General features: G+C 73.4%; 173 protein-coding genes, 1 tRNA gene and 6 pseudogenes (1 of these 180 cut by a window edge). 104 read left to right on the forward strand and 76 right to left on the reverse strand.

Annotated features, from left to right (window positions below):
* The 9 genes and pseudogenes from ABGA99_RS00005 to ABGA99_RS00045 all read right to left on the reverse strand — a co-directional run.
* Positions 1–430, reverse strand: a pseudogene (locus ABGA99_RS00005) (hypothetical protein); the annotation flags it as partial.
* 176 nt (positions 431–606) lie between these two features.
* Complete coding sequence (miaB, locus tag ABGA99_RS00010) at positions 607–2,124, reverse strand: tRNA (N6-isopentenyl adenosine(37)-C2)-methylthiotransferase MiaB (protein ID WP_347580668.1); 1,518 nt, start codon at positions 2,122–2,124, stop codon at positions 607–609.
* A gap of 88 nt (positions 2,125–2,212) precedes the next feature.
* Positions 2,213–3,709 carry a GTPase HflX gene (gene hflX / locus ABGA99_RS00015; protein ID WP_347580669.1) on the reverse strand — a complete coding sequence of 499 codons (1,497 nt, stop codon included), beginning with the start codon at positions 3,707–3,709 and terminating at the stop codon, positions 2,213–2,215.
* A 180-nt stretch (positions 3,710–3,889) separates the two neighbouring features.
* Positions 3,890–5,404 (reverse strand): M1 family metallopeptidase, encoded by a 1,515-nt coding sequence (locus tag ABGA99_RS00020; protein WP_347581881.1) that lies wholly within the window; start codon positions 5,402–5,404, stop codon positions 3,890–3,892.
* A 57-nt stretch (positions 5,405–5,461) separates the two neighbouring features.
* Positions 5,462–7,657 (reverse strand): HD domain-containing protein, encoded by a 2,196-nt coding sequence (locus tag ABGA99_RS00025; RefSeq protein ID WP_347580671.1) that lies wholly within the window; start codon positions 7,655–7,657, stop codon positions 5,462–5,464.
* A gap of 97 nt (positions 7,658–7,754) precedes the next feature.
* Positions 7,755–9,809 carry an ATP-dependent DNA helicase gene (locus tag ABGA99_RS00030; RefSeq protein ID WP_347580672.1) on the reverse strand — a complete coding sequence of 685 codons (2,055 nt, stop codon included), beginning with the start codon at positions 9,807–9,809 and terminating at the stop codon, positions 7,755–7,757.
* 40 nt (positions 9,810–9,849) lie between these two features.
* Entirely contained in the window at positions 9,850–11,649 is a 1,800-nt protein-coding gene (locus tag ABGA99_RS00035) for an IucA/IucC family protein (protein WP_347580673.1), read from the reverse strand.
* A 21-nt stretch (positions 11,650–11,670) separates the two neighbouring features.
* Positions 11,671–12,420 (reverse strand): GNAT family N-acetyltransferase, encoded by a 750-nt coding sequence (locus tag ABGA99_RS00040; RefSeq protein ID WP_347580674.1) that lies wholly within the window; start codon positions 12,418–12,420, stop codon positions 11,671–11,673.
* A 40-nt stretch (positions 12,421–12,460) separates the two neighbouring features.
* Entirely contained in the window at positions 12,461–14,413 is a 1,953-nt protein-coding gene (locus ABGA99_RS00045) for an IucA/IucC family protein (protein WP_347581882.1), read from the reverse strand.
* Positions 14,414–14,778: 365 nt separating this feature from the next.
* Between ABGA99_RS00045 and ABGA99_RS00050 the strand changes: the two genes are divergently transcribed.
* Both ABGA99_RS00050 and ABGA99_RS00055 read left to right on the forward strand, forming a co-directional pair.
* On the forward strand, positions 14,779–15,960 hold the full coding sequence (locus ABGA99_RS00050; protein WP_347581883.1) for a hypothetical protein: 1,182 nt from the start codon (positions 14,779–14,781) through the stop codon (positions 15,958–15,960).
* A gap of 118 nt (positions 15,961–16,078) precedes the next feature.
* On the forward strand, positions 16,079–17,080 hold the full coding sequence (locus ABGA99_RS00055) for a TAXI family TRAP transporter solute-binding subunit (protein ID WP_347580677.1): 1,002 nt from the start codon (positions 16,079–16,081) through the stop codon (positions 17,078–17,080).
* 52 nt (positions 17,081–17,132) lie between these two features.
* Here ABGA99_RS00055 and ABGA99_RS00060 read toward each other — a convergent pair whose 3' ends face one another.
* Positions 17,133–17,858 (reverse strand): class I SAM-dependent methyltransferase, encoded by a 726-nt coding sequence (locus ABGA99_RS00060; protein ID WP_347580678.1) that lies wholly within the window; start codon positions 17,856–17,858, stop codon positions 17,133–17,135.
* 249 nt (positions 17,859–18,107) lie between these two features.
* Between ABGA99_RS00060 and recA the strand changes: the two genes are divergently transcribed.
* Both recA and recX read left to right on the forward strand, forming a co-directional pair.
* Positions 18,108–19,244 (forward strand): recombinase RecA, encoded by a 1,137-nt coding sequence (recA, locus tag ABGA99_RS00065; protein ID WP_347580679.1) that lies wholly within the window; start codon positions 18,108–18,110, stop codon positions 19,242–19,244.
* Positions 19,245–19,247: 3 nt separating this feature from the next.
* Positions 19,248–19,973 (forward strand): recombination regulator RecX, encoded by a 726-nt coding sequence (gene recX, locus ABGA99_RS00070; protein ID WP_347581884.1) that lies wholly within the window; start codon positions 19,248–19,250, stop codon positions 19,971–19,973.
* 352 nt (positions 19,974–20,325) lie between these two features.
* On the opposite strand, the gene lexA is transcribed toward recX, so the two are convergent.
* Positions 20,326–21,117 (reverse strand): transcriptional repressor LexA, encoded by a 792-nt coding sequence (lexA, locus tag ABGA99_RS00075; RefSeq protein WP_347580681.1) that lies wholly within the window; start codon positions 21,115–21,117, stop codon positions 20,326–20,328.
* A gap of 499 nt (positions 21,118–21,616) precedes the next feature.
* On the opposite strand from lexA, the gene nrdR reads away from it, so the two are divergent.
* Together nrdR and ABGA99_RS00085 are read left to right on the forward strand one after the other, a co-directional pair.
* Entirely contained in the window at positions 21,617–22,210 is a 594-nt protein-coding gene (nrdR, locus tag ABGA99_RS00080) for a transcriptional regulator NrdR (RefSeq protein WP_347580682.1), read from the forward strand.
* A gap of 148 nt (positions 22,211–22,358) precedes the next feature.
* Complete coding sequence (locus ABGA99_RS00085) at positions 22,359–25,241, forward strand: vitamin B12-dependent ribonucleotide reductase (protein WP_347580683.1); 2,883 nt, start codon at positions 22,359–22,361, stop codon at positions 25,239–25,241.
* Between the two features lie 258 nt (positions 25,242–25,499).
* On the opposite strand, the gene ABGA99_RS00090 is transcribed toward ABGA99_RS00085, so the two are convergent.
* The gene (locus ABGA99_RS00090; RefSeq protein WP_347581885.1) at positions 25,500–26,399 is read right to left on the reverse strand and encodes a LysR family transcriptional regulator; all 900 of its coding nucleotides are present in this window, start codon (positions 26,397–26,399) and stop codon (positions 25,500–25,502) included.
* Between the two features lie 111 nt (positions 26,400–26,510).
* Between ABGA99_RS00090 and ABGA99_RS00095 the strand changes: the two genes are divergently transcribed.
* Genes ABGA99_RS00095 through ABGA99_RS00105 form a run of 3 tightly spaced genes read left to right on the forward strand, consistent with a single transcriptional unit; the run spans position 26,511 to position 28,695 of the window.
* A complete protein-coding gene (locus ABGA99_RS00095; RefSeq protein WP_347580685.1) occupies positions 26,511–26,933 on the forward strand; it encodes a RidA family protein in 423 nt (140 codons plus the stop codon).
* Between the two features lie 53 nt (positions 26,934–26,986).
* Positions 26,987–27,592, forward strand: a complete 606-nt coding sequence (locus ABGA99_RS00100) for a YdbC family protein (RefSeq protein ID WP_347580686.1) — start codon at positions 26,987–26,989, stop codon at positions 27,590–27,592.
* A 23-nt stretch (positions 27,593–27,615) separates the two neighbouring features.
* Positions 27,616–28,695 (forward strand): ADP-ribosylglycohydrolase family protein, encoded by a 1,080-nt coding sequence (locus ABGA99_RS00105; protein WP_347580687.1) that lies wholly within the window; start codon positions 27,616–27,618, stop codon positions 28,693–28,695.
* A gap of 158 nt (positions 28,696–28,853) precedes the next feature.
* Here the strand turns inward: ABGA99_RS00105 and ABGA99_RS00110 are convergent, their stop codons facing one another.
* On the reverse strand, positions 28,854–30,401 hold the full coding sequence (locus ABGA99_RS00110; protein ID WP_347580723.1) for an MFS transporter: 1,548 nt from the start codon (positions 30,399–30,401) through the stop codon (positions 28,854–28,856).
* Between the two features lie 114 nt (positions 30,402–30,515).
* Here ABGA99_RS00110 and ABGA99_RS00115 point away from each other — a divergent pair, with 114 nt between their 5' ends.
* The 3 genes from ABGA99_RS00115 to ABGA99_RS00125 all read left to right on the forward strand — a co-directional run bounded on the left by ABGA99_RS00115 (position 30,516) and on the right by ABGA99_RS00125 (position 32,652).
* Positions 30,516–31,154 (forward strand): TetR/AcrR family transcriptional regulator, encoded by a 639-nt coding sequence (locus tag ABGA99_RS00115; protein ID WP_347580688.1) that lies wholly within the window; start codon positions 30,516–30,518, stop codon positions 31,152–31,154.
* Between the two features lie 76 nt (positions 31,155–31,230).
* Positions 31,231–31,944, forward strand: coding sequence for a ribonuclease HII (locus ABGA99_RS00120; RefSeq protein ID WP_347580689.1), 714 nt, complete (start codon positions 31,231–31,233; stop codon positions 31,942–31,944).
* Between the two features lie 123 nt (positions 31,945–32,067).
* The gene (locus ABGA99_RS00125) at positions 32,068–32,652 is read left to right on the forward strand and encodes a hypothetical protein (protein WP_347581886.1); all 585 of its coding nucleotides are present in this window, start codon (positions 32,068–32,070) and stop codon (positions 32,650–32,652) included.
* Positions 32,653–32,688: 36 nt separating this feature from the next.
* On the opposite strand, the gene ABGA99_RS00130 is transcribed toward ABGA99_RS00125, so the two are convergent.
* Positions 32,689–33,339, reverse strand: a complete 651-nt coding sequence (locus tag ABGA99_RS00130; RefSeq protein ID WP_347581887.1) for a hypothetical protein — start codon at positions 33,337–33,339, stop codon at positions 32,689–32,691.
* A gap of 340 nt (positions 33,340–33,679) precedes the next feature.
* On the opposite strand from ABGA99_RS00130, the gene ABGA99_RS00135 reads away from it, so the two are divergent.
* Positions 33,680–35,839 carry a DEAD/DEAH box helicase gene (locus ABGA99_RS00135; protein WP_347581888.1) on the forward strand — a complete coding sequence of 720 codons (2,160 nt, stop codon included), beginning with the start codon at positions 33,680–33,682 and terminating at the stop codon, positions 35,837–35,839.
* 109 nt (positions 35,840–35,948) lie between these two features.
* Here the strand turns inward: ABGA99_RS00135 and ABGA99_RS00140 are convergent, their stop codons facing one another.
* Positions 35,949–36,818 (reverse strand): methyltransferase domain-containing protein, encoded by an 870-nt coding sequence (locus ABGA99_RS00140; RefSeq protein ID WP_347580693.1) that lies wholly within the window; start codon positions 36,816–36,818, stop codon positions 35,949–35,951.
* 197 nt (positions 36,819–37,015) lie between these two features.
* Here ABGA99_RS00140 and ABGA99_RS00145 point away from each other — a divergent pair, with 197 nt between their 5' ends.
* The 9 genes from ABGA99_RS00145 (at position 37,016) to ABGA99_RS00185 (ending at position 51,647) form a co-directional block, all read left to right on the forward strand.
* Entirely contained in the window at positions 37,016–38,311 is a 1,296-nt protein-coding gene (locus tag ABGA99_RS00145) for a DUF4192 domain-containing protein (RefSeq protein WP_347580694.1), read from the forward strand.
* Positions 38,312–38,522: 211 nt separating this feature from the next.
* Positions 38,523–40,730: a glycogen debranching N-terminal domain-containing protein gene (locus ABGA99_RS00150; RefSeq protein WP_347582074.1), complete on the forward strand. Its 2,208-nt coding sequence runs from the start codon at positions 38,523–38,525 to the stop codon at positions 40,728–40,730.
* Between the two features lie 76 nt (positions 40,731–40,806).
* A complete protein-coding gene (locus ABGA99_RS00155; RefSeq protein WP_347581889.1) occupies positions 40,807–41,562 on the forward strand; it encodes an NUDIX domain-containing protein in 756 nt (251 codons plus the stop codon).
* A 177-nt stretch (positions 41,563–41,739) separates the two neighbouring features.
* Positions 41,740–43,680, forward strand: coding sequence for an ABC transporter ATP-binding protein (locus ABGA99_RS00160; RefSeq protein WP_347581890.1), 1,941 nt, complete (start codon positions 41,740–41,742; stop codon positions 43,678–43,680).
* A gap of 67 nt (positions 43,681–43,747) precedes the next feature.
* Positions 43,748–44,752, forward strand: coding sequence for a FadR/GntR family transcriptional regulator (locus ABGA99_RS00165; RefSeq protein WP_347580697.1), 1,005 nt, complete (start codon positions 43,748–43,750; stop codon positions 44,750–44,752).
* A gap of 688 nt (positions 44,753–45,440) precedes the next feature.
* Positions 45,441–47,030 (forward strand): RNA polymerase sigma factor, encoded by a 1,590-nt coding sequence (locus ABGA99_RS00170; RefSeq protein WP_347580698.1) that lies wholly within the window; start codon positions 45,441–45,443, stop codon positions 47,028–47,030.
* Positions 47,031–47,307: 277 nt separating this feature from the next.
* Positions 47,308–48,261: a patatin-like phospholipase family protein gene (locus tag ABGA99_RS00175; protein ID WP_347581891.1), complete on the forward strand. Its 954-nt coding sequence runs from the start codon at positions 47,308–47,310 to the stop codon at positions 48,259–48,261.
* Complete coding sequence (locus tag ABGA99_RS00180; RefSeq protein ID WP_347581892.1) at positions 48,236–50,617, forward strand: hypothetical protein; 2,382 nt, start codon at positions 48,236–48,238, stop codon at positions 50,615–50,617. The genes ABGA99_RS00175 and ABGA99_RS00180 overlap by 26 nt, the downstream gene beginning before the upstream one ends.
* Before the next feature lie 187 nt (positions 50,618–50,804).
* A complete protein-coding gene (locus ABGA99_RS00185) occupies positions 50,805–51,647 on the forward strand; it encodes a serine protease (protein ID WP_347581893.1) in 843 nt (280 codons plus the stop codon).
* Between the two features lie 174 nt (positions 51,648–51,821).
* Here the strand turns inward: ABGA99_RS00185 and ABGA99_RS00190 are convergent, their stop codons facing one another.
* The gene (locus ABGA99_RS00190) at positions 51,822–52,052 is read right to left on the reverse strand and encodes a hypothetical protein (RefSeq protein ID WP_047018479.1); all 231 of its coding nucleotides are present in this window, start codon (positions 52,050–52,052) and stop codon (positions 51,822–51,824) included.
* 432 nt (positions 52,053–52,484) lie between these two features.
* Here ABGA99_RS00190 and ABGA99_RS00195 point away from each other — a divergent pair, with 432 nt between their 5' ends.
* On the forward strand, positions 52,485–54,599 hold the full coding sequence (locus tag ABGA99_RS00195) for a DNA topoisomerase IV subunit B (RefSeq protein WP_347580702.1): 2,115 nt from the start codon (positions 52,485–52,487) through the stop codon (positions 54,597–54,599).
* Positions 54,600–54,645: 46 nt separating this feature from the next.
* On the opposite strand, the gene ABGA99_RS00200 is transcribed toward ABGA99_RS00195, so the two are convergent.
* From ABGA99_RS00200 to ABGA99_RS00230, 7 genes are all read right to left on the reverse strand, one after another.
* Positions 54,646–55,749 carry a glycoside hydrolase family 99 protein gene (locus ABGA99_RS00200; RefSeq protein WP_347580703.1) on the reverse strand — a complete coding sequence of 368 codons (1,104 nt, stop codon included), beginning with the start codon at positions 55,747–55,749 and terminating at the stop codon, positions 54,646–54,648.
* A gap of 120 nt (positions 55,750–55,869) precedes the next feature.
* Complete coding sequence (locus ABGA99_RS00205) at positions 55,870–57,606, reverse strand: glycosyl hydrolase family 28-related protein (RefSeq protein WP_347580704.1); 1,737 nt, start codon at positions 57,604–57,606, stop codon at positions 55,870–55,872.
* Positions 57,607–57,675: 69 nt separating this feature from the next.
* The gene (locus ABGA99_RS00210; RefSeq protein WP_347582075.1) at positions 57,676–59,379 is read right to left on the reverse strand and encodes an alpha-amylase family glycosyl hydrolase; all 1,704 of its coding nucleotides are present in this window, start codon (positions 59,377–59,379) and stop codon (positions 57,676–57,678) included.
* A gap of 50 nt (positions 59,380–59,429) precedes the next feature.
* Positions 59,430–60,311, reverse strand: coding sequence for a carbohydrate ABC transporter permease (locus ABGA99_RS00215; protein WP_347580705.1), 882 nt, complete (start codon positions 60,309–60,311; stop codon positions 59,430–59,432).
* Between the two features lie 16 nt (positions 60,312–60,327).
* A complete protein-coding gene (locus tag ABGA99_RS00220) occupies positions 60,328–61,278 on the reverse strand; it encodes a sugar ABC transporter permease (protein ID WP_347580706.1) in 951 nt (316 codons plus the stop codon).
* A gap of 2 nt (positions 61,279–61,280) precedes the next feature.
* Positions 61,281–62,675: an extracellular solute-binding protein gene (locus ABGA99_RS00225; protein ID WP_347581894.1), complete on the reverse strand. Its 1,395-nt coding sequence runs from the start codon at positions 62,673–62,675 to the stop codon at positions 61,281–61,283.
* Positions 62,676–62,811: 136 nt separating this feature from the next.
* Positions 62,812–63,816 (reverse strand): LacI family DNA-binding transcriptional regulator, encoded by a 1,005-nt coding sequence (locus ABGA99_RS00230; protein ID WP_047018487.1) that lies wholly within the window; start codon positions 63,814–63,816, stop codon positions 62,812–62,814.
* Positions 63,817–64,025: 209 nt separating this feature from the next.
* Between ABGA99_RS00230 and ABGA99_RS00235 the strand changes: the two genes are divergently transcribed.
* Positions 64,026–64,955 carry a sucrase ferredoxin gene (locus ABGA99_RS00235; RefSeq protein ID WP_347581895.1) on the forward strand — a complete coding sequence of 310 codons (930 nt, stop codon included), beginning with the start codon at positions 64,026–64,028 and terminating at the stop codon, positions 64,953–64,955.
* 118 nt (positions 64,956–65,073) lie between these two features.
* A complete protein-coding gene (locus tag ABGA99_RS00240; protein ID WP_347581896.1) occupies positions 65,074–66,738 on the forward strand; it encodes a sensor histidine kinase in 1,665 nt (554 codons plus the stop codon).
* A gap of 15 nt (positions 66,739–66,753) precedes the next feature.
* Here the strand turns inward: ABGA99_RS00240 and ABGA99_RS00245 are convergent, their stop codons facing one another.
* The 4 genes from ABGA99_RS00245 to ABGA99_RS00260 all read right to left on the reverse strand — a co-directional run bounded on the left by ABGA99_RS00245 (position 66,754) and on the right by ABGA99_RS00260 (position 72,660).
* The gene (locus ABGA99_RS00245; RefSeq protein ID WP_347581897.1) at positions 66,754–68,388 is read right to left on the reverse strand and encodes a cation acetate symporter; all 1,635 of its coding nucleotides are present in this window, start codon (positions 68,386–68,388) and stop codon (positions 66,754–66,756) included.
* Positions 68,385–69,053, reverse strand: a complete 669-nt coding sequence (locus ABGA99_RS00250) for a DUF485 domain-containing protein (RefSeq protein WP_347581898.1) — start codon at positions 69,051–69,053, stop codon at positions 68,385–68,387. Before ABGA99_RS00250 ends, ABGA99_RS00245 begins: the two co-directional genes overlap by 4 nt.
* A 93-nt stretch (positions 69,054–69,146) precedes the next feature.
* Positions 69,147–70,100 (reverse strand): pyridoxal-phosphate dependent enzyme, encoded by a 954-nt coding sequence (locus ABGA99_RS00255; protein WP_347581899.1) that lies wholly within the window; start codon positions 70,098–70,100, stop codon positions 69,147–69,149.
* 106 nt (positions 70,101–70,206) lie between these two features.
* Positions 70,207–72,660: a DNA topoisomerase IV subunit A gene (locus tag ABGA99_RS00260; RefSeq protein WP_347580713.1), complete on the reverse strand. Its 2,454-nt coding sequence runs from the start codon at positions 72,658–72,660 to the stop codon at positions 70,207–70,209.
* 177 nt (positions 72,661–72,837) lie between these two features.
* Between ABGA99_RS00260 and ABGA99_RS00265 the strand changes: the two genes are divergently transcribed.
* The 3 genes from ABGA99_RS00265 (at position 72,838) to ABGA99_RS00275 (ending at position 76,460) form a co-directional block, all read left to right on the forward strand.
* Entirely contained in the window at positions 72,838–74,235 is a 1,398-nt protein-coding gene (locus tag ABGA99_RS00265) for a pitrilysin family protein (protein ID WP_347580714.1), read from the forward strand.
* Positions 74,232–75,620 carry a pitrilysin family protein gene (locus ABGA99_RS00270; RefSeq protein WP_347580715.1) on the forward strand — a complete coding sequence of 463 codons (1,389 nt, stop codon included), beginning with the start codon at positions 74,232–74,234 and terminating at the stop codon, positions 75,618–75,620. Before ABGA99_RS00265 ends, ABGA99_RS00270 begins: the two co-directional genes overlap by 4 nt.
* Positions 75,621–75,770: 150 nt before the next feature.
* Positions 75,771–76,460: a GntR family transcriptional regulator gene (locus ABGA99_RS00275; RefSeq protein WP_347580726.1), complete on the forward strand. Its 690-nt coding sequence runs from the start codon at positions 75,771–75,773 to the stop codon at positions 76,458–76,460.
* Positions 76,461–76,577: 117 nt separating this feature from the next.
* Here the strand turns inward: ABGA99_RS00275 and ABGA99_RS00280 are convergent, their stop codons facing one another.
* Entirely contained in the window at positions 76,578–76,862 is a 285-nt protein-coding gene (locus ABGA99_RS00280) for an HPr family phosphocarrier protein (RefSeq protein ID WP_347580716.1), read from the reverse strand.
* A gap of 211 nt (positions 76,863–77,073) precedes the next feature.
* On the opposite strand from ABGA99_RS00280, the gene ABGA99_RS00285 reads away from it, so the two are divergent.
* The 3 genes from ABGA99_RS00285 (at position 77,074) to ABGA99_RS00295 (ending at position 81,991) form a co-directional block, all read left to right on the forward strand.
* The gene (locus tag ABGA99_RS00285) at positions 77,074–80,031 is read left to right on the forward strand and encodes a GNAT family N-acetyltransferase (protein WP_347580717.1); all 2,958 of its coding nucleotides are present in this window, start codon (positions 77,074–77,076) and stop codon (positions 80,029–80,031) included.
* A 155-nt stretch (positions 80,032–80,186) separates the two neighbouring features.
* On the forward strand, positions 80,187–80,777 hold the full coding sequence (locus tag ABGA99_RS00290; protein ID WP_347580718.1) for a DUF5998 family protein: 591 nt from the start codon (positions 80,187–80,189) through the stop codon (positions 80,775–80,777).
* Entirely contained in the window at positions 80,777–81,991 is a 1,215-nt protein-coding gene (locus ABGA99_RS00295) for a nucleotide pyrophosphatase/phosphodiesterase family protein (protein ID WP_347580719.1), read from the forward strand. Before ABGA99_RS00290 ends, ABGA99_RS00295 begins: the two co-directional genes overlap by 1 nt.
* A gap of 36 nt (positions 81,992–82,027) precedes the next feature.
* Here the strand turns inward: ABGA99_RS00295 and ABGA99_RS00300 are convergent, their stop codons facing one another.
* Entirely contained in the window at positions 82,028–82,789 is a 762-nt protein-coding gene (locus tag ABGA99_RS00300) for a VOC family protein (RefSeq protein WP_347581900.1), read from the reverse strand.
* 205 nt (positions 82,790–82,994) lie between these two features.
* Here ABGA99_RS00300 and ABGA99_RS00305 point away from each other — a divergent pair, with 205 nt between their 5' ends.
* Entirely contained in the window at positions 82,995–83,822 is an 828-nt protein-coding gene (locus tag ABGA99_RS00305; protein WP_347580721.1) for a sulfurtransferase, read from the forward strand.
* 132 nt (positions 83,823–83,954) lie between these two features.
* Here ABGA99_RS00305 and sepH read toward each other — a convergent pair whose 3' ends face one another.
* A complete protein-coding gene (gene sepH, locus ABGA99_RS00310; protein WP_347581799.1) occupies positions 83,955–85,028 on the reverse strand; it encodes a septation protein SepH in 1,074 nt (357 codons plus the stop codon).
* Positions 85,029–85,439: 411 nt separating this feature from the next.
* On the opposite strand from sepH, the gene ABGA99_RS00315 reads away from it, so the two are divergent.
* Positions 85,440–86,525: a hypothetical protein gene (locus tag ABGA99_RS00315; RefSeq protein ID WP_347581901.1), complete on the forward strand. Its 1,086-nt coding sequence runs from the start codon at positions 85,440–85,442 to the stop codon at positions 86,523–86,525.
* Positions 86,526–86,542: 17 nt separating this feature from the next.
* Here ABGA99_RS00315 and ABGA99_RS00320 read toward each other — a convergent pair whose 3' ends face one another.
* On the reverse strand, positions 86,543–87,874 hold the full coding sequence (locus tag ABGA99_RS00320) for a D-arabinono-1,4-lactone oxidase (RefSeq protein ID WP_347581797.1): 1,332 nt from the start codon (positions 87,872–87,874) through the stop codon (positions 86,543–86,545).
* Positions 87,875–88,023: 149 nt separating this feature from the next.
* On the opposite strand from ABGA99_RS00320, the gene ABGA99_RS00325 reads away from it, so the two are divergent.
* On the forward strand, positions 88,024–89,139 hold the full coding sequence (locus tag ABGA99_RS00325) for a ferrochelatase (protein ID WP_347581902.1): 1,116 nt from the start codon (positions 88,024–88,026) through the stop codon (positions 89,137–89,139).
* A gap of 62 nt (positions 89,140–89,201) precedes the next feature.
* A complete protein-coding gene (locus ABGA99_RS00330) occupies positions 89,202–90,026 on the forward strand; it encodes an inositol monophosphatase family protein (RefSeq protein ID WP_347581903.1) in 825 nt (274 codons plus the stop codon).
* A gap of 233 nt (positions 90,027–90,259) precedes the next feature.
* On the opposite strand, the gene ABGA99_RS00335 is transcribed toward ABGA99_RS00330, so the two are convergent.
* Entirely contained in the window at positions 90,260–90,436 is a 177-nt protein-coding gene (locus ABGA99_RS00335; protein ID WP_347581794.1) for a hypothetical protein, read from the reverse strand.
* Positions 90,437–90,729: 293 nt separating this feature from the next.
* On the opposite strand from ABGA99_RS00335, the gene ABGA99_RS00340 reads away from it, so the two are divergent.
* From ABGA99_RS00340 to ABGA99_RS00355, 4 genes are all read left to right on the forward strand, one after another.
* The gene (locus ABGA99_RS00340; RefSeq protein WP_347581793.1) at positions 90,730–91,383 is read left to right on the forward strand and encodes a response regulator transcription factor; all 654 of its coding nucleotides are present in this window, start codon (positions 90,730–90,732) and stop codon (positions 91,381–91,383) included.
* Positions 91,384–91,423: 40 nt separating this feature from the next.
* Complete coding sequence (locus ABGA99_RS00345; RefSeq protein ID WP_347581792.1) at positions 91,424–92,692, forward strand: HAMP domain-containing sensor histidine kinase; 1,269 nt, start codon at positions 91,424–91,426, stop codon at positions 92,690–92,692.
* A gap of 317 nt (positions 92,693–93,009) precedes the next feature.
* On the forward strand, positions 93,010–93,309 hold the full coding sequence (locus ABGA99_RS00350) for a DUF4193 domain-containing protein (protein WP_018838171.1): 300 nt from the start codon (positions 93,010–93,012) through the stop codon (positions 93,307–93,309).
* Positions 93,310–93,317: 8 nt separating this feature from the next.
* Complete coding sequence (locus ABGA99_RS00355; protein ID WP_347581904.1) at positions 93,318–94,109, forward strand: hypothetical protein; 792 nt, start codon at positions 93,318–93,320, stop codon at positions 94,107–94,109.
* Positions 94,110–94,131: 22 nt separating this feature from the next.
* Here the strand turns inward: ABGA99_RS00355 and ABGA99_RS00360 are convergent, their stop codons facing one another.
* Positions 94,132–94,584 (reverse strand): DUF3093 domain-containing protein, encoded by a 453-nt coding sequence (locus ABGA99_RS00360; RefSeq protein ID WP_347581791.1) that lies wholly within the window; start codon positions 94,582–94,584, stop codon positions 94,132–94,134.
* A gap of 70 nt (positions 94,585–94,654) precedes the next feature.
* Between ABGA99_RS00360 and ABGA99_RS00365 the strand changes: the two genes are divergently transcribed.
* The 11 genes from ABGA99_RS00365 (at position 94,655) to ABGA99_RS00415 (ending at position 110,008) form a co-directional block, all read left to right on the forward strand.
* The gene (locus tag ABGA99_RS00365) at positions 94,655–95,236 is read left to right on the forward strand and encodes a PaaI family thioesterase (RefSeq protein ID WP_347581790.1); all 582 of its coding nucleotides are present in this window, start codon (positions 94,655–94,657) and stop codon (positions 95,234–95,236) included.
* Entirely contained in the window at positions 95,233–95,754 is a 522-nt protein-coding gene (gene dut, locus ABGA99_RS00370; RefSeq protein WP_347581789.1) for a dUTP diphosphatase, read from the forward strand. Before ABGA99_RS00365 ends, dut begins: the two co-directional genes overlap by 4 nt.
* 1 nt (position 95,755) lies before the next feature.
* Positions 95,756–96,529 carry a DUF3710 domain-containing protein gene (locus tag ABGA99_RS00375; RefSeq protein WP_347581788.1) on the forward strand — a complete coding sequence of 258 codons (774 nt, stop codon included), beginning with the start codon at positions 95,756–95,758 and terminating at the stop codon, positions 96,527–96,529.
* Positions 96,530–96,932: 403 nt separating this feature from the next.
* Positions 96,933–100,352 (forward strand): FtsX-like permease family protein, encoded by a 3,420-nt coding sequence (locus ABGA99_RS00380; protein WP_347581787.1) that lies wholly within the window; start codon positions 96,933–96,935, stop codon positions 100,350–100,352.
* Positions 100,349–103,264 (forward strand): hypothetical protein, encoded by a 2,916-nt coding sequence (locus ABGA99_RS00385; RefSeq protein ID WP_347581905.1) that lies wholly within the window; start codon positions 100,349–100,351, stop codon positions 103,262–103,264. Before ABGA99_RS00380 ends, ABGA99_RS00385 begins: the two co-directional genes overlap by 4 nt.
* A 100-nt stretch (positions 103,265–103,364) precedes the next feature.
* Complete coding sequence (locus tag ABGA99_RS00390) at positions 103,365–104,351, forward strand: ATP-binding cassette domain-containing protein (protein WP_347581906.1); 987 nt, start codon at positions 103,365–103,367, stop codon at positions 104,349–104,351.
* On the forward strand, positions 104,348–105,118 hold the full coding sequence (locus tag ABGA99_RS00395) for an ABC transporter ATP-binding protein (RefSeq protein ID WP_347578799.1): 771 nt from the start codon (positions 104,348–104,350) through the stop codon (positions 105,116–105,118). The genes ABGA99_RS00390 and ABGA99_RS00395 overlap by 4 nt, the downstream gene beginning before the upstream one ends.
* A 270-nt stretch (positions 105,119–105,388) precedes the next feature.
* The gene (locus ABGA99_RS00400) at positions 105,389–107,950 is read left to right on the forward strand and encodes a sensor histidine kinase KdpD (protein ID WP_347578800.1); all 2,562 of its coding nucleotides are present in this window, start codon (positions 105,389–105,391) and stop codon (positions 107,948–107,950) included.
* Positions 107,951–108,048: 98 nt separating this feature from the next.
* Entirely contained in the window at positions 108,049–108,732 is a 684-nt protein-coding gene (locus tag ABGA99_RS00405) for a response regulator (RefSeq protein ID WP_347578801.1), read from the forward strand.
* Between the two features lie 32 nt (positions 108,733–108,764).
* Positions 108,765–109,169: an OB-fold nucleic acid binding domain-containing protein gene (locus ABGA99_RS00410; RefSeq protein ID WP_347578802.1), complete on the forward strand. Its 405-nt coding sequence runs from the start codon at positions 108,765–108,767 to the stop codon at positions 109,167–109,169.
* Positions 109,166–110,008: a DUF3159 domain-containing protein gene (locus ABGA99_RS00415; RefSeq protein ID WP_347581907.1), complete on the forward strand. Its 843-nt coding sequence runs from the start codon at positions 109,166–109,168 to the stop codon at positions 110,006–110,008. The genes ABGA99_RS00410 and ABGA99_RS00415 overlap by 4 nt, the downstream gene beginning before the upstream one ends.
* Positions 110,009–110,018: 10 nt before the next feature.
* Here the strand turns inward: ABGA99_RS00415 and ABGA99_RS00420 are convergent, their stop codons facing one another.
* Together ABGA99_RS00420 and ABGA99_RS00425 are read right to left on the reverse strand one after the other, a co-directional pair.
* Positions 110,019–110,687 carry a TrkA family potassium uptake protein gene (locus ABGA99_RS00420; RefSeq protein ID WP_347578804.1) on the reverse strand — a complete coding sequence of 223 codons (669 nt, stop codon included), beginning with the start codon at positions 110,685–110,687 and terminating at the stop codon, positions 110,019–110,021.
* 64 nt (positions 110,688–110,751) lie between these two features.
* The gene (locus ABGA99_RS00425; protein ID WP_347578805.1) at positions 110,752–111,423 is read right to left on the reverse strand and encodes a TrkA family potassium uptake protein; all 672 of its coding nucleotides are present in this window, start codon (positions 111,421–111,423) and stop codon (positions 110,752–110,754) included.
* A 191-nt stretch (positions 111,424–111,614) separates the two neighbouring features.
* On the opposite strand from ABGA99_RS00425, the gene ABGA99_RS00430 reads away from it, so the two are divergent.
* From ABGA99_RS00430 to ABGA99_RS00445, 4 genes are all read left to right on the forward strand, one after another.
* Positions 111,615–112,973: a TRAM domain-containing protein gene (locus tag ABGA99_RS00430; RefSeq protein ID WP_347578806.1), complete on the forward strand. Its 1,359-nt coding sequence runs from the start codon at positions 111,615–111,617 to the stop codon at positions 112,971–112,973.
* Positions 112,974–113,224: 251 nt separating this feature from the next.
* Positions 113,225–113,312 (forward strand) — tRNA-Thr (locus ABGA99_RS00435).
* Positions 113,313–114,815: 1,503 nt separating this feature from the next.
* Positions 114,816–116,162 (forward strand): hypothetical protein, encoded by a 1,347-nt coding sequence (locus ABGA99_RS00440; RefSeq protein ID WP_347581908.1) that lies wholly within the window; start codon positions 114,816–114,818, stop codon positions 116,160–116,162.
* A gap of 5 nt (positions 116,163–116,167) precedes the next feature.
* Positions 116,168–116,968, forward strand: a complete 801-nt coding sequence (locus ABGA99_RS00445; RefSeq protein ID WP_347578808.1) for a hypothetical protein — start codon at positions 116,168–116,170, stop codon at positions 116,966–116,968.
* Here ABGA99_RS00445 and ABGA99_RS00450 read toward each other — a convergent pair.
* A complete protein-coding gene (locus ABGA99_RS00450; RefSeq protein WP_347578809.1) occupies positions 116,935–117,549 on the reverse strand; it encodes a hypothetical protein in 615 nt (204 codons plus the stop codon). The two genes, ABGA99_RS00445 and ABGA99_RS00450, sit on opposite strands and share 34 nt — an antisense overlap.
* 12 nt (positions 117,550–117,561) lie before the next feature.
* Positions 117,562–117,762 carry a hypothetical protein gene (locus ABGA99_RS00455; protein WP_347581909.1) on the reverse strand — a complete coding sequence of 67 codons (201 nt, stop codon included), beginning with the start codon at positions 117,760–117,762 and terminating at the stop codon, positions 117,562–117,564.
* 567 nt (positions 117,763–118,329) lie between these two features.
* On the opposite strand from ABGA99_RS00455, the gene ABGA99_RS00460 reads away from it, so the two are divergent.
* The gene (locus tag ABGA99_RS00460) at positions 118,330–119,586 is read left to right on the forward strand and encodes a cation:proton antiporter (RefSeq protein WP_347582076.1); all 1,257 of its coding nucleotides are present in this window, start codon (positions 118,330–118,332) and stop codon (positions 119,584–119,586) included.
* Positions 119,587–119,651: 65 nt separating this feature from the next.
* On the opposite strand, the gene ABGA99_RS00465 is transcribed toward ABGA99_RS00460, so the two are convergent.
* Positions 119,652–120,380, reverse strand: coding sequence for a TrkA family potassium uptake protein (locus tag ABGA99_RS00465; RefSeq protein ID WP_347578811.1), 729 nt, complete (start codon positions 120,378–120,380; stop codon positions 119,652–119,654).
* Positions 120,377–121,750 carry a potassium transporter TrkG gene (locus tag ABGA99_RS00470; protein WP_347578812.1) on the reverse strand — a complete coding sequence of 458 codons (1,374 nt, stop codon included), beginning with the start codon at positions 121,748–121,750 and terminating at the stop codon, positions 120,377–120,379. Before ABGA99_RS00470 ends, ABGA99_RS00465 begins: the two co-directional genes overlap by 4 nt.
* Positions 121,751–122,620: 870 nt before the next feature.
* Here ABGA99_RS00470 and ABGA99_RS00475 point away from each other — a divergent pair.
* Positions 122,621–122,764: a hypothetical protein gene (locus ABGA99_RS00475; protein ID WP_347578813.1), complete on the forward strand. Its 144-nt coding sequence runs from the start codon at positions 122,621–122,623 to the stop codon at positions 122,762–122,764.
* Positions 122,765–123,216: 452 nt separating this feature from the next.
* Here ABGA99_RS00475 and ABGA99_RS00480 read toward each other — a convergent pair whose 3' ends face one another.
* On the reverse strand, positions 123,217–123,396 hold the full coding sequence (locus tag ABGA99_RS00480; RefSeq protein ID WP_347578814.1) for a hypothetical protein: 180 nt from the start codon (positions 123,394–123,396) through the stop codon (positions 123,217–123,219).
* 150 nt (positions 123,397–123,546) lie between these two features.
* On the opposite strand from ABGA99_RS00480, the gene ABGA99_RS00485 reads away from it, so the two are divergent.
* Both ABGA99_RS00485 and ABGA99_RS00490 read left to right on the forward strand, forming a co-directional pair.
* Complete coding sequence (locus tag ABGA99_RS00485) at positions 123,547–123,825, forward strand: hypothetical protein (protein ID WP_347578815.1); 279 nt, start codon at positions 123,547–123,549, stop codon at positions 123,823–123,825.
* A 13-nt stretch (positions 123,826–123,838) separates the two neighbouring features.
* A protein-coding gene (locus tag ABGA99_RS00490; RefSeq protein WP_347578816.1) for an IS3 family transposase occupies positions 123,839–125,040 on the forward strand; the annotation gives its coding sequence in 2 pieces (ribosomal slippage) (positions 123,839–124,130 and positions 124,130–125,040; 1,203 coding nt in all).
* Positions 125,041–125,164: 124 nt separating this feature from the next.
* Here the strand turns inward: ABGA99_RS00490 and ABGA99_RS00495 are convergent.
* Positions 125,165–125,632: a hypothetical protein gene (locus ABGA99_RS00495; protein ID WP_347578817.1), complete on the reverse strand. Its 468-nt coding sequence runs from the start codon at positions 125,630–125,632 to the stop codon at positions 125,165–125,167.
* 28 nt (positions 125,633–125,660) lie between these two features.
* On the opposite strand from ABGA99_RS00495, the gene ABGA99_RS00500 reads away from it, so the two are divergent.
* Positions 125,661–125,819: a hypothetical protein gene (locus tag ABGA99_RS00500; RefSeq protein ID WP_347578818.1), complete on the forward strand. Its 159-nt coding sequence runs from the start codon at positions 125,661–125,663 to the stop codon at positions 125,817–125,819.
* A 434-nt stretch (positions 125,820–126,253) separates the two neighbouring features.
* Here ABGA99_RS00500 and ABGA99_RS00505 read toward each other — a convergent pair.
* Positions 126,254–126,637, reverse strand: a pseudogene (locus ABGA99_RS00505) (ATP-binding protein); the annotation flags it as partial.
* A 723-nt stretch (positions 126,638–127,360) separates the two neighbouring features.
* Between ABGA99_RS00505 and ABGA99_RS00510 the strand changes: the two are divergent.
* From ABGA99_RS00510 to ABGA99_RS00525, 4 genes and pseudogenes are all read left to right on the forward strand, one after another.
* Complete coding sequence (locus tag ABGA99_RS00510) at positions 127,361–127,690, forward strand: MerR family transcriptional regulator (RefSeq protein WP_347578819.1); 330 nt, start codon at positions 127,361–127,363, stop codon at positions 127,688–127,690.
* A gap of 244 nt (positions 127,691–127,934) precedes the next feature.
* Positions 127,935–128,540 carry a TetR/AcrR family transcriptional regulator gene (locus ABGA99_RS00515; protein WP_347578820.1) on the forward strand — a complete coding sequence of 202 codons (606 nt, stop codon included), beginning with the start codon at positions 127,935–127,937 and terminating at the stop codon, positions 128,538–128,540.
* Positions 128,541–128,566: 26 nt separating this feature from the next.
* Positions 128,567–128,719, forward strand: a complete 153-nt coding sequence (locus ABGA99_RS00520) for a hypothetical protein (RefSeq protein WP_347578821.1) — start codon at positions 128,567–128,569, stop codon at positions 128,717–128,719.
* Between the two features lie 45 nt (positions 128,720–128,764).
* Positions 128,765–128,869: pseudogene (locus ABGA99_RS00525) on the forward strand (transporter); the annotation flags it as partial.
* A 277-nt stretch (positions 128,870–129,146) separates the two neighbouring features.
* Here the strand turns inward: ABGA99_RS00525 and ABGA99_RS00530 are convergent.
* From ABGA99_RS00530 to ABGA99_RS00560, 7 genes and pseudogenes are all read right to left on the reverse strand, one after another.
* Positions 129,147–129,302, reverse strand: coding sequence for a hypothetical protein (locus ABGA99_RS00530; RefSeq protein WP_347578822.1), 156 nt, complete (start codon positions 129,300–129,302; stop codon positions 129,147–129,149).
* 64 nt (positions 129,303–129,366) lie between these two features.
* Complete coding sequence (locus ABGA99_RS00535; RefSeq protein WP_347578823.1) at positions 129,367–129,693, reverse strand: SCO5918 family protein; 327 nt, start codon at positions 129,691–129,693, stop codon at positions 129,367–129,369.
* Positions 129,694–129,744: 51 nt separating this feature from the next.
* Positions 129,745–130,149, reverse strand: a complete 405-nt coding sequence (locus ABGA99_RS00540; protein WP_347581910.1) for a CBS domain-containing protein — start codon at positions 130,147–130,149, stop codon at positions 129,745–129,747.
* 46 nt (positions 130,150–130,195) lie between these two features.
* On the reverse strand, positions 130,196–131,689 hold the full coding sequence (locus ABGA99_RS00545; RefSeq protein WP_347581911.1) for a DEAD/DEAH box helicase: 1,494 nt from the start codon (positions 131,687–131,689) through the stop codon (positions 130,196–130,198).
* A 343-nt stretch (positions 131,690–132,032) separates the two neighbouring features.
* Entirely contained in the window at positions 132,033–132,236 is a 204-nt protein-coding gene (locus tag ABGA99_RS00550) for a cold-shock protein (protein ID WP_003979255.1), read from the reverse strand.
* Positions 132,237–132,563: 327 nt separating this feature from the next.
* Positions 132,564–132,746, reverse strand: a pseudogene (locus tag ABGA99_RS00555) (hypothetical protein); the annotation flags it as partial.
* A 12-nt stretch (positions 132,747–132,758) separates the two neighbouring features.
* A pseudogene (locus ABGA99_RS00560) lies at positions 132,759–133,834 on the reverse strand (hypothetical protein); the annotation flags it as partial.
* 248 nt (positions 133,835–134,082) lie between these two features.
* On the opposite strand from ABGA99_RS00560, the gene ABGA99_RS00565 reads away from it, so the two are divergent.
* Positions 134,083–134,925, forward strand: a complete 843-nt coding sequence (locus ABGA99_RS00565) for an alpha/beta hydrolase (RefSeq protein WP_347581912.1) — start codon at positions 134,083–134,085, stop codon at positions 134,923–134,925.
* 194 nt (positions 134,926–135,119) lie between these two features.
* Here ABGA99_RS00565 and ABGA99_RS00570 read toward each other — a convergent pair whose 3' ends face one another.
* From ABGA99_RS00570 to ABGA99_RS00615, 10 genes are all read right to left on the reverse strand, one after another.
* A complete protein-coding gene (locus ABGA99_RS00570; protein WP_347578827.1) occupies positions 135,120–135,866 on the reverse strand; it encodes a phosphotransferase in 747 nt (248 codons plus the stop codon).
* A gap of 145 nt (positions 135,867–136,011) precedes the next feature.
* Complete coding sequence (locus ABGA99_RS00575; protein ID WP_347578828.1) at positions 136,012–136,659, reverse strand: DUF5825 family protein; 648 nt, start codon at positions 136,657–136,659, stop codon at positions 136,012–136,014.
* A gap of 71 nt (positions 136,660–136,730) precedes the next feature.
* A complete protein-coding gene (locus ABGA99_RS00580) occupies positions 136,731–138,698 on the reverse strand; it encodes a RiPP maturation radical SAM C-methyltransferase (protein WP_347581913.1) in 1,968 nt (655 codons plus the stop codon).
* A 166-nt stretch (positions 138,699–138,864) separates the two neighbouring features.
* Positions 138,865–138,990 (reverse strand): hypothetical protein, encoded by a 126-nt coding sequence (locus tag ABGA99_RS00585; RefSeq protein ID WP_347581914.1) that lies wholly within the window; start codon positions 138,988–138,990, stop codon positions 138,865–138,867.
* On the reverse strand, positions 138,950–140,818 hold the full coding sequence (locus tag ABGA99_RS00590) for a prolyl oligopeptidase family serine peptidase (protein WP_347582077.1): 1,869 nt from the start codon (positions 140,816–140,818) through the stop codon (positions 138,950–138,952). Before ABGA99_RS00590 ends, ABGA99_RS00585 begins: the two co-directional genes overlap by 41 nt.
* A gap of 137 nt (positions 140,819–140,955) precedes the next feature.
* Positions 140,956–142,191, reverse strand: coding sequence for an MFS transporter (locus ABGA99_RS00595; protein ID WP_347581915.1), 1,236 nt, complete (start codon positions 142,189–142,191; stop codon positions 140,956–140,958).
* A gap of 379 nt (positions 142,192–142,570) precedes the next feature.
* Positions 142,571–143,230 (reverse strand): response regulator transcription factor, encoded by a 660-nt coding sequence (locus ABGA99_RS00600; protein WP_347578831.1) that lies wholly within the window; start codon positions 143,228–143,230, stop codon positions 142,571–142,573.
* On the reverse strand, positions 143,227–144,354 hold the full coding sequence (locus tag ABGA99_RS00605) for an ATP-binding protein (protein WP_347578832.1): 1,128 nt from the start codon (positions 144,352–144,354) through the stop codon (positions 143,227–143,229). Before ABGA99_RS00605 ends, ABGA99_RS00600 begins: the two co-directional genes overlap by 4 nt.
* Positions 144,355–144,618: 264 nt before the next feature.
* On the reverse strand, positions 144,619–145,773 hold the full coding sequence (locus tag ABGA99_RS00610; protein ID WP_347581916.1) for a hypothetical protein: 1,155 nt from the start codon (positions 145,771–145,773) through the stop codon (positions 144,619–144,621).
* 151 nt (positions 145,774–145,924) lie between these two features.
* Positions 145,925–146,698 (reverse strand): HAD family phosphatase, encoded by a 774-nt coding sequence (locus tag ABGA99_RS00615; RefSeq protein WP_347578834.1) that lies wholly within the window; start codon positions 146,696–146,698, stop codon positions 145,925–145,927.
* 506 nt (positions 146,699–147,204) lie between these two features.
* Between ABGA99_RS00615 and ABGA99_RS00620 the strand changes: the two genes are divergently transcribed.
* Positions 147,205–147,903, forward strand: a complete 699-nt coding sequence (locus tag ABGA99_RS00620) for a ScbR family autoregulator-binding transcription factor (RefSeq protein ID WP_347578835.1) — start codon at positions 147,205–147,207, stop codon at positions 147,901–147,903.
* 102 nt (positions 147,904–148,005) lie between these two features.
* Here ABGA99_RS00620 and ABGA99_RS00625 read toward each other — a convergent pair whose 3' ends face one another.
* Positions 148,006–148,443, reverse strand: a complete 438-nt coding sequence (locus tag ABGA99_RS00625; RefSeq protein WP_347578836.1) for a cupin domain-containing protein — start codon at positions 148,441–148,443, stop codon at positions 148,006–148,008.
* Between the two features lie 189 nt (positions 148,444–148,632).
* Positions 148,633–149,523: an NAD(P)-binding domain-containing protein gene (locus tag ABGA99_RS00630; RefSeq protein ID WP_347578837.1), complete on the reverse strand. Its 891-nt coding sequence runs from the start codon at positions 149,521–149,523 to the stop codon at positions 148,633–148,635.
* Between the two features lie 142 nt (positions 149,524–149,665).
* Here ABGA99_RS00630 and ABGA99_RS00635 point away from each other — a divergent pair, with 142 nt between their 5' ends.
* The 8 genes from ABGA99_RS00635 (at position 149,666) to ABGA99_RS00670 (ending at position 160,622) form a co-directional block, all read left to right on the forward strand.
* Positions 149,666–150,034, forward strand: a complete 369-nt coding sequence (locus ABGA99_RS00635; RefSeq protein ID WP_347578838.1) for a helix-turn-helix domain-containing protein — start codon at positions 149,666–149,668, stop codon at positions 150,032–150,034.
* A gap of 93 nt (positions 150,035–150,127) precedes the next feature.
* A complete protein-coding gene (locus ABGA99_RS00640; RefSeq protein WP_347581917.1) occupies positions 150,128–152,359 on the forward strand; it encodes a tetratricopeptide repeat protein in 2,232 nt (743 codons plus the stop codon).
* 207 nt (positions 152,360–152,566) lie between these two features.
* Positions 152,567–154,153 carry an SDR family oxidoreductase gene (locus tag ABGA99_RS00645; protein WP_347578840.1) on the forward strand — a complete coding sequence of 529 codons (1,587 nt, stop codon included), beginning with the start codon at positions 152,567–152,569 and terminating at the stop codon, positions 154,151–154,153.
* Between the two features lie 146 nt (positions 154,154–154,299).
* On the forward strand, positions 154,300–155,796 hold the full coding sequence (locus ABGA99_RS00650; protein WP_347578841.1) for a cryptochrome/photolyase family protein: 1,497 nt from the start codon (positions 154,300–154,302) through the stop codon (positions 155,794–155,796).
* Between the two features lie 132 nt (positions 155,797–155,928).
* Entirely contained in the window at positions 155,929–157,083 is a 1,155-nt protein-coding gene (locus tag ABGA99_RS00655) for a polyprenyl synthetase family protein (RefSeq protein ID WP_347578842.1), read from the forward strand.
* Positions 157,071–158,636, forward strand: a complete 1,566-nt coding sequence (crtI, locus tag ABGA99_RS00660; RefSeq protein WP_347578843.1) for a phytoene desaturase family protein — start codon at positions 157,071–157,073, stop codon at positions 158,634–158,636. Before ABGA99_RS00655 ends, crtI begins: the two co-directional genes overlap by 13 nt.
* Positions 158,623–159,618, forward strand: a complete 996-nt coding sequence (locus ABGA99_RS00665; RefSeq protein ID WP_347578844.1) for a phytoene/squalene synthase family protein — start codon at positions 158,623–158,625, stop codon at positions 159,616–159,618. Before crtI ends, ABGA99_RS00665 begins: the two co-directional genes overlap by 14 nt.
* Positions 159,615–160,622, forward strand: a complete 1,008-nt coding sequence (locus tag ABGA99_RS00670) for a DUF5914 domain-containing protein (protein WP_347578845.1) — start codon at positions 159,615–159,617, stop codon at positions 160,620–160,622. The genes ABGA99_RS00665 and ABGA99_RS00670 overlap by 4 nt, the downstream gene beginning before the upstream one ends.
* Positions 160,623–160,677: 55 nt before the next feature.
* On the opposite strand, the gene ABGA99_RS00675 is transcribed toward ABGA99_RS00670, so the two are convergent.
* The 3 genes from ABGA99_RS00675 to ABGA99_RS00685 all read right to left on the reverse strand — a co-directional run bounded on the left by ABGA99_RS00675 (position 160,678) and on the right by ABGA99_RS00685 (position 164,274).
* On the reverse strand, positions 160,678–162,222 hold the full coding sequence (locus tag ABGA99_RS00675) for an FAD-dependent oxidoreductase (protein ID WP_347578846.1): 1,545 nt from the start codon (positions 162,220–162,222) through the stop codon (positions 160,678–160,680).
* Positions 162,219–163,400, reverse strand: a complete 1,182-nt coding sequence (locus ABGA99_RS00680) for a lycopene cyclase family protein (protein ID WP_347581918.1) — start codon at positions 163,398–163,400, stop codon at positions 162,219–162,221. Before ABGA99_RS00680 ends, ABGA99_RS00675 begins: the two co-directional genes overlap by 4 nt.
* A gap of 295 nt (positions 163,401–163,695) precedes the next feature.
* Positions 163,696–164,274 carry a sigma-70 family RNA polymerase sigma factor gene (locus tag ABGA99_RS00685; protein WP_347578848.1) on the reverse strand — a complete coding sequence of 193 codons (579 nt, stop codon included), beginning with the start codon at positions 164,272–164,274 and terminating at the stop codon, positions 163,696–163,698.
* A gap of 288 nt (positions 164,275–164,562) precedes the next feature.
* Between ABGA99_RS00685 and ABGA99_RS00690 the strand changes: the two genes are divergently transcribed.
* The 7 genes from ABGA99_RS00690 to ABGA99_RS00720 all read left to right on the forward strand — a co-directional run bounded on the left by ABGA99_RS00690 (position 164,563) and on the right by ABGA99_RS00720 (position 170,515).
* Positions 164,563–165,804: an NAD(P)/FAD-dependent oxidoreductase gene (locus tag ABGA99_RS00690; RefSeq protein WP_347578849.1), complete on the forward strand. Its 1,242-nt coding sequence runs from the start codon at positions 164,563–164,565 to the stop codon at positions 165,802–165,804.
* 26 nt (positions 165,805–165,830) lie between these two features.
* A complete protein-coding gene (locus tag ABGA99_RS00695) occupies positions 165,831–166,847 on the forward strand; it encodes a MerR family transcriptional regulator (RefSeq protein ID WP_347578850.1) in 1,017 nt (338 codons plus the stop codon).
* Positions 166,848–166,930: 83 nt separating this feature from the next.
* On the forward strand, positions 166,931–167,161 hold the full coding sequence (locus ABGA99_RS00700; protein WP_347578851.1) for a hypothetical protein: 231 nt from the start codon (positions 166,931–166,933) through the stop codon (positions 167,159–167,161).
* 180 nt (positions 167,162–167,341) lie between these two features.
* On the forward strand, positions 167,342–168,262 hold the full coding sequence (locus ABGA99_RS00705; RefSeq protein ID WP_347578852.1) for a serine protease: 921 nt from the start codon (positions 167,342–167,344) through the stop codon (positions 168,260–168,262).
* A gap of 64 nt (positions 168,263–168,326) precedes the next feature.
* Positions 168,327–168,788, forward strand: coding sequence for a hypothetical protein (locus tag ABGA99_RS00710; RefSeq protein ID WP_347578853.1), 462 nt, complete (start codon positions 168,327–168,329; stop codon positions 168,786–168,788).
* Positions 168,785–169,147 (forward strand): CU044_2847 family protein, encoded by a 363-nt coding sequence (locus ABGA99_RS00715; protein ID WP_347578854.1) that lies wholly within the window; start codon positions 168,785–168,787, stop codon positions 169,145–169,147. The genes ABGA99_RS00710 and ABGA99_RS00715 overlap by 4 nt, the downstream gene beginning before the upstream one ends.
* Positions 169,148–169,357: 210 nt before the next feature.
* Entirely contained in the window at positions 169,358–170,515 is a 1,158-nt protein-coding gene (locus ABGA99_RS00720; protein WP_347581919.1) for a hypothetical protein, read from the forward strand.
* Between the two features lie 12 nt (positions 170,516–170,527).
* On the opposite strand, the gene ABGA99_RS00725 is transcribed toward ABGA99_RS00720, so the two are convergent.
* Positions 170,528–173,062: a twin-arginine translocation signal domain-containing protein gene (locus ABGA99_RS00725; RefSeq protein ID WP_347581920.1), complete on the reverse strand. Its 2,535-nt coding sequence runs from the start codon at positions 173,060–173,062 to the stop codon at positions 170,528–170,530.
* A gap of 234 nt (positions 173,063–173,296) precedes the next feature.
* Between ABGA99_RS00725 and ABGA99_RS00730 the strand changes: the two genes are divergently transcribed.
* From ABGA99_RS00730 to ABGA99_RS00755, 6 genes are all read left to right on the forward strand, one after another.
* Positions 173,297–175,591, forward strand: a complete 2,295-nt coding sequence (locus ABGA99_RS00730) for a family 20 glycosylhydrolase (protein ID WP_347581921.1) — start codon at positions 173,297–173,299, stop codon at positions 175,589–175,591.
* Positions 175,592–176,070: 479 nt separating this feature from the next.
* A complete protein-coding gene (locus ABGA99_RS00735) occupies positions 176,071–179,034 on the forward strand; it encodes an alpha-L-fucosidase (protein WP_347581922.1) in 2,964 nt (987 codons plus the stop codon).
* Between the two features lie 183 nt (positions 179,035–179,217).
* Positions 179,218–179,577, forward strand: coding sequence for a UBP-type zinc finger domain-containing protein (locus ABGA99_RS00740; protein WP_347578860.1), 360 nt, complete (start codon positions 179,218–179,220; stop codon positions 179,575–179,577).
* Positions 179,578–179,595: 18 nt separating this feature from the next.
* Positions 179,596–180,528, forward strand: coding sequence for a DUF5996 family protein (locus ABGA99_RS00745; protein ID WP_347578861.1), 933 nt, complete (start codon positions 179,596–179,598; stop codon positions 180,526–180,528).
* Positions 180,529–180,544: 16 nt separating this feature from the next.
* Positions 180,545–181,024, forward strand: a complete 480-nt coding sequence (locus ABGA99_RS00750; RefSeq protein ID WP_347578862.1) for a VOC family protein — start codon at positions 180,545–180,547, stop codon at positions 181,022–181,024.
* A 126-nt stretch (positions 181,025–181,150) separates the two neighbouring features.
* Positions 181,151–182,506, forward strand: a complete 1,356-nt coding sequence (locus ABGA99_RS00755; RefSeq protein WP_347578863.1) for a glutamine synthetase family protein — start codon at positions 181,151–181,153, stop codon at positions 182,504–182,506.
* Positions 182,507–182,556: 50 nt separating this feature from the next.
* Here the strand turns inward: ABGA99_RS00755 and ABGA99_RS00760 are convergent, their stop codons facing one another.
* The 8 genes from ABGA99_RS00760 to ABGA99_RS00795 form a co-directional block, all read right to left on the reverse strand.
* The gene (locus ABGA99_RS00760; RefSeq protein ID WP_347581923.1) at positions 182,557–183,420 is read right to left on the reverse strand and encodes a GntR family transcriptional regulator; all 864 of its coding nucleotides are present in this window, start codon (positions 183,418–183,420) and stop codon (positions 182,557–182,559) included.
* 12 nt (positions 183,421–183,432) lie between these two features.
* A complete protein-coding gene (pdxA, locus tag ABGA99_RS00765) occupies positions 183,433–184,512 on the reverse strand; it encodes a 4-hydroxythreonine-4-phosphate dehydrogenase PdxA (protein WP_347581924.1) in 1,080 nt (359 codons plus the stop codon).
* On the reverse strand, positions 184,509–185,783 hold the full coding sequence (locus ABGA99_RS00770; RefSeq protein WP_347581925.1) for a four-carbon acid sugar kinase family protein: 1,275 nt from the start codon (positions 185,781–185,783) through the stop codon (positions 184,509–184,511). Before ABGA99_RS00770 ends, pdxA begins: the two co-directional genes overlap by 4 nt.
* Positions 185,780–186,856, reverse strand: a complete 1,077-nt coding sequence (locus ABGA99_RS00775) for a 2-keto-3-deoxygluconate permease (protein ID WP_347578867.1) — start codon at positions 186,854–186,856, stop codon at positions 185,780–185,782. Before ABGA99_RS00775 ends, ABGA99_RS00770 begins: the two co-directional genes overlap by 4 nt.
* 203 nt (positions 186,857–187,059) lie before the next feature.
* Positions 187,060–188,268, reverse strand: coding sequence for a kelch repeat-containing protein (locus tag ABGA99_RS00780; RefSeq protein ID WP_347581926.1), 1,209 nt, complete (start codon positions 188,266–188,268; stop codon positions 187,060–187,062).
* A gap of 48 nt (positions 188,269–188,316) precedes the next feature.
* Positions 188,317–189,513 (reverse strand): kelch repeat-containing protein, encoded by a 1,197-nt coding sequence (locus tag ABGA99_RS00785; protein WP_347578869.1) that lies wholly within the window; start codon positions 189,511–189,513, stop codon positions 188,317–188,319.
* Positions 189,510–198,833 carry a neuraminidase-like domain-containing protein gene (locus ABGA99_RS00790; RefSeq protein ID WP_347581927.1) on the reverse strand — a complete coding sequence of 3,108 codons (9,324 nt, stop codon included), beginning with the start codon at positions 198,831–198,833 and terminating at the stop codon, positions 189,510–189,512. Before ABGA99_RS00790 ends, ABGA99_RS00785 begins: the two co-directional genes overlap by 4 nt.
* Before the next feature lie 54 nt (positions 198,834–198,887).
* On the reverse strand, positions 198,888–205,955 hold the full coding sequence (locus ABGA99_RS00795; protein ID WP_347581928.1) for a SpvB/TcaC N-terminal domain-containing protein: 7,068 nt from the start codon (positions 205,953–205,955) through the stop codon (positions 198,888–198,890).
* 530 nt (positions 205,956–206,485) lie between these two features.
* On the opposite strand from ABGA99_RS00795, the gene ABGA99_RS00800 reads away from it, so the two are divergent.
* The 4 genes from ABGA99_RS00800 to ABGA99_RS00815 all read left to right on the forward strand — a co-directional run bounded on the left by ABGA99_RS00800 (position 206,486) and on the right by ABGA99_RS00815 (position 210,787).
* Positions 206,486–207,988, forward strand: a complete 1,503-nt coding sequence (locus tag ABGA99_RS00800) for a glycosyltransferase family 39 protein (RefSeq protein WP_347578872.1) — start codon at positions 206,486–206,488, stop codon at positions 207,986–207,988.
* 68 nt (positions 207,989–208,056) lie between these two features.
* On the forward strand, positions 208,057–209,529 hold the full coding sequence (locus tag ABGA99_RS00805) for a histidine kinase (protein ID WP_347581929.1): 1,473 nt from the start codon (positions 208,057–208,059) through the stop codon (positions 209,527–209,529).
* On the forward strand, positions 209,526–210,188 hold the full coding sequence (locus tag ABGA99_RS00810; RefSeq protein WP_347578874.1) for a response regulator transcription factor: 663 nt from the start codon (positions 209,526–209,528) through the stop codon (positions 210,186–210,188). The genes ABGA99_RS00805 and ABGA99_RS00810 overlap by 4 nt, the downstream gene beginning before the upstream one ends.
* 83 nt (positions 210,189–210,271) lie before the next feature.
* A complete protein-coding gene (locus tag ABGA99_RS00815; RefSeq protein WP_347581930.1) occupies positions 210,272–210,787 on the forward strand; it encodes a GNAT family N-acetyltransferase in 516 nt (171 codons plus the stop codon).
* 364 nt (positions 210,788–211,151) lie between these two features.
* Here the strand turns inward: ABGA99_RS00815 and ABGA99_RS00820 are convergent, their stop codons facing one another.
* Positions 211,152–211,814: an HNH endonuclease family protein gene (locus ABGA99_RS00820; RefSeq protein ID WP_347581931.1), complete on the reverse strand. Its 663-nt coding sequence runs from the start codon at positions 211,812–211,814 to the stop codon at positions 211,152–211,154.
* A 475-nt stretch (positions 211,815–212,289) separates the two neighbouring features.
* Here ABGA99_RS00820 and ABGA99_RS00825 point away from each other — a divergent pair, with 475 nt between their 5' ends.
* The 5 genes and pseudogenes from ABGA99_RS00825 (at position 212,290) to ABGA99_RS00845 (ending at position 217,565) form a co-directional block, all read left to right on the forward strand.
* Positions 212,290–212,724, forward strand: coding sequence for a hypothetical protein (locus ABGA99_RS00825; RefSeq protein WP_347581932.1), 435 nt, complete (start codon positions 212,290–212,292; stop codon positions 212,722–212,724).
* 78 nt (positions 212,725–212,802) lie between these two features.
* Complete coding sequence (secD, locus tag ABGA99_RS00830; RefSeq protein WP_347581933.1) at positions 212,803–215,025, forward strand: protein translocase subunit SecD; 2,223 nt, start codon at positions 212,803–212,805, stop codon at positions 215,023–215,025.
* A 100-nt stretch (positions 215,026–215,125) separates the two neighbouring features.
* A pseudogene (locus tag ABGA99_RS00835) lies at positions 215,126–215,575 on the forward strand (PPC domain-containing protein); the annotation flags it as partial.
* A 234-nt stretch (positions 215,576–215,809) separates the two neighbouring features.
* Positions 215,810–216,718, forward strand: coding sequence for a dihydrodipicolinate synthase family protein (locus ABGA99_RS00840; protein ID WP_347578879.1), 909 nt, complete (start codon positions 215,810–215,812; stop codon positions 216,716–216,718).
* Positions 216,719–216,854: 136 nt separating this feature from the next.
* Positions 216,855–217,565: a GntR family transcriptional regulator gene (locus ABGA99_RS00845; RefSeq protein WP_347581934.1), complete on the forward strand. Its 711-nt coding sequence runs from the start codon at positions 216,855–216,857 to the stop codon at positions 217,563–217,565.
* A gap of 50 nt (positions 217,566–217,615) precedes the next feature.
* On the opposite strand, the gene ABGA99_RS00850 is transcribed toward ABGA99_RS00845, so the two are convergent.
* Positions 217,616–219,097, reverse strand: a complete 1,482-nt coding sequence (locus ABGA99_RS00850; RefSeq protein WP_347581935.1) for an aminopeptidase P family protein — start codon at positions 219,095–219,097, stop codon at positions 217,616–217,618.
* A 192-nt stretch (positions 219,098–219,289) separates the two neighbouring features.
* Here ABGA99_RS00850 and ABGA99_RS00855 point away from each other — a divergent pair, with 192 nt between their 5' ends.
* From ABGA99_RS00855 to ABGA99_RS00880, 6 genes are all read left to right on the forward strand, one after another.
* Positions 219,290–221,020, forward strand: a complete 1,731-nt coding sequence (locus tag ABGA99_RS00855) for an ABC transporter substrate-binding protein (RefSeq protein WP_347581936.1) — start codon at positions 219,290–219,292, stop codon at positions 221,018–221,020.
* Positions 221,017–221,991 carry an ABC transporter permease gene (locus ABGA99_RS00860; RefSeq protein WP_347581937.1) on the forward strand — a complete coding sequence of 325 codons (975 nt, stop codon included), beginning with the start codon at positions 221,017–221,019 and terminating at the stop codon, positions 221,989–221,991. Before ABGA99_RS00855 ends, ABGA99_RS00860 begins: the two co-directional genes overlap by 4 nt.
* Positions 221,988–222,974 carry an ABC transporter permease gene (locus tag ABGA99_RS00865; protein WP_347578884.1) on the forward strand — a complete coding sequence of 329 codons (987 nt, stop codon included), beginning with the start codon at positions 221,988–221,990 and terminating at the stop codon, positions 222,972–222,974. Before ABGA99_RS00860 ends, ABGA99_RS00865 begins: the two co-directional genes overlap by 4 nt.
* 2 nt (positions 222,975–222,976) lie before the next feature.
* Positions 222,977–224,083, forward strand: coding sequence for an ABC transporter ATP-binding protein (locus ABGA99_RS00870; protein WP_347578885.1), 1,107 nt, complete (start codon positions 222,977–222,979; stop codon positions 224,081–224,083).
* Positions 224,080–225,126: an ABC transporter ATP-binding protein gene (locus tag ABGA99_RS00875; protein WP_347581938.1), complete on the forward strand. Its 1,047-nt coding sequence runs from the start codon at positions 224,080–224,082 to the stop codon at positions 225,124–225,126. The genes ABGA99_RS00870 and ABGA99_RS00875 overlap by 4 nt, the downstream gene beginning before the upstream one ends.
* A gap of 96 nt (positions 225,127–225,222) precedes the next feature.
* Positions 225,223–225,963 carry a DUF6081 family protein gene (locus ABGA99_RS00880; protein WP_347581939.1) on the forward strand — a complete coding sequence of 247 codons (741 nt, stop codon included), beginning with the start codon at positions 225,223–225,225 and terminating at the stop codon, positions 225,961–225,963.
* A 92-nt stretch (positions 225,964–226,055) separates the two neighbouring features.
* Here ABGA99_RS00880 and ABGA99_RS00885 read toward each other — a convergent pair whose 3' ends face one another.
* Positions 226,056–227,324: an MFS transporter gene (locus ABGA99_RS00885; protein WP_347578888.1), complete on the reverse strand. Its 1,269-nt coding sequence runs from the start codon at positions 227,322–227,324 to the stop codon at positions 226,056–226,058.
* Positions 227,325–227,568: 244 nt separating this feature from the next.
* Here ABGA99_RS00885 and ABGA99_RS00890 point away from each other — a divergent pair, with 244 nt between their 5' ends.
* From ABGA99_RS00890 to ABGA99_RS00900, 3 genes are all read left to right on the forward strand, one after another.
* A complete protein-coding gene (locus ABGA99_RS00890) occupies positions 227,569–227,967 on the forward strand; it encodes a DUF6223 family protein (RefSeq protein ID WP_347578889.1) in 399 nt (132 codons plus the stop codon).
* 152 nt (positions 227,968–228,119) lie between these two features.
* A complete protein-coding gene (locus ABGA99_RS00895; protein ID WP_347578890.1) occupies positions 228,120–228,605 on the forward strand; it encodes a DUF6069 family protein in 486 nt (161 codons plus the stop codon).
* A 148-nt stretch (positions 228,606–228,753) separates the two neighbouring features.
* A protein-coding gene (locus ABGA99_RS00900; RefSeq protein ID WP_347578891.1) for an MMPL family transporter crosses the window boundary here: on the forward strand, positions 228,754–230,686 show its 5' portion. Its footprint extends 272 nt past the window's final position; only the first 1,933 of its 2,205 coding nucleotides appear in the window; its start codon is at positions 228,754–228,756; its stop codon lies beyond the right edge, outside the window.

Below are 230,686 nucleotides of genomic sequence, written 5' to 3' on the forward strand. Positions count from 1 at the left end.
GCCCTGCCCTCGCGGCGATCTCCCGGCCCGCCGCCGCGCAGCGCTCGCCCGCCAGCGGCTCGCCCACGCCCAGCCCCTCCACGGGCGCGCCGTTCCACTCCGCCCGCTCCAGCAGCCACGCGCCCACCACCAGCGGCGGCGGCAGCTCCCGCCCGCCGGGCTCCTGCTCCGCGCCGCCGGCCGGCCCGAGCCGTACCGCCAGATCCACGCCGTAGCCCCGGAACGACCCCCGGGCCCCCTGCGGATACGGCCCCCGCCCGGCCTCCTCGGCGGGCCCGACGACGACCAGCACGTCCGGCCGCGCCGCCGCCAGCACCCCCACGGCGTCCATACACGCCGCTCTGAGCGCCTTCAGCTCGTCGGCGGCACCCGAGGCCACCTCGGGCACCAGCAGGGGCGGACACGGGCAGCAGGCGGCGGCGACGAGCATGAGCCGCAGCCTAGCCGCCCCGGCTGCGGCGGCCGTGGCGTCCGGCGATCGCGGCCGGCCGCGATCGCCGGAGGGGCGGCAGGGGAGTACGCGCGCGTAGGTCGCACACGGCGCCCGCTGGGCGGGGCAGAGGGGAGCGGGACCGTTCCCGGCGTCCGCGCTCCCGGCGGAGCCGCTCAGTGCGGCGAGCAGCCCTGCGCCGCAGGCAGCGGATCCGGGACGCCCACCTTCGGCAGACCCAGCAGCACGCCCGTCCCGCCCGCCCCGCCCGCGTCAGGCGCGGCCTGCCGCGCCGCCCAGGCGTCGCCGGAGCGCGTGCGCCGTACCGCCCGCGGCGGGGCCTCCGCCAGCAGATGGTGCGGCGCCGCGTACGTGATCTCGACGGTCGCCATGTCGCCCGGCCGCACCGGCTCCTCCGGCCTTGCGAAGTGCACCAGGCGGTTGTCGGGCGCCCGGCCGGACAGCCGCCGCGTGGCGCCGTCCTTGCGGCCCTCGCCCTCCGCGACCATGACCTCCAGAACGCGGCCGACCTGTTTCTTGTTCTCGCCCCAGGAGATGTCCTCCTGCAGGGCCACCAGCCGCTCGTACCGCTCCTGCACGACCGCCTTCGGCACCTGCCCGGCCATCTCCGCCGCCGGGGTCCCCGGCCGCTTGGAGTACTGGAAGGTGAACGCCTGTGTGAAGCGCGCCTCGCGCACCACGTGCAGCGTCTGCTCGAAGTCCGCCTCGGTCTCGCCGGGGAAGCCCACGATGATGTCGGTGGTGATCGCCGCGTCCGGGATCGCGGCCCGTACCTTCTCGATGATCCCCAGGTACCGCTCCTGCCGGTACGAGCGCCGCATCGCGCGCAGCACCGTGTCCGAGCCGGACTGCAGCGGCATGTGCAACTGGGGCATCACGTTCGGCGTCTCGGCCATGGCCTCGATGACGTCGTCGGTGAAGTCCCGCGGATGCGGCGAGGTGAAGCGCACCCGCTCCAGTCCCTCGATCCGCCCGCAGGCCCGCAGCAGCTTGCCGAACGCCTGCCGGTCGCCGATGTCGGCCCCGTACGCGTTGACGTTCTGCCCCAGCAGCGTGATCTCGCTGACGCCTTCGGCGACCAGCGCCTCGACCTCGGCGAGGATGTCGCCGCTGCGGCGGTCCTTCTCCTTGCCGCGCAGCGCCGGGACGATGCAGAACGTGCAGGTGTTGTTGCACCCGACGGAGACCGAGACCCACGCGGCGTACGGGCTCTCCCGCCGCGTCGGCAGCGTGGAGGGGAACGCCTCCAGCGACTCGGCGATCTCGACCTGCGCCTCGCGGGCCACCCGCGCGCGCTCCAGCAGCACCGGCAGCTTGCCGACGTTGTGGGTGCCGAAGACGACGTCGACGTACGGGGCGCGGCTCACGATCGTGTCGCGGTCCTTCTGCGCGAGACAGCCGCCGACCGCGATCTGCATGCCGGGCTTCGCGGCCTTCTTCGGCGCGAGCTGGCCGAGGTTGCCGTACAGCCTGTTGTCGGCGTTCTCCCGCACCGCGCAGGTGTTGAACACGACGACATCGGGGGTGGTGTCGGTGGTGCCGGCGTCCGGCTCCGCGCGGACGTAGCCCGCCTCCTCAAGCAGCCCCGACATCCGTTCGCTGTCGTGGACGTTCATCTGGCAACCGAACGTCCTGACCTCGTACGTGCGCGGCTGTGCGACTTCCTCGGGCATGCCAGCGATCATCCAAACGGCGACGGGGGGTTCACGGACGGGCCGCCAGAGGCGGCCCGTCCGTCAGTCTACGACTTCGGAGACCGCCTCAGTCGGCCTGTCCCGCGGGGGCGTACCGCCTCAGCTCGGCGGCCAGTTCCTCGTGGACCAGGGCCTTGAGCAGCGTGCCCGCGGCGATGTGCTCCTCCACGAGCACCTCGCCCTCGTCGTGCACGCGCGAGACGAGCGCGCCCTTCGTGTACGGCACGACGGCCTCGATCTCGACCTGCGGGCGCGGCAGCTCCACGTCGATGAGCGCCTTCAGCTCCTCGATGCCCGCGCCCGTCGCCGCCGAGACCGCGATCGCCCGCGGCTCGATGCGCAGCAGCCGGCGCAGCACGTCCGGATCGGCGATGTCCGCCTTGTTGATCACCACGATCTCGGGCACGGACGTCGCGCCCACGTCGCGGATCACCTCGCGCACGCTGACGAGCTGCTCCTCGGGTGCCGGGTGGGACCCGTCGACCACGTGCAGGATCAGGTCGGCGTCGCCGACCTCCTCCATCGTGGAGCGGAACGCCTCGACGAGGTGGTGCGGCAGGTGCCGTACGAAACCGACGGTGTCCGCCAGCGTGTACAGCCGGCCGCTGGGCGTCTCCGCCCTGCGCACGGTCGGGTCGAGGGTGGCGAACAGCGCGTTCTCCACCAGCACCCCCGCGCCCGTGAGCCGGTTCAGCAGCGAGGACTTGCCCGCGTTCGTGTAGCCCGCGATGGCCGCGGACGGCACCTTGTGCCGCTTGCGCTCCTGCCGCTTGACGTCCCGGCCGGTCTTCATGTCCGCGATCTCCCGGCGGAGCTTCGCCATCTTCTCGCGGATGCGCCGCCGGTCCGTCTCGATCTTCGTCTCACCGGGGCCACGGGTGGCCATGCCGCCGCCCGCCGAGCCCGAGCCGCCGCCGCCCATCTGCCGGGACAGCGACTGGCCCCAGCCGCGCAGCCGCGGCAGCATGTACTGCATCTGCGCGAGCGCGACCTGCGCCTTGCCCTCGCGGGACTTGGCGTGCTGGGCGAAGATGTCGAGGATCAGCGCGGTGCGGTCCACGACCTTGACCTTGACGACGTCCTCAAGGTGGATGAGCTGGCCGGGGCTCAGCTCACCGTCGCAGACGACCGTGTCGGCCGCGGTCTCGACCACGATGTCACGCAGCTCCAGCGCCTTGCCGGAGCCGATGTACGTTGCGGGGTCGGGCTTCTCGCGGCGCTGCACCACGCCGTCGAGCACGACCGCACCGGCCGTCTCGGCGAGCGCGGCCAGCTCCGCCAGCGAGTTCTCGGCATCCCGGGCCGTACCGGAGGTCCACACGCCGACGAGCACGACCCGCTCCAGCCGGAGCTGCCGGTACTCGACCTCGGTGACGTCCTCCAGCTCGGTCGACAGGCCCCCGACGCGGCGCAGCGCCGCGCGGTCCTCGCGGTCGAACTGATCGCCGTCGCGATCGGCGTCGGATCCGGGACTCCACGCGGCTTCGGCTTCCATGAGGGCGTCGGCACGCAGGCCTTCCGGGAGACGCTGATCGTCCTGGGGAAGGTGGGTGGGAGAAGTCATCGGATCCTTGTCTGTGAGTCGGTTGTCTGCTTCTGTGACAACGCCCCGTAGACCGGGAGGATTCCCCGCACGGCGGGCGTCGTGGCATCCACGATGGTCGCACGCTGCCGCACGGCCGTCACCCGCTTTACGGCCCGTGAGGCCCCCCGGGACGCCCCGGGCCTCACGGGCCGGCGGGGCTCAGCGCGCGGGCTTGACCGCCTGCACCGGCTTCGCCGGCTTCCAGCCGGGGTGGCCCGGCATCGGCGGGGTGCGCTCGCCGTACAGCCAGGCGTGCAGGAAGCCCCCGAGGTCGCGGCCGGCGGTCTCGGAGGCGAGCGCGACGAAGTCCGCGGTGCCGGCGGTGCCGTCCCGGTGGCGGCTCACCCACGCCCGCTCCAGCTTTCCGAACGCCGCCGCCCCGATCTCCTGGCGCAGCGCGTACAGCACCAGCGCACTGCCGTCGTAGACCACCGGCCGGAACAGCTCCAGCCGGCCTCCGTCCGCGGGCCGCCGCGGCGCGGCCGGCGGGCCTACGGCCCGCCGCCAGCCGTCGGACTTCTCGTACGCCGTGCGCATCCGGCGCACCAGGCTGCCGCGGTCGTGCCGCTCGTCGGTGAACAGCGCCTCGTACCAGGTGGCATGGCCCTCGTTCAGCCACAGATCCGACCACCTGCGCGGCGTCACGCTGTTGCCGAACCACTGGTGCGCCAGCTCGTGCACGAGGATGCCCTCCGCGCGCTTCGGATACCGGGCGGCGGCCCGCAGGAACTCGCGGCCGAAGACCGACAGGGTCTGCGTCTCCAGCGCGAAGTTCAGCGGCGCGTCCACGGACAGCACGCCGTACGACTCCAGCGGATAGCGGCCTACGTACCGCTCCATCCAGGCGATGTGCGCGGGCGTGCGGTCGACGACGGGCCGGGCGGTGCGCCGGTCGCGCTCGGGGACGACGTGGCGCAGCGGGAGCCCGTGCGGGCCGGTGCCGCGCAGCACGGCGGAGCGGCCGATGGAGACCTGGGCCAGCTCGGTGGCCATGGGGTGCGCGGTGCGGTACGTCCACATGGTGCGGGCACCGGCGCGCTCGCGGCCCAGACGCAGGCCGTTGGCGACGACCGTGAGGTCCCTGGGCGCGGTGATGCGGAAGGTGAAACGGGCCTTGTCGGAGGGGTGGTCGTTGCCGGGGAAGACGCGGTGGGCGGCGTCGGCCTGGTTGGCCATCGCCAGGCCGTCCTTGGTACGGATCCAGCCGCCGCCCCCGCCGCGGGGGTCGCTGGTGTGCCGTACGGCGATGTGCACCGGCTCGCCCGGGTGCAGGGCGCGGCGGGGGGTGACGACGAGGTCCTCACCCGCGCGGGCGTGCGCGGCGGGGCGGCCGTTGACGGTGACGCCGCGGACGGTGCCGTGGGTGAAGTCGAGGTTGATGCGGGGCAGCCGGTCGGTGACGCGGGCCGTGATCTCGGTGCGGGCGGTCAGGGGGGCGTCGTTGCGGCCCGGGTAGGTGAGGGCGATGTCGTAGCCGAGGACGTCGTAGCCGGGGTTGCCGAGGTGCGGGAAGAGCGGGTCGCCGATTCCGGCGGGACGCGGTGGCGGGGCGTCCTGCGTGCCCGTACGCCCCGGGGCGGCGGGTGCGGCCGGGGCGGCGGCCAGGGTGGCGAGGACGACGGCGGCGAGCAGGGCGTGGCGCAGCGGGCGGCGCAGACGGACGGAGCGGACCATGCGCTACCGCTATCAGCGGGCGACCTCCGTGCGCCGCCGACGCGGCAGCGGTGCACTCTAACGAGTGCGGGCACGCAGTCCGGGCGCCTGGCCGTCCGCGCCCGGGGGGTGCTGGGCGCGGGAGACGTCGTACACCCCGGGCACCTTGCGCATCGCGCGCATCAGGCCCGGCAGCCCCGCCGGGTCGGGAAGCTGCAGCGTGTACGTGTGGCGGACGCGCTGCTCGTGCGGCGGCTCGACATCGGCGGCGACGATGGCGGCGCCCTCGGCGGCGATGGCCTCGGTGAGGTCGGCGAGCAGATGGGCCCGCACGAACGCCTCCGCCTTGAGGGTCACCCGCAGGTCGGCGGGGGGTGCGCCCTCGCCCGTACGCCAGTGGACGCGCAGCTCGTGACGGCCGGCGGCGGTCATCCGGGCCACGGTGGCGCACTGCGCCCGGTGCACCGCGACGAAGGCGCCGCCGCGGATGACGAAGCCGGTGACGGCGTCGGGGGGCACGGGCGTACAGCAGCGGGCGAGGCGGGTCGTGGCGTCCGGCAGCTCGGCCACGGCCGGCTCGGCGGCGCGCGGGACGTCGTCGGCAGGGGCGCCCTCGGCCGGTACGCCCGTGGGGGCGCCGGCCGGGGCGCCGCCGGCGGGGGAGCCGGGCGCGGCGGGGGCCACAGGGACGTACTCGGCCGGGACGGCGAGCAGCGCGTCGGCGGGCTGCGCCGCCGGGTGGTCCGCCAGCCAGCGCGTGATCGCGATGCGCGCCGCCGGTGTCTGCGCATGGTCCAGCCACTCCGGCGCGGGCCCCGACGCCTCCGGCGCCAGCAGCATCGTCACCGCGTCGCCGTCCCGCAGCCGCGTCCCGAGGCCGGCGAGCCGCCCGTTGACGCGCGCGCCCACCAGCGTGTGCGCCGTCTCCCCGTGGCGCGCGTACGCCGCGTCCACACAACTGGCGCCCGCGGGCAGCACCAGCGGCCCGCCCGGGTCGCAGAAGACCGTGATCTCCTGGTCGGGGGCGAGGTCTTCGCGTAAGGCGGACCAGAAGGCGTCGGGGTCGGGCGTGGCCCGCTGCCACTCCAGCAGCCGCTTCAGCCAGTCGCCCACCTGACCGGCCGCGGGCCGCGCCAGCGGGCTGGCCAGCGCCACCACCCCGGCCTCGGCGACGCGGTGCATCTGCCGGCTGCGCACCAGCGTCTCGACGACGTACCCGCGCTGGTCGGCGACGGCGGTGTGCAACGACTGGTAGAGGTTGAACTTCGGTACCGCGATGAAGTCCTTGAACTCCGCGGGCACGGGCTTGAAACACGTGTGCAACTCGCCCAGCACCGCGTAGCAGTCCGCCGCCTCCGGTACCAGCACCAGCAGCCGGCCGAAGTCCGTCCCGCGCAGCTCGCCGCGCTTCTTCAGCACCCGGTGCACCGAGACGATGTGCCGCGGCCGGATGGCGACTTCGGCGGTGATGCCGGCGGAGTGCAGGACCTCGCGCATCTCGGCCGCGGTCTCCTCCAGCGGGTCCGGCCGCCCGGCGTTCGCGAGCAGCAACTCACGGCTGCGCGCGTAGTCCTCGGGATGCAGGACGGCGAAGACCAGGTCCTCCAGCTCGGTCTTGATCGCCTGCACGCCGAGCCGTTCGGCCAGGGGGATCAGCACGTCGTGCGTCACCCGCGCGATGCGCACCTGTTTCTCCCGGCGCATCACGCCCAGTGTGCGCATGTTGTGCAGCCGGTCCGCGAGCTTGATCGACATCACCCGGACGTCGCTACCGGTGGCCACCAGCATCTTGCGGAACGTCTCGGGCTCGGCGGCGGCCCCGTAGTCGACCTTCTCCAGCTTGGTGACGCCGTCGACGAGGTACGCCACCTCCTCGCCGAAGCCCGACCGCACCTGATCGAGCGTCACCTCGGTGTCCTCGACCGTGTCGTGGAGCAGCGAGGCCGTCAACGTCGTGGTCTCCGCGCCGAGTTCGGCGAGGATCAGGGTGACGGCCAGCGGATGCGTGATGTACGGATCGCCGCTCTTGCGCGTCTGGCCCCGGTGCGCGTCCTCGGCGAGCAGATAGGCCGTACGCAGCGTGGGGATGTCGGCGTCGGGATAGAACCCGCGGTGCGCCTTGGCCACATGCTCCAGGGCGTGCGGCAGACCGTCCCGCGACGACGCGCCGCCCAGCAGGGCCACGCGGCCCAGCCGGCGGAGATCGAGGCGGGCCCTGCCGCGTCGGCGGGGGCCGCCCGCCGGATTGCCCGGACTGTGGACCTCTGCGCTCAATCGGCACCTCCGGCAGCTCACCGGCGCCCGTGCCGGTACTTGATGCTACCGAGCCCATCACGCAGTGCCGTACGGCTCTCGCCCAGCGTGGTCCAGATCACCCATTCGAGCGATCGGACCTTGCGGACGCGTCGATCGCGGCCAGCGAACGGCGGGCCTGGTTGCGGTCGGTCGTATACCAGAAGTCCGGCATGGAGGCGCGGAGATAGCTGCCGTAACGGGCCGTCGCCAGCCGCGGGTCGAGCACCGCGACGACGCCGCGGTCGCCCGTGGCGCGTACGAGCCGGCCGGCGCCCTGCGCCATGAGCAGCGCCGCGTGCGTCGCCGCGACCGCCATGAAGCCGTTGCCGCCGGCCTTCTCCACCGCCTCCTGCCGCGCGGTGGCCAGCGGGTCATCGGGGCGCGGGAAGGGGATGCGGTCCATCACCACCAACTGGCAGCCGGCACCGGGCACATCGACGCCCTGCCACAGCGACAGACTGCCGAACAGGCACGTCTCCTCGTCCGCCGCGAAGCGCTTGATCAGCTCGCCCAGCGTCTCCTCGCCCTGCAGCAGCACCGGGACGTCGAGCCGGCCGCGCAGCTCCGTGGCCGCCGCCTCGGCGGCCCGCTTCGAGGAGAACAGCCCCAGCGTGCGCCCGCCGGCCGCCTCCACCAGCTCCGCCAGCTCGTCGAGCATGTCCTTGCGCGTGCCGTCCCGGCCGGGCCGCTCCAGATGCTTGGCGACGTACAGGATGCCCTGCTTGCGGTACTCGAAGGGGGAGCCGACGTCGAGCCCCTTCCAGGCCGGGGCGCCCTCCTCGCCGCCGCCCTCCGGCGGCAGCCCCAGCGAGGCGCCGATCCCCGCGAAGTCGCCGCCCAGCTTGAGCGTCGCCGACGTGAGCGTCACCGACCGGTCGCTGAACACCTTCTCGCGCACCAGCCCCGACACCGACAGCGGCGCCACCCGCAGCGACGCCCCGAACCGGTCGTGCCGCTCGAACCACACCACGTCGAACTCCGAGCCCTGCGTGATCCGCTCGGCGACCTCCTGCACGTTCTCCACCGAGGCCAGCGCGAGCCGGCGCACCACGTCCTCGTCCTGCACGGAGGAGTCCCGCGTCCTGCCCAGCGCGGAGATGACCGTACGCGAGGCGTCCCGGAGCGCCGCCAGCGCGTACCCCAGATCCTCCGGGACCGGCTCCAGACGGCCCGGCAGCGCCAGCTCCATCAGCCGCTCGAAGCTCTCCGCGGCCGTCTGCAGGGCGTCCGCCACCTTCTCGTCGACCAGCTTCGCCGACAGCCGCACCGCGCGGTTGACCCGCCCCGGAGTCAGCTCGCCGGTGGCCACCCCCGTGACGCGGGAGACCAGCTCGTGCGCCTCGTCGACGATCAGCACCTCGTGGGACGGCAGCACCGGGGCGCCCTCCAGGGCATCGATGGCCAGCAGCGCGTGGTTCGTGACCACCACCTCCGCCAGCTTCGCCCGCTCCCGCGCCGCCTCCGCGAAGCACTCGGGACCGTACGCGCAGCGCGCCGCGCCCAGGCACTCCCGGGCCGACACCGACACCTGCGACCAGGCGCGGTCCGAGACACCCGGCGTCAGCGAGTCCCGGTCGCCGCTCTCCGTCTCGTCCGCCCAGTCGCGCAGCCGCAGCAGATCCTGGCCGAGCTTGCTCGACGGCTGCGACGACGCGCTCTCGAACGGGTCGAAGAGCCCGGTGCCCAGGTCCGGGTCGTCCTGCGGCACGCCCTCGTGCACCCGGTGCAGACACAGGTAGTTCGAGCGGCCCTTCAGCGTGGCGAACTCGGGGCGGCGGCGCAGCCGCGGGTGCAGCGCCTCCACCGTGCGGGGCAGATCGCGCTCGACGAGCTGCCGCTGCAGCGCCAGCGTCGCGGTCGCGATCACGACCCGCTCGCCGTGCGCCAGCGCCGGCACCAGATAACCGAGCGACTTCCCCGTCCCCGTCCCGGCCTGCGCCAGCAGGTGCGAGCCGTCCGCGATCGCCTCCGCGACCGCCTCGGCCATCGCCACCTGGCCCTCCCGCTCGACGCCGCCGACGGCGGCCACGGCCGCATGAAGCAGTTCGCGCAGCTCGCTGCGGTCGTCGGGGCCGTCGTGCGTGGGGGCCTCGGCGCCGTGGTCGGGCACGAGGACGTTCTGGTCTGCCATGGCACGCAACCCTAAGGGGCGGCACCGACAGTGACGGCCGTCACGTCGGGTGAAGAGGGTTGGGTACGGTGCCGTCGACCGCGGCGTGCGGGCGCCTGGCCCGGTCGCGGTAGCCGTCGAGGTAGAGCCGGTTCCGGTTCAGGCAGAGCCGGTCGATGCGCGGCGCCAGCAGGTCGAAGAGCGCGAAGCGCTCCTTCAGCTCCGGGAACCGCCGCTGGTAGCGCAGGATCTCGGCCCGTACGAGGCCGAAGAACTCCGCTTCCGGCACGCCCAGTTCGTCCGCGCACAGCGGCGCCAGAAAGCGGAAGACGCCGATGAACAGCCCGGAGTGGATGAACTGCGGCAGGAACCCGGGCGGTTCGGTCAGCAGGACGCGGCGTACGTCGCCCGGCATCCCGGCGTGCTCCGGCAGCGGCTTGGAGCTGACGTTGACGTCGTCGACGAAGTCCTTCACCGCCAGCCGCACCGGCACGTCCGCCCCGTCGAAGACCACGACGGCGTTCTCGCCGTGCGGCGAGAAGACGGTGCCGTAGCGGTACAGGAAGTGCAGCAGGGGCGGCAGCAGGGCCGCGAAGAGCCGCGCCAGCCACACCCGGGGCGCGAGCCCCGAGCGGCGTACCAGCTCCGCCGTCAGTGAACGCGCGTCGGCGTCCCTCCACAGCAGGGCCGCCAGCGTCCTGGCCCGCTCCCCGGGGTCCAGCAGCGGGCCGACGGGCTCCCGCCAGATGCAGCCCAGCAGCTCGCGGTACTGGTACGGGACGTCCGGCAGCGAGTCGTAGAGCGGGTGGCGCACCGTCACGCTCGCCGTCTCGCCGAGCAGCACGACGCGCGTCTCCTCGGCGAGGAACGGGTCGGCGTCGCGCAGGCCGTGCACCCAGCGCGTGACGGCGGGGGCCGCGAGGGTGCGCTCGGTGGGCAGGCCCCGCCAGACCAGGGTGTTGAGCACGGACAGCGGCAGCTTGACGGAACGTGCCTGCGGGCGGCTGAGGTTGAGGAACGTACGCACCGACTGTTGCGGCAGCCACATGTCGGCCGGGCCGCCGTCCGGTGGCAGCGGGATCACCAGCCCGGCGGCGACCTGCGGCGCGTAGAGCGGGGCGATGGTCTCGTCCCACTGCCACGGATGTACAGGCAGCCACAGATAGGCGTCCGGGTCCCGGCCCGCCGCGGTGACCGCGTCGGCGAACCCCGCGCGCGTGGCGTCACACAGCTCCTGCGCGTACAGGTCCTCGGGGCGGGCGAGGGCGGGCACGCCGCGGTACTCGGCGAGCGAGCGGTGCACCGCCAGCCACGGCAGCCGCCGCGGGACGCGGGCCTCGGGGGCGTACGCGGCGGCGTCGGCTGCCGAGAAGCCGATGCGTCCCTTGTTGGCCACCAGCCACGGGTGGCCGGTCTGGTGGCCCTCCAGCTCCGCGTAGCCGAGGCCTGCGAGGCGGGCGGCGGACGGGGCGCCGCGGGCGAGGCGGACGTCGGCGGCGAGGGTGGCGGTCAGCTCGCGGATCAGGTGGCCGGTGGTGTCGCCGGCCAGCCCCAGGAGGCCGTCGTGCGCCTGCGCGAGGAAGCGCAGCGGGTCGCCGTCGGGGGTCAGGGAACCGGGGTCGACGCGCCAGTGGCCGTACGGGCCGCGACGGGCGGTGAAGCGGTACGTCAGCTCGTCGGTGACCGGGAGGCGGTAGGGGCATCCGCCGTCGGCCGCGGGGCCGGGCCGGGGTCCGGGTGCCGGGTCGGGTTCCGGGGCGACTATGCCCTCGTAGGCGAACTCGCCGAGCATCTTGGCCAGCAGCCGGCGGGCGGCAAGGTCCCAGTCGGTTCTGCGGGTGGTGTTCGCTGCGTCGGACAAGGGCGTTGGCTCCTCTCCGTCCTACGGCAGGCCGGGCCGGGGCGGCCCGGGCGGGCTCGGGGGCGGGCCGGGCGACGGCGCGGGCCCGGCGCCGCCGTCGCGCAGCGCGCGCTCCCGGACCATCAGTGCCGCCCGCTTGTCGGGCAGCGCCAGCTCCTCCTGGAAGTGGAAACCGGCGTTCAGAAAGGCGGCGACAGACGGCACGTTGTGCACGTCCGGTTCCGCGAGCACGCGCCCGCACGGCGCGTGGTTGTCGAACACGAGGTCGCTCACCGCGCGGATCAGCAGGGAACCCAGACCTCGGCCGCGGTCGGCACCGCCGCCGAGGAGCAGGTGGACCCCGGTGTCGTACGGGCGGGCGCGGTAGTACCGGGCGAGCGGGTCGCGGTCGGCGCGGTAGACCTCCCAGTAGCTCATCCGCACGCCGTCCAGGACGCCGAAGCAGGGCACGCTGTGCCCCGCCTGAAGCTGCGCGCGCACATGCCGCGCGGTGACCTCCACGGGGCCCGCGAGCTTCCAGAAGGCGGCCACGGCAGGGTCGTTCATCCAGCGGTGCAGGAGCGTGAGGTCGCGCTCGGGCTCGGCCGGGTAGATGGGCTCCAGGCGGAACGGGCCGGCGGGGGTGCCGGCGGGCGTCCAGCAAGAGACGTCGTACGGGGCGGGGGACCGGGCGGCGTCCTTCAGGAGCCGGGCGAGGTCGACGCCGAAGTCGATGGTGTCGTCGGGAAGCAGCTCCGGGGGCCTGGTGGGGGTCGGGGGATCGGATGACACGGGGCCTCTTCTCGTCGTACGGAAGGGAGTCGAGGGACGGTCAGGAGATCAGCGGGTTGGGGACGGTGACGTACACGGACTGCGTGTCCACCGGACCGACCAGCTCGTCCAGACCGTGCACCCGGGTCAGCAGGTTGGCCTTGCAGCGCAGCGTCCCGCCGCTCAGCAGCCGTTCGGCCAGCGCGCAGCGGCCCCGGCCGGGGCCGGCGGCGGCGGACTGCTCCAGGAAGCGGCGGAACGCGGCGAGCAGCACGCGCTCGTCGACCAGTTCCGCGGCGCCGAAGGCGCCGACGAGGCCCAGGACGTTGTTGACACCCACGTAGTACGCGAAGCGCTCGTCCGTCACGTCGTCCGCGACGAACGTGTCGCTGGCGGCGCCCAGGCCCGGCAGCCGGCGCTCCAGCTCGGCACGGCGGGACTCGCGGAAGTAGTACCCCTGGTTGTCCCGGTACCGGCCGCCGGCCGGCCAGCCGTCGGCGTCGAGGAGCAGCACGGTGTTCTGCTGGTGCGCCTCAAGCGCCACGCCCGCCTCGGAGTCCAGCCACATGACGGGCCGTACGACCACCTCCAGGTAGCGCAGGAACCACTCCGCGGCCACCGCCGCCGTCCCCTGCCCCGTGCGGTCGGCCAACTGCTCGACGACCTCCTGAAGACGCGAGCGCATCGTGCCCTTCGGCGACCGCGGCACCGGGGACGTCAGCGCCGCGATGCACACCGCGTCGTCCTGCGCCGCGAACGGCTGGTGCCGTACGACCGTGTCCAGGCCCGCCACCGGTTCGCCGGCCGGGTTGTCGACGGCCAGCCACGCCGGATCCCGTACGACGTCGAAGCCCGGCGCGCCGGGGAAGCCGCCGGGGAACGACGCCTGCCACTCCTTGCCGAGGCCGGAGCGCAGCAGCCGGTGCACCTCCGTGCCGCGGTGCAGCTCCTTGCGGAGGTTCTCGCGGCGGGAGTTGGTGATCCGTACACCGAGGGAGAGCTTCAGCATCGCGGGCGCGCCGGGGCGGTAGAGCGTCCTTACCGATGCGGTCGGGTGCCAGGGGTCGCCGTGCGGGCCCAGGTCGCGCAGCAGACCGGCGTCGAGCAGCGCGGCGACGCCGGGGCGCTCGCGCACCTCGCGGGCCTGCCACGGGTGCACGGGCAGCGGTGTGCAGCCGGGCGGCACCTGCAGCCCGGGGCCCGCCAGCCGGGCGGCCAGCTCGCGCGCGGGCACGCCCTTGCCGCGCTCGGTCCACGCCGAGTCGCAGACGAGGACGCTGTCGTGGACGGCCAGCCAGTGCAGCGGGAAGCTGCCCCGCAGTTCGGGGGAGTAGCGCCGGGCCTCGGCCTCCGACAGCCCTTCGCGGCTCTTGGGCGTCGGGTGCAGGGGGTGGCCGAGGAGCAGGGACTGCTCGCCGGTCAGGAACGGGTCCGCGGTCGCTGGCGGGGAGCCGGCGCGGCGGGCGGCGAGGAACACCGCGGTGTGGCGTACGGAGTCGGCGACGCGGCCGACGAGGTCGGCGGCGCCGCCGGACGGCTCGGGCGCGGTACGTGCCCGGGTGCCGTCGGCGTCCGCGTCCTGTGCGGCGGCGTACGCGGCCTCCCGGCTCAGCAGCGACGCCAGCGTGACGGCGTCCACCGGCGGCGCGTCCTTGGGGGCGCCGTGCAGCACGGGCCGCCCGAAGCGGTGCCAGCCGGCGGCCGACCAGTACCGCACCGGGACGCGCAGGCACGCCCCGCTGGCGGGCAGCAGCAGCCGCAGCGTGCCGTTCTCCGGCTCCGCCACGCCCTGTTCGCGCACCCAGCAGCGCAGCAGGTTCTCGGCGGCGGCCGCGTCGGCGGCGGTCCTGGCGTCCGGGTGCTCCAGCGGGTCGGGCCCGGACTGCCCGCCGCCCCCGGCGCCGCGACGGTACTGGCGGGGCACGGCGGGCTCGATGAGCCGGGCCAGCCGCCGGCGCACCGGGGGCCGGCCGCTGCCGGCGGGGAGTTCGTCGCCGGCGGGCTTCGCGTTCACAGAGGTGCACCTCGGGATGGGTCGCGTGTGGGATCGAGCGCCCCCGGGCCGCACGGAGGGGCCGGGGAGAAGGGGCGACGGACCGGGCGCAGGGGGCGCGGCGGGGGAGTGGCGCCTACGGCAGACGCGCGCGTGCCCGACCGCTTCGCGAACCGCGGGCACAGCCCCACCCCCTCGCACCGGATACGGGTCCGCATCCCCCGCCCTACCAACGACGCACCGGCCGCCGGAACACGGCCCACCACCAAGATCCTTGGGCCCGGTGGAACCACGGGGCCCGGTGCGGCCGTCCCCAACGGCACCGGCATAGTGGGGGTTCGTGTCCCGCCGGGGCACCTGCGCAGAGAAACTGGGGGAGTCGATCCATGCCCGCCAACGGGAAACGTCGTATACCGAGTAAGGCGCTGGCCGCTGCGGCACTCGCCGTCACGCTGGCACTGACCGCCGGCGCGTGCGAGGACGGCGACGGTGACAGCGGTGCCGACGACAAGCAGCAACAGCAGAAGTCGCAGGCGCCCGAGAAGGATCTGGCGCTCCCCGAGGGGATCCCGGACGCCCTGAAGAACCTCGACCTCGACAAGTGGAGGGACGGGGGCTGGGAGGACTGGGCCAAGGAGGACTGGCTGCGCGACGCGCGCGAGTTCATCAACCCGATCATCGAGGACCTGTGGGACCCCGACCGGATGTGGGACGCCGAGCAGCCGCCCAACCGCGTCGACGAGGCCGACGTGTCCGAGGACCAGGGCGTCACCGACCCGGAGCCGGCGCCCGTCGAGGCCGCCGAGGCGGCCACGCCGTACGACGAGTCGCAGCCGGCCGCGGGGAAGATCTTCTTCGACACCCCCGAAGGCCCCATGGTCTGCTCCGGCACCGTGGTCGCCGACCCCGCCAACCCGGGCAAGTCCAACCTGGTGGCCACCGCCGGCCACTGCGTGCACAAGGGCTCCGACGGCGGCTGGTGGCGCAACATCATCTTCGTGCCCTCCTTCAACCCCGAGGGCAAGACCGTCGCCGAGCTGGAGGCCGAGCAGGCGACCGAGGCCGACATCGCGCCCAAGGGCACGTTCTGGGCCGAGGAGGCCCGTACCACCGACGAGTGGATCTCCGAGGGCAAGTCGCAGGGCGGCGTGGGCGCCCCGTACGACTTCGCCGTGATGAAGGTGCAGCCGAAGGACGGCAGCGGGCAGTCCCTGGAGGAGACCGTCGGCGCCGCGGTGCCGATCTGGTTCGACGCCCCGGCCGTGCAGGAGCTCGGTGACCTGACCGCCACCGGCTACCCGGCGGCCGCGCCGTACGACGGCGGGCGCCTGTACTCCTGCACCGACGCGCCGGGCCGGCTCTCGATCCAGGCCGACCAGCCCACGATGTACCGCATCGGCTGCACCATGACCGCCGGTGCCTCCGGCGGCGGCTGGACCGCGTCGAACGACGGCGAGGACCAGCTCGTGTCCGTCACGTCCATCGGCCCGCTTCAGGCCACCTGGCTCGCCGGTCCGCGCCTGGACAAGGAGGCCAAGGGGGTCTTCGACGAGGTGAGCGGCGGCTAGCCCGCCCCGCGCGACCGGACGCTTCGGCGGCCGCCGTACCCAGCCCCCAGCGCGCCGGGCTCCCACCGGGAGTCCGGCGCGCTGGCCGTGCCGGGCCCCGGTTTGGCAGGATCGCCGCATGGTCCACCTCGTCCCGCGCCGCCTCGGCAGGCGCCGAGCGCTGCAGGCCGCCGTGGCGACGGCGGCCGCGCTCGGACTGCTCCTGTGGTGGCTGCTGCCGCTGGGCGGCGACGGCCGCCCGGCCGGGAAGGTGACCTTCGCCACCGGGGTGCGCTCCGGCGTCTACGCGGAGTACGGCCGGCTGCTGCGCGAAGGGCTCGCCCGGGACGAGCCGGGCCTCGACGTCCGGCTGCACTCCAGCCAGGGCTCCATCGACAACCTGCGGAAGGTCACCGCGGGCCGGGCCGACTTCGCCGTCGCCACCGCCGACTCCGTGGCCACGTACCGCCGCGACCGGCTGCCCGGCTGGCAGGGACTGCGCGCGGTGGCCCGGCTCTACGACGACTACGTCCAGCTCGTCGTCCTGCGCGACTCGCCCGTGCGGCACCCCGCCGACCTGCGCGGCCTCAAGGTCGGCGTCGGCGAGGACGGCTCCGGCGTCCAGCTGATCACCCGCCGGCTGCTGTCGTCGGCCGGGCTCGACTTCGACGAGGACGTGACGGCGGTGCGCGAGGGCCTCGACTCGATGCCGGCGCTCCTGCGCGACGGGAAGATCGACGCCTTCTTCTGGTCCGGCGGCCTGCCCACGGAGGCCGTCGAACGCCTGGCGCAGCAGACCGAGATCGAACTCGTACCGCTGGGCGACCTCCTCGGCGCTCTCCACGCCCAGGGCGAGCTGGCCCGCTACTACCGTGCCGCGGTGATGCCGCCCGACGCCTACCCCACGGTCCAGCGCGACACCGCCGTGCCGACGCTCGCGGTGGCGAACCTGCTGGTCACCACCGACCGGGAGGACCCGCGGCTGACGGAGAGCGTGACCAGCACGGTGATACGGGACCGGGACCGGATCGGCCGCGTGGTCCACGCGGCGCAGCGGGTCGACCTGCGCACGGCGGTCTTCACCGACCCGCTGGAGCTGCACGAGGGCGCGGCGCGCTACTACCGGCAGGAGAAGCCGTAGGGCCGGAACCTGCCCCGTGCCGGCGGCATCCGGGCGGGCGGGTGAGTGGAGATCACGGACGCCGGGCGAGGAAGACGAACTCCTTTCCCGGCCGGTCGGGCGCATCGCGGACTTCCTCCACCGCGTAGCCGTGGGTGACCAGGTCCTGCTCGACTTCCTCCCGCTCGCGGAAACGCAGCGTCGAATCCGACGTCAGCACCTGGCCGTCCGCGGCGAACTCGTAGGTCCAGCGGAAGGTCACCAGCGGCAGGCTCACCTCGATCAGCTCGACCCGGCTCGCGACGGAGCCGATGCCGGGGACCTCCGTTACGCGGGCGGAGCTCTCGCGGGTCCACTCCTCCCAGGCGCGCCGGGCCGGGTCCCGGGTCTCGAAGACCAGGCGCCCACCGGGCCGCAGCGCTTCGTGGGCACCGCGCAGCGTCTCGTCCCAGGTCTGCGGATCGGCGATGGCCTGGGCGACGTTCCCCGTCATCGTCGCGAGGTCGGCCTGCAGCGACGGGAGGGCGGTCGCGTCACCGCAGATCCAGCGCACCCGCCCGCCGCCCGGTTTGGCACGGGCGACGTCGAGGGACGCCTGGGCGGGATCGACGCCGACGACTTCGAACCCGCGGTCGGCCAGGAGGAGTGCGAACACGCCCGTGCCGCAGCCGATGTCCAGGACGCGGCGGGCGCCGAACCCGTCCGCGACCCGCAGGTACGTGTCGAGATCGCCGCGGTCGGGGTGGAGCGGATCGTAGATCGCGGCGAGCCGGGGATGCGCGAAACAGTCGTCGGCCATGCGGCCGAACCTATGCGGAGCCGGGCCGGAACAGCCACCGGGTTCGGTTCGACGCGGTCGCGCGGGAACCGGGAAACGCACGGGACGGGTGGGTCCGGCGATGCGGGTTGACACGTAAATCGAACATAGGTTCCTATGGGGCTTCGGCCGGGTTCTCCCCAGGCCGGCCCGACGTGGGGCGCGTTGTCAGTGGCAGGCGCTAGCGTCGTTGACGTGAAGCGATCGACTCAGACATCCCGGGTGGAACCCATGGCAGCGACTGACCGCGAGAAGGCGCTCGACGCCGCACTCGCCCAGATTGAACGGCAATTCGGCAAGGGCGCCGTGATGCGCCTCGGCGAGCGGCCGAACGAGCCCGTGGAAATCATCCCCACCGGGTCGACCGCGCTCGACGTGGCGCTCGGTGTGGGGGGCCTGCCGCGCGGCCGCGTGGTGGAGGTGTACGGCCCGGAGTCCTCCGGCAAGACGACCTTGACGCTGCACGCGGTGGCCAACGCGCAGCGGGCCGGCGGCACCGTCGCGTTCATCGACGCGGAGCACGCCCTCGACCCGGAGTACGCGAAGAAGCTCGGCGTCGACATCGACTCCCTCATCCTCTCCCAGCCCGACAACGGCGAACAGGCGCTGGAGATCGCGGACATGCTCGTCCGCTCCGGCGCGCTCGACCTGATCGTCATCGACTCGGTCGCGGCCCTGGTACCGCGCGCGGAGATCGAGGGCGAGATGGGCGACTCCCACGTCGGCCTGCAGGCCCGGCTGATGAGCCAGGCCCTGCGGAAGATCACCAGCGCGCTGAACCAGTCGAAGACCACCGCGATCTTCATCAACCAGCTGCGCGAGAAGATCGGCGTGATGTTCGGCTCGCCCGAGACCACCACCGGCGGCAAGGCGCTGAAGTTCTACGCCTCGGTCCGTCTGGACATCCGGCGCATCGAGACGCTCAAGGACGGCACGGAGCCCGTCGGCAACCGCACGCGCGTCAAGGTCGTGAAGAACAAGGTCGCGCCGCCCTTCAAGCAGGCCGAGTTCGACATCCTCTACGGGCAGGGCATCAGCCGCGAGGGCGGTCTGATCGACATGGGCGTGGAGCACGGCTTCATCCGCAAGTCCGGCGCCTGGTACACGTACGAGGGCGACCAGCTCGGCCAGGGCAAGGAGAACGCGCGGACGTTCCTGAAGGACAACCCCGATCTGGCCGACGAGATCGAGAGGCGGATCAAGGAGAAGCTGGGGATCGGCCCGAAGCCGGAGAACGCGGAGGGCGAGCCTGCCGCGGAGGCGGCGGCTCCCGCGGAGGGCGCGGACGGTGCCGCACCGGCGGGCAAGAAGACGGTGCCGGCGCCGGCCAAGACCGCGAAGGCGGCCAAGGCCGCGGCCAAGAGCTGACCCGTGGTCCGGCGCACCGACTGGCCGCTCCCGCCCCCGGACGACGGCCGCCCGCCGTTCGGGGGCGGCCCGGAGGACGGCGCCGCGGACGAGGGGTACGGGCCGGAGGCGGAGGACCCGGACGGCTACGGCGGGCCGGGGCACTCCGACCGGTCCGGGCGCGGCGGAGCCTCCCGGCGGGGGCGGTCGCGCGGTCGGCGCGAGCCGTCCGAGGACCGGGTGCGGGAGACGTCGCTCAGCCCGGAGGAACGGGCGCGGGCGATCTGCCTGCGCCTGCTCACCGGGTCGCCGCGCACCCGCAAGCAGCTCGCGGACGCGCTGGCCAAGCGGGAGGTCGACGCCGACGTGGCGGAGGCCGTGCTCGACCGCCTCGAAGCGGCCGGGCTGATCGACGACGCGGCGTTCGCCGGCGCGTGGGTGGAGTCACGGCACCACGGCCGGGGCCTCGCCCGCCGCGCGCTCGCGCGCGAACTGCGCACCCGGGGCGTGGCGGCCACGGTGGTCGACGAGGCGGTGAGCCGGCTCGACTCGGACACCGAGGAGGAGACGGCCCGCGAGCTGGTCGCCCGCAAGCTCCGCGCCACCCGCGGCCTGGACCGGGACAAGCGCATCCGCCGCCTGGCGGGCATGCTGGCCCGCCGGGGCTACGGGGAAGGGCTGGCGATCCGCGTCGTCCGGGAGGCGCTGGAGGCGGAGGGCGAGGACGCGGAGGACCTGCCGGCGGACTGAGCGGCACGGGACCGAGGGCCCGGGGACGACCCGGCTCGGCGTCGGTAACGGCCCGCACCCGGGCGAGTCAGCCCGGCGTACCAACGCCGGACGGGCAGGAGAGGTGGCTCCGTGCTGCCGTACGTGCCTGGCCCGGCAGTCCTGAGCAGTCCGGAGGCGTACGGGCCCTGCGCGGGCCGGGGGCGGTGTCCTCGCCGCCCGAACCCGCCGCGCGTACCTGTGCCGTACGCGAGGCCATGCCTCCGCAGTGCCCGCGTGTCCGGCCGCCGCCGCGGCCGGTTCGCGACACTCCGCGCCGCGCGAGGCGGCGGCCCGGGGGCCAGGTCCCGGGCCGGATATGCCGTGCGGGGTCTCAGACCCGGCGGAGGACCGCGACGACCTTGCCGAGGATCGTCGCCTCGTCACCGGGAATCGGCTGGTACGCCGCGTTGTGCGGGAGCAGCCACACGTGGCCGTCCTCGCGCTTGAACCGCTTGACGGTGGCCTCACCGTCCAGCATCGCGGCGACGATGTCGCCGTTCTCGGCGACCGGCTGGCGCCGCACCGCGACCCAGTCGCCGTCGCAGATCGCCGCGTCGATCATCGAGTCACCGACGACCTTCAGTACGAACAGCTCGCCGTCGCCGACGAGCTGCCGCGGCAGCGGGAACACGTCCTCGACCGACTCCTCGGCCAGGATCGGGCCACCGGCGGCGATCCGGCCGACAAGCGGCACGTAGGACGCGGCGGGCTTGCCCGTGGTGTCGGTGGCGGCCTGGGTGGTGGACGTGTCCGCACCGCGCACCTCGTACGCCCGCGGCCGGTGCGGGTCCCGGCGCAGGAAGCCCTTGCGCTCCAGGGCCATCAGCTGATGGGCGACGGACGAGGTGGACGACAGGCCGACTGCCTGGCCGATCTCGCGCATCGACGGCGGGTAGCCACGGCGCTGCACCGAGTCGCGAATGACCTCGATGACCCGGCGCTGCCGCTCGGTCAGGCCCGAGCTGTCGGCCCTGATGCCCGGCGGGCGCCCGGGCATGGAGCGCTTGGGTGGCTGTGCCTCGCCCTCACGGCCGTCCCCGGAAGGCGGCGTGAGCTGCGGCTCTGCTGCCTGCTGGGGCCTTTCGTGGGCGGCGATGGCTGTGGTGTCTGCGGTAGTGGTCACGTCGGCGGGCCCCTCTCGAGACGGGTCTCTCTCTCGTAGGACCAACGGTAGTTGCTTTCGAAAGGTTGCGCCAAACACACGTTCGAGTGAAAAATTTCAGTTTCACTTCCGTGATCCATCAACTGGGTGTAAAGCGCTGGCCTGATGACTGACCGCCACCCGCCGCCCGCCCCGTCCGGCCTGTCTCCGGGGGGTGCCGTCCAGCTTGTCACCCCCGCCCCTCCCGTGTCGCGGTCCGCGCGCTCGCGTAGGCTGCCGATGGCCGCGCGGTGTCCCGTCCGGCGCCGCGCCCGATCTTGCGGCGCGGCAACACGCTCTCCGCCCTCAATGGCAGCCAAACCCCAGATCTAGTGGTTAGATGGGTGTCAGCAGCCCACAAGTTGTGGTCCCCCTTCCTCTTACCGGAAGGGCATCCCATATGATGGGGGTCTGCTCCGGCGGGCCGCGGGGGGCCGCCGGACCGACGTGCCGTGCGCGAGAAGGGGAGGGCGGGAGAGCGATGCACTGCCCCTTCTGCAGGCACCCCGACAGCCGGGTCGTCGACAGCCGCACCACCGACGACGGCGCAGCAATCCGCCGCCGCCGGCAGTGCCCCGACTGCTCGCGCCGCTTCACCACGGTGGAGACCGCGTCCCTGATGGTCATCAAGCGCAGCGGGGTCACCGAGCCCTTCAGCCGCGCCAAGGTGATCACGGGGGTCCGCAAGGCCTGCCAGGGCCGCCCCGTCACCGAGGACGCGCTGGCCCAGCTCGGCCAGCGGGTCGAGGAGGCGATCCGGGCCACCGGCAGCGCCGAGGTCTCCAGCCACGACGTCGGGCTCGCCATACTGGGCCCGCTGCAGGACCTCGATCTCGTCGCCTACCTGCGCTTCGCCTCCGTCTACCGCGCCTTCGACTCCCTCGAGGACTTCGACGACGCCATCACGCAGTTGCGGACCGCGGACTGGCCCCCCGCCGACAGCGGCGGCCCGGACGGACAGGACGACCAGGCCCCACCTCCCGCGCCGGGCGGCCCCGGCGCGCCCGGCCCCGGCCGCAGTCCCGGCCGCGGCGAGGCCCCCGGAGTCCCGTCACCCGGCAGAGCGGCCGGCTGACGCCCACCGCGGGCCACCCGTCATCCACACCAGGCCGGTGCGCGGCGCAGCGTGCCGTCCGCCTGCGGAACAAGCAGATCAAGAACACGAATCGTGCCCGGGAAGATGCGGGCACATCAGGGCGTTCACGCCCGTATAGGGAGGCGGCATGACAGAGACGACGAGCGGCCCGGCGCGCAGTTCCCGCAAGAGCGGCGCCAAGGGGAACAAGGGCTTGCGCATCGAGCGGATTCACACCACCCCCGGCATGCACCCGTACGACGAGGTGGAGTGGGCACGCCGTGACGTCGTCATGACCAACTGGCGCGACGGTTCGGTCAACTTCGAGCAGCGCGGCGTGGAGTTTCCCGAGTTCTGGGAGGCCAACGCCGTCAACATCGTCACGAGCAAGTACTTCCGCGGTGCGGTGGGCACCCCCAAGCGGGAGACCAGCCTCAAGCAGGTCGTCGACCGGATCGTGAAGACGTACCGCAAGGCCGGCGAGGACCACAAGTACTTCGCCTCGCCCGCGGACGCCGAGATCTTCGAGCACGAGCTGACCTACGCCCTGCTGCACCAGATCTTCAGCTTCAACTCGCCGGTGTGGTTCAACGTCGGCACGCCGCAGCCCCAGCAGGTCAGCGCCTGCTTCATCCTCTCCGTCGACGACTCCATGGAGTCGATCCTCGACTGGTACAAGGAAGAGGGGATGATCTTCAAGGGCGGTTCCGGCGCCGGCCTCAACCTCTCCCGTATCCGCTCCAGCAAGGAACTCCTGTCCTCCGGCGGCAACGCCTCGGGACCCGTCTCCTTCATGCGCGGCGCCGACGCCTCCGCGGGCACCATCAAGTCCGGTGGCGCCACCCGGCGCGCGGCGAAGATGGTCGTGCTCGACGTCGACCACCCCGACATCGAGGCGTTCATCGAGACCAAGGTCAAGGAAGAGGAGAAGATCCGCGCCCTGCGCGACGCGGGCTTCGACATGGACCTCGGCGGTGACGACATCACCTCCGTGCAGTACCAGAACGCCAACAACTCCGTGCGCGTCACCGACGACTTCATGAAGGCCGTCGAGGACGACGCACAGTTCGGCCTGCGCGCCCGCATGACCGGCGAGGTCATCGAGGAGGTCGGCGCGAAGAAGCTGTTCCGGCAGATGGCCGAGGCCGCCTGGGCCTGTGCCGACCCCGGCATCCAGTACGACGACACCATCAACCACTGGCACACCGCACCGGAGTCGGGCCGTATCACCGCCTCCAACCCGTGCAGCGAGTACATGCACCTGGACAACACCTCGTGCAACCTCGCCTCGCTCAACCTGATGAAGTTCCTCAGGCAGGACGCCGACGGCCGGCAGAGCTTCGAGGTCGAGCGCTTCGCCAGGGTCGTCGAGCTCGTCATCACGGCGATGGACATCTCCATCTCCTTCGCCGACTTCCCCACCCAGAAGATCGCCGAGAACACCCGCGCCTTCCGCCAGCTCGGCATCGGCTATGCCAACCTCGGCGCCCTGCTCATGGCCACGGGCCACGCCTACGACTCCGACGGCGGCCGCGCCCTCGCCGGCGCCATCACCTCCCTGATGACCGGCACCGCCTACAAGCGCTCCGCCCAACTGGCCGCCGCCGTCGGCGCGTACGAGGGCTATGCCCGCAACGCCACCGCCCACAAGCGCGTCATGCAGCAGCACGCGGACGCCAACGGCGCGGCCAAGCGCATGGACGAGCTGGACACCCCCGTCTGGGCCGCCGCCACCGAGTCCTGGCAGGACGTCGTCCGCCTCGGCGACAAGCACGGCTACCGCAACGCCCAGGCGTCGGTGCTGGCCCCGACGGGGACCATCGGCCTGGCGATGTCGTGCGACACGACGGGCATCGAGCCGGACCTGGCGCTGGTGAAGTTCAAGAAGCTGGTCGGCGGCGGCTCGATGCAGATCGTCAACCAGACGGTGCCGATGGCGCTGAAGCGGCTGGGGTACCAGGAGGAGCAGATCGAGGCCATCGTGGCGCACATCGCCGACCACGGGAGCGTGATCGACGCCCCCGGGCTGCGGCTGGAGCACTACGAGATCTTCGACTGCGCCATGGGCGACCGGGCCATCTCCCCGATGGGCCACGTCCGGATGATGGCCGCCACCCAGCCCTTCCTCTCGGGCGCTATCTCCAAGACCGTGAACATGCCGGAGAAGGCCACGGTCGAAGAGATCGAAGAGGTCTACTACGAGGGCTGGAAGCTGGGGCTCAAGGCACTCGCCATCTACCGTGACAACTGCAAGGTCGGCCAGCCGCTGTCGGCGAAGAAGAAGGAGGCCGACAAGGCAGCCGACAAGGCGGAGGGGACGATCCGCGAGGCCGTGGAGAAGGTCGTCGAGTACCGCCCGGTGCGCCGACGCCTCCCCAAGGGCCGTCCCGGGATCACCACGTCCTTCACGGTGGGCGGCGCCGAGGGCTACATGACCGCCAACTCCTACCCGGACGACGGGCTGGGCGAGGTGTTCCTGAAGATGTCCAAGCAGGGCTCGACCCTCGCGGGCATGATGGACGCCTTCTCGATCGCGGTCTCGGTGGGCCTGCAGTACGGGGTGCCGCTGGAGACGTACGTCTCGAAGTTCACGAACATGCGCTTCGAGCCCGCGGGCATGACGGACGACCCGGACGTGCGGATGGCGCAGTCGATCGTCGACTACATCTTCCGCCGCCTGGCGCTGGACTTCCTGCCGTTCGAGACCCGCTCGGCGCTGGGCATCCACTCGGCGGAGGAGCGCGAGCGGCACCTGGAAACGGGTTCGTACGAGCCGACGGACGAGGAACTGGACGTCGAGGGCCTGGCCCAGTCGGCCCCCCGCGAGCCGGCCCCCCTCCCTACCCCGCCGGTGACGATGGAGCAGGCCAGGCCGGCCCCGCAGGAGGCACACACGTCGGCGGAGCTGGTGGAGATGCAGCTCGGCATCCAGGCGGACGCGCCGCTGTGCTTCTCGTGCGGCACGAAGATGCAGCGGGCGGGAAGCTGCTACATCTGCGAGGGCTGCGGCTCGACCAGCGGCTGCAGCTGAGGCGGACTGGGCCGACGGCGGGCGGACGCCCGACGTGACCGGTCCACGGAGCTGACGGTGCGTCCCGAAGGGGACCGGCCACAGGCCGGTCCCCTTCGGCGTGTTCCGTAGCGTTGCGGAGGGGTGGAGAGGCGACTCGGCCGCCGCAACCGGCGGAGGGTGGGAGAACCCCGGAGTACCGCATGCGGGAAACGGCGGCGGCAGAAGGCGCGGCGGGCGGGACACGGGCGGTGACATGAGGGACGTCGATCCCGGTCGTCAGCCCGTCGCCGCGTCGGCGGCCTGGCGCAGGTACGGGAGGAAGCCCGTGACCGATGGGGGGTGGGGCGTGCGGGGGGTGGCTGTGTGGACTGTGCGGGTGGGGGCGTCCGCGGGGTGGAGGCTCGCCAGGGCCACGCCGTGGGGGAGGGCTTCGGCGGCAAGCATGGGAACCAGGGTGAGTCCCAGGCCCGCCGCGACGAAGCCGAACTTCGCCGTCCACTCGCGGGCGACGTAGTCGATACGGGGCCGGAAGCCCTGGCGCAGGCAGGCGCTGATCAGCGTCTCCTCCGGCGACTGGCTGCCCGCGACCCAGCTTTCGCCGGCCAGGTCCGCCAGCCGCAGCGGGCGGGCACCGCCGGCCAGCCGGTGGCCGGCGGGCAGCGCGACGAGCACCGGGTCGTCGAGCAGATGCGTCAGTGCCACCCCCTCGTACGCCGCCATCTGCTCCGGGTAACCCGACACCAGCGCCAGGTCCAGCCCTCCGGCCGCCAGCGCGGCGACGTGGTCGCGGCTGTAGCCCTCGACGTGCGTCACGCGTACGCCCGGGTGGTCGGCGGCGAACGCCGCCAGTGCGCGGGGTACGAGGGCGGCGTCCGCGGTGGCGAAGGAGCCGAGCCGCAGCCGCCCGGCCGCGAGCCGGTCCAGGGCGGCGAGGTCCCGGCGGGCGTCGGCGAGCCGGTCGAGGGCGGCCTCGGCGTGGCCGAGGGCGTGGCGGCCCTGCTGGGTCAGCCGTACGCCGCGGGGCAGCCGGTCGAAGAGCGGGGCGCCGAACTCCGCTTCCAGCGCGGCGATCTGCCGGGACACGGCGGACTGCGTGAACCTCAGTTCGGCGCCCGCGGCGGTGAAGGAGCCGTGGCGGGCGACGGCGCGGAAGACCTCCAGCCAGGCAGTGTCCATACAGGGGCTCCCGGGGCGAGACGAAGGCATGCGCCGGCATGCGCTTTCCGCATCGTACGCATGCGGGACATTCGTTGGTCAGATGGATGGCGTCCGCCTAGCGTTCGGCACATGACGCTGCAGACGACCTTCGACAACCCCGCCGCCGTCCCGCCGCCCGCGGGCAACTTCTCCCACGTCGTACGCCTCGGCCTCGGCGGCGACGGCGCCCTGCTGTTCGTCTCCGGGCAGGTCGCGCTGGACGCCGGCGGGCGGGTCGTCGGCCCCGGGGACATGCGCGCGCAGGCCCGGCACGTGATGGAGAGCCTGAAGGCGATCCTCGCCGCACACGGCGGCACCCTCGCGGACGTCGTGAACATCCGTTCGTTCCTCACCGATATGAGCCTGCTCGCGCAGTACGCGGAGGTCCGTCGCGGGTACTTCTCCGGACCGCCGCCGTCCAGCACCACCGTCGAGGTCTCCCGGCTCTTCCGGGACGGCGCGCTGCTGGAAGTGGAGGTCGTCGCGGCGGTGACCGGCGGCCGAGGGGCGTGAACTGCCGCTCGCGCGCCGGTGATCGGCGCTGAGCCAGGCCGTACGATAGCGCGGTGCTGGTCAAGTGGATTCGCTGCACCGTGGTGGACCGCCGGGGTTTCGAGCGGGGGCAGCGAAAGTGGGCGGGGCTGCCCGGCGAACCGGGCTTTCTCGGGCAGGGCGGGGGCTGGAGCCGGGCGCGCGAGGGTGTGGTGCACCTCATTGCCTTCTGGGAGAGCCGGGCGTTGTACGACTCGTTCATGGCCCGCTCCCACGACCGGCTCGCCGCGGCCCAGCTCGGCACGTTCCGGGACATGCGGGTGCGGCTCTTCGAGTACCGGATGGACGTGAAGACGGGCTTCGAGCCGCGCTTCGAGGGCGCGGACGTGATGCGGCTCGCGCACTGCCGGGTGCACGAGGAGCGGGTGGAGCACTTCATGCTGATGCAGGAGAAGGTGTGGAATCCGGCGATGGCCGGATCGCCGGGGATGCTGCGGGGGGTGCTGGGGCAGTCCGGGGAGGGGGAGTTCCTGGTGCTGTCGCTGTGGTGGGCGAAGGCGGAGCACGGCAAGTACCGCGAGGAGCGGGTGGAGCGGCTGGCGCTGCGCGCGCAGACCGCGGCGGACGTGACGGCGCTGGCGGGGGACGTGGTGGATCTCGTGGAGTCCTGGACCGTCTGACCGGATGCCCGGGCCGCTACGCTGTGCGCGAGATGACACCGGACCCCGCTTCCGCCCCGCCGCCGGACCCGTCCCGGGCTCCGGACACGGCCCGGGAACCGGCCCCGGACCCGGCCGCAGCGGCCGGCCCCGGCCGGGGAGCCGACGTGCCCGACGGCGCGGGCGCGCGCGGCGCTCGCCTCGTTCGCGCCCTCGCGAGCCTGCGCGGGCTCGCCGTCGGCGACGCGCTCGGCGCCCTGTACTCCGAGCCCGGCGGCTTTCCGCTCCTGGCCCGCCGTGAACTGCCGCCCGCGCCATGGCGGTGGACCGACGACACGGAGATGGCGGCGTCGGTGGTGGCGGTGCTCGCCGCGCACGGCCGCGTCGAGCAGGACGCGCTGGCGGCGTCGTTCGCCGGCCGGCAGAACGCCGGCGGCCCCCGCGGCTACGGGCGCGCGGTGAACCGGATCCTGGGCCGGGTGCGCGAAGGCGAGGACTGGCGCCGGCTCGCCGCCGCCCTCTTCGACGGGCAGGGCTCCTGGGGCAACGCCGCGGCGATGCGGGTGGCCCCGCTGGGCGCCTGGTACGCGGGGGACGTCCAGGAGGCGGTGCGGCAGGCGGAGGTCTCGTCGTACGTCACCCACCAGCACCGCGAGGCCGTCAGCGGCTGCATGGCGGTGGCCGCGGCGGCGGCGCTCGCCGCCGGCCGGCCCGCCGGAGCGGCCCCCGGCCCGGCGGACGGCGCGAGCGGGCCGGCCGGGGGCGCCGCGCTGCTCGACCAGGTGATCGCGCTCGTGCCGCGCAGCGCCGTGGCCCAAGGGCTGCGCCGGGCGCGGGACATGCTCGACTACGACGACGTCGCCACCGTCGCCGCCGTGCTGGGCAACGGCCGCCGTACCAGCGCGCACGACACCGTGCCGTTCGCCCTGTGGTCGGCCGCCCGGCACCTCGGCGACTTCACGGGTGCCTTCTGGGCCACGGCGCAGGCCGGCGGGGACGTGGACACCACGTGCGCGATCGTCGGCGGCGTGCTCGCGGGCGCGGCGGCCGGAGCGCCGCCGGCTGCATGGGTACGGCACGTGGAGCCGCTGCCGGAGTGGGTTCCCGCGGCCGCGGACTCCTGACGAAACCGCACGGACGGGGCCGGCCCGCGGCGTAGCGGAGACGGCCGAACACGCGCCGAAGCACCGCGCCGCACGCGCCGCAGGCGGCCCCACGGCGCGGGCGTACCCGGTGGCCCCGCCCCGCTACTGGCGGGGCTACCGGCTTCCGGGGCGCCGCCTCAGGCGACGCCCGGTCCCGCCGTGCCGGAGAGGGCTTCGAGATCGCTCTTGCGTACCTTGATCGCCACCACGGCGACGACCACGGCGAGCAGCACCATGACCGTGGCCGCGACGAACCCCATGGACATGCCCTCCGCGAGCACCTTCTGCCCCCACGGCGGGGGCAGCTCGCCGGTCTTGTCGAAGACCGCCTTCTGCTCCGGCGTGGCCTGCGCCGTGAACGACGGAATCTGCTCCTTCGCCTCGTCCCTGCTGGCGGTGCCGAACACGGTGGTCAGGATGGACAGGCCGAGCGAACCGCCCACCTGCTGGGTGGCGTTGAGCAGGCCGGAGGCGGCGCCCGCCTGCTCCGGCGCGACGCCGGAGACGGCGGTGATGGTGAGCGTCACGAAGTTCATGCCCATGCCGAAGCCGAAGACGATCTCGGGCCCGAACACCCCGCCCATGAACGAGCTGTCGGTGTCCAGGAACACCAGCCAGCCCATGCCGACCGCGGTGATGAGCGAGCCGCCGACCATGAACGGCTTGGGCCCGAGCACCGGCAGGAACCGCTGCGCGAGGCCCGCGCTGGCGACGATCGCGACGGTGATCGGAAGGAACGCCACGCCCGCCTTGATCGGGCTGTAGCCGAGGACGTTCTGCGCGAACAGCACGAGGTAGAAGAAGATGCCGAACATGGCGGCGGCCAGGCTCAGCATGATCACGTACGTGCCGGAGCGGTTGCGGTCGGCGAACATCTTCAGCGGCGTGATGGGGTCCTTCGCGCTGCGCTCGACGAAGACGAACGCCACGAGCAGGATCAGGGCCGCCGCGAACGAGCCGATCGTCAGACTGTCACGCCAGCCCTCCTCGGCCGCGCGGATGAACCCGTAGACGAGCGCGGCCATACCGAGGGTCGACGTCAGTGCGCCGGAGATGTCGAAGCGTCCGGGGTGCCGCTCCGACTCGTTGATGTACAGCGGGACGGCGGCGATGATCAGCACGCCGATGGGGACGTTGACGAAGAGCACCCAGCGCCAGTCGAGCCACTCGGTCAGCATGCCGCCGGCGAGCAGGCCGATGGCGCCGCCGCCTGCCGAGACCGCCGCGAACACACCGAACGCCCGGTTGCGCTCGGGGCCCTCGGGGAACGTGGTGGTGACGAGCGCGAGCGAGGTGGGCGAGGCGATGGCACCACCGACGCCCTGCAGCGCGCGGGCCAGGAGCAACTGCCACGGCTCCTGCGCGAAACCGCCGAGCAGGGATGCGACGATGAAGAGTGCGATGCCGAAGGTGAAGACGCGGCGGCGGCCGAGGATGTCGCCGGCCCGGCCGCCGAGGAGCAGCAGACCGCCGAAGGTGAGGGTGTACGCGCTGACGACCCAGGTCAGGCCGGTGGTGGAGAAGTCCAGATCGTTCTGGATATGCGGAAGGGCGATGTTCACGATCGTCGCGTCGAGCACGACCATGAGCTGACAGGCCGCGATGATGACGAGCGCCATGTTGCGCTGGTCACCACGAGGAGCCTTGCCCGTCTCCCGCTCGTTCGCTAGTTGAGAGGTTGTCACCATGTTCCCCATACATGTGAAATAGTGAACGGTAGCGTTCACTGATGAACTGAGCGTAGGCGCCCCCATGAGGGAACGCAAGCGTTCACTATGGCCGCTAATGGAGAGACCGATATGGGTAGTTCGCGCCGGACCGCTCCCGGAGCGTGCACCGAGACCAGCCGGAGCCAGGCGGGGGGAGTTCGCCGCCGAGGTGACGTACTCGAACGCGCCATCCTGGACGCCGCCCTCGAACAGCTCGGCGTCGCCGGCTGGAAGGGGCTGACGATCGAGGGCGTCGCCGCCCGTGCGCAGACCGGGAAGGCGGCCGTCTACCGGCGGTGGGCGTCGAAGTCGGCGCTCGTCGAGGACGCGCTGCGGGCCGGTGTGCCGCCGCTGGAGACCCAGCCGGACCGGGGCAGCCTGCGGGCCGACCTCACCGAGTTCTGCCGGGCGCTGCGCGACCGGATGTACTCCAGCGGCGGCCAGGCCCTGCGCGCCGTGCTCGACGAGTGCGACCGCGAGCAGGCCGAGCAGTTCCACGAGGTGGTGATGGGGCAGATCATCGAACCGGGCAAGGCGCTCATCGCGGAACTGCTGCGACGGGGCGTCGAGCGGGGGGACGTGCGCCCGGAGGTGAACGGGGACCTGGTGCTGGACGTGCTGCCGGCGATGATGATGTACCGGCACAAGACCACCGGCCGGGACCTCAGCGACAAGGACATGGACGACCTGGTCGACCAGGTGATGGTGCCGCTGCTGCAACGGCAGTGAGCGCACGGCCGCCGGCTGCCGGTGCCCGCCGCGGGTGCGTGCGAGGCGGGCGCGGGCCGGGTCGTAAGCTGACCTTGTGAGTCCCTACGAGCCGCCCACCCACCGCGTCGAGCGCTCCCTGCGCGCCACCACGGGCGCCAAGGTCGTGGCGGGCATCGACGAGGTCGGCAGGGGTGCGTGGGCCGGCCCCGTCACCGTGTGCGCGGCCGTCACCGGCCTGCGCCGCGCGCCCGAAGGGCTCACCGACTCCAAGCTGTTGACGGTCAAGCGGCGCGAGGAACTGGCCGAGGAGCTGACGGGGTGGGTCACCGCGCACGCGCTGGGCCACGCCTCGTCGCAGGAGATCGACGAGCTGGGCATGACGGCGTGCCTGCGGCTCGCCGCGGGCCGGGCGCTTCAGGCGCTGCCGGTACGTCCGGACGCGATCATCCTCGACGGCAAGCACGACTATCTCGGGGCGCCCTGGCGGGTCCGTACGGTGATCAAGGGCGACCAGTCGTGCGTCGCCGTCGCCGCCGCGTCCGTGCTCGCCAAGGTCCACCGTGACGCCCGCATGGCCGAACTGGGCGCCGCGCGCGCCGAGTACGAGCCGTACGCGTTCGGGGACAACGCCGGCTATCCCTCGCCCGTGCACCGCGCCGCCCTCCAGGAGTACGGGCCCACGGACCAGCACCGGCTCTCCTGGGCGTACATGGACGGCCTGGACAAGTGGCAGCACCTGAAGCGCACGCGGATCGCGCCCGAGGCCGCGGAGCTGGAGGCGGCCGGGCAGATGGGGCTGGACATCTGAGGTACGCGGCCCCGCGGTTGGGGCTGCGGGCCCTCCTGCGGGCGCGGCGGGGCGCGGGTACCGGATGCTTCAGTGGCCCACCCGCTGATGTGCTTGTCACGGCCGTTTGATAGACATGCGCCCATGCCTCTCCCTGCCGAGGACTCTCCCACCCACGAGAGCGTCCCGGGCCGCAGCGCGCCCCCTCGTCCCATCCCAGGCCCCCGACCCGTACGGCCGCGTGGCGGCTCCCGTTCCGGCCCCGGCGGCCGCGCCCCCGGTGCCACCGCGCCCGGCGCCCGTCCCGCACCCGCCGGCGCTCAGGGCCGGCCCGCCGCCGGGCCGCAGCTCCAACTGATCCCCGCGACGCCCGACGGTGCCGTCGACGCCGCCGACGAAGCCGTCGACCTGCTGCTGGAGTCCGGCCGCGCCCCGGCCGAGATCCTCGTCCTCACCACCGGCGATCCGCACCCCTGGGCCGCGCACGAGTTGTCGTTCGGCGAGGACGGCTACTGGGCGCAGGAGGCCGCGGGGGACGACGTCTTCTACGCGTCCGCCACCGCCTCGGAGCGGCTGGCCCGGCGGCCGGTGGTCGTGGTCGCCGTCAACGGCGGCGGCGACGACGCGACGGCCTCGGCGCTGCCGGCGGCGATGACGCGCGCGACGGCGCTGCTGATCCTCTGCGGCGACGCGGACTACATCAACGGCGTGCTCGGCGTCTCCACCTGAGTGCCGCGCTCCGCCCGCGGGCGGAGCGCGGGCGGCTCAGACCGCCCAGGAAATGGTCTGTCCCGCGTCGGCCTCGCGCGGTACCGCCTCCGGCGGCTGCCGCGCCCGCGGGCCCTGGGCCGTTCCGATCTCGCGCGCGGGGGCGTCCGCGGTGAACTCCGCGTCCACCGGGGGCCCGTCCGCGTACGGGCGGCGCCCGCCGCGGCCCTCGCTCAGCACCTGCCAGCCGCCGCCGGTGAGCGTGATGTAGGCGCCGCAGCGCAGCCCGTGCAGCGTGCAGGCGTCCCGCAGCCCCCACATCCACGCGCCGTCCTCCTCCGTCCAGCCCGGGTCCCCGGTGCGGCAGTACAGCAGCACCGCCGTACGGACGGGGAAGCGGCGGCGCAGGTCGTGCGGGATGACCCGGCGCAGCCGGGCCAGCAGCGCGTTGCGCACGTCCCAGCCGTCCGCGGCGGCCTCCGGACGCCCCGCCTCGTGCCGCGCCAGCGACGCGCTCGCGCGCAGCCGCTCGTCGGGGTCGAGCACGGCGATCACCGCCGTCTGCGGCGGCGGCAGGTGGCGGGCGTGCAGGCCGGTGACGATCTCACGGGGGTTGCGCAGGAGCGGGATGCCGGCCGCCGCCCACTCGGCAGGTTCGAGGATGCGGCCGGACGGGCCGGTGTCGCCGGTGGCGGGGCCGAAGACCAAGGGCACTCCCTGGGGCTGGGGGCGTACGGAACGCACGGCGGGGGCGAACAGGCGTAGGAGCGCAGCGTCGAGCAGCCCGGGGGACCGGGCCGGCGCTGGGAGCGAACCTCAATTCTCCCCGCCGAACTGGCCTGCGGCAATGCGGCATTGTCGACAGGTCCATGTTCTCCGGTCGCCGGGCGGCCGCGGGACTGGCCGTTTTCGGGCCCCCCGCCGGCGGTTGCGGTGCCGCTTTCCGGCCGGGGCGGGGCCGGTGTCCCACCGGTGTCCAACCGCGTATCAGCGGTATTCACCGTGCGTGAGGTGGCTGACTGTCGGTGCCATCGGGTTGCATGGGGGCATGGACGATCAGGAGCTGCGCGCCGAAGCCGACGCCGTTCTCGCCGGGCTCGTCGGCGATCCCGGCGGCCCGGCCCGGCTGCGGGAGGACCAGTGGCAGGCCGTGGCGGCCCTGGTGTCGGAGCGCCGCCGCGCGCTGGTGGTGCAGCGCACCGGCTGGGGCAAGTCGGCGGTGTATTTCGTCGCTACGGCGCTGCTGCGCCGCCGCGGCGCGGGCCCCACAGTGATCGTGTCGCCGCTGCTGGCGCTGATGCGCAACCAGGTGGAGGCCGCGGCGCGGGCCGGCATCCGGGCCCGTACGATCAACTCGGCCAACCCCGAGGAGTGGGGCGCCATCCACGAGGAGGTCGAGCGCGGGGAGACCGACGTGCTCCTCGTCAGCCCCGAGCGGCTGAACTCCGTGGACTTCCGCGACCGGCTGCTGCCCGAGCTGGCCGCCACAACCGGCCTCCTCGTCGTCGACGAGGCGCACTGCATCTCCGACTGGGGCCACGACTTCCGCCCCGACTACCGGCGGCTGCGGGCCATGCTCGCCGACCTGCCCCAGGGCGTGCCCGTGCTGGCGACCACCGCGACCGCGAACGCGCGCGTGACCGCCGACGTCGCCGAGCAACTCGGCACCGGCGGCGGCGAGGCCCTGGTGCTGCGCGGCCCGCTGGACCGGGAGAGCCTGCGGCTCGGCGTGGTCCGGCTGCCGGACGCCGCGCACCGCCTCGCCTGGCTCGCCGAGCACCTGGGCGAACTGCCGGGCTCCGGAATCGTCTACGCCCTCACCGTCGCCGCCGCCGAGGAGGCCGCCGCCTTTCTGCGGCAGCGCGGCTACCCGGTGGCCTCGTACACGGGGCGCACGGAGAACGCCGACCGGCTGCAGGCCGAGGAGGACCTGCTGGCGAACCGGGTCAAGGCGCTGGTTGCCACGTCCGCGCTGGGCATGGGGTTCGACAAGCCGGACCTGGGCTTCGTCGTCCACCTGGGCTCGCCGTCGTCCCCGATCGCGTACTACCAGCAGGTGGGCCGCGCCGGCCGCGGCGTCGACCACGCCGACGTACTGCTGCTGCCGGGCCGGGAAGACGAAGCCATCTGGCGCTACTTCGCCGACACCGCCTTCCCGCCCGAAGTTCAGGTCCGCCAGACCCTCGCCGCGCTCGCCGACGCCGGCCGCCCGTTGTCCGTCCCGGCCCTGGAGGCGGCCGTCGACCTCAGGCGCACCCGGCTGGAGACGATGCTCAAGGTGCTCGACGTGGACGGGGCGGTCCGGCGGGTCAAGGGGGGCTGGACAGCCACCGGCCGCGAGTGGGAGTACGACACCGAGCGGTACGCCTGGGTGGCGCGGCAGCGCGCCGCCGAGCAGCAGGCCATGCGGGACTACGTGAGCACGCCGGGCTGCCGCATGGAGTTCCTGCGCGCGCAGTTGGACGACGAGGGGGCGGCGCCGTGCGGGCGCTGCGACAACTGCGCGGGCGCGTGGATCGGCGCGGGCGTCTCCGCGGAGGCGCTGACGGGGGCGGAGAAGGAGCTGGACCGGCCGGGGACCGAGGTGGAGCCGCGCCGGATGTGGCCGACCGGCATGGCCGCGCTGGGCATCGACGTCAAGGGCCGTATCCCGGCGGGGGAGCAGGGCGCCACCGGCCGGGCGCTGGGACGCCTCTCCGACATCGGCTGGGGCAACAGGCTGCGGCCGCTGCTCGCACAGAACGCCCCCGACGCGCCCGTGCCGGACGACGTGCTGCGGGCCGCGGTCGACGTCCTCGCCGACTGGGCGCGCTCCCCCGGCGGCTGGGCGGCGGGCGGGGCGGACGCCCCGGCGCGGCCGGTGGGAGTCGTCGCCGTGCCGTCCACGTCCCGGCCGCTGCTCGTCGACTCGCTCGCCCGGGGCATCGCCACCGTCGGCCGGCTGCCGTACCTCGGCACGCTGGCGTACGCGGACCCCGACGGCGGCCACGTCGTGCGCCGGAGCAACTCAGCGCAGCGGCTCGCCACGCTGACCGGCACCTTCGCCGTCCCCGACGACCTCGCCGCCGCCCTGGCCGGCAACCCGGGCCCGGTGCTGCTCGTCGACGACTACACGGACTCCGGCTGGACCCTGGCCGTCGCGGCCCGGCTGCTGCGCCGGGCGGGCGCCGAGGGAGTGCTGCCGCTGGTCCTCGCGGCGAGCGGCTGAGACGGGCGGGGCGGAGCCCGGAGAGGCGTCGCTCGGGCCTCAGCCGCCGAGCGGCCGGGCGAGTGCGACGATGACGCCGGCCGGGCCGCGGAGGCAACGGCGCGGTGCACTACGGCTTGCGCAGGAGGTAGACGAAGTAGCCGAGGTGGTCGCGGACGAAGGTGCGGAACAGCGGGATCGAGGCGTCCATCGCCGCCGTCGTCTCCAGCCCGTAGCGCTCCCGGATCTCGTCGTGGTGATCCCGGTAGAGAACGGTCATGACCTCGGCGTTCATGAGGACGTCATGGGTCTGGTTCTCCAGCCGCACGAGCTCGAAGCCCGCCTCGCACGCCAGCCGCAGCCCCTCCGCCAGCGGCAGCGGCGGCGGTGACGTCCAGACCTGCCGGAAGGTGTCCAACTGCGCGCGCGACGGTTCACCGCGGCGGGTGAACTCCGTCATCAGGAACCGCCCGCCGCGCGGCAGCACGCGCCACGCCTGGCGCAGTCCGCGCAGCCGGTCGGCGATGTGGGCGAAGGAGTCGATGGCCCAGGCGGCGTCGAACGAAGCGTCCTCGTAGGGGAGTTCGAGCGCGTCGGCGAGGGCGAACGTCACGCGGTCGGTGAGCGACGCGGCGACGGCCCGCTCCCGGGAGCGGGCGACCTGCGTCTCGCTGACGGTGATCCCCGTGACCCGCGCTCCGATGCGCTCCGCCAGCCGCACGGCGGGACCGCCGGTGCCGCTGCCGATGTCGAGCACGTGGTCGGTCGAGCGGGGCGCCAGGGCGTCGATGTAGTAGTCGGTCTGGCGGTCCATGGCCTGGTCGGCCAGCTTCCCGAGGGTGGTCGCGGGCAGGCCCGCGTCCTCCGCCGACCACCGGCCGACGTGGATGGCGGAGGTGCCCTGCGTCAGGTCGTACAGCGGGCCGAACCGGTCGTACGCGGAACCGACCTCCTCGGGCGACGGGGGAGCGAGGTTGCTGTCGTGCGCGTCGGATGCCATGGCGCGTGGCCCCTTCGTGTCGGCTTACGTCGCCTTCCTCGCGTCACCGTAGAGGCCGCCGGAGCCCTGAGCCCGAACCGAACCGGCCAACCCGCGGGTTGGCCGGATTCCCCAGGTCCGGGAGGGTGATGGCATGACCCGGTCAGGGGTTATCCACAGGGGTCGCGGATCTCGCGGAGACACGAAACCCTCATGCCATGACAACGCACAACGAAACGCAGGTCGTGCTGCGCAGCCCCGCCGAGCTGGCGGACGCCCTGCCGTATCTGATGGGCTTCCACCCGGACGACAGCGTGGTCCTCGCCGCGCTGCACGGCGAGCGGGGGCGGTTCGGCGGCCGGCTGCGGCTCGGCATTCCACCCGATCGCGACGGCTGGCCGGACGTGGCCGCGCAGCTCGCGGAATGCCTCATCGAGGGCAGCGCGAAGCGGGGCGACAAGCCGGACGGCATCGTCGTCTTCCTCTGCCAGGACCCCGGCGTGGGCGAGCAGCCGCGCGAGGTGATGGAGCGGCTGCGCTCCCTCGCCCAGCGGCTCCGCGTGGCCTGCGGACGGCTGGAGGTGCCGGTCGTCGAGGCGTTGTGCATCTCCGCCGGACGCTTCTGGTCCTACCTCTGCCCCGACGAGGGCTGCTGTCCGCCCGAGGGCACGGAGCTGGTCCCGTCCGGCAGCTCAGCCATGGCCGCCGCCGCTGCCTACGCGGGCGTGCAACGGCCCGGGTCGCTGCGCGCGCTGGAGGGCAGGCTCGCCCCCCGGCACCCGGACGTGGACCGGCAGACGCGGGCGCTCGACGCGGCCGGCGGCTCGCTCGTGCCGCGGATCCTGGAGCAGGCCGGCCGCGAGACGGTGCGCGCGGAGACCCTGGCGCTGACGGACCGGCTGATCTCCCGGCTCACCGAGGCTCCGCCGCCCGCGGGGGAGGCGGCGGCGGACAGCGATGAACGAGACGACCGGCTGCTCGCCGACGACGAGTGCGCGGCCCTCATCGTCGGGCTGCAGGACCGGCTCACCCGCGACCGCGCCGCGGAGCGGATGGAGGGCACGGAGGCGCCGGGCGCGCTGCGGCTGTGGCAGGCGCTGGCCCGCCGCTGCATCGGAGCGTATGTGGAGCACGCCGCGGCACCGCTGACGCTCGCCGGGTGGGTCGCGTGGTCGAGCGGCGACGAGGCGGCGGCCCGGGTCGCCTTCGGCCGCGCCCTGGAGTCCGACCCGGAGTACCTGTTCGCACGGCTGCTCCACCAGGCGGTCAACGAGGGCCTGGACCCGGAGCCGTTGCGGCGCTCCCTGCGCCGCCAGCGCCGCGCCCAGGAGGCCGCCTCACCGGCGCCGGCGGAGCCGCGGTCCGAGCCGTCCGCGGCGGTGACGACCAGGTCGCGGGCCCGGCCGCTGTGCCTGCCGCCCGCCCAGCCGTCGAACCGCGGCTCCCGGCGCCCGCCCGGCCGCCGCGCGTCGCGCCGTGCCGCCCGGCGCCGCGACGTGCGGAGCAAGGAGTAGCGATGACGGAATGAGGGAGCGGTGCGGGGCGGCCGGCGGGCCGTCGGCGTGACCTGGAGGGGCTTGCGGGCGTTCTCACGGCGGCGGCCGGTCGCCGCCTCGTCCGTCCACGGCTTCCCGAGAGGACTGCCGCGTGTCTCCCACCCCCCAGCCCCCGCGTCAGAGGCCACCCGTGCCCGGCCCCGCGCACGACGCGCTCGTCAGCGTCGCCATGCCGGCGTTCGCCGTCTCCGCCCGCCACGGCCAGCTCGACGGCCACGGACTCGAAGGGTTCTACCGGGCGGGCCGCCGGCTGGTCGGACGGCTCCGGCTGCGGGTGGGCGGCGTCGAGCCGCTGCCGGTGCAGGGGCGCCGGGCGGGGGCGGACCGGGTGCGCTTCGTGGGCACCGTGCGCACCGGCGCCGAGTCGGGGCCGGACCCGGCCGTGGTCGTGGAGCGGGTGCGGCACGCCGCCGGGGTCGAGCGGATCACGCTGCACAGCAGCGCCACCCGCGTGCTGCGCCTGACGCTGGAGGCCGAACTGGGCACCGACCTGGCCGAGCTGAGCGCGGTCGCCGCCGGACACGACCGCCGCGAAGTCCCGGCCAGCGTCCATGAGTCGGGCCTGCGCTGGCGCCCGCTCCCGACGCCCGTGGATCCCGGCCGCGAGCCGGACGCCGGCCCCGGAGACAGCGGGGGAGCGGGAGCGCGCGCCGGCGACCCGGCACGGACCGGCACCGCGCCCGGCGGCGGCGCTCCCGGCGCCGAGACGCACGGCGGTGCCGGGCGTGGGGGTGGGGCGACGCCCGGCGGCGGAGCACGGGGCGCCGACGGAAGCGGCGGAGGGGGAGGGGGTGGGGGTGGGGCCCCCGGGGTGGGGGCGTTGGTGAGCGCGGACCCGCCGCCCGACGACGTGATCGCCGCGGCCGGGCTGCTGCGGTGGCAACTGGAGTTGGCGCCGGGCGGGTCCCGCACGCTGGAGCTGCGGATCGGCACGGACCAGGCGGGGCCGCGTGAGCTGCCGCCGGTGCCGTGGTCGCCGGCCGCCGCTGCGGCGGGCGACGACCCGGAGGTCGCCCGGTTGCTGGACACCGCGCTCGACGACCTGCGGACCCTGCTGCTGCGCGATCCGGCGGAGCCGGCCGACGTCCACCTCGTCGCCGGGGTGCCCTGGCGTTGCGCGCTGGCTCCCGCCGACGCGCTCTGGGCGGCCCGCATGCTCCTGCCGCTGGGTACGCGCCTGGCCGCCGGCACCCTCCGCGCCGTCGCCCGCACCTGGCCTGCGGCCGCCGCCGGGGCTCCCGAACCGGCGCGGCTGCCGGGCACCCTCCGCGACTCCGGTCCGCATCTGCCCCCGGCCGCCACCGGGGTCGAGGCCACCCTCCTCTTCCCCGCCGTGCTCGCCGAGGCCCGCCGCTGGGGGCTGCCGGACCGCGATCTCGACGGCCTCCTGCCCGCCGCCGAGCGCTGCCTCGCGTGGCTGCGCACCGCCGCGGACGACCGCGGCTTCGTCCCCGACCCCGCGCCCGGCGGCCCGTACCGCTGCGAGACCCAGGCCCACGCCCACCGCGCCGCCCTCCTCGGCGCCGAACTCCTCGACGTCTGCGGCCGTCCCGGCGCCGCCGAGTGGCGCCAGTGGGCCGCCGGCCTGGGCGAGCGGTTCCGTGCCGGCTTCTGGACCGAGGATGCCGCCGGCGGCAGGCCCGCGGCGGCCCTCGCCCCCGACGGCCGTCCGCTCACGCACCTCGGCAGCCCCGCCGCCCACCTCCTGCCCACCGCGGCCGACGCCCTCGTCCGCGCCCCCGGCGGCGCACCGGCCGGCCCCGGGATCGCCGTGCCCGCCCCCGGCGACGGCAACGGCCACCCTGTCGCCGACGCCGCAACCGGTCTCCTCGACAAGGCCCAGGCCGGTCAGCTCGCCCGTCTCCTCGGCGGCCCCGCCCTCGATTCCGGCTGGGGCCTGCGCAGCCTCGGCGCCGCCGAGCCCGGCTTCAACCCCTTCGGCCACCGCGCCGGCGCCGTGCACGTCCACGAGACCGCCGTCGCCGTCGCCGGCCTCTTCACCGCCGGCTACGACAAGGAGGCCGGCGCCCTCCTCCGCGGACTCCTCGACGCCGCCGGTCACTTCGGCCACCACCTCCCCGAGATGTACGCGGGCGACCAGCGCACCGCGGGCGGCGCCCCGCTCCCGCACCCGGCCGCCTGCCGCCCGTCGGCCGTCGCGGCCGCCGCGGCGGTGCACGTCCTCAGCGCGCTCGCCGACGTCGCCCCCGATGTCCCCGCCGGCGCCGTCGCCGCCCGCCCGCCGGCCACGGCCCCGCTGGGCGCGGTGCAGCTCACGGGCTGGCGGCTGGCCGGCGAGCCCTTTGCGGTACGGGTCAGCCGCCTCGGCCTCGCCGTCGTCGACGAGGCCGCCCCCGGCCTCCAACTCGGCTCCTGAACCGGCGCTCCGGCCCGTCCGGCCCGGCTCCCACGAAGTCCTGATTATCGTCAGGCAGACGACTAAGATCCCCGCCATGCCCCCCTACGAGGCGTCCGCCTACCCGCCGTTCGCCGTGACCGTCGACCTGGTGGTGCTCACCGTGCGCCGGCACGCTCTGAGCGCCCTGATCGTCCGCCGCGGTGAGGCCCCCTTTCAGGGCCGGTGGGCGCTGCCCGGCGGTTTCGTGCGCGAGGAGGAGGACCTGACCGAGGCGGCGGCCCGCGAACTCGCGGAGGAGACCGGCCTGCATGCGCACGGGCCGGTGGAGGAGGACACCCCCGCGCACGCCGCGCACCTCGAACAGCTCGCCACCTACGGCGATCCCAAGCGCGACCCCCGGATGCGGGTGGTGAGCGTCGCCCACCTCGTGCTGGCCCCGGACCTGCCCGCGCCGCGCCCCGGCGGCGATGTCGGCGGCGCCCGCTGGGCGCCGGTCGAGTCCCTCATCGGTCCCGCCGACGGAGACGAGGAGCACCCGCCGCTGGCCTTCGACCACCGGCGGATCCTGGCCGACGGGGTGGAGCGGGCCCGGTCGAAGATCGAGTACTCGTCGCTGGCCACGGCCTTCTGTCCGCAGGAGTTCACGGTCGGGGAGCTGCGCCGGGTGTACGAGGCGGTGTGGGGCGTCGCCCTTGACCCGCGCAACTTCCACCGCAAGGTCACCGGCACCCCCGGCTTCCTGCTGCCCACCGGCGGCACCACCACCCGTCAGGGCGGCCGTCCCGCGCAGCTCTTCCAGGCCGGCGGCGCGACGATCCTCAATCCCCCGATGCTGCGCCCCGAGGTCTGAGGACCGCCGGCCCGCCCCGGGCCGACCGGCCTCCCCCTCACGCCCGTCCGGACATACGAGTCGTACGAGCACACATCCGCGACGCCGCACCGCGCTCCGGAGTGAAATCCCGGTCCCGGCGCACCTCCTGCGCGATCATCCCTATATGTCGGATATCAACCGATTTCGGGAGGCGCGGTGATCCAGGCCATCGGACTCACGAGCAGGCCCCGCGGCGGCCGCCCACCGGCCGTACGCGACCTCACCTTCGAAGCCGAGGCCGGCACCGTCACCGCGCTGCTCGGCGAGCCCGGTGCCGGCAAGACCGCCGCGCTGCGCCTCATGCTCCAGCTGGACGGCGGCCGCGGCATCGCGCTGTACGACGGCCGCCCGCTGAGCCGGCTCCCCGCCCCCGCCCGCGAGGTCGGCGCCGTGCTCGGCGACGTCGCGGGACACCCCGCCCGCACCGTGCTCAGCCACCTGCGCATGCTCGCCGCCGCCGTGGGTGTCCCCGCGGCCCGCGCCGACGCCCTGCTCACCCACGTCGGCCTCGACGCGCTCGCCGACGACCGGCTCGACGCCCTCTCCCTCAGCATGGACCGCCGCCTCGGCCTCGCCACCGCGCTCCTCGGCCAGCCGCACTCCCTGCTGCTCGACGATCCGGTACGCGATCTGCCGCGCCGCGAGGCGGCGTTCTACTACGCCCTGCTGCGCGAACTGGCCGCCGCCGGCGTCTGCGTCGTGCTCACCACCGCCCAGCCGCGCGTCGCCGCCCGCTTCGCCGACCGGGTGCTGACGCTACGGGCCGGCCGGCTCGTCGCCGACGAGGAGGCCGACGACTTCGCCCGGCTGCGGCTGCGCCCGTGCGTCATCATCAGGACGCCGCAGTCCGAGCGGTTCGCCAGTTATCTGACGCGGCAGGCGAGCACGCCGGAACGGCGCATCGAGGTGGTACGTCGCGACGGCGGCGCCCTGGCCGTCTACGGGACCGACAGCGCGGCCGTCGGCGAGCTCGCGTACCGCAACGGGATCCTGCTCCATCAACTCACCGACTCCTCCCACGAGTCCGTCCTCACCGTCACCCCCGGTGCCGACGCCGGGATCTCCCCTGCGGGCACCCTCACCGCCACCCTGGAGCCCGGCACCGACACCGGCCCCCACACGGCCACCGACACCGGCGCCGAGCCGCCGGCCGCCGGCGACACCCCGCCCGCCGGCACCCTCATCCCCGCCCCCCTGGCCGCCCCGGACGACTCCCCCCTCGCCGGCCCGCTCCGCCACCGCTGGCTGCCCGGTCCCGCACACCCCCTGCGCTACGAGCTGCGCCGTGCCGCCTCCGGCTCCCGGCTGCCCCGCGTCGCCGCCGCCGGCACCCTCGCCGCCTCCATCGCCGGCGCCGCCCTCCTCGCCCACTCCGCGGGCGGCTCCGCCGTCTCCGACGCCCCCGCCGTCCGCATGCTCACCGGCTGGGCGCCGGTCTTCCCGCTGCCGCCCGCCGCGATCGGCGCCGGGCTGCTGGGTGCGCACGCCTTCGGCCAGGAGTTCAGCTTCCCCTCGCTCACCCCGGCCGTCGGCGCCGTGCCGCGCCGTCTCGGCCTGCTCTTCGCCAAGCTCGCCGTGAGCACGGCCGTGGCGCTGCTGCTGTTCGTCGCGGTGCTGCTCGCGGACGCGACGGCACTGCTGGTGCTCTTCGGCGACGTCGTGGACATGCCCGCGGACGGCGGTCTGCAACTGCTGAGCTGGGCGGGAGTGACGGTGGGCTGCGCCTGGACGGGGGTGCTGGCCGCCGGGCTCTTCACCTCGGCGTCGCTGGGGCTGGCGGCCGTGCTCACCGTGCCCGTCGCCGTCGCCCCCGGCGTCCACGCGCTCGCCGACACCGGCGCCGTCCGCCGCCTCGGAGAACTCCCGCTGCAGCTCATGCGCGTGCTGCACATCCCCCGGCCCGGCAGCGGACTGAACCTCGGCGGCGTCTTCGGCGTGCCCGCCCAACCCTTCGGGCACGCGCTGGTGTTGTCCCTCGGCGCGCTCCTCGGGGCGTACGTCCTGACCGCGGGCCGGGCCCGTTCCCTGGGGCGCGCGCTGGAGCGGAGCGGGTGTCCGAGTTTCGTACGGAAGGTTTTCAACTCGCCTGGTGAATAGCCGGTTTCCCACCGGTTTGAGGTCGCCGCGGCGTCAATGAAGGGGCGCTGGGCGATCACCCTTTCGTGTGCTTTTCACCAAAGCCCTCAAGGCGGCCTGGGAGTCCGCCGACAAAGGTGTGGTGAGTACCCTTGCGCAGACCATGATGACGGCCCGTTCCTCCGAGTCCGGCTTCGCCGGCCCCGGGGACCTGGACCGCTACCCGTACCCGGACGGCCCCGCGGCCGCCGCCCCCGCCGCTCCGGTCCCCCCGGCCGCCGCTCCCGGCCCCGCCGGGCCGCCCGCCGCTCCCGCGCCGCCCGCGTGGGACGCCGGGGAGCCGGAGATCGGCCGGGTCGGCCGCCGCGCGGCGACCAGCCGGGGCCGCGGCCTCCACGGCCAACTCGTCCAGCAGCTCGGCCAGATGATCGTCTCCGGCGATCTGGGCGCCGACCGTCCGCTCGTGCCCGAGGAGATCGGGCAGCGCTTCGAGGTCTCCCGCACCGTGGTGCGCGAGTCCCTGCGCGTGCTGGAGGCCAAGGGCCTCGTCAGCGCCCGCCCCAACGTCGGCACCCGGGTCCGCCCGGTCAGCGACTGGAACCTCCTCGACCCGGACATCATCGAGTGGCGGGCCTTCGGTCCGCAGCGCGAGGACCAGCGCCGGGAGCTGTGCGAGCTGCGCTGGACGATCGAGCCGCTGGCCGCCAGGCTCGCGGCAGGGCACGGCCGCGGCGCCGTGCAGCAGCGGCTGACGGACATGGCCGAGATCATGAGCCATGCGCTGGTGCAGGGCGACACGGTCACGTTCGCCCGTGCGGACGCCGAGTTCCACGCGCTGGTCCTGCAGGTCGCGGGGAACCGGATGCTGGAGCACCTGGCCGGCGTGGTCACCGCGGCGCTGCAGGTCTCCGGTGGTCCCGCCGGCGGCTGCGACCGCCCGAGCGAGGCGTCCGTCACCCACCACGTGCACATCGTGGAGGCGCTGGGCAGCGGCGACGGCGCCGCGGCCGAGTCGGCCATGCGGCAGCTGCTGGGCGTGCACACCGAGATCGGCGCGGGCGACCGCGTCGTGCCGGCACCGCGCGAGCACTGAGGCGGGGTACGGGCGCGAGGCCCCGGCCCCGCGCCCCCGTCGGTACGAGTACGGGCACCGCCGCCGGCCCCGGCCGGGGGACGGCGGCGCCCTGCTCCGTCCGGCCCGGCCGACCGGCGTCCCCGGGCCCACCGGCCGGACCCCCGGACGGTCCCGGAACCACCGGCCGACCGCCGGACCGCCTCGGAACACACCAGCCGACCGCGGGAGCGGGCCCGGGCAACCCCCGGACGACCGCCTGCGGACACGTTGCGGGAAGACCTCGGTGACGTACGGCGACGCCCCGCCCCGGCGCGTACGGACCACCCCCGGAGCCGGCCCGGACGCCACTCGGAGACCCCGGAACGCCGCCGGACCACCGGCCCGGAGCACCCGCCCGGCGGTACCGGGCCCCACCGGCCCCGCGCGCCCCGCGCGCCCCGGCGCGCAACCGCCGGACAGCGGGCGTACGGTGCGCTCCGCCCGGGCGTCCGCACGCCCTCCGGGCGCCCGGACGGGCCGGCGCCTGCCGGGCGGCCTTCGTGCCGCCGCGCCGGTGGCGGTAGATTGTGACCTGGGCCACGTGGATTGGGCGTAACGCTGTGCGGGAAGGCGCGATGACCTAAGAGGTGGTGGCGCGCGAATCGCGGTTCCGCCTCTACGCCGGTGGTCCATCCCCGCCACCGGTCGTTCCCATCGTTTCGAGAGGTTGTTCGTGTCGGCCAGCACATCCCGTACGCTCCCCCCGGAGATCGCCGAAGCTGAGTCCGTGATGGCACTCATCGAGCGGGGGAAGGCCGAAGGGCAGATCGCCGGTGATGACGTGCGTCGTGCCTTCGAGGTTGACCAGATTCCGCCCACCCAGTGGAAGAGCGTCCTGCGCAGCCTCAATCAGATCCTCGAAGAGGAGGGTGTGACACTGATGGTCAGTGCCGCAGAGGCGCCCAAGCGCACCCGCAAGAGCGTGCCGGCGAAGACCCCGGCGAAACGGACCGCCACCAAGGCGGTCGCCAAGCAAGCCGTCCCCGCCAAGACCGCGACGAAGAAGCCCACGGCCACGGCCACGGCGCACGCGGTCCAGGAGGCCCCCATGGACGATCCGGTGCCCGCGGGCCTGGGTGACCCTGCGGACGAGCCGGAGAAGAAGGCCGCCGCGAAGAAGACCACCGCCAAGAAGGCGGCCGCCAAGAAGACCGCGGCGAAGAAGGCCACGGGCAAGAAGGCGGCCGGCAAGAAGGGCGCCGCCAAGGACGGCGAGTCCGGCTCCGAGGGCCCGGACGACGGCTCCCTGGAGAAGGAGGAGCCGCCCGCCGAGGCCGAGGCGGAGGGCTTCGTGCTCTCCGACGAGGACGAGGACGACGCCCCCGCCCAGCAGGTCGCCGCGGCCGGCGCCACCGCCGACCCGGTCAAGGACTACCTGAAGCAGATCGGCAAGGTCCCCCTGCTCAACGCCGAGCAGGAGGTGGAGCTCGCCAAGCGCATCGAGGCCGGTCTCTTCGCCGAGGACAAGCTCGCCGCCGCCGACAAGCTGGCGCCCAAGCTCCGCCGCGAGCTGGAGATCATCGCCGAGGACGGCCGCCGCGCGAAGAACCACCTGCTGGAGGCCAACCTCCGCCTCGTGGTCTCCCTCGCCAAGCGCTACACGGGCCGCGGCATGCTCTTCCTGGACCTCATCCAGGAGGGCAACCTCGGTCTGATCCGCGCCGTCGAGAAGTTCGACTACACCAAGGGCTACAAGTTCTCCACGTACGCCACCTGGTGGATCCGGCAGGCCATCACCCGCGCGATGGCCGACCAGGCCCGTACCATCCGCATCCCGGTGCACATGGTCGAGGTCATCAACAAGCTGGCCCGCGTGCAGCGCCAGATGCTCCAGGACCTGGGCCGCGAGCCCACCCCGGAGGAGCTGGCCAAGGAGCTGGACATGACCCCGGAGAAGGTCATCGAGGTCCAGAAGTACGGCCGTGAGCCCATCTCCCTGCACACGCCGCTGGGCGAGGACGGCGACAGCGAGTTCGGCGACCTCATCGAGGACTCCGAGGCGGTCGTCCCGGCCGACGCGGTCAGCTTCACCCTGCTGCAGGAGCAGTTGCACTCCGTCCTCGACACGCTCTCCGAGCGCGAGGCGGGCGTGGTCTCCATGCGCTTCGGGCTCACCGACGGGCAGCCCAAGACCCTGGACGAGATCGGCAAGGTGTACGGCGTCACGCGCGAGCGCATCCGCCAGATCGAGTCCAAGACCATGTCGAAGCTGCGGCACCCGTCGCGCTCCCAGGTGCTGCGCGACTATCTCGACTGAGCCGAGTGCTCTTCAGCGCCCCTGACCTGCCCTGCCGCGGGTCGGGGGCGTTTTCCGTCGCCGGTGTCGCGGAAGGGCCGGTGCGTCCGCGATAGGTGCGGAAGACGGTACGAATTCGTGAACTCTCCGGGAATTGACGCCACTTGCCGGGCGTGACAATCTCGGATGCTCAGGGAGGACATGACTCATGAGTAGTGCCATGCCGTGGCACGCGGACCATCCTGTGCTGACTGCCTTACGCCGTCGCCGGGAAAAGGGACATACGCACGACAAGCCGGTGGACGACCTCAAGATCGGGCTGGCCGTCGAGGGGGGCGGCATCCGTGGCGTCGTCTCGGCCGCCATGCTCTGCGCGCTGGAGGATTGCGGGCTCAATCAGGCGTTCGACACCATATACTCCGCCTCTTCCGGTGCCATCAACAGCGCCTACTTCCTCAACGGCGAGACGTGGTATCCGCTTTCGATCTACTACGACGACCTCGCCACCCGGACGTTCGTCGACTTCCGGCGCGTGCTGCGCGGCCGCATCATGGACCTCGACTACGCGTTCGAGGTCGTGGACAACGTCAAACCCCTCGGGTACGAGAAGGTCATCGACTCCCCGACGCGGCTGCACGTCGCCGTCACCCTCGTCGACGACATCCGCACCGCCGCCGTCAACGACTTCACCTCGCGCGCCGACCTGCGGGCCGCCCTCATCGCCAGCGCCTGGCTCCCCGTCGCGCTGCGCGGCACGGCCGACTTCCGGGGCTCCCGTGCGGTCGACGGCGGCGTCCTCACCCCGCACCCGTACAAGCTGGCGCTGGAGGACGGCTGCACGCACGTGCTGTCCCTGAGCACCCGGCCCATCCAGCCGCCCGCGCAGAAGCTGTCCGTCTCGCAGCGCTGGGCCATCCGCCATCTCGACCGCATCCGCGACGGCCTCGGCAGGGGCTACGGCGAGGCCATCGAACGCTACCGGGACGAGCGCGTCATGCTGCAGCGGCGGATGACGGAGCCGGGTGACGCCCCGTACGTGCTCGACCTCGCGCCCATGTCGTGGATGCCGCAGGTCAAGCGGCACGAGCTGGATCCCGGCCGGATTCTCAGCGGCGCCCGCGGCGGGTACGAGGTGATGTTCTGCGCCGTCGAGGGCAAAGACCCGGCGCTGATAAAGAACGGCCGCATTCGCGCCGTTCCCCAACTGACCATCGTGACGAAGGACGATGCCAACAACCGGCAGCGCGCGTAATCTCCGCGCGATCATCCGCGCCTTATCCGCTACCACACCCGCACCGGGCGGTGCGGGAACCGCGACCCCGGAAGAGAACGAGTTAGGCGAGTGGGGCCGGGAGGACTGGAGCCGGGTCCTTTTCGCCCTGCCGTTCGAGGCGCACAGCTTTAGCGGCGAGTTCGAGCAGTCGTGGGAAACGGTCATCGAACAGGTGGCCCGCTGGCGTACGGAATTCGCCGCCCGTCCGGAGGCGTTTCGCCACGAGTTCCGGGCGGTCGGGGGATATCTCGGCCTGCTCCTCCTCACCCTGGTGTCGCTGGCGCACTCCTACCAGCGCCGCTACGACCAGGGGGAGCGGACGCCGCACGACTGCGCGGTCCTGTGCGTGCCGGCGGTGGCGGACCCGGCCGTACGGCAGGCGATACAGACGCTGTACGCGCCCGACGTCGCCATTCCCGACGTGGAGGGCAGCGCGGACGACGACGCCGTGACGCTCGACGCGTGGCGCGAAGTCGACATCGAGACCCTGCGGTTCCACCGCCACGGCACGACGTCGTTCATCCTGACCGGCCTCCCGCTGCGCCAGGCGCACGGCCGACGCATCCCGTTCGCCCTCAAGTGCATCGTCTACCCGTACTTGAGGGTGCCGACCATCGTCCGGGCCACCCGCGAGTACCGCTCCAGCTACGGCAACGTCCGCGCGGGGGAGGAGGCGGCCACCGAAGCGCTGCCGCTGGCCCGCGCGTGGGCGAGCAGCGGGCGGTGGATCCTGATGGACTTCGTGCCCGGCGAGACGCTGGCGGAGTATCTGAGCCGGCAGCCGGAGAGCACCCGCATCCGGCTCGATCTCCTGCGCGACCTCGGGCCCCGGCTGCTGGGGGTGCTGGACGCGCTCGACCGGTGCGGCCTGCGCCACGGCGACCTGTCCCCGTCCAACATCATCCTCAGCGGCTCGGGTTCCGGACCGGGAAGCGGTACGGGCGCCGGGGACAGCCGCTTCGTCCTCATCGACCTCGGCGTCAACTACCTCTACTCCCACACCGTCCCGGGCTCCGGCGGCCCGGACGCGGCGTTCGTCGCGCCCGAGGTGCGTAGCGAGACCATGGTGGTCGACCCCCGGCAGGCCGACCTGTACTCCGTCGGGCAGCTCCTCATCGCGATCGGCAGCGAGCACCGCGAGGCGGCCGGAGCAGGCGCGCGCGCCGTGACCGTACCCGACGCCTTCTACGCCGAGACGCCCCTGCTGGCTCGCTTCATCGAGGACCTCACCGATCGCGTCCCGGAGAACCGGCTGCTGCTGTTCCGGCCCGAGCCGGGGGAACGGCTCTATCCGCAGTTGCTCCACTTCTACGCAGAGGAGCTGGCGGCCGTCGAGGCGACCCGGGCGCAGAGTGCCGGCACCCGCTTCGTCCGGCTGTACACGCCGCTCGCCGGGGCGCCGAGGCAGCAGCTCCAGATGTGGCGGATCCGGCGCACCCAGGCGCTCTACCACGACCCGCACCGCGGCATGCACGTGCGCTGGCTGCTCTTCTTCTCCTGGCTCTCGGCCGCGGCCTGGTACGTCGCGGCCAGCATCGTGATCACGTACTGGCTGCGCGACCTCAACTGGAGCTGGGGCAACAACTACATCACCCTGCTGCAGCGCACCAACAGCGCGGGCGAGGAGGAACTCCCGCTGCTCGACGCCCTGCGGCTGGACGGTTACACCATCCCCGACCACTCCGCCAACGCCCCGGTGCGGCTGGTCGGCATGAGCTTCCTGCTGGCCGGCGCCCGGTACTACCAGAACCTCTTCGCCGGTCTCACCCCGCTCGTCGCGGGCCGGGAGCAGGGACGGCTGAGCCGAAGGGCCCTCCTGGCCGAGGTCGCGATGCGGCTGTTCACCCTTATCCCCGCCGTGCTGGTGCTGTCGACCACGCTGTTCCACCGCGACTGGTGGCCCGTCTGCACCGCCATCGGCATCCTCTCCACCGCGCTGTGCAACGCCGCCTGCCTGGTCTTCGCCCGTGCCGCCATCGCCGAGGCCCGCGGCAGACAACTGGGCACCGTGCCGAAGGGCCGGATCGCCGGCCTCGACGCGCTCTGGAGCTGGACGCTGACGGCGGGCTTCTACTCCGTGGCGTGCTGGGGCATCGGGCTGTCGATCTACGTGGGCACGGCGAAGGACGTCTACATCTACGCCGGCTCCGTCGCCGCCATCAACGTCGTGATCTTCTACCTCGCCCGGTGCAGCGGCAGCGCCGCCGACGAGGTACGTACCATCCTGACCCGCGCCTGTCTGGCCTCCGAGCGGCTGCGCCACCTGCCCGCCCCGGCGGCGACGGCGGTCCCGGCGGTGGGGGCGGCCCCGGCGGCGGCACCGGCGACGCCGTGACCGCGGGCCACCGGGATCTCCCGGGGCCGTGGGTCGTTCGGATGCCACGCTCTCGCGTGACCCGCGTCTTCGCAGGTCACGCGGGGCGTTCGGGGCCCCGCGGGCGGCGCGACTGAGGTGCGGCCCGCGCCCTGCTGAATGAGGCTGTAGTGCACGACCGCAAGCCTCACGCCGTCAGGGAGACCCCATGCGTCCGCGTCTTCGCTCGATCGTCGCCGCCGCCGTCGCCGTGCTGCTGCCCCCGGCCGTCCTCGGGCAGGCGCCGCCGGCGGCGGCGGACGGTGTGGTGGTGGGCGGGCACCCGGTGCGTATCGACGACAGCCCCTGGACCGTCGCGCTGACCAGCCGGACGCTCTTCGGCGACGAGCGGTCGGGGCAGTTCTGCGCGGGCGTGCTGGTGTCCCCGAAGGTGGTGCTCACGGCCGCGCACTGCCTCGCCGAGGAGACCCTCGGCAAGCACTGGAGCAAGGTCGGCGATCTGAGCGTCGTGGCCGGTCGCGGTGACCTCGCGGGCACCGAGGGCAGGGAGTTCGCCCTCGAACGGGTCTGGGTGAACCCCGACTACGACGCATGGACCAACGCGGGCGATCTCGCCGTGCTGCTCCTGAAGGACCCGGCCGAGGCCCGGGATTTCCTGAAGCTGGCCGAGAAGCCGGACGACCCGGCGTACGAGCCGGGCTCACGGGCCCGCGTCTACGGCTGGGGGGACACCGGGGGGAACGCCGGCTATCCCACGAGGCTGCACGCCGCGGACGTCGAGGTGCTGCCGGACACCGTCTGCGAGCGGGCGTACCCGGGCAGTCCCGACGGCCGCTACCTGGCCGCGTCGATGGTCTGCGCGGGGATGATGCGCGGTGGCCCGGACGCCTGCCAGGGCGACAGCGGTGGCCCGCTGGTCGTGAAGGGCCGGCTGGTGGGCCTGGTCTCCTGGGGCGAGGGCTGCGGTGACAAGGGCCGCCCGGGCGTCTATACGCGCATCTCGGCGGCTGTGGAGACCGTCACGGCACACAGGCCGGTCAAGACCCCCTGAGGACCGCAGACGCCCTTCAGGGCTCTCTCCGCGTGTCTGCCTTCGCGCCGCGCCAGCCGATCGTAGGGGCCCGTACCGCCCCGGAAACCGACGAGGCGGCCACCCCCCAGTGGGAATGACCGCCCATGTCCGGCCCGGGGGCCGCACGAGGCTCGTCGGGCTGACGTCGGCGCGTCAGCGTTCGTCGGCGGATGCCGACGCGGGAGTGGTCTGGAGCCGCTCCGTCTCGTCCTGTATCTCGGCAGCGATCTTCTTGAGCTCCGGCTCGAACTTACGGCCGTGATGCGCACAGAAGAGCAGGTCGCCGCCGCTCGTCAGGACAACACGCAGGTAAGCCTGGGCGCCACAGCGGTCGCACCGGTCGGCGGCCGTCAGCGGGCTTGCGGGAGTCAGAACAGTAGTCACGTCGCCTCTTCTCTAGCTCGACGAGCTGTCGTACCAGGGTCAACATCCAACCAGGCCGAAAACGTTCCCGCTCGTGGCAGTGGATCGGGAAAGCCTTCGTCACCAGGTCCGATGTCGCCAGGTGGCGGCGGATGAGCCGTAATGCTTGTCGTGCTTGTGCCGTATTGAGCGCATTTGGTCCTTTTTGACCTCCCCGGCTGGGTTGCCGGTTGTTCATGAGGACGTGCCCGGAGCCTAAATGGTTCATGCGCGTAAGGGAACGTGATAAACGAATCACCCCTCCGAGGGATCGAACATGCACTCGAAGCGGGACTAGTATCGAGTCACATGCGGGTGGCTGCGTACCGGCTCTATAGAGCCTCGGTACCCTCTGACCGGCAGATGAGGCCCGCCACCGCCACCCGGGCCCGAATTCAGCGAGGAGCGAACTGAGTGACCGCCGACACGTCCGTGCCGTCCGTGCTGGCCGCCGCCGAGCGCGACGGCTCCAACTACACCGCGCGGCACCTGCTCGTCCTGGAGGGTCTGGAGGCAGTCCGCAAGCGGCCCGGCATGTACATCGGCTCCACCGACAGCCGCGGCCTCATGCACTGCCTGTGGGAGATCATCGACAACTCCGTCGATGAGGCCCTGGGGGGGTACTGCCGGAACATCGACGTCCTGCTGGCCGCCGACGGCTCCGTACAGGTCGACGACGACGGCCGCGGCATCCCCGTCGACGTCGAGCCGAAGACCGGGCTGTCCGGCGTCGAGGTGGTCATGACCAAGCTGCACGCCGGCGGCAAGTTCGGCGGCGGCGCGTACGCGGCCTCCGGCGGCCTGCACGGCGTCGGCGCCTCCGTGGTCAACGCGCTGTCCGCCCGGCTCGACGTCGAGGTCGACCTGTCGAGCAGGACGCACTCGATGAGCTTCCGCCGCGGCGTCCCCGGCCGGTTCTCCGGCAAGGGCGCCGACGCCGCCTTCGAGCCGGCGAGCGGCATGACCAAGGGCAAGAAGATCCCCAAGACCAGGACCGGCACCCGTATCCGCTTCTGGCCGGACCGGCAGATCTTCCTCAAGGACGCCGCGCTCTCGCTCGACGACCTGCACGCGCGCGCACGGCAGACCGCCTTCCTCGTGCCGGGTCTCACGCTCGTCGTGCGCGACGAGCGCTCCGCCGACAAGGCGGACCACACCGTGGAGACCTTCCGCTTCGATGGCGGGATCAGCGAGTTCTGCGAGTTCCTCGCCCCCGACCGCCCCGTCTGCGACGTGCTGCGGCTCTCCGGGCAGGGGACGTTCAAGGAGACCGTCCCGGTGCTCGACGACCGCGGGCACATGACGCCCACCGAGGTCACCCGTGACCTCGGCGTCGACATCGCGCTGCGCTGGGGCACCGGGTACGACACCACGATCCGCTCCTTCGTCAACATCATCGCCACTCCCAAGGGCGGCACCCACGTCACGGGCTTCGAGCGCTCCCTGACCCGCACGGTCAACGACGCCCTGCGCAGCATGAAGCTGCTGCGCGTCGCCGAGGACGACGTCGTCAAGGACGACGCGCTGGAGGGCCTGACCGCCGTGGTCACCGTCCGGCTCGCCGAGCCGCAGTTCGAGGGCCAGACCAAGGAGGTGCTGGGCACCTCGGCGGCCTCCCGGATCGTCGCGCAGGTCGTCGCCAAGGAGCTGAAGGCGTTCCTGACCTCCACCAAGCGCGACGCCAAGCAGCAGGCGCGTGCCGTGCTGGAGAAGGCCGTGGCCGCGGCCCGTACCCGCATCGCCGCCCGGCAGCACAAGGAGGCGCAGCGCCGCAAGACGGCGCTAGAGTCCTCCTCGCTGCCCGCCAAGCTCGCGGACTGCCGCAGCGACGACGTGGAGCGCTCCGAGCTGTTCATCGTCGAGGGCGACTCCGCGCTGGGGACCGCCAAGCTCGCGCGGAACTCGGAGTTCCAGGCCCTGCTGCCGATCCGCGGCAAGATCCTCAACGTCCAGAAGGCGTCCGTCGCGGACATGCTGAAGAACGCCGAGTGCAGCGCGATCATCCAGGTGATAGGGGCCGGCTCGGGGCGGACGTTCGACATCGACCAGGCGCGCTACGGCAAGGTGATCTTCCTCGCCGACGCCGACGTCGACGGCGCGCACATCCGCACCCTGCTGCTCACCCTCTTCCAGCGCTACATGCGCCCGATGGTCGAGGAGGGCCGGGTCTTCTCCGCGGTGCCGCCGCTGCACCGCATCGAGCTGACCCAGCCCAAGAAGGGCCAGGACAAGTACATCTACACGTACTCGGACACCGAGCTGCGCGAGACCCTGCTCGACCTGCAGAGCAAGGGCACGCGCTTCAAGGACTCCATCCAGCGCTACAAGGGCCTCGGCGAGATGGACGCCGACCAGCTCGCGGAGACCACGATGGACCCGCGGTACCGCACGCTGCGGCGGATCAACATCAGCGACCTGGAGGCCGCCGAGCAGGTGTTCAACCTGCTGATGGGCAACGAGGTCGCACCCCGCAAGGAGTTCATCACCAACTCGGCGGCCACCCTGGACCGTTCTCGGATCGACACCTGAGCCCCGGACCGGCGGGTTCCGGCCGGGGCCCAGGCCCGCTCCGGGCTCAGCCCCGGCCGGACGCCGTCTCGAACTCGGTGACCCAGTGCCGGGTCCGGTCCAGGTACGCGGTCTCGGCCGCCGCGCCCGTACGCCCGTAGGCGCCGTCGTACGTGACGTAGACCGGCTGCGGCGGCGCGGCCGCGGCCGGCTCCAACTGGCTGCCCTCGTGCCACTCGTTGAACGACGTGAGCGTCACCCAGTCGGCGGGACCGCCCTTCGCCGGGTCCAGCACGTAGCCCCAACTGCGGTCGTACACCTCGCCGTCCGCGCGGTCCACGGTCGGCGAGGTGTTGCCCGGCACGGCGCGGTCGTCGAGGTAGCCGGGCCCGATGGACGGCGCCCACACGTAGCCGTTCTGCCGGCACCAGGCGGCCACACCGCCCCAGTCCGGGTCGTTGGCGCCGGCGATGGCGTCGTACGTGTAGATGCCGCCGAAGTGCGTGACGCGGGAGACGTCCGTGGTCTGCGCCATCACCAGGGCGCTGTCCCGGATCGCCGCGATCGGCGCCCAGTCGGTGACGTTCAGACTGTTGAAGACGTAGTACGCACAGCGCCCGCCCTGGTCGGCCGCCCGGTGGTAGGCGGGGTGGGCGCCGTAGTTCTCCTCCAGGTACGCCACGTCGTCGACGACGGACGCCGCATCGCGCCCGGAGTAGGGCTCGATGTGCCAGGCGATCTGCAGCCCCTGGTCCGCCGCCGCGTCCAGCACGCCGGCCGCGAGCCGGTCCTCGTAGCCGCCGCGGCCCCACCAGCTGTACGCGAGCACGCCGATGCCCGCCTGCCGCGCCCAGGCCATGTGCTGCGCGACGGCACCGTCGTAGTCGCCGGAGTCGTACGCGCCGAGGACGGGGTAGAAGTCGGCGCCGATGTCGTCGGGCGGGGTGTGCCCGCCCTGCTGCCAGTGCACCCACGAGCCGTGGTGGTCGGGGTTTCCGTACCAGGAGTAGTAGAAGGCGTGCACGTACGGGGACGGCTCGGCGGCGCAGGACGCGCGCGTCCCGGCCGTGCCGCCGGCCGGGGCGGGAGCCGCGGCGGCGGGGTGCAGGCCGCCGGCCGCGGCGAGGCCGGCGCCCGCGGCGCCGGCGAGGAAGGCTCTTCGGGTGGTCACGGTGGTGCTCCTCTCTTGGGGGACGGGCTCCCGGCCCGTGGGGTGGACCGGGAGCCCGGACGAGTGGACCGCTGTGCCGTGGTGCGCTGTACGGGAGCGCTGTGCCCTTGGGGAGCGGGGTCAGTCCTGGCCGGGCCAGGCGGAGCAGTCCTCCCACACGCTGTCCCAGCCGGAGTTGCCGCCGCCGTCGGTGAGTGTGAAGGTCCCGCTGCCCTCCGGGTACGGGCAGTTGTAGACGCCGGCCACGCCGACGTCCGTCGCGGTGACGCCGCCTGCGGTCACCGAGCCCTGCGTCTCGGCCTGCACGACGACGCTGCCGACGCCGTCGACGGTGGCGCCGTCGATCGTGACGTTCTGCACGGCCTTGCCGGTGCCGCCGCCGGAGACGAACTGGAAGGCGCTCCACGGGCTGTCGGTGACGACGGTGTCCGTGATGTTCACGTCCGCCTCGATGGCGCTGTCGTAGGAGTCGACGCGCAGCGCGCCCATCGGGTGGTTCCAGTTGGGGTTCATCGCGCCGGTGCGCACCAGCTCGTTGCCCGCGACGGTGATGGTGCCGGCCAGCGGGTGGAACGGGTCCAGGAACTTCTGGTTGGAGATCGCGATGCCGCTGCCCAGCGCGTTGGTGTCCAGGACGCGGTTGTTCTCGACGGTGATGTCCGTGCCGCCGTAGATCGCGATGCCGTTGGCCAGGTTCGGCTGCGAGATCGTGTTGTCCGCGAACGTGGAGTCCACGTCGGGTGCGTTCAGCGACCACATGGCGAGCGCGTCGTCGCCGGTGTTGCGCAGGAAGTTGTTGCGCACCTGGACGCCCTTGGCGCTGCCGCCCAGGTTCAGGCCGTCGGCCGCCATGTCGAGGAAGCGGGTGTTCTCGACGACGAGGTTGTCGTTGGTGCCGGTCAGCCAGAGCCCGACCTTCAGGTGCTGGAGCCACATCCCGGAGACGGTGGAGCCGGCGCCGAGGCTGCCGTTGACGAAGTTGTCCGGGTTGCCGTCGACGCGCTCGGTGACCTCGCCGATGACGGCGAAGTCCTTGAGGTGCGCGTTGCCCGCGGAGCCCGACTGGTTGACGAAGCGCGAGCTGCGCACCACCGAGTGCCAGGAGCCGGCGCCCTGGAGGGTGACGTTCTCGACGCCCGACAGCTCGGAGCCGACCTTGAAGTCGCCCGGCGGGATCCATACCGTACCGCCGCCCTTGGCCTCGGCGACGGCGGTGCGGAACGCCTCCGTGGAGTCCGCGGCGCCCGTCGGGTCTGCGCCCTTGTCGACGACGGAGACGGCGCCGGACGGCGCCTCGGCCGGCGCGGCGACCTGCTCGAAGTCGGCCACGTCGACGGTGTACGGGCCGCCGCCGAGGTCGTCGGCCTGGAGCCGTACGGTGTCGCCGGCGTTCAGGTCCTGACCCAGCATGACCCGGGAGTTGTCGAGCAGGTGGTGGGTCTTGGCGCCCGGGATCCAGGGCGTGTCCATGTAGGAGTACTCGGAGGTGACGGCCAGCGAGACGTCCAGCTTGGTGCCGTTGGCGTAGACGGCGAGGCTTCCGGACGTGCCGTCCGGCACGCTGTACGCGACGTTCACGGCGTTGGCGGGCGCGGTGAGCGTGAACTCGACGTACTCACCCTGGGCGTCCAGCTCCACCGCCTGCCGCCCCGAGGACTCCGAGGCCAGGGTGCCCTGGGTGTAGTCGGGGCCGACGGGGCTGCCGTCGGTGTCGGCCGCCTCCGCCTCGATCGAGACGAACGGCAGGTCGGCGCCCGCCTCCGGCGCGCCGTGGGCGCCGCCGGGTACGGCGACGAGCGCCGCGGCGGCGGCCACGGACGCGGCCAGCGTGATCCTTCCTCTACGTGCCTTGCGCATGACGAACCTTCCCGTGGGGGCGGGTGGGGGGTAAGGGCCGGCGGTCCGGCCGCGCGGGGCGCAGCCGGGCTAGGTACGCAGCCAGACCGCCGTGTCCTGCGGCAGCTTCCCCTCGTCCAGAGGACCGCTGCCGATCAGGACGCTTCGGTGTGCCGGGAGCGGCGCGGTCTCCTCGGCGAGGTTGACGACGCAGACGAAGTCGTCGGAGCGGGCGAAGGACAGCACGCCGCCGGGGGAGTCAAGCCAGCGCATCGGCCCGTCGCCGAGTCCCGGCTCGCCGCGGCGCAGCCGCAGCGCGTCGCGGTACAGGCGCAGCATCGAGCCCGGGTCGTCCTCCTGGCGGGCGACGGCGTACGTGCCCCAGCCCGCCGGCTGCGGCAGCCACGGCTCGCCCGTCGCGGTGCCGTCGCCGTTCACGTGCACACCGCCCTCGCCGTCGACACCGCCCTCGCCGTCGACACCGCCCTCGCCGTCGACGCCGTCCGCGCCCGGCGGGTCGCTGAACCCGTACGCCGCGCCCCCCGCCCGCCACGGCAGCGGCACGCGGCAGCCGTCGCGGCCCGGGTCGCGCCCCTCGGAGCGGAAGTGCATCGGGTCGACGATGCGGTCCCGCGGCACCTCCGCCTCCGGCAGGCCCAGCTCCTCGCCCTGGTAGAGGTAGACGGAGCCGGGCAGGGCGAGGGAGAGCAGCGCCGCGGCGCGCGCCCTGCGGGTGCCGCGCACCGGGTCGGTCGGGGTGCCGAAGCGCTTGGCGGCGAAGGCGAAGCCGGTGCCCGGGTCGGCGTCGTCGCGGCCGTAGCGGGTGACGGTGCGCGTCACGTCGTGGTTGCACAGCACCCACGTCGCGGGCGCGCCGACCGGCGCGTGGTACTCCAGCGTGGTGTCGATGGAGGTGCGCAGCTCGGCGGCGTCCCAGGGGCGGGCCAGGAAGTCGAAGTTGAACGCGGTGTGCAGCTCGTCCGGGCGCAGGTAGCGGGAGAAGCGCTCCGGCTCCGGCACCCACAGCTCGCCGATGAGCACGCCGTCGTACTCGTCGGCGATGGCCCGCCACGAGCGGTATATCTCGTGCAGGTCGTCGAGGTCGACGAACGGGTTCGGCTCGCCGCGCGGGTCGTCCTCGTCCCAGTCGGGCAGCGCCGGGTCCTTGGCCAGCAGGGCGGCGGAGTCGATGCGTACGCCCGCCGCGCCCCGCTCGAACCAGAAACGCAGCACGTCCTCGTGCTCCCGGCGCACTGCGGGGTGGGCCCAGTTGAGGTCGGGCTGCCGCTCGGAGAACAGGTGGAGGTACCAGTCACCGTCGGCGTGCCGGGTCCAGGACTCGCCGTTGAACTGGGAGGGCCAGTTGTTCGGCGGCAGCTCGCCGTCCGGGCCGCGGCCGGGACGGAAGTGGAACAGCTCGCGCTCCGGGCTGCCGGGCCCGGCGGCCAGCGCGGCGCGGAACCAGGGGTGGGCGTCGGAGACGTGGTTGGGCACGACGTCGACGATCGTGCGGATGCCGAGGGCGCGGGCCTCGGCGATCAGCTTCTCGGCCTCGTCGAGGGTGCCGAACGCCGGGTCGATCGCCCGGTAGTCGGCGACGTCGTAGCCGCCGTCGGCCATCGGCGAGACGTACCAGGGGGTGAACCAGATGGCGTCCACACCCAGCTCGGCGAGGTACGGCAGCCGGGCGCGGACGCCGGCGAGGTCGCCGGTGCCGTCGCCGTCGCCGTCGGCGAAGCTGCGTACGTAGACCTGGTAGATGGCGGCGTCGCGCCACCAGCTCGTATCCGACACTGAATCCCTCACAGGAAATCCCTACTGGTTCAGGAAGAGGGCCCTTACCGTCAGCCCTTGAGGCTGCCGGCGGTCAGGCCGTGCATGATGTTGCGCTGGAAGACGAGGAAGATCACCAGCGTGGGCACCGAGGCGATCGCGAGGGCGGCGATGAGCTGGTTCTCCGGAACGCTCGCGCCCAGCGAGTAGATGCCGACGTTGAGGGTCTGCTTCGTCGGGTCGGGCAGGGTGAGCATCGGCCAGAGGAAGTCCTTCCACACGGCGACGACCGCGAAGATCGAGACGACGCCGAGGATCGGCCGGGACATCGGCAGGACGATGGACCGCAGGGTGCGCATCGGCGATGCGCCGTCCATGGCGGCGGCGTCCATCAGCTCCCGGGGGATGGAGTCGAAGAAGCGCTTGAGCAGGAAGATGTTGAAGGCGTTGGTGACCGCCGGCAGCCAGATCACCCACGGTGAGTTGATGAGGTTGCGCTCGATGAGCGGCATGTCGAGCACCGTGAGGTACTGCGGTACGACGAGGACCGTCGCCGGGATCATCAGCGTCGCGAGCATCGCGCCGAGGATGACCTTGCCCAGCACGGGGCGGAGCTTGGACAGCGAGTACGCCGCGGCCACGTCGAAGACGAGCATGAACGCCAGCGCGCCGAAGGCGTACACGCAGGTGTTGAGAAGGAGCTGGGCCAGGTCCAGCACGCTCCACGCCTCGGAGTAGTTGTCCGTCTCGACCTCGCCCGGCACCAGTGTCGGCGGCGTCTGCGCGAACTCCTGGGAGGACTTCAGCCCGCTGGTCACCATCCAGTACAGCGGCCCGATGAACGCCAGCGTGAAGACCGCCATGACCAGGGCGAACGCGCTCCAGTACAGGGCTTTTCCACGTGGCCTGGCCAGCACCGCCGGCGAGATCAGCGTCCTTTGTGATTCGGCCATCTGGGATCTCCCGGCTTCAGTCTTCGCTGCTGCGGTCGAGGCGGACGAACGCGGCCGAGAAGACGGCGAGCACCAGCATCAGGACGACCCCGAGGGCCGCGGCGCTGCCGTAGTTGTTGAAGGTGAAGGCGTACTGGTAGATGAGCTGGACGACGGTCAGCGTCGAGTTCTCCGGGCCGGCGCCGCCGGTGAGCAGGAACGGCTCCACGAAGACCTGCATGGTGGCGATGATCTGCATCAGCAGCATCAGCGACAGGATGAGCCGGGTCTGCGGGATGGTGACGTGCCAGATCTTGCGGAAGAGACCCGCGCCGTCCAGCTCCGCGGCCTCGTACAGCTCGCCCGGGATGCCCTGGAGCGCGGCCAGGTAGATCAGCGTGGCGGCGCCCATGTTCATCCAGGTGGCGGCGATGACCACGGAGAGCATCGCGGTGTCGCTCGACTGGAGCCAGTCCTGCGCGGGCAGGCCGAAGGTGTCGAGGATGCGGTTGAAGAGCCCGTAGCCCGGGTCGTAGAAGTACTTGAAGAGCAGCACGGAGGCGACCGGCGGCAGCATCACCGGCAGATACACCAGGACCCGCAGGTACGCGCGGCCGTGCCGGAACTCGTTCAGCACGATCGCGACCGCGAACGGCACGGCGAAGCCGAGGAGCAGCGCGAGGCCGGTGAAGGCGAACGTGTTGCGCCACGCCTGCCAGAAGGCCGGGTCGTTGAAGATGTAGCTGAGGTTCGACCAGCCCGCCCAGACGGTCTCGCCGTCCTCGTTCTTCTGGAAGGCCAGGATGAACTCCCTGACCATCGGATACCAGGAGAACAGCGTGAAGCAGAGCACGGCGCCGATGAGGAAGCCGTGGGCGGTCAGGTTGCGGCGCAGCGCGCGGGCGAAGTCCTCGCGGCCCGTGCGCCGCCGGCCGGCGGGCCGCCCCGGGGAGGGGGCGGCGGGCCGGGACAGGGTGGGTGCCGCCATGGCTACTGGTTCGCGAGGACCTGGTTGACCTGGTCCTCGGCGGTGTCGAGCAGCCCGGCGGGGTCGGCGTCCTCGTTGGTGAGCACGCCGGACATCACCGTGTCGAGGACCTTGTAGATCTCCTGGGCCTTGGGCGGCTCGGCGCGGCCGGGGACCGGGTTGTCGCGGAACGGCTGGAAGTTCTCGACCGGCATCGTGGAGTGCTCGGCGCGCAGCTTGTCGTCCTGCTGCTTGCTCTCGCCCTTCCAGAAGTCCGGCTGGGGCAGCCCCACGGGCAGCTCGTCGGCCTTGGTACGCGCCCACTCGAACTGGCCCTTGCCGGGCGTGAGGAACTTGAAGTTCAGCCAGGCGATGGCGGCCTTGATCTGGTCGGGCGAGCTGCCCTTCTTGATCAGGTAGTCGTTGCCGCCGAAGAGGGTCGCCTCGCCGCCGGGCATCGGGCCCATGCCGAAGTCGGCGTAGTCACCGCCCAGTTGCTGGACCATGTAGGTGATGTCGTCGGGCGCGGCGAGGAACATGCCGAGCTTGCCGGACGCCATCTGCTTCTGCAGGTCGCCCCACTTGAGCAACTGGGTCTTGCCCATGCTGTCGTCCTCCCAGCGCATCGCGTGGAGGTTCTCGACGTAGGCGCGGCCGGTGTCGTCGTTGAACGCGGCCTTGGTGCCGTCCTCGGAGACGATGTCGCCGCCGAGGCCGTACATCGAGGCGGTGAAGTGCCAGCCGCCGTTGTTGCCGGCGCTGTACTCGCCGAAGCCGCTGATGCCGTCGCCGAGACCGGCTATCGCCTCGGCGGCGGCACGGACCTCGTCCCAGGACGTCGGCGGGTCGTCGGGGTCGAGGCCGGCCTCCTCGAAGAGCTTGCGGTTGATCAGCAGGCCCATGGTGTAGTTGCTGGTCGGCAGCCCGTAGAGCTTGCCGTCCTGCCTGAGCACGTCGAGGACCTGCGGGTCGATGTCCGCGAGCGCCGGGACCGTCTTGTCATTGACATAGGCGGTGATGTCCGCGGCGCCGTCGTTGTCCAGCACCTGCTGCAGGTCGGTGAAGTACGTGTAGAAGGCGTCCGGCTGGGACTTGGCCTTGAGCATGGCCGTGAACCGCGGCGGCTCCAGACAGGGGTCGGTCTGCTTCCCCTCGATCGTGACGTTCGGATACTCCTTGTTGAAGGCCGCTACGTCCTCTTTCCACTCCTTCAGCTCGGCCTTCTCGGCCGCCGGCGGCATGCAGTCGATCGTCAGGGTGACCTCGGTCTCCGGGTCCAGCGGGGCGGCGGCGTCGGCCGCATCGGCCGCGTCGTCCCCGCCCTCGTCGGAGCTGGAGGTGCCGCAGGCGGCGACGAGCGCCAGGGCGGCGCTGACGGCGAGAGCGGCGCTGGTACGGCGGAACCCGGAACTTCTCATCTCGGTGACCCCTCTGGGCAGGAGCGGGAAGCCACGGCTGCACGCTGCCGTGGCGCGCACACTCAACCACCGTCGACAGGTCTTCGCAATATGTCGCGCGGAAGTTGCAAGAACGAGACTGGAAAATGAAGATCCTTCACCGCGCGGGGCCGGTGGAGCCGCGCACCACCAGCTCCGGCTCGAACAGCAGCTCGTCGGCGGCCACCGGGGCGCCCCCGATCTGCGCCGACAGCAGCTCGACCGCCGCCCGGCCCATGGACTCGATCGGCTGCCGCACGGTCGTCAGCGGCGGCGACGTGCAGTTCATGAACGCCGAGTCGTCGTACCCCACCACCGACACGTCCCCCGGCACGTCGAGACCGCGCCGCCGCACAGCCCTGATCACCCCGAGCGCGAGCGGATCGCTGGCGCACACGAAGCCCGTGACGCCGTCCTCCAGCATCCGCGTCGCGGCCGCCTGCCCGCTCTCCAGCGAGTACTGCGCCCGCGCCACCCGCGACTCCGGCAGCTCCAGGCCGGTCTGCCGCGCCAGTTCCTCGGCGGCCGCGAGCTTGCGGGCTGAGGGCACGTGGTCCCCGGGGCCCAGCAGCATGCCGATGCGGCGGTGCCCGAGCGAGGCCAGGTGGCGCCATGCCTGTTCCACGGCCACCGCGTCGTCGCAGGAGACGCGGGGGAAGCCCAGGTCCTCGATGGCGGCGTTGATCAGCACCACCGGGATGCGCCGCTCGGCCAGCCTGCGGTAGTGCTCGTGCGGCGCGGCGGACTGCGCGTACTGGCCGCCGGCGAACACCACGCCGGAGACCTGCTGTTGCAGCAGCAGATCGACGTACGCGGCCTCGGAGACGCCGTTCTTCGTCTGCGTGCAGAGCACGGGGGTGAGGCCCAGTTGGGCCAGCGCGCCGCCGACCACCTCGCCGAGCGCGGGGAAGATCGGGTTCTGCAGCTCGGGCAGGACCAGGCCGACCAGCCGGGCGCGCTCGCCGCGCAGTTGCGTGGGCCGTTCGTAGCCGAGCACGTCGAGGGCCGACAGCACGGCCTGCCGGGTCGCCTCCGACACCCCGGGCTTTCCGTTCAGCACGCGGCTGACGGTGGCCTCGGAGACCCCCACCTTCTTGGCAACCTCAGCAAGTCGTCGAGTCATGGACGCAAGATTAGCGCAAGAAACGCAAGCTGCTTGCGGTGGGTGCCGGGCCGATCTCTTCCACCCACGTCAGCGGTACGGCAGGGGGTGAGCGTACGCGGCGGGCGACGGCGGTCCGCAGGAACCGTGGGGCGCCGGGGCACGGAGGGATCACCGGGACGGACGGGCCCCGCGGGACGGGGCGTTGAAGAACGGTTAGGCTCACCTTCGTGAGTACGTGCGCGACCGCCTCCGGAGAGCTGGCCGAACCGCTCGCCGGGACCGCGGCCGTCGCCGCGACCTGGCTGCTCGTCGAGCAGACGGGCCCGTGGGGGAACGAGGCGCTGACCCAGAGCCACCTCGACCCCGCGATCGGCCGCGCGCTGGAGGAGTGCGCCGAGGGCACCGGCGTGCGCGTCGCGCTCATCCGCCGGCCCGGCCGGCACGCCGACGTCCGCCGCCCCGCCAGCCGCCGCGTCCTCGCCGCCCACACCGCCCCCGGCCGCACCTGGATCCGCGCCACCGACGTCCACGACCCCGCGCACCTCGTCGGCCTCGACCTCGCCGCCCTCGGCCGCGGCGACCACGCCGACTTCGACGCCGCCCTCGGCGCCGGCCCGTACCGCGGAGATCCGCCGGTGTTCGTCTGCACCAACGGCCGCCGCGACCGCTGCTGCGCCCTCCTCGGCCGCCCCCTCGCCGCCGACCTGCACGCCGCCGGGTCCACCGCGACCTGGGAGATCACCCACATCGGCGGCCACCGCTTCTCGCCCACGCTGCTCCTCCTCCCGCACGGCTACGCCTACGGCCGTATGACCCCGCACGCGGTCAAGGAGGTCGTCGAGTCGCTGGCCTCCGGGCTGGTCGTCCCCGGCAACTGCCGCGGACGCTCCACCTGGGAGCGCCCGGGGCAGACGGCGGAGCTGGCGGTGCGCCTGCTGGTCGGTGCGTACGGCGTGGACGACCTCGCCGTCGTACGCACCGAAAGCGACGGCGACGGTGGCGGCGCCGGCTGGCTGGTGACCGTCGTGCACCGCGACGGACGCGCCTGGGACGTGCCCGTCGCCCCGCGGGCCGCCGCGGTGGCCACCCCGGCGAGCTGTGGCGCCGCGCCGGTGGCGCAGACGCGCATGGCCGCGGGCCCGCCGCGGCTGCACTGAGCCCGCCGCCTGGGGCGACTACCCTGCGTAGTCGGCCGGAGCTACCCTGGGGCGGGCGTGTGGGGATGTGCGTTCGGGGGAGTGCCCGTAGCGTCCCGGTCGGTTACGGTTCGCCCTCATGGGCGCAACGTTGACCCCACGCCGCGGTGAGCCCCGCGGCCCCGGCCGGCGGCTCGGCTGGCCGCGCCGTGTCTCCTCCCAGATCCTGCTCATGCAGCTCGCCCTCGCCACCGGCGTCACGATCCTGGCCGCGGCGCTCTTCCTCGCGCCGTACAGCGACGAGCTGGACCGGCAGGTGATGCGCCGCGCCATGGCCATCGCGCAGAGCACCGCCGTCGAACCCGGCCTCGCCGAGGCGCTGCTGACCACCCCCGCGGAACCGGAAGGGCCCGTGCAGCGCCGCGCCGAGCGGATCCGCAAGGCCACCGGCGCCGAGTACGTCGTCGTGTTGGACAACCGCGGCGTGCGCTGGTCCCACACCCGGCCCGAGCGCGTCGGCCACCGCGTCTCCACCGACCCCTCCGCCGCACTCGCCGGCGAGGAGTGGATGGGCATCGACACCGGCACCATGGGACGTACCGCCCGCGGCAAGGTGCCGCTCTACGACCGCGAGGGGCGGATCGTCGGCGCGGTCTCGGTCGGCATCCCGTACGAGGGCGTACGCGACCGGCTCATCGCGGCGGTGCCCGGCGTGCTGGCGTACGCGGGGGGCGCGCTGGCCGTCGGCGCGCTGGTCGCCTTCGCGCACTCCCGCCGGCTCCAGCGCCGCACCCGCGACCTCGCCTTCTCCGACATAGCCGCGCTCCTCGACGAGCGCGAGGCGATGCTGCACGGCATCCGCGAGGGCGTCGTCGCGCTCGACGGCGCCGGCCGGCTGCGGCTGGTCAACGACGAGGCCGCCCGGCTCCTCGGCATCGACCCCGAGCACACCGGCCGCCCGCTCGACGACGTGCTGCGCCCGGGCCGTACCGCCGACGTGCTCGCCGGCCGGGTCGCCGGATCCGACCTGCTGACCGTCAGCGACGGCCGGGTGCTCGTCGCCAACCGCATGCCCACCGCCGACGGCGGCGCCGTCGCCACCCTGCGCGACCGCACCGAACTGGAGCAACTGGGCCGCGAACTCGACTCCACCCGCGGCCTCATCGACGCCCTGCGCGCCCAGGACCACGAGCACGCCAACCACCTGCACACCCTCCTCGGGCTGCTGGAGCTGGGCATGACCGAGGAGGCCACCGAGTACATCGCCGAGGCCGCCGGCGGCCACCGGGCCACCGCGGAGCAGGTCACCGGCCGGATCCGCGACCCGCTGCTGGCCGCGCTGCTCGTCGGCAAGGCGACCGTCGCCGCGGAGCGGGGCGTGCCGCTGGTGCTGACGGGGGAGCTGCCGGACCGGGCCGTCGACCCGCGCGGGCTGGTCACGATCGTCGGCAACCTGGTCGACAACGCCCTGGACGCCGCGGTGGGTTCGCCGGACCCGGTGGTCGAGGTGGACCTGCGGGCAGACGGCGAGACGGTACGGCTGCGGGTCGCCGACTCCGGGCCCGGGGTGCCGGCGGAGCGGCGGGAGCTGGTCTTCGCCGACGGCTGGACGACGAAGGAGCCGCCCGCGTACGGCAAGCGGGGCCTCGGCCTCGCGCTGGTGCGGCGGCTCGCCGAGCGGCACGGCGGCCACGCGGAGGTCGGCGAGCGGCCGGGCGGGGGCGCGGAGTTCACCGTCGTGCTCCCCGAGGCGCTGGGCCCGGCGGCCGGGCGCGTACCCGGCCGCCGGCTGCCGGCCCCGTAACCCGCGGCGCCCGCGCTACGCGGCCCCCGCCCCGGTCAGCGCCCGGACCTGGGTCTTGGCGTGCCGTACGGGATCGGCGGGCTCCGCGGACGTGACCGTGCCCAGCCAGCCCGCGAAGAAGCCCAGCGGCACGGAAACCAGCCCCGGGTTCTGCAGCGGGAAGACGTGGAAGTCCGCGCCCGGGAAGAGGGCGTCCGGGCTGCCCGAGACGACGGGCGAGAACACCACCAGCAGCACCGCGGGGCCGAGTCCGCCGTACAGGGCCCACAGTGCGCCGCGGTCGGTGAACCGGCGCCAGAACAAGGCGTAGAGCAGCACCGGCAGGTTCGCCGAGGCCGCCACCGCGAACGCGAGCCCCACCAGGAACGCCACGTTCAGGTCCCGGGCCAGCAGCCCCAGACCGATGGCGAGTGCCCCGATGACCGCGGCGGCCACCCGCGCCACGGCCACCTCGCCGGCGGATTCGCCGTCCGGGCCTTGTGCGGTACGACCCGCGCGGCGCCGCGCGCGGGAGCGGCGCACCGTCGCGTACAGGTCGTGCGCCACGGACGCCGACGACGCCAGCGTGATCCCCGCGACCACCGCCAGGATCGTCGCGAACGCCACCGCCGCCACCACCGCGAAGAGAACCGTTCCGCCGGTGGAGGCCGCGCCGCCGCCGAGACCGAGCGCCAGCAGCGGCACCGCCGTGTTGCCCGACGGGTCGTCCGCGCGCACGGCGTCGCCGCCCACCAGCGCCGCGGCGCCGAAGCCGAGCACGATCGTCATCAGGTAGAAGCCGCCGATCAGCCCGATCGACCAGATCACCGAGCGGCGCGCGGCGGTGGCCGTCGGCACGGTGGAGAAGCGGGCCAGGATGTGCGGCAGCCCCGCGGTGCCCAGGACCAGCGCGATGCCGAGGCTGAGGAAGTCCAGCCGGTCGGCGAGCCCGCCGCCGTACGCCAGGCCGGGGGCGAGGAAGTCCGCGCCGTGGCCGCTGCGCCCGGCCGCGGCCTCCAGCAGCGCGCCGGGGTCGCCGTGGAAGCGCAGCAGCACCAGCACGGTGAGCGTGAGCGCCCCGGCCAGCAGCAGCACGGCCTTGACGATCTGGATCCACGTCGTCGCACGCATCCCGCCGAGCACGACGTACGTGACCATCAGCGCGCCGACGCCCGCGACCGCCGCGGTGCGCGTGCCGGTGCCGGCGTGGCCGCCGGCCAGCAGCACCACCAGGCTGCCCGCGCCGACCATCTGGGCGACGAGGTAGAGCACCGAGACCGTGACGGACGAGATGCCGGCCGCGAACCGCACCTGCGGCCGGCGCAGCCGGGAGGCGACGACGTCGGCGAGGGTGAACCGGCCGCAGTTGCGGACGAGTTCTGCGACGAGCAGCAGCACCACGAGCCAGGCGACGAGGAAGCCGACGGAGTACAGCACGCCGTCGTAGCCGTAGAGCGCGATGAGGCCGGAGATGCCGAGGAAGGACGCGGCGGACATGTAGTCCCCGGAGATGGCGAAACCGTTCTCCATGGGGCTGAAGAGCCGGCCGCCGGCGTAGAACTCCTCCGGTGAGCCGGGCCGCCGCCGGCCCGCCCACAGCGTGATGGCCAGCGTCAGCGCCACGAACGCGCAGAACAGCAGCAGCGCGAGCTTCTGGTGCTCCCCGGTCACCGGCCCGGCTCCTGCCCCGGGTTCCCGCCGGCGCCGGCGGAGCCGTCCGGTCGGCGGGTCCGCATGGCGATGTCCCAGCGCAGGTCGAGCGCGGCGGGGTCGCGGTGCAGCCGGGCGTGCCGGGCGTACGCCCAGGTGAGCAGGAACGTCGTCGCGAACTGGCCGAGTCCGGCGAGCAGCGCGACGTTGACCGGTCCCGCGACCCGGCGGCCCATCAGCTCGGGCGCGACGGTGGCGACGACGACGTACGACAGGTACCAGACGAGGAACGCGAGCGCGGCCGGCACGACGAACCGGCGGTACCGGCTGCGGACGCGCTGGAACTCGGGCCCTGCGTGCACGGCGAGGTACACGTCGTCGTCGGCTTCGGGATCGCCGTCGTGCGCGCCGGAGTCCGCGCGCTCTGCGGCCCGCGGAGGGGGCGGTGCGGCCGGGGCCGGCTCCGGCTCCGGCTCCGGCTCCCAGCCGTCCCAGCCCCAGCCGGGGGCCGGGGCGGCGGGCACGTAGAGCTGCTCCCTCCGGTCGGTCGGCGCCGTCCGGGCGGGCCAGGGCGACGCATCCGGCCAGGGCAGCACGTCCGACCGGCCGGACCAGTCCGGCCGGTCGGACCACGGATCGTGGGGCGGGGCTGGCGGGGCCCCCTCGGGCCCCTGGGGGTTGTTCACCGCAGTGCTCTCCTTGCTCGGCGGGGTTGCCGACTGCCCAGAATGAGCAACGCGGGGAGATCACAGACGGGGCATTCCAGACCCTTCACACCTTCAGGCGATAGCCCTGGCGATTTCTGCCTCCTGGGCATTCCCTCCTGTACACACGACCGCGACGCGCTGCCCCGCGAAGGCGTCCGGGTGCGCGTGCAGCGCCGCGAGCGCCGCCGCGCCCGCGCCCTCCGCCAGGGTGTGCGCGTCGCGCATCAGGCTGCGCTGGGCGAGGGCGATCGCGTCGTCGTCGACGAGGAGGAAGTCCGCGAGCCCGGCGCGCATCAGCGCCTGCGGCAGCGCGAAGCCGGTGCCGGTGGCCAGCCCCTCGACCCGGGTGCGGTTGGGGCGTTCGACGAGGCGGCCGGCGCGCCAGGACTCGTACGCTGCGGGGGAGGCCGCGGACTGCACCGCCACCACCCGGCAGGCCGGGGCGACGGCCGCGGCCACCAGGCTCGCGGCGGCGGCCCCGCTGCCGCCGCCGACCGGGACGATCACCGTGTCCAGGTCCGGCGCCTGCTCGAACAGCTCCAGGTACGCGGTGGCCACCCCGGCGACGATCTCCGGCTCGTCCGCGGCGCTGACCAGCCGGGCGCCCCGCTCGGCGGCCAACCGCCCGGCGTACGGGCGGGCTTCGTCGAACGTCGCGCCGTGCTGGATCAGCTCGGCGCCGAGGGCCGTGACGGCGCGCGCCTTGCCGGGGTTGGGGCGCTCCGGCATCACGATGGTGCACGGCGCGCCGTGCCGGGCGGCGGCGTAGGCCAGCGACTGGGCGTGGTTGCCGGTGGAGTAGCCGACGATGCCGCGGGCGCGCTCCCCGGCGGTCATCGAGGCGAGCAGGGCGAGGCCGCCGCGTACCTTGAACGCGCCCGTCGGCTGGGTGTTCTCGTGCTTGACGAACAGGGCCGCGGCCGGCCCCCGGTCCAGCGCGGCGTACGACCACAGCGGGGTGGGCGGCAGCACGTCGCGGATCAGCCGACGGGCGAGCAGGGCGTCGGTGACGGTCGGAGTCCTCATGGCCCCCACGCTGGCAGCCGCCGACCCCCGGGTCCAGCACGGGGATTCGCCGTACCGCCGCGGACCGCCCCCGACGCCGGGCCCACGCCCGCCGCCGGCCCGCGGACTACACCGGGCCCGCCACCGCCGTCACCTGCTTCGCCAGCGGTGTCCCCGAGCCGTCCCGGCGCGGGTCCGGCTCCGGCAGCTCCACCGGACCGCCTGTGCGCCCCGCCGCGCGGGCCGGCACCGGCCCCGCCCAGGCGAACGTCAGGCCGTCCTCGCCCTTCAGGAACCGCTGGCAGCGCACGCCGCCCGTCGCCCGCCCCTTCCGCGGGAACTGGTCGAACGGCGTCAGCTTCGCCGTCTGTACCCATGCCCCGTCCAGCGCCCCGGTGGAGCCCGCGACCGTCAGCACCGCCGCCTCCGCCGCCGGGTCGACCACGTGGAACGCGACGACCTTCGCGCCGTCGGTGAGCTTCACGCCCGCCATGCCGCCCGCCGGCCGGCCCTGCGGCCGCACCTGCCCCGCGGGGTAGCGCAGCAACTGGGCGTCGCTGGTGACGAACACGAGGTCCTCCTCGCCCGTGCGCAGCTCCGCCGCGCCGACGATCCGGTCGCCGTCCTTGAGCGCGACGACCTCCAACTCCTCCTTGTGCGCCGGGTAGTCCGGCACCACCCGCTTCACCACGCCCTGCTCCGTGCCCAGCGCCAGGCCGGGCGAGGACTCGTCGAGCGTGGTGAGGCAGACGACCTTCTCGCCGTCCGCCAGCGTCAGGAACTCCGAGACCGCCGCGCCGCCGGCCAGGCTGGGCCTGGCCGCGGTCTCCGGCAGCACCGGCAGGTCGATCACCGACACCCGCAGCAGCCGCCCTTGCGAGGTCACCGCCCCGATGTGCGCCCGCGACGTCGTCGGCACCGCGGAGACGATCACGTCGTGCTTGACGCGCTTCGCCGGCGCCGGCTCGCCGAAGGGATCACCGTTGGCGGTACGGGCCAGCAGCCCCGTGGACGACATCAGCACCCGGCACGGGTCGTCGGACATCTCCAGCGGCACCGCCGCGGCCGGCTCCCCGCCGGCCTCCAGCAGCACCGTGCGGCGCTCGCTGCCGTACTTCTTCGCCACCGCCGACAGCTCCCCGGACACCAGCTTGCGCAGCTCCGCGTCCGACTCCAGGATCCGCGTCAGCTCGGCGATCTCCGCCGTCAGCCGGTCCCGCTCGGCCTCCAGCTCCAGCCGGTCGAACTTCGTCAGCCGGCGCAGCGGCGTGTCCAGGATGTACTGCGTCTGGATCTCGGAGAGCGAGAAGTGGCCGATCAGCCGCTCCTTGGCCTGCGCGGCGTTCTCGCTGGCCCGGATGATGCGGATGACCTCGTCGATGTCGAGCAGCGCGACGAGCAGGCCCTCCACCAGGTGCAGCCGGTCCCGGCGCTTGGTGCGCCGGAACTCGCTGCGCCGCCGCACCACCGTGAAGCGGTGGTCGAGGAAGACCTCCAGCAGCTCCTTCAGGCCCAGCGTGAGCGGCTGGCCGTCGACGAGCGCCACGTTGTTGATGCCGAAGGTCTCCTCCATCGGCGTCAGTTTGTACAACTGCTCCAGCACGGCCTCGGGGTGGAAGCCGTTCTTGATCTCGAAGACCAGCCGCAGCCCGTGCTCGCGGTCGGTGAGGTCCTTCAGGTCGGCGATGCCCTGCAGCCGCTTCGCCCCGATGAGGTCCTTGACCTTGGCGCGGATCTTCTCCGGGCCGACCGTGAAGGGCAGCTCGGTGACGACGATGCCCTTGCGCCGCGCGGAGACCTGCTCCACCGTCGCGGTGGCGCGGATCTTGAAGCTGCCGCGGCCCGTCTCGTACGCGTCCCGGATGCCGTCGAGGCCGACGACCCGGCCGCCGGTGGGCAGGTCGGGACCCGGCACGTAGCGCATCAGGGTCTCCAGGTCGGCGCCCGGATGCCGGATGAGGTGCCGCGCGGCGGCGATGACCTCGCCGAGGTTGTGCGGCGGCATGTTGGTCGCCATCCCGACCGCGATCCCGGAGGCGCCGTTCACCAGCAGGTTCGGAAAGGCGGACGGCAGGGCGACGGGCTCCTGCTCGCTGCCGTCGTAGTTGGGGGAGAAGTCGACGGTGTCCTCGTCGATCGACTCGACCATGAGCGTCGCGGCGGGCGCGGGGCGACACTCGGTGTAGCGCATGGCCGCGGGCGGGTCGTCGTTGCCGAGGGAGCCGAAGTTGCCGTGGCCGTCGACCAGCGGCAGCCGCATCGAGAACGGCTGCGCCATGCGCACCAGCGCGTCGTAGATGGCGGAGTCGCCGTGCGGGTGCAGCCGGCCCATCACCTCGCCGACGACGCGCGCGCACTTCACGTACGACCGCTCGGGGCGCAGGCCCATCTCGTTCATCTGGTGCAGGATGCGGCGGTGTACGGGCTTCAGACCGTCGCGGGCGTCGGGGAGCGCACGGGAGTAGATGACCGAGTACGCGTACTCGAGGAAGGAGCCCTGCATCTCGTCCACGACGTCGACGTCGAGGATCCGCTCTTCGAACTCCTCTGGCGGCGGGGCACTGCTTCTGCGGCGGGCCATCTCGGCTGCTGCTCCTCATCGGCTCGTTCACGGGCGGTCGGCGTGCGCCCCCATTGTGGACCCACGCGCCGACATCGCCGACCACGACCCGGCGCACAGCCCCCGGCATACAGTGGGGGCGCGACACCGGACGTCCGGTGTCGCGCGTACAGCAGCGATCGAAGGGACTCCATGCCCATGGGTCAGACGGCCACCCCGCAGGCCAACTCAGGCGGACTGACACTGGAAGAACACCGCTTGGACAACGGGCTGCGGGTCATCCTCTCCGAGGACCATCTCACGCCCGTCGCCTCGGTGTGCATCTGGTACGACGTGGGCTCGCGCCACGAGGTCGCCGGCCGCACCGGACTCGCCCACCTCTTCGAGCACCTGATGTTCCAGGGTTCGGCGCAGGTCTCCGGCAACGGGCACTTCGAGCTGGTGCAGTCCGCCGGCGGCTCGCTCAACGGCACCACCAGCTTCGAGCGCACCAACTACTTCGAGACCATGCCGGCCCACCAGCTCGAACTGGCGCTGTGGCTGGAGGCCGACCGGATGGGCTCGCTGCTCACCGCGCTCACCCAGGAGAGCCTGGACAACCAGCGCGACGTGGTGAAGAACGAGCGCCGGCAGCGGTACGACAACGTGCCGTACGGCACGGCGTTCGAGAAGCTCGCCGCGATGACGTACCCCGACGGACACCCGTACCACCACACGCCGATCGGCTCGATGGCCGACCTGGACGCCACCTCGCTCGCGGACTGCCAGGACTTCTTCCGCACGTACTACGCCCCGGGCAACGCCGTCCTCTCCGTCGTCGGCGACATCGACCCGGCGCAGACGCTCGCCTGGGTGGAGAAGTACTTCGGCTCCATCCCCGCGCACGACGGCAAGCAGCCCCCGCGCGACGGCTCACTGCCCGACACCCTCGGCGGCGCGCAGCGCGTGCCGCTCGCCGAAGAGGTGCCGTCGCGGGCGCTGATGGCCTCGTACCGGCTGCCCGAGGACGGCACCCGTGAGGCCGACGCCGCAGACCTGGCCCTGACCGTGCTCGGCGGCGGCGAGTCCTCCCGGCTCTACAACCGCCTGGTGCGCCGCGACCGGCTCGCCGTCGCGGCCGGGTTCGGGATGCTGCGGCTCGCCGGTGCGCCGTCGCTCGGCTGGCTGGACGTCAAGGCGTCCGGCGGCGTCGAGGTGCCCGCCATCGAGACCGCCGTCGACGAGGAGCTGGCGCGCTTCGCCGAACAGGGGCCGACGTCCGAGGAGATGGAGCGGGCGCAGGCGCAACTGGAGCGCGAGTGGCTGGACCGGCTCGCCACCGTCGGCGGCCGGGCGGACGAGTTCTGCCGCTACGCCGTGCTCTTCGGCGACCCGAAGCTCGCGCTCGGCGCGGTCGAGCGGATCCTCGGCGTGACCGCCGAGGAGGTGCAGGCCGTCGCCAAGGCACGGCTCATCCCGGAGAACCGCGCCGCCCTCGTGTACGAGCCCACGGCCCCCGCCGACGAGGCGGACGAACCCGGTGCGGCCGGCGCCACCGACGAGAACGCCGGTGCCGCGGGCGCCGCGAGCACGAAGGAAGACGAGGTTCAGGCGTGACCGCCGAGACGACCAGCATGATGACCTTCCATCCCCGCCCGCAGGGCGGCGAGGCGCGGCCGTGGGCGTTCCCGGCCCCGGACCGCAGCACGCTCCCCAACGGGCTCACGGTGCTCACCTGTCACCGCCCCGGCCAGCAGGTCGTCGCCGTCGAGGTGTGCCTCGCCGCGCCGCTGGACGCCGAGCCGGCCGGTCTCGACGGCGTCGCCATGATCATGGCGCGGGCGTTCTCCGAGGGCACGGACACGCACACCGCCGAGGAGTTCGCCGCCGAGCTGGAGCGCTCCGGCGCCACCATCGACGCGCATGCCGACCACCCGGGCGTCCGCGTCTCGCTGGAGGTCCCGGTCTCCCGGCTGCGCCGCGGCCTCGGGCTGCTCGCCGACGCGCTGCGCGCGCCCGCCTTCCCGGACGACGAGATCGAGCGGCTGGTCGCCAACCGGCTGGACGAGATCCCGCACGAGCTGGCCAACCCCGGCCGGCGCGCCGCGATGGCGCTGTACGGCGAGCTGTTCGACGCCGGCGACCGGCTCTCCCGCCCCCGCTGGGGCACGGAGGAGTCCGTCGCGCGCATCGACGCCGCGTCCGTACGGGCCTTCTACGACGCCCACGTCCGGCCCGCCACCGCCACCGTCGTGGTCGTCGGCGACCTGACCGGGGCCGACGTCGACGACGCGCTGGCCGGCAGCCTCGGCGGCTGGACCGGCACCCCCGCCGAGGCCCGCCCGCTGCCGCCGGTGGCCGCGGACGACACCGGCCGGGTCGTCATCGTCGACCGGCCGGGCGCGGTGCAGACGCAGATGCTCGTCGGCCGGGTAGGCGCCGACCGGCACGACGCCGTCTGGCCCGCCCAGATCCTCGGCACGTACTGCCTCGGCGGCACCCTCACCTCCCGCCTGGACGTCGTGCTGCGCGAGGAGAAGGGCTACACCTACGGCGTCCGCGCCTCGGCCCAGTCGCTGCGCTCGCCGGCCGACGGCACCGGCGCGGCGCTGCTGGCCATCGGCGGCTCGGTGGAGACCGACGTGACCGGCCCCGCGCTGGCGGACACCTGGCAGGTGCTGCGCTCGCTGGCCGACGGGCTGACCGACGCCGAGCGGGACGCGGCCGCGGACTTCCTGGTCGGCGTGGCCCCGCTGCGGTACGAGACGTCGGCCGCGGTCGCCGGCACGCTGGCCGACCAGGTCGAGCAGCAGCTCCCCGACGACTACCAGGCCCGGCAGTACGCCCGCCTCGCCGACACCGGCACGGTGGAGGCCACGGCGGCGGTGCTGAGCGCGTTCCCCACGGACCGGCTCGTCACCGTGCTCGTCGGCGACGCGGAGAAGATCGCCGAGCCGGTGCAGGCGCTGGGCATCGGAGAGGTCAGGGTCGTCTCCGGCTGATTGCCGGCTTTCCCGCGCCCTGCGGAAACCGGCCCGTAGCAGACCGAAAGAGCCCGGCGGTCGCGCCGGGCTCTTTCGCGTTCCTGCCGTCATTCGCATACCGCTGCCATACTGTTCACCCGGGCGGCGCTAAGGGGCGTGGATGATGCGGTGTGCGCGGTGAACGGCGGTATTTCCCAGGCGGTGTGTACGGCGATCCGCGACGACATCGTCTCGGGATTCTTCGCGCAGGGCGCCCGGCTCGCCGAGGAGCACCTCGCGCGCCGGTACGGCGTCTCGCGGGTGCCGGTCCGCGAGGCGCTGCGCACGCTGGAGTCGGAGGGCTTCGTCACCACGAAGCGGCACGCCGGCGCCTGCGTCGCCGAGCCCACCGCGCAGGACGCCGCCGACCTGCTGGAGATACGCGCGCTGCTGGAGCCGCTGGGCGCCGCCCGCGCGGCCCAGCGGCGTACGGAGGCCCATCTGAAGGTGCTGCACGGCCTGGTGCGGCTGGGCAGGGAACGGGCGCAGCGCGGGCACGTCGCGGAGCTGCCGTCGCTGAGCACGTGGTTCCACGAGACGCTGGCGCAGGCCACCGGCAGCCGGAACCTCACCGCGTTGCTGGTGCAGGTGCGCCGGAAGGTGTCCTGGCTGTACGGGGCCTCGCCGGCGGTCCGGACGGTGGAGGCGTGGGACGAGCACGGCGCGCTCGCCGACGCCGTGGCGCGCGGGGACGCGGAGCGGGCGAGGAGTCTGGCCACGGCGCACGTGGAGCGTTCGGCGGGCGCGTTCGAATTGCGCAGAACCGTGCGGGTGAGTTCCCGGAAACATGCCGTAAACACGGGAAGCGATCAGCCGTAACAAAGACGTGCCCGTGGAAATCGGGGATGCGGGTGAATATGCGGGGCCGCCGGAATCCGCTCCGCGGAAATCGGCCAATTCCGCCCGGCGGTGTGCGGGGATTCGCGCGGCGGTGCGTCAGACGGTTTCCGGCAGCTCGTCCAGGCCCTCCCGGACCAGCTTCGCCAGCCGGTCGAGCGCGCTGTCCGAGGTGTCGTCGTCGGAGGCGAGGACGATCTCGTCGCCGCCCTTGGCGCCCAGGCCCAGCACGGCGAGCATGGAGGCGGCGTTGACGGGGTTCCCGTCAACGGCCTTCGCGATCGTCACCGGGATGCCGGCGGCGGTGGCCGCCCGCACGAAGATCGACGCGGGACGGGCGTGCAGGCCCTCGGCCCAGCCGACGGTGACGCGGCGCTCAACCATGGTGTTGCCCTTTCCTCATTCTAGTTGTCTAGACCATTCTTGCACGCGCGCCGAGCCTGCCGGACCGCGGCCGGCCTGTGCTTACGTCCCGGAGCGCGGCCCTGCGCCGCCCGCCCCGGCTGCCCGCGGTGCCCGGCACGCTCCGCGGTCACCTCAGACTGCCCTGCCGCGCCCGCTCCCGCCAGCGTGCGCGGACCGTAACCTGGGCCCCATGGCCACCCCGTCGGCACTCGAGTACCCCACCCACTGGGAAGCCGACGTCGTGCTGCGCGACGGCGGCACCGCACAGGTCAGGCCGATCGTCCCGGACGACGCCGACCGGCTCGTCGCGTTCTTCGACCGGGTCTCCGACGAGTCCAAGTACCTGCGTTTCTTCGCCCCGCACCCCCGGCTGTCCGCCAGCGACGTACACCGCTTCACCCACCACGACTACGTCGACCGGGTGGGCCTGGCCGCCGTCGTCGGCGACGCCTTCATCGCCACCGTGCGCTACGACCGCATCGAACCGGCGGCCGACGGCGCGACGCAGGCCGAAGTCGCGTTCCTCGTCCAGGACGACCAGCAGGGCCGCGGCGTCGCCTCCGCGCTGCTGGAGCACATCGCCGCCTGCGCCCGCGAGCGCGGCGTACGCCGCTTCGTCGCCGACGTGCTCCCCGCCAACAGCCGCATGATGAAGGTGTTCACGGACGCCGGCTACACCCAGAAGCGCAGCTTCGAGGACGGCGTCGTGCGGCTGGAGTTCGAGCTGGAGCCCACCGAACGCTCGCTCGCCGTCATGCACGCCCGCGAGCAGCGCGCCGAGGCCCGCTCCGTCCAACGGCTGCTCGCACCGCGCTCCGTCGCCGTGATCGGCGTCGGCCGCCGCCCCGGCGGTGTCGGCCGCACCGTCCTCGCCAACCTCCTCGCCGCCGGCTTCACCGGCCGCCTCTACGCCGTCAACCACGCGTACCCCGAGGGCCAGGACCGGCTGCTGCCCGAGGACGTCCCCGCCCGCCGCTCCGTCCACGACATCGACGAGCCCGTCGACCTCGCCGTCGTGGCCGTGCCCGCCGCCCGTGTCCCCGGCGTCGTCGACGACTGCGGCGAACAGGGCGTCCAAGGGCTCGTCGTGCTCTCCTCCGGCTACGCCGAGGCGGGCGCCGCCGGCCGCGCGCGCCAGCGCGACCTCGTCCGGCAGGCCCGCGGCCACGGCATGCGGGTCATCGGCCCCAACGCCTTCGGCGTCCTCAACACCGCCCCGCCCGTACGCCTGAACGCCACGCTGGCCCCCGAGCCCGCGGGCAGCGGCCGCGTCGGGGTCTTCACCCAGTCCGGCGCCATCGGCATCGCGCTGCTGTCCGGGCTGCGCCGGCGGCCGGGCGCGGCGCTCACCGGCGTGTCCACGTTCGTCTCCGCGGGCAACCGCGCCGACGTCTCCGGCAACGACCTGCTGCAGTACTGGCACGACGACGCCGCCACCGACGTCGTCCTCATGTACCTCGAATCCCTCGGCAACCCGCGGAAGTTCACCCGCCTGGCCCGCCGCACGGCCGCCGAGAAGCCGGTCGTGGTCGTCAAGGGCGCCCGGCACAGCGCCAGTACGCCGCCCGGCCACGCCGTGCCCGGCACCTCGGTGCCCGCCGAGACCGTCGGCGCGCTGCTGCGCCAGGCCGGCGTCGTCGCCGTCGACACCGTCACCGAACTCGTCGACACCGGGCTGCTGCTCGCCGCCCAGCCGCTGCCCGCCGGGCCGCGGGTCGCGATCGTCGGCAACTCCGACTCCCTCGGCCTCCTCGCGTACGACGCCTGCCGCGCCGCCGGGCTGCGCCCGCTGCCCCCGCGCGACCTGACCGCCGCCGCGGCGCCGGAGGACTTCCGGGCCGCCGTCGCCGGCGCGCTGGCCGCGGACGGCTGCGACGCGGTGCTGGTGACGGCCATCCCGTGGGTCGCCGACCCCGACGTGCCCGCGCTCGCCGCGGTGCCCGGCCCGCAGGACGCGGGGGCGCTCGCGGACGCGCTGCGCGCGGCGGCTGCCGGTGCGACGAAGCCGGTGGCCGTCGTCCACCTGGAGATCGAGGGCCTGCCCGGCGCCCTGGCGGCCCCGCCGGACGGCATCCCGACCTACCCGGCGGGGGAGCGGGCCGCGCGGGCCCTGGCGCAGGCGGTGCGGTACGCCCAGTGGCGCCGCCGCGCGGCCGATCCGGGGCGGGTGCCGGAGTACGACGACCTGGACCCCGCGGGGGCGGCCGAGGACATCGCCGGGCTGGTGGGGGAGCGGAGCCGGGCGGCGGGTGCCGGCGACGGTGTCCCGCCGGACTGGGCGCCGGGCGGCGCGTGGCGGCCGGCGCAGGGCGAAGGCACGGCCGGGGCCGGGCCCGGTCCGGCGAGATCCGGAGCCGCCGGCTCTGCCGCGGGCGGAGGGCCGGAGGACGCCGCCGGTACGGCAGCGGCGCGTACGGTCCCGCACGTCCCCGCGCCACCCGCCCCGTACCCGGAAGGCGTGCCCGTCGACGTCCCCGAGCAGGCCGCGGCGCGCCTGCTCGGCCGGTACGGGATCACGGTGCTGCCCGCGCTGCCCGCCCCCGACCCGGCCGCCGCCGCGGCCGCCGCCGCCCGGCTCGGCTACCCCGTGGCGCTCAAGACCACCGCCGTCCACCTGCGGCACCGCCCCGACCTCGGCGGCGTCCGCCTCGACCTCGCCGGCGAGGAGCAGTTGCGCCTCGCCCACGCCGAGCTGACCGGCACCCTCGGCGCCGCCGCCGAGCTGCAGCCCGTGGTGCAGGCCATGGCCCCGCGCGGCGTCGACACCGTCGTACGGGCCACCGTCGATCCCGGCGTCGGCGCGGTGCTCTCCTTCGGCCTGGCCGGCGCCCCCTCCGAACTGCTCGGCGATCTCGCGCACCGGCTCGTGCCCGCCACCGACCGGGACGCCGCCGAGCTGATCCGCGCCATCCGCGGCGCCCCGCTGCTCTTCGGCTGGCGCGGCGCCCAGCCGGTGGACACCGCGGCGCTGGAGGAGCTGCTGCTGCGATTGTCGATCTTCGTCGACGAGCACCCCGAGGTGGTCTCCGTCGAGCTGTCCCCGGTCGTGGTGGCCCCGCAGGGTGTCAGCGTGCTCTCCGCCGCCCTGCGGCTGGCCCCGCCGCCGCCCCGTATCGACCTCGGCGCCCGCCGCATGCCCCGCTACTGACCCGCGGTCCGCCGGGCGTGAGGCCTCCGACCGGCCCGGATGCCGGCCCGGGCCGGGGCCGGGGCCGGTGCGCGCGCCAACCCGCGTGCCCCGTCCGCCCCCCGGGCCTCGCGACAGCGGACCGGGGCGGGCCCTCCGGGCCGTAGGATGGGCGCATGGCTAAGACCGGGACCGCGACCAAGGGGCTGCGCGCGGCGATCGAGCGCAGCGGCTACTACCCCGCCCTCGTAGGAGAGGCGGTGGAGGCCGCCGTCGGCGGGGAGCCCGTGTCCGGGTACCTGGTCCACCAGGAGACGACGTTCGACGCCAACGAGGTCCGGCGCCACGTCACCGTGCTCGTGCTCACCGACAGCCGCTTCATCGTCAGCCACACCGACGAGCAGGCCGCGGACACCACCTCCCCGACGCCGTACGCCACCACCTCCACCGAGTCCGTCAAGCTCGCCCGGATCTCCTCCGTCGTCCTCAGCCGCGTCGTCGGCAACCCCGAGGCGTACACGCCGGGCACCCTGCCCCGCGAGGTCGTGCTGACCGTCGGCTGGGGCGCCGTCAGCCGGCTCGACATGGAGCCCGCCACCTGCGGCGACCCCAACTGCGACGCCGACCACGGCTACACCGGCTCGGCCACCGCCGACGACCTGAGCCTGCGCGTCAGTGAGGCCGGCGACGGCCCCGAGACCGTACGGCAGGCCCTGGCCTTCGCCCAGGCGCTCTCCGAGGCCACCGCAGCCGGCCCCGAAGCCTGATGGCCGCCTCGGGGGGGACACCGGGCGGCGGGATACGGCACAGCGCGCCACCGGCCGCCGGGGACTGGCCCGTGCCGCTCGACCCCGCCGCCGCGCCCGCCCCCCGCTACGGCACCCGCTCCCTGGCCGACCTGCTGCCCAGCGCCGCCGCCGGCCTCGGCGTCCCCGGCTTCGTCCCCGCCCTCGCCGGGGTCGAACCGGCCGACCGCGTCTGCGTGTTCCTCATCGACGGCCTGGGCTGGGAGCAATTGCTCGCCCACCCCGAGGACGCCCCGTTCCTGCACGGTCTCGCCACCGGCGAGCCGCTGACCGCCGGTTTCCCCGCCACCACCGCGACCTCCCTTGCCTCCGTGGGCACCGGCCTGCCGCCCGGCGCCCACGGCCTGCCGGGCTACACGGTGCGCGACCCGGAGACCGGCGAGCTGATGAACCAGTTGCGCTGGCAGCCCTGGACGTCGCCGCGCGCGTGGCAGCCGTACCCCACCGTCTTCCAGCTCGCCCACGACGCCGGCGTGCACACCGCGCAGGTCTCCTCGCCCGTCTTCGAGACCACCCCGCTGACGACGATCGCGCTCAGCGGCGGCACCTTCCACGGCCGGCTGTCCGGGGAGGAGCGGATGGACGTCGCCGCGGAACAACTCGCCGCCGCGGACCGCACCCTCGTGTACACGTACTACAGCGAGGTCGACGGCAACGGCCACCGGCACGGCGTCGACTCCGACGCCTGGCGCGGCCAGCTCGGCTACGCCGACCGCCTCGCCCGCCGGCTCGCCGAGCAACTGCCGCCGCGCGCCGCGCTCTACGTCACCGCCGATCACGGCATGGTCGACATCCCCTTCACCGCCGACGCCCGCTACGACGTCGACGAGGACTGGGAGCTGCGCGCCGGCGTCCGCCTCCTCGGCGGCGAGGGCCGCGCCCGGCACGTGTACGCCGCTCCGGGCGCCGCCGCCGACGTGCTCACCGTCTGGCGCGAGGTGCTGGGCGAGCGGGCCTGGGTGGTGAGCCGCGACGAGGCCGTCGCGCTGGGGTGGTTCGGGCCGAAGGTCGACGAGCGGGTACGGGACCGGCTCGGGGACGTCATCGTCGCCGCGGCCGACGACATCGCGATCGTCGCCACCCGCACCGAGCCGAAGGAGTCCGCGCTCGTCGGCATGCACGGCTCGCTGACCCCGGCGGAGCAGCTGGTCCCGCTGCTGACCGTACGGTCCTGAGACGTACGGCCGGCTACGGCGGGGCAGCGCGCCCGGCTAGTCCGCGGAGTGCACCAGCGTGAACCGCGCGCCCTCGACGTCCGCGACCTCCGCCATCCGCCCCGCGGCCGTCTCGTGCGGCTCGCGCACCTGCCGCCCGCCCAGCTCCACCGCGCGCGCCACGGAGGCGTCCACGTCGGCGACTTCGAAGTGCGTCGTCCAGCGCGGCCCCGTCTCGCGCAGCGTCTCCTCGTCGGCGGCGCACACCGACGCCACGGGCCGGTCCTGGACGTAGAGCGTCGCGACGTCGCCCTCCGAACGTACGTCGTAGCCGAAGACCAGCTCGTAGAACTTCGCGACCATGGTCGGCTCCGCCACCAGCAGGTCGTTCCAGACCGGGGTGCCCGGCCGCGCCCGCCGCCGGACCTCCGGGGGCCGCCGCGGCTGCCACAGCCCGAACACCGCACCCGCCGGGTCCGAGCAGATCGCCTTCCGGCCGGCCGCGTCGGCGTCCAGCGGCCCGACCCCCACCGTCCCGCCGCAGCAGCGCACCTGCTCGGTGGCGGCGTCGGCGTCGTCGGTCGCCAGATACGGGGTCCAGGCCACCGGAAGCCTGCGCTCCGGCGCGAGCGCGCCGATCCCGGCGACCTGGCCGCCGTCGAGGTGCGCCAGCCGGTACGCGCCGAGCGTGCGCGGGCCCTCCTCGAAGGTCCAGCCGAACAGGCCCCGGTAGAACTCCTCGGTCGTGTCCAGCCCGTGCACCATCAGGCTCACCCAGCACGGTGTGCCCGGCGCGCTGAGGATCGCTCCTTCGGACATGGCAGCCCTCTCTGACCATCGGAAGGTGGCGGTGGGTGACGTTCCGGTGACGCCTCTGCAGATATTTCCATCCCCCGTGCCGCAGTGCGCCCCCTCTGCACCGATCGATCTGAAGAATTGTCCGTCTCGCCAGGAGATATTCGCTTTCAGGTGTGGTGGGGCGGGGGTAGGAGGTGCGGCGCGACACTGCGCCAGGATGGCCTCCATGGATGCCATCATCTCCGGAATCGAACTCGCGAGCGACCTGGCGGGCCCGCGGCCGCCCGTCGTGCTCGACGTGCGCTACACGCTCGGCGGCCCACCCGGCCGTCCCGAGTACGACGCAGGCCACATCCCCGGCGCCGCCTACGTCGACCTGGACGCCGAACTGGCCGCCCCGCCCGGGCCCGCGGGCCGCCATCCGCTTCCCGACGTCGACGTCTTCGGCGCGGCCATGCGCCGCGCGGGCGTCTCCGGCGGCCGGCCCGTGGTCGTCTACGACGACGGGCAGGGCTGGTCCGCCGCGCGCTGCTGGTGGCTGCTCCGCTACACCGGCCACCCGGACGTCCGCGTCCTGGACGGCGGCCTGGCGGCCTGGCCCGGCGAACTCTCCCGGGCGGCGCCTGCCGACGGCGAGGGGGACTTCACGCCGGAGCCGGGTGCGCTGCCCGTGCTCACGGCGGCGGAGGCCGCCGTACTCGCCCGCCGCGGCGTGCTGTTCGACGCCCGCGCGGGGGAGCGGTACCGCGGCGAGACGGAGCCCATCGACCCGGTCGCGGGCCATATCCCCGGCGCCGTCTCGGCGCCGACGACGGAGAACCTGGCCGCGGACCGGACCTTCCGGCCCGCGGCGGAGCTGGCCGCGCGCTTCCGGGCGCTCGGGGCCGCTCCGGGCACGGAGGCCGGGGTGTACTGCGGCTCGGGGGTCTCGGCGGCGCAGGAGGTACTGGCCCTGGCGATCGCGGGCATCCCCGCGGCGCTGTACCCGGGTTCGTGGTCGGAGTGGGTGGCGGACCCGGCGCGGCCGGTGGCGACGGGCGCGGAGCCGGGCTGACGGCGCGGGCGGCGCCGCCCGCGTACCCGGGCAACACCGGTGCGGGCGGCGTCCCTCGGGGTGGCGCGGCGGAAGGCGGGGGCGGGGGGGGGCGCGGGGACGAATCCCTGCGAACCGCGCCCGGCCACACGGCTACTCCGGCTTCTTGCGCCTGCTTCCGAACACGATCTCGTCCCAGCTCGGCACCGCGGCCCGGCGGCCGGGGCGCACGCCGTCGGCCTCCGCCTGCCGGTCCGTCTGGCCTGTCAGCCGCTCCCGGTGCGCCGAGACGCTCCGCGGCATCAGCACGTCCGCGTACGCGGAACCCGCGCTCGCCGCGGGCGCCGGAGGCTCCTCCTCTACCGCGGGCTCGGGCTCCTCCTCCGGCGGCGCCGGCACCGGTCCGTGGACCGGCCCCGGCTTGGTCGCGGAACCCGCTGTCGCGGCAGACCCGTCGGACGCCGACGCCGAGGCGGACTGGTCCGGCACCACCAGGTCGCCCCGGAAGCTCGGCACCGCCTCCAGCAGGCTGGTCAGGGAGTCCCCGCGGTCCTCGCCGGAGCCGTCCCTGTCCCCGCGCCCGTCGGACGGCCGCTCCGGACTCCTGGGCAGCCGCGCGATCTTGGGCACGAACGGCAGGCTCGGCTCGGGCGAGGCGTCGGTCTCGCCGATCAGCGCGCGCGCCTCGTCGTCGACGGGCTGCACGAGCCGCCGCGGCGGGTCGTACGTCCAGCCGGCGCTGTGCGGCTCACCCGCGACGCGGTAGACGAGCAGCACCTCCCACGTGCCGTCGTCCCGGCGCCAGGAGTCCCACCGCGCGGAATCCTTCTCCGCGCCGCGCATCATCAGCCGCTCGGCGACCGCCTCGCCCAGCGCGGGACCGGCGCTCTCGCCGGGCCGCCGCAGGGGCGTCTTGCGGGCGCGCTCGGCCATGAACGCCCGCTCCGCGAGCACGGGGCCCTCGAAGCGGCGGACGCGGTCGACGGGGATCCCGGCGAGCGCGGCGACCTCCTCCGCGGACGCTCCGGCTCGTATCCGGGCCTGGATGTCGCGAGGGCGCAGATGGTTCTCGACCTCGATCTCGATCTGGCCGAGCCGCGCACGGTCGTTGCGCACCGCGGCGCGCAGACGCTCGTCAATCGGAAGGGTGTACTCCGTACTGTCCGCAGCCTTCAGCACCAGCCGTGTGCCGTCGTTACTGACCGCCACGACACGCAGTTCGGGCATGAGAACCTCCCGGTGGTGCCTGCCGACGTTCGGTGCGTCGCTGCTCTTACCGCTAGTCGAGTGTGGCCTGCCCGGGTGCAGCCTGCCACAACATTGCTGAGTTGCCCGGCGTGTCGGGTCTTGGAACCCGATGCGCCGTTATGACACGGTTACGCATTTGCAACGCAGCGGCCGTGATCGCCGCCGTCGGACGGACACCGGAGCACTGGCTCGCCCACAGTACTCCATTCGAGCCATGCGGGTGGACCGGCGCGCCACCGAACGCGGAACGTTGCACGGCAGTTGAGTCTGCCTGTTGCGCCCCGGTTCGATCAAGAGGTGCGTTGCATCACAGAATCCCCGGAATCGGAACTAACGGGTCCGTCCGTGCGCTCGTCCATGAGGGCAGGAGGCCATCGGAGCGATCTTGGGATGGAGATGCGGGGCACGGCGGACAGGACGACGGACGACGGGCGCGAGGAGAAGCGCAAGGGGAAGATCGAGCTCAGCGGCGCCCAGGTCGCGGGTGGTGCGTCGGCCACGATGGTCGCCGCGTTCCTCGCGTCCAGCATGGGCGTGTACGGCACGATCATCGGCGCCGGCGTCGTCAGCGTGGGCGCCACGGCCGGCGGCGCGCTCTTCCAGCACGTCTTCCGGCGTACGGGCCAGCAGTTGAAGGACGCGGCGGTGGCGGCGCCGAAGGCGCTGCACAAGCAGACGACGCCGCTGCACACCCCCGTACGCAACCGGGCGGACGACGAAACGCACCTGCTCAGGACCGTGGCGCCGGCCGCCGAGGACGAGACGCGACTCCTTCCGGGCCCGCCCGCTCCGGTGGACGACGCCACCCGGCTGCTGCCCACCGCGCGCCCCGCGGCAGGCGACGCGACCCAACTCCTGCCCACCGTCCGCCCGGAGCCCGACGACGCGACCACCGTGCTCGGCGCACCCGCCCCCACCGGCGGCTTCGGCGCCGCCAGCACCCACGGCACCCGCGCCCGCGGCTGGCGGCGCCTCGCGCTGGTCGCCGCCGGGACGTTCGTGGCCGTGATGGCCGTGGTCTTCGGCATCGAGAAGTTCACCGGCGGCCCGCTCTCCAACGCCTGGGGCGACGACCGCACCGGCACGTCTTTCAGCCCCGGCGAACGAAAGTCCGACTCCCCGCCGGCCCCCGGCGACGGCGGCCACACCCCCGACGACACCCCCGAGCCCGGCGCCGAGGAGACCGGCGAGACCGGCGGCACCCCCGGCACCGGCTCCGGCGAACCCACCGACGGCGGCACCGGCTCCCCGGACGACGGCACCGGCGAACACCCCGACCCCGGCGGCACGTCCACCCCGCAGCCCGGCGGCGGGGACCGCCCCGCCCCCGGCACCGGGGACGGCGGCACGACGCCGGCCCCCACGCCCACCCCGACGCCGCCGGAGACCGGTGAGACGCCCCAGGAGCCCGGCGCCGGGGAGACGCCGGCGACCCCGCAGCCGGACGGCGCAGGCGCACCGGGGGCGGCGGAGTAGCCGCCCCCCGGGGACGCTCAGTCCCCCAACACCCGCCGCAAGTAGTCGTTCCCGAACACCCGGCCGGGATCCAGCCGGTCCCGTACCGCTGTGAACTCCCCGAACCGCGGGTACACCCCCGCCAGATACTCCGCGTCCCGGCTGTGCAGCTTCCCCCAGTGCGGCCGGCCGCCGTGCGCCGTCATGATCCGCTCCACCGCCGTGAAGTACGCCTGGTGCGGCGTCCCCCGGTACAGGTGCACCGCGACGTACGCCGTGTCCCGCCCCGACGCCGTCGACAGCGGGATGTCGTCCGCGGGCGCGACCCGTACCTCCACCGGGAAGCTGATCCGCAGCCCGGACCGGTCGACCATCGCCTTCAGCTCCCGGATCGCGGACACGGCCGCCGCCCGCGGCAGCGCGTACTCCATCTCCACGAACCGCACCCGCCGCGGGCTGGTGAAGACCTTGTACGGGATGTCCGTGTAGGTCCGCGCGGACAGCGCGCGGCTGGAGACCGCCGCGATGCCCGGGATCGCCGCGGGCACCGCCCGGCCCACCGCGCAGGCCGCCCGGAAGACGCCGTTGGAGAGCAGTTCGTCGTCGATCCACCCGCCGATCCGGCCGAGCGGCCGGGCGGGGCCCTCGCTGCGGTTGTTGCGCTTGGTGTTGCAGCGGCCGGTGTGCGGGAACCAGTAGAACTCGAAGTGCTCGTTCTCCTCGGCCAGTTCGCCGAAGGACGCGAGGACGTCCGTGAGCGCCATCGGCTCTTCCCGCGCGGTGAGCAGGAAGACCGGCTCGACGGCGAACGTCAGCGACGTGACGACGCCCAGCGCGCCGATGCCGAGCCGGGCGGCGGCGAAGACCGCCGCGTCCTCGCCGGTGTCCGCCGCCGTGTACGTACGCGCCCGGCCGTCGGCCGTCACCAGCTCCAGCGCGGTGATCTGGGCGGCCAGCGAGGCGGAGGAGCGGCCGGTGCCGTGCGTGCCGGTGGCGGTGGCGCCGGAGACGGTCTGCGCCATGATGTCGCCCATGTTGGTCAGCGAGAGACCCGCGGCGGCGAGGGCGTGGTTGAGCTGGTGCAGCGGGGTGCCCGCGGCGACGGTGACGGTGCCGGCCTCGCGGTCGATCTCGTGGATGCCGACCAGCCGCTCCGGGCGGATCATGAGCCCGCCGGTGGCCGCGGCGGCGGTGAAGGAGTGGCCCGTACCGACGGCCTTGACCTTCAGCCCGTCCTCGGTGGCGGCCCGTACGGCGTCGGCGGCCTCGGCGGTGGTGGCGGGGCTGACGGTGCGCGCGGGTCGTGCGGCGACGGTGCCCGCCCAGTTGCGCCAGGCGCCCGCGGCCCTCGTGCTCCCCACCTGATGCATCCGCCGTCCATCCGCTGAACGGGCCGGTCCCACGGCCCCTCGTCCCGGCTCTCCGCCCCCGGTTGGAGGGATGATACTCGCGCGTACGGAAAGCCCGGACGCCGGTGCCCGGCTCGGGCCCGGGGCGGGTGCATGGCAGGATCGAAGACATGTCAGACGTGCCGTCCCCCCAGCCGTACGACGCCCTTCTGCTGCTGTCCTTCGGCGGCCCCGAGGGCCCGGACGATGTCGTTCCGTTCCTGGAGAACGTCACCCGGGGACGCGGTATCCCGCGCGAGCGGCTGGAGGAGGTCGGGAAGCACTACTACCTCTTCGACGGCGTGAGCCCGATCAACGCCCAGAACCGCGCGCTGCTCGAAGCCCTGCGCAAGGACTTCGCGGAGGTGGGCCTCGACCTCCCGGTCTACTGGGGCAACCGCAACTGGGCCCCGTACCTCACCGACACCCTGCGGGAGATCACCCGGGCCGGGCACCGGCGGGTGCTGGCGCTGGTCACCAGTGCGTACGCCTCGTACTCGGGCTGCCGGCAGTACCGCGAGAACCTGGCCGAGTCGCTGGCCGAACTGGCCGCGGAGGGCCTGGAGCCGCCGCGCGTCGACAAGCTGCGGCACTACTTCAACGCCCCCGGCTTCGTCCGCGACATGGTCGTCGGCGTGGAGGCCGCGCTGCAGCGGCTGCCCGAGGACGTACGCGACGGCGCCCACCTGGCGTTCACCACGCACTCCATCCCCACCGCCGCGGCCGACACCTCGGGCCCCCCCGGGGACCACGGCGACGGCGGCGCGTACGTGGCGCAGCACATGGACGTCGCCGGGCTGGTGGCGGACACCGTGGCGGTGCTCACCGAAAAGCAGCGGCCCTGGCGGCTCGTCTACCAGTCGCGCAGCGGCGCCCCGCACATCCCGTGGCTGGAGCCGGACATCTGCGACCACCTGGAGGAGCTGCACGCCGCCGGGGCGCCCGCGGTCGTGATGGTGCCGATCGGCTTCGTCTCGGACCACATGGAGGTCCTGTACGACCTCGACACCGAGGCGGCGGCGAAGGCGGCCGAGCTGGGCCTGCCGGCGGTGCGGTCGGCGACCGTCGGGGCGCGGCCGGCGTTCGTCGAGACGCTGCGGAAGCTGGTCCTGGAGCGGGCCGCGGCCGAACGGGGGGAGCAGGTCGAGCGTCTTGCGCTGGGCCGGCTCGGGCCGAGCCACGACGTCTGCCCGGCGGGCTGCTGCCCGGCCCGTACGCCCCGGCCCGCGACCGCCGGCGCCGGCTGACGAGACCGCCCGCACCGACGGACAGCCGCCCGCGGCACCCACCCCCGCACCCGAGGAGCACCGTGCCAGACGAGCCCCGCCCCGAGCCCGCCGCCGCGCCCCACGACGAGCTGCTGGCCCTGGCGCTGGAGGCCGCGCGCCGCGCGGGCGAGCTGCTGCGCGACCGCAGGCCCGCCGACCTCGGCGTGGCCGCGACGAAGTCCAGCGCCATCGACGTCGTCACCGAGATGGACTTCGCCGCAGAGAAGCTGATCACCGGCTTCCTGACCGAGCGCAGGCCCGCCGACGGGATCCTGGGCGAGGAGGGCGCGAGCCGGCCCGGCACCAGCGGCGTGCGCTGGGTCGTCGACCCGATCGACGGCACCGTGAACTACCTCTACGGCCGTCCCGACTGGTCGGTCAGCATCGCCGCCGAGTACGCGGGCGAGGCGGTCGTCGGCGTCGTGGCGGCACCGATGCGCGGGGAGACTTACCACGCCGTTCGCGGCGGCGGCGCCTTCGTCAACGGCGTACCGGCGCACTGCCGGCCCGCCCCGCCGATGGACCAGGCGCTGGTCTCGACCGGCTTCAACTACGTCCACGACGTGCGCGCGCACCAGGCCGAGGTGGCCCGCCGGCTCATTCCCCGGGTGCGCGACATCCGCCGCGGCGGCTCGGCCGCGATCGACCTGTGCGACGTGGCCTGCGGCCGGCTCGACGGCTACTACGAGCGCGGCCTGAACCCCTGGGACCTGGCCGCGGGCGACCTCATCGCCCGCGAGGGCGGTGCCCTGACCGGCTCCCGGCCCGGCGGGCGGCCCGACGGGGACCTGACCGTCGCCGCGGTGCCGGGGCTCTTCGAGCCGCTCCAGCGGCTGCTGGACGAGCTGGGCGCCTGGCACGACTGACGGGCCCGGCCCGCCGCCGTACCGCCGCCTCACGCCGGACTGCGGGCGCTCTCGCCGGTCCTGCGGGCCTCACCCCGCCGCTCCCGGCGCACGCACCCCCGCCGGACCGCCGCCACCTTCCCGCCCGTACCCCGAAACCCCCGCGCCACCGGCCCGACGCCTCCCGGACACCTCCGGACAGTGCGGCGCCCCGGCACCGTCGGGGTGCCGGGGCGGTGCGGGCGTCGGGCGGGTCAGACTCCGGAGCCGGCGCCGACCTCGACGCCGTGGTCGGCGGCGAGCCGGCGCAGATCGTCCAGCTCCTCCTGCTCGACCTCGACACCGAAGTCGTCGCCTTCCTCGCGGGCGCGGTCCAGCTCGTTCTCGGCCTTCTTGATGCGCTGCAGAATGCCAGCGGTGAAAGCGTCCATTGTGTGCGCCCCCTCGTCGTCGGGTCGAGGCACTTGGGGGTGTGCCGACGGTTCAGATCACGGAGACCGTCCCTCCGGCTACAGCCTGTGTGCCGTGCCGGGAAGGGAGGCTGGGAAACGTGATCGGCGGGTGTGGAATCGTCCTCCCCGCAGTACCCGGGGTGGAAACATCGGATCCGCAGAATCTTTGGGTGCCCGGCTGCTTACCACCGGTTTACTCCCATTGCAGGCAGGATGGAGCTGTTCACCAGCACCGATCCGTGCTCCCACGCACCACGAGAAGGGACCCCGCCGTGCGCGTACTCGTCGTCGAGGACGAGCAGCTGCTCGCCGACGCGGTGGCCACCGGCCTGCGCCGGGAGGCGATGGCCGTGGACGTCGTCTACGACGGTGCGGCGGCCATCGACCGCATCGAGCTGAACGACTACGACGTCGTGGTGCTCGACCGCGACCTGCCGCTCGTCCACGGCGACGACGTGTGCAGCAAGGTCGTCGAGATGGGCCTGCCCACCCGCGTGCTGATGCTGACCGCGGCGGGCGACGTCCGCGACCGCGTCGAGGGTCTGGAGCTGGGCGCGGACGACTACCTGCCCAAACCGTTCGCCTTCAGCGAACTCACGGCGCGGGTGCGCGCCCTCGGCCGGCGCAGCACCCAGGCGCTGCCCCCGGTGCTGGAGCGGTCCGGGATCAAGGTCGACCCGGGCCGCCGGGAGGTGTACCGGGAGGGGCGTCTCGTGCAGCTCGCGCCGAAGGAGTTCGCGGTGCTGGAGGTGCTGATGCGCGCCGAGGGCGGCGTGGTCTCCGCCGAGCAGTTGCTGGAGAAGGCGTGGGACGAGAACACCGACCCGTTCACCAACGTCGTACGCGTCACCGTCATGACCCTGCGCCGCAAGCTCGGCGAGCCCCCCGTGATCATCACCGTGCCCGGCTCGGGCTACCGCATCTGACGTCCCCGACGCACCCCCACGTACCCCGACGGATGGCCTCATGGACGACAACAGACGCTCCGCGTCGGAAGGGCTGCCCGCCGGCACCCCGCCCAAGCCCACCTGGGAACCCCGGGAGGCCGCGGCGCCGTACTGGCTGCGCCCGACCATCCGGATACGACTCACGCTGATCTACGGCGGGATGTTCCTGATGGCCGGCATGGTGCTGCTGGCCATCATCTATCTGCTGGCCGCCACCGCCCTGGACAGCCTCTCGACCCCGTTCAAGCTGCTGGAGAGCAGCGGCACCGTGAAGTTGTCCAGCGGGGCCTGCCCAGAGGTCTCGGACGCGAACACGTACGACCAGTTCAACAGCATCCTGGAGGCCTGCATCGAGCGGCGCCGCCAGCTCGCCCTGGACTCCCTGCTGCGCAAGTCGCTGCTCGCGCTGCTGGGCATGACGGTCCTGGCGTTCGCCTTCGGCTACGTCGTCGCCGGCCGGGTGCTCTCGCCACTCGGCCGGATCACCCGCACCGCGCGCAGCGTGGCCGGCTCCGACCTGCACAAGCGCATCGAGCTGGACGGGCCCGACGACGAGCTGAAGGAGCTGGCCGACACCTTCGACGACATGCTCGACCGGCTCGACCGGGCGTTCAACGCCCAGCAGCGCTTCGTCGCCAACGCATCGCACGAGCTGCGCACCCCGCTGGCGATCAACCGCACCCTGCTGGAGGTCCAGCTCTCCGACCCGGAGGCCTCGCCGGAGCTGCAGCAGCTCGGCAAGACCCTGCTGGCCACCAACGAGCGCAGCGAGCTGCTGGTGGAGGGCCTGCTGCTGCTGGCCCGCAGCGAGAACGAGATTGTCGACAGAAAGCCGGTCGACCTCGCCGAGGTGGCCTCCCAGGCGCTGGACCAGACCCGCGGCGAGGCGCAGACCAAGGGCGTCGAGCTGCGCGGGGTGCGCAAGCCCGCGTACGTCCAGGGCAACGGGGTGCTGCTGGAGCGGGTGGGGCTGAACCTGGTGCAGAACGCCGTGCGGTACAACGTCCCCGAGGGCGGCTGGGTGGAGGTGGCGACGGAGGCGCAGCCGGGCGTCGCCGTGCTGACGGTCGCCAACACCGGACCGGTCGTCCCGGCGTACGAGGTGGACAACCTTTTCGAGCCGTTTCGGCGGCTGCGCACGGAGCGTACGGGCAGTGACAAGGGGGTAGGACTGGGGCTGTCCATTGTGAGATCCGTCATTCGCGCACACGGCGGAACGGTGACCGCACAGCCTCGCGAGGGCGGGGGCCTGGTGATTCACGTCGCCCTGCCCATGCAGACTGTGTGATACGTCACATTCCGCCCATCCCGGTCGTGTGCGCTGCGTCATCGCCGTATTCCGGGAAAAGCCCGTAAGATCCGCGTTTCCGCAGGATGTGGTCACGGGAAGTACACGGGGTGGCGTGCACGAGAACGGCCCGGGACCGCGTATGGTCCCTTTCGCCATCCGGCCGCGATCACCCCTACGGGGGTCGGCTGGGTGTCGATTGCGTAACAGACCTTGATGTGAGGCAAAATCTCCGCTTCGGGTCGGGCACAAGACCGGCCTCTCATGCGTTACGTGCGCTGGAGACTCACTGACCACCCGGAGGGGGAGAGCGAAGAATGGCAACGGACTACGACACCCCACGCAAGACAGACGACGACGTCAACGAAGACAGCATCGAAGAGCTGAAGGCGCGGCGCAGCGACAAGTCGGCCGCCGCCGTCGACGTCGACGAATTCGAGCAGAACGAGGGGCTGGAGCTGCCCGGTGCGGACCTCTCCAACGAGGAGCTGTCCGTGCGGGTCCTGCCCCGCCAGGAGGACGAGTTCACCTGCATGAGCTGCTTCCTGGTGCACCACCGCAGCCAGTTGGCCGCCGAGAAGAATGGCCAGCCGATCTGCCGCGACTGCGCGGCCTGAGGCCGGCCGTGGCCCCCACGGCCGGCTCCGGGCCCGCCGGGCCGAAGACCGGGATCCTGCAGCGGACGCGCCCCGACCGGCGCGTCCGGGCGGCGTTGGAGCGGGCGGCCGACGCCATCGTGCAGACAGCGCCGCGCGTCCCGGTCCGCGACCTGGCGACCCTGCGCCGGCAGTTCCCCGGGCTCGGCCCGGAGGAGATCGCCGACCGGCTGATCGCCGGTGCGGTGAGGGGGAGCGCCACGGTCGGCGCGGGCATCGGAGCTGCGGCGATGATGCCCGCGCCGCCAGCCATGCCTGCCGAGCTGGCCGCCGAGATCGTCGCGGTGGCCTCGATAGAGCTGAAGCTGATCGCCGAGCTGCACGAGGTCTACGGGGTACGGGCGGCGGGCCCGGCGCGGCAGCGGGGCATGGCGTACCTCGGCGCCTGGACCGACGAGCGCGGCATCGACGCCTCCGTGCTCATGGGCGGCGTCAGCTTCGACGCCGTACTCGGCGCGCCCATGCGCCGCCGGCTGCGGCAGCAGGTCCTCAAGCGCACCGTGCGGAACCTGCCGAGCCTCGCCCCGTTCCTCATGGGCGCGGCCGCCGGTGCGCTGATGAACCGCAGGGACACCCGCAAGCTCGCCGAGCGCATCCGTGACGACCTGCGGGCCCGTCAGGTCCCGTGGGACGCGCTTCCGCCCGCCGACGGGGAGCCGGGGGCGTCCGACGACCCCGGGGGCCTCACGGGCGCCGGTGGCGCCGCGGGCACCGAACTGCCGAAGGGCGATCCGCGGGCGCTGCCGCCGGGCGAGCGCTGACGCGCGCTCCCCGGTCCCGCCCTCAGCCCGCGGCGGACCGCAGCGCCGCCACCAGCCGCTCCGGCTGGCGCGTGGACAGATAGAGATACGGCGTGGGGTCCTCCGGATCCGTGACCTCCACCCGCACCGCCGTCGGGATGTACCCCCGCAGCAGCATGTACGCGCGCGTGTCCGCCTTGTGCGTACGCCAGGCCCGCGCCTCCTCCGCGTCCAGCGCCTGCGCCTCACCCAGCGCCGTCAGCGGGACCCGGGCGTCGTCGGTGACGAGCTTCCCGGCGACGACGCGGATCCGCGCCGAGCCGTACGAGCTGACGCCGACCGCCGCCAGCGCCGTCCCGCCGGCGAGCCCGGCCAGCAGCGGCAGCGTCCCGAAGGGCGTCAGCACCAGTGCCAGACACACCCCCGTGCCCACCGCCAGGCCCCACCAGGACCGCGGTGCGCTCAGCCGCTCCTCGTAGCTCTGCGTCGTCTCCATGGCCCCAGCCTCCCACGGCCGCCGACCGGGGCTCGGCCACGGGTCGTGCGCGCAGGTAGGCTCTGGCCGCGTGACTGCAAGTGACAAGCTGACCCCGCCGCCCGGCGCCGCGGAACCCGTGCGGCACCCGGACGCCCCGGCGCCGGGACAGCTCCTCGGCTCCCACTACGACCAGTGCTTCGGCTGCGGCAGCGGCCAGGAGCACGGCCTGCACCTGGCCGCGCGGGCGGGCGAGGGCGTGAGCGTGACCGCGGAGTTCACCGTCAAGGCCGCCCACCAGGGCGCCCCGGGCCTCGCACACGGCGGGGTGCTCACCTCCGCGCTCGACGAGACGCTGGGCGCGCTGAGCTGGCTGTTGCGCACCATCACGGTGACCGGCCGGCTGGAGACCGACTTCGTGCGCCCGGTGCCGGTCGGGACCACCCTCCACCTGGCCGCCCACGCCCGCGCCGTCGCCGGCCGCAAGATCTACTCCACCGCCGTCGGCCGTCTGGACGCCCCGGACGGACCGGTGGCCGTACGCGCCGACGCCCTTTTCGTGGAGGTGAACGTGGACCACTTCGTCGAGCACGGCCGGGACCGCGAGATCCAGGCCGCGATGGCCGACCCCGACCAGGTCCGCCGGGCCCGCGCCTTCGAGGTGAACCCGTGACGGCGGGGCGGGAGCCGGTGGACGTGCTGATCCGCCGCGTCGACCCCGAGGTACCGCTCCCGGCGTACGCGCACCCGGGCGACGCCGGCGTCGACCTCGTCACCACCCGGCCCGCGGAACTGCCCCCCGGTGAGCGCGTCGTCCTGCCCACCGGCATCGCGCTCGCGCTGCCCGACGGCTACGCCGCGTTCGTCCACCCGCGCTCCGGACTCGCCGCCCGCTGCGGCGTGACGCTCGTCAACGCCCCCGGGACGGTGGATGCCGGGTACCGTGGGGAGATCAAGGTGAACGTGGTCAACCTCGACCCGCGCCGCCCGGTGCGGTTCGAGCGTTTCGACCGTATCGCCCAGCTCGTGATCCAGCAGGTGGAGAAGGCCCGCTTCCACGAGGTGGCCGAGCTCCCCGGTTCCGCCAGGGGCGAGGGTGGGCACGGTTCGACCGGAGGGCATGCCTCCCTCGGGGACCGCAAGGCCGTTCATGGATACGCTTCGGTCGTTGCCGACCGGGAAGGACAGTGACGTGTTCGGACGTCGTCGCAAGGGGCAGGAGGAGCCCGCCGACAAGCTCGCCGACGGCGTGGCCGCCGAGGACGCCGAGGAGTCGGCGGACGAGCCGGAGGACGGGGAGGAGCGCCGCTACGCGCTGCCCCCCGAGGAGCGGCCCGACGGGCCGTGGGACATCGGCGAGGTCGAGGACGCCAGCCGCGGCCGGGTGGACCTCGGCGGCCTGCTCGTCCCCGGGGTCGAGGGCATGGAGCTGCGCGTCGAGGTGGCGGGCGACTCGATCGTCGCCGCGACCGTGGTGCTGCGCGACAGCGCGATTCAGCTGCAGGGCTTCGCCGCCCCGAAGAACGAGGGCATCTGGGGCGAGGTCCGCACCGAGATCGCCAACGGCATCACCAAGCAGGGCGGCATCATCGACGAGCGCAAGGACACGCTCGGCTGGGAGCTGCGCGCGCAGGTGCCGGTCAAGCTGCCCGACGGCAAGAGCGGCATGCAGGTCGTGCGGTTCGTCGGCTGTGACGGCCCGCGGTGGTTCCTGCGCGGGGTGATCTCCGGCCACGCCGCGGTGCAGCCGCAGGCGGCGGGGGTGCTGGAGAAGATCTTCCGCGAGACCGTGGTCGTACGCGGTGACGGCCCGATGGCGCCGCGGGACCCGATCGTGCTGCAGTTGCCGACGGACGCGCAGATGGTCCCGGACGGGGTGCAGCAGGACGAGGCGAGCGAGGGCTCGCGCTTCGCGGGCGGCATCGACTCGCTGGCGCGCGGCCCGGAGATCACCGAGGTGCGCTGAGCGCTCCGCGCGGAAGCGGTGGTACGGCGGCGGGCCGGGTCATGACGACCCGGCCCGCCGCCGTGGTGTGTGGAGGGCGTCGGGCGGGCCGGGGAGCCTGCCGGCGGCGGGCGTAGCGAGGCGGCGCGGGGGGTCGGACTCCCCTGTCCGGCCGTGCGGTTGCGCGGCTTGAGATGCCGCCCGGGGACGCGGGCGCGAGGTGGCGGGTCTCCGTGCCGTCCCCGAGCGCTCCGGCCGGGCGCGTGCCCCTGCCGGCCGCGGACGCCGCCCTCGCGTAACGAAGCGGTCAAGGCGGGTTCCGGGGCTGCCCGGGGCGGTGCGGCTCGCTTATTCTCCCGGAATCCGGGACATGGGGGGACCGTTGACGGCGACCGTCGCGCGGCCGGGGCGTCGGTTTCCGCCGGTGCTGCGACAGAGCGCGCACCACGGCCTCGTGCTGGCCGCAGCCGCGCTCGCCCTCCTGCTGGCCGTCACCGTCCTCGCCGCGCTCGTCGCGGTCGCCGAGCAGGCCGCCGAGACCGGGGCACGCGAGCGGCTCGCGGCGGATCCGGACGCGGCGGTGCGGATCAGCGGGGCGTACGACCCGGACGCCGTGGCGCGCGCGGACGGGCCGGTGCGGGGCGCGCTGGCGCGTACGTACGGCGACGTGCCGCACCGGACGACGCGGCTGGTGCGGGCGCCGGCCGCGCGGGAGCAGCAGTTGGCCGTGGCCGGGAGCGGCGTCGGCGGACGGGGCGCGGTGGGTCTGTCGCTGCTGTGGGCGGAGGACACCGGTCGGCAGGCGCGGCTGACGGAGGGGGAGTGGCCGCGGGCCGGGGGCGGGGCCGAGGGGCGGGTGGAGGTCGCCCTCGACGAGGGGTACGCGGCGCGGCTGGGCCTGACGACGGGCGACGACTTCGCCCTGGGCGGCGACGAGGACGCCGCCGCGAAGGGCAGCGGCGGGGAGGGCTCCGCCGCGGGCTCGGACGGGGGTGGTTCCGGCTCCGGAGACGAGAGCGGGACCGACGCGGGCCGGGGGGCCGGCGGGGCCGGTGCGACGGGTGATCTCGCCGCGCAGCCGCTCGCCATGCGGGTCTCCGGCCTCTATGTGCCGCGGGAGCCCCGTGCGCCCCTCTGGCAGGACCTCACCGGGACCTTCGGCACCCCCGACAGCGTCGGGCTCGTCGACCGGCGCGCCTTCGCCGCGCAGCCCGCCCTCCGGCGGGACGCCACCGCCACCTGGCTGGCCGTGCCCGACGCGCGGCGGCTGCGGCTCGGGCAGGTCGAGCCGCTGCGGGAGCGCGTCGTCGCGCTGGATGCCGGTGACGCCGAGCGGGTCGTCTTCGGCCGGGACGGCGGGCTCGCCGAGGTGGCGATCGACACCGACCTGCCGTACGCGCTACGCCGGTTGGACGTGCCCGTCGCCGTCGCACGGGCCGGTACGTACCTGCCGGTGGCCCTGCTCGCCTCGCTGGCCCTGGCCGCGCTCGTGCTGACCGCCCGGCAGCTCGCCCGGCACCGCGCCGCCGAGCAGGTGCTGCTCGGCAGCCGCGGCGCCGGGCCGCTGCGGCTCGTCGGCGGTGCCGCGGCGCAGTGGGCGGCGGTGGCGCTGCCCGCCGCGCTGGCCGCGCCGTATCTGGCCGGCCCGCTGCTGCGCGGGCTGGCCGGGGCGGGGCTGCTCGACGGGCCGGCGCCGGGAAGTGCCGCGACCCGCGCGGGGTGGACGGTCGCCGCGCTGGCGCTGGCCGTGCACGCCGCAGCCGCGCTCACGCCCGTCGCCCGTGCCGCAGGGGACCGGCGCGCGGTGGCCCGGCTGCGGCGGCGGGTGCCGCGGCTGGCGGCGTACCAGAGGGCGGGTTCGGACCTGGCGCTGGCCGCCGTGGCCGCGGTGGGCTGGCTGCAGCTGGTCACGTACCGCACGCCGGTCGCCGACTCCGGCGCCGTCGACCCCGTCGTCGTGCTCGCGCCCGTCGCCCTCACCGCCGCGACCGTGCTCCTCGCGCTCCGCCTGCTGCCGCTGGCCGCCCGCGCCGCCGACCGGCTCGCGCGCCGCTCCGCCGGCCTCGTCCTGCCGCTGGGCGGCTGGCACCTGGGCCGCCGGGCGGCCGGGCACGCGGGGCCCGCGCTGCTGGTGTCCCTCGCGCTGGCCATCGCCGCGCTCGGCGCCACCGCGCTCGCGGTGCTCGACCGCGGCGACCGCGATCAGGCGGCGTTCGCGGTCGGCGCCGACCTGAGCGTCGAGGCCGGGCAGGAGGGCGCGGGGTTCGCGCCGCGTGCGGAGCGCCACGCGCGCTACGGCCGGCTGCCGGGCGTCGCCGCGGCCACGCCGGTGGTGGACTGGGACGTCACCGTCGGCACCTCGTTCGCGGGGATGACCGCGCTGGACTCCGCGGAGGTGCTGCCGACGCTCCGTACGGGCGCCGCCGCGGGCCCCGTGCCCGCGGTACGGGACGGGGCCGGCCTGCCGTACGACGTGCTCGCCGTGCTCGGCGGCACCGCGTCCGCGCCGGACCACGGGCTGCCGCTGCCCGGCCGCCCCGACGCCCTCGGCATGCGCGTGCGGCTCGACGCGGACGGCCCCGGCACCGCCGAGCCGTTCACGCTCACCGCCACCCTGGAGGACGCCGACGGCCTCGCGCACACCGTCTCCGCCACCCTGCCGCCCGCCGACGGCCGGGCGCACCGGATGAGCCTGCCGCTCGGCGCGTACCAGCACCCGCTGCGGCTCACCGGACTCCAGCTGCGCACGGAGGAGGAGAGCGCGCAGCGCACGTACCGGCTGACGATCGACGACTTAGCGGGCGCCCCGCGCGGCGCGGGATGGAAGGACCTCATCGGCGGCGAGCGGCCCGACCGCGGGCGCGCCGGCTGCCCCGGCCGCAAGCCGGCGCCGACGCGCGGCATGCCGCCGCGCCGCGCCACCGGGTTCGTCCTCTGCGAGATACGCACCGGCCCCGGCACGCTCTTCGACGGCGTGCTGCGCGGCCCGGACACCTCGCTGCCCGAGGAGTTGCTGAGCTGGCAGCTCCAACTCGGCCTCACCGGCCAGGGCAAGCCGCGGCCCGTGCCCGTGCTCGCCACCGACGCGCTGCTCGCCGCGGGCCAGGCGGAGGTCGGCGAGACCCTGCGCGCCGGGCTGCCCGGCGGCACGGAGCTGCGCGCGCGGGTCGTCGGCAGCGTCGACGCCGTCCCCGGCACCGACCCGCGGCGGGGGCGGCTGCTGGTCGACACCCGGGTGCTGGCGGCGTATCTCGTCCGGGCCGGTCTCGACCCGCCGGTGGAGTCGCACTGGTGGCTGGCCGTGCGCGGCGGCGACGCCGGTGCCGCGCGCGCGGCCGTCGAGCGACGGCCGGAGCTGGGCACGGCGCGGGACGTGCCGGGGGAGCGGGCGGAGCTGGCGGCGTCGCCGCTGCGCGAGGGCACGGACGGGGCGCTGCGGCTGTGCCTGGTGCTGGCGCCGGCGTTCGCCGTCGTCGGCTTCGCCCTGCACAGCGTGCTGGCGGTACGGGCCCGGGCGCGGGAGTTCGCGCTGCTGCGGGCGCTGGGCGTACGGACGCGGCAGTTGACGGCGCTGCTGTGGGCCGAGCAGCTCTGCGTCGCGGCGTTCGCCGCGGCGGTGGGCACGGCGACGGGGGTGGCGCTCGCGGCGGCGGTGGTGCCGGCGGTGACGGTCACCGAGACCGGGGCGGCGGTGCACCCGGAGCTGGCGGTGGCGGTGCCGTGGCTGCGGGTGGCGGTGGTGGGGGCGGTGGTGACGGCGCTGATCTGCCTCGCGGTCACGGCGACGGCGCGGGCGCTGGCGCGCACGGACCTGGCGCGGGTGCTGAGGGCGGGGGACGAATGAGGGGGTGGCGACGGCGGCGTACTGAGCGGGCGGCGGGCCCGGTTCGTACGGGAAGGGCTTCAGGCGCGGCCGGCGGGGAACGAAGGGCCGGCGGCGCCGGCCGACCGCCCCGCCCCGCCCGCGGACCCCGCGCCTGGCGCGAGGCCCGTGCCGATCTCCCCGCCTTCGCGTGCCTCGGCGCGGTCGTCGCGCTCCTCGCCGCCGTCGCCACCGCCGCACCCCCGCTGCTCGACCGGGCCGCCGGCCGTGCGCTCCTCGACCGCATCGCCGCGGCGCAGGACGAACGCCCCCTGCTCACCCGCACCGTGACGTTCGGCCAGCCGGTCATCGGGCCCGCGGGGGAGGGCAGGACCGGCGTCGCCGAAGATCTGGAGCAGGCCGGGCTCGACGTGACCACCGGCTCCCCCGACGCCCTCGACGGCCTCCTCGCAAAGCCCCGGCACCAGGTCCTCGTCCCCGCCGCCACCCTCGACGCCCCCCGCGGCACCGCGGCCCTGTCCCTGCTCCACACCACCGACGCCCCCGGCCGCGCCGGCTACGCCGCCGGCCGCCCGCCGCGGGACACCGGCCCCGACGGGCCCGTCGAGATCGCCGTCTCCACGCGCACCCGCGACGCGCTGGGCCTGCGCCTCGGCGAGCGGCTGGCCCTCACCCCGCGGGTCGCCGAGCTCGACACCCCGGTCGTCGTCACCGGCTTCCTCCGCCCCGATCCCGCCGCCCGCCTCTGGCGCGGCAACCCGCTCCTCGCCGTCCCGCTCCCCGCCGGCCGCGGGCCCGCCGAGGCCCAGGCGCTCATCGCCCCCGGCGCGCTCGACGTCCTCCTCGACCGCGGGCTGCCGCAGCTCACGGCCGAATGGCGGCTCCGGCTGGAGGTGGGCGAGGCGGACGAGGAGCGCGACGAGGCCGCCGCCCGCTTCGCCGGCGACGACGGCCGCGCCACGCTGATCCGCGCCCTCGCCGCGTACGAGCGCGCCTCCGCCGACAACTTCTGCGCCGCCTCCGGCAACGCCCTGTGCATCTACGGCTCCCACCCCGCCCAGCGCCCGACCCGCACCGACGAAGTCCAGCCGCTCGTCCGCGACTTCGACGCCGAGTGGGACCAGGCCGCCACCGTCGTCTCCTTCGCCCTCGCCTCCGTCGTCGGCGTGGGCCTCGCCGCGGCCCTCGTCACCGCCCGGCTCGCGGTGCGGCGGCGGCTCGGCGAGCACCGGCTGCGGCGCGCCCGCGGCGCGTCGGCGCCGGGCATCGCGCTGTCCCGCGCCGTGCAGTACGCGCCCGTGGCCGGCGCGGCGCTGGCGGCGGGGTACGCCGGGGCGCGGCTGGCGCTGCCCGCAGGCGCGGCGCCGCCGGTGTGGCCGGCGGCCGCGGTCGCGGGTGCGGCGTGGCTGGCGCTGCCCGCGCTGACCTGGGCGGCGGTACGGGACCGGCGGCCGGCCCCGGGCCGCCGGGCGGGAGGCACGGGACGGCGGGTGAGCGCGGAGGCCGCCGTGCTGCTGCTCGCCGCGGCGGGGGCGGTGGCGCTGCGGGTGCGCGGCACGGGCGGCAGCGGCGCGTCGGACCCGCTGGTCGCGGCGGTGCCGCTGCTGTGCGGTCTGGCGGTCGTGGTGCTGCTGATACGGGCCTACCCGCCGCCGCTGCGCCTGCTGGCCCGGCTCGCGGCCCGCCGCCGCGGCCCGCTCGGCCTGCTGGCGCTCTCCCGCGCCGCCCGCGACGCGCCCGCCGCCGTGCTCGCGCAGCTCGTGCTCGTCGCCACCCTGGGCGCCGCGGTCTTCGGCGGCCTCGTCACCGGCACCGTCGAGGAGGGCCGCGGCGAGGCGCTCGTCTGGCGGACCGGCGGCGCCGACGCGGTGCTCACCGACGCCCGTACCCCGGCCGCCGACGAGGCGCTGCGCCGGGCGCCGGGGGTGGCGCAGGCGGTGCGGGTCCGGCTCGTCCGCACCGACCTGACCAGCGCCGCCACCGGCCTCGGACTGCGCGGCGCCGACGTGCTGGCCGTCGACGGGGCGGCGCTGCGCCGGGCCGACCCCGGCTCGGCCGCCGCGGCGGCGGTCGCGGGGCTGGGGACGCCGCGGCGGGACGACGCGGGGCGGCTGGTGCTGCCCGTGCTGGCCGGCGGGGAGCGGGGGGAGGCCCGTACCGGCGGGACGTACGAGACGGAGTGGCCCGGGGTGCGGGTACGCGTCGCCGGGCGCCTGCCCGGGGGCGCGGCGCGGGACGCGGCCTTCGGCCCGCTGTACGGGGCGGGCGGCGCGTCGCCGGACACGGACCGGCCGCTGCTGCTCGCCGACACCGCCGCGCTGGCCGCCGCGGACCGGGAGCGTGCCGCGGACACCCCCCGCGGCACGGCCGCGGTCCTGTACCACGGCACCGCCACCCCCGCCGCCCTGCGCGCCGCCGCGCCGGGCACCGGCTACGGCAGCCCGTACGGGGAACTGCTGATCGCCGCCGAGGAGCGGGCGGCGGACCGCGACGACGGCGTGCTCGGCGCGATCCGGGGCGCGCACGCCGTGTGCGCGGCGCTGGCCGCGGCGCTGGCGCTGCTCACGCTGCTCGTGGAACTGCTGCTCTCCGCACCCGAGCGCGCCCGCACCACCGCGTACCTGCGCCTCCTCGGCCTCGACCGGCGCGGCGCCGCCGCCCTCGGCGTCCTGCAACTCGCCCCGCTCGCCCTCGCCGCCGCGGCCGGGGGCCTCGCCCTGGGCCTCGCGCTGCCCGCGGCGCTGGGCCCGGCCCTGGACCTCCAGCCCCTCACCGGCGGCCCCACCGCCCCCTCCCGCCACCCCGACCACCTCCTCACCACCGCCCTGACCCTCGGCATGCTCGCCCTCGTGGCGGCGGCGGCCGCCGCCGACGCGGTGACGACCCGCCGCACCCGCCGCCTGACGGCCCTGCGCGTGGGGGACGACCGATGACCGCCGTGCGGCCGGTCGGCCGCCCGCCGCACCACCGACCCCGCGCCCCCCGCCCCCCCCGCCGCCCCCGACCGCCCCGGACCCGTCCCAGGAGGTCCGCGTGACCGAACCCCGCACACCGCCCCCCGACCTCGCCGAGCTGGAGCGTGCCGCCCGGGCCGCACCCGCCGCCGAGGGCGGCGGGCCCGTCGTCGACTGCGACAACCTCGTCCGCATCTTCCACACGGAAGGCGTCGAGGTGCAGGCTCTCCAGGGCCTCGACCTCGCCGTCGCCGAAGGCGAGATGACCGCCCTGGTCGGTGCCTCCGGCTCCGGCAAGTCCACCCTTCTCGGCATCCTCTCCGGCCTCGACGTGCCCACCGCGGGCCGCGCCCGCGTCGCCGGACACGACCTGCTCGCCATGGGCCGCCGCGAGCGGCTGGCGTACCGGCGCCGCACCGTCGGCTTCGTCTGGCAGCAGACCGCCCGCAACCTGCTGCCGTACCTGACCGCCCAGGAGAACGTCGCCATGCCCATGGCGTACGCCCGTGTGCCCCGCCGCGAGCGCCCCGCCCGGGCCGCCGCGCTCCTCGACGCCCTCGGCGTCGCGGACTGCGCGCACCGCCGCCCGGGCGAGCTGTCCGGCGGCGAGCAGCAGCGCGTCGCCGTGGCCGTCGCCGCCGCCAACCGGCCGCGGGTGCTGCTGGCCGACGAGCCGACCGGGGAGCTGGACACCGCGAGCGGCGAGCAGGTCTTCGCCGCGCTGCGCCGCGCCAACGAGGAGCTGGCCACCACCGTCCTCGTCGTCACCCACGACCCGCTGGCCTCCCGCCAGGTCCGCCGCACGGTGCAGATCCGCGACGGCCGCACCGCCGCCGAGACGCTGCGGGACGAGGAGCTGACGGCCGCCGAGTACGCGGTGCTCGACCGCGTCGGCAGACTGCAGCTCCCGCGCGAGTACGTCGAGCGGTACGGTCTGCGACGACGGGTCCGGCTGACCGCGGAGCGGGACCACGTCGGGGTGTGGCGGGCCGGCGGGGAGCCGGCCGCGCGGGAAGGCCGGGGCGAGCCGCCCGGCGAGCGGCACGACGAGGGGGAGGACTCATGAGCGAGGACACCGGCAGAGAAGCCACGGCGGTACGGGAACGGGGGGCGGACGGCGCCGGGGCCATGGTCGTCGTCGAGGACCTGCGCCGGACGTACGGCAGCGGCGCCACCGCCGTACACGCCCTGCGCGGGGTGTCGCTGCGGGTGCCGCGCGGGGAGCTGGTCGCGCTGAAGGGCCGCTCCGGCTCCGGCAAGACGACCCTGCTCAACCTCGTCGCCGGGCTCGACGTCGCCGACTCCGGCCGGATCGAGCTGGACGGCGTGGCGCTCTCCGGGCTCGGCGAGGCGGAGCTGCTGGAGCTGCGGCGGGACCGGATCGGGCTGGTCTTCCAGTCGTTCGGGCTGATCCCGATCCTGTCGGCGGCGGAGAACGTCGGGGTGCCGATGCGGCTGCGCAAGGTGCCGCCACGGGAGCGCGAGGAGCGCGTGGAGCTGCTGCTCGCGCTGGTCGGGCTCGCGGACCACGCCGCGCAGCGGCCGGGGGAACTGTCCGGCGGGCAGCAGCAGCGGGTGGCGATCGCGCGGGCGCTGGCGAACCGGCCGGCGCTGATCATCGCGGACGAGCCGACGGGACAGCTGGACGCGGAGACCGGGCACGCGGTGATGGAACTGCTGCGGGCGGTGGTGCGCAGCGAGGACGTCACGGCGCTGGTGGCCACGCACGACGCGGCGCTGCTGGACCTGGCGGACCGGGTCCTGGAGCTGCGCGACGGCACGATCACGGACCACTCGCAGACGGGTACGGACCCGGAGCCCGCCACCACCTGACCGGTACGGACCGCGCCGGACCGCGCCGGACCGCGCCGCGCCGGGCCCGGCGGGCTCCGCACGGCCCGCTCCCGTCCCGGTACGACCACACGCCGTCCCCGCGCCGCCCCACCCGTACGACCCGCCCGCCCACGGCCCCCGCACGCCCCGGTCCTTCCGTCAGAGATGCGTCAAGGTCCGGTCCCCGGCCCTCGCCGGACGCGCCGGACCGCCCGCGCGGTCGTACGCTCGACGGTGCGACATGCACGAAAGCGGACGGACAATCGAGTCATGACACGGGGCAAGCTGCGGATCTACCTGGGCGCGGCGCCGGGCGTCGGCAAGACCTACGCGATGCTCTCCGAGGCGCACCGCCGGCTGGAGCGCGGCACCGACGTGGTCGTGGGCTTCGTCGAGCACCACGACCGGCCGCGCACCGAGGTGCTGCTGCACGGCCTGGAGCAGATACCGCGCCGCGCGCTGGACTACCGCGGCACGCGGTTCACCGAGATGGACGTGGACGCCGTCCTCGCCCGCCGGCCCGCCGTCGCGCTCGTCGACGAGATGGCGCACACCAACGTCCCCGGCTCCCGCAACGAGAAGCGCTGGCAGGACATCAAGGAGCTGCTGAGCGCCGGCATCGACGTCATATCGACCGTCAACATCCAGCACCTGGAGTCGCTGGGGGACGTCGTGGAGAACATCACCGGCGTACGGCAGCGGGAGACCGTCCCGGACGCCGTGGTCCGCAAGGCCGGCCAGATCGAGCTCGTCGACATGTCGCCCGAGGCGCTGCGCCGCCGCATGGCCCACGGCAACATCTACGACCCCGGCAAGGTCGACGCCGCGCTGTCCAACTACTTCCGCCCCGGCAACCTCACCGCCCTGCGCGAGCTGGCGCTGCTCTGGGTCGCCGACCGCGTCGACGACTACCTGCGCGAATACCGCAGCGAGCACGACATCCGCGACACCTGGCAGGCCCGCGAGCGCATCGTCGTCGGCCTCACCGGCGGCCCCGAGGGCCGCACGCTCATCCGCCGCGGCGCCCGGCTGGCGACCAAGGGGGCGGGCGGCGAGATCATGGCCGTCTACATCTCCCACAGCGACGGCCTCACCCCCCTGAACACCGCCTCCCCCGAGGAGCTGGCCGTCCAGCGCACCCTGGTCGAGGACCTGGGCGGTACGTTCCACCACGTCATCGGCGACGACGTACCGGACGCCCTGCTGGAGTTCGCCCGCGGCGTCAACGCCACCCAGATCGTGCTGGGCTCCAGCCGCCGCAAGGCCTGGCAGTACGCCTTCGGCCCCGGCGTGGGCGCGACCGTCGCCCGCGAGTCCGGGCCCGACCTCGACGTGCACATCGTCACCCACGGCGAGGTCGCCAAGGGCCGCGGGCTGCCGATGGCCCGCGCCGCCCGCCTCGGCCGCGGCCGTATCCTCGCCGGCTGGCTCGTCGGCCTGGTCGGGCCCGTGCTGCTCACCGCGGTGATGCTCCAGCTCGACCGGACCCTCGGGCTGGCCAACGAGGTGCTGCTGTTCCTCTTCGCCACCGTGCTGGCGGCCCTCCTCGGCGGCACACTGCCGGCGCTGGCCTCCGCCGGGGCCGGCTCGCTGCTGCTGAACTACTACTTCACCCCGCCCGTGGAGACCTTCACCATCGCCGACGCGCGCAACATCGTCGCCCTCGTCGTCTTCTTCGCGGTCGCCGTCGCGGTCGCGTCCGTCGTCGACCTCGCCGCCCGCCGCACCTCCCAGGCCGCCCGGCTGCGCGCCGAGTCGGAGGTGATGTCGCTGCTCGCGGGCAGCGTGCTGCGCGGCGAGGGATCGCTCGAAGCGCTTCTGGACCGGGTGCGCGAGACGTTCGGCATGGAGTCCGTGTCGCTCTTCGAGCGGCAGCGCGGCGAGGACGGCTGGACCTGCGTCGGCCGCGTCGGCAGCAGCGCCGGCGCCCCGGCGGGCCCGGACGACGCCGACGCCGACATGCCCGTCGGCGACGACATGGCGCTGGCGCTCACCGGCCGCAAGCTGCCCGCCGCCGACCGCCGGGTGCTCGGCGCGTTCGCCGCCCAGGCCGCCGTCGTACTGGAGCGGCAGCGGCTGGCCGCCGAGGCCGTGGACGCCCGCAAGCTGGCCGAGGGCAATCGCATCCGCACCGCGCTGCTCGCCGCCGTCAGCCACGACCTGCGCACCCCCCTCGCCGCCATCAAGGCCGCCGTCACCTCGCTGCGCTCCGACGACGTCGCCTGGTCCGAGGAGGACGAGGCGGAGCTGCTCGCGGCCATCGAGGAGGGGGCCGACCGGCTCGACGCCCTCGTCGGCAACCTGCTCGACATGTCCCGCCTGCAGACCGGCACCGTCACCCCGCTGCTGCGCGAGGTCGACCTCGACGAGGTGGTGCCCAAGGCGCTGGCCGGGGTGCCCGAGGGCAGCGTCACGCTGCGGATCCCCGAGAGCCTGCCGATGGTCTCCGTCGACGCCGGGCTGCTGGAGCGCTCGGTGGCGAACGTCGTCGAGAACGCGGTCAAGTACAGCCCGCCCGGCACCCCCGTCCTCGTCCAGGCGAGCGCCCTCGGCGACCGGGTCGAGCTGCGCGTCGTCGACCGCGGCCGCGGGGTCCCCGACAGCGGCAAGGACCGGATCTTCGAGCCCTTCCAGCGGTACGGGGACGCCCCCCGCGGCGCCGGCGTGGGCCTCGGCCTCGCGGTCGCCCGCGGCTTCGCCGAGGCGCTGGGCGGCACCCTCGTCGCCGAGGACACCCCCGGCGGCGGGCTGACGATGGTGCTCACGCTGCGGGCGGCCCCGGGCCGCGGCACACCCGCGCCCGCCGAACTGCCGGCCCAGGCGACGACGTGACGGCCGCCGTCCCGTACCGGGCCGTCGGGACCCCGGCGGCGCCGATGCGCTCCCCGTCTCCGTATCCGTATCCTCCGAATGGACGAAAGGCAGCCGCCATGCACCGGGTGCTCGTGGTCGACGACGAGCCGCAGATCGTGCGCGCGCTCGTCATCAACCTCAAGGCGCGCAAGTACGAGGTCGACGCCGCCCAGGACGGCGCCACCGCCCTCAAGCTCGCCGCCGACCGCCACCCCGACGTGATCGTCCTGGACCTCGGCCTGCCCGACATGGACGGTGTCGACGTCATCCGCGGCATCCGCGGCTGGACCCGGGTGCCGATCCTGGTGCTCTCCGCCCGGCACAGCTCCGACGAGAAGGTCGAGGCCCTCGACGCGGGCGCGGACGACTACGTGACCAAGCCCTTCGGCATGGACGAGCTGCTCGCCCGGCTGCGCGCCGCGGTCCGGCGCGCCGAGCCCTCGGCGCCCGCCGGGGACCAGGCCGTCGTCACCACGGACGCCTTCACCGTCGACCTCGCCGCCAAGAAGGTCCACCGCGACGGCACCGACGTCCGCCTCACCCCCACCGAGTGGCACCTGCTCGAAGTGCTGGTACGCAACGCGGGCCGGCTGGTCAGCCAGAAGCAGCTCCTCAAGGAGGTCTGGGGGCCCTCGTACGGCACGGAGACCAACTACCTGCGGGTCTACATGGCCCAGCTCCGCCGCAAGCTGGAGGCCGACCCGGCCCACCCGCGCCACTTCGTCACCGAGCCGGGCATGGGCTACCGCTTCGAGCAGTGAAACGGAGCGCCCCGTGCGGGTACCCTGCGGGCATGGACCCCGCCCGCAGCGACGACCGACCCGCCGGCCCGTTCCGGCGGCTGCTGGGCCGGATCACCGGCGCCGCGGAGCAGCCGGCGGAGGACAGCCTGCCGCCCGACGCGGAGACCGCCGACGTCACGCCGATCCGGCAGTGCCACGACCGCGCCGTCGTCACCGTCACCGGCAGTCTCCGCACCGTCACGCTCCAGCCGCGCGCCGGCGTCCCCGCGCTGCAGGCGGAGCTCTTCGACGGCACGGACTCGCTCGACCTGGTCTGGCTCGGCCGCCGCGCCATCACCGGCATCGAGCCGGGCCGCAGCCTGACCGCCACCGGCCGGATCGCCATGAGCCGCGGCCGGCGGGTGCTCTTCAACCCCAAGTACGAACTGCGACCCCTCGGACAGGAGCAGCGGTGACGTCTTTCCAGAAGCCGGCCGACGACCGCGCCGGCGGCACCGGCGCGACCGGCGGCCCGCCCGGGGCCGCACCCGCGTCCGCGCCCGGGGACGCCGCGGGCCGGCCCGGCACCGACGCGGGCCCGCCCCCCGGCGACGTACCGCAGGGGGACTCGCACGCCGTCACCCAGGCCGCCATGGCCGAGGCGTTCGGCGGCATCCGCGGCATGGTCGAGACCACGGTCCCCGGGCTCGTCTTCGTGCTCGTCTACACCATCGGCTCGGACATCAAGCCCTCCGCGATCGCCGCGCTCGGCGTCTCGCTGCTGCTCGGGCTCACCCGGCTGATCACCGGCGGCACCTTCAAGCACGCCTTCAGCGGCGTCTTCGGCGTGGCCATCGGCGTCGCCTTCGCGAACATGACCGGCAACGCCAAGGACTTCTACCTCCCCGGTCTGCTCTACGGCCTCGGGCTGGCGCTCGCGTACATCCTCAGCACCCTCGCGGGCATGCCGCTGATCGGGGTGATCCTCGGCCCGCTGTTCCGCGAGAACCTCTCCTGGCGCACCCGCAACCCCGGCCGCAAGAAGGCGTACGCCAAGGCGAGCTGGGCCTGGGGCCTGATCTTCCTCGCCAAGTCCGCGATCCTCTTCCCGCTGTACTTCTGGGCCGATCCCAAGGAGTTCGGCTGGGTGATCGTGGCGCTGAAGATCCCGCCGCTGCTGCTCGCCGTCACGCTCACGTACATCTTCCTCAAGCAGGCGCCGCCGCCGATCGACGTGATCGCGGAGGCGGAAGCGGAGGAGAAGGCGCAGGCGGAGCGGGAGAAGCGGGGGCAGCCGGCGGCGGAGCGGGACTAGCGCCGCCGGGTCAGCCTTCGCGGCGTACGGAAAGCAGCTCCTCAAGCTGCTCCTCGCGCGCCTGCGCGGCGACGAACAGCAGCTCGTCGCCCGCCTCCAGGGTGTCGTCGGGCTTCGGGGTGAGGACCGTGCTGCCCCGGATGATCGTCACCAGCGTGGTGTCCGCGGGCCAGTCGACGTCGCCAACGGCGGTGCCGATGAGCGCCGACTCCTCCGGCAGGGTCAGCTCGACGAGGTTCGCGTCGCCGTGGCTGAAGCGCAGCAGCCGGACCAGGTCGCCGACGCTGACGGCCTCCTCCACCAGGGCGGACATCAGCCGCGGGGTGGAGACGGCGACGTCCACGCCCCACGCCTCGTTGTAGAGCCATTCGTTGCGCGGGTTGTTGACCCGGGCGACCACGCGCGGCACGCCGTACTCGGTCTTGGCGAGGAGCGAGACGACGAGGTTGACCTTGTCGTCGCCGGTGGCCGCGATGACCACGTGGCAGCGCTGCAGCGCGGCCTCGTCCAGCGAGGCGATCTCGCAGGCGTCGGCGAGCAGCCACTCCGCCCGGGGCACCCGCTCGACGGCGATGGCGGTGGGGGTCTTGTCGATGAGCAGCACCTCATGCCCGTTGTCCAGCAGCTCACCCGCGATGGAGCGGCCCACCGCACCGGCACCTGCGATCGCGACTCTCACAGCGCTGCTCCGTTCACGTCCCCGCGCGCCTTCGCGTGCGGCCGGGCGGCCGCGAGTGCGTCGCTCACCGTCGGTCCTCCGTCTCCGGGCCCTTCGCGCAGGCCGCCTCGACCTGCTCCACCTCGTCGGTACGCATGATCACATGCACCAGGTCACCGTCCTGCAGCACGGTCTTCGCGGTGGGCAGCACGGCCTCGCCCTGCCGGGTGAGGAAGGCGACCCGTACGCCCGTCTCCTCCTGCAGCTCCGCCACCCGGCGCCCGATCCAGGCCGCCGAGGTGTGCACCTCCGCCAGCTCCACCCGGCCGCTCGGGTCCCGCCACAGCGGCTCCGCGCCCGCGGGCAGCAGCCGGCGCAGCATCTGGTCGGCGGTCCAGCGGACGGTGGCGACGGTGGGGATGCCGAGCCGCTGGTAGACCTCGGCGCGGCGGGGGTCGTAGATGCGGGCGGCGACGTTCTCGACGCCGAACATCTCGCGGGCGACGCGGGCGGCGATGATGTTCGAGTTGTCACCCGAGCTGACCGCGGCGAAGGCCCCGGCCTCCTCGATGCCGGCGTCCTTCAGGGTGTCCTGGTCGAAGCCGATGCCGGTGATGCGGCGTCCCCCGAAGCCGGGGCCGAGGCGGCGGAAGGCGGTGGGGTCGCGGTCGATCACCGACACCGTGTGCCCCTGCTGCTCCAGCGTGCGCGCCAGGGTGGAGCCCACCCGGCCGCACCCCATGATCACGATGTGCACACGGCGTCCCTTCGCCCCGTCCGGCTTTTCCGTTCAAGCTACACACCCTCTGGGCCGGGGAGCACCCCGGGTGGCGCCGGTGGACGGGTGGGGAGGCGGGGCGGCCCGTACGGTACGGGTACGGCGGGCCGCCTAGACTGGCGCGCGCCCGGCCCGCCCGTACCACCGCCCCTTCCCCAGGAGTCCGCCCCGTGCCCGAAGAACAGCAGGCCCCCGACACGTCCCCGAGCATGGTGGGGGAGGAGTACGAGGTCGAGGTCGGCCCGGTGGCGCACGGCGGGCACTGCGTGGCCCGTACGGCCGAGGGCCAGGTGCTCTTCGTACGCCACACGCTGCCCGGCGAACGGGTCGTGGCCCGGGTCACCGAGGGACGCGCCGGCGCACGCTTCCTGCGCGCGGACGCGGTACGGGTGCTGGAGCCGGCGAAGGACCGCATCGAGGCGCCGTGCCCTTACGCCGGCCCCGGCAAGTGCGGCGGCTGCGACTTCCAGCACGTCGCCCCCGGCGCGCAGCGCCGCCTGAAGGCCGACGTACTCGCCGAGCAACTGAGCCGGCTCGCGGGACTCAGCGCCGAGGACGCGGGGTGGGACGGCACGGTGGAGCCGGTGCCCGGCGACAAGGTGCCGAAGGGCGAGGTGCCGGCGTGGCGCACCCGGGTGCAGTACGCGATCGACCCCGGCGGCCGGGCGGGCCTGCGCAAGCACCGTTCGCACGAGGTACAGCCCGTGGACCGCTGCCTGATCGCCGCCCCGGAGGTGGAGGAGCTGGGCGTGGAGAGCCGGGAGTGGCCGCAACTGGCCACGGTCGAGGCCATCGCCGCCACCGGCTCCGGCGACCGCCAGGTCATCCTCACCCCGCGCCCGGGCGGCCGGCTCCCCCTGGTCGAACTGGACCGCCCCGTCTCCGTACTCCGCGCCGAAGAGCCCCGCACCCCGGGCGCCCCGGCCGCCATCCACCGCGTCCACGGCCGCGACTTCGTCCGCGAACGCGCCGCGGGCCGCACCTGGCGCGTCGGCGCGGGCGGCTTCTGGCAGGTGCACGCACGGGGCGCGGACCTGCTCGTCGAGACGGTGATGACGGGCCTGATGCCGAAGAAGGGCGACATGGCCCTCGACCTCTACTGCGGCGTCGGCCTCTTCGCCGGCGCCCTCGCCGAACGGGTCGGTCCCAAGGGCGCGGTCCTCGGCATCGAGTCGGGCAAACGCGCCGTCGAGGACGCCCGCCACAACCTCGCCGACCTGGACCGCGTCCGCATCGAACAGGGCAAGGTCGACCGCGTCCTCCCCCGCACGGGCATCACCGAGGCGGACCTCGTCGTCCTGGACCCGCCCCGCGCCGGCGCCGGCCGCCAGGTGATCACCCAGATCACCGCCCTCCACCCCCGCCGCATCGCCTACGTCGCCTGCGACCCGGCAGCCCTCGCCCGAGACCTCTCCTACTTCACCGCCGCGGGCTACACCCCGAAGTGGATCCGAGCCTTCGACCTCTTCCCGATGACCCACCACATGGAGTGCGTGGCAGTGCTTGTAAGGGCCGAAAAGGTGTCCTGACCTGCGGTTTTCGTGATGCGCATGATGCGCGTTGTGTGCGATATGGGCGATATCTTGACGCTGAGATGACGCTCTCCGAGGTGTCTTGACGCTCGTTGATCTTGCTCCGAATGCCTCGATGAACTGGACAGAACAGCGTTCTCGGCGCCCCGTCAGCCTGCCCTTTACTGCGCTGTCGAGCGCTCGGAGACGGGAACGTCGGCACTGTTGATCTTCGCTACGGAAGTCGAAGCTGCAACTGCTTACACCCAGGGGCGGTCGGGGCGGCCGCTTTCAGGCGAACGGTGATGCGACGGACTCGTAATCCGTCGGCCGTGGGTTCGAGTCCCACCCGCCCCACCCAGAGACCTCCGAGAGGGATCGTTTCGACCTGCGGTTTCCTGCTGAGTTCTCATCAGCGTCCGCATGCCGGAGAGTCGCAGAGATCTTTAGCTGGCCCGCTGCTGGCCCGAGCGCCACACGATCACGCGTTTTGGCCGTGCCATTCGAAGACGCTGCCTTCAGCCCGGTTGCGCGCAGCTGACGGCGCTGGGATTGGGAAGGCAGTCACCGTGCAGGACCAACCCCGCGGGCGGGGGGAGCACTCCAGCGCGCGTGATCTCATCAGCCCCGAGGCGGGACCAACCCCGCGGGCGCGGGGAGCACATTGTCAGCGACGCGCGAATCGTGGCTCTGGATCATTTTCCGTGCTGGAGCCACGGAGGGTCACCGAATCCGCGATCATGGCTGGCCGTGGATGACGCGCTCCTCCAGGACCTGTGGTTCCGCCAGGCCGACGACGTCGCGGTTGACGCCATCGACTCCAACCACGAACTGGTGGTGATTCGAGCCCGTGCCCGCTCTCTGCGGGCCGCGTGTCCGGGCTGCGGGGTGCTCTCCGAGCGGGTGCACAGCCGGTACGTGCGGCGACTGGCGGACAGCTCGGTCGGCGGGCGTCCGGTGGTGATTGCCTTACAGGTGAGGTGGTTCCGCTGCCGCGAACACGCGTGTCCGCGGGCGACGTTCGCCGAGCAGGTCAGCGGGCTCACCTTCCGCCACGGCCGCCCGGAGCGTCGGCCTGCAAGGGGTCTTGCGGACGGTGGGGCTGATGCTGGCAGGCCGGGCCGGTCCCCGGCTGGTGAAGACGCTGGCCTCGGTCGTCAGCCGATCGACACTGCTGCGGCTGGTCCGAGCTCTGCCCGACCCGGAGCCGGTCACGCCGCGAGTGCTCGGCGTGGACGAATTCGCCCTGCGCAAGGGGCACGTCTACGGCACGATCGTGGTCGTGCCATCGTCGTCCTTGAATCGCCACTCGTCGCTGCTGTCGTCCTTGACCAGCTCGTGGGTCTGGCCGTTGAGGGTGAGGGTGGCTGCCAACCGAGGCAGCCCTCACCCGGCTTCCTCACCAATTACACCGGAGCGGATCACGCCAAACTGCTTCACAGCTATGCGCGTCACACTGACCACCTGTCGTGACGATGACACCACTACCGCCTGCGACCCCACTCAGAGATCTCGGAACGTGAGGTCCAGGGATCCCTGGAAACGTCATCGAATCCCTACAGTCACTGTAGTCACGGATGTGATGTGTCACCGGAGGCCGGTCGAAGAGGGCTTCGAGCCCCGCCGCCGGCACCGCCCCGAGATCCTCACGGGCACCACTCCGTTCACCGGGCCCGGACGGATTCGGCTTGCTGGCGGCCCCGCATCGCCACCCGGCGTGGAACCGATCAGGGAGTAGTAGCGTGCTGTTCACCGAGACCGCAGGTCTGTTCAGGCGATGACTGCAGGGAGGGCGTGTGAGTACTGAGGGGGACTTCTCCCATTTAGGCTTCGACCCGGCCCCGGGGTGATCTCGACGACTTGTCGACGCTGGTGTCGCTGGTGGGGAGGGTGAGCGGCGAGGGCAACTCCGCGCACACCGAGGTCAACAAGATCGGCGCCTCAGACGGCATCTGGGTGGGGAAGGCCGCCGACAAGTTCAGCGAGAGCGTCTCCGAGATACCGCCTTACCTGAAGAAGGCGCTGGGCTCCCTCGACGAAGCACACCGGGCGCTCTCGTCGTGGCACACGAGCCTGGCCCGCTTCCAGGCCACGGCCCGCCGCCTGGAGAGCGAAGCTGCGGATGCCGCCGGGCGGGTGAGTACAGCGCAGGGCGCGGTGGACGGGCTGCCGGCCGACACCGAGGGCATGTCCGACCGGGAGAAGGAAGACCACGAGACGGAACAGAAGGGCAAGAAGCGGGCGCTGAGCGACGCGCAGGGCGAGCTGGAGGACATCCGTACCCGTGCGCGCAACCTGAACGGCGAGTTCAATACGGAGGCCCGGTCCGCCGCCAGAAGGCTTCGGGAAGCCGCGGACGACGCCCCGCCGAAGCCCAACTGGTTCGAGCGGAGGATCAACGATCTCGGCAACATGCTGGAGAACGCCTTCGCCTCGATCACGGATCCCGACTTCTGGAAGGCCATCGGGGACTTCCTGGCCGATGCCGCGATGGTCGTCGGGATCCTGGCCCTCCTCGGTGTGCCCGGGCTCGGATGGATCGGCCTCGCCCTGGCGGGCGGCGCGCTGCTGTTCCACGGGGCCGCGTTCCTCGGCGGCGCGGAGGGCGTGACGTGGCAGACCCTTGCCTGGGACGCGGCCGGGGTTTTCGCGGGGTTCCGGGCCGTGAAGGGGATGCGGCTGGCGAAGGCTGGCAAGGACCTCAAGAGTGCCGGCACCGCCATCAGGACCCTGGGAACGGACAGCCTCAACGCGGCGAAGACCCTGAAGAACACGGCCGGCTTCAAGGCCATGGCCTCCAACTTCATGCGCAAGCCGTGGAAGGTGAAGGAAGGGTTCCAGGGGCTGCGTACCGGCGCGCAGAACTCCCTGCAGGCGTTCCGGGAGATGCGGCAGTCGTACCGCTGGATCGACAAGGGGAGCAACATGATCCGCCAGGGTGAGTCGATGATTTCGTCGGGGCGGCTGAGGGACCTGAGGTGGACGCAGGGCGGCGTCGGCCTGTCAGGTGGTTCCAACATCAACGGTCGGTTCTTCTTCGAGGACGGGGCACCCTGGTACGGCGACTGGAACACCGGTGACATCCCCCTGGTCGGCACGGCGCCGAAGGTGTGGGATTTCGTGGAGCCCAACCGGGATCTCAGCCAGCCGCTCGCATCCGCCGGCACCACCTTCGACAGCGGCATATCGCCCCGGGCAGGGGGGTGACACGCATGAGCGGCAAGCCGGCACCGAAGGTTGCCGTACCGGAGAACGTCCCCTACGCCTTCCGTTACGAACTGCCCGGCGCCTTCGTGCACGTCCGGGATCCGATCCGGCTCGACGGCTGGCAGGAGGCGGCCGTCGAACTGCTCCCCGCAGCGGACGAGGTGGAACGTGCCGCGTATGCCCGGCAGATGCTGCGGAGCCTGCCCACGCTGCTCGTGGCCGAGGAGACCCTCGTGGACGTGGCGGTGTGCCTGGGGATCGAGGATTCCGACGACGGCTACCGGCTCTCCCAGGGCCTGCTGGCCGTCTCCGCCCGCCCGAGCCGGCACGGCGACCGCCTGCTGGCCGCGGAGGGTATCTACCGGGCCAAGGAGCAGTCCTTCTTTTCCGGGGAGCGGGGCCTGGCCGAGATCGACCTCCCGCGGGCGAAAGGCCGGCAGGGTACGAAGGACACACTGCTCGCCGTGCACCTGCCGTGCGGCCCCGGAGTGATGTCGGCGTCAGTGCGCGCGGTCGCATCCGCGGACATCGCCGCGTCGCTGCAGGACGGGGACGCACCACCGGTCGGCAGCCCGGCGATGGCACCCGAAACCGTTTCCCTCGCCGTCCTCCAACTCATCATCCCGGCACCTCACGACTACATCGTGTACGTCACGATCTCCACGCCCTGCGTCGACCTGCTGACGGCGTACACCGAGCGGCTCTCGGCCATCGGCCGGACCTTCTCCTTCGATACCCCGGAAGAGCAGCACGACGAGGAAAGCGATGCGGCTCAGCGCTCCGGCGCCGCCGGCGGGGGCCACTGAATTCCCTCGCGCGCCAGCAGCCGCAGGTACGACGCACGGCGCCTGCGCATGACCACCTTCGAGAACACGATCAGCAGGATCAGCGCCGCGGCGAGCCCGCCGGCGGCGACGAACACCAGCGGCTCACCGACACCCCCGCTCACCAAAACGGCCACCATCACGACGGCGAAGACCTTGAAAGCCAGCCCCCGCACCGGCTCCGACCCCACCACACCGAAGTAGTCGGCCTTGATCCGTGCGTGCAGCAGCCGTACCTCACGCCGGGCAGGCCCGCGGGCGATCAGCGGTACGGGCCAGGGGTACATGCCGGGCAGCCGGCCTCGCCGAAGCGCGCGCGGATAGTCGCGACCGGTGCGCTCGGCGCGGCGGCTGGCATCGGGGAGGCGGCGGAACGTGTGCAGCGGCGGCCGCAGATCGGCGGGAACGCCGGTGGCGAGCCCGGCATAGCGGTAGCCGAACTGCTCCGCGCAGTAGGCGAACTTGGCGAAGAGCCAGACTGACGGCCACGGGATCGGCGTGCTGAACTCCCCGAGCGCGTCGCCCTCTTCCAGCATCTTGCGCAGGTATCGTCGCATCCGCATGACGGCTCCCGCTCAGCCGCCCTTGCCCATCAGCTCGTTGTAGAGCTTCTCGTCCAACTTGGCGAACTCGTCGGCCGCCGTGTTGGTGAACGATGACACGCCCTTGGTCATCTTCGAGAGCTGGCTGAACCCGTAGTCCCATGATCCGGCGAAGTCGTCGCACGCGGCGTGGAGTTCCTCGTGCCCGATCCTGGTGGCGTCGGCCCGGGTCATTTCCTTCGAGGAAACGACACCAGATGCTCCCCTCAGTCCTCACCGAAGACCTGCCGCCACCGTACCAGCGGCCTGTGACCCCCTGTACGACCGAAACCCGCCGCAGCGGGCGTTCGGCCGTTGCGGGCGACGAGGGTGCGCGCACTGCTGACGTCCCCGCCGTTCATGACACCGCAGAAGGCCGTCCCGGGCGTCTTCGCCTCCTACGTCGTCTGCGATCACAGCGCTCGTACGGGTACTGAGGGCGGCACATCCCCGAGCGGCAAAGGACGGTGTCCTGGCAGTGCCGGTCGGCCGCATGCGGTCGCCGAGTCGTATCAGGGGCGGCATCGGTTGTCCTCCGCATCCTCCGGCGTGAACCGGGGCAAAGGGCGTGACCGGGCCCGAGGTGTATGCCGAGCTGTCCCACTCGTCCGTGGCCAGCGGGGCAGGGCCTGTCCCGGTACGTGCTCTGGGTAGCGGCAGCGGTGGAGGGGTGCGCGGGAGTGGGATAGGGTTCCCGGCGCTGTGCCGGGAAGTCTGGTCGGCGAGCAGGGAACGATCTCTTTGCTGATCGGGGCTTCTGTCGTGGTACTTATCGCGGTCTTCGGGGTGGCGTTGCTGGTGGCGGTGCTGCTGTCCGGCCTGGCGGCCCGCTCGGTGCTCTCCACGTCGCTTCTGTTTCTGGTCGGTGGTGCCCTGGTCAGCGACGGATTCCTGGGTCTGATCCACATCACGCCGGACAGTGACCTGGTGGCGGTTACCGCCGATCTCGCATTGTTCGCCGTGCTGTTCACCGACGGCATGCACGTGTCGTTTCCTGCTCTGCGCAGCGCGTGGAGGTACCCCGCCCGCGCGCTGGCGCTTGGGATGCCGCTGGCCTTCGTCGGTATGGCCCTGGTCACGCACTTCGTGGTGGGTCTGGACTGGACGACGTCCTTTCTGGTGGGTGCGGTGCTCGCGCCGACGGACCCGGTGTTCGCCTCGGCGATCGTGAGCCGCAAGGAAGTGCCGGCGCGGCTGCGTCAGTTGCTGAATGTCGAGAGCGGCATCAACGACGGCCTCGCGCTGCCCGTGGTGCTCATTCTCATCGCTGCCGCCGGGCCTGCCGGGCACGGGGCCGAGGCGGATCTCGGCAAGATCGGCCTGGAGTTGGCGGGCGGTCTAGCGCTGGGGGTCGCGGCGCCGTTGGTGGTGTACTGGCTGGTGCGGTTCCGGCTGCTGGGCGCGGAGCCCAAGTTGCAGCCGCTGCTGCCGCTGGCGGTGGGGATCATCCTCTACGCGATCTGCCACCTGACCCACTCCAACCCTTACCTGGCGGCGTTCTCCGCCGGTGCGGTCCTGGCTTCCCTCTCGCCGGAGGCCAAGGATGCGTTCGAGCCGCTCGGAGAGTCGCTGGCGGAGCTGGCGAAGTTCGCCGCGCTGCTGGTGTTCGGGGCGCTGCTGACTCCGGAGCTGTTCGGGGACCTGTCCTGGGGCGGGTACGTGGCGGTGGTGCTGGCTATCGTGCTGATCCGGCCGGCTTCTCTCCTGCTGTCCCTGCTCGGAACCCGCTTCGACCGGCGTGAACGGCTGACGGCGGCCTGGTTCGGACCGAAGGGCTTCGCGTCGGTCGTCTACGGGCTCCTGGTGCTGCAGGCCCAGGTCCCGCAGGGCGAGGAAGCGTTCACGCTGATCGCGGTCTGTATCGCGTTCTCGATCGTGGCTCACTCCAGTACCGACGTGCCCATCGCCCGGATGTTCGACGTCGAGGACCTCGTCGGCCTGCCGAACGAGACAGACCGGGGTGCAGGCCACGATGTACCGAAGCAGCGACAGCCAGGGCCGGACCGCGCCCGGTCGTGACGAGCGCGTCGGCGCCCTGCTCACCGCGTCGGTGGAGTGCGTGGATGCGCAGTCGCCGTGGCGGCTCAGGTGAGTTCGGCGAAGGTTTCGACCGCTTGTGTGCGTCCGGTGACGATGATGACGTCGCCTTTCTCCAGGACCGTCTCGGCGGTGGCATAGGTGAACTCCTCGCCGGGGCGCTTGATGCCGACCACGGTGACGCCGTGGTGGGTGCGGACGCGGCTCTCGCCCAATGGGACGCCGATGGCGAGCCTCGGCGCGACGGTCTTGGCGAGTGCGAAGTCGTCATCGAACTGGATGAAGTCGAGCATCCGGCCGGTCACGAGGTGGGCGACGCGCTCGCCCATCTCGTGCTCAGGCAGGATGACGTGGTGCACGCCTAGCCGTTCAAGGATCTGGCCGTGCTGACGGCTGACGGCCTTCGCCCAGATGTTGGTCACACCGGCCTCCAGCAGGTTCGAGGCGACCAGGATCGACGCCTGGATGTCGGTGCCGATGCCGACCACCACATGGGTGAAGTCATTTACACCCAGTTGCTCCAGGGTTCGGGGGTCGGTGCAGTCCGCAGCGGCTGCATGGGTGAGGGCGTCGCTGTACTTCTGTACCAGCCGGGCATCGGTATCGATGCCCAGGACGTCCCATCCACGGCGCGTCAGCTCGTCGGCCAGGGAGCCGCCGAATCTGCCCAGGCCGATGACGGCGATCCGGTCCGCTCCGGCCTGCCGGCGGCCGCCGCCCGCCTGCCGCTTCCCGCGCCTGCGGTGGAGGTGGTGCAGGTAATTGCTCATGGTCATCCAATGACGGGGCGTTCTTCGGGCAGTTGGAAGCGGCGCGTGCGCTCGCGCAGCGCGAGTGCCGACACCAGAGTGATGGGACCGACGCGGCCGACGAACATCAGCAGCACGAGGACGACCTGGCCGGCGGCGGGAAGATCGGCGGTGATGCCGGTGGACAGGCCGACGGTGCCGAAGGCGGAAACGGTCTCGAAGAGCACCGCCTCGAACTTCTCCTGGGTCATGGTCAGCAGTACCACGGTGGCCGATATCACCAGTCCGATGGCGAGCAGCGCCACCGTCAGCGCCTGCCGCAGCGCGGCCGGCGGGATGCGGCGGCCCATGGTCTCGGCGGCGGGCTCGCCACGCACCTCGGCGACCATGGCGACCGCGAGTACCGCGAAGGTCGTGACCTTGATGCCGCCCGCGGTGCCGGCGCTTCCGCCGCCGATGAACATCAGCACGCTGGTCACCAGCAGTGTGGCCGGGTGCAGTGCGTCGATGTCGACGGCGTTGAAGCCCGCGGTGCGGGTCATGGCCGAGTGAAAGAAGCCGCTGAGCAGTTTCTCGCCGGTACCGAACGGGCCGAGGGTCGCACCGTTGGACCACTCCAGCGCACAGGTGAGAGCCGCCCCGACGGCCAGCAGGACCGCGGTGGTCGTCAGGGTGAGCTTGGCGTGCAGCGACCAGCCACGCCGACCGCTCACCCGCCGCCGGTGCCGGTACCGCAATACCTCCAGCAACACCGGGAAACCCAGGCCGCCGCAGATGACGGCCGCAGCGACCGGCACTGTCACCCACGGGTCGGTGGCGTAGCGGGTGAGACTGTCCACGTGCAGTCCGAAGCCCGCGTTGTTGAAGGCGGAAATGGCGTGGAAGAGCGCGGAGTAGACGGACTCGCCCACACCCTGGTCGTAGCCGAAACGGAAACGCAGCGCCAGCAGCGCCGCCACCGACAACTCCACGATCAGCGTGGTGCCCGCCACGCCCAGGAGCACCCGGCGTACGTCGCCCAAGCCGAGGGTCTTCGTCTCCACTTGCGCGGTCAGTTGCAGGCGCAGCCGGAGTCTGCCGGCGACGAGCAATGCCAGCAGCGATGCCAAGGTCATGATCCCGAAGCCACCGACCTGGATCAGTGCCAGGATCACGCCCTCGCCGAAGGCGCTCCAGTGGGTTCCGGTGTCCACCACCGTCAGGCCCGTCACGCACACCGCTGAGGTGGCGGTGAACAACGACGGCACGAAGCCCGTCGCAGAGCGATCCTCGGCCGCCACCGGCAGCGACAACAGCAGCGTGCCGATGAGGACGACCAGACCGAACGCCAGAACGACCAGTCGCGCGGGGTGCGTGGCCAGCAGGGAACGGCTGGTCGAACGCAGCCAGCCTCGCACAGCGGCCCCCTTCCCTGCCCGGGGCGGCTGGCGCAACCGGCGTCAGGACTCCGTCAGCAAACCATCAACATCCGGTTCCACACCCTAGCCGCCACCACGATGCCGAACCATGCACATTTCACGGCCTGCTCGCCCGTCTGATCTGAAAGCACCTTTCCCAGGTCCGGCAGTTGTCGGTCGCCCCGAGGCGAAGGCCGGGGAAGGGACGGTCGCACGCGGCGGACCTGGAGAGCGGAGAAAGTCGGGCAGCACTCGTCGTCGGGTGTCCGCGATTACGCGCAAGGCGGCGGCCGGCGGACAGCAGCCCCGGGAGCATGCGGGGGCGCGGGCGCAGCAGCCGGCGTCGTGCTCGCAGCAAGAGTGACCGGAATGCGTGGACGATCTTCCGCGTGGACACGACGGCCCCGGACTACTGGCACGAACGCCGAGTGCTTCGGGCTGCCGCGGGCCCGATGTTCTGCACGTACGGTGGTGCTCCGCTACGGTCTGCACCGCTACATCCTGGAGACCGCCGCTGCCGACCATGGAATGCCCGGCTGGCCGGAAACGGGGTCCACCAGATGCACCAACACAGCACACGCGATCGTCAAGTGTCCGTATGGATTCCAAAGCTACGGTGATGTGCGTGCCCTGACATCCACGGCAACCTGCCACGCTCGGCAACAGCGGTTACGGCAGAAGGAGCGGAGCGATGGCTGGATTCTCACCGTGGGCGTCGTCGGGATACTCCCGGCCCATCCCCCGCCCCTCGACAGGAACGGCCGCCACCGTACTGGACATAAGTCTGCGGAACACGGCAACGGATACCGGTAGGCCGGCACCGCGTACGTACCGAGCAAACTCGTGAGACGCTCCCGTCCCGATGAGCAGATGTGGCGTATCGAGTGGGGCCTGGGCTTGCTCGCGGTGGTGTTGGCCGTCACCGGGATCATCACTGAGACGGTATGGGTCCTAGGTGTCGGGGCATGGATGCTGATCGCTGCTTGCCTGATCGACATGGTCTACCGGCCGTGACAGCAGACACCGCCCACGAGTACCAAGTCAGCAACCGTGCGGGCCCACTGAGTGCTCAGCCCAGCTCAGGAGGGCAGCACGGCCTGAAGGTAGGGCCTGACCGAACCGTACGTGGCAGCGGGATCGAGACGAGCCACGAGCGGTGAATGCTCCCGCCATCGGTATCGGCGCGCCTGCGACCTCACCGCGTGCGTCGGGCACGCGGGACGCGTCGCGGGCGTGTCAGACGCTGGACGGGAAGAGGCCCCGGAAGGCTCATGACGCTTGGCGCGGGCTGACGCCCCGCGGCGCCCGCTACTCTTCTTCGCGTTCGCCTTCGCCGTGATCGCCGACCCGGTCTCTTCCGTGACGTACGCGATCCAGGCCGCCCTGCGGGCCCTGCACGGCGACCTGGCCCTCCTGCTGCCCACCATGACGTTGGTCATCGGCCTGATTGTCCTTGTCATCGCGAACTACTGGCAGTTGGTGCGGCGCTTTCCCGAGGGGGGCGGTGCGGCCGCGGCCGCTGGGCGGGCCTTCGGGCCGGGCTGGACTTTTGTGCCGATCGGCGCGCTGGTGGTCGACTTCGTGCTGACCATCGGGATCTCCGTCGCGGCGGCCGGCAGCGCCGCGATCGCCGTGTTCCCCGTCATAGCGTCGGGCCGGATTCCGCTGGCCCTGGCGTTGCTCGTGGTCGTTGCCGCTCTGACGTGGTTCGGGCACGACGGACGGCTGGTGTTCGCTGCCATGACCACGTTGTTCGTGGCGATCTCGAGTACTGGCGTGTCACCGCCCCCGACGGGGTGCGCTACTACTTCGGCACCCACCGGCTGCCCGGCTGGAAGGACGGCGACACCACCACGCAGTCGGTGTGGACGGTGCCGGTCTTCGGCAACCACTCCGGGGAGCCGTGCCATGCCACCGCGTTCAAGGACTCCTGGTGCCAGCAGGCATGGCGCTGGAACCTCGACTACGTCATCGACCCGCACGGCCAGGCGCTGACGTACTACTGGGGCAAGGAGCACAAACGGGCCTTGACCCCTGATCTTGGACACACGAGACACTGGATCCTGAGGATCTGAGAACGGACATCTCGTGGTCATGAAGAACTATCCGCCGCAGTTCAAGGCGGACGCGGTCGCGCTGTACCAGTCGCGGCCCGAGGCGACGATCCGGCAGGTCGCTGCCGATCTGGGGATCAACCCCGAGACCCTGCGGAACTGGGTCCGGGCAGCTGGAGCGAGCCGGCCCCGGGGACGCCGGGCACAAGCACCGGCCGAGCCGCCGACTCCGCTGGAGGCGGAGAACGCCGCTTTGCGCAAGAAGATCCGCGAGCTGGAGGAAGAACGCGAGATCTTGCGGAAGGCCGCGAAGTATTTCGCGGGGGAGACGCGCTGGTGAACCGCTTCCAGTTCGTCGCCGACCACCAGCGCCGCTACGGCGTGAAGCGGCTGTGCACCATTCTCGGCATCGCCCGCTCCAGCTTCTACTACTGGCGCGCGACGGCTGCGGACCGGGCTGCCCGGCAGGCGACCGACGCCCGCCTCGCCGCACGGATACGAGCTGTGCACCAAGAATCGGACGGCACCTACGGGATCCCGAGAGTCACCGCCGAACTCCGCGAGGCCGGCGAACGTGTCAACCACAAGCGAGTCGCCCGCGTGATGCGGAGCATCAACCTGGCAGGTGTGCGGCTGCGTCGCAGGCACCGAACCACGGTCGCAGACCCTGCCGCAGCGAAGGCCCCGGACCTGACCGGCCGCAACTTCACCGCCACCGAGCCGAACACGAAGTACGTCGGCGACATCACCTATCTCCCGCTGGACGGCGGCAAGTTCCTCTACCTGGCCACCGTGATAGATCTCGCCTCGCGCCGCCTGGCTGGCTGGGCCCTGGGCGATCACATGCGCGCCGACCTCGTCACCGATGCCCTGGCCGCTGCCGAGCAGTGCCGCGGCAGCCTTGCCGGGGCAGTCCTGCACACCGACCACGGCGCCCAGTACACCAGCCGGGCGTTCGCCGAGGCGTGCCGCCAAGCCGGCGTCCGCCAGTCCATGAGCGCGATCGGCTCCAGCGCGGACAACGCGCTCGCCGAGTCCTTCAACGCGACATTCAAACGCGAGACGCTCCAAGGCCGAACAGGCTGGTCCAGCGAGCGTGAGGCCCACCTCGACACGTTCCGCTGGCTGCACCGCTACAACACCCGACGCCGCCACTCCCGCCTCGGACACCGCAGCCCGATCGCCTATGAGACAGCGTCACGAACAACATCAACTACGGTGGCACCACCCGCATAACCCGTGTCCCAGATTCGGGGTCAAGGCCCCTCGTCCATGCCCGAGATCATGACAGCCCCCGGGGAGAACCCCGAAGCTGCCCGCGGCCAGCCAGTCCTGACCATCTCGCCAGCCGTCAAGCGGTTCACGTTTGTCTGTACTTGGCGGAGCACTCAGAGGAGTACGCCGACAACTTCGCCACCTCATCGGGAAGCGTCGCGTGCACCGAGCGGCGGAACGAGGAGATCGACACCTGGAGTTTGTGCTTGTCGCGGAGTCGCTGGTGGATCGTGGAGACGGTCACCGTCCCGGGCAGGCTCTTGATGTAGTCGCGGTGCTGGTCGATGTCCGGCCAGGTCACCTGCCTGAGCCGTCTGTCGATCAGACCGGGGAACCACTCCTTGATCAGCTTCGACCAGTCGGCCCCGCTCATCGGCGGGCCGCCCGGGCTGATCCCGGCCGCTTCCGCCGGCGCCAGGTACTTCCTGACCGTCTTACGGTCTACCCCCAGCGACGCGGCCAGCTCGCTCTTCGAGCGGCCCGCGTACCAGTGCACGTAGATCTCGGTGATGTCGACCACGACGAACGTTCTCTCGCCATCCGGGCTGCCCATCGGCCATCCGAACCACGGAACGAGAAACTTGAGCAGTTCCGCGACGACCAGGTCCCTCGATCTCGACTTCCGCGCTACCCATGGCCAATTAGGAGAATTCAGGATGCAGAATTACATGACGCTCAAACCACCCAACCTGGGGAAAAACTTGATCGCCGACAAGAGCTTCCTGGCGCTGGCCCGCTGATTGCGGGGGACCCATGGGGGAGTGTCGTAGATGGTGGTCTTGATGTCCCCGGGGGTTGCCGGGAGGCCGCGGTGTGAGTTGTCGCGGGGGTGCGGCGTAGCGGAGGGACGGCGGTGTGCTTCCGCTCGGCCCGTCGCGGGGCTTCGAGTCCGTTGGCGAGCTACCGAGTGATGATCCTTGGCCTGCCGGCGGTAGCCGAGGGCTCGGTGAAGGATCAACCTACCCGCGGGTTACTTTGCCCTTGGGGATAGAGCTGGGAGTTCGGGGCCGAAAGCCACGTGAGAGCGGCCCCCGCTTTCCGCACCTGGCCAGGGCGCGCGCTTCCGGGTCTGCCGGTGGGGGCAGCCCTCCGGCATACCCGGGAGCAGGCCCTCGGCGCACCCGCGAGCACACAGCCCATGGTCCGTTTCTGCCGTATCCGGGCACTGGCGCCCGCGGTCGAGGAGGGCGCTTACGGTCTTGCCGTCTGCCCGGCGGTGCACGGCGGTGGTGCGGGCGAGGCGGTGGACCATGGGCCAGCCGAATCCTCCGGTGCCGTCGTTCAGGTCGGGGGTGCGCATGCGCGGCGGCTGCGGGCTGTGGTCGTGCACGGCCACCTCGATGCTGTCCGGGTGCGCGGTCAGCTGAAGGGTGCAGGCGCCGCCGCCGTGGCGCAGGGCGTTGGTGACGAGCTCCGAGACGACCAGGACCACCGTCTCGGCGGCCTCGGCCGCGATCGGCGGCCGGAGTCCGCCGAGGAAGTCCCGGGTGCGTGCGCGTGGCCCGGCGAGGGACGTGGCGCAGCGGAGGGTCGCGACGTCGAGGCTCATCGTGTCCATCAGGTCCCCCTGGCTTTGGATCATCCACGCCCGGTCCTGTCTGTCCGGGGCTTGTGCCCCGCTCTGCGGCCCGCAAACCGGGGGCGACCCCGGTTTCCCTCGCTGACCGGGGCCGATCACCTCACCACCGGGCACACGAAAATCTATGTTGGCTGGAGTAGACATTGGGCGGTGGTGTGGGTATGGTTTCTCTCGTAACCAGAGATCAGTGAGGTCTGGCAGAGACGAACTGCCGACCGGCAGTACCCGCAGTTGCAGTGCGCAGGACGGTGCGGTGGTGGAGTTCCGAAGCCAGGTTGTCGCAGGACGGCGACGGGACTGACGACCGGACCGGGTGGCCCGCAGGATCAAGGGCCGCCGTGAGCAGTACCGCAGTTCAGCAAGTGCAGTTCGCAGTATCAGCAGTAGGCAAGTGGCAGATCCCAGAGGGAAGAAACGGAGGAGCCAGGCACCATCAGGATCGCCCGGGCGCACGTCTGAGCCCGGGTACCGCAGGACATCGATAGTGAGGTGGTCTCCGGTCAAGCAACCGCGATCCCTGCGCCCCGACAGCGTCCTGATCGGGTCCGCGCACAGAAGGCCGGCGCCGTGTCAGGGCCGGCAGATGGTGTAAACAGCCCCTTCGGGGCCCTGGTGCCGCACGGCACCAGGGCCCCTCCACGCATGCCACCCCCACCCATCCCGCCCCCGTATTCCACCCCGATGCATTCACCAAGAGGTGCGATGACAGCAGATGATTCGTTCGGCCGTCTCGACGACGACGACTACCCCGCCTACACCATGGGCCGGGCCGCCGAGATGCTCGGCACCACCCCGGGCTTCCTCCGGGCCCTCGGCGAACACCGCCTGATCACCCCCCTGCGCTCCGAAGGCGGTCACCGCCGCTACTCCCGCTACCAACTGCGCATCGCCGCCCGCGCCCGCGAACTCGTCGACGGCGGCACGGCCATCGAAGCCGCCTGCCGCATCGTGATCCTGGAAGACCAGCTCGAAGAAGCCCAGCGCATCAACGCCGAACACCACCGCACCGACGGAACTTCACCCGCGGCCTGAGACCGCCGGAACCCCCCACTGGCCGGAACCGCGGCCACCCACCCACACATGCTGCCCGGGACGCACAGCGTTCCGGGCAACTGCGTCCCGGCCCTGGGACACCAGACCCCAGACAGCGCCCCCCGGCCTTGGGCCCCGGACATACGAAAGCCAGCCCGGCCCCCACCGGAGGAGGCCAGCCCGGCGCCTTCACCGAGCCCCAGCAGCAGCGGCATCCCGCACCCACTTCGTACAGTTGGGAGGTATGGCAGAGACCTCCCCCGCTCCCTCCCGGCGCGATGCGGCCCCCGACCAGGCCCGCGCGATGATCGTCGCCGCGGCCCTTCCCCTCGTCATCGAGTACGGCGCCTCCGTGTCCACGGCGAAGATCGCGCGCGCCGCAGGCATTGGAGAGGGCACGATTTTCCGGGCCTTCGCCGATAAAGACGCCCTGCTCGCGGCCTGCATAACCGAGGCGGTACGGCCCGACGACACCCTCGTCTACCTGGAATCGATCGCACTGGACCAGCCACTGGCGGCCCGGCTCACCGAGGCGGCCGAGGTGATGCGCGGCTACATAACGCGCGTGATCGCCGTTACCGGCGTCCTCACGTCGGCCGGGGGACCGGAACGCTCTGCACCTGCCAATCCCGCCAAGGACGGCCCTTTCCCGGATCCCGGCACAGCCCTGGCCGCCCTGTTCGGCCCCGACCAGGACTCCCTGCGGTTGGCCCCGGAACGGCTCGCGGACGCCTTCCAGATGCTGCTCATGTCTGCCGGTCGCCCCGGCGCCCCGGATCCGCTGACCACTGAAGAACTGGTGGACCTCTTCCTCAACGGCGCGCTCACGATCCCGGGGGAGGCCCGGTAACGACAAATGACACGTACGACCCGCTCGTGCCCCGGCGCCGGACGGCGATCACGTTTGCCCTGCTGGGCTGCGCCTTCCTGGCCATGCTGGACGGAACCGTAGTCGGCACCGCGCTGCCGCGCATCGTCAAGCAGATCGGCGGTGACGGTTCCTGGTACGTCTGGCTCGTCACCGCCTGATCCGCGAACTCCAACAGCCTCCCGGACGGAGGGACTCATCCGGATGTGGTGCTCGGCATGGCGGGCGGTCCGATCATCGGCGGCCTGCTGGCCGACCACGCCGGCTGCCGCTGGGCGTTCTGGCTCAACCTCCCCATCGGCCTCGCCGCCTCGGCCGGTACGCCTACGACAGCGGACGCCTGGCCGATGCCGAGAAGCGCTTCACCACCTCCCAGCGGGCCTCGGCGACCGGCGGCGTGGCCACCATGAACGCGAGCGCGCTCGCGTTCTGGGCCAGCCTCCGCTACGCCGCGGGTGACCCCTCCGGTGCCTTCGGCCTTATCGAGCGGGCCCTGGACCGAAACAAGATCACCTCCGGGCGGGTGCTGGCCATGCTCCACGCCCGCGCCGCCCGCGCACACTCCCAAGCTGGCGAGCCCACGGCCGCCTACCGCCAGGCCCGGCCCGTCGCCGACTTCTTCGACCTCACCGGCGTGCGGGCGGCGGAGCTGTGCGGGGTGTGTATGGGGGACGTGCACTGGGAGAACGGCCAGGGGGCCGGTTCGTCGCGGACGCCCGCGAAGCAGATGGTCCGTCCGCTCATCTGCAGCAGTGTGGGCCCGACCGGAACGCGTCGGTCGGGCCCACACTGCTGTCCGGGTGTCGGCTCATGCCTGTTTGCCCTGGCCAGCGGGCATGGGAGTGCCGAGCACCGCGCAGGCTTCTTGGAGTGGGCTGAGGATGCGTACGGGTGCGGCCTCGGGGAGGGTACGGCAGGTGAAGCCGAGCCGCGTCATGGCCCGGAGGACTTCACCGGCGGTGAAGTCACGGCGGTCCTGGCGGGTGATGACCTGGCCGACTTGCTTGACGGGATAGTGGCGGCGGCCGACGGTCACGAATTCGCCGGTGCCTGGTTCGGGCTTGATGCCCTTCATCGATTCGAGCACGCCGCTCTTGGTGAGCTCGAAGGGGAAGCGGGCGATGATGCAGCGCATGTGACCCTCACAAGGGAGAAGGGGAGAACGGTCAGTCCAGGTCGAGTCGGCTTAGCAGGAGAGGGCGAGGACGCCCAGAGCTTTGCCTTGGTCGTCGACCACCGGCAGGGCCCCGAGCCGGCGGGGGCACATCGCGTGCCCGGCTTCGGCCATCGTGGCCGCGGGGGAGGTGAACGGCGCGTGGTCGCTGAGAATGTCGCGCGAGCGGACGCTGTCCGTGTAAGCGGGGCTGTCGCGGACGGCGGCAAGTTCGGTCCGGGTGACAAGACCGGTGCCCTGGTCGTCGTGGTCGCAGCCGACGCGCCGGTCCGCGCATGCGGCGGTCATGACGGACAGCGCCACCTCGACACTCATGTCGTCACAGACCCGCGGTCCGGCCGCGTCCATGACCTCGGTCGGCTTCCTGTGCGCGGGGGCGGCGATCGCCGGGCGGGGCTGCTTCTGAACCGGTGTCAAGAGGTGTCTCCTGCAGAGAGGGGTCAGCTTCCTGATCACGAAGGTTCTAGGCTGCCGCGTCGAAGACGGGTTTGCGTGCGGGCGCGCGCCGGGTCGCCGAAGCGGGGCGGCGTCGGCCCCGGGAAGAGGCGCTGCGCTTGGGGCGTTCGACCACCGGGCCGCTGATGACGACGGGGATGCCGGACGGGACCTGGGCGCCGGTGATCCGGTGCAGGGACTCGTCGCCCGCGCGAACCTGGGTGGTCTGCGGCCGGATTCCGGCGTCCGACATGAGGCGGGCCATGCCGCGGCGCTGGTTCGGGGTGACGAGGGTGACGACGCTGCCGGACTCGCCGGCGCGGGCGGTACGACCGCCGCGGTGGAGATAGTCCTTGTGATCGGTCGGCGGATCGACGTTCACGACGAGGTCGAGGTTGTCGACGTGGATGCCGCGCGCCGCGACGTTGGTCGCTACCAGCACGCTGACATGCCCCGTCTTGAACTGCGCCAGCGTGCGGGTGCGCTGCGGCTGCGACTTTCCGCCGTGCAGCGCGGCGGCCCGGATCCCGCTGTTGAGCAGGTCCTGGGTGAGCCGGTCGACGGCGTGCTTGGTGTCCAGGAACATGATCACGCGGCCGTCGCGGGCGGCGATCTCGGTCGTGGCGGCGTGCTTGTCGGCGCCGTGGACGTGCAGGACGTGGTGCTCCATCGTCGTGACCGCACCGGCCGACGGGTCGACCGAATGCACGACGGGATCGGTCAGATAGCGGCGCACCAGCCGGTCGACGTTACGGTCCAAGGTGGCGGAGAACAGCATCCGCTGCCCCTCCGGACGCACCTGGTCGAGCAGCGCCGTGACTTGCGGCATGAACCCCATGTCAGCCATCTGGTCGGCCTCGTCCAGCACCGTGATGCCCACCTGGTTCAGCCGGCAGTCGCCACGGTCGATGAGGTCCTTGAGCCGGCCCGGGGTCGCGACGACGACCTCGGCCCCGCTTCGCAGCGCGCCGGCCTGCCTGCCGATCGACATCCCGCCCACCGCCGTAGCCAGCCGCAGCCTGACGGAGCGGGCATACGGAGTGAGCGCATCCGTCACCTGCTGCGCCAGCTCACGCGTGGGTACCAGGATCAGCCCCAGCGGCTGGCGGGGCTCAGCACGCTGCCCGGCGGTACGAGCGAGCAAGGCGAGGCCGAAGGCAAGGGTCTTGCCGGAACCGGTGCGTCCGCGCGCCAGGACGTCACGGCCCGCCAGGGAGTTCGGCAGCGTCGTGCCCTGGATCGGGAACGGTGTGCCCACACCCTGCCTGCCGAGCTCGGCCAGCAGCTGCTCGGGCATGGAGAGATCGGCGAAGCGCTCAACGGCGGGCAGTGCGGGGGTGATCGTCGTGGGGAGCGCGAACTCACCCTGCGCTGCGGCGCTCCGGTGGCCGTAACCACCGGAACGGGCCGGCCCGGCGGAACGGCGCGTTGCCTGCGAGCCGAAGCGGCTGCCGCCCCTCCCTGCGTTGGCACTGCCCCCTCGGGTGCGGGCCGAGCGGTCGTTCGTGCGTGTGCGGTTCATACGGAACCTTCCTCGATGCGGCGCATATCAAGGAATCCCCCGCAGCGACGAGCGGCATGGAGAATTGCAGGTATGGGCCGATGGAAATAGAAAGCACTCTGGCCGACGGAAATCCATGTGGGCGTAGGTGCTGAAATAGGTGGCGCGTGGGGCGTAAGAATCCGGGCGCCGACTTCGGTGTAGCTCTTCAGGGCGTGTCTGCATCCCCAAACGGGGATCCATGCCCAGCGAAACTGCGAATTCCTCCGCGTCGTCCCGCCTGTGAAACCGCCGAGGGAAACGTGCGCGGCTGGGGCCCACACCCCGAAGGATGCGGGCCCCAGCTGCAAAATGTGTGTCAGTGTCAGGCCGGAACGATGTTCTCGGCCGTCGGGCCCTTCTGGCCCTGCGCGATGTCGAAGTTCACCTTCTGACCTTCGAGCAGCTCACGGAAGCCCTGGGCGGCGATGTTCGAGTAGTGGGCGAACACGTCGGGGCCGCCACCGTCCTGCTCGATGAAGCCGAATCCCTTTTCCGAGTTGAACCACTTCACGGTACCAGCAGCCATGTCATATCTCCTTGGGGCAGTGCATCGGCATCCGCACCGCGCGGATGCCGTGTCGCCGCGATGATTACCCTGCCCCGGAAAATGACCGGAAATACAAAACGCTCCCGTCGGCAGGAGCCGAGTGGGGGCACTTGAAGTTTTGGGAACCACAACTGCAACTGAGATCGAGAGTAGCACGCCGCAGCAGCCCTCGGCGGTTGAATAATTACACTCCGCTCACTGCGGCAAGAACTCTCATCATGCGGCCCGTCAAACTCTCATCTCGCTAGCACAGATATTGACCAATTCCGAGCGGAACGTACTCACCACCGGCCACGCGGCAACCGGTCAGTGCCCGAGGTGGCGCAGGCAGTCCTCGAACGTCGCGTGCGTCGCGTCCGCGGGACCGGCGTGCCGGTTGTACCAAGCAGTGTCCAGGCGGGTCTCGTGCTGTTGGTGGCCTGCCCGGCACCGCGGTCAGACCTGACCACGTGTGGACAGGATCAACCAGTCCCGGTATGCACCGCACTCGGTACAGGTCACTCAGTAGGACCTTTTGGTTCCGCTGTCGGAGCGTCCCGTACGAACTGCGTGCGGGGGAGGCCGCCGTGGTGTGGATGGTGAGTTCGGTGTTCTGCCCGTGGCGGGCTCCGGGGTGTCCAGGGGCAGGTGTGCCGTGCGGCGCAACCGCCATACGAGAACGTCGCCGACGGACTCCGCGGTGCCCAGTTCACGGCGTCCGGCGGTTTGGGCCAGGAGGGCGGACGGGTCGTGGCCGGCTTGTTGGGCATCGGCGAGGGCGGCGGCGAGGGCGTACCAGCCGGGTTCGCTGAGGATCTGCTCGGCCAGTTCCGGTAGGGCCTCGCGGAGCTGGGCGGCATGGAGATGCTGCCGCGGTGGCGGAAGGCGCCGGCCGCGCTGTGCCAGAGTCGACAGCGGTGCAGGGGCGGCGGCCCGGTAGGCGGAACGAAGGTGTTGGGCGGATTGGCGGGCGGCCTCGGCTCCCCGGAGGACGCGGCACGAGTTCGGATCAGCAGGCCCGCGGCTGCGAGCCGGTCGAGGAACTCGTCCTCGCCGGCCGTGCCGGCCACGGCCTGCCGTACGGTTTCGCGGAGTTCTTCGCGGGCGGTGCGCTCGCGGCCCTGGCGTCTGGCTTTGTGGTGTTCGGCGCTGGTGGGCCGCTGTGCGGCGGTGCCGTCGCCGGGGGCGACCTGGTGGAGGCCGGGTTCCTTTTCGATGAGCCGGGCTTCGGCCTGGGCTCGTGCGCCGGAGCGGTAGTCGTCGGGGCGGTGGCCGTCTTCGGTGACGAGGGTGGCGACGATGTGGATGTGGTCGTTCGCGTGCCGTATGGCGGCCCAGCGGCAGCCGGGCTGTCCGTCGCCGGGGTCGATGCCGGTGGCGGCGATGATACGGCGGGCGATGTCGGCCCGTTCCTCGTCGGACAGGGTCCGATCCCTCGGGTCGGCGCGCACGGAGGCGTGCCACACGTGCTTGGCCGGGCGGGCGTGCGCGGCGAGGGCCATCACGGGCTGGTCGAGGAGTTGCTGGAGGTCCTTGAGGGTGGCGTCCGGGTCGCGGCCGGGGTCGGGGGACATGCCGTCGAATGAGGCCACGAGGTGTTCCGCGCCGAGACTGCTGTCGGCGTTGGCGGTCCGGATCGTCGAGTCTTCGTCGAACCGGCGTAAGCCTCGAAGAGGGCGGTGGTCGAGCCGCCGCCGGGATCGTCCAGGACACCCGTCTTCGTCGGTCACCGATGAGTCCTGGCGGTGCATCGGGTCTGTCCTTGCATGAATCTCCTTTACGCTGACGTCTCCGTCTCCCGTGACGGCCGCGACACACCACTGGCACCCCCGACTGGGGAGATCCGATGACCACTGTCCACGCCAACGGGGTCGACCTGGGCATCGAGTCCTTCGGTGCCGACGACGCGCCGCTCGTCCTTCTCGCGGGCGGGACCACGATGCTCTCCTGGCCCGACGCGCTCTGCGAGCGGCTTGCTGCCGGAGGGCGGCGGGTGGTGCGGTACGACCTGCGCGACAGCGGCGAGTCGACGACCGCGGATCCGGATGCGCCCGCCTACACCCTGCGCGACCTCGCCGCGGACGCGGCGGCCCTCGTCGACGTGCTGGGCGGGGGGCCCGCGCATCTGGCGGGGATCGGTGTCGGCGGGATGGTTGCTCAGGTGGCCGTGCTCGACCACCCCCGTGCGTTCTCGGCGCTCACCCTGGCCGGCACCCGCGCGGTCGCGCCCGGGCCGCCCGACGACGACCTCCCCGACCACGACGAGGCGACGATGAGCCGGATGTTCGGGCAGCCGATGCCCGACTGGAGCGACCGTGACGCGGTGGTGGAGTTCACCGCCGCCGGGGCGGCGATCCTCGGCGACGACCCCGCCGCCGCGCGCGCGACCGGGGCGCGCATCTGGGACCGTACCCCCGGCACCGCACCCCCGGTCCAGATGGCGAATCACCTGGGCATGGTGTTCTCGAAGCTCGACTGCACACCCCGCTGGCGCGAGCGGCTGCCCCGGATCGACATCCCCACGCTCGTCGTCCACGGCCGTCGCGACCTGTTCTTCCCGGTGGGCAACGGCGAGGCCATCGCGCGCGAGATCCCCGGTGCCCGGCTGCTCGTGCTGGAGAAGGCCGCCACCGCGATCCCCGACGCAGCGGCCGGTGAGGTCGCCGACGCGATGCTCGCACTGGGCTAGCACGCCGGGGCGGGGGCGCGGCCGGCCGCCGTACGGGCGCGGGGTCCACGGTTCGGGTCTGTACGGCCGCCGTACGGTCAGGCGCCCGTGCCCCACCACCGTCCCCGGACCGCAGGGGCCGGCCGGCCCCGACTGCCCTGACGGCTGCACCCTCCGGCCGCCCACGTGCGGCGCAGCGGTCGGCCTGCGTGGTCTCACATCCGCGATCTCAGCACGTCGACCTCGCAGCCCGGCGCGGAGGGGTCGAAGCCGTGCTCCACAAGCCAGCGAACCCCCAGCAGGCTTCGCAACGACCACCACGCCCGGATCACGTCGAGGTCGACATCGGTGCCGTAGCCGGCGACGACGTCCCCGAGGTGCTCCTCATGCCCGAGCGTCAAGGTGGCGAGGTCGAACAGGGCATTACCCGGGCCCGCCTCGGACCAGTCGATGATGCCTGTGACCTCGTCGCCGTCGACGAAGACGTGCTCGATCTGCAGGTCGCCGTGCGCGAAGACCGCAGTCCACGGCTGGAGAGCGGCCTCGGCGACCTGGCGATTGCGGGTGACCAGGCCGGCGGGCAGGATGCCGTTCGTCACGAGCAGCTCGCACTCGCGGTCGAGTTCCGCCGCCACCTCGTCGGGACCCCGGCGGCGCCGGCCGGGCCAGGGCGGCAACGGCGCCTCGTGCAACTTCCGGACGGCGGCACCCGCCGCGGCCCACGCCGCCGGGGACGCGGTCGACGGCTCACCGAGGCGGCCGAGTGCCGTCCCCGGGACGGCGGCAAGCGCGAGCACGGACGGCTTGCGCCACAGGACCTCCGGAGTCGGGACCGGCACCAAGGCCATCGCCTCAACCTCGACGTCGATGCGCGCCTGATCGGTGTCCACCTTCAGGAACACGTCACCGACACGCAGGGTCGTGCGCTCGGAATGGGCAACGACGACCTTGACCTCATCCATGGGCGACCAGTATCCCGGGGACGACCGTCGACGGCGCAGGGTTTGTCGCGTGCGATGACGCGGCCGACCACGTCCCCGCCGCCCCGCGGCCTCGTGCGCGGCACCGACCGCCGACCGGTCGAGCCCACCGTCCTGCCCGGCCGCATCAGATGGCCATCGCCTCCTGAATCCAGCGCCGCACCCGGTACGGAAACCACCACACCATCGGTCCGACATCCCCGACGAGCCGTTCGGACCGGAAGGTGTCGAGGATGGCCGCAGGCACTGCCGACGCCGGTGCTCCCTGGGCGAGCAGCCTGATGGCCTCCTGGTACTCGGGCTCGTCCACGGTGAAACGGAGGAGTTCGCCCCAGCGCCGGTCCCGGATCTGGATGAAGCCCGGCCCCTGCCGCCAGAGGCACTTGCACAGGTAGTGCTCCTTGCGCCACGTACGCAGCGCGGACTCCGGGTCGGGCGGCCCGGACAGGGACAGGGGCGGCTGGAGGTGGTTGAGCGGGCGCCAGGCGTCGGCCTCCGGCGCGGTGCGCAGTTCCCATTCGACGTAGACGGCGTGCGCCGTCAGCTCCCGCACCAGGCACAGCGTGCGCACCGTGCGGGCGGCGGTCGCGGGGTCCTCGTTTGTTGTCGGCCGCAGGTCGGTGGAGCCGGGCAGGCGGACACGCCGGGCGCCGCTTTGCCAGAGGCGGGCGGCGGTCTGGGCGGGCGGGCCGGATGCCTCCAGCTCACCAAGTGACATGCCGGGCAGGCCGGCGGCCTCGGGTTCGAAGTCGCGCCAGGCGGTGACGGTGTCCATCGTGCTCCTCGGTGCCGGGGCGGGCGGATGCGGGACGGGGGCGGGGAGACGGGGCGGCGGCGAGGGCCGCCTCAGGGGGCGGCGACCGGCGCCGGCGCCGGGGCCTCGGCGGCGGTCGCCTCTTCCGTGGCGGCCGTTGCCCGGCGCATGAACTCCAGGCGCAGGAGGTCCTCGTTGACGGCGGCCGGGGCGATGTGCACGTACTGGCCGGCGTCCGTGAAGACCACGCCCCAGTCCAGCCACCGCTCCAGCAGCTCCCGGACGGCCGCCTCGTCGACGAGGGCGTCCGTGCCGTCCGCGCCCCCACCGGAGTCCGCGGCGAGCCGTTCGGTGATCTTCCGGGCCAGGGCTGAGGGGTGGTGCGGCTGGTCCAGCAGCCGGAAGGCGGCCAGCTCCACGGGATGGGTCAGCTCCCTGGTACGCCAGTCGAACGCCCGCCTGCGGCTGACGAGTACGATCCGGTCGCCGAGGTCGGTGTGGGTGAGCCGGCTGGCGGCGAACGCCCCGTGCCAGGCCTTGATGCCCTCGTTGAGCCGCTTGGCCGTCTGCTGCCCGATCCCGCGGTCGGGTGCTTCGAACACGTAGGCGAGGTCGTAGAGCTCGGATTCCGGCAGGTCGTAGGTGAAGCGGTACTGGATGTCCGGGCGCAGCGCCGCGAAGCCGAGTTCCGGGCGGTTGAAGTAGGGGCTGAAGCGCTCGATGGCGATGCGGGCGGAGAGGTCGACGGGCGGCCTGAGGTGTTCCAGGGCCGGGAGTTGCGCGATCACCGGGTCGTAGTCCTCGTCGCGTTCGCCGGGGAAGCCGTGCAGGTAGTTCCAGGAGACGGCGAGGCCCGCCTCGGAGCCGTCGCGCAGCATCCGTACGTTCTGACAGCCGCTCACCCCCTTGTCCATCAGGCCGAGCACACGGCTGTTGAGGCTCTCGATGCCGGGCTGGACGTAGATCATTCCCGCGTCGGCGAGGGTCTGGAGCTGGGAGCGGCGCATGTTCGCCTTGATCTCGATGTGCAGACGCAGGTCGTAGTCGCTGTCGACGATGCGCGGCAGCACCGTCCGCACGTATCCCATGTCCAGGATGTTGTCGACGACGTACATGTCGAGCACCCGGTGGGTCCGCGCGAGTTCCATGATCTCGTCGTAGAACCGTTCCGGGGCCTTGCTGCGGAACTCCATGAAGGTGCCGTTGAGCCCGCAGAAGGTGCAGTGGTGCTTCTCGCCCCACCAGCAGCCCCGGGCGCCCTCGACGACGAGTTTGGGCTCCACCCAGTGCCGTGCCGCGGAGGCGGCGAGCCGCTCGAAATAGCCCGAGTAGTCGGGGGAGGTGATGGCGGCGGGGGGAATCGGCGACGTGGCCATCGGGTTGGCCACCGAGGTGCCCCCGGCGTCCCGCCAGCACAGCCCCGGTATCGCGCGGGGGGTGCCGGATCCTTCCAGGACGTCGAGCAGCCTGGGGAACGCGGCCTCGCCCTCGCCCCGCACGACGTAGTCGACGAACGGGAAGTTGCGGTGCGCCGCGTGCCCCTGCTCCGCATCGCAGTTGGCGCCGCCCATCACGGTCGTGAGGTGCGGTGCGAGCCGCTTGACGTGTTTCGCCGCCGCCAGGGCGGCGGTGTTCTGCTGGAAGGTCGAGCAGAACCCGACCACGTCGGGCTTCCGTGCCACGATCTCGCGGGCGGTCCGCTCCACGAACTCCGGTGCGAGGGCGTGCAGTTCATGGCATCTCTCCATTCGCGCGTCGGAGAGTTTGCCGCCGAGCGCCGCGGTGAACTCCTCGGCGCGCCAGCCGGGGTCGTCGTAGAGCGCGGAGGAGAAGATCCAGTCGCCGCAGCCGAGGAAGTAGGACGAGAGGGAGTAGAACTCGTAGTCGTTCTTGTCGAACTCGGTGCGCTCGGTGATCCAGTCGGTGAATTCGAGGTTGGCGTGGTAGACCTCCGCGGTCGTACCCGGCCGGTTCTCGGTGGCGCTGCGCTTGAGGATGCCCAGCGCGAGCGAGGGCACGTCGATGGGGGACCAGGGCATGTTGACCAGCAGCACGCGCATGGGCGGACTCCTCAGGACGGTCGCTGACGGGCGGGGCGGGGCGGGCGGGCTGGCCGGTTGCCAGTCCGCGGGCGTGCGGCGGGGCTACGGTGGGCGGGCCCGGCGCTTTCGCGGGCACCGGGCCCGCCCCGGCCCGGTGGCTCAGACACCGGGCCGGGACCGTGGCTCAGATCTCGTCGTGGTCCTCCGCGTTGCGGATCGGGACCGTGATGGTGATGGTGACGGCGGGGCTGCGGTTCCCCTCTTCGTCCTCAAGCGGGTTGTTGTGGATGACGTCCTTCTGCATGGCCATGCCTCCCTTCGAGGTGTCGGTGAACGGGACCGGAGGCGCGGGCGCCGCCGGCCTGACGGGCCCCGCCCCGGTCGGAGCGGGGGACTGTGGGTGCCGCGCTGCGCGTTCCCCTGGTCAGATGGCCGTGCAGGAACTCCAGGGCACGGCGCAGGGTGGCCACATGGTCCGAGCCCCGGTAGCCGTCGTGGCCGGACTCCAGCCACAGGGACTCGTGCGGTACGTTCGCCGCCCGCAGCGCGGCCAGGTAGTCGGCGATCTGCCGGGGCGGGCACTTGGTGTCCCGCTCGGCGGCGACGACCAGCACGGGAGCCGTGACAGCGGCGGCGTACGTCACCGGCGAACTCCGCGCGTAGCGCTCCGGTACGTCCTCGGGGGTGCCGCCGAAGAGCCTCTCGTCCAGGGCACGCAGAGCGGGCAGGCCGGTGCGGTGCGCGGCGGCGAAGTCGGCGATCGGCTTGACGGCGACCCCGGCCTGCCACTGGTCGGGCCGTACTCCCAGGGCCAGCAGAGCCAGGGCGCCGCCCCACGACGTTCCCCACAGCCCGATGGCGTCCGGGCGTGCCATGCCCCGTCGCAGCAGGTCGGCCCGCACCGCCACCAGGTCGTCGACCTGGGTGAGGCCGACGCCGTCGGTGAAGGCGGCCCGCCAGCGGGGTCCGTAGCCGGTGGAGCCGCGGTAGTTCACGCGCGCGGTGCCGAGGCCCGCGGCCACCAGGGAGTGCACGACGCCGTCGTAGGCGTCCCGGTCGTGGTCGGCGGGGCCGCCGTGCAGCAGGAACACCAGCGGGGCGGGACGCCCGCCGGTGCGCTCCGGCAGGCTGAGCAGGGTGTGTACGGGGCCGTCGGGTCCCGGTGTCCACAGTTCACGGTGGGCACCGGGTACGCCCTCGGGCAGGGTGGCGAGCACCGGCAGCCGCGCACGGGCGGGGCCGTCCGTCGCGGTGGTGCGCAGCCGCGGCGGGGTGGCGCTGTCGGTCCACACGTAATGGACTTCCCCGCCGGTACGGGGGGCGGCGTCGGGAATGCTGCCGGGCGGTGTGGTGAGGGTGGCCACCGTGTGCCGCTCCAGGTCGGCCGTGTGCAGCAGGCTCCGTCCGTGCTTGTCCTGGCGGACGAGCACCCGGCGGGCGTCGGGGTACCAGACGGCGTCGATCTCGGTGTCGAAGGTGCACCAGCCGTGCTCATGAAGTCCGTGCCGGGCATCCCAGGTGGCGAGCCGGTAGCGGTCGCCGTGCTCGGTGACCAGGAGCAGTTCGGCGGCGCCGGAGGCGACGCCTGAGGGGGAGCCGGCGGGGGCGAAGCCCCGCGCCCAAAGGCCCGCGGCGGCACCGGAGTCCGGCAGGTCACCGCCGCCGAACTCCGCGACCGTGCGGCCGTCGGAGGCCAGTACCGTCACCGCGCGGTCGGCGTAGGGCGGTCCGCCGACGGCGAGCAGGCCGCCGTCGGGTGACAGCCCGGCCAGCCGCCACGGGCCCGGCGCCCGGTGGACAAGGCGTGCGGGGCCACCGCGCCGCCCGAACCAGACGGCCAGCCCCTCCGGGCTGCCGACGCCGACGGCGACCTGTCCGGCGGCGTTCATCGCCAGCCCTCTCGGGGTGCCCGCCGGGGCCGGGGGCAGCCCCGGCGTGTCCGGACCGCCGTCGAAGTCCTGCACACGCCACACGCCGCGGCCGTCGAGGTCCTCGTCGAACCACCACACCGCTCCGTCCCGGTCCACGGTGCCGTACAGCGTCCCGTGCGCCCGGTCGGTCACCTGACGCGTGCGGCCGGTCGCGGCGTCATGGGCGAACACCTCGCAGCGGCCGCCGGCGTCGGCGGTCAGCACCATCCGGTGCGGGTCGGCGGGGCAGACCTCCGGGATGACGGCGCGGGAGACGCGGTAGCCGCGCTCCGTCCCCGCCGAACCGGATCCGGTGCCGGCGGCACGCGTCCCGCCCTGCCCCGGCGCGCCCGTTCCGCTGGTCGTCACGCCGGCTCCTTTCCCAGCACCCCGGGTGCGCGTCTCGTGGACCACAGGGCGAGCACGGCGAATGCAGCGGCGCAGCACAACGCGGTGCCGCCGGTGCCCCCGACCGCGGCGACCCCGCCCGCCGCGACGGGCCCCGCCGCGGCGGCAAGTCCGGTGGCGGTGGCCAGCACCGTGCCGGTGCGGGACTGAAGCTCGTGCGGGGTGACCTCGACGGCCCGGGACTGGAGGACCACGGCCGCGGCCGGAAGCAGCAGGGAGATCGCCCCGAACAGCAGGGCGCAGGCCCAGACCCGGGTGGTCAGCGAGAGACCGACGGTGGGCACCACCAGGAGCCAGGACACCGCGATCACCAGGCGGGCGCCGGGCAGCGCGTGCGCCAGGCGGGGCGCGAGCAGCGCACCGGCCAGCCCGGCGGCCCCGGCGACCGCGAGCACGGCCCCCACAGGACCGCCGCCCGCACCCGCGTTCTGAAGGGTGAAGATCGTGCCGTAGGAGAGGGCGGCCAGGAGCAGACTCATCATCGACGACCAGAGCACCACGAAGCGCAGGAACGGCTCCCGGCGGACAAAGGCCGCCCCGGCGCCGAGTTCCCGGAGGAAGCCCCGGCCGGCCGCGGCGAGCCCGCCGGCGGTCGCCGGACGACCGGCCTCCGTCTCGCCGTCCCGGCGCGTACGGAGATCCGCACGCATCGACGCCACGCAGAGCGCGGAGATCAGGTACGACAAGGCGTCGGCGAGGAACGGCAGCCAGCGGGCGAGTTGGAAGAGCGCACCGCCGAGGACCGGGCCCACCACAAGTCCGGCCTGCTCACCCGCCTGGAGACGGGAAACGGCCCACGGGTAGCGGGCCGCGGGCACGAGGGCGGCCACCGTGCCGGCCGAGGCCGCGGCCTGACAGGACGTCGCCGTACGCTCCACGATCACGGCGGCGACGAGCTGCCACAGGGGCGGCTCCCCGAGCAGGGTGCCGAGGGCGACGAAGGCGACGGCTCCCGCGGCGACCAGGGCCGCGGACACCATCACCGTCTTCCGGGCGCCGCGGTCGGCGAGGACGGCGGCGAACGGGCCCATGAGGATGCCGCATCCGGCCGACACCCCGGCCACCATGCCGACGGTGGCGGGTGAGCTGCCGAGGGCGAGCAGCAGCAGCGGAAGGGCCAGGCCGGAGGTCTGGGTGCCCAGGGCGTCGGTCGTGCCGGCCCACCAGAACCGGCGGAAGTCCCCTTCGGCCACGGAGCCGGGAACGGTCGCCCGTCTGCGAAAGCGGGCGACGACCGGGCTCAACTGGCTGCTGTGGTGCGCCGGAACGATGAGAGCGCGGCGGAGGGTTCGGGCGGGCGGGCCGAGCAGCCGCTGCCGGGGCCCCCTCGTTCCCCGGCGGGCGACGGCGGGGACGGGAAGTCCGGGTCGACGGCGGTGCATCCGCATGGCTTCTTCATGGGTGCGCTCCTCCTGACCGGCCGGCGCCATGAGCCCCTGCCGCATCGCGGTGGACTCGACTGTAAGGACCGGGCCCGGCCCGTAGAAGCCGTCCGTTTGGGGGGCTTGCGGGCGGGCCGGGTCCGCGGTCGGGGCTTGCGGCAGGCGCGTGGCGGCAGGGGGGCGGGACGCGTCAGTACACGTCGAGACCGTCCTCCCGGGCCCGGCGGGCCAGGTCGATCTTGGTGTACGTGGGCCTTCCGGCCTCCCGGTACTTGGCCTTGACCCGGTTCAGGTAGTCCTTGGCCGTGGCGGCCGAGATCCCCGCACGCCGCGCCGCCGACTTCAGCGTCATCCCCGAGGCGTAGTCGAGCAGGATCTGTTCCTCCCGCGGAGACAGGCGGGGCCGCTCCGGACCGGTGTCGTGGGCGCAGGCGAAGGCCAGTTCCGGGGAATGGGCGCCGCGGCCGGCGGCGATGTCCTCGACGGCCGCGACCAGGGTCGGAAGGTCGTTGTCCTTGGTCAGATAGCCGTCCGCGCCGGCTCGCAGCGACTCCAGGACCCGTACCTGGTCCGGCACCGTACTGATCACCAGAACCCTGCTCCCGGCCGTGACCAGCCGCCGGATGTTGTCCCGCGGAAGCGACCCGTCCCGCAGCCGCAGGTCGAGCAGCACGACATCGCACGGCGGCACGGCCGCGCCTGTGCCCTCCTGCGGCGCCGGGGCGGCGGCGAACAGCCCGTTCACCGTGTCGGAGACGGCGACCAGCCGTATCCCGGGAACGCCGTCCAGCCAGGAGCCCATCCCGTCGAGGAGCATCCGGTCGTCGTCGACCACCGCCACGCTGATCACGCCGGCCACCTCAGCTCCACTCGTACGCCCTCGTCCGGGACACCCTCCACCAGCGCGGTGCCCCCCGCCTCCGTCATGCGGCCGTGCACCGAACTCCGCAGCCCCAGCCCCGGTACGAACCGCTCGGGGTCGAACCCGGCGCCCCGGTCGACCACCGTCACCGTCACCCCGTCACCGCCGTCCGGCTGCCCGGCGGCCGTCACGTAGGCGTGCCCCGTCCCGGCGTGCCGGTGCACGTTGTTGAGCGCTTCCCCCACCGCGTCGCCCATCGCCCCGGCCGCCTGCGGAGGTATGCGGGGCAGGGCGTGAAACCGCGCGGTGACCCGCAGTCCCAGACTCTCTGCCGCCTGGATCGCCTCCTCCAGCGCCGCACCGATCTCCCGGTGTGGGGCCCTGTCGGACGTCTGCTCGACTAATCGGCGCAGATACGCCGCGTCCCGCGCGCAACGCGCCCGTACCTGCGGGTCGTTGCCGTCGATCCCGCCGCCGGCGAGCGCGGTCAGCGTGGCGAGGACGGTGTCGTGCAGGGCGCGGTGGTGCTCAAGCCGCTCGGAGTAACGCGCCTTCTGCGCCTCCGCCGTCACCGCCCGCTCGGTGGCGTCGTCGAGCAGACGGCCCTGCCGGCACAGGTAGCGCCAGAAAACCCAGGCGATCAGCGCGGACCAGACCAGGGAGTTGACGTGACCGGTCACCACCGCGGGATTCGCTCCCACCACCAGGTATCCGGGCAGATTCGTCGTCACCAGCACCGCGACGACGACGATGATCCACCGCCCGGGCAGGGCGATCGCCGCCACCGCGCTGGCCGACGTACTCAGCAGCATCGCCCAGGCGTACGCACCGTTCTCCTGTGTCCCGGACCAAGCCGCCACCACCAGGGGCAGCAGGCAGCCGATCACCAGGACGTCCGCCCAGACCCAGCGCCGGTCGAACCAGCCGTCCCGCAGCGCCGTGCCGTAGACCAGCGCACTCACCAGGAGAGCCGCCGCCAGCCCCAGGCAGGCTATCGCCTCACCCAGACGCTCCGGGACGACCGCGAGCACGCCGACCACCAGATGACTCGCCCGGTAGAGCATGGTGGCCAGCACCATGAACGCCTGTGCCCGCTGGACACCGGACCCCAACCGCGCCCGATCCTGCACACCCCGCGCGACCGATAACAGCCTCGCCCTTCCCTGCACCCGAAACCCCCTGAACTCGGTGGCGAGTGCCCATCACGGACACTCCGTCAGCGCCACATTCTGGCGTTGCCCGCGCCCGCGGCGCACCCGCGCCGACGGTGATGACCCACGATCCCCGGGCGGCGTATCCGGGGCCGCGGCCGGCCGCCGATGAGGACGAGGCGGTGAAGGCGACCGCCGATTCCCGCTCCGGCGACGTCTTGCGAGTCAGGGGTGGCGTGCCGTGTACGGCGGGAACGCGACCGGGTCGGTGAAGTCCAGGTCCGCGTCGGGCCAGCGGCGGCGCAGCAGGTCGGCGGTGCGGCGGGCCCAGCCGGCGAGGTGGGGGTGGGCGCGGTGGTGCTCGGCCGTACGGGCCGCGGCCTCCAGTGTCTCGACGAGTTGAAGGCGGCTGCGGTCCCCCTGGACGCGGGCGTCGAGTGCGCCGAACCGCTGCAGGCGGGCGATCGCCCAGAACAGGCAGGCCGCCGTCAGCCCGGTTCCGTACCGCCGGTCGTCCTCGGCTTCGGGCACGCCACGGGCGAGGGTGCGGCGGTGGTGGTCGGCGAGGCCGGTGGCGACGGGGTCGCCGACGGTCATCCACGCGGGGCCGGGGACGTGGAGGCAGACGGCGTCGAGGAGGGCGTGGGTGTAGGCGGCCGACTCGAAGTCGATGAGGCGGACGTCGGCGGGGCCCGCCTCGTGGACGAGGACGTTGTTGGTCTCCGCGTCGCCGTTGCTGAGCGCGCAGAACGGGCCGGGGTCGTCCAACTCGGCGAGAACGGCACCGAATTCGTGCGAGACCCGCCCGGCGAGGGGCACGCCGAGCGCCGCGGCTTGCCCGGGTGCGCGATTCCGGAGTTGGGCGACCTGCGCCATGTCGGCCGCCGCCGCTGGGTCCGCCGGCCCCAGGGACGTCCGTTGACCGAGGTATCGGCCGGCGTGGCCGGCGGTCGACGCGCTGAGTTCACCGCGAGCGCGGGCGAACGCGGCCAGGCGGTCGGCGTGGGCGGCGGCGCCGTCTCGGCGCAGGAGGCGGTCGAGGGCGGTACGCGGCGCCAGGTCCTCCAACACGACGAGCCCGCGGGAAAAATCGGTGGCGAGGACGCGCGGGGCGATCGCCAGACCGAGGTCGTCGGAGAGATGGCGGAGGGCGGCCACCTCGGTGTGCAGTCGCCAGGGTTCGGTGCGCGTCGAGCCCGGCTGGTCACGTACCCACTTGACGACGGCGGTCCGCGGAGCGGCGATGCCCCGGAGCGTCACCCGCGCGACCGCCCACGGCTCCAGCCGCTCCCAGGCGACGACGCGGACGGGCGAGGAGTGGAGATCCGTCAGAAGCGTCTCGACACAGGCGCGTCGCGAAGTCGCGCCGGAGGCAGGCATCGAAGGAGTGTACGGCGCTCTCGGCGGACCCGGCCGCACACCCGTCCGTCCGCCGTGGGTTCGGGGTCCCGCCCGCCCCCGGAAACCCCTGAAGGATCGTTTCCTCCAGGGGTTCCCCGCTGGGTCGGCATCGCCGTGCGCAGCCCCGCCGCTAGTGCTGCATGCCACGCCCCTGCTTCTTAGGCGTCCGGCCTTCCGCCAGGCCGGCGGCCCACGCCAGCAGTTGCGGGGAGTTCAGCGACGGGAGCCAGAGGTCGGCCCTCAACGGATCGCCGTCGATGGGGCGGGCGCCGACCTCGAGCACCCGCAGCCCTGCCGCAAGAGCGGATTTCACGCCCGTCGGGGAGTCCTCGACGGCCAGTGTCAGGTACGGCGAGGCGCCGCAGAGACGTGCGGCCGCTGCGTAGACATCCGGGTACGGCTTCGGTCTCACGGTCGGTTGGTCGAGTTCTCCGGAAGAGCCCGTCCCGTCGGACATGTGGGGCGCCGGGGTCGGAACGACTACATGCTGGAAGTGGGATCGCAGGCCGGCGATTTCCAGGCTCATCTCCACCACTTCCACCGGACAGTTGCTGGCCACCGCCAGTGGGAGGCGGCCGGAGAGCAGGTGCACCACCTCGGATGCGCCGGGCATCGTCACCGGGTCGTCGGTGACGAGCGACATGAAGTGCGTGAGCAACGCCCTCGTCAGGTCGGCCGACAGCTCGGGCTTGTCCACCGCCTCCGCCATCATCCGGCCGCAGTCGGTGTAGTGAACCCCTTTGGCGCGGTCGGCGAATCCATCAGGAGGTCGCAGACCGAACTCCCGGAATGCACGTACACGCGCATCCTGCCAGTGCCGTTCGTTGTCCACCAGAGTTCCGTCGCAGTCGAATACCACGGCATCCGGGGACCAATCGGGGAGCGAGGGGAATGATGCGGGCATGATTCCTCCTGGATCGATTGAGAAGCCTTATGCGGCCGCTATCTGGGAAGCTTGTGGCCCTTTCATGTCGGGCCCGCTTCAGGAGTTTGTGAAACCGGCTTCTGCCCGGAGAAAACGAACGTGTCCTACATTCGCGAGTTCACAGAAAACATCACGACGACTACGTTATTTTGCCTGCTCTCGACGCGGCAAGCACTCCAAAGAGTGAGTGGGTATCGCGGCTCGACGGCAGGTGTGCGCCGTACGGACAGCGGAGGGTTTCGAACGGCGGGAGGTCCCGCCAACCACGCGTCCGAGTAAGCGAGTTGAGGACGGGAGGCGGCCTGCTGTCATCGCCGTCCCCGCGCGCCGGAGAGGAGTGAAAAGCTACATCGAGCCTCAGAGTGGTCAGATTTCCGCCAGGCGGCGTTCAAAACCGAAAGAAAAACGCAATAACCGCACCGGCAAGTGTGCTGCGGTAACGTGCACGAGCGTACTTCTTGTTTGCTTGCTTTACCGGATCGTTAATGAAGGAGGACGGGACGTTGCAGGAACGAGCCAAGGAAACCCGCAGGGCACTCCTGGAAGCCGCAGCCTCGCTCTTCTCCGAACAGGGGTACGCGGGGACCAGCGTGAACGACCTGAGCGCCAAGTCAGGGAAGACGAGCGGCGCGGTCTACTTCCACTACACGAGCAAAGAGGTCCTGGCGCTTGCCGTGGTCCAGGACCGATTTGCCACCTGGCCGGACCTGACCGAAAAGTACGCGGACCCGGCCGTGCCGCCCCTGGACCGGCTCGTGGCTCTCAGCTTCGACGTCGCCCGCGCCCTTGCCCATGACCCGATCACACGGGCAGGCGCTCGTCTGTGGGCAGAGCGCGAGAGCATCAGCACCCCGATCCCCGATCCCTTCGCACTGTGGACCGCGGCCGCGACGCGGCTTCTCGCCGAAGCTCACGCCGATGGCAGCCTCGCCCCGGAGGTGCGTCCCACATCCGCTGCTCGCGCCCTCGTTCGGGCCTTCTTCGGGCTCTGTTACCTGACCGAGGCCCTCGACGGCCCGCAAGCCATCAATGAGCGGCTGACCGACTGGTGGCACCTGACCCTGCCCGTCCTCCGGCCCCGGCCGAGAGACGCAGCGAGCACCGGCCACACGGAAACCTGTCCACACGAACCGACTGCGGAAGGCCGGGCTGCGGGGAACGGCGATGAGCCCTCTTACCGGTGACTGCCGCCGACCCGCCCCGGACAGCCGCCCGGGATCGCGAACATCCGCGGCTCGCGCCTGGATTGCCTGCTTCTGGTGCCGGCCGGCCCAGCCCTCTGCGAGCTAGGGCAAGTCGCAGCCGGGGGCGGGGGCGTCCCTTGACAGTGGTGCACCGTGCGGGAGGACATACAGCACGTTCAAGACGACGGGTGTGGTGCCGAGGTTGCGTCCGATGTGAACGTTGTGTGCGCCGAAAGGTTCGGTCAGCGCACTTCCCGCTTTGTAGACACCGTCGGAGTCGCAAGCGGAGTCGACGTGGCTGAGCGTTCCCTTCTCGACGAAGCCGTACAGGGGACCGTCATGGAAGTGCCAGCCGGTGCTCTGACCGGCAGGGATGGTGACTCGGCGGAGGATGTAGTCCTTGCCGCCCACCGTCGCTTGCGAAAGGATCTCGCCTGACACGCCGGGGCCGCCTGGTGTCGCCTCGGCCGTGGCGGCACCCGCGAGTGCTGCTGTCGCGGCGACAGCCGCGATCATTCCCACTCGCCTGCGCTTGCCCATGTCGATGTCCTTCTTTCCGGACGGTGCCCGCTCGCCGCGGAAGCCGCGGTGCCGCCGAACTGTCCGTACGGCGCAGCCCCTGGTCTGCCCAGAGCCACCCATCGAAACACGTCGGCGCATCGCCTCACGGTTCACGACACGACCGGCGAAGGGGTGAGTCTCCACCTCAGATGACGGTGCGTGGGGACCTCACCCCTCCGGGTGCGGGGTGCGGATGCCGTCGATGATCCGTGTCCAGTTGTCGCCGCCGTGACCGTCCTGGATCGCGCGGAGGTAGTGACGCTGGACCGCGCGGGGCAGGCCGAGGTCGACGCCCGCCTTCTCACTCGCCTCGACGAGGTGATCGGTGGTCGCACCCATCATGGTCACGGTACTGAGGTGGCCCGGGTGTTCACCTGCGTCGATCTGGGCCGCCGGGCTCTCGCCCGCCTCCAGCATGGCCGGGATGCCGATCAGGGTCGGCATCAGCTCCGGGAGGACGTCGCTCGCCTGGAGACCTGCCGACTGCAGCAGTGCGATCGCATGCGTGAGCGACGACAGTGTGGTGAGGAAGACGTCGAGGTTGGCCAGGTACATGAGCTGGGCCAGCCCGGGGTCCTCGCCCAGGTAGCGCGGTGTCCCGATCCGGGCGAGTGTGCCGCTGTGGCGGTCCATCGCCTCGCTCGGCCCGCTGTAGTACGCGTACGCCGCCTCCGTGCCGACCATCGGTGCCGGCACCATCACGCCGCCGGTGAGGAATGTCGCCCCGTGCCCGGCGGCCCATGCGGCGGCCTCGCGGGTGCGGTCCGGGGTGTCGGAGCTGAGATTGACCAGGGTGCGTCCGCGCAGAGCGGCCGTCGCGTCGCCCAGGACGTCCCACATCGCCTGGTAGTCGGTCAGGCTGAGGACGACCGGGTCGCCGGCGGCCACCGCCTCGGACGGCGTGGCGGCGAGCCGCGCCCCCGCCGCGACCACGCCTTCGGCGCGGTGCGGCGTGCGGTTCCACACCGTGACCGGGTGCCCGGCCTGGAGGAGGGTGCGGACCATCGCCTGGCCCATGGGCCCGAGGCCGATGACGGTGACGGGTGAGAGAGTGGGCATGTGCGGACTCCTCGGCGGTCGGACTTGATCGCTTGTGGATCCAGCCTCGCCACCGCGATCACCATGCGGAAGTACCCACTTATTTGTGGGGTGCGCACCCATGGGTAAGTGCCCCCACCTGTCCGAGCCGAACGAGGTGTGTATGCCTGGCCGTCGGGGTCCCTACATCTGCGGGATTGACGCCGCACTGGACATCCTGAGTGGGAAGTGGAAGAGCGCCGTCCTCTGGGAGCTGCACACCCACGGCCCTCGTCGCTTCGCCGAACTGCGCCGGGCACTCCCCGGGGTGAGCGAGAAGATGCTCACGCAGCACCTGCGCCAGATGGAAGAGGACGAACTCATCCATCGGACGGTCTACCCGGAAGTGCCGCCGAAGGTGGAGTACTCGCTCACGGAAGCGGGCGCCGCGCTCAACGAGGCGCTGCGCCCCCTCGGCGTCTGGGGTGAGCAACGGCTTCGCCGGGACGGCCCCGAGGCCTCGGAGACCCCGGCACCGTCGGCAACGTCCTGACCCGCAACGGCCGGCGGCCCGGCTCGGTCGTTGCCCCCGGGAATCCGCTCCGGAGCTTCTCTCGCCCGAGGCCGGTGCGGCAAGCTGAAGGTTATGGACAGGGTCGACGCCGAACGCGACTACGAGCGCTCCGCCGCCCCGGGGCGGGCCGCGCTGGCCGCGGGCCGGTTCGAGGACGCCGCCCGCCTGCTCGCAGCGGCGGTGACTCTCTGCCCTGACCGGGCCGCGGCGCACGTCGAACTCGCCGACGCGTTACGCGGGCTCGGCCGCGTCGAGATGGCGCGCCGCGGCTACGCCCGTGCCCTGGCCATCGACTCGTCGTGTTCCGCGGCCGCGGCCGGCCTGGACGGCATGGACCGCGGACGGCAGCAGCGGGAGAACTTCCGGGTCGGCCAGCGTCTGGCCAGCCACCGGCACATCGGCCACTGGACCGTGCTGGACGTACGCCGCGGTGGCTTCGGCGTGGTCTACGTGGTATGCGCCAGCGACACCGGCGCGCGCAAAGTGCTCAAGACGTATGACACCCGACTGCTGTGGAGCGACGAAGGCCGGGCCCGCTTCGAGCGCGAGGCGCTGACCTGGGTACGGCTGCGCCCGCACCGGCACGTCGCGCCCGCCGAGCACGTGGAGTGGATCGAAGGGCTGCCCTGTGTGGTCACCGAGTACGCCGAGGGCGGCGACCTGGCCGGTCTGCTGAGGGCCGGCGCGCTGCCGCCCGCCGAGGCCCTGCGATACGCCCGGCACCTGTGCGACGGGCTGCGCCACGGCCACGACCAGTTGGGTCTGGTGCACCGGGACGTCAAACCGGCGAACTGCCTGCTGACGGGGGACGGCACGCTGCGTGTGACCGACTTCGGGCTGGCCCGGGCCTTCGACTCCGCAGCCGCCGATCTCCCCGGCCTCGGCGAACTGCCCGCAGTGACACGGGCGTTGTACACGACGGTGGCCGGAACGCCGCGCTACATGGCGCCCGAGCAGTACGCCCCCGGCACCGTTCTGGACACCCGTGCCGATGTCTACGCGTACGGCGTGGTGCTCTTCCAGATGGTCGCCGGCGTGCTCCCGCCCGCCGACGTGCCTGCCAGGACGTACGTCGACCGCACGACCCGCCGGCGCACCCGGCGGACCCCGCTCTACCGGCTGATCCGCGCGTGCACCGAACCGGACCGCGAGAATCGCCCGCCGGACTTCGCGGCGGTGCGCGAACTGCTGGACGGGGCGTACCGGAAAGTGCTCGGCCGCCCCGCGCCCGCGCCCCCCGGGACACCGCGCCTGACCGCGGAGGAATACGTGTCCCGAGCGGTGGGGCTGATCCACCTGGACCGCTTCGGTGACGCCCTGGACGAGGCGGGGGACGGACTGCGGACGGCCGAACGGGACGGGGACGGCGATGTCGTCCGGAGCAAGCTGTGGCAGGTGCGCGGCATGGCCCTGGGCAGGTTGGGCAGGTCCGGGGAAGCGCTGGCCGCCTATGATCGCGCTGTCGAACTGAACCCGCAGGAGCCGAGCCTGTGGCTGAACCGCGGGAACCAGTTCCTTTCCCAGGGGCGCCACGAGGAAGCTCTGGAGTGCTACGACCGCAGCCTGGAGATCCGGCCCGACATCGGCAACACGTGGGGGATCAAGGCCAACGCGCTGGGAGACCTGAAACGCTTCGAGGAAGCGGAGGAGGCAGCCTCCCGAGCCGTCGAGCTTCGGCCGCGTGACCCGGACATGCTGGTGATCCGGGCCCTGCTGCGAGGCCTGCAGTACCGGCACGCCGACGCGCTGGTGGACCTCGATCGGGCCCTGGCCGTCGCACCCCGTTCAGCCCTGGCGCTCGCCAACAAGGGCAACACCCTCCTGCTGCTGTCGCGCCCCGCAGAGGCCCTCGACGTCCTGCAGCGGGCGGCCGAGCTGGAGCCGGACGACCCGAGCACCGCGTGCAACCTGACGCTCGCGGCCTACCGGCTGGAGCACTATGAACAGGCCCGGGAGCACTGCGAGAAGGCGCTGCGCCTGTGCGGGGACACGGCGGAGCTGCTGGTGCACAAGGGCTTGATCCACGGCAAGCTGTACGGGCACGGCGAAGACGAGCTGGCCTGCTACGAAAGAGCCCTCGCGGTGGCGGAGCACGACGACGCCTGGCGGGCCAGGGCATGGGGGCGGAAAGGAGCCGCCCTGGCCGCACTCGAACGCCCGGAAGAGGCGCTGGCCTGCTACGACGAGAGCCTGAAAATCCTGCCGGACACTTCCTGGCTGCGGGACGGCCGGCAAGCGGTCCTCGAACGCCTCGGACGTGCCGACGCCCCGGCCACGGCGCCGCCGCGCCGTGCCCCCGGCTGACCTTCCCGCTCGTCTGCCGCAGCGTGCCGCCGCCGACCGTGATCACCCTGGGCGCGGGCGGTGCGGCGGTCCGCCGTGCATCCATGCGGGCTGATTCCTGCGAAGCAGCCATGGAGGCATGCCCGGCGACGGGCATACGTCCCGGTGGAGAGCGTACGAGCGGGCCATACGGCGCCCGCCGCCGGTGCCGTCGGTGAGGAGAAGGCGATGAGCGTGAGCGCACACGGCGCGCCGGACGGCGTACCGCCACGGCCCGAGCCGATGCATTGCCTCGTCACCGGAGCATCCGGATACATCGGCGGTCGGCTCGTCCCCGAGCTGCTCGACGCCGGCCACCGGGTGAGGTGTCTGGTCCGCACCCCCCGCAAGCTGCGCGATCAGCCGTGGGTGTCGCAGGTGGAACCCGTACGCGGGGACGTCACGGACGCCGAGTCCGTGGGGGAGGCGCTGCGCGGCGTCGACGTCGCGTACTACCTGGTGCACGCACTGGGCACCGGAACGGACTTCGAGGAGACGGACCGGCGCGCGGCACGGATCTTCGCCGAGCAGGCGCACGCCGCCGGCGTGCGGCGGATCGTCTATCTCGGCGGGCTCACCCCGCGCGGCGTTCCCGAGCGGTCGCTCTCGCCCCACCTGCGTTCCCGGGCGGAGGTGGGACGGATCTTCCTCGACGCCCCCGTGCCGGCGGCCGTGCTGCGGGCGGCGGTGGTGATCGGATCGGGATCGGCCTCGTTTGAGATGTTGCGCTATCTGACCGAACGCCTACCGGTCATGATCACCCCGAGCTGGGTGCACACCCGCACGCAGCCCATCGGGGTCCGGGACGTGCTGCGCTACCTCGTCTGCGCGGCCGGTCTGCCGGCCGATGTCGACCGGGCGTTCGACATCGGCGGGCCCGACGTGCTCACGTACCGGGAGATGATGCGCCGCTACGCCGCCGTCGCCGGCCTGCGACAGCGGGTCATCGTCCCGGTGCCGGTCCTCACGCCCCGGCTGTCCAGCCACTGGGTCGGTCTCGTGACGCCCGTGCCGGCCTCGATCGCCCGCCCGCTCACCGAGTCGCTCCGCTACGAGGTCGTCTGCCGCGAGCACGACATCGCCCGGTACGTCCCCGACCTGCCCGGCCGGCCGCTCCCGTTCGACGACGCGCTCGCCCTCGCGGTCCGGCGGGTACGGGAGGCCCAGGTCGCCACCCGCTGGTCCTCCGCCGCGGTGCCGGGCGCTCCGAGCGATCCGCTGCCCACCGATCCCGACTGGGCGGGCGGCAGCCTGTACGAGGACGAACGGGACCTCCCGGTCGACGCGTCCCCCGACGCCCTGTGGAAGGTGATCGAGGGGATCGGCGGCGAGAACGGCTGGTACTCCCTCCCGCTCGCCTGGGCCGTGCGCGGTTGGCTCGACCGGTTCGTCGGCGGCGTCGGACTGCGCCGCGGACGCCGTGACGCCCAACGGCTGCGGGTCGGCGACTCCCTGGACTTCTGGCGCGTGGAGGAGATCGAACCCGTCCGGCTGCTCCGGTTGCGGGCCGAGATGCGGCTGCCCGGTCTCGCCTGGCTGGAGATGCGCGTCGAAACGGACCACGCGGGGCGCACGCGCTACCGGCAACGGGCCCTGTTCCATCCGCGCGGACTCTTCGGCCACGCCTACTGGTGGTCGCTCTCGCCCTTCCACACCGTCGTCTTCGGGGGCATGGCACGCAACATCGCGCACGCCGCGTCCGACGGCTCACGCTCCCGTACCTCGACGAACCGGCGCATCCGGCGCCCGGCCGGCCGGCGAAGAGCCCGGCGGTGACCCCGCACCCCGCTCACCCACCGCGCACCCACCACCGCACCAGGAGCGGCGACATGACGCCCTGCCACCCGGAACCGCCGACCGGCCCCGCCGACGGGCCGGCCCGCCTCCGGCCCGCCCGCGGCCGGGACTGAGAGGTCACCCGCGTGCACTGGCTCTTCGGCGACCAGCTCGGACCGCACTTCCTCACCCCGGGGGACCGGGGCCCCGCGCGGGACACTCCGCTGCTGATGATCGAGGCCCGGTCGGTGTTCCGCCGCCGGCGCTTCCACCGGGCCAAGGCGCACCTCGTGCTCTCCGCCATGCGCCACCGGGCGGCCGAGTTCGGCGACCGCATGACCTACGTCCGCGCCGACGGCTACCGGGACGGCCTCGCGCGGGCGGCGGGCGACCGGCCGGTGACCGTCCACCACCCGACCTCGTACGCCGCCGCCCGGTTCGTACGCTCCCTCCCGCAGGTCACCGTGGGTCCGGCACGCGGCTTCCTGGTGCCGAGGCGGGACTTCGCCGCCTGGGCGGACGGCCGCGGCGGCACCCGTCTGCGGCAGGAGGACTTCTACCGGTGGGTCCGCCGCGGGCACGGCCTGCTCATGGACGGCGACGCGCCGGCCGGGGGCCGCTGGAACCTCGACCACGACAACCGGCGGCCGCCGCCCCGGGACACCGCCACCCTGCCCGTCGCCGCCCCCTACCGGCCGCGGGAGGACGAGATCGACGACGAGGTGCGGCACGATCTCGACCGCTGGGAGCGGGACGGCGACGTGTCCTTCGTCGGCAGGGACGGCCCGCGGCGGTTCCCGGCGACGCGCGCCGAGGCCCGGGCGGCCCTCCGGCGGTTCCTCACCCACCGCCTCGAAGCCTTCGGCCCGTACGAGGACGCCATGCTCGCCGACGACCCGGTGATGAGCCACAGCCTGCTCTCCTCCTCGCTCAACCTCGGCCTCCTCGACCCGGCGGAGTGCGTGGAGCGGGCGGAGGCGGAGTGGCGCGCCGGCCGGGCGCCGCTGAACAGCGTGGAGGGATTCGTCCGCCAGATCGCCGGATGGCGCGAGTACGTGTGGCAGCTCTACTGGTACTTCGGCGAGGAGTACCGCCGTGCCAACGCCCTGCGGCACTCCGGCCCGCTGCCCGGCTGGTGGCGCGACCTGGACGCGGAGGCCGTGCGGGCGCGGTGTCTGCACACCGTCCTGGCCCAGGTGCGGGACACGGGGTGGACCCACCACATCCCCCGGCTGATGGTCCTCGGCGGCTACGCCCTGCAGCGCGGCTGGGACCCGGCGGCGGTCACCGACTGGTTCCACCGCTGTTTCGTGGACGGCTACGACTGGGTGATGATCCCCAACGTCATCGGCATGTCCCAGTACGCCGACGGCGGCCGGATGACGACGAAGCCCTACACGTCCGGCGGCGCGTACGTGAACCGCATGAGCGACCTGTGCGGGCCGTGCCGCTACCGGCCGGGCGACCGCACCGGTGAACGTGCCTGCCCCTTCACCGCCGGCTACTGGACCTTTCTCGACCGCCACCGCGACCGGCTCCGCCGCAACCCCCGCACCGCCCGCCCGCTGGCCGGGCTCGACCGGCTCGACGACCTCGCCGACATGCGCGAGCAGGAACGAAAGCGCGGCGACGCGCCGCCGTGACGGCCCCGTCGCGGCGGCGGTCCCTGGCTCCGTCGCCCCTCCGGGCGCGCCCGGAGGGGGCATCGGCGCATCCGGACCGGTGCTGCCGGCAGAAGAAGGGGTGCGGGGGCCGAGAGCGAGAAGGGGTTGCCCATGCTGGAACTGCGGCCCGCGGCGGTCGAACCGGCGGTGCCGGCCGCCGGACCGCGCACAGCACGCGACGCCGTCGGCATCATCGAGGCGGAACTGGCAAGGATCCTCGACGACGCACGCCGTCGGGCCCGGGCCACCGACGCGGTGTTCGCGCGGGAGGTCGCCGACCGGGTCTCGGCGCTCGTCCGGCGCGGCGGCAAGCGGCTGCGCGCGGCGTTCGTGTGGTGCGGCTGGCAGGTCGCGGGTGGCGAGGGCGACCTTGCGGCGGTGGTACGCACGGGTGCGGCCCTGGAACTCATCCAGGCCTGCGCCCTCATCCATGACGACGTGATGGACGGATCGGCGACGCGCCGCGGGGCACCGGCCGTGCACGTGGACTTCGCGCGCATGCACCGGGACGCCCGGATGGCGGGACCGCCCCGGGCCTTCGCGTCCTCGGCTGCGGTGCTAGCCGGCGACCTCGCCCTGGCCTGGGCGGACGATCTGCTCACCGAAACCGCACTCGGTTCACCGCACGGCATACGACTCCACCGGGAGTGGCAGGCCATGCGTACGGAGATGGTCGCCGGCCAGTACCGGGACGTGCGGGCACTGGCCGCCACCGGAGCGTCGGAGCTCGACGAGGCGCTGAGCATCGCCACGCTCAAGAGCGCCCTCTACACCGTCGAACGTCCCCTCGCTCTCGGCGCCTCCCTCAGCGGGGCGGACGCCGCCACCCTGGCGGCGCTGCGCTCCGCGGGACGCTGCGCCGGGCTGGCGTTCCAGCTCCGCGACGACCTCCGGGGCGCGTTCGCCGACCCCGCCCGTACCGGAAAGCCCGTCGACGACGACCTGCGCACGCGCAAGTCCACCTATCTGCTGGCGGTCGGCCGCAGGCTCGCCGACGCCGCGGGGGACACCGACGCCGTCGAAGCGCTGGCGGCGGGCACGGCTCCGGCGTCGCCCGAGGAGCTACGGACGATGCGGGCGGCGCTGGAGCGGACCGGTGCGCGGGCCGCCGTGGAATCGAAGATCTCCGAGCTGGCCGCCGCGGGCCTGCGGCACTTCGAGCGGACCGGCGCGCGGCCGTTCGTGCGGCGGGAGTTCGCCGCGCTGGTCACGCAGGCGTCCGGCGCCGCGCCGGCGCGATCCGGGGAGGCGGCATGCGAACGGTGACCGGGCCCACGGACCACGTCGTCGTGGTCGGGGCCGGACTGTCCGGTCTGGCCTGCGCCCTCCACCTGCTCGGCGCGGGGCGCAGGGTGACGGTCGTCGAGCGCGACGCCGGCCCCGGCGGCCGGGCGGGCCGCGTACACCTCGGGGGCTACGCGATGGACACCGGCCCGACGGTGCTGACCATGCCGCACCTGGCCGACGAAGCGTTCGCCGCCGTCGGCGACAGCCTGGACCGGCACGTGGAGCTGACCCCGCTGCGCCCCGCCTACCGGGCCTGTTTCGCGGACGGCAGCGCCCTCGACGTACACACCGCGGGCGAGGAGATGGAGGCCGAGGTCCGACGGTTCGCGGGGCCGCGGGAGGCGGCCGGGTACCGCGCCCTGCGGGAGTGGCTGGAGCGGCTGTACCGGGCGCAGATGGGACGGTTCATCGACACGAACTTCGACTCCCCCTTCCAGCTCCTCCACCCCGATCTGGCCCGGCTGGCCGCCCTGGGCGGATTCGGGCGGCTGGACCGGCGCATCGGCCGCTTCCTCAGCGATCCCCGGCTGCGGCGGGTCTTCACCTTCCAGGCCCTCTACGCAGGAGTCGCCCCGGCCAGGGCGCTCGCGGCCTACGCGGTCATCGCGTACATGGACACGGTCGCCGGCGTCTGGTTCCCCCGGGGCGGCATGCACGCCCTGCCGCGGGGGATGGCGCGCGCCGCAGCCGACGCCGGGGCCGAGTTCCGCTGGTCGGCCGAGGTCACCTTGCTGGAACGGCAGGCGGACCGGGTACGGGCCGTCAAGCTCGCCTCCGGCGAGCGGATCCCGTGTGACGCGGTGGTCCTGAGCTGCGAGCTGCCGGCCGCGCGCCGGCTCCTGGGACGTGCGCCGCGGCGCCCGGTACGGCTGCGCCACTCCCCGTCCGCCGTCGTCCTGCACGCGGGAGGCGACCGCACCTGGCCGGGTCTCGCGCACCACACCCTGTCCTTCGGCGCGGCGTGGGAGCGCACCTTCGGCGAACTCACCCGGGCGGGACGGCTGATGAGCGACCCGTCGCTGCTGATCACCCGGCCGACGACGCACGATCCGGGCCTGGCGCCGCCGGGCGGACATCTCCACTACGTCCTGGCACCCTGCCCGAACACCGAGGTGGGCCCCTCCGCCGCCAACTGGAAGGACCTCGGCCCCCGCTACCGCGACAGCCTCGTCGCCGAGCTGGAGCGGCGCGGGCTGGACGGGTTCGCGGCGAGCGTCCGCGAGGAGATGCTGGTGACACCGCTGGACTGGACCGCCCAGGGGTACGCGGCCGGCAGCCCCTTCTCGGTGTCCCACACCTTCGCGCAGACCGGCCCCTTCCGGCCGCGGAACCTCGTCCGGGACCTGGAGAACGTCGTGCTGGCCGGCTGCGGGACGACCCCAGGCGTGGGCGTACCGCCCGTCCTGATCAGCGGCAAGCTCGCCGCGGCACGCGTCACGGGCACGCGGCCGGCGCCCGGCCGGCCGGCCCGCAGGCCACCGCGTGCCGCGTACCGCCGCACGATCGCGGAGCGCATCCATGACCCGTCGTGAACTGGACGCCGCCGGAATCACCGACCCGGCCCTGCGTGCCGACTACACCCGGTGCAGGCGGCTCAACGCCCGGCACGGCCGCACCTACTTCCTCGCCACCCGGCTCCTGCCGGTCGCACGCAGACCCGCGGTGCACGCCCTCTACGGGTTCGCCCGCTGGGCCGACGACATCGTGGACGACGTGCGGACGCCGTGCGGCCCGGCCGAGCGTGACCGCCTGCTGCGCTCCCTGGAGGGAGACGTGGAGCGGGGGCTGCGCACGGGCAGCGGAGCGCACCCCGTCGTCAGGGCCGTCGCCGACACTGCCCGCCGCTACGGCATCGACCACCGGCACTTCGCCGACTTCCTCGCCTCGATGCGCAGCGACCTGCACGTCACCGACTATCCGACCTACGCCGACCTGCGGGCCTACATGCACGGTTCGGCGGCGGTCATCGGGCTGCAGATACTGCCGGTGCTCGGCACGGTCGTACCCCGGGAAGAGGCGGCGCCGCATGCGGCGGCGCTCGGGGAGGCATTCCAGCTCACGAACTTCCTGCGGGACGTCGGCGAGGACCTGGACCGCGGACGCGTCTATCTGCCGGCCGACCTGCTCGCCGCCCACGCGGTGAGCCGGCCGCTGCTGGAGTGGAGCCGCCGCACGGGGCGTCGGGACCGGCGCGTCCGGGAGGCGCTCGTCGCCGCCGAGGCCATGACGAGGGCGGTGTACCGGGAGGCGGAGCCCGGCATCGCCATGCTCGATCCGCGCACACGCCCCTGCATCCGCACCGCGTTCGTCCTCTACGGCGGCATTCTCGACGCGATCAGGGAGCAGGACTACGCGGTGCTGCACCGCCGTGCGGTGGTCTCACGCCGGCGCCGTGCCGTCACGACGGCCGCGGGGATCGTCCGGGTCGCCGACGCGCGGTGGCGTGCACGTACCGGGCCGCCGGAGCCCGGCCGCGGCGGGGTCACCGTCTCGACGGAAGGATCCGGGCAGTGAGCGGACGGCAGCGCGGGAACGACTGGACGGCGCCGTTGCGGCGCCGGCGCCGGTCGGGCTGGGCGGCGCAGGTCCCCACCTGGCGGGAGGCCCGCCCGGCGCTGATCGCCGACGCGCTCAAGAGGGCTTCGGCCCGGCCGGCCGGCAACTGGTACGTCGCCGGCTCCTCCCGGCACGTGCGCGTGGGCGGCGGTCCCCGCGGCCGGACGGTGGCGGGTGTCGAGGTGGTGCTCTGGCGGTCGGACACCGGTGAGCCGCACGCGGGGCCCGGCGCCTGCCCGCACCTGGGTGCGCCGCTGCGCGACGGCCGGGTGGTGTGCGGCACGCTGGTCTGCCGCTGGCACGGGCTGGGCCTGGACGGCACCTCGTTCGCCGGCTGGGACCCCTACCCGGTGTACGACGACGGCGTACTGCTGTGGGTGCGGCTGGACGCGGCCGGCGGCGAGGAGCCGACCGACCGTCCCGAGGTGCCGGTGCGGCCGGCGGCGGGCACCGCGGTGGACGCCGTGTTCACCTCGGTGGGGCGGTGCGAACCGGAGGACGTGGTCGCCAACCGCCTCGACCCCTGGCACGGTTCGTGGTTCCACCCGTACTCGTTCGTGGACCTGACGGTTCTCGGGTCACCGCTCGGGAGCGAGGACGACGTGTTCGTCGTCGACGTCTCCTTCCGTGTGACGGACCGTCTGGTGGTGCCCGTCCGCGCCGAGTTCACCGCCCCCGGGCCCCGCACGGTCGTCATGCGGGTCACCGAAGGGGAGGGGGCGGCCTCCGTGGTGGAGACGCACGCCACCCCGCTCACCGGCGAGGGCGACGAGTCCCCGCGGACCGCCGTCATCGAGGCGATCGTCGCCGCATCCGACCGCAGGGGGTTCGCGGTGGCGCGGACCGCGGCACCCCTGCTGCGCCCGCTCATGCGCCGGACGGCAGGCCGCCTCTGGCGGGACGACCTCGCCTACGCGGAGCGCCGCTGGGCACTGCGCAGGGCGGGCCGCTTCCCGGGATGAGGGAGGCGCCACCGGCGGGGACCCGGCCGGCACCCGGGGCCCGTACCCGGAGCGCTCAGCGCCGTGCCCACGCCCCCAGCGCCCGCAGCAGACGTGAACGCCCGGCCCGCGGCACCGTCCACAGCGTCTGCCCCCGCACCCCCCATGCGGAAAGGAGGGCACCGGCGGCGAGGAAGCCGGTGGTGGCCGCGCGTTCCATCAGGGCCACCGGCAGGTCGCAGCGGATCGCGTCGCCCGCGAGCGTCACCCGGGGGTGCGGGGTCGCCACCGGTGGCCTGCGCCGGTACGAACCGACGGGGAAGAGGGGGCAGTCGGCGCGCCACTCGTGCCGGGCGTCCACGATCCGCGCGTCCCGGGTCTCGGGGTAGATCCGGTGCAGGCTCCCGACGAGGCGGTCCTGCACGAGCGGCGGTACGCCCTCGACCGCGTACGCGTGCAGCTCCACCACCGCGCCGCCGGTCCGGGCCGCCCAGCGGGCCGCCTCACCCTCGTAGTGGTTCAGGACACTGATGTTGTCGAGCCCGTCGTAGCCGCTGGTGCCGAGGAATCCGGGGCGGTCGGCCCGGACCGGCCGGTCCAGCCAGAGCCGCGAGACCAGGAACGGCGGGGCGGTGCGCAAAGCGGCGATGTCCGCCCGCCAGGCGGGGGTGCCCAGACCGGGCGACGACGCGACCAGGTCGCGCAGCGCACCCGGGTCGAGGGCGAGCACCGCCGCGTCATGGGGGTGTGCGCCGCTGTCGGTCAGCAGCCGCACGCCGTCGTCGTCGTGCGGATACACGCCGTGGACCGGCGTGCCGGTGCACAGGGTCGCCCCGATGCGCCGGAGGTAGTCGCCGAGCGGTTCCCAGAGTGCCTGCGGGAACGGCTCCGTGGGCACGTCGAAGAGAAGTCCTTCCGCGGAGCCGAGAAAGTAGATGTGGAACATCACCAGCAGTTCGGCGGCGGACAGTTCGCGCGGGTCGGCGAAGAAGCTGCGGGAGAACACCTCGAACGCGAGATGGTGGGCGGCGTCGGGGAAGCGGACGCGGGCCAGGAAGTCGGTCGCGCTGACGGTGTCGAAGCGTGCGTAGACGTCCGGCACCCGGACGTCGAGCAGGGGCAGCGCGGCCCTGGCGTCCATGGCCGCGAGGTCGCGCCAGCCGAAGGAGGGGCTGCGGGCGACGAATCCGAGTGCGCTCAGGGGCGGCGTCCGCGGCACGCGGGCGAAGCCGTCGGTCATTCCGCCGCTGTGCCGCAGGGGATAGTCGGGCAGCGGGCGCAGCCGGTCGAGTCCCCGGTCGGTCCGCCGCAGGAGGCCGCGCAGGTTGTAGTACTGCCGGAAGAAGGCGTGGAAGCCGCGGCTCATGGTGACCTCGGAGCCGTCGGCGAGGCGCGTGCGCCGGCCCGCGAGACGGCCGCCGAGCGCACCCCCCTTCTCGTACAGGGTGACGCGGGCACCTCGTTCGGCGAGAAGGGTCGCCGCCGCCAGTCCGGCGATGCCGCCGCCGACCACGGCGACGCGGGGGGTGTCTCCGGGCCGGAAGCGCTCCCGGCCGGGATCCGGTGGCCGGAGCTCGGCCCTGCGGTCGCGGCCCGGCGCTGCGGCACGCAGGAGTGTCATCTGTGGCTCTCTCCCATGCGGGGTACGGGGTGGGAACGGCGTGGCAGGAAGGGGAGTTCGACGGCGGTTCTCAGCATCGGGCCGACCGGGGTCCGCAGACCGATGCCCCATTCCTCCCAGGGTGAGGTGTCGCCGTCGAGGAACCGCAGCAGCCGCTCCGGCGGGATGCGGCGGAAGAGGCCGGTGAAGAAGGCGGGTCCGTCGACGCGGCCGGTGTCCAGGGCCCGTAGCAGCACGGCGTCCATGGCCCGCGCCCGGACGCCGTGCGGCGGCGGCACGACGGCACGGCCGTTGCGCAGGGCGGCGGCGATGGCGCGGCTCTGCCGCTGGACGGCGGAAAAGGTGTAGCCGGTCGCCGGGCGGGTGGCGCCGCCCGCGGTTCCGACGCGGAAGTGGCCGGGCCCCAGGCGGCGCCGGAAGTGCGCGTCGGTCATCGGGATGACGCCCTGCTCGGCCGACTCCACGGTGAACGCGCCGAGGCGCAGAACCTCTCGTGCGTAGCCGGTCAGGGCCCTGTCGTACTGCCGTGTGTCCAGGGGGGACGGGGAGAATTCCGTGTACTCCACGAGCGCCCGGTCCGCCGCCAGGGGCAGCACGTAGCCGAAGGCGAGCCCGCGGCGCGGCTGCGGCACCCGGAAGTCCATGAGGTCGGCGACCCCCGGGTCGAAGCGGTCCGCGTCCGTGCGTACGAACCAGCCGCGGAAGTGCTGCGCGAGCTGCGTCCGCGCCGGGGGCAGCACGTGCAGCGGACGCGAGTCGAAAACGTACCGGGCGCGCAGCGTGAGCCGCCCGCCGTCGGGGGTCCGGCAGCGGACTTCCGTGCCGTCGGCCGTACCGCGCACCGTGTCCGCCGTGGCGCGTACGATCCGCCCGCCGGGCGAGCGCGTCACCCGGGCGTGCACCAGGCGCTCGAACGCCGTGGACCGGAGCATGCGGTAGCGCAGGGGAGAGGGGTCCACGGTGACCTCGCCACCGTCCGCCGCGCGGATCCGCAGCAACGGCCAGGAGGCGTGCACCGCCTCGTCGAAGTCGCCCGCGCCCCGCTCCCAGTAGCACCACGTCCGCTCGGGCGGACGCCGCGGACCGTCCGGCGCTTCCACGACGGTGACCGCGGCGACTCCGCTCTCCACGAGCCGGTACGCGAGGCTGAGCCCCGCGGCCCCTCCGCCGATCACCACGACGGGGCACCCGCCGGCCGGTTCCTCCCGCCGGTTCACCTGGCCCGCCCCTCGGCCACGGGGGTCCCGCGGGGCCTTGTGGCCGCCGGGCCGGCTACCGGCGCGTCGCCGTCGTCGGGGGTCATGTCTCGCTCCAGGGCCGAGGGGGTGGCACCCGGGCGAGAGGGTCCGTCATCGCTCGGGTGCCACACCCTCTGCTTCCGCCGGGACGCCCGGTTCGGATGCGACCGCGGGAGAAAACCGGCGAGCCGTACGGCGTGTCGGGCCCGGGTGCGTCGCTTCGGGCTCCGGCAGGTCAGGGGGAGTCCTGGGCCAGGCGTTCGCGCAGCGTGTGCAGCCCCCGTCGCGCATGGCTCTTGACCGTGCCGAGCGGGAGGCCGGTGTACGCGGCGATCTGCGACTGCGGGAGATCCGCGTAGAACGCCAGCCGCAGGATCTTCTGCTGCACGCTGGGAAGCCGGCTCAGCTCGTCCTGGACCACGAGACGGTCCACGGCCTGCTGGGCCAGCCGCTCCTCCGGCTCCCGGAGGTCCTCGTCGCGGGCCGATTGCACGGCGGCGACCAGCCGGGCCCGGCGGGCCCGTGCGGCGAGCGCGTCCGCGATCTTGTGCCTGGCGATGCCGAGCAGCCAGGATCCGGCGGTGCCCCGCTCCGGACGGAACCCCCGGCGGTGGCGCCAGGCGGCGACGAAGATCTGCTGCGTGACGTCCTCCGCCTCGAAGGAGTTACCCAGTGCGCGGCGCACAACGGCCTGTACGAGCGGTGCCCACCGCTCGTACAGCAGGCGGAATCCGTCTTCGTCACCCCGCAGGAACGCGTCGGCGATCTGCTGATCGTTTTCCGCCCCCTGGTGCACCGTCGGTGACGTGGCCATCGTGAACCTCCTCGGACAGCTGACCAGGCCCCGGCCCGAGCCACCGGTCGCCGCGCCATAGCGGCTGGTATCAGAGTGGTTGCGGGGAGTAGCGGGCACAAGATGAATCGTTTGTGAGTCGTTTTGCCTGCAACCAATTCACCGTCTGCGGCCGAAGAGGAAGCAGCCGCCGGCGAAGAGGCCGTTCGGCGCGAGAAGGCATCCGGAGGGCTCCCCGGCAGGGAGGAGCCGACGCGCTGCCCGGGGCAGGGTGCGGGACGGTGGCGTGATGACGAGGAGAAGCAGCGTATGGGCAGCAAGCGCGGGCACCACGACGTCATCGTCGTCGGCGCGGGGGCGGCAGGGCTCGCCTGTGCCTTCGACATCGCCGCGGCGGGCCAGGACGTCCGGGTCCTGGAGGCCTCCGACGCGGTGGGGGGCCGGATGCGCACCGACCACCGGGACGGCTTTCTGCTCGACCGCGGATTCCAGGTGCTCAACACCTCCTACCCCCAGTTGAGGCGCCGCGCCTCCCTGCCCGCCCTGCGGCTGCGCCCCTTCACACCCTCGGTCCTGAGCCACACCCGGCACGGCCGCCTCCGCTACGGCGACCCCTCCCGCCGCCCTCGCGACCTCCCCCGGCTCGCCCGCCCGGGAAGGCACGCGCTGCGGGACGGCGCAGGACTCGCGGCCGTGTCGCTCTTTTCCGCTCTGGCTCCGCCACGTGCCCTCAGGGCCCGTACCGAACGCACGACGAGCGAGGAACTGGGCCGCCGGGGCATCACCGGCGACCTGCTGGAGAACTTTCTGCATCCGTTCCTCTCCGGGGTGTTCCTCGACGACCGCCTGGAGACGTCCAGCCGGGTCTTCCACATGGTCTGGCGGAGCTTCCTGCGCGGAACCGTGACGCTGCCCGCCGCGGGGATCGGCGCGGTTCCGGCACACCTGGCGTCGCTGCTGCCGCCGGGCACCGTGCGGTTCGACCACCCGGTGCGGGAGCTCACCGCAACGGGCGTGCTGTCGGCCGACGGCCGGGAACTGGACGCGCCGGCCGTCGTCGTGGCCACCGAAGCGGAGACGGCGGCGCGCCTCCTGCCGCACCTGACGGTCCCGCCGACCCGGACCGTCTGCACGTACTACTACGCGGCACCCGACTCTCCGCTGCGCGAGCCCACGCTGCTCCTCGATGCGCGACGCCGCTTCCTCCACACCTGCGTGCCGAGTCAGGTGGTGCCCGGCTACGCGCCCCGGGGCCACGCGCTGGTCTGCGCGTCGGTGCTCGGCACCCACACGCGGCAACGCGCCCTCGCCCTGCGCGAGGCCCTTGCCGAGGCGTACGAGACCGACACCTCCCGATGGGAGGAGATCGCCCGCTACAGCATCCCCGGCGCCCTGCCCGCCATGGTCCCGCCCTGGCCACTGTCCCGCACCGGCAGGGCCGGGGCCGGGCGGTACGTGTGCGGCGATCACCGCGCGACCGGATCGGTGCAGGGCGCGCTCGCCTCGGGGGCCAGGGCCGCCCGCGAGGTGCTGGCGTCGGGCCTGCGGTGACGGGCCGGCCGGCAGCCGGCCGCTCCGTGGCCCGGCCCTCAGGGCAGGACCGGCCCGCCGAGGCGTCCCTGACCACCGGGGCGCTCGCCCGCAGGCTCGGCGTCGCACCGACGACGCTGCGCACGTGGGAGCGCCGCTACGGCATCGGCCCGGGCCGTCGTGACCAGGGCCGCCACCGCCGCTGGTCACCGGGGGACGTGGCCAGGATGGAGTACATGTGCCGGCTGACGGCGCAGGGAGTCACGCCCGCGGAAGCGGCGCGGCTGGCGATGGCGGAGAACGGCCCGAGGGCGGCCCTGCCGGCGGCGGACGTGCCGCAGCCCCGCACCCCCGGCGGCCTGCGCGACCTGCCGCTGGGTCAGGTCTGGCCGGAGAGCCGCGGTCTGGCGCGCGCCGCCGTACGACTCGACGCCTCGTCGGTCCACGCTCAACTCCGCTCCGCCGTCGACACGTACGGCGTGGTCGTGGCCTGGGAACAGATCATCGCCCCGACCCTGCACGCCGTAGGCCGCAAGTGGGCGACGTCCGGCGAGTCGTTCGTCGCGGTGGAGCACCTGCTGTCCTGGCACGTGTCCACCGTCCTCCGCTCGACGGTCACCTCCGGCGGGGGCAGCCGCCCCCCGGTTCTCCTGGCATGTATGCCGACGGAGCAGCACAGCCTGCCGATCGAGGCCCTGTGGGCGGCACTGGCCGAACGAGGGCTGCCCACCCGCATGTTCGGTCCCGCGGTTCCGCCGGAAGCCCTGGAGTCGGCCGCCCGGCGCACGGGGTCGGCCGCCGTCGTCCTGTGGTCCCAGTGCCGGCAGACCGCCGACCCGGGCGTCGTACGCACACTCCTCGCGCTCGGCTGGGGAGTCCGCGGCGCCCGCACCCACCCCGTGCCCCTGCTGGCCGGACCGGGCTGGACAGGCACGCCCGCGCGGCCGGGCACGAGGCGTCTGACGGGCCTGGCCTCCGGCCTCGCGGTGCTGGAATCCGTTTACCGCACCCGCACGGAACGACGTGCGAGCCGGCCGAACGACGCCGCGCCGAGGCCGGAATGACGAGCGGCACCCGCTCCGGAGGTCTCCGGCACCGTCATCGGGCGGGCCCGAGAGCGGTGGCCACGGCGTCCTCCAGAGTGTGGGTGACGGGGAAACCTCGGCGTGCAGGGCGGTGGGGTACCGGCGCACTGCCGGCCGGGCCGGCCGGCGGTACGGGCGGCCGGCTGGCCGCCACGGCCCTCACGCACGCGCTCACCGGTGCCGGCTCCACCCTGCCGGTGACCTGGGGCGCCGCCGCACCGGGCTTCGCCGCCGGCTGGCTGTGGATGCGCCGGCTCCTGCGCCGCAGGCCGGAACCCGGCCGGCGGCACTGAGTCCCGGATGGTCGTCGTACATCGCGACATGAACGGACAAGGTCGCACAACTTAGCTCACTCGCCTACGAGTTGGCCCGCGCTGGTCCACCATGGCCATACGGCAGGCCGGCACTCCGCTCACCCCCCTCCACCGGTTACGTGCCGGCGAACGCCGTTGGCCCGATCGCTAGGTGGAGGCATGACGAAAACCCATCCCGTACCGGACTACGTGGGCCGGATCCTCTCTTCTTCCGGGGTTCCCCAGGGCACGTGCTTCCAACTGGCGCCGGGCTATCTGGTGACCGCCTGGCACGTCGCCCAGGGCACGCTGTCGCTCGGCGACGACGAGGTGCTGAGGGTCGACCGATTACGCGACCCCGGTGCCGACCGGATCACGGCGCGGGTGCTGGCCGACGACCGGAAGGCGGATCTGGCGCTGCTGGAGGCCGACGCCCCCTTCCCCGGGAGCGCGCGGCTGCTGCGCGGCTCGCGGTCGGTCACGTACGGCGAACCGGTGACCGTGGTGGGCCATGCCGTGATGTACGAGGCGGCCGGCAAGCCGCCCGTCGTGTGGGTGGAGGCCCTCGGCGAGTGGCAGGGCGAGGTCCGCCGCGCCGACGACGTCACCCTCGGACGCTTCCACTCGCGGGACGTGCTGCCCGGCATGAGCGGCGCGCCCGTACGGCAGCGGAGCGACGACAGCGTGGTCGGTGTCGTCTCCGCGCGCTACAACACCGCCGACGGCTGGCTCGCCAACAGCGTGTGGGCGGGCCGCGTCGACGAGTTGCGCGCCCTCTGCGCGGGCCACCTCGACCTCGACGAGAGCCGGTGGTTCGGCTTCGCCGCCGCTGCCGGCGGCGGCGCGGCCGCGGTGGCCGAGGACATGCTGCGCAAGCGCCGCGACGACCCGGCCATCGAGGTCCGTACGGAGACCGCCCCCGCGCCCGGCCGGGAGCCCGGGGAGCCGGTGGCGCCCGTCGCACCCGCCGGGACCGGGACGGGGGCCGCCGACGTGCCCGTGCCCGGCGGGCCGGGCGAGTCCGGGTCGGACGCGGTGACCGGGGAGGTGACCCAGGGCGTGCTGGAGCGCGTCACCCACTGGATCCTGGACAAACTGTAGGACGCCGCTCACCCGGGCCGCGAGCGGCACGGGACCGGCGGCGCGTCACCGGAAGGCACCCGAGGTGGAAAAGAGCCCGCACGACAGCGACTACGGACGCTGGCTGATGAGCGTCTCGCAGCTCAACGGCGTCCCCCTGCCCCTGCCCGCCGTCCTCGACGACGGCACACCGGACTCGATCAGGATCGAGACCGGCGACGCCTACATACACCGCGAGACCGGCGTGATCCTGGCGTTCGTCCTCACCGACGACCACGGCGGGCGCCACATGTTCGCGCTGGACCACGCCGACCGGGGCTTCGAGCCGCTGCGGGAGGCGTTCCACGCCTTCCTCGACTCGCGGTTCCTGCGGAACCTCCGGAACGCGACCCCGCTCGGCAGACTGGTCAATATCGCCGGAGCCGTGGTGCGGCACTACTGGCGGTGGGACAAGGAACCGGCCGGAACCGGCTATTACGTGTACCCGAACGGGAAGCTCCTCTTCCGCGGCACCTACAGGCTGGAAGGAGGGGGAGGCATTTCATGAACCCCCAGAAAGAGGCGCTGCCCACCGTCATCGACGGCCATGACGTCTACATCGCCGTCCAGCGGCTCCCCGGCTCCGAGCCCACCACCTCGAACCTGCGCAGGGTAGCCGGACAGAAGGCGACCGAGGCGCTGGACCATGTCCAGAACACGATCCACGTCGTCGCCGAGCGGTTCGGCCGCACCGTCGGCGAACTGGCGGCACAGGCCACCGTGCCCGAGTCGGTCTCGATCGAGTTCGGCATCTCGATCGCCAGCGAGGGAAACGTCGTCCTCTTCAGCGGCTCGGCCGAGGCATCGGTCGCGGTCACCTTGACGTATCCGGTCCCGGCCCGGCCCACGGGGGCGCCCGCCACGTGACGCACCGGTCCGGGTGGCAGCGTTAGCCCTGTTGGGCCAACCGCCGCCGGGGCCGGGGGCAGGCGCGGTCCGGCAATAGTTCCCTTGCGGTGCGCGCTTCCCGCGCAGGGGCTGATCCGGCTCGCCGGCTCCTGCCGGTCCGTGTCGTCGGCGTGAGTGACGCCGCCTGCCGGCGCGCGTGACGCCAGCCCTCGACTCCTGGAGCCCCGGTTGTCCCACTCGCCTTCTGGTCGCCTCCGCCCCGACGGCCGGGCCGTCGCGGCCCGGCCGAGCCCGGAGAACCACCTCCGGGCGGCCTTTCCGCGCGTACAGCAGTACCTCGATGAGCGCATCGACCGCTGCTACGGGGCCCGGCACCCGATGCTCCACGCCTCGTTGAAGACGCTCGTCGCCCGCGGCCGGCGCGACCCCCAGGAGTTCGCCCTGCCCCTCCTCGTCCACGCGGCGATCCGTGGCGGCACCCGGCCCGCCGAGCCGGTCGCGGCAGTGCACGCGCTGTGGTGGCGGGCGGCCAATGCGCTCGACGACGTGGTCGACGGTGACGCCGGCCCGCGGACGTACGGGATGGACGGGAGCGCCGCCCTGACCGCCGCCCTGGAGTGCGGCTACGGACTGCCGCTGCGCGTGCTCGCCTCCCTGCCCGTGCCCGAGCCGCTGCGCCGCGTCCTGACCGCCGACTACCTCGAAGGCTGGACCGCCGCCACCGACGGTCAGCTCGGCGACCTTCTCAACGAGCCGGGCCGGGTGGGGCCCGACGAGGTGCGCGAGGTGTACCGGAAGAAGAGCGGCGCGGTCTATGCCATGGCCTGCGCCCTGACCGCCCGGCTGGCGTACGGCGCCGGGTCGGCCGTGGCCGGGCCGGACGCGGAGAGGGTCGCGGCGTGGGGTGAGTTCGGCGAGGTCCTGGGGATCCTGGCGCAGCTCCGCAACGATCACGAGGATCTGCGCGACGGTGCCGGGGCGGACCTGCGGAACGGGACCGCCACGTACCGCCTCGCGCAGCTTCTGCACCGGTCGGACCGGGCCGGGCGGGAGCGGGCACGGCAGTTGTTCAGCCGGGCCGCCGTCTCGGAACCCCACCACCGCGAACTCACCGAGCTGCTCCGGTCTCCGGACGTGCTGCGCCCGTGCAACCGGCTCCTGGCCGAGCTGCGCCACCGCGCACACGCCCTGCTGGACGTCCTCGCTCCCGCTTCGCCTCACACCGCCCTCCTGCGGTCGCGGGTCGACGCGGAAGCCCGCTCTGCCGACGTATGCGAGCAGCAAGAACGCCCCACCACAGGGCCGTCGGCGGGCGTGAGCGAAGCCCCGGTCGCCCCCCGCCCCCGCCCTGCCCCCGGTGGGGAGGGAGCAGGGGAAACGGGGTGACGACCTGTCGCGTCAGGGCTGTCCGTAGGTCAGCCGGGCGGTGGCCGTGCAGTCAGTGTGGGCGACGCACCGCACCCAGTAGGCGGAGAAGTCGTCCGGGAAGGAGTGGTGGACCGTGGCGCCGGCGCCGACGGTGAACGTCCGGTAGCTGCACCACCTGCCGTCTCCGGTGAGGTCGACCTGGAGCGTGATGTCGACCGGCCCCGGGGCGTCGTGCGACAGATGGACGTGCTTGTCGTCGTAGCCGGTCATCAGGTACGGATCGGAGGGGATGCCCGCCGTGACGCCGGTCTCCCGCCAGGGGCCGCCCTCGCCGCGCGGGCGGCCGAGCTGCCAGAGGTCGTCCACGACCCCGGCCCAGAGCGCGGTCCGGCCGTCGTCGGAGCGCAGGATGTGCGTGCCCGCGGGCGCGTCGTCCCGCACACCGGAGAGGACGACGAGGCCGCGGTAGGAGCAGTAGTCCTTGATCCGCAGGTTGTGGGTGGCGATCGGACGCATCTTGGCGAAGCCGCCCGCGTTCTCGGCGGGCAGTTCGTAGGCCGTGCCGTGGCAGTTGAACAGGTCGCGCTCGGTCACCACTTCGCGGTCCAGACGCTCCGGGCCCAGCGGCCCGTCGCCGTCGAAGGCCGGGTCGCCCTTGGGGAGCCGCCAGCGTCGGCCCGCGTCGTCGACGACCAGCACGGACGCGCCGTCGACGGTCAGGACGTCGGTGGGGATGGCGACGTGGTCGCGGTGGTACTGCGCGGACTCGGGGTCGTCCACCCGGCGCAGGGCGAGTTCCCCGTCGAGTTCGTAGTAGCCGACCGGCTCCTGCCCGCCGGAACCCGCCGGACGGTCGGCGACCAGGGCGAGGGTGCGCAGGTTGGCGCCGCGCGCCCGGACCAGACCGCCGGAGACCGCCGTGTCGCCGACTCCGGCGAGGCCCTCGAAGAGGGCCGCGGGAGCGCTCGGGCGCCGGTCCTTGTCCGACATGGCGAACGTCGCGGTGACGGTGGGGCAGTCGCGGTCGAGCCGCAGGCGCACCCACTCGGCGCGCAGCCCGGCGGGGAAACCGGTCCAGCGGTAGCCGCCCGCGGGCACGGTGATCCGGGTGAAGGGGGTCCAGGACCCCGTGCCCTTCCGGTCGATCTCCACGGTGAAGTGCACGGGGACCGGTGCGGTATGGGTGAGGTGGAGCGCGCGTCGTTCGAATCCCGCGAGGAGGAAGGGGTCGGAGACGCTGCCGGCCTCGACCGGCTCGTCGTCCCACACGGCGCCCTGTCCGCGCCGCACCCCGAGCCGGTCGAGCCGGTCGGGGCGGACGAACCACAGATTGGACTGGGACTGGCCGGGGCCGACGATGTTCCCCTTGTGCCGCCGCTTGTTGAGGAACTCCTGACGGGCGGTGTCGTCGGTGCCGAAGACGAGGTTCTCGCCCCAGCGGCAGAAGTCCCCGACGACTTTCAGATAGGTGGAGCGCTGCGAGATCCCGTTCGTCTCGCCCGGCTTGAAGCCCGGCGGGAAGTGCCACATGGCGCCGTGCATGGTCATGAGCAGAGTGCTCTCGCCGATGTCGCGGATACGCGGCCACTCGGTGTTCCAGCCGTGCGCGCCGTCGTAGCAGTGACTGGCCTTCGGCAGCCGGTAGGTGTGCCACCTGCCGTCGTGGAGAACCATCAGGATGAGCGAGCGGTAGTCCCAGCCGACGGCCCACACCGGGTCGTCGGGGCGGGCGTTGCCGCCGGCGATGCCGCCGGGTCCGGTCACTTCGGTGAACTGATTGCGGCGTACCAGCGACCAGTCACCCCGGCCGTTCCACTGGGCGAGGGCGCCCGAGGTCGTGCGGGGGTCGGTCAGGGCCTCGGGGGCGGCGTCGCCGTTGTTGCTGTAGACGAGTTCGGACGTGCCCGTGTACAGCCCCTTTCCGTGGTAGCCCGGCAGTGCGGAGTCGATCGCGGCCGGGTTGGTCGGGCTCGTGATGCCGCCGTTGCCGTCCTTGATGTGGCCGAAGACCTCAAGGGTGTCGACGTCGACGGAGTAGAGGCCCTCCTCCATCGTGGCGAAGTGGACGCGCTGTGCGGGAGCCGTCAGATGCCGGGCGGTTCCCGTGAGCCGGCCGGGCATCTCGGTGCGGGGGATCACCCGGACCCCGCCGGACCCGTCGATCACGTACGGGCCGATGAACAACTGCCGGGACTCGGCGTGGACCATCCGGTTCGCGTGCGTGCCGCCGACGCTCTCGGGCCGGATGACCTGCCGGAGGTCCCCGGTGATCTCGTACAGCTTGTCGCTGGAGCCGCGCACCAGATGAGGCCCGTAGGTGACGGCCCAGAGCCGGCCCGCCCAGGGGACGACGGCGCCGGTCCCGCACTCGCCCTCGTCGTTGAACATCGCCAGTGACGGAAAGACGCCGGACACGTCCGGCGGCGGGGTGCCCGCCCGTGCGCCGGCGGCTGCGGCTTCCCACCCGGGCAGGACCGTCGGCGCGCCCGCGGCGACGCCGACGACGGCCGCGGCCGACCGGGCGAGGAAGGACCGTCTGCTGGGGGGTTGCACATCCGTGGTCATACGTTTCCCGTGTCCCTTCGAAAGGAGGGAGTGAGCGAGAACGTGCGGTAGGGCAGAGGAGTGTTGGGTGTCGTGCTGGGACCGTACGACCGTACGCAGCAGTCGTCCAGATATCCCACAGAAGCAATCAGAAAACAACAGGAAGGCTCGCCGCCTCTATTGACTTGGACATGACCGAATGGGACGGTGTGGACGGCTCATGGGTCTAGACCTCTCGGGGCGCAGGAGGATGGCATGCCGCAGCTTCACCACGCCCGTTTGCTCACCGGCCTCATCGCACTCGTCCTGCTGCTGAGCACGGCGGTCGGCGCGGGCGGACCGCCGGCCGCCGCGCAGCCGGCGCCGCCGCCGGCCGTCGACCCGCTGGAAGCGGTGGTCCCCAAGCCCGACTCCTGGACGCCCGGTCACGGGACCACGCGGCTGCGCGACACGACGCGGCTGGAGGTCGACCGGCGCACCGCCGGCGCCTGGACGGTCGTGGCGGGGATGACGCGGGAGAGCGACCCGGCGGTGTTCCACCGCCCGCTGGAGACGGTGGCGCGGCAGGCCGCGCGCGACGTGAAGGCGGCAACCGGGATGCGGATGCCGGTCACCGTCACCCCGGGCACACCGCGAGCCGCGGTCCGCGTCGGCCTCGACGAGGAACTGGTGGGCGTCCTCGGCCCCGACGGCTACCGGCTGGAGATCGGGGACGGCGTCCGGATCACCGCCACCACCGCGGGAGGCGTCTACTACGGCACGCGCACCCTGATCCAACTGCTGCGCACCGGCGCCGACGGCCGCACCCTGCCGCGCGGCGTGCTGGTCGACGACCCGGACACCGAGCTGCGCATGAACACGGTCGACGTCTCACGGGAGTACTGGAGCCCGCGCGAACTCACCGACGTGATCCGGCAGATGGGCTACCTCAAGCAGAACTTCCTCGTGCTGCACTTCGACGACGCCGAGGGCTTCCGCCTCGACAGCCCCCGCTGGCCCGGCCTCGCCGAGCCCGGCTACAGCTACGACCGGCGCACCGTCGAGAAGCTGGACCGGATCGCCGCCGAGAACAACGTGTCCCTGGTGCCGGCCTTCGAGTTCCCAGCGCACGTCTCGCCCAAGTCGGCCTACTTCCACGTCGGCATGGCGGACGGACCGCGGGAGGTCCCGCCGGGCTTCGGGGAACGCGACACCGGTGCCACGCCCGGGAACACCTGCACCGGCTACTCCTACTCCCACCTCACCGACGACTTCACCTTCAACCTGATGAACGACAAGGCGCTGCGGATGTCCCAGCGCATGCTCGACGAGTTCCTGCCCTGGTTCACCTCGCCCTGGGTACATCTCGGCGGCGACGAACTCCCGCCCAGCGTGGCGGACTGCCCCGCCCTGAAGGAATTCCTGGCCCGTTCCGAGAAGTACGCCAACGTCTCCGACGCGGCGATCGACTTCCTCAACACCCTCGACGACCAGGTCAAGGCGGCCGGACGCCGCTCGATCATCTACGACGGCTCCGAAGGCTCCACCGAGCGCGTCGCACTCGACCGCGACGTCATCGTCATGGACTGGACCGGCGACGGCACCGCCGAGCACCTGGCCGGATACGACGTCATCGTCGCCGACGGGCGGTACTTCTACGCCGTGCCCGCGCGCGGCATCCGGCCCGCGGAGGAGCAGATCGCCCGGAGCTGGCAGCCCCCGGCGTCCGATGCGGTGCTCGGATGGGGGATGCACGTGTGGGGCGACGACCTCGGATGGGCCGAGGGCCAGTGGCTGGAGTCCCTGACCTGGCGCGCCCGGGCCGTGGTGGCCGACCGGCAGTGGAACACCACCCCGCGCAGCGCACAGGAGTTCACCACGCTTCCCGCCCGGCTCGCGGCCCTCGGCAAGGCCCCCGGATACACCGGCACCCTGTTGCCCCGCCCGACGGACAACGGCCGCCCGATCCACCAGTACGTCATGGATCCGGCCTTCCCGCCCGGCACGTACGACGCCCACACCCCCACGAGCCGGCGGGGCCTTCGCGACGTGTGCGACCTCAGCGGGATGACGCCCCTCGGCGTACGCACCGCCGCCGTCCAGGACCCGCAGGAGGGGTGGACCCGGCAGGTCGACCAGCGCGGGTACTGGATGGGCGCGGCCAGCCTTCCGGGGCCCTGGACCATGACGGCACGCGTCCGGCTCGACGGCAGCGCCCCCTTCCTCACCGACATCGACGGATCCACCACGATCACCCTCGGCACCACCGCCGTGACCGTGACCCACGATCGGCAGACCGTGTCCTTCGACCGCGGTCTGCCGCCCGGCCGGTGGACCGATGTCGCGCTCGTCAGCGACGGCGGCACCCTCCGCCTGTACCTCGACGGCGCCCCGGCCGGCGAGGTGTCCGGCGCGGCCCCGCTTCCGCGGGCGCGGCTGAGGGGAACGGCGCAGCCGCTGATGGGCCTCGTCTCCCTCGACCTCTACGCCGAGGCGCTGTCCCGCAGCGCGATCGACGCCGCCCGCACCACCCGCCCCGAAGCCGTCTGCGCCACCTATCCGGTGTCGTAGGCGGCGACCGCCCACCCGGTGCCGTGGGCCGGTGCTTCGGGGACGGGTGCGGGCAGGGTGCGGACGGAGGGCGGTCCAGGTGTGCCCGCGGGGGGAAGGCCATGGCCGTCGACTCCGCCGCTAGACATCCGACTAATGTGCCCCAAGTCAGGCTGTTTGCCCCTTAGTTGATGAGCGCATATCCCATTGACATCCGATGAGCCCGCCTTTACGTTCCTCAGCGATCCGATGAGTCGAGGAGCGCCCGGTGGGCCGGCGGCTCGCGCTCCGGCCGCCTGCGGACCCTCGCCTCCCGGTGTGCCACCGCAACCCCTGACAGGAGTCCGTGACCCGTACGGCGATCGTGTGGGACTCCTGACGCCGGCCGCCGGAGAGCGGCCGCGACGTCTCCCGCGCGTACCCGGCACAAGACACGAGGAGGCCCCTGTCCCCAGGGAGAAGCGCCGAGGTCAGGGATCGAGACCCGAGGAGTGACACATATGTCAGCACGGCTTTCGCACCGCAATCGGCGAAGAGCACCGGTCTTCCGGTGGCGCGCCCTCTTCGCCGCGCTCGTCCTGGCGCTGGCCGCCGGTCTCCTCGCCGCCCCGGCCGCCCAGGCGGAGGTCCGGCATCCGCGGCAGGAGTGGCTGCGCGACTCCACCGCCGGCCTCTTCCTGCACTGGGGCATGTTCACCGCGCCCGGACACCTCGACTGCCAGGAGTGGGAGCGCGACGTCACCGAGGGCGGCTGGTCGGCAGACTACTGGGTGGACGAGGCGAAGAAGCTCGGCGCCTCGTACATCGTGCTGGCGACCTTCCACAGCCGGCTCGGCTACGCCCGCCCGTGGCCCTCGCAGATCCCGGGCAGTTGTGCCACGGAACGCGACCTGCTCGGCGAACTGGTCGCGGCCGGGCAGGAGAAGGACGTCAAGATCATCATGTATATGACGGACGACCCGCAGTGGCACAACGAGCAGGGCGTCGAGACGCTCGACTCGGCCGCGTACTCGGCCCACAAGGGCCGGGACGTGGACCTGACCACCCGCGACGGGTTCGGCATGTTCAGCTACGACCTGTTCTTCGAGCTGATGGAGAACTACCCCGACCTGGCCGGCTTCTGGATCGACAACGACAACGAGTACTGGGAGGAGAACGGCCTCTACGAGCAGATCCGCGAGCGCCGTCCCGACTGGCTGCTGAGCAACAACAACGAAGACACGCCGATCATGGACACGGTCAGCAACGAGCAGAAGACCGGCATGACCCCCTCGTACGACTACCCGTCCGCCGTGACCGTGCCCATGCCGCGGCTGACCGAGGCGGACTACAAGCTGCCCAGCACCGGTAGCTGGTGGTACGACGGCGGCGACCACGAGGTCGACGCACGGCTGAGCACCGGCCGCTACATCACCAACGCCGGTTCCTCGATGAAGTCGCTCATGGCCGAGACCCCCATGGTGAACGGCAAGATGCCGCCGCAGCAGGAGGCGTTCAACGACTTCATGGGCCGGTGGGTCGAGCCGATCAGGGAGTCGGTCTACGGCGTCGAGGGCGGCGGCTACATGTACGGCGGCATGCAGCCGGGTTTCTGGAACGACGGCGCCCACGGCGTGGTCACCGTCGGCCGGGGCGAGGGCGGCACCCGCACCCAGTACGTCCACGTGCTGACCCGGCCCCGGACCGACTCCGTCCGGCTGCGCGACAACGGGTACCGCGCGACCGCGGTGACCGATCTGCGCACCGGCGAGGAGATGCGCTTCAGCCAGTCCGGCGGCCACCTGTCGATCCTGGACATCGCGGACTGGGACCCGTACGACACCGTCTTCAAGGTCACCACCGACGGCGAGCAGCCGTACTACGACCCCGCCGGAGTGACCGCCACCGCATCCTCGGCGCGCGCCGGCCACCCGGCCGCCGACCTCACCGACGGCGACTACGAGACCTACTGGGACAGCGACGCCGAACTGCCCGCCTCCGTCACCCTGGACCTCGGCGCGCGCAAGCCCGCCACGGCGCTGGCGGTCAACCAGCGCGAGTGGTCCCCGACGCACGCCCGCACCACCTTCGGCCGGCCCGAGGACTCCGCACGCATCAAGGACTACCGCGTCTACGCCGGCGACGACGGCACACACTTCAGGCAGGTGCGCGCCGGCGCGATGCGCAGCGCCCGCGGGGTGCAGGTCATCGACATCGGCGACCAGCGGGCCCGTTACCTCAAGCTGGAGGTACGCAGCCTCTGGGGCGGCCCGCAGGCCCCGGAGTTCTTCGGCCGGCTGCGCATCGACGAGATCCAGGTGGCCCACGGCCGTCCGCAGGCCGGCCGCACGCCGCTGCCGCTGGAGGCCGAGGCGGGGGACAACCGGCTGCAGGGCGCCGCACGCGCGACCGCGTGCGACGCCTGCTCCGGCTCCCGGCACGTCGCCGGCCTCGGCGGCGGGGAGCGTAACGCGGTCACGTACCGCGACGTCCGCGCCCCCGCGGACGGCGACTACCGCCTCCAGCTCGACCACACCGCGCGCGCGGACTCCGCACTGTCCGTCAGCGTCAACGGCGCCGCGCCCGTCGACGTCCCCGTCGCCGGGAGCAACGCCCAGGTGCCGGAGAGCACGGCGGTCTCCGTGCCCCTGAAGGCCGGGGCCAACACCGTGAAGGTCTACAGCACCGACCGCCGTGGACCCGGCCTGGACCGGATCGCGGCCGGCCCTCTGCCCCCGGCCTCGTACCGGCCGAAGACGACGCTCACCGTCCGGCCGCACGGCCTGCAGTGGGCCGGGCCCGGGCAGCGCTCGACCACGGTCACCGCGCAGCTCCGGCTGGACGACGACGAGCAGCTCACCGACGTCCGCCTCGCGCCGCGGCTGCCGGACGGCTGGCAGACCGACGGCGGGCCGGTCACGGTCCCGTCGCTGCGGCTGGGCCAGACCGTCGAGGCGAGCTGGACCGTCACCTCGCCGCCCGGCCAGGACATCGGCTCGGCCGACATCCCGGTGACGGCGGACTTCGGGCTGCTCGGCCGCGACCAGAGCGTGTCGGACGAGGTGTCGCTGCGGACGCTGCCCGGCGACCGGGTGTGGATGCGCGAGGCCGAGGACTCGGCGAACGACCTCGGCACCACCGGGATCACGGGCTGCGGTCCCTGCTCCGGCGACGAGAAGGTCCGCAACATCGGCGGCGGCCAGGGGGCCTCGGTGGTCTTCCCGGACGTCACGGTGGCCGAGGGCGGCGAGCGCACCCTGTACATCGACTACACGGTGAACGGCACGCGCTCGTTCCAGGTGAGCGTCGACGGCGGCCCGCCGGTCGAGGCGACGGTGACCGACATCGGCAACAACACACCGCGCACGACCTCGGTCCCCGTCACCCTGCCACCGGGCACCCACACGATCAGCATCGGCAACGACGAGGAGTCCGCCCCCGACCTGGACCGGCTCTCCCTCGGAGCCCGAGGAGGTACGCCGTAGGCCCGGACCCGCGAAAGCGCCACGACACGTGACCGGGGTGGGGGGTACGGCCGTACCCCCCCACCCCCCACCCACGCGGGCGGCTGAGCCGCGGTCCGGCGGCACCGGTGCCGCCGGACCTGCGGGGCACCCGAATGGGTCCGCCGGGAGGCTGTGGCGCGTCGTTCCGCGCAGCATGGGGGTATGGATGCCGAGCGGATGTCTGGGATCGATCCCGCCTCCCGCCCCAGTGGGGAGGGGTGCGCCGGGTGTATGGCGGGGGAGGGACCCGGGTGGTGGTTTCATTTGCGGCGGTGTGCCGCCTGCGGGCGTATCGGGTGTTGTGACTCCTCGCCCTCGCAGCACGCGAGCCGGCATGCGCGGGAGAGCGGGCATCCGGTGCTGACCAGTTTCGAGCCCGGGGAGGACTGGTTCTGGAACGCCGACACCGGGCAGTTCGTCGACGGGCCTGAGATGAGCCCGCCGCAGGCGCACCCCGTCGGCCAGCCGGTGCCGGGTCCTGCGGGGAAGGTTCCGTCGGACTGGCAGCAGCACCTCCACTGACCCGTCCTGGAGCTGTCGATGACGAATGTGCTTCCCACCGCCGACCCGTGGCCGGCGCTGCGCGTCGCGGACTGGGCCGACACCCGCGAGACCCTGCACATGTGGACCCAGATCGTCGGGAAGGTGCGACTGGCGCTGGCGCCGATGGTCAACCACTGGTGGCAGGTGGCGTTCTACGTCTCCGCCCGCGGCCTGACGACGTCCGCGATCCCCGGCCGGCGCACGTTCGACATGGAGTTCGACTTCATCGATCACCAGTTGCGGCTGCGCACCACGGCCGGTGCCGTGGAGACGGTCGCGCTGGAGGCGAAGCCGGTGGCCGACTTCTACGGGGAGACGATGGCGGCCCTGGAGCGGGCGGGGATCGACGTCTCCATCCTGGCCCGCCCGGTCGAGGTGGAGGTGGCGATCCCGTTCGCCGAGGACCGTACCCACTCCTCCTACGACCCGGCTCACGCACACGCCTTCTGGGGCCAGTTGGTACAGGCCTCGCGGGTGCTGAGCGAGTTCCGCTCGCGCTTCATCGGCAAGGTCAGCCCCGTGCACTTCTTCTGGGGCGGCATGGACATGGCCGTCACCCGGTTCTCCGGACGTACCGCGCCCATCCACGCCGGCGGCGCTCCCAACTGCGCGGACTGGGTGATGAGAGAGGGCTACTCGCACGAGCTGAGCAGCGCCGGCTTCTGGCCGGGCGGCGACGGCGAGGGCATGTTCTACGCGTACGCCTATCCGGAGCCGCCGGGCTTCAGTGACCATCCGGTCCCGGCCGGCGGCTACGCGCAGGAGTGGAAGCAGTTCCTCTTGCCGTACGAGACGGTTCGCACCGCCGCGGACCCGGACGCCCTGCTGCTGGGCTTCCTGCAGTCCACGTACGAGGCAGCCGCCCTGCACGGCGACTGGGACCGCGCGGCCCTGGAGGACGAACCCGTCCGCCGGGCCGGCCCGCGCTGACAGGAGAGGAGCCCCTGTGCCCGACCAGAAGCCGGCCATCGACCTGGCGAACCTGCCCGCTCCCGAGACCGGGATCCTCGTGACGCTCTTCCTGACCGTCCGGCGCATCGCCCGCTCCCGGGCCTTCTACAGCGAGGTCCTCGGCGGGCAGGTCGTCCTCGAAGAGAACCCCTGCATCGTCAAACTCGCCAACTCCTGGGTCATCATGAATCCGGGCGGTGGCCCGACACCCGACAAGCCGGATATCACCGTGGTGGACTACGAGCCCGGCGACACCGTCTCCAGCTTCATGAACCTCCGCGTCGCCGACATCGACGCGGTCTACCGGGAGTGGAGCGCCAAGGGAGCCACTTTCGTCACCCCGCCCATCGACCGCGGGGCGGAGAAGCGCTGCTACCTGCGCGACCCCGACGGCTACCTGATCGAGGTGGGCCAGGCCACCGGCATGCTCGAAGGCACGTTCGCGAAGAAGCGCCCCGAAGACCTGCCCGGGTGAACGGGCCCGCCGCAGAACCGGGTTGAGCCGCCACCCGCACCGCCCCTGCCGCCGATCGGGTGAACGCCGTGTCCGCTGTCGGAGTGGCGGGAGCACCGGTGACCCGTCCGGCCCAACCATGTGGGCATGACTGTGCGTACCGCTGACGGAGCGGCATCGGTGGACCGGGCGATGGCCGCCATGTCCGAGGCGGGCGTCCGCCTCATCGCGTTGAGCTGGGTCGACAACACGGGTATCGGCCGGGTCAAGGCCGTGCCGCTCGCCCGGCTGCCCCGACTCGCGGTCCACGGCGTCGGGATGTCCCCGGTGTTCGACACCTTCCTGGTGGACGACTCGATGGCCCGTACCGACGGCTACGGCGGCCCCGTCGGGGACCTGCTCCTGCTGCCGGACCTGAACCGGCTCACCCGGCTCGCCGCACAGCCCGGCTGGGCGTGGGCGCCGGCGGACCGGTACAGCCAGGACGGCGAGCCGTACCCGGGGTGCCACCGGTCCTTCGTCAACCGCATGGTGCGGGCCGCGGCCGGCCAGGGCCTGAGCCTGCGGATGGGGTTCGAGACGGAGTGGAGCGTCGGCCCCGGCAGCCTGGGCGACGGTCCGGCGTACGGGCTGTCCCGGCTGGCGGACTCCGGCGCGTATCTCCTCGACGTCGTCGACGCGCTCACCGCGCAGGGCGTGGAGGTCCTTCAGATCCATCCGGAGTACGAGCCGGGGCAGTTCGAGATCTCGACCGCCCCCGAAGACCCGCTGGACGCCGCCGACACCGCCGTCCTCGTCCGGCACACGGTACGGACCGTCTCCCACGCCCACGGGCTGCGGGCCTCCTTCGCCCCCCTGCCGGGCCACTCCGGCATCGGCAACGGCGGGCACGTGCATCTGAGCCTGTGGCGCGGCGAGAAGAACCTGATGCACGGCGGTACGGGGCCGCGCGGCATGACGCCGGACGGCGAGGCGTTCCTCGCCGGGCTGCTGCGGTCGCTGCCCGCCCTGACCGCCATCGGCTGCCCGTCCCCGGCCAGCTATCTGCGCCTGGCGCCGTCCTCGTGGTCCGGCGCCTACCGCTGCTGGGGCTGGGAGAACCGGGAGGCGGCGCTGCGCTTCGTCACCGGTCCCGCGGGCGAGGCGTCCCACCGCGCGAACGCCGAGCTCAAGTGCTTCGACCAGGCGGCCAATCCGTACCTGGTGGTGGGCTCGGTCATCGCCGCGGGCCTGGCGGGCCGCGAGGACGCGCTGCGGCTGCCGGAGGAGTTCACCGACGACCCGGCCCACGCGGACCCCGGTGCACTCGAACGGCGCGGCATCGAGCGGCTGCCGGCCGGTCTGGCGGACGCGGTCCGGCACCTCAGGGCTTCGGTGGTGCTGCGCAAGGCGATGGGGGACCACCTCTTCGACGCGCTGCTCGCGGTACGCGGCGCGGAGGAAAGGCTCTTCGCCGACCGTTCCCGGGCCGAGACCGTCGACGCCACCCGCCGGCGGTACTGACCCGGGCGCCCGGGCCGGTCAGCCGGTCAGCCGGTCAGCCGGTCATTCGGTCAGCCGAGCAGCCGCCGCAGCTCCTCGGCGAGTTCGCGGGCCCGGTCCAGGTCGGCAGGCGCCGGTGGCGCGGTGCCGGGGGCGGGCCCGGGGGTCTCGGTGCCGGCGGCGTCGAGCGCACTCAGCCGTACGGTCTCGGTGGTCTCGGAGACGTCGATGTCGAAGACCACGCGGTCGGCGCGGTGCCAGGTGGTGAACCACTCCAGCGCATGCCCGTGCTGGTCGGTCGTCTCGCCTTCGAGCATCAGCAGCGGGCCGCCCGGCTCGGTGCGCAGCGCCTCCGCCAGCATGTCGTCGGCCGCGACCGCGCGGACCTGCCGCCGTCCGCTGACCGGCCGCAGCCCGTAGTCCCGGGTGAGCAGCCGGTGCAGCGAGGCGTCGGTCAGGTCCTCGGCGCGCAGCCCCGGGACCTTCGCGGCGGGCAGCCAGGTGCGTACGTACGCCAGCGGGTCGCCGCCGACGAGGCGAAGGCGCTCCAGACGCAGCGCGTCCGCCGTGTGCAGGAACGCCTGGGCGCGCGGCGGCGGGGTGCCGGGGCCCAGCGTGCGCACGACGGTGTGCAACTCCTGCCCGGCGACGGCGAACTGGTCGGACAGGCCGGTCGCCCGCTGCACCAGCCGCCGGTACTCGGCCGGCGACGCCACCAGCGTCGGCCGGCCCTGGCGGCGGATGACCAGGCCGTCGGCGGCCAGCCCCGCCACCGCCTGGCGTACGACGCTGCGCCCGACGCCGAACGTGGCGCACAGCTCGGCCTCGCTCGGCAGCGGAGCGCCCGGCGGCAGGTCGTGGCCCAGGATCTCCTGGCGCAGGGACTGGGCGACCTGCTGGTGCAGTGGCCGCGGGTCACTTCTGTCGACTGCCATATCGCCCGGAGTCTACGAGGCCGTGTCCGGCCGTTCCACGGCGGCTGCCGCGGCCGGCTCGCCCGCCTTCGCGGTCTGCCACACCTGGCCCCAGCCCGGCGCCAGTTCGGCGGCCCGCCGGGTGGCCAGCACCAGGCTCGCCTCCCGGGCGACGCCCGTGCCCGCGATGTCGAAGGCGGTGCCGTGGTCGACGGAGACCCGGACGACGGGCAGGCCGACGGTGATGTTCACGCCGTCGTCGCCGTACACCGCCTTGAAGGGGGCGTGCCCCTGGTCGTGGTAGCAGACGACGACGAACTTCCACGCCCCCCTGACCGCGGCCGGGATGAGCGCGTCGGCGGGCAGCGGTCCGACCGCGCGGACGCCCGCGGCGTTCGCCCGTTCCACCGCCGGAGCGAGCACGTCGGCGTCCTCGTCGCCGAAGAGGCGGTTCTCGCCCGCGTGCGGGTTGAGGCCGGCGACGCCGATCGGCTCCTCGGGCAGGCCGAGGGCGCGGGCGAACGAACCCACCAGGCGCAGGACGTTGTCGGTGCGCGCGGGGGTGACCCCGGCGATGGCCTCGGTGAGGGACACGTGGGTGGTGAGGTGGAAGAAGTACAGCTCGCCCGCGGAGAGCACGAGGCTGAAGTTCTCGACGCCGAACTCGTGCGCCAGCAGCTCGGTGTGCCCGGGCCAGAAGTGGCCCCCGGCGTGCATGGCGGCCTTGTTCAGCGGCGCGGTGACGATGCCGTCGACCAGCCCGTCGCGGGCCAGCGCGCAGGCCCGTTTGACGAAGCGGGCGGAGCCGTCGCCCGCCGCGGCGCTGAGTTCGCCGTACGGGATCGCGCCCAGGGCGGGCCCGTCCTGTACCAGGTCGATGGTCCCCGGCTCGTTCCCGGCGTCGCGGGGCGAGTCGACGACGCGTACGGCGGCGGGATCCTCGCCGATCAGCTCGACGGCTCTGCGGACCGCGTCGGCGTCGCCGATCACGACCGGCCGGCTGACGCCGCGCAGCTCGTCGTGGTGCAGCAGGGTACGGGCCGTGATCTCCGGTCCGATGCCGGCCACGTCGCCCAGGGTGAGGGCAAGCGTGGGCACCTGCGGGTCGTTCACCGGTGACTCCTCTTCGTTCGTACCGCTTGCGCGGCCTTGATCAGTACGTCGGGGCTGCCGAAGCCCCCGGCCTTGGTGGCCACGGGCAGCCCGGCCGCCGGACCGCCGACGACGACGCCCAGCGGGACGCCCGGCTCGACGGTGTCGTGCAGCCGGATACCGGTCCCGCCCAAGCGTTCCAGGACCGCGCGGGCGCCGTCGCCTCCGGTGGCGACCAGTCCCGCGACCGCGCCCGCCGCCCGCGCGTGCGCGGCGGCGTCCGAGAGGCGGCGGGCGACGAGCTCCGGGTCGACGGCCGTGGCGTCCCGGTCGGGGGTGCTCAGCAGCAGCGCGGCCGGGCGGCCGGCCGCCGCCGTGCGTACCCGGGCGAGGAACCCGGCCCAGGCATCGGCGTCGGCGAGCTCCCGCACGGTGGGCCGGAGGTGTTCGGCGGAGTGGTCCGCGAGGGTTTCGGCCTGCGCCCGGGAGGCGTCGTGCAGGCTCGTCACCACCACGAGGGCGGTGTCCGCGGTGTCCGCACCCTGCGCCGGGCCCGGCCGTTCCCGGCAAGTGGCCGGTGTCTGCGCCTCCCGCGGCCGCCACCGGGCGGCCAGTGGGCCCGCCAGCCCCGCGGAACCGACGGCGAGCGCCTGCTCGCCGAGGTCCGCGACCGTACGGGCGATCCGGTCCAGGTCGTTCTCGTTCGCCGCGTCGAGCACGACGATCCGGCTGCCCGCCGCGCGGACCTCGGCGGCCCAGGCGGCCGGCGTCCCTTCAGGATCGAGGCGTACCAGCGGCGCGTCGAGCAGCGTCGGCAGATGGCTGACCGTCACGGGCGTCACCGGGTCCCGGCCCACCGCCGTCTCGCCGACCGGGCGGCCGTCGACCAGCAGGACGCCGTCCACGACGGTCCGGCCCACGGCCGGGAAGGCGGGGCACACGAGCGCGACGGTACCGGGGGCGAGCACGTCCATCATGGCGTCGATCTCGGCGCGGACCGGCCCGCGCAGCGTCGAGTCCACCTTCTTGAAGAGGTGGGTCACGCCGCGGCGCAGCAGCCCGGTCGTCGCGTGGCGCACCAGATCCGCCGCCCCGGCGTCCGGCCGGGCGCGGGAGTCCGTGGTGATCGCCACGACGGAGACGTCGCCGTCGCTCCCGTCGCCCTCGTCCGCTCCCTCGGGCCGGTCGCCGCCCAGCCGCAGCAGGGTGGGCCAGCCCGCCTCCGCGAACTGCACGGCGGTGTCGCCGGCGCCGGTGAGGTCGTCGGCGACGATCGCCACGTCGTACGTCATGCGCGCTGCTCCTGCTCGGTGGCGTCCGCGAGGCCGCCCGCGGAGCCGTACGGGGTCCCGTCCGCGGTGCCGTCCGCCTCCTCGGGCCCGTCCGGGACGCCTCCCTGCCGCAGGGCGCCCTTCCGCTTCAGCGCGTAGGCCGCGAGCAGCGGTGCGACGATCGCCGTGACCAGGGCCGACGCCGCGACCTGCGCCGTGGCGGTGCCGACGTACTCCTCGAACCGCGGGTCCGCGGCGGCGACGACGGCGGGGGTGGCGATGGCGTTGCCCGCGGTGGTGCCGGCGGCGAAGCCGAGGCCGGACATGGTGCCGCGGCGCAGGATGTACCGGTAGCCGAGGTAGACCAGGCCGCCGGTGAACGGCGCGATGACCAGGCCGAGGAGCAGGCCGGTCACGCCGCCGGTGACGATGTCGCCGAGGTCGATGCCGGTGCCCAGGGAGAAGGCGAAGAACGGGATCACGATGTTCGGCACCGGCTGGACGACCTTGCGCCACTCGGCGTCGATGTTGCCCACCAGCACGCCCAGCAGGAACGGGACGATCGCGCCGAGCAGGGCGAGGAACGGGATGTCGCCGAGGCCGGAGGCGCCGAGGAAGAGCAGCGTCAGGAAGGGGCCGTCGTTGAGGGCGCTGGCGACATAGGCTCCGCGGTCCCGCTCGTCGCCGTACTGCCCGGAAAAGGCGAGCCACAGGCCGCCGTTGCTGTTGTCCATGGAGGCGAGCAGGGCGAGCAGCGAGACGCCGAGCAGCCCGTCGAGGCCGACGCCGAGCCCGAGCAGCACGACCAGCGTGGCCGGGATCAGGCTCTTCATCAGCAGCACCGTGCCCGCGTGGGCGAGGATCGGGCCGCCGGTGCGGAAGGAGACCTGGGTACCCGTCGCGAAGATCAGCAGGGCGATGAGGGGCATCGCGCTGTCCTCGAACAGCGCGGTGGTGAAGCTGCCGATCCCCAGGGCTCCCGAGGCGAAGGTGCCGAAGATCGCGCCGAGGATCAGCGGGATCAGCATCAGTCCGCCAGGTATGCGCTGCATGGTGGCGAACAGGGGGACCCTGGACTTCTCTGGACCGCTCACGCCAACCTCCTCGTCGGCATCAGGAACGGCGTGGGCGCCGCACTTGTACGTATCTGTTGTACGTACAAGATGTCACAGGGAGCCGGGAAGGGGAAGCCTCGGTTTTCCGGGCCCGGCGGCGGACGGAAAAACCGGCCCTCGCCGAGGCGAGGGCCGGTGCGGTACGGGCAGGCGGCGGTGGCGTCCGGGTGCGACGCCTCCGTTCAGATCCAGAAGACTTCGGTGGTGGCGGTCAGTACGTCCTTGCCGGGGGCGGTGGTGGCGCGGCCGGAGCGGACCGTGCCGCCGGTGGCGAGCACCGAGCCGTCCGGCAGCGGCGTGGCGGTGCAGAGGTACCGGTTCGTGGCCATCCCCCCGGTGGCCGTCCAACCGCGGGTGAGGGGGTCGTACAGCGCCGCGGACGCGTAGCCGGTGTCGCGGGTGGCGCTGTCGGTGCCTCCGAGCACCAGCACCTGGCCGGAGGGCAGGGCCACCGCGCGGTGGCAGGTGCGGCCCTCCGGCATGTTCTCGCCGGCGGTCCAGGCGCCGGTCGCGGGGTCGTACCGCTCCGTGCGCCACTGGCTGAAGGGCACGAAACCGCGCTCGAAGCGAATGCCGGGGCTGTCGCCGCCCGTGACCAGTACGGTGCCGTCGGCCAGCAGCGTCGCCTGGTGGCCGGCGCGCGCGGCGGCCAGGCTGCCGGTGCGCGTCCAGGCGTCGGCCTCCGGGTCGTACAGCTCGCAGAACCCCTGCCCGATGCCCCTGTCGCGGCCGATGCTCCGCCGGCCGCCGGCCGCGAGCACCCGGCCGTCCTGCAGCGGCACTTGGGGGTGGGCGAGCCGGGAATCGGTCATGGGGGCGGCGGGGGTCCATTCGCCTGTCGCGGGATCGAAGAGTTCGGCCGAGAACAGGCTGCGCCCCGGCGCCCGCGGGGCACGGTCGCCCGCGCCGCCGGTGACCAGGACCCGCCCGTCGGCCAGCAGCGTGGCCGCGTGCAGGGACCGGGCGGTGGTCATGTCGCCGGCGGTCGGGGTCCAGACTCCGGTGGCGGGGTCGTACACCTCCGCCGAGGCCAGCGGTCCGGCCGCCGGTGACCCGCTCGTGCCGATCCCCCCGGCGACCAGGACCGTGCCGTCCGCGAGCACGGTGCCGCTGTGGCTGTGCCGGGCCGTGCCGAGGGGCCCGGTGCCGGTCCACGTGGTGGCCACCGGGTCGTAGAGGAGTGTCTCGGCCGTGGGTACGCCGTCCGCCAGCGCGCCGCCGGCGACCAGCGCCCCGCCGTCCGCCAGCGGCACCGCGCCCTCCGCGGGGCCGAACCACCGGCGTGGTGAGGGAAGTTCGCCCGCGGGGAACCACGCGCCCGGCGGCGGGAACGCGGCCCCGCTCGGCGCCGCCCGGTGCAGGCCCGCGGTGGGGTTCGTGCGTCGTGTCATCGCTCCGGCTCCGTATCCTGCCCGCCTGTTCCGTGTCCTGCCTGCCCGTCAGGCCGTGAAGATCTCCGCGGTGTCCGTCACCACGTCGCCCTTGTCGGGCACCGCGGCGCCCGATCGCACCAGCCCGCCCGCCACCAGCACCCCGCCGTCGGCGAGTTCGGCCGCGGCGAAGGCCCACCGGCCCTCGACCATGCCGCCGGTGGGGGTCCAGGTCCGCGCCTGCGGGTCGTAGACCTCCGCGTTCTGGTAGCCGACGTCGAAGGTGGAGTCGTCGGTGCCGCCGATCACGAGGAGCCGTCCCGAGCGCAGCAGGACCGCCCGGTGGCTGCTGCGGCCCGTGGACATTCCCTCGGCGGCGCTCCACGCCCGGGTCGCCGGGTCGTACCGCTCGGTGGTCCACTGGCTGTACGGGTTGTACGTCCAGTCGTCCTGGAGCCCGGGGCTGTCGCCGCCGGTGACCAGCACCGTGCCGTCCCGGAGCAGGGTCGCCTGGTGGCTCTTGCGCACGGAGCCGAGGTCGCCGGTGGGGGTCCAGGTGCCGAGGGCCGGGTCGTACACCTCGCAGAAGGACTGGCCCGCGTACAGGCCGCGGCCGATCGGGGTCATGCCGCCGGGGAACAGGACGGTCCCGTTGCGCAGGAGTACGGCCGGGTGGCCGGCGCGCGCGTCGTTCATCGGTTCGGCGGTGACGGTCCACTCCCCGGTGGCGGGGTCGTAGACCTCCGCCGAGGTGAGTGCGTTCTGGGAGAGCGCGGAGCGCGGTGCCAGGCCGCCGGCGACGAGCACCCGGCCGTCGGCGAGCAGCGTCGCGGAGTGCGCGAAGCGGGCCTCGTGCATCGCGCCGGTGGCGCTCCAGCCACGGGTGGCCGGGTCGTAGACCTCGGCGGAGCTGACGCCCGGCTGGGAAACGCCGCCGTACGGGCCGCTGAGGCCGCCCGCGGCGAGGACCCGCCCGTCCGCCAGCTTCGTCAGGGTGTGCAGACGGCGGGAGACCGACAGCGCGGCGGTGGGCTGCCACTCCTTGGTGGCCGGGTCGAAGAGGAGCGCGGTGTCCTGCGCGTTGCGGGCACGCTCCTCGCCGCCCGCCATCAGGACCTTCCCGTCGGCGAGGGTGAGGGCGCCGGCGCCCGCGCCGGCCCAGTAGGTCGGGCCGGGCAGCTTGCCGGTGGCGCTCCAGGTGCCGGTGGCCGGGGCGGCGTCGGCGGCCGGGGCGTGCCCCGCGGCCAGGGAACGGTGGGTGCTCACGGCGTTGTCTCCTCGGGTCGGGCGGCGGGCGGGGGTTCGGTGATCTCGTAGGGACACACCAGGACCAGGTCGGTCACCGCCTCCGGGTTGAGCCGGTCGCCGGTGCGCAACTCCTCGGGCAAGGCCTGGATCGCCTCGCGGGTCACCGTCACGGTCACCGTCGCGTCGTCGCGCACCCGTAGCGTCACCCCGGTGAGCACGGCGTGCGGCTGGCCGTCCAGGGCCGGATCGGCCGCGAGCGTGCCTTCGGCCCGGCCGCCCGCCGACGTGGTGACCTGGACCGGCAGCGGCCCTCCGAACAGCCGCAGGTACGGGGTGTCGGTGCCCGGCGCGGTGTCCCGGGACAGCAGCAGCACCACGTCGGCCTTCCCGACGCGGATGCCGAAGTCCCGGAAGAGGTACGGGAAGCGGTCCTTCGTGACGGCGAACTCCAGCGCGGCCGGCCCGGTCCCGGCGGGTTCGAGGAAGCGGGCCCACCGGTCCGCGAACTCCCGCCGCCCGCTGAACGCGCGGAACAGGCCCTTGCCGCCGCCCGCGTGCACCCAGCGGGTGAGTCCGTCGCGCAGGTCCTCCTCGGCGGCCTCGGCCAGCGTCGGCCCGCCGTCGCGGGCGGTGTAGCGCGCGTGCAGCACCACGTCGGTGACGGAGGCGTAGTCGAACTGGCGGAATTTCGCCGGCAGTTCGAGCTGCCACTCGCTGATCACGCCCTCCCCTTCGAAGGGCAGGTACCGCTGGTCGTGCAGGTTGGTCTCGAAGAGTCCGGCGTCGTCCTGGCCCGTACTGGTGACGACGGACTGCACGGGTCCCGTGTGGTCGCGGAAGCGCGGGTCGGCCGCCTTGTCGCGCCCGTACGGCTGTCCGTCGGAGATCCGCGGGTCGATCCGGACGCTGCTGCGCAGCAGCCGGGCGGTCAGGCTGACCGAGGTGTACGGACCGGCGACGCACGGCACCGTGAGGGCGACGCTCTTGATCCGCCGCTGGTAGTGGCCGGGTCCGTCGACGTCGAAGAGCGCCTCGGGCAGCGAGACGTAGCAGCGGCCGGTCTCCTTCAGCCGCAGCAGTGCGGCCGGGTCGAACTGTGCCAGCGAGATCCGCTTGGTCAGCTCGAACTCGCGGGCGTCGGCCTCCAGGTACGCGGCGTCCATCCGGCTGAGGTCGGCCGCCAGGCGGTCGCCGGCGAGCAGCCCCTTGTGCAGGCTGTCCCAGTAGCCGAAGGTGATGAAGTCCGAATCGGCGACGCCCAGTTCGTGCCGCCACGAGCGCTCGGCCCGCTTCGCCACGTCGTAGGCGAGCTGGTACGCCTGGAAGTACGTGGTGGAGAGCTGCCCGGCCAGCCAGTCGTACAGCTCGGTGCTGGTGAACTTGCCCTTGAGGAAGTCCGCGACCTCCCGCGCGTGCTCCCGCTGCTTGTTGTGGTTGTCCAGCTCCCGTTCGGCGACGGCGTGGCGGATCTCGGCCGCGGCGGTCTGCTTGTCGAGCTGTGCGCCCTCCAGCTTTGCCTGGTCCGCCTGGAATGCCCAGTCCTCGGCACGGCGCTGGAAGCCGCCCTGGGTCTGCGCCACGGACGCCTGGGTGGACAGGTTCGAGGCGTAGGAGCTGAGAGAGCCGGACGAGCTGTTGATGGCGCCGGTGAGGTTGCTGCCGCCGAACCACAGACCCAGGGTGAACGGCGAGCCCGCCTTGGCCTCGGGGATGAGGCTGGTGACGGTGCCGAGGGCCTGGATGCCCGTCGCGATGTACTGGTAGGTCTTCGCCGTGGCGGACAGGTCGGCGTACGAGGTCTCGTACCCGTTCACGTACTCCCGGGTCGCGTAGTACTCGTGCCGGTGCTCGGCGACGGCCTTCGCCCGTACGGCCGCGTCGTACGCCTCGTTCGCCTCGCGGACCTGCTGTTCGCGCACCGCGCGGGCCGCGTCGAGCAGCGCGATCTCGTGGCCGGCGCGCAGCCGCGCGAGCGCCTCGCCGTCCCGCTTCTCCAGTGTCTCCAGCAGCCGGGCGCCGAACTCCCGGACCTGTCCGGCGAGTTCCTTCGCCTGTGCGGCCACGGTCGCGAAGCGGTAGTGCGGCAGCGGGGCGCTGATGTCGTCGAGGACCTGGCCCAGGTCGACGCCCGCGGCGGCGGCCCGCGCCAGCAGCGAGGGGTCGATCGGCGGGCCGAAAAGGGGCGTGGCACGCAGTACGCCGTCGATGTCCAGCGAGTTGCGGATCTTGAAGAGCCGGTCGCCGACCGTGTCCCAGTAGCCGGCGAGCTTGTCGTTGCGGGGGAGGCAGAAATACTGCAGCCAGCGGAGGTTCACCCCCGGCAGCAGGGTGGGCGTCACGTCACCGCGGGGGCTGACGGCGCTGCCGGCGAGCAGGTTCTCGACGGCGACGACCGCGTCGGCGAGCGGCCGGTCGCTGTTGAGGAGCTGCCGGTAGCTCTGCGGGTCCGGGGTGCGGCGGGTGATCTCCTCCGGGGGGCGGCCCAGCAGTTCGGCGGCGAGGACGTAGAGCTGGGTGGCCTGGTTGATGGTCTCCAGGGTGTCCTGGCGGAACAACTGGTCGCCCCAGGCGATCAGGTTGTCCAGGTACTTCATGACCACGGCCTTCTGGTAGGCGGTGGTACGGGTGCGGGCGACCACGTCCGGCTGGAACGGGTTCCTCAGCCAGTTCCGCACCGCCTTCAGCGTCTCCTCGTCGCCGCCCGCGGCTTTCGCCAGGACCTGTTCGATGCGCTGCTCGTAGTACGTTTCGCTGCCCGCCTCGAAGAAGGGCTTGGTGATCCAGAAGCGCTGCGGCCGCTCGACGTCGGCGTCCCGGTTCGTGGGGTCGAAGATCCGGTGGAACCACCTCAGCGCCTCGTCGAAGCGCCGGTTGGCCGACAGCCGCTCGGCGATCAGCAGCGGCACGTGGAAGAACAGCTCCCAGTTGTACTCGGCGTAGGAGTCGCCCAGCGCGAACGCGACGGGCTCGGTGGGGTACGGCTTGATGATCCGGTCCCGGTCACCGGTGTGCGGCTTGTACATGTCCGGCGAGGCGAAGTCGAACGGCCCCGTCCACCACTCCGGGTGCAACTGGAGGTTCCGGTCGTACACGCCGGCCAGGCCGTGGCGCGCGTACTCGTCGAGGAACGCGCCGGTGTGCGGGTGGTACAGCGGTACGAACCGGAAGTTGACCTGCGTGTCCAGCGCGGCGCCGAAGGCGCCGTCGCCCAGCGACCCGCCGGCCGCGGCCGGGCCGGGGCCGAGGGCCGGCGGGCCCGGCACGTCCTGCCCCTCCAGCAGGTAGGTGCGTTTGCCGTCGGAGAAGTACTGGAGGTAGCGCTGCGACGGGTCGCCGAACTGCTGCGACTCGTAGGTGCGGTACAGGTGCGGTCCGGGGGTCGCCTGGAGCAGGTAGACGCTCCTGGGCTGACCCGGGATAGCGGTCGGGTCGATGACGGACATGTGGCCCCACGCGAGGCCCGGGAGGATCTCCTTCTCGACGCGCTCGTTGTACGAGATGTTCGTGTAGTCCGTACGCGGCACCGGCATCGGGCCGGTGTACGTCTCCCTCGGCCTGAGCTCCATCGAGTAGGTGTAGACGCTGTTGCGCAGGCTGAAGCGGAAGTTCCCCGAGATGTGGTGCGTGGGGTTCGGGGAGATGACGTCGCTGTACACCAGCCACAGCAGCAGGTCCCCGGTCACGGCGTCGATCTCGGGCAGCAGTACGTACGTGTCGATGTTGGCGGCGGCGGGGATGCCGAAGGTGAGCTGCGTGACCAGCGCGCCGTCGGCCAGCTTCTTGGCCTCCCAGCCGCCGTCCGCGTACCGGCTCCAGTGGAGCTGGATCTTCCAGTAGTGCAGCGGGTCCGGCAGCTCCGCGCCCGGTTCGATCTTGAAGGGGACCTTCTCCTGCTGCTCGGTCAGCGACGTCCAGAACAGGTACAGATGACCGTTCCACACGATCGGGACGATCGCGTCGGTCTCGAAGTCGAGATCGACCTTCTCCCAGGGCGACCAGGTGGTGCGGTCCTCCCAGCGGCGGAAGTAGTAGCCGCCGGGGGACGACTCGGTGCGGGCGAAGACGTACACGGTCTCGCCGTCCGGCCTGGCGTGCCGGTACGAGCCGACGGGCCGCAGGTGCGCGATGTCGTCGAGCTTCTCCAGATAGTGCAGGAACGCCTTCTCCGCGTTGGCCTCGGTCAGCTCCTTCTGCATCAGCTCGTTCTCCAGCTCCGCGAACTGGGGCGACTTGCCGAGCCGCAGATCCGGCTCGAAGTAGTTCTCCGGATAGAGGAAGACCTTCTGGTTCGCCTCCCACAGCCGGTACGCCTTCATCCACTCCCAGCGCTGCCAGTACTCCGCGTCCGGGTAGACGAAGATGTCCTCCAGGTTGAGCTGGATGCGCTGGATGTAGAGCTGCACGCTGAAGATCGCCTGTGCGATCCGCGTGGTGAGCTGGGCCGGGCCCATCTCCACGTCGATGAGGAAGTAGTCGAAGAGCGTGTGGGCGTCGTGCCAGTACGGCCGGTCCTGGTGGTCGCGGCGGGGGTTGGCGATCAGGTGGCCGACCAGCGCCGCCCGCTGCTTCTCGCGCAAGGCGTCGCGCAGCGTCCCGCCGGCCGCGGGCCAGTCGCGCAGGCTGTGCCGGGCCTTCGCCGCCTGCCAGGCCGACTGCGCGGCCTCCGGGGCGAGGTCGGGCGGCAGCCACTCGGCCGCCCGCTCCGCGGACACGCCGAGCCTGTGCACGAGGGCGATCGCCGCGAGCAACTGCAGCAGGCCCTCCTCGCCGTAGAAGTCCGCCGGAGCGGTGAGATCCAGCAGGCCGCTGCCGGTGAGCACATCGAGGTCGGCGCGGTCCCACTGCGTCTGGCGGGCGAGTTCGGCGAGCACGTCCGCGGTCGTGGCGCCCGGGACGCGGGCCGCGGCGAACACGGCCTTAAGGGTCGGCGCCCGGCCGGGCACGCGGTCGCGGAGCCGGGCCAGTCCCAGCAGCCGTACGAACCGCGCGAACAGCGGCGACGGGCCGGGCAGGACTTCCGTCGGCAGCGTGTTCGGGTCGAGCCAGCCGGCGGACGGCGCGTACCGGAAGATCCACGGGATCTCCTCGGCCGTCACCCGCAGCCGGTCGAGCAGCAGCGCCACGCGGTGCACCAGCGCCAGGGTGGTGAACTGCTCGGGGAAGCCCCGCTGCGTGACCGCCACGGCCGCATCGCTGCCGACGAACCGCGGCGCGAGGAAGTCCTGCAGCGCGGTCGGCTTCGACGGCGACCGCAGCCACGTGCCGAGCAGCACGTCCGCGCTCGCCGCGTCGAGCCCCGCGGCCTGGCCCACCTGCTGCTTCACCGTGATCTCGCTCAGGGCGCGGTGCAGATACGGGTTCAGCCGCTCCAGCACGAGCTGGAAGCGGGCGGCGGGTGAGGTCCGGCCGTCGAACAGGGCGCGCCGGTCGGCGGCGGTGAGGAACACGTCCGCGGGCGCGGGCGGTTCGTCCTGGACCCGCGCCAGGGTGTCGACGGCCTTCCGGTACGCGTCGTCGTCCCAGGCGGCGCGCACCGCGGCGAGGTCGTCGGGCGGCAGGTAGGCCCGTGTGCACAGTGCCCGGCGGGACACGTCGTAGAACACCGTGCCCGACAGCTTCGCGGGGAACTGCAGCGCGGGCGGCTCGGTGTCCAGCGGCGCGGCGTACAGCGGCGGGCGCAGCGCCTTCATCCGGGTCGCGGTGAAGGTGCGGGGCGCGTCGTAGAGGGTCTTCACCGCGGTGCGCCAGGCGGCGGTCGTGCCGGGCAGTCCGGTCAGGGTGTCCCGCTGGGCGTTGGTCATCGGCCCGGTGAACACCAGCTGCCCCGTCTCGGCGTCATAGCGGACGGGGAAGCCGGAGAGCTGGTACAGCGCGTCGGGTACGGCATCGACGGAGACGGTGTACTCCAGGGTGCCGAGCAGGGTGGAGACGGCCTCCTGGACGAGCGCGGTGTCCCAGCCGAGCAGCGCGAGGTCCTTCTTGGTCAGCTCGCCCTTCTCGTCGCTGGTCTGCGCCGTCTGCTGGTAGACGGCCTGCAGGGCGCCGCGCAGCGCGGTGAGCGTCGCGGACAGGGCGTCCGCGGCCGGGACCGGGCTGTCGTGGGCGGGCACGCCGGCGGTGAGCGCCGCGTCGACCTCGGGCACGGTGAAGCCGCGGGCGGCCAGCGCGTCGACCGCGTCGAGGAACCGCTCGGTGGCGACGACGAGCGCGTCGACCGGGGGCAGCGCGGCGGCGGGCGCGTCGGGGTGGCCCGGCCGGAGGAGGGCCCGGCCGGTGGTGAGTTCGGGCTCGTCGCCGCCGCCGGGTACGGGCAGCAGAGGGTGCGCCGGGTGCGCCATCGGCAGGCCGGAACTCAGCTCCGGCTCCCCGCCGTTGAACTGGTCCGGTGGTACGGGGAAGGGGCCGCCGCCCCCGTACAGCTCGATCAGCCGCAGCAGGTCGGCGATCGACATGTCCAGCGCACGGGCGAGGACGACGGTCCGGTACAGGGCGGACAGGTTCGCCAGGGTCAGCAGCCGGTTCGGGGCGACCGAGCGGGGGCCGGTGATCAGCTCGGCCAGTTCGGCGTCGGTGACCTCCAGGACGGCGAGCAGCGCGGAGGAGACGGCGGGCGCGAGCAGGTCGCCGACGACCGCCACCTCGGTGCGGGCGGCGTTCAGGGCGAACGGGCTGGCCTGCCCGGGTTCGAGCTGCACCACGGTCGGGTCCAGGAACAGGCGGTCGTACAGCGGCGGTCGGTCCGCCGTCGCGTACGGGTGGGTGGGCAGCGGCCCGTAGAAGACCAGCACCTGCTCGCGGGTGAGTCGCAGGCGTTCGGCGAGCCGCCGGACGGCGACGACGCCGCGCAGGGCGGTCGCGTCCAGCCGGCCCTGGGTGCCGGCGGACATCAGCACGAGGTCGAGGTCGAGGGCCGGCCAGCCGAGCGCCCGCTGAAGGCGGACGAACCGGTGGAGGCGGCCGAGCACGGCCGGGTCGAGACCGGACAGGAAGAGGTTGTTGGTGTCGCAGGCCGGTCCGCCGTCGCTGCCGATGACGTGTACCGCGCCGTGCGGGTTGACGAACCGGGTGTCCAGGATCGTCAGCAGGTCCGCGTAGCGCATGCCGGTCGCGTCCAGCATCCGCCGCACTTTGGTCAGGTCGAGAACCAGGGCGTCGGGGGAGGTGTCGGCCGGCCGGCCGTAGAACTCCGCGAGCGTACGGGCCGGATCCGGCGGCTCGCCCGTCACGATCCGCCCGCCGACCGGCGGCAGTCCGGCGCGCTCGACGGCCACGGTGGTCCCGGTCGCGGTGGCGGGGCGCAGCGCGGCCAGTAACTCCTCGCGCGGGACGCCGAGATGGGCCAGGGAGACCCGGGTCTGCTCGCGCCACAGGTCGAAGGGCAGCCCGAACGGGTAGACGGCCCGGCGCAGCACCTCGTACGCCCCCGCGTTCACGTGCTGCGGCTGGGCCCGCAGGTGGGCGGGGTCACCGCTGGTCTGCCGCTCGGTCGCCGGGATGTGGACGGGCGAGACGACGTCTTCCAGGAGTTCGTTCACCAGGTCGACGTACGGGAGTTGCAGGTTGGTGTTGTCGCAGGTCAGCTCGGTGTCCCAGAGGTCGGGCCGGCGCCGGTACAGCGCGTTGGCGACGTGGCCCTCGTCGCCGGGGGGCCCGGGGTCGCCGTAGCTGCCGAGGTCGCGGAGCGAGAGCAGCAGGTCGACGAGGTACGCGGCCTGGCCGTGCACGGAGCGGCAGTCGGAGCAGGCGCAGTAGTCCACCGAGCCGAACAGCTCCTCCCAGTCGGGGATCTGCGCCGCGAGTTCGGCGGAGACGGCGGGGGAGGACAGCCACGGCATGTCGAAGTGGGCGGCGGTGCGCAGGTCGGCGACGAGCGTGACCGAGGTGGCGTGCACCTGCCCGGCGCGGGCGTGTACGGCCCGGGCGCGGTCCTCGCCGAGGGCGCCGGCGAGGTGGTGGACGAAGGTCTCCCGGCCGGCCTTCGCCACGGCGTACGCGGAGTGGTAGCCCTTGTCGCGCAGGGCCTGCACGGCGTCGTACCGCGGGGTGAGGGCGGCCAGGCGCTGGACGCCCGCGAGTTCTTCGCGCGCGGTCTCATCGGGCACCGTGACGGCGTCGACGCGGGTGGTGGTCAGGTCGAAGCCGGGGTGGCCGGCGAGGAACCGCGCGGCCGGCGAGCCTGCCGCGGCGGTGGTCACGCCGTGGGCGAGGTGGGCCCCGGGGTGGGCCTGGGCGACGAGTCCGGCGACCAGTTCGCCGTACGCGCCCTCGGCGGGCGCGTCGTCGTCCGCCGGGCCCAGCAGGGTCCGTACCGAGTCGGGGACGCCCGCCTCGGCGGCCAGCGCGGCCCACTCCGCGCCGCCGAGCCGGACCAGCCGGGACGGGTCCGCCGGCGCCTCGGCGCCGAACCGGTCCAGCAGGGTCCGTACCAGCGGCACGTTGCCGCCGGTGGCCGCGCCGAGGTGCAGCGCGAGCCGCAGCCGGTCCGCCTCCGCGGCCGGCAGCCCGGCCCAGAACGCCGGCCCGTCCGTCCGGTCGAGCCAGCCGCGGTAGATCTCCGCGCGGCGGTCCGCGGCGGGCACCGCGAGCGCGAACAGCTCCGCGACCGGCGTGCCCGACCCCGGTTCCGGCGCGGCGACCGCGGCCACCTCCTTCTCCCGCAGCCCGCGGACGAAGCCGTCGGCGGCGCCCGGCCCCGGGGCGCGGATCACGCCCGCGTCGCCGGCGGCGAGCAGCGTGTCCCGCAGGGCGGCCGGCGCGGTCCGTGCCAGCGCCGGCAACTCCGGCGGCAGGCCGAACCGGACGAGTCCGTAGAACAGTTCGGCGGGCAGCCCCGTGGCGGCGGCGTGCCGGGCGGCGGTGGCCGCGTACCCGATCTGGGCGGGGCTGCGGCCCGTCGCGCGGGCCAGGTAGCCGAGATCCTGCGGGGCGCCCTGCGGGGTGACGTCCGCCAGCGGCATGCCGTCGAGCAGCGGCGTGAGTTCGGCCAGCAGCCGCTCGTACTCCGAGGTGCCGTCGGGCGGGAGTGTCAGTTCCACCCGCTCGCGCGGGCCGGGCGCGGGGCGTACCAGTTCCACGGTGTGCTCACCGCCGCCGGGGCGCGCTGCGGTGGCGCGGACGACGAGGTCCGCGGGCGTGTCGGGGGCGGGGTAGGTGAAGCGGTACGTGCCGTCGGCGCCGGTGGTGGCGTGCCCGGCCGGCGACTCGGACCGCAGCCGGCGGAGCGCGGCGGTCACCGCCACGCCGGCGGCGGGCAGTCCGTCGTGGCGCGTCACCGCTCCGCTCAGGGCGTACGGCGCGGGCTGGGCTGGCGGGTCGTCGTCAGTGTGTGTGGCGGACATGCGTCTTCCCCATCTGCTCCGTCGAGAACGGTCCCTCGGTCACGCCTGCGCGGGCTATCTCAGCCTCAGGTATCTGACGATCACGCCCATGCCTGCGGCCAGTTCGGCCGCCTCCTCGAATGCCTCCCTCTGTTCCCGGGTCATCGTCTGGTCGGGTACGGCCACGTCCAGCACCCGTCTGGTGGAGGCGTCCACTTCGACCCGCACACGCTTACCGACCAGTTCGCCGTTGACGGTCGACAGGTCACCGGCCGCGCCGGCCACGCGGACTCTGATACGCGATGGCTTCGCTACGTAGGAAGGGCGCGTGAAGTCCAGGGACTTGGTCTGGCCGATCTCCACGGCCGGCGCGGCCTCCCCGCCCGGGCCGTGCTCGACGCGGTCGATGTCCTTCCGATTGGCGTTGAGTTTCGTACCGGAGTGGATGTTCCGGGTGACCTCCTCGACGTCCCGCCCCTGGTTGTCGTTGCCCTTCCCCCAGCGGACGGGCTTGCTCTGAGTGCCTACGGACGGGAAGCGCAGCTTCTCCCGCCGCACCCCCGCCATGGCGCCGAGCAACGACCAGATCAGCTCGTTCGCCTGTGCTCTCGCCTGCGCCTGGTGCTGGGCCAGGAGAGCGTCCTGGATCTGGTCCGCCTCTTCCGACGTCACATCGTGGATCAGCAGGGCGTTGCCGGTGCCGTCGTCGATCCACGCGCCGTCGGCCGACTTACCGAGGGGGGCGAAGCCGGTTTCGTTGAAAACCCTGTCGAGTTCCTTGATGTCCTCGACCGAGAACCCGGCCTCCTGCATCCCTTTCGTGTCGATGTCGAAGGTGACGAGGTTCTTGCTGTGCTCGTGCCGGACGTAGTACGCCCCGACGATGTCGAGGACGGCCGTGAACGTCGCCGGGTCCTTCTTGGCGTTCGACGCGACCTCGTTGAGGAAGTCGGCCACGGGCTTGGACCGGTAGCGCGGGTTGAGGATCGTGTCCGGCCCCTGGGCTTTGGTGTCCTCAAGTCCGCTCGGGTCCACCATGACCGTGGGCTTGTCGCTGGCGTACACGTAGCGGTTCGGGCCGCCGACCAGCCCGGCCGGGTCGGGTGAGGTCCACCGGCCCAGCCATGGGGCGTAGTAGCGCGCGCTGTGGTAGGTGAAGCCTGTTTCCTCGTCGCGTTCCCTGCCCGTGAAGCGGTACCGCTTGCGGCTCACCGCCCCCGTCTCCGCGTGGAAGGACGTGCTCCCGTACGGGTGGTACTCCTCGTAACTCAGGACCGCCCCGTCCTGATCCACCTCCAGCGCCGAGCTGCCCAGGTGGTCGGCGAGCTGGTAGCGGATCGCCGGGCGCGGCGCCGGGACCGCGCGGCCGTCGCGCACGGTGACCGTCTCCACCAGGGCAACCCGCCGCGCGCCATCCGTCACGTGCAGCGTCTCGCGCTCCTCCACGGCCCGCCCCGCCGCCGTGCGGCGATACCGCTCGGTGATCCCCAGGTAGGTCCGGGTCTCCGTCGTGCCACCGCCGCGCCGCGTCGTGGCCCGTACCCGCTGACCCATGGCGTCGTACTGGTAGTAGGTGTCGCCGCCGCCCCCGAGGTCCACGTGCACGAGGCGGTTCTCCACGTCCCAGTCGAGCGCGGCCAGGTGCGGCATCGCCGTGACGTTCCCGTTGGCGTCGTGTGTGTAGACCGCGCTGTACGTGCCCTCCGGGTCGCCGGGCAGGCTGCTGCCGAGGAGGCGGTTGCCGTCGGCGGCGGTGTCGTGGCGGCGGGTCCAGCCGCCGCCGCTCGCGGTGTGGGTGACGGTGCGGATGTTGCCGGTGTCGTCGTAGGCGTACGTCTCCGTGTAGGGGCGCAGCGCGGAGCTGTCGTTGGCGTGCGGGAGGGGCGCGTACGGCACGTCGGCCGGGCCGGGCTGGGTCGTCTGCCCGACGTGCTCGCGGCCGGTCGCCGACACCAGCCGGTAGACCGGGTCGTAGGTGTACGTACGGCGCGCGCCGACCGCCGTGTTCCGGAAGAACACCGTGTCCTGGGAAGGGTCGTCGATCACCACCACGTTGCCCACCGGGTCGTACGCGTAGGCCAGCCGTTGCCACGCCGCGCCGCCGGCCGCCGAGGTGGACGCGGTGGCGAGCCGGAACGTGTCCCGCTCGTAGGTGAAGACCGTGCGGGCCCGGCAGCCGTACTCGATCAGCGTGCGCTGGCCGCGCTCGTCGTAGTCGATGTCCCGCACGATCTCGGTGAACGTGCCGGCGCCCCGCACGGCCACCTCCACCCGGTCCAGCAGGTTCGCCACGTTGTACGTGGGCCGGGTGCGGCTGCCGTCCGGGGTGGTGACCAGCGTGGGGCGGTTGAGAGCGTCGAACGCCGTGGCGGACCGGTGGGCGGTGCCCTCCAGCAGCGGGGCCGCCAGCGTGAGGGCGGCCACCGGGTCCTCGACCTCCGCCAGCCGGGCCCAGTCGGGCTCGCCGACCGGGTCGGCCGCCAGCCGGCGCTCGGTCGCCGTCACGTTCCCCTTGAAGTCGACGCCCGCGGTGCGCACCACCCCGGCCCCGTCGAACACCAGGTACGGCCGGGTCAGCAGATTGCGAGCCCGGCCGTCGGGCAGCGCCTCGCCGTAGTAGTACCGGACGCGCAGCCGCTCGGTCTCCTCCTGCGGCGCGACGGCACTGGAGTACGAGGGACGCCGCAGTTCGTCGTATCCCCACCACATCTCGCCGCCGCGGCCGTCCCAGCCGCGCACCGGCTTGCCCAGCACGTCGACCAGGCTCCACCGCTCGCCCGCGTCGGCGCTGACCGTGTGCGCGGCGTGGCCGAGCATGTCGAAGTCCTGGGAGAGGACGGGGAGCTGCCGGGCGTCGACGACGGCCCGCTCCAGGCCCTGGACGTCGCGCCGCACCTCGGTGGTGAACCGGCGGCCGGCGCCGTTGTCCTGGACGGTCAGGTGCGGGCTGCCGAGCGAGTCGAAACGGGTCTCGGTGTACGTGCCCGCGTGCTCCAGCGCCTGCCGGGCGGCCCGCCCCTGCGGATCGGTGTCCGGCAGCCCGGCCCGCTCGGCGTACCAGCGGCTGTCCCGCACGGTGTCGTTTCGGTCCCGGTCCCACCGCTCCCACGCGTTGAACTCCACCTCGGACCGGGTGCCGTCGGGGAAGTCGGTGCGCACCAGCCGGTCAAGCGGGTCGTAGCGCAGCACGGAGGTGACGCCGCGGCGTACCAGCTCGTCCTCGGTGTCGAAGCCGCTGCCGGGGGCGAAGTAGGGCTCGTACCGGCGGATGGGGTTGCCCTTGTTGTCGTACACCGTGCGGCCGGTGCCCACCCAGCGCTCGGCGCTCTCCCCTTCCGCCGGCTCCGCCCGGACCTTCGTGAGCACGACGCGGCCGGTGCCGTCCAGGTAGGTCCACGTGTCATGCCGGGGCGAGCGCGGGTCGCGGTGTCGCTCGCGGGCGGCGGCGTGGAAGCGCACGGGGGTCCGGGTGAGGTCGTACGTCACCGTGGCGGTCGGGTCGTCGCCTTCGGCCGCCTCCGGCGTCGAGGTGTCCAGCACGTCGCCGTCGTCGCCGCCCTCCTTGCCCAGCACCGCGGTGGCGACGACCAGACCGAGCGCGTCGTACCGTACGCCGGTGCGGTTGCCGTTGGGGTCGGTGAGCAGCCAGGGCTGCATGACGCGGTAGTGCGCGGTGGCCTCGACCCTGTTGCGCAGCGGGTCGTACACCCGCACGGGCAGCAGGTGGTGGTCGTCGTACTCGGTCTCCCACTCGGCGCCGAACGGGTCGATGTACAGCGTCGGCAGGTAGAACTCGCCGGGGTCGGGCACCTGCCGCCCCGACGGCGCCCACCAGCCGGCGCCCTCCGCCCGCCGCACGTAGCCGGCCTCGCGCAGCTCCGCGTCATCGAGGCGGTCGCCGTACAGGGCGGTGGTCTGTCCGGGGGCGAAGGCCAGCCGGTAGGTGCGCCACGGCAGCGCGCGCAGCCCGGGGGAGCCGAGCGGGAGTTCGTCGGCGAGGTCGTCGGAGGCGTACGTGGTGAGGGTGCGCGAGACCAGCCGCCGCTGCGGCTCACCGCCGGACAGCTCCTCGTGGTACGGAACCTCGCGCCGCGCGGCTGCCGCAAGGCCGGCGAGGAGGTGGTCGACGGCGAACAGTTCGCCCGGGGTGCGCTGCACGACCCCGCCGATCTCGTACTCGCGGCTCTCCACGGGCACGCCGATCCGCCAGCGGTCCGCCAGGGCCGTGTCGTTGGCGACGACGCTCTCCGTCACCGCGAGCCGCAGCCGCCCCTGCTCGGGGTCGGCCGGAGACTTGCGGGGGTAGGCGATCTGCGCCGACTTCAGGACGTTGCCCCACGTGTCGACCTCCAGGGTGACCTCGTGGACGGTGCGCGGATCATCCGGCTGCCGCTCGGTGTACACGGTCAGCGCCTCGCCGGGGTGGACGAACACCACCGCGTGCTCCGCCGCGCCCGCGGGCTGCACGAGTCGCATCCGGGGGCTCGACTCCACGACGGAGTACGGACGTTGCTGCTTCGCCGTGCCGTCCTCCGCGTACGTCTCCGCGCGCAGCACCTGCCCGCGCAGCGCCCGCGCCGCCTCGCGCTCCTCGGCCGGGGTGAGTTCGGGCGGCAGCGGGGTGCCGGGCAGCAGGGGGCCGCCGTACTCGTCCGCGTACGGGGTGCCGAGCCGGTCCCGGCTCGGGTACCAGCCGGTGTGCTGCCACCGCCGCACCACTGCGGGCGGCTGGTGCAGCTCGCCGGCGGCGGTGGTGAGCGCGTCTCGCTGCTCGACGTACCCGAAGCCGCGGAACTCCCGCTCCGCGCCGTCGAAGTAGCCGTGCCGGTAGCGGTACGCCGCGGCCAGCTCGGTGTCGGCGACGGCGTCGTACGTGACGGTCTCGGCGACCACCTGGACGGGGAACGGCAGCCGGGTCAGCCAGGGTTCCCCGCGCGCCTCGTCGGCCAGGTGGAAGTCGGTGGAGGAGGCGTACCGGATGGTGGTGACCCGGCCGGTGCCGTTCTCGGTGCGGTTCAGCAGGTGCGGCTTGCCGCCGGCCATCAGGTCCACGTAGCGCACCTGCGGCTCGCCGTCCGGCCGGGGTTCGGCCACGACGAGGCAGGCCGTGCCCTGCCCGAGTACGTCGGCCACCGAGGCCAGGGCGAGGGCGCCGGTGTGGCGGACGCCGTCGACGTGCTCGGGCGGGCCGAAGGAGTTGCCCGCCTGGTTGAACCACAGCCGCACGCCGTCCGGGCCGAGGTAGAGGACGTCGGCGGGCGCGCTGCCGTCGACGTCGGCGAGCCGGATCCGCCGCTGGTCGAAGCGGTCCGGATGGTCGAAGACGGGCGCGTGGGCCATGGCGACCTTGGGCCCGAAGCGGCCGTGGCCGAGGCTCGGCCAGTACGCGATCTCGCCGTTTCCGATCCGCACCAGGTCGGTGAGTCCGTCGCCCGTCATGTCGGCGAGGTGCACGCTCTGCTCCGCGTCGGCGAACAGCAGCCGGGGACCGTGCTCTTCGGAGCGCCCCGCGGCGACGGTCTCACCGTCGCGGAACCCGTCGGCACCGGCGGACGGGTACCAGGTGAGGCCGTCGTCGGCGGTGACGAGCACGTCGGCGAGCCCGTCGCCGGTGAGGTCGGCGAACCGGAGGTTCGCGTCGTCCCAGTCCAGCGACGGCAGGTGGCGGAAGGTCGCGAAGCCGGCCCAGCCGCGGTCGGGGGTGCGCTCGTGATAGCCGGGGTCGGCGGTGCCGCTGGGGCCGCCGGGGCCGCCGGGGCGGCCACCGCCGAGTCGGACGACCGCGGGCCGCCCGTCGCCGTCGAGGTCGAGCAGTTGCCGCCCGGCGGCCCCGGCCGCCCCGCCCGGCACCGGGTCGACGGGCCGGGGCGGGCCCACCCGGCCGCCGCCGAGGTTGCGCCGGTAGTACCAGGTACCGCCCTGCTCGGCGAGGAAGCCGGCGATCCCCTCGCCGTCGAGATCCGCCCACTGGTACGGCCCGTCGAGCCGTACGTCGCCCTCGTCGGACGTCAGCGTGCCCACCTCGGCGGATACGGTCCGCTCGGTGTACCCGAAGCTGAGCCGGGGCAGCTCGGCGTACTCGTAACCCCGCCCGTCGGGCACGTAGCCGCGGTGGGTGAGGGAGACCAGCTTGGTGGCGGCCGGGTCCTCGTCGTACCCGAGGAGCATGGCGCTCACCAACTGCGGCCGGGGCCCGAGTTCGGGGATCCGGTGGAACGTCAGCACGCGGCGGCAGAGCCGGTAGGTGCGGACCTCGAAGCCGGGCCTGCGGGTGGACCACGGATCGGCGCGCACCGGCCACGGCCGGACCTCGTCCGGGGCGGGCGCGTCCTCGTCGTGCTCGCCGTAGTCGAGCACCACCTCGAAGCAGAAGCCGGCGGCGGCGCCGGGTTCGGTGTTCCCGTACCGGATGCGCTTCAGGTGCCGGTTGGCGACATGAGTGCGGTTGCGTTCCTCGGGGGCGGAGGTGTCGACACCGGCGCGGTCTTCGGGCTTGTACTCGTACACGGTGACGTTGCCGCGGTCGTCCTCGGTCCGCTGGAGCAGCCACCGGTACACCCGCCGGCCCGGGTCGGCCGGGTCGGCGACGCGGGCCTGCGGGTCGCGCCCGTAGACGCTGGTGACGTTTTCCTTCGACGTCACCCGCCAGTGCAGGTCACCGGTGTCGCGTAAGCGCCACTGCTCGATCCGCACGAACGCGCCCTCGGTGCGCGGCCGGTACGCGGTGACGTCGTAGGCACCGTCGGTGCGAGGCGCGGGCACGGCGGCCGGCACCAGGTCCTCCGTACCGGACAACTGGAAGACGTCCGCGCCGAGATACCGCGGCAGCCCCTTGTCGGTCCGGCGGGAGATGGACGGCACGTCGAGCGACCAGCCCAGCCCGAAGGCCGAGTTGCCCGCCCCGGAGTCGTACCCGAGGGCGAGCGCGGGCTCGGCGCCGCGGGCCGGCGAGACGGCGAGCGGCACGGAGAGGGAGGGGGTCCCGGACACCGGGTCGGTCGTGAACTTCTCTCCCATGCCCCGGAGCGCCCCGCCGGCCGTGGGCAGCGCCAACGACGGCAACCCGCGCGGTTCCCCGGCCTCCCGGCCGTCTGCCCTCCGGTCCTCGGACACCGCCGCGGCGCCGGTCTGCCCCTCACCCATACGCCCCTCCCAGGGCCGCCGAGCTGAGTAGTCGCGCTCAGATTAGGGAGGTGAAGGGTGCAGATCACGTGTCAAGAGCGCATAGGCACCTGAAAGGCTGAGATTACGGAGATCGTTGTTCACGGCCGGGCCGCTGACGTCCGTCCGGGGCCCGTGCGGTGGACGAGACGGGGGAGCGGGCGTGAGCGCAGCCGCGAGGGCCGCCGCCGCCCCGGCCGCGGGGCGGACCCCGGCACCTGAGGCGGACCTTCTGGGTTCCGTACCGAGGGGGAAGTGCCCGGGGCAGCCGCCGTCCTAGGTTGTGGCGGTACCGAAGCCGAGCGTTCATACCGACGGGACGCGCGGGGCCGGCTCCCCTGCCCGTTGTCCGAGCGGGAGCGCGCGTCGCCCGCGGCCCTCTTCCACCGCCTCACCGCACCCCTGTTCCGCCGCCGCCTTACCGCCCCCTGCCCGGAACCGCCGGGCCGCGCGGGTCCGTAGCCGGCAAGGGCGGGCGGCGCGCGTGTGGCCGCGCGTACAGGAGCCCGCCCATGCCTCTCACCCGGCCCGACGCCCCCGCCCTCCGGCCGGAGGTCGCCGACCCGCCCGCCGGGGCCACTGCCCGCCGCTCTGCCCCCTCCACCCGGCCGCCATGGCCGTCCGCCCTCATCCCCGCCGTCTTCACCCTCGTCCTCGGGCTGTGGGGGCTCACCCGCCGGGGGTCGATGTGGCGTGACGAGGCCGTCACGTACGACATGGCGCAGCGCGACATCTCCGGACTCCTGGACACGCTCGCCGGCGTGGACGCGGTCCACGGCCTGTACTACCTGCTGATGCACGGGGTGTTCGGCGTGTTCGGCGACAGCCTTGTCGCGCTGCGCCTGCCCTCGCTGCTCGCCATGTCCGCCGCGGCCGCGGGCGTCGCGCTCCTCGGCCGCCGGCTGGCAGGCCCCCGTGCCGGGCTGCTCGCGGGCCTGGCCTTCGCGCTGCTGCCCGACGTGCAGCGCTACGCGCAGGAAGGCCGCTCGTACGCGCTCGTCTGCGCCGCCGTCGTCTGGGCGACCTGGCTCTTCGTACGCGCCCTCGACGAGCGCGGGACCCGGCTGTGGGCGGCCTACGGGACGGTGGCACTGGCCGCTTGTCTGCTGCACGAGTTCGCCGTGCTCGCCGTCGCCGCGCACGGTGCCACCCTCCGCATCATGCCGTCCTCCCGCAACGCCCTGCGGGCCTGGACGTGGACGGCGGGCGCGGTGGCGGCCGCGCTGGCCCCGCTCGCCGTGGTCAGCTCCCGGCAGTCGGAGCAGGTGGCCTGGATCGGCCCGCCCGGCCCCGGTGCGCTCCTCGGTTACGTCGTCCCCGCCCTCGCCGGCCTGCTCTGCGCCGCCCTCCTCCCGGCGGGGGCGCGGCGGCTACGGGCCCTCGCGCTGCCCCTGCTGATCCTGCCCGGCGGGGTCCTGCTGCTGTCCTCCGCGATCGTTCCGCTCTACGTCTCCCGCTACGTCCTCTACGAGGAGGCCGGTCTCGCGCTGCTCCTCGGCGCCACGTTGGACCACCTGTGGCGCCGCAGGTACCAGCGGCACCTGCTCGCCGCCCTCGCCGCCGCGGCCGTGCTGGTGGCGCTGGTTCCGGTCGGGCTGCATCTGCGCGGCCCGGAGAGCCGCAAGGACGACCTCGGCGCCATCGCCCGCGCCGTCCAGGCGCAGGGGCGGCCAGGTGACGGGCTGCTCTTCATGCCCGGCAGGCGCCGTGTCTGGCAGGCGGCCGACCCCGCGGCGTTCGCCGGCCTGGTCGACCTCGCGGCGCGGACGGATCCGCGCGCGTCGGACACCCTCTACGGCGTGGAGCTGCCGGCCGCGGCCATCCGCGCCCGGATGCTCGCTGCCGACCGGATCGTCGTGCTGCACGACCCCGCCGGCGAGCCGGTCGAAGCCGGCGCTCAGGAGAAGGTGAAACGGGACGTCCTGCGGGGGCACTTCCGCCTCTGCGAGAGCACGGAGGTCCGCGGCGCGCGCGTCACCCTCTACGCCCGACCCGGCCTGTGCGACCCGGCGTAGTACCTGAGGGGGACCCGCACGGATCCGTATCCGGAAGGACGCCGCCGGGCCCCGCACGCCCGTACGGTGTGCGGGTGATCGAGTCCACGGGCAAAGCCCCCCGCATTCGCGGCGAGTTCGAGGTGATCCGGGACGGCTGGCGGCTTGTGAGCCTCCGGACGGATACGACGCGCCGCGAGTTGTTCAAGGAAGCGTTCGCGCTGACGCCGCTGCCCGCGCTGCCCTCGGACGCGCCGGTGATGAGGGGCCTGCGCCCCGCCGTCAGGCGCGTGGCCGTCTGGTTGCCGCACATGGCGATCGTCGCGCTTGCGGCGTACCTCTTCGGCCGGGGCAGCGGCTGGTACGGCATCGGCGACAGCGAGTACTACGACGCGTTCGGGGACTACGAACCGCACTACATGAGCGGCCTCGAAGGCGGGCACATGGGTCTGCCCGTCAGCCTCGCCGCCGCGCTTCCCCTGCTGCTGGTCCTCTTCCGGCCGGTCGGCGCCTGGTGGCTGTCCCTGGTGGCGTGCTTCGCCATCGCGGCCACGGTCAGTGGGGCGGACGACTGGCCCTGGGCGGATGCGACGTTCGTCTCGCACCTGGTCGTGCTGACGATCGCCGCGCTGCGCCGCAGCGTCGGCACCGCCGTCGCGATGTGGCTCCTCACCGCCCTGTGCAGCTTCGTCGCGTCCTGGCTGAGCCTGCGGCCGCTTGAAGAAGTGAACGCCCTCCAGATGACCGTCGCCTCGGCCGTCGTGATCGCCGTCGCCGTCTCGGTACGCGGCTGGACCGCCGCCAGCCGCCGCGCCGAGGCCAGCGGGGCGCTCACCGCCGAGGAGCGCTCCCGGCGTACGCGGCTGGAGAAGCGCACGTCCATCGCGCACGAGCTGCACGATGTCGTGGCGCACCACATGTCCGTCATCGCGATCCAGGCGGAGGCCGCCCCCTACCGGGTGGCGAACCCGCCGCCCGAACTGACCGCGTCCTTCGCGACGATCCGGGAGAACGCCATCGCCGCGCTCGCCGAACTCCGGCGCGTCCTGGGCGTCGTACGCACCGAGGACTACGAGGCGCCGTCCGCGCCCCAGCCCACCCTCGCCGACCTGGACCGGCTGCTCGGCAACGTCCGCGACGCGGGCCTGACCGTCGAGAAGACCGTCACCGGCGCGCGCCGCGAACTCCCGCAGGGCGTCGAGCTGTCGGCCTACCGGATCGTCCAGGAGGCCCTGAGCAACGTCCTGCGGCACGCACCCGGCGCCTCCGCGAAGATCGAGCTGTCCTACGTCCTGGGCGGTCTGGCCCTGCGGATCGTCAACGAGGCGCCGACCGGTGAGCGGCCGCCGTCGCCCGGCGCCGGACAGGGCGTCACGGGGATGCGCGAGCGCGTCGCGATGCTCGGCGGCCGGATGACCGCGGGCGACACCCCGGACGGCGGCTACGAGGTGGCGGTGCTGCTCCTCACCGACGACCCCGCGGGCGATCCCCTCGACGCCCCCGCGGGCGCCCCGGTGGCCGAACCCGCCCACGACTCCCCGGAGAAGGCGGTCGGCACATGACCATCCGGGTGCTCGTCACCGACGACCAGTCCATGGTGCGCGAGGGGTTCACCGTGCTGCTCGACGCGCAGCCCGGCATCGAGGTCGTCGGGGAGGCCGCCGACGGCGGCGAGGCGCTGGACCAGGTGCGCCTGCTGGCACCCGACGTCGTGCTCATGGACATCCGGATGCCGGAGGTCAACGGGCTCGAAGCCACCCGCCGGATCGCCGACTCCGGTCTTGGGGCCAAGGTCCTGATCCTCACCACGTACCACCTCGACGAGTACGTTTACGAGGCCCTGCGCGCCGGCGCCAGCGGCTTCCTCCTCAAGGACGCCTCCGCCCGCCAGCTCGCCGAGGGCGTCCGCGTCGTCGCCGCCGGCGAGGCCCTGCTCGCGCCCACCGTCACCAAGCGCCTGATCACCGTCTTCGCCGAGCGCAAGCCGGTGCAGGACCTCCCGGCGGAAGCCCGCGTCGCCGGCCTCACCGGCCGCGAGACCGAGGTCCTCGCCCTCATCGCGCAGGGGTTGTCCAACGCCGAAATCGCGGCCCGCCTCGTCGTCGCCGAGTCCACCGTCAAGACCCACGTGGGCCGCGTCCTGGAGAAGCTGGGGCTGCGGGACCGCACCCAGGCCGCGATCTTCGCCTACGAGACCCGCCTCGTTCGGCCCGCCGGCTGATCGGTGAGCGTGCTGCGGGGGCCGGTGACGTCGGCGGGAAAAACCGGGAGCCCTCGGAGAGGCCTCGTGGGTAGAGTCGGGCGATGCCTGAGCTGGAGCGGTTGTGTGCCGGACATGCGTCGGCGGTGCTGGCCTTCGAGCTGGCGAACCGCGCCTTCTTTGCGGCCGCCGTCCCCGACCGCGGTGACGCCTTCTTCGACCGTTTTCCCGACCGGTTCGGCGCGCTGCTCGCCGAGCAGGAGAGCGGCGTCTGCGCCTTCCACGTCCTCGTCGACGAGGACGGTGCGGTCCTCGGCAGGTTCAACCTGGTCGACATCGAGGACGGGACCGCGGAACTCGGCTACCGGGTCGCGGAGCACGCCACGGGCCGGGGCCTGGCGACCGCGACCGTCCGGGAACTGTGCCGCCGGTCGGCGACCGGGTACGGTCTGCGCACCCTGCGGGCGGCCACCGTCCAGCGGAACGCCGCGTCCACGAAGGTGCTGATCAAAGCGGGTTTCGTGGCCGTCGGCCCGGTCGACCCGGCCCGCCTCGGCGGCGAACCGGGCACGTGGTACCGGCGTGACCTGGCCCACGATCGTTCGCACACCGCTGGGTAACCTGGTCCGGGCGCCGGACGAGGCGGCGGGTGGGTACGTCAGCGGTGACCGGCGGTGACGGCCGGCTCCGGGAGCCCGGACGGGCCCCGGACCGGGAGCAGCGGGGAGATCGAGTTCGTGGCGCTATGCAGGAAGTGCGGTGCGGGGAAGCGCCGTTGGCCCCGTTCCTGCCCGGCGTGCGGGGCCGGGTCGAGCAGGGCCGACGTGGCCGCGGGCGGGGCCGACGTGGCCGTGTCGGCAGGAGTGCTGGGGTGGATCGGCCGGGGGATCTCGGGGGCCGTCCGGGCCGTGCTGCGTGCGCTCCACTGACCGGGCCCGCGCACGGGCACCCCGGCGGTGGGGCCAGGGCGCCCGGCGGGCGGTTCTAGTACGAGCAGCCGCTGAGCATGCTCTGCACCGCGGTCTTCTCCGCGGAGTCGATCTTCAGGTTCCAGCGGTACTTGGTGTGGATCCAGAACTTGGCGTATCCGCACCAGGAGGCGGTGCGCGGGGGCTTCCAGTCGGCCGGGTCGCGGTCGCCCTTGGAGCTGTTCACCTCGGTGGTCACCGCGATGAGCTGCGGGCCGGTGATGTCGTTGGCGAACTGCTGACGGCGGGAGGTGGTCCAGGAGCTGGCGCCGGAGCGCCAGGCCTCCGCCAGCGCCACGATGTGGTCGATGGAGATCTGCGAGGGTGAGCTGCGGGTGACGCCGTCGAAGTAGCTGTACCAGGACCCGGAGGTGGGGTAGCAGTCGGCGCCGGTGGAGACGTTGGTGCCGTCGCGCTTGAGGACCGTCTCGCGGGTGTTGCAGGTGCCGGAGACCGTGGTCCAGTGGGGGAACAGGTCACGGGAGTAACCGCTCATCGAGCCTTCCGCGGCCACGGTCAGGCTGTTGAGCTCGGCCTGCACCTGCGCCTTGGGCGGCACGTCGGGCGGAAACGCCGCGGCGGGCGGCGCCGCGCCGAGCGCGACGCCGAGGGCGAGCGCCAGGAGGGAGAGCGCGGCTGTCCAGCCGCGCGGGGATATCGCCGAGGATCCGAGCAACATGGCCTCCAGGGGGGTGAGGAGGAACATCTGCGACCGAGCGAAACCACCGCCGCGGCGACCGCGAGCGGCGTCAGACGAGCCGACGGGGAACCCCGCCGCCGGTGCCGAACTGCCCTACGGTTGACGCAGGTTCGAACAGCCCGCCCCGTCTACGCGTATAGACATGCCCATGACATGTCCGCCTCATGCGCCACCGCGTCTGCCGGGCCGGATCCGTGTTCCCGGCCGGTGCTCCGGCCCCGGTACGGACGCATGTCCGGTACGTCACGAACGCCCGTTCCGCCGCCCTCCTGTGCGGCGCCGAGCGCGCCGGACCGCCACCCTCGCGCCCGCCGTGGGAGGTCCGGTACCCGCGGTCGGGCGGGCTCCGGTGCCGGGGGCGGTGGGGCCGGGTGTCTTTGTCGGGTGGGGGTGAGTAGCCTGGCCTATTCGTGCTCGCTCTGCGGGCCCCGTCCGGCTACCTAGGAGACCGCGTATGAGCAGGTACGCGCGCGCGGTCGGTCCCGGCTCCCGCGGTGGCGGCCGGTGGCGGGGTGTGGTCGTCGCCGTCGTGCTCGCCGTTGCCGGTGTGCTCGGGGCCGGGCAGGGTGGCGGGGCCGCGGTGTACGGCGGGCCGTCGTCGTACGGTGCCGCCTTCGACGTCGTCGGCGAGCCCGCCCCGAGCGCGGACCAGCACCTCGCCGGCGCCCCCGGCACCGGGCCCGAGGACCACGCCGCGCCCCAGCAGGCCCAGCGCGGCGCCCCCGCGGAGCGGCCCTCCGCCCCGTTCGTCGCCGCACCCCGGCCCCCGTACGACCTCCCCCGTACGCCCTCCGTCCCCGCCCCGGCCCCGCCGGACGGCGGCACCCTTCCCGGCTTCAGCCCCGCGCCCGGTACGGAACGCGCACCTCCACCAGCTCCAGGCAGCTGACACCACCCCCTTTCATCCACCCCGGCGCGCCCCCCGCGCACGCGGGCCACCGCGCCATGCCTGGCTGGAGCAAAACCCATGACACGCGCTACCCGCGTGCGGGCCGTGCTGGCCCTCGCCGTTCTCGCCCTGTCCGTCGCCGTCGCCGTCTTCGTGCCCGTACATCTGGGGCTCGATCTGCGCGGCGGCACCCAGATCGTCCTGGAGGCCCGCGACTCCGACACCGCGGAAGCCGACGCGGACTCCACCGACCACACCCTCGAAGTGCTGCGGAACCGCATCGACGCCCTCGGCGTCACCGAGCCCACCCTGACCCGCTCCGGCGACGACCGCATCATCGTCGAGCTGCCCGGCGTCCAGGACCCCCGCGAGGCCGCCGACCTGCTCGGCCGTACCGCCCAGCTCACCTTCCACCCCGTCCTCGGCATCGCGGACGACACGGCGGCAGACGGGAAGGCAGGCGACGGGAAGGTGCTGCCCGACGAGGACGGGCAGCCGCTGCGCCTCGGGGCCGCCGCGCTCACCGGCGCCGACATCGCCGACGCCGAGGCGCTCTTCGACACGCAGCAGGCCCGCGGCTGGTTCGTCACCGTCGGCTTCGACGGTGACGGCGGCGGCGAGTGGGCCGGGCTGACCGGCGCCGCCGCGTGCGCGCCCCCCGGGGATCCGGCGCGGCGCATCGCCATCGTCCTGGACGGCAAGGTCATCTCCTCGCCCCAGGTCGACCCCGGCGTCGGCTGCCGCACCGGAATCACCGGCGGATCCACCCAGATCACCGGCGACTTCGACCGCGACGAGGCGCGCGAGCTGGCCCTGCTCGTCAACGGCGGCGCCCTGCCCGTGCCGCTGGAGACCGTCGAGCAGCGCACCGTCGGCCCGACCCTCGGCGCCGAGGCCATCACCGCCAGCGCCTGGGCCGCGCTCATCGGCGCCGCCCTGACCTCGCTGTTCATCGTCTTCGTCTACCGGCTGCTGGGCTTCCTGGCCACCGTCGCCCTCGCCTGCTACGCGCTGATCTCCTACGCCGCCCTGGCAGCCCTCGGCGCCACCCTCACGCTGCCCGGGCTCGCCGGCTTCGTGCTGGCCATCGGTATGGCCGTGGACGCGAACGTGCTGGTCTTCGAGCGGGCCCGGGAGGAGTACGCCGCCGGCCGGCGGCCCACCGTGCGCACCGCGCTGGCCGGCGGGTTCCGCAAGGCGTTCAGCGCCATCGCCGACTCCAACGTCACCACGCTCATCGCCGCGGGGCTGCTCTTCTTCCTCGCCTCCGGACCCGTGCGCGGCTTCGGCGTCACGCTCGCCATCGGCGTGCTGGCCTCGATGTTCAGCGCGCTGGTCGTCACGAGGGTCCTCGCCGAGTTCGCCGCGGGCCGCCGCGCCCTGCGGGTACGTCCCGGCCGCTCCGGGATCGCGGGCCACGGCCGGGTGCGGGCCTGGCTGGTCCGGCGCGACCCCAAGCTGATGCGGTACTCGCGCCGCTGGCTCGCGCTCTCCGGCGTCGCCCTGCTGCTGGCCGGCAGCGGCATCGTGGCCCGCGGGCTGGACTTCGGCGTCGAGTTCACCGGCGGCCGGCTCATCGAGTACGCCACCACGCAGCCCGTCGACGCCGACGACGCCCGCGACGCGCTGGCCGGCATCGGGCAGCCGCGCGCCGTCGTCAACACCTCCGGCGACAGCGAGCTGAGCGTGCGCACGGAAGAACTCTCCGACGACGAGGCGGCCGAGGTCACCGCCGCGCTGGACGAGCTGGGCGGCGGCGCGGAGAAGGTCCGCGACGAGATGATCGGGCCCAGCCTCGGCGAGGAACTGCGCACCGGCGCGCTCATCGCGCTCGGCGTCGCCCTGGCCGCCCAGCTGATCTATCTCGCCGTCCGCTTCCGCTGGACGTACGCCACCTCCGCGGTCGCGGCGCTCGTCCACGACGCGGTGATCCTCGTCGGCGTCTTCGCCTGGCTCGGCAAGCCCGTCGACGGCGTCTTCCTCGCCGCCCTGCTCACCGTCATCGGCTACTCGGTCAACGACTCCGTCGTCCTGTACGACCGCGTCCGCGAACTCGTCGCCGCCGACCGCAAGAAGCCGTTCCGCGCCGCCGCGAACGCGGCGATCCTGCAGACGCTGCCGCGCACCGTGAACACCGGCATGGGCGCCGTCTTCATCCTCGCCGCGCTGGCGCTGCTCGGCGGCGGCGCCCTCACCGACTTCGCGCTCGCGCTTCTCATCGGCATCGCCGCGGGCACGTACTCCTCGGTCTTCACCGCCACCCCGCTCGCCATCGAACTCGACGCCCGGAAGAAGAGGTGAGCGACGACTTCCTGCGCGACGTCTTCCTCGGACATGTGATGTGTGACATATTACTGGCGACATGTACATGCTCATGCCAGCAATCTCCGAATCGGGAGGCGGCAACTGGAGCGCCGCGCGCAGCTATCTGACCGGCAGCATCGGCTCGCGCCACGACGGTGACTGGCACACGTGGCTCACCGCGTGCGCCGCCGGCGAGTGCGGCGGTGGCGGCGGCATCACCGAGTGCACCGGCGCCGACACCCGTCGGATAGACCGCAACTGCCGGCGCAGCGGGGTCACCGCGCGAGCGGGCGACTACGCGTACTTCTACCTCTACGTGCCGGCCGGCACCCGGCAACTGAAGATCACCGCCGAGGGCGGCACGGGCAACGCCGACCTCTACTACAACAGCAGCACCTGGGCCACGACCGGCAGTTGGACCAGCAGGTCGACGGGACCGGGCAACAGCGAGACGCTGACGGTCGGCAACCCGCCGGCGGGCTACCACTACCTCACCCTTGCCGCCGCCGCGGACTTCAGCGGAGCCACGGTCACCACCGAGTACTGACCGGGTAGGGACAGGAGGAGACGACGGTACGGGAGGGAGGAACCCGGGGGAGCCCGGGTGGCGGGCGGAACGCACCACCGCCGCCACCCGGGCCGTCCGCGTGCCCGGCCGGCGGACCCCCGGGGCGCCGCCCGCCGGGGCCGGTATCCATAGAATCATGTGACATTGTACTGTTGTCACGGGCCCGCGCCAGCGCGGCCCCGCCCGCCTGCCGCGACTCACCCGGAGTACTCCATGACCTCTGCCCCACAGGACCGGTCCCGCCCCTGGCACGGCCTCATGGTCGCCACCGCGCTCCCGCTGCGTGCCGACCTGACCGTGGACTTCGACGCCTACGCCGAGCACGTCCGCCGGCTCCTCGACGCCGGCTGCGACGGGGTCGTGACCAACGGCTCCCTGGGTGAGTACCAGACCCTCACCGACGACGAGCGCATCCGCCTGGTGCACACCGCCGTGGCCGCGGCGGGCGACGGCGACCGGGTCATGGTGGGCGCCGCGGCGTACGGCAGCGCCGAGGCGCGCGGCTGGACCGAGCGGGCGGCGGAGGCCGGCGTCGGCTCGGTGCTGCTGCTCCCGCCCACCGCGTACCGGTCGGACGAGGCGGCGGTGCGCGCGCACTACGCCGAGGTGGCCGAGGTCGGCCTGCCGGTGGTCGCGTACAACAACCCGTACGACACCCGCACCGACCTCACCCCCGCGCTGCTCGCCGCCATGCACGGCGAGGAGAGCATCGTCGCCGTCAAGGAGTTCACCGGCGACGTCCGCCGCGCGTACGAACTCGCCGAGCTGGCCCCCGGACTCGACCTGCTGATCGGCGCGGACGACGTGCTGCTGGAGCTGGCCATCGCCGGCGCCGTCGGCTGGATCGCCGGCTTCCCCAACGCGCTGCCCGACGCCTGCGCCACCCTCTACCGCGCCGCCACCGGCGGCGACCTGGCGCTGGCCAAGCCGCTCTACCGGGCCCTGCACCCGCTGCTCCGCTGGGACTCCAAGCCGCAGTTCGTCCAGGCGATCAAGCTGTCGATGGACGTCGCCGGGCTGCACGGCGGCCCCTGCCGCCCGCCGCGCTCGCCGCTGCCGGACGAACAGGCCGCGGTGGTCAGGGGCATCACGGAGAAGCTGCTCGCCGAGGGCCTGGGCTGACCGCCCGCTCCGCCTCGCGTACGGCCCCCTCAGCCGCCTTCCGTCCCGGTCCTCGGCCGCCGGGGCGGAAGGCCGGGGTACGATACAACAATGTCACATCGCGCAACGAGCCCCTGCCGCTTCCGGAGGGACCACCATGGCTGAGGCGAAGCGGGGCAAGCTCATCTCGGTGCAGAAGCACCTGCGCGACCAGGTCGCCAACGCCCTGCGCGCCGCGCTGATAGCGGGGGAGCTGCGTCCCGGCGTGATCTACTCCGCGCCCGCGCTGGCCACGGAGTTCGGCGTCTCGGCCACGCCCGTCCGCGAGGCCATGCTCGACCTCGCCCGCGAGGGCCTGGTCGAGGCCGTACGCAACAAGGGCTTCCGCGTCACCGAGATGACCGAGGGCGACCTCGACGACTACACGGAGATCCGCGAGCTGATCGAGGTCCCCACGGTGGGCCGGGTGACCGAACTCGCCACCGAGGAGCAGCTGGAGGCGCTGCGTCCCCTCGCCGAGGACATCGTCAAGGCCACCCGCGACCACGACCTCATCGGCTATCTGGAAGCCGACCGCCGCTTCCACCTCAGCCTGCTCGCGCTCGCCGGCAACGACCACCTGGTCACCGTCGTCGCCGAACTGCGCAACCGCTCCCGGCTGTACGGCCTGACGGACCTCGACCGCGCCGGCGTGCTCGTCGACTCCGCGCAGGAGCACCTCACGCTGCTCGATCTGATGATCGCGGGCAACGCCGCCGCGGCCCAGGAGTTGATGGCGGGCCACCTCGGCCACATCCGCACCCTGTGGGCGGCCGGTCAGCGCAGCGCCGCGAAGCGCGCGAGCGCACTGCGCCTCGGCGAGGGCTGATCGACCGGGGCCGGCCGCGGGCGAGGACGGCGCTCCGCGCGGCCCCTCGCTCAGACCGCCCGGCGGCCGCCGTCGAGCAGAGTCCCCATCCACTCCTCGACGGCGTCCGGGTCACGCGGCAGCCCGCCGGACATCAGCCGGGCACCGTCCTCGGTGATCACGAGGTCGTCCTCGATCCGTACGCCGATGCCGCGCAGTTCCACCGGCAGCGTCTCGTCGTCCGGCTGGAGGTAGAGCCCGGGCTCCACGGTGAGGACCTGCCCGGCCTCCAGCACCCCGTCGAGATAGGCGCTCGCCCGCGCCCTGGCGCAGTCATGCACGTCCAGACCGAGCATGTGCCCGCTGCTGCACAGGGTGTAGCGCCGGTACAGCCCGCTGTCGGGACCCAGCGCCTCCTCCGGGGTGATGCGCAGCACACCCCAGTCGTACAGACCCTCGGCGATCACCGCCATCGCCGCCTGGTGGAAGTCGCGGAAGCGGGCGCCCGGTCGCAGGGCCGCGATGCCGGCGTCCTGGGCGGCGAGGACGAGTGCGTACACCTCCCGCTGGACGGCTGAGAAGCGCCCGGAGAGCGGGAGGGTGCGGGTGACGTCGGCGGTGTAGAGGGTGTCGGTCTCCACCCCGGCGTCGAGCAGCAGCAGCCGTGCCGGGTCGAGCCGGCCGTCGTTGCGGATCCAGTGCAGCACGCAGGCGTGTTCGCCGGAGGCGGCGATCGTCTCGTACCCGGTGCCGTTGCCTTCCGCGCGGGCGCGCGTCTGGAAGACGCCCTCCAGCCAGCGTTCGCCGCGCGGATGACGCAGGGCGGCGGGCAGGGCGCGTACGACGTCCTCGAAGCCGGCCGCGGTGTGGTCGACGGCGAGCTGGAGCTGTCCGACCTCCCAGTCGTCCTTGATCAGCCGCAACTCCGCGAGGTACGTGCCCAGTTCGGCGTCCCGGTCCGGCTCGGCGGCGCTGTGCGGGCCGCGGTCGAAGAGGCCGTCGGCGCGGGCGTCGAGACCGGAGAGCACCCGGGCCGGCGGCCGGGGTCCGGCGGCGAGCTTGGCCAGGTCGTCCAGATCCCGGCAGACCAGACCGGTCAGTTCCGCCGCCTCGCCGAGGTCGGGGCGGCGGCCGACCCAGAACTCGCCGTAGCGGCGGTCCCGGTAGAACGCGTCGGTGTCCCGCGCCGAGCGCGGCCGCACGTACAGCACGGCCTCGTGCCCCTCGGCCCCGGCGGGCTCCAGGACGAGGACGTGCCCCGCCTGGTCCTCCCCGGTCAGACCGGTCAGCCAGGCGTACGCGCTGTGCGGGCGGAAGCGGTGATCGCAGTCGTTGGACCGGACCTTGAGCACCCCGGCGGGCAGTACCAGCCGCTCGCCGGGAAAGCGCGCGGACAGCCGCGCCCGGCGCCCGGCGAGCGCGTCGTAGCCGGGGACACGGCGGCCGGACGGCAGCGGGCTGGGCGCCCACGCGCTGCTCATGAAGGTCTGCAGGGCGGCCGAGACGTCGAGGTCGTGGCTGCCGGTGTGCGGGCGGGCGAGGGGCTTGTCCATCGGGGCGGCTCCTGGTGAGCGGGGGAGGGTGCCGGACACGGGTGCGTAACGAGTCCGCCGATCCCTTGCCAATAAAATTGCACATTATTATGTTACACCTCGCGCCAGAGGAGGGAAGCGGGCCGTACGGCCCGACCGGCCCTCGGTGATCTCGGATCCAGCCCCCCGGACCCACCCACGACGGAGTGGAACATGATCAGCAGAAGTGTGCGCGCCGCCCTCGCGGCGTCTCTCGCGGCAGCCCTCACCGCAGGTGCGGCCGCCTGCTCGGCCGACTCGGGTGACTCCGGCGGCGGCAAGGCCCGAAACCCCGGCGCCACCGGCGTGATCGGCGGTACCCCCGAGCGCGGCGGCACCCTGACCGTGCTCTCCAACCAGGACTTCGCCCACCTCGACCCGGCCCGCAACTGGACCATGCCCGACATGGACTTCGGCATCCGGCTGCTCTACCGGACCCTGACCACCTTCCGGGCCGAGCCCGGCAAGAAGGGCACCGAGATCGTCCCCGACCTCGCCACCGACCTCGGCACGCCCTCCGAGGGCGGCAAGGTGTGGACGTTCACGCTGAAGAAGGGGCTGACGTACGAGGACGGCAGCCCGATCACGTCCGCGGACGTGAAGTACAACGTCGAGCGCTCCTTCGCCGCCGACCTCACCGGCGGCCCGGACTACGCGCAGCAGTACCTCGCCGGCACCGAGGGCTACGCGGGCCCGCTGGACGGCGAGCACCTGGACTCCATCGAGGTGCCGGACGAGCGGACCGTCGTCTTCCGTCTCCAGCGGCCCCTCGCCGAGTTCTCCTACACGGCCACCCTGCCGACGTTCGCGCCGGTGCCCGAGGCCCGGGACAAGGGCGTCCAGTACGATCAGCGGCCGTTCTCCTCCGGCCCGTACAAGATCGACCGCTACGACCGCGGCAAGGAGCTGGTGCTCGTACGCAACGAGCACTGGCGCGCCGCCACGGACCCGGTGCGCAAGGCGTACCCCGACCGGATCGTGGTCAGGATGGGCCTGGGCGGCGACCAGATCGACGACCGGCTCATCGCGAGCGGGGGCGGCGACGCCTCCGCCGTGGAGTGGGCCGACATGCGCCCCGAGAGCGTGGCCAAGGTGCTCTCCAAGGAGGACGTGCGGGCCCGGCTCGCCGCCGAGATCACCGGCTGCACCGACATGCTGCACCTCAACACCTCGCGCGCCCCCTTCGACGACCCCGTCGTACGGCAGGCGATGATGGCCGCCGTCGACCGCGAGGCCCAGGTCACCGCCAACGGCGGCCCCGCGCTCAACGAGGTCGCCACCGCCTACCTGCCGCCCGCGCTGGCCGGCGGGAAGAGCGACGTCCTCGGCATCCCGCCCGCCGGCGACGTGCAGAAGGCGAAGGAGCTGCTCGCCGACGCGGGCAAGGCCGACGGCTTCACCGCCACCCTCACCGTCTCCACCGGCGACAAGACCAGGGCCGAGGCGCTGCAGCAGAGCCTGGACCGGGCCGGCGTCACCGTGAGGATCCAGACCGTCGACCCCTCCGTCTTCTACGACACCATCGGCGACACGAAGAACGCGCCCGACATGGCGATCAGCGGCTGGTGTCCCGACTACCCCTCCGGCGCCACCTTCCTGCCGTTCGTCTTCGACGGCCGCACCGTCCAGGAGACCGGCAACAAGGGCAACTACGCCCAGTTCCGCGACGAGGAGGTGATGCGGGAGATGGACCGCATCGCCACCCTGACCGACGTCGGCGAGGCGAACGAGGCGTGGGCCGGGCTGGACGCCGAGATCATGAACAAGGCGCCGGCCGTCCCTCTGCTGTGGGAGCGCAAGCCGCTGCTCGTCGGCGACAACATCGCCGGCGCGTTCGGACACCCGGTCTGGACCGGGCAGTTCGACTACGCGGTGATCGGGCTGAAGGACCCGGCGAAGTCGTGACGGTACTCCGCAAGGCTTCCGGGCGGCCGCCGACCGGGCGCGCCGGGGCGCCGGCCGGCCCGGAAGAGGAGGCCGGCCGGAGCCCCTGGCACCTGGCGTGGCACGCGGTACGCGGCGACCGCGGCGCCTGCGCGGCCCTCCTCGTCGTCGCCCTGCTCGTCGTCATGGCCGCCGCCGCGCCGCTGCTCAGCGCGCTCGGCGGCTGGTCCCCGACGGAGTTCGACAAGACCGCGGTCGACCCGTACCTCGGCGGCCTGCCCAAGGGCCCGCTCGGCGGGATCGGTGCGGATCACTGGCTGGGCGTGGAACCGGTCACCGGCCGGGACCTGTTCGCCCGGGTCGTCCACGGCGGCCAGGTCTCCCTGGTCATCTCCTTCGCGGCCACGGCCATCGTGGTCGTCGTCGGCACCGCCGCGGGCATCGCGGCCGGCTACTTCGGCGGCCGGGTCGACACCGTGCTCAGCCGGCTGATGGACCTCACGATGTCCTTCCCCTCCCTCATCTTCATGATCGCGATGATGTCGGTGGCCCAGGACGTCAACCGCGTGCTGCTGATGACCGGCGTCATCGGCATCTTCGGCTGGCCCGGCATCGCCCGCGTGGTGCGCGGCGAGACGCTTTCGGTCAAGCACCGCGAGTACGTCGACGCCGCCCGCGCCGGCGGCTTCGGGGCCTGGCGGATCGTCACCCGGGAGATCCTGCCGAACGTCTCCGGGCCCGTCATCGCGTACACCACCCTGCTGATCCCCGGGATGATCAGCACCGAGGCCGCGCTCAGCTTCCTCGGCGTCGGCGTGCAGCCGCCGACCTCCTCCTGGGGACAGATGATCTCGGAGGCGGTCTCCTTCTACGAGACCGACCCCATGTACTTCGTCATCCCCAGCGCCTTCCTCTTCCTGGCCGTCCTGGCGTTCACCGTCCTCGCCGACACGCTCCGGGAAGCCCTCGACCCCCGGGGAGACCGCGCGTGATCCCCTACCTCGCCCGCCGGCTCGTGGGCGTCGCCGGCGTTCTGCTGGCCATCTGCCTCGTCACCTTCACCCTCTTCTACCTGCTGCCCGCCGACCCCGCCGCGGCCGCCTGCGGCAAGACCTGCACGCCGGAACGGCTCGCCGAGGTGCGTCACTCCATGGGGCTCGACCAGCCGCTGTGGCGCCAGTTCACCGACTACCTCACCGGGATCTTCGCGGGCCGCGAACTGGGCGACGGGCCGCACGCGCTCCAGTGCGGCTTCCCCTGCTTCGGCTACTCCTACGAGTACTCCCTGCCGGTGTGGGACCTGCTCACCGACCGGCTGCCGGTCTCGGCGTCGCTGGCCTTCGGCGCCGCGCTGATGTGGCTGGTCCTCGGCCTCGGTACGGGTATCGCCGCCGCCCTGCGCAAGGGCACGCGCACCGACCGCACGCTGATGGTCGGCGCCGTGGCCGCCGCGTCGCTGCCGGTGTACTTCACCGCCGTCATGCTCATCCACGGCGTCGTCCGCGTTGCCGGCGTGCTGCCGTATCCCGAGTACGCCGCGCTGACCGACGACCCGCTCGACTGGGCCGCGAACCTGCTGCTCCCGTGGACCGCGCTGGCGCTGCTCTACGCCGCGATGTACGCCCGGCAGAGCCGCAGTTCGATGATCGAGGCCATGGCCCAGCCCTACATCCGCACCGCGCGCGCCAAGGGCATGCCCGAGTCCGTCGTCGTGGTCAAACACGGGCTGCGCTCCGGCATGACCCCGGTGCTGACCCTCTTCGGCATGGACCTCGGCGGGCTGCTGGCCGGCGCCGTGATCACCGAGAGCATCTTCGGCATCCCGGGCGTCGGCAGGCTCTTCTTCGACGCACTCCAACGCTCCGACCAGCCGGTGATCCTCGGGGTCACGCTGCTGGCGGCCTTCTTCATCGTGGCGGCGAACCTCGTCGTGGACATCCTCTACGCGGTCGTCGACCCGAGAGTGAGGTACTGAAGATGAGCACTGCCACCACGATCACGCCCACCCCCGGCGACCCCGCCGGCGAGCCGCCGCTGCTGCGCGTCCGCGACCTCAAGGTCACCTTCCCGACCGCCGCCGGGCCCGTACGGGCCGTGGACGGCATCGACTTCACCGTACGGGCCGGCCGCACCCTCGGCATCGTCGGCGAGTCCGGCTCCGGGAAGTCCGTGACGTCCCTGGCGGTGCTGGGGCTGCACCGCGGCGCCGAGGTGAGCGGGTCCGTCGCGTTCGCGGGCCGCGAGCTGAGCGGCCTGGCCGACCGGGAGCTGGCGAAGCTGCGCGGGCGCCGGATGGCGATGATCTTCCAGGACCCCATGTCCAGCCTGCACCCGTACTACACGGTCGGCGAGCAGATCGCCGAGGCGTACCGCGTGCACTTCGGCGCGGGCCGCCGCGCCGCCCGCCGGCGGGCGGTGGAGATGCTCGGCGAGGTCGGCATCCCCGAGCCCGCGCGCCGTGCCGAGGACCACCCGCACCGGTTCTCCGGCGGCATGCGCCAGCGGGTCATGATCGCCATGGCGCTGGCGTGCGAGCCCGACCTGCTCATCGCCGACGAGCCGACCACCGCGCTCGACGTCACCGTGCAGGCGCAGATCCTGGAGCTGATCGCCCGGATCCAGGCGGAACGCGGCCTCGGCGTCGTGATGATCACCCACGACCTGGGGGTGGTCGCGCGCGTCGCGCACGAGGTCCTGGTGATGTACGCGGGGCGGCCGGCCGAACAGGCGTCGGTGGACGAGCTGTTCGCCGGCCCCGCGCACCCGTACACGCGCGGGCTGCTCGACTCGCTGCCGCGGCTCGACGACGACCCGGGCGTGCCCCTGCACACCATCCCCGGCAGCCCGCCGTCGCTGCTCGCCCCCGGCCCCGGCTGCGCGTTCGCGCCCCGCTGCTTCCGCGCCGCCGAGGCGGCGGACGACGTACGCGCACGGTGCGAGGGGACGCGCCCCGACCTCGTACCGCTGCGGGCGGGGCGGCTGGCGTCCTGCCATCTGCCGCTGGCCGGCGCCCCGTCCGGGCGAGCGCCCGGCGGCCCCGCCGACGTGCCCGCACCGACCCCCGCCCCGGAGGGAACCCGATGACGTCCACCCCCGAGGCCGGACCCGCGGCGCTCACCGAGCCCGGCCCGCGCCCGCGCCCGGCCGCGGGCGCGCCGCTGCTGTCGGCCCGCAACCTGGTCAAGACCTTCCCCGGCCGGCGCACCCGCACCGGCCGTGCCGCCCCCGCCGTACGGGCGGTGGACGGCGTCGGCTTCGATCTGCGGGCGGGTGAAACCCTGGGCCTGGTGGGCGAGTCGGGCTGTGGCAAGTCCACCACCGGGCGGATGCTCGTCCGGCTGCTGGAGCCGACCGGCGGATCCGTGACGTTCGACGGCACGGACATCACCCACCTCGGCCAGAGCGCGCTGCGCCCCGTGCGCCGCCATGTCCAGATGGTCTTCCAGGACCCGGTCTCCTCGCTCAACCCCCGCCACCGGGTGATCCGCACCCTCACCGACCCGATGGTCGTCCAGGGCGCCGACCCGCGCGCGGCGCGCTCGCGGGCCGCCGAGCTGCTGGAGCAGGTCGGGCTCGGCGCCGAGCATCTGCAGCGCTATCCGCACCAGTTCTCCGGCGGCCAGGCGCAGCGCATCGCCCTCGCCCGGGCGCTGGCGACCGGCCCGCGGCTGATCGTCGCCGACGAGCCGGTGTCCGCGCTCGACGTCTCCATCCAGGCGCAGATCGTCAACCTGATGGAACGCCTCCGCCGCGAACTCGGCCTGGCCTACCTCTTCATCGCCCACGACCTGTCGGTGGTCAAGCGGGTCTGCGACCGCGTCGGGGTGATGTACCTGGGCCGGATCGTGGAACTGGGCGACCGCGACGAGGTCTACGCCCGCCCCGCCCACCCGTACACCCGCGCCCTGCTCTCCGCGGTCCCGGTGCCGGACCCGGCGGTGGAGCGCACCCGCGAGCGCATCGTGCTCAGGGGCGACCTGCCGAGCCCCGCCGCGCCGCCGGGCGGCTGCACGTTCCACCCGCGCTGCCCCAGGGCGCAGGACGTGTGCCGGACGGAACGCCCGGCCCTGCTGTGCATCGGCGGCGGTCCGCGGGAGGCCGCCTGCCACTTCCCGGAGACCGGCTGACCCCGGCCCCGCCGACGGGAATTGGCGTCGGAGGGCGGGCGGACCGCGTGAATCCGGGATGTTCCGGGCCGCGCGGGCGAGCCGATGGTGGGTCACATGACTTCCGCATCCGTGGCAAGTACGTGGACCTACGACGACTTCACCCGCGGCGCCCTCGACCCGGCCCGCTGGCGGGTCATGGAGATGACGGGGGCCGGGGGCGTACGGCACGAGTACCGGGACGACAACGCCCGGGTCGGCACCGGGGACGGGCGGCTGACGCTGACCGTCAACCCGTTCAGCCGCTTCCACGACACCGACCCGCGGCGCAACAACGCCAAGCAGATGTACCGGTCGGTGCGGCGGTTCGACGTGCCGGCCGGGGGGCGGCTGACGTTCGAGGTGGAGATGGCGGTACGGACCTACGGGCAGGTGCCGTACGACCTGCTCGACGCCTTCGGCACCGTCAATCTCTTCGATCTGCGGACCGGCGTCGTCATCAACGCCGCCGCCACCAACGACACGGTGTACGCGGTCGTCGAGCGGCTGGCGATCCCCGGGGTGAGCCGTCCCGAGGACCACTACGTCCACCGCGTCGTCATGGACGTGCCCACCGGACCCGGCCTGCCGCACCGCTACGCGGTCTCCTACCGGGCCGCGACGTCCGAGGTGGAGTGGTACGTCGACGGGCGGCTCGCCTACTGGGCGCGGGCGCCGGTGCCGGTGGCCGGCTTCCACGCGGGGATGGCCCTCTTCTCGGCCCGCGACCTCGCCCGCTACTCCCGCGCGGAGCGGGAGCGCGGGCAGGGCGCGACCGGGTGGTGGGGCCCGTGGCGGATCACGACGAGCGACCGCTGAACGCGGGCGCGGGGATGCCGTCGACCCCCGGGGCCGGGGACAGCCGGTGCGCCGACCGTACCCCGGTCCCGGCCCGCGGGCTCATCCCGCGTTCACGGTATTTCCTCCGGCTGCGGGCGCGGGGGTACGGGCACGGGGGCGGCCGGCTGCGGTGACGGGTCCTGGACGCCCACCGGACTGCGGCGGATCGCCAGCGTCGTCACCGCGTACGCGACCAGCCCCACCGCCGTCGCCGTGACCGCCACGCCGGTGCCGTCGGAGACGGCCAGCGCCGCGCCGCCGCCCGCGCCGGCCAGCGCGACGCCCACGTACAGCCCGCTGGTGTTGAGCGCCACCGCCTCCGTACCGGCCTCGCCCGCGAGTTGCAGGATCCGGGTGTTCGCCGGCGGGGTGAAGCTCCACGCCGCGCACCCCCACACCGCCAGGTTGAGCGCCACCAGCCACACGGGTGCCGCGCGGCCGGTCGCCCCGATGACGGCCAGCAGCGCCGTCGCGGCCACGACGCCGGCGATCGACGCGCGCAGCGTACGGTCCGGGCCCCAGCGGTCCGTCAGCAGCGCGCCGGCGCCGGTGCCCACCGCCCCGGCGACGCCGACCACGGCGATGAACAGCGCCAGCACGCCGCCGCCCCGGCCGGTGAGATCCCGGGTCAGGGGCGCGACGTAGGTGTAGATCATCAGGCCGCTGCCGGCGCAGACCACGGTGCCCGTCGCGCAGAGCAGGACCGCCGGGCGGCCCAGGATCCGCAACTGCCCCCGTACCCCGAGCTGCGGGGCCCCGGACAGCCGGGGCAGCGCCACCGAGGACGCCGCCGCCACCAGCGCGGTGGCCACCGCCACCGCCACGAACGTCGACCGCCAGCCGAAGGCGTCGGCCAGCAGCGTGCCCGCGGGCACGGCGGTGAAGAGCGAGAGCGTCAGCCCTGCCGCGACCGTGCCGATGGCCCGGCCCATCCGCTCGGGCGCGGCCAGCCGCGCCGCCGCGGCGAAGGCCGCGGGGGAGACGGTGGCCGCGATCAGCGCGGTCAGCACGCGCGCGCCCATGAGCGTCGCGTAGTCCGGGGCCAGCGCGGTGACGGTGTTGGCGACGGCGAAGGCCGAAAGGCCGCCGACGATCAGGGTTTTGCGGGGCAGCCGCGCGGTGACCACGGCCAGCCCGGGCGCGGCCACCGCGAAGGTGACGGAGAAGACCGTCACCAACTGTCCGGCGGCGGCCTCGCTCACGTCCAGGTCGGCGGCGATGTCCGGGAGCACGCCCGCGATGACGAAGTCGTCCGTGCCGATGACGAAGGTGGCGAACATCAGGCACAGCAGCCATCCCGCGCCCCGCGCCGGCGGAGAAGAACTCACCTTGGAAGCCATGGCCGCACGCTAGCGCCGAGGTGGAGGGGCATCTCCAGGGCGTTTCGACGCCATTTTGGGAAACCCCGCGGCCCGGGGGCGCGGTGCTGCGGCTGCGGTAGCCGGATGCTGTGGCCGCAGACGTCGGCCGGTGCCGCTACCGCGGCGGTGGTAGCGGAAACCGGCCGCGTCTGGAGGACGCCCCGGGGCCCGGCCGGTTCGTACGCTGACGCCGCCAACCGCCGTGCGACCGAAGGGGCCCCCGATGTCCGTCCGTCACCTGTCCACCGCCGCCGCGACCGCCGTGCTCGCGGTCCTCGTCAGCGCGGCGCCGGCGGCCGCGCAGGTCGCGGTCGCGGCCGAGAGCGACGACGGTCAAGGACGCGGCCCGGCCACGGCCGCGGCGGTCCTGGCGCTGATCGGTGCGGTCCTCGGCGGGCTCGCGCTGGCGCGCAAGCTCGGTGCGGGACCGCGCGGGCCGCTGGCGTCCGTGGCGGCGTCGCTGGCCGGCATCGTCATCGGCGCGGTGGCGCTCGCCGGCTCCGACGGCGTCGGCTCGGGTTCCGGCCGGGGCGGCGCGATCGTGGCCCTGGTGCTCGGCGTGGCCGGACTGGCCCTCGGCGGCCTGGCGCTGGCGCGCGCCCGCCGCGCGGTGTCGGCCTAGCGCGTACGGCTGCTCCGGCCGACGCGTACGCCGGAGCAGCCCCCGCCCGCCGGGCCGTGCGCGACGAACCACGCTCCGCGGGGCGCCGATCACCGCCGCCTCGCCGTAAGAACGGTCCACTCCCCGCCCGCGCCGGAACAGGAGGCACCGCCATGGCCGCGACCGCCCCCCAGTCCTCGTCCCCGCCGTCTCCGCCGTCCCCGCTGACGGCGTGGCTGGCCGCGCGACCGGTGTGGCTCGTCGCCGTCCTGGCCACCCTCGCCGCCGCCCTCGTGGCGGAGGCGTTCACGCTCCTCGCCCGCGGCGCGGGCGTCGAGATGGTCGCGGCCGGGGTCGGGGAGGACGGGGCCACGGCCATCGCGGTGGGCGCCGTCGCGCGGAGCGTCGTGCTGTGGTCGCTCGGCGGCATCGTCCTGGCGGTGCTCCTGGAACGCCTCGCCCGGCGCGCGGTACGCGGTGCCGGCCGCCCGGCGCGCGTCTTCGCGGTGTGCGCGGGGACGTTCACGATCCTGTCCCTCGGGGGCCCCGGCTTCGCGCCGCACACCGCCGACGCCACCCAGGCCGTGCTGGCCTGTACGCACCTGCTGGCCGGCGCCGTCGTCATCCCGGTCGTCGCGCGCCGGCTCGCCCGCCTCTGATCCTCTGACGCGGCGTCGGACCCCGTGCCCCCGACCGCGCCTTCTTTGACATGTACTGCAAGAGGAGTACCGCGCCCGCGGTAGTGCGGCCCGCGGAGTGCCTGCGTCTGTACGTCGACTCCGGTGATCCCCGTCCCGAGGATGAGGGGTGCACCGCACGAGACCCGAGGAGACGATGATGCCCACCGAGACCGCCCGCCCGGACGGCGCCCTGGCGAGGCTGGCCCGGTTCTGTCACCGGCGCCGCCGCCTGGTCCTGCTGGCCTGGATCGTCGGCGTGATCGCCGTGGCGGCCGCCGGCTTCGGCCTCGCGGCCGACCCCGACAACGACTTCTCCGGCGGGGACTCGGGGTCGGCCAGGGCACAGGCCCTGATGGAGAAGCACTTCCCCGAGGAGCAGGGCGACACCCTGACCCTCGCGATCAAGGCGGACGCGGGGATCGACGACCCGGGCGTGCGGCAGAAGGTGGAGAAGGTCGTCGCCGACCTCGCCGACTCGCCGGTCACCGGTCCCGTGACGTCTCCGTACGACGACGGTCAACTGGTCACCGAGGACCGCCGCATCGCCCGTACGACCATCCCGCTCACCGACAAGGAGGCGACCAAGGACGACGTCAAGCCGCTGGTGACCACCGTCAAGGACGCCTCCGGCGACGGTGTGCTTCTCGGGCTCGGCGGCAAAAAGGCGGAGACGGCCGAGACGCCCAAGCAGGGGCCCGCCGAGAGCGTCGGCGTGCTGGCCGCCGCGGTGATCCTGTTCATCTCCTTCGGCTCGCTGGTGGCGATGGGGCTGCCGATCGTCACCGCGCTGATGGCGATCCTCGGCGGCATCGCCCTCATGAAGATCGTCGGGCACCTCGTCCCGTCGCCGGACTTCACCATCCTGGTCTCCGCCCTCATCGGGCTCGGCGTGGGCATCGACTACGCGCTGTTCATCGTCACCCGCTACAAGGAGAAACTGCAGAACGGGGAGAGTCCCGAGGACGCCACCGTGGGCGCCCTCACGACCGCGGGCCGCGCCGTGCTCTTCGCCGGCACCACCGTGGTGATCGCGTTGCTCGGCCTCGTCGCCATGGGGCAGCGGCTGATGACCGGCGTCGCCGTCGCCGCGTCGCTGACGGTGCTGGTGACGATGGTCGCCGCGGTGACCCTGCTGCCGGCGTTCCTGGGCTTCACCGGGTACAAGATCAACTCGCTGCGGCTGCCCCGCCGTACGGCCCGCGGCGCCGGCGACGGCACCCCCGCTGCCGAGCGCCGCACCCCCGCGGAGCGCTGGGCCGGCGTGGTGCAGCGCCGGCCGCTGGCCGCCGCGGTGCTGGCCGCCGCGGGGCTGCTGGTGCTCGCCGCCCCGGCGCTGTCGATGCGGCTCAGCCTGCCGGACGCCAGCGTGCAGCCGCGCGACCGGAGCAGCTACACCTCGTACGAGATCGTCTCCGAGGGCTTCGGCCCCGGCTACGGCGCACCGCTGATCTTCGCCGCGGAGGTCGACGCCGCGGGCGGCGACCTGGCCCCCGCGGTCGGCGCGGTCGACGGCACGCCGGGCATCGCCCACGTGACGCAGCCGCGGGTGAGCGAGGACGGCGAGGCCGCCACCTTCATGGCGTTCCCGGAGACCGGCTACCAGGACGAGAAGACCGCGGACCTGATCCACGAACTCCGCGACGACGTGCTGCCGAAGGCGCCCGGCGGCGAGGCCGTCCACGTCGGCGGGCCGAACGCCGGGGCGATCGACTTCGCCGAGGAGACCGGCTCCCGGCTGCCGTTCATGATCGCGGTCGTCATCGTGCTGTCCCTGGTGCTGCTGGTCGCGCTGGTGCGGTCGGTGACGATCGCGCTGCAGGCCGCGGTGATGAACCTGCTGTCGATCGGCGCCGCGTACGGCGTGCTGGTCGCGGTGGTGCAGTGGGGGTGGCTGGGCTCGGCCCTCGGGTTTCCGACCGACATGCCCATCACGACCTGGGTGCCGATGATGATGTTCCCGCTCCTCTTCGGCCTGTCGATGGACTACGAGGTCTTCCTGATCTCCCGGGTCCGCGAGGAGTACGAGCGCACCGGCGACACCCGGACGGCCGTCACCCGCG

Origin of the sequence: Streptomyces sp. B5E4, assembly GCF_039871555.1 — a bacterium.
In the GTDB taxonomy this organism is placed as follows: Bacteria; Actinomycetota; Actinomycetes; order Streptomycetales; family Streptomycetaceae; genus Streptomyces.

What these genes read in the sequence shown, in the direction of transcription:
- miaB (WP_347580668.1), bottom strand. Translation starts at nt 2,124, where the DNA reads ATGCCCGAGGAAGTCGCACAGCCGCGCACGTACGAGGTCAGGACGTTC.
- hflX (WP_347580669.1), bottom strand. Translation starts at nt 3,709, where the DNA reads ATGACTTCTCCCACCCACCTTCCCCAGGACGATCAGCGTCTCCCGGAA.
- ABGA99_RS00020 (WP_347581881.1), bottom strand. Translation starts at nt 5,404, where the DNA reads ATGGTCCGCTCCGTCCGTCTGCGCCGCCCGCTGCGCCACGCCCTGCTC.
- ABGA99_RS00030 (WP_347580672.1), bottom strand. Translation starts at nt 9,809, where the DNA reads ATGGCAGACCAGAACGTCCTCGTGCCCGACCACGGCGCCGAGGCCCCC.
- ABGA99_RS00050 (WP_347581883.1), top strand. Translation starts at nt 14,779, where the DNA reads ATGCCCGCCAACGGGAAACGTCGTATACCGAGTAAGGCGCTGGCCGCT.
- ABGA99_RS00055 (WP_347580677.1), top strand. Translation starts at nt 16,079, where the DNA reads ATGGTCCACCTCGTCCCGCGCCGCCTCGGCAGGCGCCGAGCGCTGCAG.
- ABGA99_RS00060 (WP_347580678.1), bottom strand. Translation starts at nt 17,858, where the DNA reads ATGGCCGACGACTGTTTCGCGCATCCCCGGCTCGCCGCGATCTACGAT.
- recA (WP_347580679.1), top strand. Translation starts at nt 18,108, where the DNA reads ATGGCAGCGACTGACCGCGAGAAGGCGCTCGACGCCGCACTCGCCCAG.
- nrdR (WP_347580682.1), top strand. Translation starts at nt 21,617, where the DNA reads ATGCACTGCCCCTTCTGCAGGCACCCCGACAGCCGGGTCGTCGACAGC.
- ABGA99_RS00085 (WP_347580683.1), top strand. Translation starts at nt 22,359, where the DNA reads ATGACAGAGACGACGAGCGGCCCGGCGCGCAGTTCCCGCAAGAGCGGC.
- ABGA99_RS00090 (WP_347581885.1), bottom strand. Translation starts at nt 26,399, where the DNA reads ATGGACACTGCCTGGCTGGAGGTCTTCCGCGCCGTCGCCCGCCACGGC.
- ABGA99_RS00095 (WP_347580685.1), top strand. Translation starts at nt 26,511, where the DNA reads ATGACGCTGCAGACGACCTTCGACAACCCCGCCGCCGTCCCGCCGCCC.
- ABGA99_RS00115 (WP_347580688.1), top strand. Translation starts at nt 30,516, where the DNA reads ATGGGTAGTTCGCGCCGGACCGCTCCCGGAGCGTGCACCGAGACCAGC.
- ABGA99_RS00125 (WP_347581886.1), top strand. Translation starts at nt 32,068, where the DNA reads ATGCCTCTCCCTGCCGAGGACTCTCCCACCCACGAGAGCGTCCCGGGC.
- ABGA99_RS00135 (WP_347581888.1), top strand. Translation starts at nt 33,680, where the DNA reads ATGGACGATCAGGAGCTGCGCGCCGAAGCCGACGCCGTTCTCGCCGGG.
- ABGA99_RS00140 (WP_347580693.1), bottom strand. Translation starts at nt 36,818, where the DNA reads ATGGCATCCGACGCGCACGACAGCAACCTCGCTCCCCCGTCGCCCGAG.
- ABGA99_RS00145 (WP_347580694.1), top strand. Translation starts at nt 37,016, where the DNA reads ATGACAACGCACAACGAAACGCAGGTCGTGCTGCGCAGCCCCGCCGAG.
- ABGA99_RS00150 (WP_347582074.1), top strand. Translation starts at nt 38,523, where the DNA reads ATGCCGGCGTTCGCCGTCTCCGCCCGCCACGGCCAGCTCGACGGCCAC.
- ABGA99_RS00155 (WP_347581889.1), top strand. Translation starts at nt 40,807, where the DNA reads ATGCCCCCCTACGAGGCGTCCGCCTACCCGCCGTTCGCCGTGACCGTC.
- ABGA99_RS00180 (WP_347581892.1), top strand. Translation starts at nt 48,236, where the DNA reads ATGCCAACAACCGGCAGCGCGCGTAATCTCCGCGCGATCATCCGCGCC.
- ABGA99_RS00185 (WP_347581893.1), top strand. Translation starts at nt 50,805, where the DNA reads ATGCGTCCGCGTCTTCGCTCGATCGTCGCCGCCGCCGTCGCCGTGCTG.
- ABGA99_RS00205 (WP_347580704.1), bottom strand. Translation starts at nt 57,606, where the DNA reads ATGCGCAAGGCACGTAGAGGAAGGATCACGCTGGCCGCGTCCGTGGCC.
- ABGA99_RS00215 (WP_347580705.1), bottom strand. Translation starts at nt 60,311, where the DNA reads ATGGCCGAATCACAAAGGACGCTGATCTCGCCGGCGGTGCTGGCCAGG.
- ABGA99_RS00220 (WP_347580706.1), bottom strand. Translation starts at nt 61,278, where the DNA reads ATGGCGGCACCCACCCTGTCCCGGCCCGCCGCCCCCTCCCCGGGGCGG.
- ABGA99_RS00225 (WP_347581894.1), bottom strand. Translation starts at nt 62,675, where the DNA reads ATGAGAAGTTCCGGGTTCCGCCGTACCAGCGCCGCTCTCGCCGTCAGC.
- ABGA99_RS00230 (WP_047018487.1), bottom strand. Translation starts at nt 63,816, where the DNA reads ATGACTCGACGACTTGCTGAGGTTGCCAAGAAGGTGGGGGTCTCCGAG.
- ABGA99_RS00240 (WP_347581896.1), top strand. Translation starts at nt 65,074, where the DNA reads ATGGGCGCAACGTTGACCCCACGCCGCGGTGAGCCCCGCGGCCCCGGC.
- ABGA99_RS00255 (WP_347581899.1), bottom strand. Translation starts at nt 70,100, where the DNA reads ATGAGGACTCCGACCGTCACCGACGCCCTGCTCGCCCGTCGGCTGATC.
- ABGA99_RS00260 (WP_347580713.1), bottom strand. Translation starts at nt 72,660, where the DNA reads ATGGCCCGCCGCAGAAGCAGTGCCCCGCCGCCAGAGGAGTTCGAAGAG.
- ABGA99_RS00265 (WP_347580714.1), top strand. Translation starts at nt 72,838, where the DNA reads ATGGGTCAGACGGCCACCCCGCAGGCCAACTCAGGCGGACTGACACTG.
- ABGA99_RS00280 (WP_347580716.1), bottom strand. Translation starts at nt 76,862, where the DNA reads ATGGTTGAGCGCCGCGTCACCGTCGGCTGGGCCGAGGGCCTGCACGCC.
- ABGA99_RS00285 (WP_347580717.1), top strand. Translation starts at nt 77,074, where the DNA reads ATGGCCACCCCGTCGGCACTCGAGTACCCCACCCACTGGGAAGCCGAC.
- ABGA99_RS00290 (WP_347580718.1), top strand. Translation starts at nt 80,187, where the DNA reads ATGGCTAAGACCGGGACCGCGACCAAGGGGCTGCGCGCGGCGATCGAG.
- ABGA99_RS00295 (WP_347580719.1), top strand. Translation starts at nt 80,777, where the DNA reads ATGGCCGCCTCGGGGGGGACACCGGGCGGCGGGATACGGCACAGCGCG.
- ABGA99_RS00300 (WP_347581900.1), bottom strand. Translation starts at nt 82,789, where the DNA reads ATGTCCGAAGGAGCGATCCTCAGCGCGCCGGGCACACCGTGCTGGGTG.
- ABGA99_RS00305 (WP_347580721.1), top strand. Translation starts at nt 82,995, where the DNA reads ATGGATGCCATCATCTCCGGAATCGAACTCGCGAGCGACCTGGCGGGC.
- sepH (WP_347581799.1), bottom strand. Translation starts at nt 85,028, where the DNA reads ATGCCCGAACTGCGTGTCGTGGCGGTCAGTAACGACGGCACACGGCTG.
- ABGA99_RS00315 (WP_347581901.1), top strand. Translation starts at nt 85,440, where the DNA reads ATGGAGATGCGGGGCACGGCGGACAGGACGACGGACGACGGGCGCGAG.
- ABGA99_RS00320 (WP_347581797.1), bottom strand. Translation starts at nt 87,874, where the DNA reads ATGCATCAGGTGGGGAGCACGAGGGCCGCGGGCGCCTGGCGCAACTGG.
- ABGA99_RS00325 (WP_347581902.1), top strand. Translation starts at nt 88,024, where the DNA reads ATGTCAGACGTGCCGTCCCCCCAGCCGTACGACGCCCTTCTGCTGCTG.
- ABGA99_RS00335 (WP_347581794.1), bottom strand. Translation starts at nt 90,436, where the DNA reads ATGGACGCTTTCACCGCTGGCATTCTGCAGCGCATCAAGAAGGCCGAG.
- ABGA99_RS00345 (WP_347581792.1), top strand. Translation starts at nt 91,424, where the DNA reads ATGGACGACAACAGACGCTCCGCGTCGGAAGGGCTGCCCGCCGGCACC.
- ABGA99_RS00350 (WP_018838171.1), top strand. Translation starts at nt 93,010, where the DNA reads ATGGCAACGGACTACGACACCCCACGCAAGACAGACGACGACGTCAAC.
- ABGA99_RS00360 (WP_347581791.1), bottom strand. Translation starts at nt 94,584, where the DNA reads ATGGAGACGACGCAGAGCTACGAGGAGCGGCTGAGCGCACCGCGGTCC.
- ABGA99_RS00385 (WP_347581905.1), top strand. Translation starts at nt 100,349, where the DNA reads ATGAGGGGGTGGCGACGGCGGCGTACTGAGCGGGCGGCGGGCCCGGTT.
- ABGA99_RS00395 (WP_347578799.1), top strand. Translation starts at nt 104,348, where the DNA reads ATGAGCGAGGACACCGGCAGAGAAGCCACGGCGGTACGGGAACGGGGG.
- ABGA99_RS00400 (WP_347578800.1), top strand. Translation starts at nt 105,389, where the DNA reads ATGACACGGGGCAAGCTGCGGATCTACCTGGGCGCGGCGCCGGGCGTC.
- ABGA99_RS00405 (WP_347578801.1), top strand. Translation starts at nt 108,049, where the DNA reads ATGCACCGGGTGCTCGTGGTCGACGACGAGCCGCAGATCGTGCGCGCG.
- ABGA99_RS00410 (WP_347578802.1), top strand. Translation starts at nt 108,765, where the DNA reads ATGGACCCCGCCCGCAGCGACGACCGACCCGCCGGCCCGTTCCGGCGG.
- ABGA99_RS00445 (WP_347578808.1), top strand. Translation starts at nt 116,168, where the DNA reads ATGAGCGGCAAGCCGGCACCGAAGGTTGCCGTACCGGAGAACGTCCCC.
- ABGA99_RS00450 (WP_347578809.1), bottom strand. Translation starts at nt 117,549, where the DNA reads ATGCGGATGCGACGATACCTGCGCAAGATGCTGGAAGAGGGCGACGCG.
- ABGA99_RS00455 (WP_347581909.1), bottom strand. Translation starts at nt 117,762, where the DNA reads ATGACCCGGGCCGACGCCACCAGGATCGGGCACGAGGAACTCCACGCC.
- ABGA99_RS00465 (WP_347578811.1), bottom strand. Translation starts at nt 120,380, where the DNA reads ATGACCATGAGCAATTACCTGCACCACCTCCACCGCAGGCGCGGGAAG.
- ABGA99_RS00475 (WP_347578813.1), top strand. Translation starts at nt 122,621, where the DNA reads ATGTGGCGTATCGAGTGGGGCCTGGGCTTGCTCGCGGTGGTGTTGGCC.
- ABGA99_RS00480 (WP_347578814.1), bottom strand. Translation starts at nt 123,396, where the DNA reads ATGACGGGGAACACGGCGATCGCGGCGCTGCCGGCCGCCGCGACGGAG.
- ABGA99_RS00495 (WP_347578817.1), bottom strand. Translation starts at nt 125,632, where the DNA reads ATGGGCAGCCCGGATGGCGAGAGAACGTTCGTCGTGGTCGACATCACC.
- ABGA99_RS00510 (WP_347578819.1), top strand. Translation starts at nt 127,361, where the DNA reads ATGACAGCAGATGATTCGTTCGGCCGTCTCGACGACGACGACTACCCC.
- ABGA99_RS00515 (WP_347578820.1), top strand. Translation starts at nt 127,935, where the DNA reads ATGGCAGAGACCTCCCCCGCTCCCTCCCGGCGCGATGCGGCCCCCGAC.
- ABGA99_RS00530 (WP_347578822.1), bottom strand. Translation starts at nt 129,302, where the DNA reads ATGAGCGGACGGACCATCTGCTTCGCGGGCGTCCGCGACGAACCGGCC.
- ABGA99_RS00535 (WP_347578823.1), bottom strand. Translation starts at nt 129,693, where the DNA reads ATGCGCTGCATCATCGCCCGCTTCCCCTTCGAGCTCACCAAGAGCGGC.
- ABGA99_RS00545 (WP_347581911.1), bottom strand. Translation starts at nt 131,689, where the DNA reads ATGAACCGCACACGCACGAACGACCGCTCGGCCCGCACCCGAGGGGGC.
- ABGA99_RS00550 (WP_003979255.1), bottom strand. Translation starts at nt 132,236, where the DNA reads ATGGCTGCTGGTACCGTGAAGTGGTTCAACTCGGAAAAGGGATTCGGC.
- ABGA99_RS00565 (WP_347581912.1), top strand. Translation starts at nt 134,083, where the DNA reads ATGACCACTGTCCACGCCAACGGGGTCGACCTGGGCATCGAGTCCTTC.
- ABGA99_RS00570 (WP_347578827.1), bottom strand. Translation starts at nt 135,866, where the DNA reads ATGGATGAGGTCAAGGTCGTCGTTGCCCATTCCGAGCGCACGACCCTG.
- ABGA99_RS00575 (WP_347578828.1), bottom strand. Translation starts at nt 136,659, where the DNA reads ATGGACACCGTCACCGCCTGGCGCGACTTCGAACCCGAGGCCGCCGGC.
- ABGA99_RS00580 (WP_347581913.1), bottom strand. Translation starts at nt 138,698, where the DNA reads ATGCGCGTGCTGCTGGTCAACATGCCCTGGTCCCCCATCGACGTGCCC.
- ABGA99_RS00585 (WP_347581914.1), bottom strand. Translation starts at nt 138,990, where the DNA reads ATGGCCATGCAGAAGGACGTCATCCACAACAACCCGCTTGAGGACGAA.
- ABGA99_RS00590 (WP_347582077.1), bottom strand. Translation starts at nt 140,818, where the DNA reads ATGGTGCTGACCGCCGACGCCGGCGGCCGCTGCGAGGTGTTCGCCCAT.
- ABGA99_RS00610 (WP_347581916.1), bottom strand. Translation starts at nt 145,773, where the DNA reads ATGCCTGCCTCCGGCGCGACTTCGCGACGCGCCTGTGTCGAGACGCTT.
- ABGA99_RS00615 (WP_347578834.1), bottom strand. Translation starts at nt 146,698, where the DNA reads ATGCCCGCATCATTCCCCTCGCTCCCCGATTGGTCCCCGGATGCCGTG.
- ABGA99_RS00620 (WP_347578835.1), top strand. Translation starts at nt 147,205, where the DNA reads ATGAAGGAGGACGGGACGTTGCAGGAACGAGCCAAGGAAACCCGCAGG.
- ABGA99_RS00625 (WP_347578836.1), bottom strand. Translation starts at nt 148,443, where the DNA reads ATGGGCAAGCGCAGGCGAGTGGGAATGATCGCGGCTGTCGCCGCGACA.
- ABGA99_RS00630 (WP_347578837.1), bottom strand. Translation starts at nt 149,523, where the DNA reads ATGCCCACTCTCTCACCCGTCACCGTCATCGGCCTCGGGCCCATGGGC.
- ABGA99_RS00635 (WP_347578838.1), top strand. Translation starts at nt 149,666, where the DNA reads ATGCCTGGCCGTCGGGGTCCCTACATCTGCGGGATTGACGCCGCACTG.
- ABGA99_RS00640 (WP_347581917.1), top strand. Translation starts at nt 150,128, where the DNA reads ATGGACAGGGTCGACGCCGAACGCGACTACGAGCGCTCCGCCGCCCCG.
- ABGA99_RS00645 (WP_347578840.1), top strand. Translation starts at nt 152,567, where the DNA reads ATGAGCGTGAGCGCACACGGCGCGCCGGACGGCGTACCGCCACGGCCC.
- ABGA99_RS00655 (WP_347578842.1), top strand. Translation starts at nt 155,929, where the DNA reads ATGCTGGAACTGCGGCCCGCGGCGGTCGAACCGGCGGTGCCGGCCGCC.
- crtI (WP_347578843.1), top strand. Translation starts at nt 157,071, where the DNA reads ATGCGAACGGTGACCGGGCCCACGGACCACGTCGTCGTGGTCGGGGCC.
- ABGA99_RS00665 (WP_347578844.1), top strand. Translation starts at nt 158,623, where the DNA reads ATGACCCGTCGTGAACTGGACGCCGCCGGAATCACCGACCCGGCCCTG.
- ABGA99_RS00675 (WP_347578846.1), bottom strand. Translation starts at nt 162,222, where the DNA reads ATGACACTCCTGCGTGCCGCAGCGCCGGGCCGCGACCGCAGGGCCGAG.
- ABGA99_RS00685 (WP_347578848.1), bottom strand. Translation starts at nt 164,274, where the DNA reads ATGGCCACGTCACCGACGGTGCACCAGGGGGCGGAAAACGATCAGCAG.
- ABGA99_RS00690 (WP_347578849.1), top strand. Translation starts at nt 164,563, where the DNA reads ATGGGCAGCAAGCGCGGGCACCACGACGTCATCGTCGTCGGCGCGGGG.
- ABGA99_RS00705 (WP_347578852.1), top strand. Translation starts at nt 167,342, where the DNA reads ATGACGAAAACCCATCCCGTACCGGACTACGTGGGCCGGATCCTCTCT.
- ABGA99_RS00715 (WP_347578854.1), top strand. Translation starts at nt 168,785, where the DNA reads ATGAACCCCCAGAAAGAGGCGCTGCCCACCGTCATCGACGGCCATGAC.
- ABGA99_RS00725 (WP_347581920.1), bottom strand. Translation starts at nt 173,062, where the DNA reads ATGACCACGGATGTGCAACCCCCCAGCAGACGGTCCTTCCTCGCCCGG.
- ABGA99_RS00730 (WP_347581921.1), top strand. Translation starts at nt 173,297, where the DNA reads ATGCCGCAGCTTCACCACGCCCGTTTGCTCACCGGCCTCATCGCACTC.
- ABGA99_RS00735 (WP_347581922.1), top strand. Translation starts at nt 176,071, where the DNA reads ATGTCAGCACGGCTTTCGCACCGCAATCGGCGAAGAGCACCGGTCTTC.
- ABGA99_RS00740 (WP_347578860.1), top strand. Translation starts at nt 179,218, where the DNA reads ATGGATGCCGAGCGGATGTCTGGGATCGATCCCGCCTCCCGCCCCAGT.
- ABGA99_RS00745 (WP_347578861.1), top strand. Translation starts at nt 179,596, where the DNA reads ATGACGAATGTGCTTCCCACCGCCGACCCGTGGCCGGCGCTGCGCGTC.
- ABGA99_RS00755 (WP_347578863.1), top strand. Translation starts at nt 181,151, where the DNA reads ATGACTGTGCGTACCGCTGACGGAGCGGCATCGGTGGACCGGGCGATG.
- ABGA99_RS00760 (WP_347581923.1), bottom strand. Translation starts at nt 183,420, where the DNA reads ATGGCAGTCGACAGAAGTGACCCGCGGCCACTGCACCAGCAGGTCGCC.
- ABGA99_RS00770 (WP_347581925.1), bottom strand. Translation starts at nt 185,783, where the DNA reads ATGACGTACGACGTGGCGATCGTCGCCGACGACCTCACCGGCGCCGGC.
- ABGA99_RS00780 (WP_347581926.1), bottom strand. Translation starts at nt 188,268, where the DNA reads ATGACACGACGCACGAACCCCACCGCGGGCCTGCACCGGGCGGCGCCG.
- ABGA99_RS00790 (WP_347581927.1), bottom strand. Translation starts at nt 198,833, where the DNA reads ATGTCCGCCACACACACTGACGACGACCCGCCAGCCCAGCCCGCGCCG.
- ABGA99_RS00795 (WP_347581928.1), bottom strand. Translation starts at nt 205,955, where the DNA reads ATGGGTGAGGGGCAGACCGGCGCCGCGGCGGTGTCCGAGGACCGGAGG.
- ABGA99_RS00800 (WP_347578872.1), top strand. Translation starts at nt 206,486, where the DNA reads ATGCCTCTCACCCGGCCCGACGCCCCCGCCCTCCGGCCGGAGGTCGCC.
- ABGA99_RS00810 (WP_347578874.1), top strand. Translation starts at nt 209,526, where the DNA reads ATGACCATCCGGGTGCTCGTCACCGACGACCAGTCCATGGTGCGCGAG.
- ABGA99_RS00815 (WP_347581930.1), top strand. Translation starts at nt 210,272, where the DNA reads ATGCCTGAGCTGGAGCGGTTGTGTGCCGGACATGCGTCGGCGGTGCTG.
- ABGA99_RS00820 (WP_347581931.1), bottom strand. Translation starts at nt 211,814, where the DNA reads ATGTTGCTCGGATCCTCGGCGATATCCCCGCGCGGCTGGACAGCCGCG.
- ABGA99_RS00825 (WP_347581932.1), top strand. Translation starts at nt 212,290, where the DNA reads ATGAGCAGGTACGCGCGCGCGGTCGGTCCCGGCTCCCGCGGTGGCGGC.
- secD (WP_347581933.1), top strand. Translation starts at nt 212,803, where the DNA reads ATGACACGCGCTACCCGCGTGCGGGCCGTGCTGGCCCTCGCCGTTCTC.
- ABGA99_RS00840 (WP_347578879.1), top strand. Translation starts at nt 215,810, where the DNA reads ATGACCTCTGCCCCACAGGACCGGTCCCGCCCCTGGCACGGCCTCATG.
- ABGA99_RS00845 (WP_347581934.1), top strand. Translation starts at nt 216,855, where the DNA reads ATGGCTGAGGCGAAGCGGGGCAAGCTCATCTCGGTGCAGAAGCACCTG.
- ABGA99_RS00850 (WP_347581935.1), bottom strand. Translation starts at nt 219,097, where the DNA reads ATGGACAAGCCCCTCGCCCGCCCGCACACCGGCAGCCACGACCTCGAC.
- ABGA99_RS00855 (WP_347581936.1), top strand. Translation starts at nt 219,290, where the DNA reads ATGATCAGCAGAAGTGTGCGCGCCGCCCTCGCGGCGTCTCTCGCGGCA.
- ABGA99_RS00870 (WP_347578885.1), top strand. Translation starts at nt 222,977, where the DNA reads ATGAGCACTGCCACCACGATCACGCCCACCCCCGGCGACCCCGCCGGC.
- ABGA99_RS00875 (WP_347581938.1), top strand. Translation starts at nt 224,080, where the DNA reads ATGACGTCCACCCCCGAGGCCGGACCCGCGGCGCTCACCGAGCCCGGC.
- ABGA99_RS00880 (WP_347581939.1), top strand. Translation starts at nt 225,223, where the DNA reads ATGACTTCCGCATCCGTGGCAAGTACGTGGACCTACGACGACTTCACC.
- ABGA99_RS00885 (WP_347578888.1), bottom strand. Translation starts at nt 227,324, where the DNA reads ATGGCTTCCAAGGTGAGTTCTTCTCCGCCGGCGCGGGGCGCGGGATGG.
- ABGA99_RS00890 (WP_347578889.1), top strand. Translation starts at nt 227,569, where the DNA reads ATGTCCGTCCGTCACCTGTCCACCGCCGCCGCGACCGCCGTGCTCGCG.
- ABGA99_RS00895 (WP_347578890.1), top strand. Translation starts at nt 228,120, where the DNA reads ATGGCCGCGACCGCCCCCCAGTCCTCGTCCCCGCCGTCTCCGCCGTCC.